Source organism: Burkholderia sp. LMU1-1-1.1, assembly GCF_040675865.1.
In the GTDB taxonomy this organism is placed as follows: domain Bacteria; phylum Pseudomonadota; class Gammaproteobacteria; order Burkholderiales; family Burkholderiaceae_D; genus Rugamonas.
On the sequence record NZ_JBEGHG010000002.1, the window covers coordinates 1 to 225020 of the forward strand.

Annotated in this window: 203 protein-coding genes, 2 tRNA genes, 1 pseudogene and 2 riboswitches (1 of these 208 running past the window's edge); of the genes and pseudogenes, 120 read left to right on the forward strand and 86 right to left on the reverse strand. The window is 64.4% G+C overall.

From position 1 onward, the window contains the following. The 10 genes and pseudogenes from MRBLMU1_RS02355 to MRBLMU1_RS02400 all read right to left on the reverse strand — a co-directional run. Positions 1 to 726, reverse strand: a pseudogene (locus MRBLMU1_RS02355) (hypothetical protein); the annotation flags it as partial. Continuing rightward, positions 723 to 1013 carry a hypothetical protein gene (locus tag MRBLMU1_RS02360; RefSeq protein WP_363496476.1) on the reverse strand — a complete coding sequence of 97 codons (291 nt, stop codon included), beginning with the start codon at positions 1011 to 1013 and terminating at the stop codon, positions 723 to 725. The gene MRBLMU1_RS02360 and the pseudogene MRBLMU1_RS02355, both read right to left, overlap by 4 nt. Before the next feature lie 19 nt (positions 1014 to 1032). Continuing rightward, the gene (gene fliS, locus MRBLMU1_RS02365; RefSeq protein ID WP_363496479.1) at positions 1033 to 1422 is read right to left on the reverse strand and encodes a flagellar export chaperone FliS; all 390 of its coding nucleotides are present in this window, start codon (positions 1420 to 1422) and stop codon (positions 1033 to 1035) included. 58 nt (positions 1423 to 1480) lie between these two features. Further along, positions 1481 to 2875 (reverse strand): flagellar filament capping protein FliD, encoded by a 1395-nt coding sequence (gene fliD / locus MRBLMU1_RS02370; RefSeq protein ID WP_363496482.1) that lies wholly within the window; start codon positions 2873 to 2875, stop codon positions 1481 to 1483. 179 nt (positions 2876 to 3054) lie between these two features. Continuing rightward, positions 3055 to 3495 carry a flagellar export protein FliJ gene (fliJ, locus tag MRBLMU1_RS02375; protein ID WP_363496485.1) on the reverse strand — a complete coding sequence of 147 codons (441 nt, stop codon included), beginning with the start codon at positions 3493 to 3495 and terminating at the stop codon, positions 3055 to 3057. Beyond that, entirely contained in the window at positions 3492 to 4802 is a 1311-nt protein-coding gene (fliI, locus tag MRBLMU1_RS02380) for a flagellar protein export ATPase FliI (protein WP_363496488.1), read from the reverse strand. Before fliI ends, fliJ begins: the two co-directional genes overlap by 4 nt. Further along, positions 4799 to 5509, reverse strand: a complete 711-nt coding sequence (gene fliH / locus MRBLMU1_RS02385; protein WP_090313977.1) for a flagellar assembly protein FliH — start codon at positions 5507 to 5509, stop codon at positions 4799 to 4801. The genes fliI and fliH overlap by 4 nt, the downstream gene beginning before the upstream one ends. Further along, a complete protein-coding gene (locus tag MRBLMU1_RS02390) occupies positions 5506 to 6552 on the reverse strand; it encodes a flagellar motor switch protein FliG (RefSeq protein ID WP_363496492.1) in 1047 nt (348 codons plus the stop codon). Before MRBLMU1_RS02390 ends, fliH begins: the two co-directional genes overlap by 4 nt. Then, the gene (gene fliF, locus MRBLMU1_RS02395) at positions 6536 to 8287 is read right to left on the reverse strand and encodes a flagellar basal-body MS-ring/collar protein FliF (protein WP_363496495.1); all 1752 of its coding nucleotides are present in this window, start codon (positions 8285 to 8287) and stop codon (positions 6536 to 6538) included. Before fliF ends, MRBLMU1_RS02390 begins: the two co-directional genes overlap by 17 nt. Before the next feature lie 63 nt (positions 8288 to 8350). Continuing rightward, positions 8351 to 8716 carry a flagellar hook-basal body complex protein FliE gene (locus tag MRBLMU1_RS02400; protein ID WP_363496498.1) on the reverse strand — a complete coding sequence of 122 codons (366 nt, stop codon included), beginning with the start codon at positions 8714 to 8716 and terminating at the stop codon, positions 8351 to 8353. A gap of 682 nt (positions 8717 to 9398) precedes the next feature. Between MRBLMU1_RS02400 and MRBLMU1_RS02405 the strand changes: the two genes are divergently transcribed. Genes MRBLMU1_RS02405 through MRBLMU1_RS02435 form a run of 7 tightly spaced genes read left to right on the forward strand, consistent with a single transcriptional unit; the run spans position 9399 to position 15758 of the window. Beyond that, positions 9399 to 10286: a FliM/FliN family flagellar motor C-terminal domain-containing protein gene (locus MRBLMU1_RS02405; protein ID WP_363496501.1), complete on the forward strand. Its 888-nt coding sequence runs from the start codon at positions 9399 to 9401 to the stop codon at positions 10284 to 10286. A 5-nt stretch (positions 10287 to 10291) separates the two neighbouring features. Then, positions 10292 to 10663, forward strand: a complete 372-nt coding sequence (locus MRBLMU1_RS02410; RefSeq protein ID WP_363497176.1) for a FliM/FliN family flagellar motor switch protein — start codon at positions 10292 to 10294, stop codon at positions 10661 to 10663. Beyond that, a complete protein-coding gene (gene fliP, locus MRBLMU1_RS02415; protein WP_363496503.1) occupies positions 10660 to 11439 on the forward strand; it encodes a flagellar type III secretion system pore protein FliP in 780 nt (259 codons plus the stop codon). The genes MRBLMU1_RS02410 and fliP overlap by 4 nt, the downstream gene beginning before the upstream one ends. Positions 11440 to 11462: 23 nt before the next feature. Next, positions 11463 to 11735, forward strand: a complete 273-nt coding sequence (locus MRBLMU1_RS02420; protein WP_090313971.1) for a flagellar biosynthetic protein FliQ — start codon at positions 11463 to 11465, stop codon at positions 11733 to 11735. An 18-nt stretch (positions 11736 to 11753) separates the two neighbouring features. Further along, positions 11754 to 12542: a flagellar biosynthetic protein FliR gene (locus MRBLMU1_RS02425; protein ID WP_363496507.1), complete on the forward strand. Its 789-nt coding sequence runs from the start codon at positions 11754 to 11756 to the stop codon at positions 12540 to 12542. Further along, positions 12535 to 13674 carry an EscU/YscU/HrcU family type III secretion system export apparatus switch protein gene (locus MRBLMU1_RS02430; protein ID WP_363496509.1) on the forward strand — a complete coding sequence of 380 codons (1140 nt, stop codon included), beginning with the start codon at positions 12535 to 12537 and terminating at the stop codon, positions 13672 to 13674. The genes MRBLMU1_RS02425 and MRBLMU1_RS02430 overlap by 8 nt, the downstream gene beginning before the upstream one ends. Beyond that, positions 13671 to 15758, forward strand: a complete 2088-nt coding sequence (locus MRBLMU1_RS02435; protein ID WP_363496512.1) for a flagellar biosynthesis protein FlhA — start codon at positions 13671 to 13673, stop codon at positions 15756 to 15758. Before MRBLMU1_RS02430 ends, MRBLMU1_RS02435 begins: the two co-directional genes overlap by 4 nt. 377 nt (positions 15759 to 16135) lie before the next feature. Here MRBLMU1_RS02435 and MRBLMU1_RS02440 read toward each other — a convergent pair whose 3' ends face one another. From MRBLMU1_RS02440 to MRBLMU1_RS02480, 9 genes are all read right to left on the reverse strand, one after another. Continuing rightward, positions 16136 to 16396 carry a hypothetical protein gene (locus MRBLMU1_RS02440; protein WP_363496515.1) on the reverse strand — a complete coding sequence of 87 codons (261 nt, stop codon included), beginning with the start codon at positions 16394 to 16396 and terminating at the stop codon, positions 16136 to 16138. A 403-nt stretch (positions 16397 to 16799) separates the two neighbouring features. Further along, positions 16800 to 17201 carry a hypothetical protein gene (locus tag MRBLMU1_RS02445; RefSeq protein ID WP_363496519.1) on the reverse strand — a complete coding sequence of 134 codons (402 nt, stop codon included), beginning with the start codon at positions 17199 to 17201 and terminating at the stop codon, positions 16800 to 16802. Then, the gene (locus MRBLMU1_RS02450) at positions 17188 to 17601 is read right to left on the reverse strand and encodes a hypothetical protein (RefSeq protein WP_363496522.1); all 414 of its coding nucleotides are present in this window, start codon (positions 17599 to 17601) and stop codon (positions 17188 to 17190) included. The genes MRBLMU1_RS02445 and MRBLMU1_RS02450 overlap by 14 nt, the downstream gene beginning before the upstream one ends. A gap of 79 nt (positions 17602 to 17680) precedes the next feature. Next, a complete protein-coding gene (locus tag MRBLMU1_RS02455) occupies positions 17681 to 19990 on the reverse strand; it encodes a TonB-dependent siderophore receptor (RefSeq protein WP_363496525.1) in 2310 nt (769 codons plus the stop codon). A gap of 262 nt (positions 19991 to 20252) precedes the next feature. Next, entirely contained in the window at positions 20253 to 21104 is an 852-nt protein-coding gene (locus tag MRBLMU1_RS02460; protein ID WP_363497179.1) for an AraC family transcriptional regulator, read from the reverse strand. A gap of 205 nt (positions 21105 to 21309) precedes the next feature. Further along, positions 21310 to 21720: a hypothetical protein gene (locus tag MRBLMU1_RS02465; protein WP_363496528.1), complete on the reverse strand. Its 411-nt coding sequence runs from the start codon at positions 21718 to 21720 to the stop codon at positions 21310 to 21312. Between the two features lie 5 nt (positions 21721 to 21725). Further along, positions 21726 to 23087 carry a chromate efflux transporter gene (gene chrA / locus MRBLMU1_RS02470; protein WP_363496531.1) on the reverse strand — a complete coding sequence of 454 codons (1362 nt, stop codon included), beginning with the start codon at positions 23085 to 23087 and terminating at the stop codon, positions 21726 to 21728. 24 nt (positions 23088 to 23111) lie between these two features. Then, positions 23112 to 24062 carry a hypothetical protein gene (locus tag MRBLMU1_RS02475; protein WP_363496534.1) on the reverse strand — a complete coding sequence of 317 codons (951 nt, stop codon included), beginning with the start codon at positions 24060 to 24062 and terminating at the stop codon, positions 23112 to 23114. Positions 24063 to 24172: 110 nt separating this feature from the next. Then, a complete protein-coding gene (locus MRBLMU1_RS02480) occupies positions 24173 to 25072 on the reverse strand; it encodes a flagellin (RefSeq protein ID WP_363496537.1) in 900 nt (299 codons plus the stop codon). Between the two features lie 253 nt (positions 25073 to 25325). On the opposite strand from MRBLMU1_RS02480, the gene MRBLMU1_RS02485 reads away from it, so the two are divergent. Next, complete coding sequence (locus MRBLMU1_RS02485) at positions 25326 to 27551, forward strand: tetratricopeptide repeat protein (RefSeq protein WP_363496540.1); 2226 nt, start codon at positions 25326 to 25328, stop codon at positions 27549 to 27551. A 55-nt stretch (positions 27552 to 27606) separates the two neighbouring features. Here the strand turns inward: MRBLMU1_RS02485 and MRBLMU1_RS02490 are convergent, their stop codons facing one another. Then, the gene (locus tag MRBLMU1_RS02490) at positions 27607 to 29283 is read right to left on the reverse strand and encodes an electron transfer flavoprotein-ubiquinone oxidoreductase (RefSeq protein WP_363496543.1); all 1677 of its coding nucleotides are present in this window, start codon (positions 29281 to 29283) and stop codon (positions 27607 to 27609) included. Between the two features lie 244 nt (positions 29284 to 29527). Here MRBLMU1_RS02490 and MRBLMU1_RS02495 point away from each other — a divergent pair, with 244 nt between their 5' ends. Further along, a complete protein-coding gene (locus MRBLMU1_RS02495; RefSeq protein ID WP_363496546.1) occupies positions 29528 to 30304 on the forward strand; it encodes an SDR family oxidoreductase in 777 nt (258 codons plus the stop codon). Between the two features lie 3 nt (positions 30305 to 30307). Here the strand turns inward: MRBLMU1_RS02495 and MRBLMU1_RS02500 are convergent, their stop codons facing one another. Beyond that, positions 30308 to 30868, reverse strand: a complete 561-nt coding sequence (locus tag MRBLMU1_RS02500; RefSeq protein ID WP_363496549.1) for a LuxR C-terminal-related transcriptional regulator — start codon at positions 30866 to 30868, stop codon at positions 30308 to 30310. A gap of 165 nt (positions 30869 to 31033) precedes the next feature. On the opposite strand from MRBLMU1_RS02500, the gene MRBLMU1_RS02505 reads away from it, so the two are divergent. The 4 genes from MRBLMU1_RS02505 to MRBLMU1_RS02520 all read left to right on the forward strand — a co-directional run bounded on the left by MRBLMU1_RS02505 (position 31034) and on the right by MRBLMU1_RS02520 (position 33643). Then, positions 31034 to 31732, forward strand: coding sequence for a CoA transferase subunit A (locus MRBLMU1_RS02505; RefSeq protein ID WP_363496553.1), 699 nt, complete (start codon positions 31034 to 31036; stop codon positions 31730 to 31732). A gap of 20 nt (positions 31733 to 31752) precedes the next feature. Continuing rightward, positions 31753 to 32403 carry a CoA transferase subunit B gene (locus tag MRBLMU1_RS02510; RefSeq protein WP_363496556.1) on the forward strand — a complete coding sequence of 217 codons (651 nt, stop codon included), beginning with the start codon at positions 31753 to 31755 and terminating at the stop codon, positions 32401 to 32403. Between the two features lie 206 nt (positions 32404 to 32609). Next, complete coding sequence (locus MRBLMU1_RS02515; protein WP_363496559.1) at positions 32610 to 32969, forward strand: helix-turn-helix domain-containing protein; 360 nt, start codon at positions 32610 to 32612, stop codon at positions 32967 to 32969. 2 nt (positions 32970 to 32971) lie between these two features. Then, on the forward strand, positions 32972 to 33643 hold the full coding sequence (locus MRBLMU1_RS02520; RefSeq protein ID WP_363496562.1) for a hypothetical protein: 672 nt from the start codon (positions 32972 to 32974) through the stop codon (positions 33641 to 33643). Positions 33644 to 33651: 8 nt separating this feature from the next. On the opposite strand, the gene MRBLMU1_RS02525 is transcribed toward MRBLMU1_RS02520, so the two are convergent. The 3 genes from MRBLMU1_RS02525 to MRBLMU1_RS02535 all read right to left on the reverse strand — a co-directional run bounded on the left by MRBLMU1_RS02525 (position 33652) and on the right by MRBLMU1_RS02535 (position 36676). Further along, positions 33652 to 34197, reverse strand: coding sequence for a PEPxxWA-CTERM sorting domain-containing protein (locus MRBLMU1_RS02525; protein WP_363496565.1), 546 nt, complete (start codon positions 34195 to 34197; stop codon positions 33652 to 33654). Positions 34198 to 34345: 148 nt separating this feature from the next. Continuing rightward, the gene (locus tag MRBLMU1_RS02530) at positions 34346 to 35653 is read right to left on the reverse strand and encodes a dicarboxylate/amino acid:cation symporter (protein WP_363496568.1); all 1308 of its coding nucleotides are present in this window, start codon (positions 35651 to 35653) and stop codon (positions 34346 to 34348) included. Between the two features lie 228 nt (positions 35654 to 35881). After that, entirely contained in the window at positions 35882 to 36676 is a 795-nt protein-coding gene (locus tag MRBLMU1_RS02535; RefSeq protein WP_363496571.1) for a 3-hydroxybutyrate dehydrogenase, read from the reverse strand. A gap of 124 nt (positions 36677 to 36800) precedes the next feature. Here MRBLMU1_RS02535 and MRBLMU1_RS02540 point away from each other — a divergent pair, with 124 nt between their 5' ends. The 3 genes from MRBLMU1_RS02540 to MRBLMU1_RS02550 all read left to right on the forward strand — a co-directional run bounded on the left by MRBLMU1_RS02540 (position 36801) and on the right by MRBLMU1_RS02550 (position 40368). Then, positions 36801 to 37679, forward strand: coding sequence for an alpha/beta fold hydrolase (locus MRBLMU1_RS02540; RefSeq protein ID WP_363496574.1), 879 nt, complete (start codon positions 36801 to 36803; stop codon positions 37677 to 37679). Between the two features lie 63 nt (positions 37680 to 37742). Further along, complete coding sequence (locus MRBLMU1_RS02545) at positions 37743 to 38093, forward strand: RidA family protein (RefSeq protein ID WP_363496577.1); 351 nt, start codon at positions 37743 to 37745, stop codon at positions 38091 to 38093. A gap of 7 nt (positions 38094 to 38100) precedes the next feature. Then, entirely contained in the window at positions 38101 to 40368 is a 2268-nt protein-coding gene (locus MRBLMU1_RS02550; protein ID WP_363496580.1) for a RelA/SpoT family protein, read from the forward strand. Positions 40369 to 40379: 11 nt separating this feature from the next. On the opposite strand, the gene gstA is transcribed toward MRBLMU1_RS02550, so the two are convergent. After that, entirely contained in the window at positions 40380 to 40982 is a 603-nt protein-coding gene (gene gstA / locus MRBLMU1_RS02555) for a glutathione transferase GstA (protein WP_363497182.1), read from the reverse strand. 98 nt (positions 40983 to 41080) lie between these two features. On the opposite strand from gstA, the gene MRBLMU1_RS02560 reads away from it, so the two are divergent. Next, the gene (locus MRBLMU1_RS02560; RefSeq protein ID WP_363496583.1) at positions 41081 to 41962 is read left to right on the forward strand and encodes a LysR family transcriptional regulator; all 882 of its coding nucleotides are present in this window, start codon (positions 41081 to 41083) and stop codon (positions 41960 to 41962) included. Between the two features lie 24 nt (positions 41963 to 41986). Here the strand turns inward: MRBLMU1_RS02560 and MRBLMU1_RS02565 are convergent, their stop codons facing one another. The 5 genes from MRBLMU1_RS02565 to MRBLMU1_RS02585 are packed head-to-tail and all read right to left on the reverse strand — an operon-like array spanning position 41987 to position 45987. Continuing rightward, on the reverse strand, positions 41987 to 42397 hold the full coding sequence (locus tag MRBLMU1_RS02565; RefSeq protein WP_363496586.1) for a nuclear transport factor 2 family protein: 411 nt from the start codon (positions 42395 to 42397) through the stop codon (positions 41987 to 41989). A 59-nt stretch (positions 42398 to 42456) separates the two neighbouring features. Further along, positions 42457 to 43098, reverse strand: a complete 642-nt coding sequence (locus tag MRBLMU1_RS02570) for a CatA-like O-acetyltransferase (RefSeq protein WP_363496588.1) — start codon at positions 43096 to 43098, stop codon at positions 42457 to 42459. A 34-nt stretch (positions 43099 to 43132) separates the two neighbouring features. After that, complete coding sequence (locus MRBLMU1_RS02575; protein ID WP_363496591.1) at positions 43133 to 44158, reverse strand: serine hydrolase domain-containing protein; 1026 nt, start codon at positions 44156 to 44158, stop codon at positions 43133 to 43135. Between the two features lie 48 nt (positions 44159 to 44206). After that, complete coding sequence (locus MRBLMU1_RS02580; RefSeq protein ID WP_363496594.1) at positions 44207 to 45025, reverse strand: helix-turn-helix transcriptional regulator; 819 nt, start codon at positions 45023 to 45025, stop codon at positions 44207 to 44209. An 11-nt stretch (positions 45026 to 45036) separates the two neighbouring features. Beyond that, positions 45037 to 45987, reverse strand: a complete 951-nt coding sequence (locus MRBLMU1_RS02585; protein WP_363496598.1) for a cation diffusion facilitator family transporter — start codon at positions 45985 to 45987, stop codon at positions 45037 to 45039. Between the two features lie 151 nt (positions 45988 to 46138). Between MRBLMU1_RS02585 and MRBLMU1_RS02590 the strand changes: the two genes are divergently transcribed. From MRBLMU1_RS02590 to MRBLMU1_RS02645, 12 genes are all read left to right on the forward strand, one after another. Then, positions 46139 to 46215: transfer RNA gene (locus MRBLMU1_RS02590), tRNA-Val, on the forward strand. 64 nt (positions 46216 to 46279) lie between these two features. Then, a tRNA-Val gene (locus tag MRBLMU1_RS02595) sits at positions 46280 to 46356 on the forward strand. A gap of 203 nt (positions 46357 to 46559) precedes the next feature. Next, positions 46560 to 48467 (forward strand): threonine--tRNA ligase, encoded by a 1908-nt coding sequence (gene thrS, locus MRBLMU1_RS02600; protein ID WP_363496601.1) that lies wholly within the window; start codon positions 46560 to 46562, stop codon positions 48465 to 48467. A gap of 21 nt (positions 48468 to 48488) precedes the next feature. After that, complete coding sequence (infC, locus tag MRBLMU1_RS02605; RefSeq protein WP_255372374.1) at positions 48489 to 49028, forward strand: translation initiation factor IF-3; 540 nt, start codon at positions 48489 to 48491, stop codon at positions 49026 to 49028. 266 nt (positions 49029 to 49294) lie between these two features. Further along, entirely contained in the window at positions 49295 to 49492 is a 198-nt protein-coding gene (gene rpmI, locus MRBLMU1_RS02610) for a 50S ribosomal protein L35 (protein WP_363496604.1), read from the forward strand. 26 nt (positions 49493 to 49518) lie between these two features. Then, positions 49519 to 49878, forward strand: coding sequence for a 50S ribosomal protein L20 (gene rplT / locus MRBLMU1_RS02615; RefSeq protein WP_090313948.1), 360 nt, complete (start codon positions 49519 to 49521; stop codon positions 49876 to 49878). Between the two features lie 100 nt (positions 49879 to 49978). Then, a complete protein-coding gene (gene pheS / locus MRBLMU1_RS02620; protein WP_090313947.1) occupies positions 49979 to 50998 on the forward strand; it encodes a phenylalanine--tRNA ligase subunit alpha in 1020 nt (339 codons plus the stop codon). A 95-nt stretch (positions 50999 to 51093) separates the two neighbouring features. Continuing rightward, positions 51094 to 53520, forward strand: a complete 2427-nt coding sequence (gene pheT / locus MRBLMU1_RS02625) for a phenylalanine--tRNA ligase subunit beta (RefSeq protein ID WP_363496609.1) — start codon at positions 51094 to 51096, stop codon at positions 53518 to 53520. A 174-nt stretch (positions 53521 to 53694) separates the two neighbouring features. Then, the gene (locus MRBLMU1_RS02630) at positions 53695 to 54042 is read left to right on the forward strand and encodes an integration host factor subunit alpha (RefSeq protein WP_008449399.1); all 348 of its coding nucleotides are present in this window, start codon (positions 53695 to 53697) and stop codon (positions 54040 to 54042) included. Positions 54043 to 54059: 17 nt separating this feature from the next. After that, positions 54060 to 54467 (forward strand): MerR family transcriptional regulator, encoded by a 408-nt coding sequence (locus MRBLMU1_RS02635; protein WP_209714172.1) that lies wholly within the window; start codon positions 54060 to 54062, stop codon positions 54465 to 54467. A 145-nt stretch (positions 54468 to 54612) separates the two neighbouring features. Continuing rightward, a complete protein-coding gene (locus tag MRBLMU1_RS02640) occupies positions 54613 to 55245 on the forward strand; it encodes a response regulator (protein WP_090313944.1) in 633 nt (210 codons plus the stop codon). A 152-nt stretch (positions 55246 to 55397) separates the two neighbouring features. Then, positions 55398 to 57029, forward strand: coding sequence for a CHASE3 domain-containing protein (locus tag MRBLMU1_RS02645; RefSeq protein WP_363496614.1), 1632 nt, complete (start codon positions 55398 to 55400; stop codon positions 57027 to 57029). Here the strand turns inward: MRBLMU1_RS02645 and MRBLMU1_RS02650 are convergent. Beyond that, positions 56926 to 57735, reverse strand: coding sequence for a Crp/Fnr family transcriptional regulator (locus MRBLMU1_RS02650; RefSeq protein WP_363496617.1), 810 nt, complete (start codon positions 57733 to 57735; stop codon positions 56926 to 56928). The genes MRBLMU1_RS02645 and MRBLMU1_RS02650 overlap by 104 nt on opposite strands. 219 nt (positions 57736 to 57954) lie before the next feature. Here MRBLMU1_RS02650 and MRBLMU1_RS02655 point away from each other — a divergent pair, with 219 nt between their 5' ends. The 9 genes from MRBLMU1_RS02655 to MRBLMU1_RS02695 all read left to right on the forward strand — a co-directional run bounded on the left by MRBLMU1_RS02655 (position 57955) and on the right by MRBLMU1_RS02695 (position 69656). Then, a complete protein-coding gene (locus tag MRBLMU1_RS02655) occupies positions 57955 to 58644 on the forward strand; it encodes a response regulator transcription factor (RefSeq protein WP_363496620.1) in 690 nt (229 codons plus the stop codon). Beyond that, entirely contained in the window at positions 58637 to 59755 is a 1119-nt protein-coding gene (locus MRBLMU1_RS02660; RefSeq protein ID WP_363496623.1) for a sensor histidine kinase, read from the forward strand. The genes MRBLMU1_RS02655 and MRBLMU1_RS02660 overlap by 8 nt, the downstream gene beginning before the upstream one ends. A gap of 95 nt (positions 59756 to 59850) precedes the next feature. Beyond that, a complete protein-coding gene (locus MRBLMU1_RS02665; RefSeq protein ID WP_363496626.1) occupies positions 59851 to 60279 on the forward strand; it encodes a type IV pilin protein in 429 nt (142 codons plus the stop codon). Continuing rightward, on the forward strand, positions 60267 to 60917 hold the full coding sequence (locus MRBLMU1_RS02670) for a pilus assembly FimT family protein (RefSeq protein WP_363496629.1): 651 nt from the start codon (positions 60267 to 60269) through the stop codon (positions 60915 to 60917). Before MRBLMU1_RS02665 ends, MRBLMU1_RS02670 begins: the two co-directional genes overlap by 13 nt. Continuing rightward, positions 60914 to 61330 (forward strand): type IV pilus modification PilV family protein, encoded by a 417-nt coding sequence (locus tag MRBLMU1_RS02675; RefSeq protein WP_363496631.1) that lies wholly within the window; start codon positions 60914 to 60916, stop codon positions 61328 to 61330. The genes MRBLMU1_RS02670 and MRBLMU1_RS02675 overlap by 4 nt, the downstream gene beginning before the upstream one ends. Before the next feature lies 1 nt (position 61331). Beyond that, on the forward strand, positions 61332 to 62564 hold the full coding sequence (locus MRBLMU1_RS02680) for a PilW family protein (protein ID WP_363496634.1): 1233 nt from the start codon (positions 61332 to 61334) through the stop codon (positions 62562 to 62564). Beyond that, positions 62561 to 63190: a pilus assembly PilX family protein gene (locus tag MRBLMU1_RS02685; protein WP_363496637.1), complete on the forward strand. Its 630-nt coding sequence runs from the start codon at positions 62561 to 62563 to the stop codon at positions 63188 to 63190. The genes MRBLMU1_RS02680 and MRBLMU1_RS02685 overlap by 4 nt, the downstream gene beginning before the upstream one ends. Before the next feature lie 2 nt (positions 63191 to 63192). Next, positions 63193 to 67896, forward strand: coding sequence for a pilus assembly protein (locus tag MRBLMU1_RS02690; protein WP_363496639.1), 4704 nt, complete (start codon positions 63193 to 63195; stop codon positions 67894 to 67896). Positions 67897 to 67988: 92 nt separating this feature from the next. Then, complete coding sequence (locus MRBLMU1_RS02695; RefSeq protein ID WP_363496642.1) at positions 67989 to 69656, forward strand: peptide chain release factor 3; 1668 nt, start codon at positions 67989 to 67991, stop codon at positions 69654 to 69656. A 5-nt stretch (positions 69657 to 69661) separates the two neighbouring features. On the opposite strand, the gene MRBLMU1_RS02700 is transcribed toward MRBLMU1_RS02695, so the two are convergent. The 4 genes from MRBLMU1_RS02700 to MRBLMU1_RS02715 are packed head-to-tail and all read right to left on the reverse strand — an operon-like array spanning position 69662 to position 72577. Next, positions 69662 to 70540 (reverse strand): NAD(P)H-hydrate dehydratase, encoded by an 879-nt coding sequence (locus MRBLMU1_RS02700; protein WP_363496645.1) that lies wholly within the window; start codon positions 70538 to 70540, stop codon positions 69662 to 69664. After that, positions 70537 to 71310: a histidine phosphatase family protein gene (locus tag MRBLMU1_RS02705; protein ID WP_363496648.1), complete on the reverse strand. Its 774-nt coding sequence runs from the start codon at positions 71308 to 71310 to the stop codon at positions 70537 to 70539. Before MRBLMU1_RS02705 ends, MRBLMU1_RS02700 begins: the two co-directional genes overlap by 4 nt. Next, positions 71307 to 72092 (reverse strand): exodeoxyribonuclease III, encoded by a 786-nt coding sequence (gene xth, locus MRBLMU1_RS02710; protein WP_363496651.1) that lies wholly within the window; start codon positions 72090 to 72092, stop codon positions 71307 to 71309. Before xth ends, MRBLMU1_RS02705 begins: the two co-directional genes overlap by 4 nt. Positions 72093 to 72115: 23 nt before the next feature. Next, positions 72116 to 72577, reverse strand: a complete 462-nt coding sequence (locus MRBLMU1_RS02715) for a DUF421 domain-containing protein (protein ID WP_363496654.1) — start codon at positions 72575 to 72577, stop codon at positions 72116 to 72118. Positions 72578 to 72721: 144 nt separating this feature from the next. Between MRBLMU1_RS02715 and MRBLMU1_RS02720 the strand changes: the two genes are divergently transcribed. After that, positions 72722 to 72973, forward strand: coding sequence for a hypothetical protein (locus tag MRBLMU1_RS02720; protein WP_363496657.1), 252 nt, complete (start codon positions 72722 to 72724; stop codon positions 72971 to 72973). A 21-nt stretch (positions 72974 to 72994) separates the two neighbouring features. Here the strand turns inward: MRBLMU1_RS02720 and MRBLMU1_RS02725 are convergent, their stop codons facing one another. Both MRBLMU1_RS02725 and MRBLMU1_RS02730 read right to left on the reverse strand, forming a co-directional pair. Beyond that, on the reverse strand, positions 72995 to 73420 hold the full coding sequence (locus MRBLMU1_RS02725; protein WP_363496660.1) for a cupin domain-containing protein: 426 nt from the start codon (positions 73418 to 73420) through the stop codon (positions 72995 to 72997). A 55-nt stretch (positions 73421 to 73475) separates the two neighbouring features. Then, the gene (locus MRBLMU1_RS02730; RefSeq protein ID WP_363496663.1) at positions 73476 to 73814 is read right to left on the reverse strand and encodes a DUF6677 family protein; all 339 of its coding nucleotides are present in this window, start codon (positions 73812 to 73814) and stop codon (positions 73476 to 73478) included. Positions 73815 to 73938: 124 nt separating this feature from the next. Between MRBLMU1_RS02730 and MRBLMU1_RS02735 the strand changes: the two genes are divergently transcribed. After that, the gene (locus tag MRBLMU1_RS02735; protein ID WP_363496666.1) at positions 73939 to 74388 is read left to right on the forward strand and encodes a cache domain-containing protein; all 450 of its coding nucleotides are present in this window, start codon (positions 73939 to 73941) and stop codon (positions 74386 to 74388) included. A 12-nt stretch (positions 74389 to 74400) separates the two neighbouring features. Then, complete coding sequence (locus MRBLMU1_RS02740) at positions 74401 to 76029, forward strand: methyl-accepting chemotaxis protein (protein ID WP_363496669.1); 1629 nt, start codon at positions 74401 to 74403, stop codon at positions 76027 to 76029. A gap of 85 nt (positions 76030 to 76114) precedes the next feature. On the opposite strand, the gene MRBLMU1_RS02745 is transcribed toward MRBLMU1_RS02740, so the two are convergent. The 4 genes from MRBLMU1_RS02745 to gcvT all read right to left on the reverse strand — a co-directional run bounded on the left by MRBLMU1_RS02745 (position 76115) and on the right by gcvT (position 81226). Further along, positions 76115 to 76531: a hypothetical protein gene (locus tag MRBLMU1_RS02745; protein ID WP_363496672.1), complete on the reverse strand. Its 417-nt coding sequence runs from the start codon at positions 76529 to 76531 to the stop codon at positions 76115 to 76117. Between the two features lie 119 nt (positions 76532 to 76650). Beyond that, on the reverse strand, positions 76651 to 79545 hold the full coding sequence (gcvP, locus tag MRBLMU1_RS02750; RefSeq protein WP_363496675.1) for an aminomethyl-transferring glycine dehydrogenase: 2895 nt from the start codon (positions 79543 to 79545) through the stop codon (positions 76651 to 76653). A gap of 125 nt (positions 79546 to 79670) precedes the next feature. After that, positions 79671 to 80051, reverse strand: a complete 381-nt coding sequence (gene gcvH / locus MRBLMU1_RS02755; RefSeq protein ID WP_363496678.1) for a glycine cleavage system protein GcvH — start codon at positions 80049 to 80051, stop codon at positions 79671 to 79673. 53 nt (positions 80052 to 80104) lie between these two features. Beyond that, positions 80105 to 81226, reverse strand: coding sequence for a glycine cleavage system aminomethyltransferase GcvT (gene gcvT / locus MRBLMU1_RS02760; protein WP_363496680.1), 1122 nt, complete (start codon positions 81224 to 81226; stop codon positions 80105 to 80107). A 75-nt stretch (positions 81227 to 81301) separates the two neighbouring features. After that, positions 81302 to 81417: riboswitch (glycine riboswitch) on the reverse strand. A gap of 46 nt (positions 81418 to 81463) precedes the next feature. Further along, a riboswitch (glycine riboswitch) is annotated at positions 81464 to 81561 on the reverse strand. A gap of 150 nt (positions 81562 to 81711) precedes the next feature. Here gcvT and MRBLMU1_RS02765 point away from each other — a divergent pair. Further along, positions 81712 to 82272, forward strand: coding sequence for an ATP-dependent Clp protease proteolytic subunit (locus MRBLMU1_RS02765; protein WP_363496683.1), 561 nt, complete (start codon positions 81712 to 81714; stop codon positions 82270 to 82272). A gap of 58 nt (positions 82273 to 82330) precedes the next feature. Here the strand turns inward: MRBLMU1_RS02765 and MRBLMU1_RS02770 are convergent, their stop codons facing one another. Both MRBLMU1_RS02770 and MRBLMU1_RS02775 read right to left on the reverse strand, forming a co-directional pair. Further along, a complete protein-coding gene (locus MRBLMU1_RS02770) occupies positions 82331 to 82552 on the reverse strand; it encodes a hypothetical protein (RefSeq protein WP_363496685.1) in 222 nt (73 codons plus the stop codon). A 171-nt stretch (positions 82553 to 82723) separates the two neighbouring features. Next, positions 82724 to 84613: a methyl-accepting chemotaxis protein gene (locus MRBLMU1_RS02775; RefSeq protein ID WP_363496687.1), complete on the reverse strand. Its 1890-nt coding sequence runs from the start codon at positions 84611 to 84613 to the stop codon at positions 82724 to 82726. A gap of 234 nt (positions 84614 to 84847) precedes the next feature. On the opposite strand from MRBLMU1_RS02775, the gene MRBLMU1_RS02780 reads away from it, so the two are divergent. Further along, the gene (locus MRBLMU1_RS02780) at positions 84848 to 87337 is read left to right on the forward strand and encodes a DUF1631 family protein (RefSeq protein WP_363496690.1); all 2490 of its coding nucleotides are present in this window, start codon (positions 84848 to 84850) and stop codon (positions 87335 to 87337) included. A 21-nt stretch (positions 87338 to 87358) separates the two neighbouring features. Here the strand turns inward: MRBLMU1_RS02780 and MRBLMU1_RS02785 are convergent, their stop codons facing one another. Next, a complete protein-coding gene (locus tag MRBLMU1_RS02785; protein WP_363496693.1) occupies positions 87359 to 87997 on the reverse strand; it encodes a LysE family translocator in 639 nt (212 codons plus the stop codon). A gap of 260 nt (positions 87998 to 88257) precedes the next feature. Here MRBLMU1_RS02785 and MRBLMU1_RS02790 point away from each other — a divergent pair, with 260 nt between their 5' ends. The 8 genes from MRBLMU1_RS02790 (at position 88258) to MRBLMU1_RS02825 (ending at position 98687) form a co-directional block, all read left to right on the forward strand. Beyond that, complete coding sequence (locus tag MRBLMU1_RS02790; protein ID WP_363496696.1) at positions 88258 to 88851, forward strand: phosphatase PAP2 family protein; 594 nt, start codon at positions 88258 to 88260, stop codon at positions 88849 to 88851. Between the two features lie 99 nt (positions 88852 to 88950). Beyond that, positions 88951 to 92478, forward strand: coding sequence for a chromosome segregation protein SMC (gene smc / locus MRBLMU1_RS02795; RefSeq protein ID WP_363496698.1), 3528 nt, complete (start codon positions 88951 to 88953; stop codon positions 92476 to 92478). Then, positions 92475 to 93686, forward strand: a complete 1212-nt coding sequence (locus MRBLMU1_RS02800) for a cell division protein ZipA C-terminal FtsZ-binding domain-containing protein (protein ID WP_363496701.1) — start codon at positions 92475 to 92477, stop codon at positions 93684 to 93686. The genes smc and MRBLMU1_RS02800 overlap by 4 nt, the downstream gene beginning before the upstream one ends. 14 nt (positions 93687 to 93700) lie before the next feature. Continuing rightward, complete coding sequence (gene ligA / locus MRBLMU1_RS02805) at positions 93701 to 96034, forward strand: NAD-dependent DNA ligase LigA (RefSeq protein ID WP_363496704.1); 2334 nt, start codon at positions 93701 to 93703, stop codon at positions 96032 to 96034. A gap of 18 nt (positions 96035 to 96052) precedes the next feature. After that, a complete protein-coding gene (gene def / locus MRBLMU1_RS02810) occupies positions 96053 to 96589 on the forward strand; it encodes a peptide deformylase (RefSeq protein WP_363496707.1) in 537 nt (178 codons plus the stop codon). Positions 96590 to 96702: 113 nt separating this feature from the next. Next, entirely contained in the window at positions 96703 to 97761 is a 1059-nt protein-coding gene (locus MRBLMU1_RS02815; protein WP_363496710.1) for an AI-2E family transporter, read from the forward strand. A gap of 25 nt (positions 97762 to 97786) precedes the next feature. Then, on the forward strand, positions 97787 to 98311 hold the full coding sequence (locus tag MRBLMU1_RS02820; RefSeq protein WP_363496713.1) for a GNAT family N-acetyltransferase: 525 nt from the start codon (positions 97787 to 97789) through the stop codon (positions 98309 to 98311). Positions 98312 to 98354: 43 nt separating this feature from the next. Then, entirely contained in the window at positions 98355 to 98687 is a 333-nt protein-coding gene (locus MRBLMU1_RS02825; RefSeq protein WP_363496716.1) for a hypothetical protein, read from the forward strand. Here the strand turns inward: MRBLMU1_RS02825 and MRBLMU1_RS02830 are convergent. From MRBLMU1_RS02830 to MRBLMU1_RS02845, 4 genes are all read right to left on the reverse strand, one after another. Beyond that, positions 98623 to 100242 carry a methyl-accepting chemotaxis protein gene (locus MRBLMU1_RS02830; RefSeq protein WP_363496719.1) on the reverse strand — a complete coding sequence of 540 codons (1620 nt, stop codon included), beginning with the start codon at positions 100240 to 100242 and terminating at the stop codon, positions 98623 to 98625. The genes MRBLMU1_RS02825 and MRBLMU1_RS02830 overlap by 65 nt on opposite strands. 187 nt (positions 100243 to 100429) lie before the next feature. Beyond that, the gene (locus MRBLMU1_RS02835; protein WP_363496722.1) at positions 100430 to 100855 is read right to left on the reverse strand and encodes a hypothetical protein; all 426 of its coding nucleotides are present in this window, start codon (positions 100853 to 100855) and stop codon (positions 100430 to 100432) included. 83 nt (positions 100856 to 100938) lie between these two features. Beyond that, positions 100939 to 102048 carry a DNA topoisomerase IB gene (locus MRBLMU1_RS02840; RefSeq protein WP_363496725.1) on the reverse strand — a complete coding sequence of 370 codons (1110 nt, stop codon included), beginning with the start codon at positions 102046 to 102048 and terminating at the stop codon, positions 100939 to 100941. Positions 102049 to 102123: 75 nt separating this feature from the next. Next, a complete protein-coding gene (locus MRBLMU1_RS02845) occupies positions 102124 to 102351 on the reverse strand; it encodes a hypothetical protein (RefSeq protein WP_363496728.1) in 228 nt (75 codons plus the stop codon). Between the two features lie 186 nt (positions 102352 to 102537). On the opposite strand from MRBLMU1_RS02845, the gene MRBLMU1_RS02850 reads away from it, so the two are divergent. Genes MRBLMU1_RS02850 through urtE form a run of 6 tightly spaced genes read left to right on the forward strand, consistent with a single transcriptional unit; the run spans position 102538 to position 109200 of the window. Continuing rightward, complete coding sequence (locus tag MRBLMU1_RS02850) at positions 102538 to 103671, forward strand: porin (RefSeq protein WP_363496731.1); 1134 nt, start codon at positions 102538 to 102540, stop codon at positions 103669 to 103671. Positions 103672 to 103695: 24 nt separating this feature from the next. After that, positions 103696 to 104952 carry an urea ABC transporter substrate-binding protein gene (gene urtA, locus MRBLMU1_RS02855; RefSeq protein ID WP_363496734.1) on the forward strand — a complete coding sequence of 419 codons (1257 nt, stop codon included), beginning with the start codon at positions 103696 to 103698 and terminating at the stop codon, positions 104950 to 104952. 57 nt (positions 104953 to 105009) lie between these two features. Then, positions 105010 to 106602 (forward strand): urea ABC transporter permease subunit UrtB, encoded by a 1593-nt coding sequence (urtB, locus tag MRBLMU1_RS02860; protein ID WP_363496737.1) that lies wholly within the window; start codon positions 105010 to 105012, stop codon positions 106600 to 106602. Further along, positions 106599 to 107702, forward strand: coding sequence for an urea ABC transporter permease subunit UrtC (gene urtC, locus MRBLMU1_RS02865; protein ID WP_363496740.1), 1104 nt, complete (start codon positions 106599 to 106601; stop codon positions 107700 to 107702). The genes urtB and urtC overlap by 4 nt, the downstream gene beginning before the upstream one ends. Continuing rightward, entirely contained in the window at positions 107699 to 108496 is a 798-nt protein-coding gene (gene urtD, locus MRBLMU1_RS02870; protein WP_363496743.1) for an urea ABC transporter ATP-binding protein UrtD, read from the forward strand. Before urtC ends, urtD begins: the two co-directional genes overlap by 4 nt. Positions 108497 to 108501: 5 nt before the next feature. Further along, positions 108502 to 109200 carry an urea ABC transporter ATP-binding subunit UrtE gene (gene urtE, locus MRBLMU1_RS02875; RefSeq protein WP_363496746.1) on the forward strand — a complete coding sequence of 233 codons (699 nt, stop codon included), beginning with the start codon at positions 108502 to 108504 and terminating at the stop codon, positions 109198 to 109200. Positions 109201 to 109278: 78 nt separating this feature from the next. Here the strand turns inward: urtE and MRBLMU1_RS02880 are convergent, their stop codons facing one another. After that, the gene (locus MRBLMU1_RS02880) at positions 109279 to 110163 is read right to left on the reverse strand and encodes a c-type cytochrome (RefSeq protein WP_363496749.1); all 885 of its coding nucleotides are present in this window, start codon (positions 110161 to 110163) and stop codon (positions 109279 to 109281) included. Positions 110164 to 110284: 121 nt separating this feature from the next. Here MRBLMU1_RS02880 and MRBLMU1_RS02885 point away from each other — a divergent pair, with 121 nt between their 5' ends. From MRBLMU1_RS02885 to MRBLMU1_RS02910, 6 genes are all read left to right on the forward strand, one after another. Then, positions 110285 to 110653: a c-type cytochrome gene (locus tag MRBLMU1_RS02885; RefSeq protein WP_363496752.1), complete on the forward strand. Its 369-nt coding sequence runs from the start codon at positions 110285 to 110287 to the stop codon at positions 110651 to 110653. A gap of 8 nt (positions 110654 to 110661) precedes the next feature. Further along, a complete protein-coding gene (locus MRBLMU1_RS02890; RefSeq protein ID WP_363496755.1) occupies positions 110662 to 111609 on the forward strand; it encodes a cytochrome c oxidase subunit II in 948 nt (315 codons plus the stop codon). Beyond that, on the forward strand, positions 111606 to 114140 hold the full coding sequence (ctaD, locus tag MRBLMU1_RS02895; protein WP_363496758.1) for a cytochrome c oxidase subunit I: 2535 nt from the start codon (positions 111606 to 111608) through the stop codon (positions 114138 to 114140). The genes MRBLMU1_RS02890 and ctaD overlap by 4 nt, the downstream gene beginning before the upstream one ends. A gap of 2 nt (positions 114141 to 114142) precedes the next feature. Further along, positions 114143 to 114472, forward strand: a complete 330-nt coding sequence (locus tag MRBLMU1_RS02900) for a hypothetical protein (RefSeq protein WP_363496760.1) — start codon at positions 114143 to 114145, stop codon at positions 114470 to 114472. Between the two features lie 128 nt (positions 114473 to 114600). Beyond that, positions 114601 to 115494: a hypothetical protein gene (locus MRBLMU1_RS02905; RefSeq protein ID WP_363496763.1), complete on the forward strand. Its 894-nt coding sequence runs from the start codon at positions 114601 to 114603 to the stop codon at positions 115492 to 115494. Between the two features lie 34 nt (positions 115495 to 115528). Then, a complete protein-coding gene (locus MRBLMU1_RS02910) occupies positions 115529 to 116173 on the forward strand; it encodes a GNAT family N-acetyltransferase (protein WP_363496766.1) in 645 nt (214 codons plus the stop codon). Between the two features lie 73 nt (positions 116174 to 116246). On the opposite strand, the gene MRBLMU1_RS02915 is transcribed toward MRBLMU1_RS02910, so the two are convergent. The 7 genes from MRBLMU1_RS02915 to MRBLMU1_RS02945 all read right to left on the reverse strand — a co-directional run bounded on the left by MRBLMU1_RS02915 (position 116247) and on the right by MRBLMU1_RS02945 (position 126867). Continuing rightward, positions 116247 to 117185 carry a response regulator transcription factor gene (locus MRBLMU1_RS02915; protein WP_363496769.1) on the reverse strand — a complete coding sequence of 313 codons (939 nt, stop codon included), beginning with the start codon at positions 117183 to 117185 and terminating at the stop codon, positions 116247 to 116249. Beyond that, positions 117169 to 120588, reverse strand: coding sequence for a hybrid sensor histidine kinase/response regulator (locus tag MRBLMU1_RS02920; RefSeq protein WP_363496772.1), 3420 nt, complete (start codon positions 120586 to 120588; stop codon positions 117169 to 117171). The genes MRBLMU1_RS02915 and MRBLMU1_RS02920 overlap by 17 nt, the downstream gene beginning before the upstream one ends. A 159-nt stretch (positions 120589 to 120747) precedes the next feature. Next, positions 120748 to 121419, reverse strand: coding sequence for a flagellar brake protein (locus MRBLMU1_RS02925; protein WP_363496775.1), 672 nt, complete (start codon positions 121417 to 121419; stop codon positions 120748 to 120750). Between the two features lie 268 nt (positions 121420 to 121687). Beyond that, complete coding sequence (locus MRBLMU1_RS02930; RefSeq protein ID WP_090313888.1) at positions 121688 to 122437, reverse strand: pseudouridine synthase; 750 nt, start codon at positions 122435 to 122437, stop codon at positions 121688 to 121690. Between the two features lie 36 nt (positions 122438 to 122473). Beyond that, the gene (locus MRBLMU1_RS02935) at positions 122474 to 125041 is read right to left on the reverse strand and encodes a [protein-PII] uridylyltransferase (RefSeq protein ID WP_363496779.1); all 2568 of its coding nucleotides are present in this window, start codon (positions 125039 to 125041) and stop codon (positions 122474 to 122476) included. A 21-nt stretch (positions 125042 to 125062) separates the two neighbouring features. Continuing rightward, on the reverse strand, positions 125063 to 125896 hold the full coding sequence (gene map / locus MRBLMU1_RS02940; RefSeq protein ID WP_363496782.1) for a type I methionyl aminopeptidase: 834 nt from the start codon (positions 125894 to 125896) through the stop codon (positions 125063 to 125065). A gap of 158 nt (positions 125897 to 126054) precedes the next feature. Beyond that, complete coding sequence (locus MRBLMU1_RS02945; RefSeq protein ID WP_363496785.1) at positions 126055 to 126867, reverse strand: MHFG family PEP-CTERM protein; 813 nt, start codon at positions 126865 to 126867, stop codon at positions 126055 to 126057. A 305-nt stretch (positions 126868 to 127172) separates the two neighbouring features. On the opposite strand from MRBLMU1_RS02945, the gene MRBLMU1_RS02950 reads away from it, so the two are divergent. The 18 genes from MRBLMU1_RS02950 (at position 127173) to MRBLMU1_RS03035 (ending at position 145054) form a co-directional block, all read left to right on the forward strand. After that, positions 127173 to 127946 carry a 3-keto-disaccharide hydrolase gene (locus MRBLMU1_RS02950; protein ID WP_363496788.1) on the forward strand — a complete coding sequence of 258 codons (774 nt, stop codon included), beginning with the start codon at positions 127173 to 127175 and terminating at the stop codon, positions 127944 to 127946. A gap of 241 nt (positions 127947 to 128187) precedes the next feature. Beyond that, positions 128188 to 128940: a 30S ribosomal protein S2 gene (rpsB, locus tag MRBLMU1_RS02955; RefSeq protein WP_090313880.1), complete on the forward strand. Its 753-nt coding sequence runs from the start codon at positions 128188 to 128190 to the stop codon at positions 128938 to 128940. A gap of 126 nt (positions 128941 to 129066) precedes the next feature. Continuing rightward, positions 129067 to 129978, forward strand: a complete 912-nt coding sequence (gene tsf / locus MRBLMU1_RS02960) for a translation elongation factor Ts (protein ID WP_363496792.1) — start codon at positions 129067 to 129069, stop codon at positions 129976 to 129978. Positions 129979 to 130136: 158 nt separating this feature from the next. Then, a complete protein-coding gene (gene pyrH / locus MRBLMU1_RS02965; RefSeq protein ID WP_090313876.1) occupies positions 130137 to 130853 on the forward strand; it encodes a UMP kinase in 717 nt (238 codons plus the stop codon). Positions 130854 to 130895: 42 nt separating this feature from the next. Next, on the forward strand, positions 130896 to 131456 hold the full coding sequence (gene frr, locus MRBLMU1_RS02970) for a ribosome recycling factor (protein ID WP_363496795.1): 561 nt from the start codon (positions 130896 to 130898) through the stop codon (positions 131454 to 131456). Between the two features lie 157 nt (positions 131457 to 131613). Beyond that, positions 131614 to 132366 carry a polyprenyl diphosphate synthase gene (uppS, locus tag MRBLMU1_RS02975; protein WP_363496798.1) on the forward strand — a complete coding sequence of 251 codons (753 nt, stop codon included), beginning with the start codon at positions 131614 to 131616 and terminating at the stop codon, positions 132364 to 132366. Then, on the forward strand, positions 132366 to 133208 hold the full coding sequence (locus MRBLMU1_RS02980) for a phosphatidate cytidylyltransferase (RefSeq protein ID WP_363496801.1): 843 nt from the start codon (positions 132366 to 132368) through the stop codon (positions 133206 to 133208). Before uppS ends, MRBLMU1_RS02980 begins: the two co-directional genes overlap by 1 nt. 11 nt (positions 133209 to 133219) lie before the next feature. After that, on the forward strand, positions 133220 to 134401 hold the full coding sequence (ispC, locus tag MRBLMU1_RS02985) for a 1-deoxy-D-xylulose-5-phosphate reductoisomerase (RefSeq protein WP_363496803.1): 1182 nt from the start codon (positions 133220 to 133222) through the stop codon (positions 134399 to 134401). Further along, complete coding sequence (rseP, locus tag MRBLMU1_RS02990) at positions 134398 to 135831, forward strand: RIP metalloprotease RseP (protein WP_363496806.1); 1434 nt, start codon at positions 134398 to 134400, stop codon at positions 135829 to 135831. The genes ispC and rseP overlap by 4 nt, the downstream gene beginning before the upstream one ends. A gap of 34 nt (positions 135832 to 135865) precedes the next feature. Next, positions 135866 to 138202 (forward strand): outer membrane protein assembly factor BamA, encoded by a 2337-nt coding sequence (bamA, locus tag MRBLMU1_RS02995; RefSeq protein ID WP_363496809.1) that lies wholly within the window; start codon positions 135866 to 135868, stop codon positions 138200 to 138202. Between the two features lie 49 nt (positions 138203 to 138251). After that, positions 138252 to 138776 carry an OmpH family outer membrane protein gene (locus MRBLMU1_RS03000; RefSeq protein WP_315212902.1) on the forward strand — a complete coding sequence of 175 codons (525 nt, stop codon included), beginning with the start codon at positions 138252 to 138254 and terminating at the stop codon, positions 138774 to 138776. A 23-nt stretch (positions 138777 to 138799) separates the two neighbouring features. Continuing rightward, positions 138800 to 139855: a UDP-3-O-(3-hydroxymyristoyl)glucosamine N-acyltransferase gene (lpxD, locus tag MRBLMU1_RS03005; protein WP_363496812.1), complete on the forward strand. Its 1056-nt coding sequence runs from the start codon at positions 138800 to 138802 to the stop codon at positions 139853 to 139855. A 2-nt stretch (positions 139856 to 139857) separates the two neighbouring features. Next, positions 139858 to 140367, forward strand: a complete 510-nt coding sequence (gene fabZ, locus MRBLMU1_RS03010; protein ID WP_315212907.1) for a 3-hydroxyacyl-ACP dehydratase FabZ — start codon at positions 139858 to 139860, stop codon at positions 140365 to 140367. 2 nt (positions 140368 to 140369) lie between these two features. After that, positions 140370 to 141158 carry an acyl-ACP--UDP-N-acetylglucosamine O-acyltransferase gene (gene lpxA / locus MRBLMU1_RS03015; protein ID WP_363496815.1) on the forward strand — a complete coding sequence of 263 codons (789 nt, stop codon included), beginning with the start codon at positions 140370 to 140372 and terminating at the stop codon, positions 141156 to 141158. Continuing rightward, complete coding sequence (gene lpxB, locus MRBLMU1_RS03020) at positions 141142 to 142320, forward strand: lipid-A-disaccharide synthase (RefSeq protein ID WP_414646020.1); 1179 nt, start codon at positions 141142 to 141144, stop codon at positions 142318 to 142320. The genes lpxA and lpxB overlap by 17 nt, the downstream gene beginning before the upstream one ends. Positions 142321 to 142329: 9 nt before the next feature. Then, on the forward strand, positions 142330 to 143052 hold the full coding sequence (gene rnhB, locus MRBLMU1_RS03025; protein WP_363496818.1) for a ribonuclease HII: 723 nt from the start codon (positions 142330 to 142332) through the stop codon (positions 143050 to 143052). Then, the gene (locus MRBLMU1_RS03030; RefSeq protein WP_363496821.1) at positions 143049 to 143834 is read left to right on the forward strand and encodes a TrmH family RNA methyltransferase; all 786 of its coding nucleotides are present in this window, start codon (positions 143049 to 143051) and stop codon (positions 143832 to 143834) included. The genes rnhB and MRBLMU1_RS03030 overlap by 4 nt, the downstream gene beginning before the upstream one ends. Positions 143835 to 143854: 20 nt before the next feature. Beyond that, positions 143855 to 145054, forward strand: coding sequence for an EAL domain-containing response regulator (locus MRBLMU1_RS03035; RefSeq protein ID WP_363496824.1), 1200 nt, complete (start codon positions 143855 to 143857; stop codon positions 145052 to 145054). Between the two features lie 42 nt (positions 145055 to 145096). Here MRBLMU1_RS03035 and MRBLMU1_RS03040 read toward each other — a convergent pair whose 3' ends face one another. After that, positions 145097 to 146158, reverse strand: coding sequence for an endo-1,4-beta-xylanase (locus tag MRBLMU1_RS03040; protein ID WP_363496827.1), 1062 nt, complete (start codon positions 146156 to 146158; stop codon positions 145097 to 145099). Position 146159: 1 nt separating this feature from the next. Further along, on the reverse strand, positions 146160 to 147008 hold the full coding sequence (gene ppsR, locus MRBLMU1_RS03045; RefSeq protein WP_315212929.1) for a posphoenolpyruvate synthetase regulatory kinase/phosphorylase PpsR: 849 nt from the start codon (positions 147006 to 147008) through the stop codon (positions 146160 to 146162). 164 nt (positions 147009 to 147172) lie between these two features. On the opposite strand from ppsR, the gene ppsA reads away from it, so the two are divergent. From ppsA to MRBLMU1_RS03065, 4 genes are all read left to right on the forward strand, one after another. Then, positions 147173 to 149602, forward strand: a complete 2430-nt coding sequence (gene ppsA / locus MRBLMU1_RS03050; protein ID WP_363496830.1) for a phosphoenolpyruvate synthase — start codon at positions 147173 to 147175, stop codon at positions 149600 to 149602. Positions 149603 to 149764: 162 nt separating this feature from the next. Then, positions 149765 to 150196, forward strand: a complete 432-nt coding sequence (locus tag MRBLMU1_RS03055) for an NfeD family protein (protein WP_363496833.1) — start codon at positions 149765 to 149767, stop codon at positions 150194 to 150196. A gap of 23 nt (positions 150197 to 150219) precedes the next feature. Further along, a complete protein-coding gene (locus MRBLMU1_RS03060; RefSeq protein WP_209714004.1) occupies positions 150220 to 151170 on the forward strand; it encodes an SPFH domain-containing protein in 951 nt (316 codons plus the stop codon). Positions 151171 to 151180: 10 nt separating this feature from the next. Continuing rightward, positions 151181 to 151597 carry a DUF4259 domain-containing protein gene (locus MRBLMU1_RS03065; RefSeq protein ID WP_363496837.1) on the forward strand — a complete coding sequence of 139 codons (417 nt, stop codon included), beginning with the start codon at positions 151181 to 151183 and terminating at the stop codon, positions 151595 to 151597. A gap of 3 nt (positions 151598 to 151600) precedes the next feature. Here the strand turns inward: MRBLMU1_RS03065 and MRBLMU1_RS03070 are convergent, their stop codons facing one another. From MRBLMU1_RS03070 to MRBLMU1_RS03085, 4 genes are read right to left on the reverse strand one after another with little or no spacing between them, the layout of a single operon-like run. Then, positions 151601 to 152305 (reverse strand): TorF family putative porin, encoded by a 705-nt coding sequence (locus tag MRBLMU1_RS03070; RefSeq protein ID WP_363496840.1) that lies wholly within the window; start codon positions 152303 to 152305, stop codon positions 151601 to 151603. Next, positions 152302 to 153783, reverse strand: a complete 1482-nt coding sequence (locus MRBLMU1_RS03075; protein ID WP_363496843.1) for a S8 family peptidase — start codon at positions 153781 to 153783, stop codon at positions 152302 to 152304. Before MRBLMU1_RS03075 ends, MRBLMU1_RS03070 begins: the two co-directional genes overlap by 4 nt. After that, entirely contained in the window at positions 153780 to 154523 is a 744-nt protein-coding gene (locus MRBLMU1_RS03080) for a zf-HC2 domain-containing protein (RefSeq protein ID WP_363496846.1), read from the reverse strand. Before MRBLMU1_RS03080 ends, MRBLMU1_RS03075 begins: the two co-directional genes overlap by 4 nt. Next, the gene (locus MRBLMU1_RS03085; protein ID WP_363496849.1) at positions 154520 to 155104 is read right to left on the reverse strand and encodes an RNA polymerase sigma factor; all 585 of its coding nucleotides are present in this window, start codon (positions 155102 to 155104) and stop codon (positions 154520 to 154522) included. The genes MRBLMU1_RS03080 and MRBLMU1_RS03085 overlap by 4 nt, the downstream gene beginning before the upstream one ends. A gap of 169 nt (positions 155105 to 155273) precedes the next feature. Here MRBLMU1_RS03085 and MRBLMU1_RS03090 point away from each other — a divergent pair, with 169 nt between their 5' ends. Beyond that, positions 155274 to 156101, forward strand: a complete 828-nt coding sequence (locus MRBLMU1_RS03090; RefSeq protein ID WP_363496852.1) for an NAD-dependent protein deacetylase — start codon at positions 155274 to 155276, stop codon at positions 156099 to 156101. A gap of 7 nt (positions 156102 to 156108) precedes the next feature. Here the strand turns inward: MRBLMU1_RS03090 and MRBLMU1_RS03095 are convergent, their stop codons facing one another. The 3 genes from MRBLMU1_RS03095 to smpB all read right to left on the reverse strand — a co-directional run bounded on the left by MRBLMU1_RS03095 (position 156109) and on the right by smpB (position 157986). Further along, on the reverse strand, positions 156109 to 156663 hold the full coding sequence (locus MRBLMU1_RS03095) for a FlgO family outer membrane protein (protein WP_363496855.1): 555 nt from the start codon (positions 156661 to 156663) through the stop codon (positions 156109 to 156111). Continuing rightward, the gene (locus MRBLMU1_RS03100) at positions 156664 to 157335 is read right to left on the reverse strand and encodes a hypothetical protein (RefSeq protein ID WP_363496858.1); all 672 of its coding nucleotides are present in this window, start codon (positions 157333 to 157335) and stop codon (positions 156664 to 156666) included. Between the two features lie 201 nt (positions 157336 to 157536). Further along, on the reverse strand, positions 157537 to 157986 hold the full coding sequence (gene smpB, locus MRBLMU1_RS03105) for an SsrA-binding protein SmpB (RefSeq protein ID WP_090313823.1): 450 nt from the start codon (positions 157984 to 157986) through the stop codon (positions 157537 to 157539). 98 nt (positions 157987 to 158084) lie between these two features. Between smpB and MRBLMU1_RS03110 the strand changes: the two genes are divergently transcribed. The 6 genes from MRBLMU1_RS03110 to MRBLMU1_RS03135 all read left to right on the forward strand — a co-directional run bounded on the left by MRBLMU1_RS03110 (position 158085) and on the right by MRBLMU1_RS03135 (position 161327). Continuing rightward, a complete protein-coding gene (locus MRBLMU1_RS03110) occupies positions 158085 to 158519 on the forward strand; it encodes a type II toxin-antitoxin system RatA family toxin (RefSeq protein WP_363496861.1) in 435 nt (144 codons plus the stop codon). Next, positions 158509 to 158793, forward strand: coding sequence for an RnfH family protein (locus MRBLMU1_RS03115; protein WP_363496864.1), 285 nt, complete (start codon positions 158509 to 158511; stop codon positions 158791 to 158793). Before MRBLMU1_RS03110 ends, MRBLMU1_RS03115 begins: the two co-directional genes overlap by 11 nt. A gap of 153 nt (positions 158794 to 158946) precedes the next feature. Then, positions 158947 to 159633, forward strand: a complete 687-nt coding sequence (locus MRBLMU1_RS03120) for an L-2-amino-thiazoline-4-carboxylic acid hydrolase (RefSeq protein ID WP_363496867.1) — start codon at positions 158947 to 158949, stop codon at positions 159631 to 159633. A 146-nt stretch (positions 159634 to 159779) separates the two neighbouring features. Next, positions 159780 to 160169, forward strand: a complete 390-nt coding sequence (locus MRBLMU1_RS03125; protein WP_363496870.1) for a hypothetical protein — start codon at positions 159780 to 159782, stop codon at positions 160167 to 160169. Positions 160170 to 160207: 38 nt separating this feature from the next. Then, positions 160208 to 160537, forward strand: a complete 330-nt coding sequence (locus MRBLMU1_RS03130; RefSeq protein WP_315212977.1) for a helix-turn-helix domain-containing protein — start codon at positions 160208 to 160210, stop codon at positions 160535 to 160537. Between the two features lie 115 nt (positions 160538 to 160652). Next, positions 160653 to 161327 carry a hypothetical protein gene (locus MRBLMU1_RS03135; protein WP_363496874.1) on the forward strand — a complete coding sequence of 225 codons (675 nt, stop codon included), beginning with the start codon at positions 160653 to 160655 and terminating at the stop codon, positions 161325 to 161327. A 51-nt stretch (positions 161328 to 161378) separates the two neighbouring features. Here the strand turns inward: MRBLMU1_RS03135 and MRBLMU1_RS03140 are convergent, their stop codons facing one another. The 9 genes from MRBLMU1_RS03140 to MRBLMU1_RS03180 all read right to left on the reverse strand — a co-directional run bounded on the left by MRBLMU1_RS03140 (position 161379) and on the right by MRBLMU1_RS03180 (position 172006). Then, a complete protein-coding gene (locus tag MRBLMU1_RS03140; protein WP_363496877.1) occupies positions 161379 to 163643 on the reverse strand; it encodes a glycoside hydrolase family 3 C-terminal domain-containing protein in 2265 nt (754 codons plus the stop codon). Between the two features lie 27 nt (positions 163644 to 163670). Continuing rightward, positions 163671 to 166052 (reverse strand): GH36-type glycosyl hydrolase domain-containing protein, encoded by a 2382-nt coding sequence (locus MRBLMU1_RS03145; protein ID WP_363496880.1) that lies wholly within the window; start codon positions 166050 to 166052, stop codon positions 163671 to 163673. Positions 166053 to 166114: 62 nt separating this feature from the next. Next, the gene (locus tag MRBLMU1_RS03150) at positions 166115 to 167461 is read right to left on the reverse strand and encodes an MFS transporter (RefSeq protein WP_363496883.1); all 1347 of its coding nucleotides are present in this window, start codon (positions 167459 to 167461) and stop codon (positions 166115 to 166117) included. Positions 167462 to 167650: 189 nt separating this feature from the next. Next, positions 167651 to 168250 carry a gluconokinase gene (locus tag MRBLMU1_RS03155; RefSeq protein ID WP_363496886.1) on the reverse strand — a complete coding sequence of 200 codons (600 nt, stop codon included), beginning with the start codon at positions 168248 to 168250 and terminating at the stop codon, positions 167651 to 167653. A gap of 113 nt (positions 168251 to 168363) precedes the next feature. Further along, positions 168364 to 169392, reverse strand: coding sequence for a LacI family DNA-binding transcriptional regulator (locus tag MRBLMU1_RS03160; RefSeq protein WP_363496889.1), 1029 nt, complete (start codon positions 169390 to 169392; stop codon positions 168364 to 168366). Positions 169393 to 169465: 73 nt separating this feature from the next. Continuing rightward, positions 169466 to 170005 carry a DUF4124 domain-containing protein gene (locus MRBLMU1_RS03165; RefSeq protein ID WP_363496892.1) on the reverse strand — a complete coding sequence of 180 codons (540 nt, stop codon included), beginning with the start codon at positions 170003 to 170005 and terminating at the stop codon, positions 169466 to 169468. Positions 170006 to 170140: 135 nt separating this feature from the next. Beyond that, positions 170141 to 170713 (reverse strand): hypothetical protein, encoded by a 573-nt coding sequence (locus tag MRBLMU1_RS03170; protein ID WP_363496895.1) that lies wholly within the window; start codon positions 170711 to 170713, stop codon positions 170141 to 170143. Positions 170714 to 170931: 218 nt separating this feature from the next. Further along, on the reverse strand, positions 170932 to 171540 hold the full coding sequence (locus MRBLMU1_RS03175) for a hypothetical protein (protein WP_363496897.1): 609 nt from the start codon (positions 171538 to 171540) through the stop codon (positions 170932 to 170934). Positions 171541 to 171682: 142 nt separating this feature from the next. After that, positions 171683 to 172006 (reverse strand): hypothetical protein, encoded by a 324-nt coding sequence (locus MRBLMU1_RS03180; protein WP_363496900.1) that lies wholly within the window; start codon positions 172004 to 172006, stop codon positions 171683 to 171685. Here MRBLMU1_RS03180 and guaB point away from each other — a divergent pair. Next, positions 171981 to 173453: an IMP dehydrogenase gene (gene guaB / locus MRBLMU1_RS03185; RefSeq protein ID WP_363496903.1), complete on the forward strand. Its 1473-nt coding sequence runs from the start codon at positions 171981 to 171983 to the stop codon at positions 173451 to 173453. The two genes, MRBLMU1_RS03180 and guaB, sit on opposite strands and share 26 nt — an antisense overlap. Before the next feature lie 68 nt (positions 173454 to 173521). Then, positions 173522 to 175132 carry a glutamine-hydrolyzing GMP synthase gene (guaA, locus tag MRBLMU1_RS03190; protein ID WP_363496906.1) on the forward strand — a complete coding sequence of 537 codons (1611 nt, stop codon included), beginning with the start codon at positions 173522 to 173524 and terminating at the stop codon, positions 175130 to 175132. 116 nt (positions 175133 to 175248) lie between these two features. Here guaA and MRBLMU1_RS03195 read toward each other — a convergent pair whose 3' ends face one another. The 3 genes from MRBLMU1_RS03195 to MRBLMU1_RS03205 form a co-directional block, all read right to left on the reverse strand. Next, positions 175249 to 175992 carry an alpha/beta fold hydrolase gene (locus tag MRBLMU1_RS03195; RefSeq protein WP_363496909.1) on the reverse strand — a complete coding sequence of 248 codons (744 nt, stop codon included), beginning with the start codon at positions 175990 to 175992 and terminating at the stop codon, positions 175249 to 175251. 298 nt (positions 175993 to 176290) lie between these two features. After that, positions 176291 to 176422 (reverse strand): hypothetical protein, encoded by a 132-nt coding sequence (locus MRBLMU1_RS03200; RefSeq protein WP_363496912.1) that lies wholly within the window; start codon positions 176420 to 176422, stop codon positions 176291 to 176293. Between the two features lie 172 nt (positions 176423 to 176594). After that, the gene (locus MRBLMU1_RS03205; RefSeq protein WP_363496914.1) at positions 176595 to 177518 is read right to left on the reverse strand and encodes a LysR family transcriptional regulator; all 924 of its coding nucleotides are present in this window, start codon (positions 177516 to 177518) and stop codon (positions 176595 to 176597) included. A 138-nt stretch (positions 177519 to 177656) separates the two neighbouring features. On the opposite strand from MRBLMU1_RS03205, the gene MRBLMU1_RS03210 reads away from it, so the two are divergent. Next, on the forward strand, positions 177657 to 179207 hold the full coding sequence (locus tag MRBLMU1_RS03210; RefSeq protein WP_363496917.1) for an MFS transporter: 1551 nt from the start codon (positions 177657 to 177659) through the stop codon (positions 179205 to 179207). 80 nt (positions 179208 to 179287) lie between these two features. Here MRBLMU1_RS03210 and MRBLMU1_RS03215 read toward each other — a convergent pair whose 3' ends face one another. Next, a complete protein-coding gene (locus MRBLMU1_RS03215; protein ID WP_363496920.1) occupies positions 179288 to 180124 on the reverse strand; it encodes a hypothetical protein in 837 nt (278 codons plus the stop codon). After that, positions 180121 to 181098, reverse strand: a complete 978-nt coding sequence (locus tag MRBLMU1_RS03220) for an alpha/beta hydrolase family esterase (RefSeq protein WP_363496923.1) — start codon at positions 181096 to 181098, stop codon at positions 180121 to 180123. Before MRBLMU1_RS03220 ends, MRBLMU1_RS03215 begins: the two co-directional genes overlap by 4 nt. A gap of 232 nt (positions 181099 to 181330) precedes the next feature. On the opposite strand from MRBLMU1_RS03220, the gene MRBLMU1_RS03225 reads away from it, so the two are divergent. Continuing rightward, positions 181331 to 183553 (forward strand): alpha-galactosidase, encoded by a 2223-nt coding sequence (locus tag MRBLMU1_RS03225; protein WP_363496926.1) that lies wholly within the window; start codon positions 181331 to 181333, stop codon positions 183551 to 183553. 148 nt (positions 183554 to 183701) lie between these two features. On the opposite strand, the gene MRBLMU1_RS03230 is transcribed toward MRBLMU1_RS03225, so the two are convergent. After that, the gene (locus MRBLMU1_RS03230) at positions 183702 to 184790 is read right to left on the reverse strand and encodes an NADH:flavin oxidoreductase/NADH oxidase (RefSeq protein WP_363496929.1); all 1089 of its coding nucleotides are present in this window, start codon (positions 184788 to 184790) and stop codon (positions 183702 to 183704) included. 99 nt (positions 184791 to 184889) lie between these two features. Between MRBLMU1_RS03230 and MRBLMU1_RS03235 the strand changes: the two genes are divergently transcribed. The 11 genes from MRBLMU1_RS03235 to MRBLMU1_RS03285 all read left to right on the forward strand — a co-directional run bounded on the left by MRBLMU1_RS03235 (position 184890) and on the right by MRBLMU1_RS03285 (position 202542). Further along, complete coding sequence (locus MRBLMU1_RS03235; RefSeq protein WP_363496932.1) at positions 184890 to 185198, forward strand: ArsR/SmtB family transcription factor; 309 nt, start codon at positions 184890 to 184892, stop codon at positions 185196 to 185198. Between the two features lie 413 nt (positions 185199 to 185611). Next, a complete protein-coding gene (locus tag MRBLMU1_RS03240; RefSeq protein WP_363496935.1) occupies positions 185612 to 188455 on the forward strand; it encodes a TonB-dependent receptor in 2844 nt (947 codons plus the stop codon). A 28-nt stretch (positions 188456 to 188483) separates the two neighbouring features. Continuing rightward, on the forward strand, positions 188484 to 190454 hold the full coding sequence (locus tag MRBLMU1_RS03245) for an NPCBM/NEW2 domain-containing protein (RefSeq protein WP_363496938.1): 1971 nt from the start codon (positions 188484 to 188486) through the stop codon (positions 190452 to 190454). Further along, positions 190435 to 192036, forward strand: a complete 1602-nt coding sequence (locus MRBLMU1_RS03250) for a DUF4832 domain-containing protein (protein ID WP_363496941.1) — start codon at positions 190435 to 190437, stop codon at positions 192034 to 192036. The genes MRBLMU1_RS03245 and MRBLMU1_RS03250 overlap by 20 nt, the downstream gene beginning before the upstream one ends. A 371-nt stretch (positions 192037 to 192407) precedes the next feature. Continuing rightward, complete coding sequence (locus tag MRBLMU1_RS03255) at positions 192408 to 193496, forward strand: catalase family peroxidase (RefSeq protein ID WP_363496944.1); 1089 nt, start codon at positions 192408 to 192410, stop codon at positions 193494 to 193496. Further along, positions 193493 to 194029, forward strand: a complete 537-nt coding sequence (locus MRBLMU1_RS03260; RefSeq protein WP_363496946.1) for a cytochrome b — start codon at positions 193493 to 193495, stop codon at positions 194027 to 194029. Before MRBLMU1_RS03255 ends, MRBLMU1_RS03260 begins: the two co-directional genes overlap by 4 nt. Before the next feature lie 339 nt (positions 194030 to 194368). Beyond that, positions 194369 to 195535: an SGNH/GDSL hydrolase family protein gene (locus tag MRBLMU1_RS03265; protein ID WP_363496948.1), complete on the forward strand. Its 1167-nt coding sequence runs from the start codon at positions 194369 to 194371 to the stop codon at positions 195533 to 195535. A gap of 265 nt (positions 195536 to 195800) precedes the next feature. After that, positions 195801 to 199046: an efflux RND transporter permease subunit gene (locus MRBLMU1_RS03270; RefSeq protein ID WP_363496951.1), complete on the forward strand. Its 3246-nt coding sequence runs from the start codon at positions 195801 to 195803 to the stop codon at positions 199044 to 199046. Next, on the forward strand, positions 199036 to 200199 hold the full coding sequence (locus MRBLMU1_RS03275; protein WP_363496954.1) for an efflux RND transporter periplasmic adaptor subunit: 1164 nt from the start codon (positions 199036 to 199038) through the stop codon (positions 200197 to 200199). Before MRBLMU1_RS03270 ends, MRBLMU1_RS03275 begins: the two co-directional genes overlap by 11 nt. Next, positions 200196 to 201599: an efflux transporter outer membrane subunit gene (locus MRBLMU1_RS03280; protein WP_363496957.1), complete on the forward strand. Its 1404-nt coding sequence runs from the start codon at positions 200196 to 200198 to the stop codon at positions 201597 to 201599. The genes MRBLMU1_RS03275 and MRBLMU1_RS03280 overlap by 4 nt, the downstream gene beginning before the upstream one ends. A gap of 262 nt (positions 201600 to 201861) precedes the next feature. Next, positions 201862 to 202542 (forward strand): type 1 glutamine amidotransferase domain-containing protein, encoded by a 681-nt coding sequence (locus MRBLMU1_RS03285; protein WP_363496960.1) that lies wholly within the window; start codon positions 201862 to 201864, stop codon positions 202540 to 202542. Between the two features lie 18 nt (positions 202543 to 202560). On the opposite strand, the gene MRBLMU1_RS03290 is transcribed toward MRBLMU1_RS03285, so the two are convergent. The 3 genes from MRBLMU1_RS03290 to MRBLMU1_RS03300 all read right to left on the reverse strand — a co-directional run bounded on the left by MRBLMU1_RS03290 (position 202561) and on the right by MRBLMU1_RS03300 (position 206788). Then, a complete protein-coding gene (locus MRBLMU1_RS03290; RefSeq protein ID WP_363496963.1) occupies positions 202561 to 203190 on the reverse strand; it encodes a pyridoxamine 5'-phosphate oxidase family protein in 630 nt (209 codons plus the stop codon). 83 nt (positions 203191 to 203273) lie between these two features. After that, positions 203274 to 204431 carry an FAD-dependent oxidoreductase gene (locus MRBLMU1_RS03295; RefSeq protein WP_363496966.1) on the reverse strand — a complete coding sequence of 386 codons (1158 nt, stop codon included), beginning with the start codon at positions 204429 to 204431 and terminating at the stop codon, positions 203274 to 203276. A gap of 233 nt (positions 204432 to 204664) precedes the next feature. After that, positions 204665 to 206788, reverse strand: coding sequence for a TonB-dependent receptor plug domain-containing protein (locus MRBLMU1_RS03300; protein WP_363496968.1), 2124 nt, complete (start codon positions 206786 to 206788; stop codon positions 204665 to 204667). A gap of 161 nt (positions 206789 to 206949) precedes the next feature. On the opposite strand from MRBLMU1_RS03300, the gene MRBLMU1_RS03305 reads away from it, so the two are divergent. Both MRBLMU1_RS03305 and MRBLMU1_RS03310 read left to right on the forward strand, forming a co-directional pair. Then, positions 206950 to 208026: a sensor histidine kinase gene (locus MRBLMU1_RS03305; protein WP_363496971.1), complete on the forward strand. Its 1077-nt coding sequence runs from the start codon at positions 206950 to 206952 to the stop codon at positions 208024 to 208026. A gap of 2 nt (positions 208027 to 208028) precedes the next feature. Next, the gene (locus MRBLMU1_RS03310) at positions 208029 to 208796 is read left to right on the forward strand and encodes a LytR/AlgR family response regulator transcription factor (protein ID WP_363496974.1); all 768 of its coding nucleotides are present in this window, start codon (positions 208029 to 208031) and stop codon (positions 208794 to 208796) included. A 32-nt stretch (positions 208797 to 208828) separates the two neighbouring features. Here MRBLMU1_RS03310 and MRBLMU1_RS03315 read toward each other — a convergent pair whose 3' ends face one another. From MRBLMU1_RS03315 to MRBLMU1_RS03325, 3 genes are all read right to left on the reverse strand, one after another. Continuing rightward, complete coding sequence (locus MRBLMU1_RS03315) at positions 208829 to 209659, reverse strand: PP2C family protein-serine/threonine phosphatase (protein ID WP_363496977.1); 831 nt, start codon at positions 209657 to 209659, stop codon at positions 208829 to 208831. A gap of 158 nt (positions 209660 to 209817) precedes the next feature. Continuing rightward, positions 209818 to 210567, reverse strand: coding sequence for an anti-sigma factor (locus MRBLMU1_RS03320; RefSeq protein ID WP_363496979.1), 750 nt, complete (start codon positions 210565 to 210567; stop codon positions 209818 to 209820). After that, positions 210564 to 211169 carry a sigma-70 family RNA polymerase sigma factor gene (locus tag MRBLMU1_RS03325; RefSeq protein WP_363496982.1) on the reverse strand — a complete coding sequence of 202 codons (606 nt, stop codon included), beginning with the start codon at positions 211167 to 211169 and terminating at the stop codon, positions 210564 to 210566. Before MRBLMU1_RS03325 ends, MRBLMU1_RS03320 begins: the two co-directional genes overlap by 4 nt. A 242-nt stretch (positions 211170 to 211411) precedes the next feature. Between MRBLMU1_RS03325 and tssA the strand changes: the two genes are divergently transcribed. The 11 genes from tssA to MRBLMU1_RS03380 form a co-directional block, all read left to right on the forward strand. Beyond that, the gene (gene tssA / locus MRBLMU1_RS03330; RefSeq protein ID WP_363496985.1) at positions 211412 to 212476 is read left to right on the forward strand and encodes a type VI secretion system protein TssA; all 1065 of its coding nucleotides are present in this window, start codon (positions 211412 to 211414) and stop codon (positions 212474 to 212476) included. Positions 212477 to 212561: 85 nt separating this feature from the next. Beyond that, positions 212562 to 213080 carry a type VI secretion system contractile sheath small subunit gene (gene tssB, locus MRBLMU1_RS03335; protein WP_363496988.1) on the forward strand — a complete coding sequence of 173 codons (519 nt, stop codon included), beginning with the start codon at positions 212562 to 212564 and terminating at the stop codon, positions 213078 to 213080. A gap of 58 nt (positions 213081 to 213138) precedes the next feature. Continuing rightward, complete coding sequence (gene tssC / locus MRBLMU1_RS03340; RefSeq protein WP_363496991.1) at positions 213139 to 214635, forward strand: type VI secretion system contractile sheath large subunit; 1497 nt, start codon at positions 213139 to 213141, stop codon at positions 214633 to 214635. 64 nt (positions 214636 to 214699) lie between these two features. Continuing rightward, entirely contained in the window at positions 214700 to 215179 is a 480-nt protein-coding gene (locus MRBLMU1_RS03345) for a type VI secretion system tube protein Hcp (protein ID WP_363496993.1), read from the forward strand. Between the two features lie 50 nt (positions 215180 to 215229). After that, positions 215230 to 215748 (forward strand): type VI secretion system baseplate subunit TssE, encoded by a 519-nt coding sequence (gene tssE, locus MRBLMU1_RS03350; protein ID WP_363496996.1) that lies wholly within the window; start codon positions 215230 to 215232, stop codon positions 215746 to 215748. Beyond that, a complete protein-coding gene (gene tssF, locus MRBLMU1_RS03355; RefSeq protein WP_363496999.1) occupies positions 215745 to 217625 on the forward strand; it encodes a type VI secretion system baseplate subunit TssF in 1881 nt (626 codons plus the stop codon). The genes tssE and tssF overlap by 4 nt, the downstream gene beginning before the upstream one ends. Further along, positions 217610 to 218665, forward strand: coding sequence for a type VI secretion system baseplate subunit TssG (tssG, locus tag MRBLMU1_RS03360; RefSeq protein ID WP_363497002.1), 1056 nt, complete (start codon positions 217610 to 217612; stop codon positions 218663 to 218665). Before tssF ends, tssG begins: the two co-directional genes overlap by 16 nt. Then, on the forward strand, positions 218658 to 221303 hold the full coding sequence (gene tssH, locus MRBLMU1_RS03365) for a type VI secretion system ATPase TssH (RefSeq protein ID WP_363497005.1): 2646 nt from the start codon (positions 218658 to 218660) through the stop codon (positions 221301 to 221303). The genes tssG and tssH overlap by 8 nt, the downstream gene beginning before the upstream one ends. Positions 221304 to 221340: 37 nt before the next feature. Further along, positions 221341 to 222084 (forward strand): hypothetical protein, encoded by a 744-nt coding sequence (locus tag MRBLMU1_RS03370; protein ID WP_363497007.1) that lies wholly within the window; start codon positions 221341 to 221343, stop codon positions 222082 to 222084. A 105-nt stretch (positions 222085 to 222189) separates the two neighbouring features. Beyond that, positions 222190 to 223287, forward strand: a complete 1098-nt coding sequence (locus MRBLMU1_RS03375) for a hypothetical protein (protein ID WP_363497010.1) — start codon at positions 222190 to 222192, stop codon at positions 223285 to 223287. A 173-nt stretch (positions 223288 to 223460) separates the two neighbouring features. Next, a protein-coding gene (locus MRBLMU1_RS03380) for a type VI secretion system Vgr family protein (protein ID WP_363497012.1) crosses the window boundary here: on the forward strand, positions 223461 to 225020 show its 5' portion. 405 nt of this gene lie beyond the right edge of the window; 1560 of the gene's 1965 nt are visible here — the first part of the coding sequence; its start codon is at positions 223461 to 223463; its stop codon lies beyond the right edge, outside the window.

Consider the following 225020-nt stretch of genomic DNA (forward strand, 5'->3'; position numbering starts at 1 on the left):
GCTCTGGACGCCCTGGACGCTGGCGCCGGCGGCGGCTTGCGACTGGGCGGCGGCCTGCGCGGCGGCATCGGCCGGCTGCGGCGCGACGGCGTTGACGGCCACGCCGGCGGCGGCCAGGTTCAGGCGCGTGGCCGAGTTGCTCAGCGTGGAGACGGCGCTGACCGTCTCGCCGCGGGCGTCGGCGGCCAGGGCCAGCGTGCCGCCGGGGGCGGCGCCGGCGTTGAGCAGCGAGGTGATCATCGCCGGCAGCGTATCGGCGCCGGCGCCGGCGCTAACGCTGGCCTCGTCGGCGGCGGCGTGGGTGTCGGTGGCATCGGCGGCCGGCGCGGCGGCGCCGTCGTCCTTGGCGGCCAGGTCCACCAGGTTGAGCATGTAGGCGAACGGCGCGACCACCGGCGCGTCGGCGCCCGGTTCGTCGGCGCCTTCGGCGGCCTGGGCGGTCTTGCCTGGCTGCGTGGTCTTGGCCGCTTGCGTGCCCGCGCCGGACTGGGCGCTTTTGGCCGGCGCCGGGCCGGCCGGCGACTTGGCCGGCGCGCTCTGGCTGGTGGCCGGGTTCGAGTTCGCCGCGGCGCGCTGGGCCGGCTGCCGGACCTGGGCGGCGCCGTTGCCGGCGCGCTCCTGCTGGCCGCGATTGGCCGCGACCGGCGCGGTGAAGTCGGCTTTGGCGGCCTGGGCCGCCTTGGCCGTGGCGCTGGCGCCGTTGACGCTGTTCATAGTGATGCTCATGCTTGAATTCCGTTTTCCGCTTGTTCGCTGTCGAGGGCGTAGGCCAGCCACCCCTCCTTGTTTGCCTGCATTTCGTTCAGACGACGCCCCAGGTCTTCGGTGGCGAGGTCGCAACGGCGTACCGCTTCCTGATGCATTTCATGCAAGGCCGACAGGGCGGCCCGTTCGGCGCCGCTCCATTTGCCCTGCGCCGCCATTTGCGGCAAGGTCGCCTCCACCAGCGTGTTCATCGCCGCCAGCAGCTTCCAATCCTCGGCGGCGATGGCGGCGTTCATTTTCTTTGCCATCTGCACCAATGTCGCTTGCCTATCCATTTTTGGCCTGTACGCCCAGCCAGCCTTTTTTGATCGTGGTGAGCAGCGTCGTCACCTCGTCGATGACGGCCGGGTCGAGGCTGACGCCGGCGGTGTAGAGGCGCCCGGCGCAGTAGTCGTACAGGCGGCCGAGGTTTTCGACCACCTCGCCGCCGTGGTCGAAGTCCAGCGAGCTCGACAGACCGTTGATGATGTCGGTGCACTTGTTCAGGCTGACGGCCTTGAGCTCGTAACGCTTGCCGACGATATGGCCGCGCGCGCGCGCCAGCTCCTCGAGCAAGCCGTCGGTCAGCACCAGCACCAGTTCGATCGGCGACGCCCGTGCCACCTGGGCGTCCAGATTGGTGGAGTGGTAACTGCTATAAGCTTCGTGGTTCAACATGGGGTTCACCGTACGGGTAAGTATCCGCGGCACGATTGCCGCGGCGATAAGTAGTTTGCTAGCTGTTGCTGTCGGAGGAGAACATCGCCGTGAACATGTTCGACGTCGACGTCATCGACGCCTGCAGGGTCTGCAGCGCGGTGAATTGCGCCAGATACCGCTGGTAGGCGTTGTTGAACTGGTTTTCCAGGGTCGCCAGGCGGTCGGTGACGTCGCTTTGCTGCCGTGTCGCCACCTGCTGGCGGGCGCCGATGAAACCGGTGGCGGTGTTGGTCCAGCTCGACACCAGCTTGTTCATCGTGCCCAGCACGCCGGTGCCGGCGGCGCCGCCGATGCCGGTTTTGCCGAACAGCGTGTCGAGCGCGGCAGGATTGTTGCCGATGGTCTTGTTCAGGCGGGCGGTGTCGAGCGTGAGCATGCCGTCGCGGCCGGCCGCGATGCCGAAATTGATCAGCGACTGGCCGCCGGTGGCCGCGCGCAGCGCCGAGCCCAGGCGGTCGCGCAGCGAGGCCAGGCCGGCGTCGCCATGCAGCGCGCCGTCGGCGCCATTGCTGCTTTCGGTGCCCGACACGGTCAGCGTGTTCATCACGCCGAGCAGCGTGTTGTAGGCGGTCACGAAGGCCTGGACGTTGGCGGCCGTGCCGCTGCTGTCGGCGGCCACGGTCAAGGTCACCGGCGTGGCGTTGGCCGCCTGCGCCTGGGTGACAGTGAAGCTGACGTCGTCGATGGCGGTGATGGTGTTGGACGCTTGCTCGATCTTGGTGCCGTTCTGGCCGCCGATCCAGACGATGGCGTTGCTTGCCGCGCTGAGCACGGTTTTGGCCGACAGGTCCGCCTGCAGCGCCGGGTCGCCCAGGCCGGTGACGTCGATCGACGCCACGGCGTTGTCGGCGCCGGTCTTGGTCGACGTCAGCACCAGCTTGGAGACGCCGTTGATCGTCATCGTCGAGGCCGAGACGCGCGAATTGTTGGTGGCGGCGACGTTGACGGCGGCGGCGATCTCCTTGGCCGTCAGCTTGCCGTCCATGTCGCTGTCGGCGTTGGTCAGCGCGACCAGGAAGGTCGAGCCGTCGGCCAGCGCGATGCTGAGCGAGCCGGCGTTGGTGGCGGTGCTGTCGGCGACGTTGTAGGACACCTGGCCGGCGGTGGCCAGTTGCTCGACGTAGAAGGAATAGGTGCCGGCCACGGCCTTCGAGTTGGCGCTGGCGGTGGCGACGGCCGGGTTGCTGAGGGTGGCCGCGTTGGCCGTCACCGTCTTGGTGCCCGTGGTCAGGCCCGCCAGCGCGCTCTGGAACGCGCTCAGCGCCGAACCGAGCGTCGTCAGCGCGCCCGACGTGGCCTTGGCCTCGGCCGCCTGCGCGTCCAGGATCGCCTTGGTCGGCGCGACATAGTTGTTGGCCAGGTTGGTTGCGGTGGTTTTCGGGTCGTAGGTCGGACTGCTGATGACTGCCATGATCGTGCTCCTGGAAAGGATGAATGAAGTGTACCTTGATACAAGGCGACCCTAATCGTTTCCGTATGAAAATATTTCTAACTTTTTTTTTGGTGTTGCAAATGTGTCGCGCGGCTCCCGGAATGTGTCGTTAACCGCATCAATGACGCCGCGACAACAGATTTGGCAAGGCGCCAAGATTATCCGGGTGTTTTTTGTCCGCGCAGCCAGGCCTGGGTCGCCAGGTCGTCATGCTGCTTGCGCTCCTTGGCGTCCTTTTCCTTGAGCACCACCTTCTGCTGCGTGACCAGCACCTTGCCCAGCACCTCGCGCTTGGCCCAGGCGGCGTTGAGCGCCTTTTGCGACACCGCCATGTCGGCCTCGTGCATGTGCAGGTCGAGGCGGTGGCTGTCGGCCATCTGCATCACGGCCTGCTTGTAGTTGCCGCAGTTGCCGGCCAGGGCGGGGTGCAGGTTGCCGCTGGCGCCGCTGTTGGTGTACAGGCCGGTCAGGCGGTCCAGGTTTTTCTGGTAGCGGTCGCGCAAGTTTTGCTTTTCCGCCATCTCGGTCTGCAGGCGCTCGACCTCGGTGTTGCGCAGGGCGACCAGGGTGGTCAGGTTGCGGATATTTTGGTGGCTCATGTCATCAGCTTCTCAAGTTCACTTACACACGGCGCGAACGGCGCTTCTTCCTTGGTGCCCTGGCACAGAAAATCTTCCACCTTCGGGTGCAGCATGACCGCCTTGTCGGTGATCGGATCGGCGCCGGGCACGTAGGCGCCCAGCGGGATCAGGTCGCGCACGCGGTTGTGGCGGGCCATGCTCGACTTGAGCGCGCGCGCGGCCAGCATGTGTTCCTGCGTGATGACCTGGCTCATGCAGCGGCTGATCGAGGCGCCGATGTCGATCGCCGGATAGTGGCCGCGCTCGGCCAGCTCGCGGGTGAGCACGATGTGGCCGTCGAGCACGGCGCGGGCGGTGTCGACCACCGGGTCCTGCTGGTCGTCGCCCTCGGCCAGCACGGTGTAGATCGCGCTCATCGAGCCGGTCTGGTTCTCGCCGTTGCCGGCCGATTCGACCAGCTGCGGCAGCGCCGAGAACACCGACGGCGGATAGCCCTTGGTGGCCGGCGGCTCGCCCAGCGCCAGCGCCACCTCGCGCATCGCCATCGCGTAGCGGGTCAGCGAATCGACCAGCAGCAGCACGTTCTTGCCCTGGTCGCGGTAGTGGGCGGCGATCGAATGGCACAGCTCGGTCGCCATGATGCGCATCAGCGGGCTCTCGTCGGCCGGGGCGATCACCAGCACCGCCTTGGCCAGGCCGTCCTTGCCGAGCGACATGTCGACGAACTCGCGCACCTCGCGCGAGCGCTCGCCGATCAGGCCCACCACCACCACGTCGGCCACGGTCTGGCGGGTCATTAGGCCCAGCAGTACGGACTTGCCGACGCCGGAGCCGGCCATCAGGCCGACCCGCTGGCCCTTGCCCAGGGTGAGCATGGAATTGATGGCGCGCACGCCGACGTCGAGCGGCTCGGTGACTGGTTTCTTCTTTAAAGGATGGACGCGCGGCGGCTGCGGGTCGAGCGGAAAGTCGCCGTTCAGCTTGCCCAGGCCGTCGATCGGCTCGCCTAGGCCGTTGACCATGCGGCCGAGCCAGCCGGAGCCGATTTGCAGGCTGATTTTTTCGGGGGAGGGCAGCACGCGCGCGCCGGTGGTCAGGCCGACCGCTTTTTTGAACGGCATCAAAAAGGAAAGCTTGTCGCGGAAGCCAACGACTTGCGCGTCGAGCCATTCGCCGCCGACTGTCTCGATTTGGCAACGCTGGCCGGTGTGCATCGGGCAACCGACGGCCTCGAGCAGCAAGCCGGACGCGCCGACCAGGCGGCCCGTCGGGGTCGCCATGGGCACGGAGCCCAGCTCCAGATTGCGTAACGCGTCAGCGATCACTCTTCCGTCTCCGTTTCGTCGCCGCCGTCGGCCGCCTGCAATTGATTATCGACCTGTTCCATGACAGCAGCAAGACGTTGATGACATCCGGCATCGACTTCGTTGTCGCCGGCCTTGATGCGGCACTCGCCCACTTCCAGGCGGGCGTCGGGGATCAGGTTCCAGCGCTTGGAGCGTTTCGGATCGAGCTCGGCGATGCGCTTCAATTCCTCGGGGTTGAGGAAGACGTCGATCTCCTCGCGCGTCGGTGGCATCGATGCCAAGGTTTCCTCGACCAGGGCCATCAACTGCACCGGCTGCAAGGCCAGTTCGGCGCGGATCACCTGGCGCGCCACCTTGGCCACCAGGTCGACGACTTCCTTGCGCTGCGCGGCGCGGTAGTCCGAGCGCAGCTTCTTCAGACTTTTGAGCATGGCGTCGACCGGGCGCGCCATCTGGTCGTAGGCGACCAGGGTTTCATGGCGGCCTTCCTCGCGGCCCTGCTCCTGGCCGGCGGCGCGGCCGGCCTCGAAGCCGTCCTCCTGGCCGCGCGCCAGGCCGATCTCGTAACCGTCGCGCTGGCCCTGTTCGAAGCCCTCGCTGACCGACGCCGCCCACTGGGCGCCGCCGTCGCCGCCCTGGCCGTGGCTTTGCGCCACGGCGCGCTGGTGGGCGAGGTTGGTGAACTGGGCCAGCGGCGGAAAGCGGTAGGCGCGGAACTGCTTCATTCGACCACCTGTTCGGCGAACAGCTGGATCTCGATCTCGCCGCCGTCGGCCAGGGCCTTGACGGTGGCCATGATCTCCTGGCGGGTCTGCTCGATGCGCGACATCGGCATCGGACCGGCGCGGCGCATCATGTCCTCGAAGGCCTGGGCCTGGCGTTTCGGCATGGTCTTGAGGATGGCGTCGCGGATCGACACTTCTGCGCCCTTGAGCGCGATCGCCCATTGCTCCAGCGGCACTTCCTCGATGATGCGGGTGATGGCCACCTCGGACTGGTTGCCGAGGATGAAGAAGTCGTACATCGACAGCTCGATCTGGGCGACGACCTCGGGGTCGTGCGCGCGCAGCAGCTCGACCATCTGGGCGCGGTTGCCCGGCAGGCGGTTGAGGATCTCGGCGGCCTGGCGGATGCCCTCGACGCTGGTGCTTTGCGAGTCGAACGAGCTCAGGCAGCGCACCACCAGCTCGTCGAGTTCCTGCAGCAGGTCGCGGTCGATCTCGTCGAGGCGCGCCAGGTTCAGCAGCACCAGGTCGCGGCCCTCCTGCGGCAGCGCGTCGATGATCTGGCCGGCCAGCGCCGGCGGCAGGAAGGCCAGGAACACCGACTGCATCTGCACGTGTTCGTTGGAGATGTATTCGGCCAGCCATTTCGGCGAGGCCCACTGCAGGCGCGCCATTTTCGGGCGCAGCTCGTCGCCGTAGATGTTGTTCAACACGGTGTTGGCGAGGTCGCCGCCCAGCGCCAGGTCCAGCGAGCGCTTGAGGTAGCTGCGCGAGGCGCCGTGCACGCCGGACTGTTCGCGGTAGTCGTCGAAGAAGGTTTGCATCGCCGCCTTGACGGATTCGACCTTGATGCCGCTCATGCGCGACATCACCTGCGTCACCTCCAGCAATTCCTCGCGGCTCAGGCAGCGCAGCACGGCCGCGGCCGGCTCCTCGCCGATGCTCAGCAACACGATCGCGGCCTGCTCGACCGGGGACAGCTTGGCGGGGGCGTGGGCGTATTCGGACTCGTCGGAGTCCTGCGGTTTATTGAGTTCGGCCATTTTTCTGCATCCATTGTTTAACGACTTCGGCTACGCGTTCCGGTTCCTTGGCGGCCAGCACTTTGAGGTGGTCGACCATGACGTCGACCGCCGAGCCCGGTGGCGGCAGATCGTAGTTCTCCAGCAGCGGCACCACCGGCATGCCCGGCTGGGCAGCGCCCGGCAGGGCCGGGGCGGCGCCCGCGGCGGCGGTGCCCGGCAGCGCCGGCAGCACGCCGTCCTTGGCGTCCTTGGCGTCCTTGGCGGCGGCCACTGCGGCGGCCTCGGCGGCGCGGCGCTCGGCGGCCACGCGCTGCAATTCCTGCGGGTCGGGCGTGAAGCGCACCGTCACCAGGCGCAGCAGCGGACGCAGGATCAGCAGGTAGCCCAGCAGCAGGCCGACGCCGTAGATCACGTAGGAGCTGATGTCGACGATGTTGTCGCGCTCTTCCCACCACTGGGTCACGGCCGCCTTCGGCGGGAAGTTCATGGCCGACACCACCAGCTGGTCGCCGCGCTCGGCGTTGATGCCCAGGCCGTTGCGCAGGATCTTGTCGATGTTGGCGATCTCGGCGGCGCTCCAGCCGGTCTTCGGCGTCGGCGCGGCGGCCTGCGCCAGCACCACGGCCACGCTGAGTTTTTGCAGGCGGCCACGGCTGCGCTTGGTCTGGGTGATGCTGCGGTCGTAGGCGTACTGGCGGGTGGTGGCGTTCTTGCGCGCCGTGCCGTCGCCCATGCCGGCCGGGTCGGTGGCCGGCTTGGCGGCGTCGGCCGGATTCGGGTTGGCCGGCGGCGGCCGGTTCGACAGGGTGCCCGGCACGCCCATGGCCATGCGGTTGCGGTCCTGCTCCTCGCGCATGGCCTCGCTCGTGACCTTCGGATCGGCGCCGAATTTCTCCACCGTTTCCTCGATCTTGTCGTTGTCGACGGCGGCCATCACGCTCAGGCGGAAGTTGTCGTCGCCGATCACCGGACCGAGCAGGTTCTTGACGTTGGCCTTGACCTCGTCCTGGATGCGCTTGCCGTTCTCGTTGCTGGCGCTGCTGGCGTCGAAGCCCTCGGTCAGGTCGATGTGCGACGACAGCAGGTTGCCGGTCTGGTCGACCAGGCTCACCCTCTGCGGGCTGAGGCTGGCGACGCTGCCGGCGACCATGTTGACGACGGCGGCGATGGCCTCCGGCTGCAGGGTGCGGCCCGGCTTGAGCGCCACCACCACCGAGGCCGACGACTTGTCGCCGTCGGACGACACGAACGAGGTCGACTTGGCGATCGACAGGTGCACGCGGGCGTGCGAGATGGCGTCCATGGTCATGATCGACTGCGCCAGCTCGCCCTCCAGGCCGCGGCGGAAGCGCACGTCCTGGACGAACTGCGACACGCCCAGCGGGTCGTTCTTGTCCATCAATTCGAGGCCGGCCGGCAGCTGGGCGGTGACGCCCTTGGCCGCCAGCAGCATGCGCACCTTGCCCAGCATCGCCGCCGGCACCAGCACCTGGCCGCTCTCCGGATGCAGGCGGTAGGGGATGTGGTCGGTGTCGAGCACGGTCATCATGTCGGACGCCGACACTTTTTCGCGCGCGCCGAAGACCGGCTTGTAGCCGGACTGGTCGTTCCAAAGATACATCAGCACCAGGGCCGTCACGCCGATCGCCAGCAACAGCAGCGGATACAGGTTCTTGAGCAGGTTGGGGGGCAGCGACATGGCGGCCGGGCTGGTGCGCCAGCGACCAAAGGCGGTCTTGATGGTGTTGATCACGTTGATTGCTTTCGCGTTGTGGGTGCGCGGTGGTGTCGGAAGGCGATAGGTGGTTTACGGCGCTTACAGCGGCAACTTGATGAGCTCGTCGACGGCGCCCATCACTTTATTGCGCACCTGCATCAGCATCGAGAACGACAGGCTCGCTTCCTGGCTGGCCAGCATGGCGCCGACCAGGTCGTCGCTCTTGCCGGCATCGACATCGGCCATCTTCTGGCCGGCGGCGGCGTCGCCCTCGTTGACCTTGCCGACCGCGTCCTTCATCGACTGGGCGAACGAAAAGCCGGCGTTGGCCTCGGCGGCGCCGAACTGGCCGGCCTGGCCGCCGAACTGGGCGGCCGGCGCGATGGCGCTGTTGCCCAGCGTTTGCGCGGCGTTGGTCAACGACGCCAGGTCGGCCTGAATCAGGCTGGAGAATCCGTTACTCATGCTTGTTACCTCCTGTTGCGCGCGACGTAGGCGGCTTGCGCGCCGCGTCGGTCCCACGTGTCTACCATATCCAGATTGCCGGGATGCGGCAAGCTCGGCGTCGCTGAAGCGTTCATTGCCGGGCTCTGCCGCGCCGTCTCTATCTCATTCGTGCTACACATCCATTTTGCATGTCACAGTCTTGTAGGAAAGAGTGCGATCGCGCTGTCGGACTAACCCTGGTGCATTGCCAAAAGGCAATTGTGTCGGGTGGTATTGTGCGGCGGGAAAATGTCACGTTTTGAGCGTACCCTGGTTAAATGTTTGCGCTGCCAATTCCGGATCTCTTCGGAAGTGTTTTCCTGGAGTAAATACCGTTATAAATCATTCACTAAGGGTCGTTTGTTAATGTTTGTTGCGGTGCAGCGATTCCTCTATGAGGCTGTGTTTAGCTTACCGGCTAGCAATATTCTTGTAAAGGTTTATTTGCCCTACGTAAACATCCTGCGACAAAACTTGTTCCATAGCAATAATGTGAATTTTCCTGTAGACTGCGACTAGCGATGCAGAGCCACTTTCCGTTATGCTGTTGCATGTAGCCAAATTTTGCGCTGTAAGTAACCAGTTTTTGGCTGGATAGTGCGATGATGGTGGCGTATGAAGAATTATCCGACCCGGCCCTAACACCCGACCTGGCCCTAACATGACAACCACAAAACAGCCTGCGCACCATCAGGTCCTCGATCCTTGCTTGCTGGGCCGTCCCGTGCACCTGCTGCACCTCTTCGCGGCCCAGTTGCGCGACGACCTGACGCAGGCCATGCGCCTGAATATGAGCCGCCGTTACTGGGGCGGGTTCCGGGTCGAGGACGTGCAGTTCACCCGTTTCGACGGCGAACAGCGCGGCCGCTGGTTGAGTTTTGCCGCCCCGGCCGGCCACATCGCCTTCTCGCTCGAGCGCAAGGTGTTGCTGAGCGTACTCAACTTCCGCTACGGCAGCAGTGGCAAGTCCGACAACAGCGCCGCCCCGGTCGATGAAAACACGGTGCGCGTGACCGCCACCGAGGAGCGCCTGGCTGTGGTTTTGGGGCAACAGTTGGCCGGCACGCTGGCCGGCCGCATCGAGCTGAACCTGCCGGTGATCGACAAGGCGCCGGCCGCCGCCGAAGGCGCGGAGGACGGCGCCGACACGGAATTCAAACCGGCGCCCGGCGCGCCGCCGCCCAAGGGCAACTGGACCATCACCGTCACCTTGGCCGACAACGCCAGCGGCGCCACCGGCCAGTTCTGGTTCGCGCTGGACAAGGCGCTGATGGCCAGCGTGCTGCGCGGCCTGTTGCGCGACCGCGACGGCGCCAAGAAACCCCAGGCCGCCAGTCCGCTGGCGCAGCGCCTGCAGGTGGGGCTGACGGGCCGCCTGGCCAGCAAGGAAGTGATGCTGGGAACCTTGTACGATTTGCAGGTTGGCGATGTCATCCCCATCAGCCTGAGCAGAGCCGACGTCCTGCTCGAGGATTCCCGGCTGTTCACCGCGGCCGTGACCGAGCACAAGGGCAAACTCTGTCTAACCTCCTTTGAAGATGTTGAATAAACATGATGAACATGAACGTAGCCAACCCCACTGACGCCCTGTTGGAAGACCTGTCCGAGGAAATGATCATCGACCAGGTCGGCACCGAGCTGGCCGACGTGCCGGCCGTCGCGCCGCGCCGCGACCTGCCGGCGATGATGCGCAAGATCCCGGTGACGTTGACCTTGGAGGTCGGCTCGGCGCGCATCTCGCTGCAGGAGTTGATGGCGATCGGCCCCGATAGCGTGGTCGAGCTCGACGTGCTGGCCGGCGAGCCGCTGGTCATCAAGGTCAACGGCACCGCCATCGGCCGCGCCGAAGTGGTGGTGGCCGGCGAGAACTACGGCCTCAAAGTCATCGACCTGGACGGCCTCAATCTCGACATGATGACTCCATGACCTGGAGTGTGACGACGCGGTGGCGCCGGCCAGTGCCCGCCGCCGCCGTGCTGGCGGCCGCGGTCGGCCTGGCGCTGGCCTGGGCGCCGGGCGCCGCCCAGGCGGTCGACCTGCTGGCCAACGTGGTGCCGGGCGCCAAGACCGAGCTGACGGTCAAGATGCAAATCCTGATCATCATGACGTTGCTGGGCTTGCTCCCGGTGATGGTCATGATGATGACCAGCTTTACCCGTTTCGTGATCGTGCTGTCGCTGCTGCGCCAGGCCCTGGGCCTGCAGCAGGGCCTGCCCAACCGGGTGATCACCGGGGTCGCCCTGATTTTGACCCTGCTGGTGATGCGCCCGATCGGCGACCAGATCTGGACCGACGCCTTCGTGCCCTACGACCAGGACAAGATCAGTCTGGAGACGGCGCTGCAGATCGCCGAAAAACCCATTTCCCGCTTCATGCTGGCGCAAACCAGCAAGGCCGCGCTGCAGCAGATCGCCCACCTGGCCGGCGAGGACAAGGTCGCCACGCCGGCCGAGCACGCGTTCACCGTCAAGCTGGCCGCGTTCGTGCTGTCGGAGCTGAAGACCGCGTTCCAGATCGGCTGCATGCTGTTCATTCCGTTTTTGGTGATCGACCTGGTGGTGTCGTCGGTGCTGATGGCGATGGGCATGATGATGTTGTCGCCGCTGGTCATCTCGCTGCCGTTCAAGCTGCTGCTGTTTGTGCTGGTCGACGGCTGGACCCTGACCGTCAACACGCTCGTCACGAGCGTGCAGGCGTATTAGAACCGAAACGATAGGCGAGCCCGATGCTGACTCCTGAAGTTGCCGTCGACCTGGTGGTCGAATCGCTGCATATTGTCATGCTGTTGGTGATCCTGCTGGTGGTGCCCGGCCTGATCATGGGCCTGCTGGTGGCGCTGGTGCAGGCGGCCACGCAGATCAACGAACAGACGCTCAGTTTCCTGCCCAGGTTGCTGGTCACCTTGTTGGCCATCATCCTGATGGGCCGCTGGATGGCCGGCTACCTGATGGACTTCTGCGTCTCCATTTTCACCCGCGCCGCCACCCTGGTCGGCTAGCGCCCCTCGTCACCCGACATGGAACCGGTCCTGGCCCAACTGCTGCCGATGCTCACCGCCATCTGGTGGCCGTTCTGCCGCATCCTGGCGATGTTCATCGGCGCCCCGGTGCTGGGCGAGGCGGTCACGCCGGTGACGGTGCGCATCCTGATCGCGCTGGTGCTGGCGGTGCTGATGCTGCCGGCCACCGGCGGCGTCGGTGGCTACGCCATCGACCCGTTCTCGATGCATGGCGTGGTCGCCACCATCGAGCAGGCGCTGATCGGCTTCGTGCTCGGGCTGGCGTTCCACTTCGCCATGTCGGTCATCGGCGTGCTCGGCTTCATGGTGTCGTCGCAGATGGGCTTTTCGATGGCGGTCATGAACGACCCGATGAACGGCCAGTCGTCGGACGTGGTCTCGGCGTTGCTGTCGGTGCTGTCGATCATCGTGTTCTTCGCCATCGACGGCCACCTGGTGATCTCCAACATCATCGGCCAGAGCTTCCGCGCCTGGCCGCTGGGGCAGGGGTATACGCCGATGCTGCTCAACGCCGTGGCCTACAACGTCGCCTGGATCTTCTCGGCGGCGATGCTGCTGGCGATCCCGATCGTGTTCTCGACCTTGGTGGTGCAGCTCGGCTTCGGCTTTTTGAACCGGGTCGCGCCCAGTTTGAATTTGTTCGCGCTCGGGTTTTCGGTGATCACCATCTTCGGCCTGGTGATGCTGGCCGAGGTGGTGCGCTTCATCCCCGACCACTACGTGCGCATGACCAACCAGGTGCTGGAGCTGATCCGCCAGCAGATGCAGGTGGCCGCCCATGGCTGAGAGCAGCACCGGCGATAAGACAGAAAAGGCTTCACAACAGAAGCTCAAGAAGTCGCGCGACGAAGGGCAGGTGGTCCGTTCGCGCGACCTGTCGACGGCCATCGGCATTTTGGTGAGCCTGAAACTGTTCGTCTACCTGCTGCCGAACTACATGGCGGACTTCAACGAGATCTTCCACCAGAGCTTCGCGCCGTTCGACAGCACCGGCTCGATCGACAACTCGATGTCGACCGTGTTCGGCAGCGCCATGGCGCTGTTCATCAAGATGGTGCTGCCGCTGTTCGTGGTGCCGTTGTTCATCGTGCTGGGGGCGATGGTGCCGGGCGGCTGGGTCATGACCACCAAGCACTGGGCGCCCAAGCTGAGCCGCCTGAGCCCGGCCGCCAACCTGGGCCGGCTGTTCAGCGCCAAGCACGGCTTCGAGCTGCTGGTGTCGATCGCCAAGGCCGGCGTGCTGATCTCGGTGCTGATCCACGTGGCGCGTTCCACCGTGCGCGACTACACGCAGCTGCAGCACATGCCGATGGGGCAGGCGATGGTGAACGGCTCGAACCTGATGCTCGACGGCCTGATGGCGCTGATCGCCGTGTTCGTCATCTTCGCGCTGATCGACGTGCCGGCGCAGGCCTTCTTCTTCGCCAAGCAGCAGCGCATGAGCAAGCAGGACATGAAGGAGGAGCACAAGTCGACCGAGGGCCGGCCGGAAGTGAAGGGGCGCATCCGCCAGCTGCAGCGCGCGCTGGCGCGCAACAGCGCCCGCAAGACCGTGCCCAGCGCCGACGTCGTCATCGTCAACCCGGAGCATTACGCGGTCGCGCTCAAGTACGACCACGACCGCGCCGAGGCGCCGTACGTGGTGGCCAAGGGCGTCGACGAGATGGCGCTCTACATCCGCCAGATCGCCACCGAACACAAGATCGAAGTGATGGCGCTGGCGCCGCTGGCGCGCGCCATCTACAACACCAGCCAGGTCAACCAGCAGATCCCGGTGCAGCTGTACCAGGCGGTCTCGCAGGTGCTGAACTATGTGCTGCAGCTGAAAGCATTCCGTACCGGGCGGCGCGCCGCCGAGCCGGCGTATCCGAATGAAGTCGTCGTACCAACATCCATGAGCGAGGTTAAGCAGTCATGAATTTATTCCAGCGGTTGATCGCCGAAGCGCGTCGCCACAAGTTCGCCACACCGGTATTCCTGCTGGTGATCCTGGCGATGATCATCCTGCCGTTGCCGCCGATACTGCTGGACGTGATGTTCACGTTCAACATCGTGCTGGCCCTGATCGTCATCATGGTCGCCGTCTCGGCCAAGCGGCCGCTGGACTTCTCGGTGTTCCCGACGGTGATCCTGGCCACCACCATGCTCAGGTTGACGTTGAACGTGGCCTCGACCCGCGTGGTGCTGCTGCACGGCCATGAAGGCACGGCGGCGGCCGGCGAGGTGATCGAAGCGTTCGGCGAGGTCGTCATCGGCGGCAATTACGTGGTCGGTATCGTCGTCTTCGTGATCCTGATGATCATCAACTTCATGGTGGTGACCAAGGGCGCCGAGCGCATCTCGGAAGTGTCCGCGCGGTTCACGCTGGACGCCTTGCCGGGCAAGCAGATGGCGATCGACGCCGACCTCAACGCCGGCCTGATCAACCAGGAGAAGGCCCAGGCGCGGCGCAAGGACGTCGCCGCCGAGGCCGACTTCTACGGCGCCATGGACGGCGCCTCCAAGTTCGTGCGCGGCGACGCCGTCGCCAGTATCCTGATTCTGATCATCAACATGGTCGGCGGCGTGGCGATCGGCGCCATCATGCAGGACATGTCGTTCGGCGACGCCTTCAAGCAATACGCGCTGCTGACCATCGGTGACGGCCTGGTGGCGCAGATCCCGGCGCTGCTGCTGTCGGCCGCCTCGGCCATCCTGGTGACCCGGATCTCCGACTCGGGCGACTTCGAGAAGCAGGTCGGGGACCAGGTGCTGACGTCGCCGCAGGTGATGTTCAGCGCCGCCGGCATGATGATCATCCTGGCCGTGGTGCCGGGCATGCCGTGGCAAATGTTCACGCCGTTCGCCATCGTGCTGGCCTATGTCGGCTGGAAGCTGGGGCAGGTGGTCAAGGCGCCCGACACGTCCGGCATCGACGCCATCGAGGCGGCGCTGCGCGACGACCGCGCGCCCGAGCTCGACTGGCACAGCCTGCCCGCGGTGCAGCAGTTGCAGCTCGCGCTGGGCTACAAGCTGGTCGGCCTGATCGACAAGACCCACGGCGAGCCGCTGACCAAGCGGGTGCGCGGCGTGCGCCAGAGCCTGTCCGAATCGATGGGCCTGCTGCTGCCGCCGATCATCGTGCGCGACGACCTCGGCCTCAAGCCGTCGCAGTACACGGTGATGCTCTCGGGCAGCGTGGTGGCGCAGGCCGAGGTGTTCGCCGACCGCCTGATGGCGATCCCGTCGCCCAACATCTACGGCCAGATCGACGGCATCCCCGGCATCGAGCCGGCCTACGGCATGCCGGTGACGTGGATTGAAACGAGCGAGAAGGCCAACGCGCTGGGGCTGGGCTACCAGGTGGTCGAGGCGCCGAGCGCGATCGCCACCCACCTGTCCAAGCTGATCCGCGAATACCTGCCTGAGCTGTTCCGGCACGAGGACGTGCCGGCGCTGATGGACCGGCTGACGGCCTTGTCGCCCAAGCTGGCCGCCTCGCTGGACAAGGCGTTGACGCACACGCAGATGCTGCGCGTGTTCCGCGTGCTGCTGGCCGAGAACGTTTCGTTGAAGGACATCGTGCCGATCGCCACCACCCTGGTCGACAGCTCGGAGACCACCAAGGACCCGATCCTGCTGGCGGCCGAAGTGCGCTGCGCGCTGCGGCGCCAGATCGTCACCGGGCTGTTCGGGCAGAAGACCGAGATGCTGGCCTTCAACCTTGGCGGCGACCTGGAGAACATGTTGCTGGGGTCGTTGAACCAGGCGCGCCAGAGCGGCAAAGTGGTGCTGGACAATTACCCGATCGACCCGCACCTGCTGGCGCAGCTGCAGGTGAACATGCCGGTGGCGCGTGAGCAGATGAAGCAGCAGGCCACGCCGCCGCTGTTGCTGGTGCTGCCGCAGATCCGGCCGCTGCTGGCGCGCTACGCGCGCTTGTTCGCGCCCGGCCTGCACGTGCTGTCGTACAACGAGATACCCGAGAACCGCGAAGTGAGCATCATCGGTACCGTCGGCTGAGCGGCAGCCTGAATCTTGCGGCTTGATTTCCCCAGCGGGCGCCTTGAGCGCCCGCTGTCTTTTTACAGTGCGACACATGGCGTTATAAACCCGCCTACTTGATTGATGCGCTTGTCGCTGCCATGATTCCAGCGCCGCAAGCTCGCCGACGTGCTGTCGCGTTTCGACTCGATCGCGCCGGTGCGCGAGCTGACCTCGGGCCCCCAGCTTTTCGATGCGGCAGTGGCCTTTACGTGGAACTGCCTTTCGGCGTCGACGCACCATTTCTGCCGTACCGGAACCGGAAAAACCTGCACGATGCTGCTGGCTGGCTTGGGCCTGATCGGCCTGGCACGTCGCCGCACACGTTGCGGACAGGCCCCAGGGAGCCTTTGAGGCTATTCACGGTAATTCATGATCGCCTGCTTTGCCAAATCTACGGACAGATGCACGGCGTCGTCATTGGTGTTGGTAGCTACCACTTCCAACGCATAAACAACAGGATTTGGTACGTTCCATACAGGTTTGCTTAAGGCCCGCCCCCAGTCATACCATAGCTCCCGAAATTCGTTGGCGATACTCCAAACCAACGCTCCGTCATTGCTGATTGATGCCCAATTTTCAGCGGCATTTTGCACGTCTACTAACAACTTGGTCATCGCATTGTCGCGATTCGACTCCTGGGGACTTATAGTCATCATGTTGCTTATTTTCGATAGCTGGTGATCGGATGGGACTAGCTGCATCAAGGTAATTCGGCCTTCCAAACGGATGGCTCTCCTGGTAATAAGCGCTGGTGTATAGAAGAGACCAGTCGCGAAACTATTGCAGGTAATGATCAGCCTGTTACTCGGCTATCTCATCCACATTGATCTGGAGCGCCGAGGTGGGCAGGTAGAGTGCGGACCTCATCATCGTGGTGGAAGAGTCCGCGTGCATGTAAGATCGGGACCATTTCTTCGCTGGCGCCGTGGAAGCCGGAGATCAGACCACGGTCGAGGCAGCAGGTCGCCGCGACAGTGCGCGGCCGCAGGATTTCACGAGAGATCAGAGGCCGCGCTATCAGTGGGATGCCTTGCCATCCTTTGACAGCAGCTCTCTTGCCATCGCCAATGCTTGCTCACGAGAAGCGGCAAGAAATAGAGGGTAGCCCCAGAACTTGGCAAAAACCACCGCAAACGCCTTGAAAGCAAGACGTTTGGCCGCGTTGGGTTCGATCAGGATCATTCCCAGCACCAGCTTTCGCAATTGAACCTTGTGCTTTTTCGCCCAAAGCGCGGTGCGTTTGTTTTCTTCCGGCGAGTGCTCATGGTCTTCGTCTTTGACGTTATCGGTCAACAGCACGAAGGGCTCCCCGCGCTGCAAATTGGCCTCGAATTCGTCGAAGTCCTTTTGGGGATCATGTCCTGGTTCTTGCGTAAAATTCATCCAGACCAAAGGGAAGTTGGAACTATTGATAGACATGATTGTTGCCTTTGCTTTTGATGCGACGCCAGGTGGCCGCAATGGAGAACACGCCGGGTAACGTGATGAAGAATACTGCCGAGAAGGCGATGTGCCAGCCGTCGCGCAAGCCGTCGAAGATGCCCCCGAGGGTATTGAGCACAACCAGCAAACTGCCGAGTACCAGGGCAACCCATACGGCGGTTCGGGTTCCGATCAATGCGAGAAGCACCGTGACGATCCAGCAACCGTAGAACGCGGACGATATCCACAGTAAGCCGGGCTCAAACGTAATTGTCGGTGTCGCGCCCTTCGCCCTTACAAAGTCGTTGACGTAAGAGAACACCTGCAAGGCTACAAACAGCACGGCGCCGGCGGCTGTCGTCAACCAGAACAAGGCCACCTTGTTTGCGTTGTGCATGGTCAGGTTTTGGGTGGGGCTTATGGGGGACTGAGTGGGCATAGGAACTTTCTCGATAATCGATGGATGTATGGGCAAATCAATGCCTGTAGTTCAGCGTCACCATCACGTTGCGTGGTGCGCCATAATTGACGGTGTCGAAATCGCCCTTCTGTAACGCGTACTTCTTGTCGAACACGTTGTTAAGGTTGATTGACAGACTGGTCTTTTGCGTGATGGCGTATTGCCCCATCAGTGATCCCAGCGCATAAGAACCTTGTTCCCCGCCCAGCGAACTGATGCCAGTGTTGGGCGCCTGGTAAAAGCGGCTTTGCCATTTGACGCCGCCACTGAGCGACAACTTGCTCCAGCCGCCGGGCAACCGCCAGGTGGTGAAAAGCTGGGCCGTGGTACGCGGTATCTGCGAATTGAGGCGGGCGCCGTCGCCATCTTGCGCGGTGAAGTGGGCGATGCCGGCGTAGATGTTCCAGTCACGCGCCAGCTGGCCCTGCAAGTCCAGTTCGATGCCGCGCGACTTCGTCCCATCCGCGCCTTCATAGGCTTGGGCGCCGGCTGGCGTATAGGCTCCGGCGACCGTCTGTGCCGCGTTGTCCAACGCGGTCTCGAACAGGGCTACCGACGCATTCAGGCGCCCGTCCAGGTAAGCGGCTTTAAGGCCGATTTCTCCGGTTTTTCCGGTTGACGGCGTGAGCACGTTGCCCTTGCTGTCCCGATAGTCGGTTTGCGGATTGAATATGCCCGTGTAGCTGGTGTAGGCCGAATAGGTCTTGTCGATGTCGTAGACCACACCGGCATACGGTGTGAATTTTCCGTTCTTTTTGTAGTTCAACGACGTGCCACCGGCGGCGTCGTCGATTTCGTAATTGCTGAAGCGGCCGCCGACGATGAGTTTCAGAGGTTCGGCCAGCGAAAGCCGGGCAGCGCTATAAATACCGCTCTGCTTGATTCGGGTACGGGTCGGTATCGACCCCATGGCATCGAAGTCAGGGCGGGGATAGGTCGGGCTCAGCTCATAGACATTGACCGGGGTAAAGCCCAGAGAGAACGGAGCGGCATCCTGGTTGGCCATGCGGCGCGAACTCGTCGCCCCCACCACCAGGTCATGCTGGCGGCCCAGCATTTCGAAAGGGCCGCTCGCCATCACGTCGACGGTGTTCTGACGGCTGCGACCTTCGAACGCCAGTGCCACCGGATAAGCCCCGTTGGGAAAAGTGCCCAATCCCGTGGCGCGATCGGGGCGGCCGATCAGGCCTAGCAGTTCGGCATCGTATTCCGTGCGGTACTGGTTCGCGACTCCCCGCAGGTTCCAGCCATTGCCGAAGCGGTGCTCGATCCCGGCAAACGCCGTCTTGAGGGTGTTGTTCCAATGGCTCCAGTCCTGCGCGTAGTTCTTGGAGCGTGCATACTCCGCCTGCGTGCCATCACTGAACCATAGAGGCAAACCTCCCCAGGTGGAGCCCTTCGGCGTGATGTCCTGGTAGTCATCGCCCAGGCTAAACGTCGTGTCCGGGGTCAGATCGACCTCGATGATGCCGTAGAAGCCCTTCCTCTGCGGTCTGTAGCCATCGATATAGGAGTGGCCGTCCTGGTACGTCGCCACCATGCGCGCGCGGATGCGGCCGTCCTCGGTCAGCGGCGTCGAGATGTCGCCCATGCCACGGTAGGTGTCCCAACTCCCGGCGCCAAGCGCGGCCGCTGCCGAGAACTCACGGCTCGGCCGTTTGCGCACCAGGTTGATGGCGGCCGACGGATTGCCGGTGCCGGTCAGTAAACCTGAGCCGCCGCGCACGACCTCGACACGATCATAGAACGCGGTATCGAGAGAACCGATGCCGCTACCGTTGACGATGTCGCCGACCACGGTGGGGATGCCGTCGTACTGAACGTTGTTGATCATGAAACCACGCGAATAGAAACTCGTCCGGTCGCTGTCGGATTGGTACGACGAGACGCCCGTGGTGTTGTCCAGCACGCCCTGCACCGAATTCAATTGCTGGTCGTCCATGCGCTGGCGGGTGATCACCGTCACCGACTGCGGTGTCTCCCGCAGCGAAAGCGGCAGGTGCGTCGCCGCCGCCGTCTGGCCCGTGGTGTAGGAATTGGTACCTTCGGTGGTCGCCGGCTCCATACGGCCCGTTACCGTGATGGCCGGCAAGGCTATCTCCTCTTGGGACGTTCCCTCTGCCTTGGTTTGTATCTGGCCCGACCCGGCGGCCGATGCGCCTTGAGCGCTCATGAGAACCGCCGCGCCAACTGCAGCGCCCAGCACGGCGCGGGGCGCGCTCCAGATGGCGCCCTTGGACGACCCGTCCAGATGAGGATAGACGGCGGCATTTGCGCGCAAATAGATTGACCAACGGAACTTTTCAGTATGTGTGAGGATAGGCATGAACAAGACTCATTTGCATTTAGATGCTGTATTAGACAATGGAGTCAGGGGCAGGTAATAGTGAAACCAGGCCAGAATGTTATTCGATTAGGCCAATCGCGGTAATTCCCGGCACATTGGCCGTATTGCGTAATATTTTGACCTGATGCCACAATGCGGCAGGTTGCCAACGTGGCCAGGCTGCGCTCAGCCCAACGTGCCTAGCCGGACAGCGGGCGGTTGACGGCTGTGGGCGGCCCCGGGTCAAGACCGCTTGGCCCAGTCAGATTGAGATGCCCTCGGGGAGCATGATGCCAGACACGGGAGCGAGCTCCGCGCCACTGATGCGATCCGAAAGGTATCGTGCCGGAGGCTTGCCCACCGCCTTGCGGAACATGGTGACGAATCCGCTGGCGTTTTCATATCCCAGCTCCAACGCCACCGTTTGCACGCTGTCACCCCTGGTCAAGCGTTGCAGCGCAAGAATCACGTGCAGCTGTCGACGCCAGCGCCCGAAGCTCATTCCAATTTCGTGCAACAGAAGACGGCTCATACTTCGCTCGCTCATGCCAATGCGAGTAGCCCAGTCGGCCTTCGAAGTTTTGTCGCTGGGGTCGGCCAGCATCATTTCTGCGAGGTGGCGCAATCGGGGATCGCGCGGCATGGGCAAATGCAAGTCTTCCACCGGTGCCGCCGCCAATTCATCAAGCAATGCGGCAACCAGGCGTTCTTCCCGCCCTCCCAGCGCGTATAACTCAGGGATGCCGGCCACCTTCAGCAGCAACTCGCGCAGCAATGGCGATACCGAAATAGTGCAACAGGTTTGCGGAAGGTCGGAAGCGGCGTCAGGCTCGACGAACAGACAATAGAATTTCGTTTCACCAGCCCCCCGTGCCGAGTGCGGCAAGTCTCCCGGTATCCAGATCGCGCACTGCGGTGGCACGATCCAGACGCCGTCTTCGATTTCGCAGTTGAGGATGCCGCGCGCGGAGTAGATCAGCTGCGCCTTGCGGTGCTGATGCCTTGCATTTTCCCAATTTTTTGTTACCGATGTGCCACTCAAAGCCACAACAGGGCGCGAGACGGTGTCGATGTCCCTGGGCTCAGTTAGACCGGTGATGGCAATGCTCGACATGATGTGTGGGGGCTCGGATGAGGACAAGGCATTGGCCTGATTGAAAAATATTATGACCAGCTTGCTCAATGATGTCCAGCATTGCATGCCCGGCACACGCTTGGTGGATGTGGCCGACCGCGAAATCGATGCGCCGCAGGGGCTGTTTGCGGCAAGCGTCGATGGCCGAGGACATTCTGGTGTGTGATCTCCGCAGTGTGCCGGATCACTTTGCGCTGCAGCTGTCGGTGCGGTAGAAATAGAAATTGCCCAAGGCGATCAGCGGCGTGGTCGGCGCGACCTTGTAGGTCAGCTCGCGGCGCTGCGTGTTGTAGGCGGTCAGCGCGCCGATCTTGCTGCGCAGTTGCACCTTCGTCAGATCGGCCGGGAACGGTTCGGTGCCGCCCAGCGTCAGCGTCATCACTCCGGTCTGCGCTTCCTGCCGCCACTTGCCCGGCTGGTAAAACTGCAGGCCGCCCTTGAACGCGAGCGTGCCATCTTCGTGCATCAGCATGCAGATCGCCGGATACTCGGCCGCCGGGCTTTCCCAGGTCTGCACCACCTTCGGCGTCGGCGTGAGCAGGGTGCAGCCGCCCAGCGAGGCCAGGATCAATGCGATATATAGAGATGCTTTCATGTGCCTCATTTTAGTAGGAGCGTCCAAGCCAGGCCGGCCAGTCCGCAGGCTACCACGACCTGGATCACGCCGCGTTTGTAACGGAACAGCGCCACGCCGGCCGCCAGCCCGATCAGCGCGGACGGCCACTCGAAGGCGCCGCTCCAGCCGTTGGGCCACAAGGTGTGCCAGGCGAAGAACAGCGCCAGATTGACGATGACGCCGACCACGGCGGCGGTGATGCCCGTCAGCGGCGCGGTGAATTTGAGGTTGCCGTGCGTCGATTCGATGAACGGCCCGCCCAGCAGGATGAACAGGAACGACGGCAGGAAGGTGAACCAGGTGACGACCGCCGCCGCCACCGCGCCCGACAGCAACAGCGCGTCGCCGCCGAAGATGGCCGTGTTCCAGCCGCCGGCGAAGCCCACATACGACACCACCATGATCAGCGGCCCCGGCGTGGTCTCGCCCAGCGCCAGGCCGTCGATCATCTGCGCCGCGCTGAGCCATTGGTAGTGCTCGACCGCGCCCTGGAACACGTAGGGCAGCACCGCGTAAGCGCCGCCAAAGGTCAGCAGCGCGGCCTTGGTGAAGAACCAGGCCATGCGCGTGAGCACGGCGTCGGTGCCGAACAGGGCGATCAAGGCGCCCATGCCGCCCAGCCACAGGCCCAGGTGGACCAGCAGTACCATGCGGAAGCGCCGCCAGTTGAATTGCGCGTGCGCCGGCGTCGGCGTGTGGTCGTCGATCAGCGCCGGGCGGAGGGACGCGGCGGCCTTGCCGTGGCCGCCCGCGGCGTGGAAGCGCTGCGGCGCGTAGCGCCCGCCCAGGTAGCCGGCCAGGCCGGCGGCCAGCACGATCAGCGGGAACGGGATCTCCAGCAGGAAGATCGCCAGGAAGGCGGCCGTGGCGATCGCCCACAGCCAGCCGTTTTTCAGGGTGCGCGAGCCGACCCGCCACGCGGCGTGCAACACCAGCGCGGTGACGGCCGGCTTGATGCCGTAGAACAGTCCGGACACGGCCGGCGTGTGGCCGTACGCCATGTACATCCACGACAGGCCGATCAGGATGAACAGCGACGGCAGCACGAACAGCACGCCGGCGGCGATGCCGCCCCGGGTGCGGTGCATCAGCCAGCCGATGTAGATCGCCAGCTGCTGCGCCTCGGGGCCCGGCAGCACCATGCAATAGTTGAGCGCGTGCAGGAAGCGCCCCTCCGAGATCCAGCGGCGCCGCTCGACCAGCTCCTGGTGCATGATGGCGATCTGCCCGGCCGGTCCGCCGAAGCTGATGAAGCCGAGCTTGAGCCAATACAGAAAAGCGGCGCCGAAGCCGACCGCTGCGGGCGCCGCCGTGGCGGGTTGGTTGTCGGGGTCTTTTGCGCTCATGCGCGCGAGTTTATCATGCCGCTATCACGCCGTTTCCGCGAAAACGTCGTCGGGCGGCAGCGGCTGCGACAGCATGACCGCCATCTCGGCCATGGCCTTGAACACGGCCGCCGTCAGCGCCGCCGTGTGCGCCCGGGTCGGGTAGGGGTGCTCGGTGCTGGTCGGCGGCAGCTCGCGCCGCAGGCGGCAGCGCAGGATCGTTAGCCCGCAGCGGCCGACCATCGCCGCCAGGTGCGGCAGGATTTCGCGCATGTGCTGCATGGCCGAGGTGTGGGCCGCGCCCACCTCCATGATGACGCCGTTGCCGGCCGCCGGTTCCATCTGGATGACGACCCGGCCCAGGCCGGGCAGCATCAGTTCGAGCCGCAGCGCCACGCGCGCGCGCTTGCGGCGCTGGCGTTCGGGTTCCTCGTCGTCGTTGACGACCACGCGCAGCACCAGCCGTTCCGCCCCCCAGGCGAACACGGCGAAGCGCCACGGTTCCATTTCGGTCACCAGCGGCAGGCCGGGACGGCCCTCGCGCAGCGCCGACGGCGTGTGGTCGGCCATGAACAGGCTCGACGGCACATGCTGGCCGGCGGCCTGTTCCAGCCAGGCGGCGCGCTGCTCGCCGTAGGTGCGCACCATGGTTTGCCACGAGCCGGCCATCATGGCCGTGTCGGGCGGCTGCCACACCATCTGGCGCGACAGGAAAACCTGGTTGGGCCGCATCGCCGACGGTTCGGCCGCGTTGGGCAGATCGGCCAGCGCGGCGGCCAGCGCGTCCAGGCCGGACTGCGGCAGCGGCTGGGCGTCGGGGCCGTCGAACGGCATGCCGACATGGGCCGGGCCGGCCGGCGCCATCGGCGTGACCGGGTAGGGGGCGTTGCTGTCGCGCGCGTCGATCGGTCCGCGCACGGACGGGCCCGGCTGTCCGGACTGCCGGTCTGGGATGCTCAAGGGGCGCGGGGTGGCGCCGACGCGGTCTACGGCCATCAGGCTCGCTCTTTAATGTAACTGGTTCGATTCGATGAAAAAAAAGCCAACCGAAAACTCCGGTTGGCTCCTTGTTTTCCCGTCCCGCGAGCGGAACGGAAAGGCTACGATTATTGCAGCAAGGACATAACCAGGGACGACGTGCTGTTCGACTGCTTCAGCATCGCGGTACCGGCTTGCAGCAGCATCTGGCTGGAAGTCATGTTCGACGATTCGGTCGCGAAGTCGGTATCCATGATACGGCCAGTTGCGGCTTTGGTGTTAGTGGAAACGTTGGCCAGGTTGTTATAAACGTGGTCCAGGCGGTTCGAAGCGGCACCCAGGGCCGAGCGCACGGTGGCGACGTCGTCGATTGCCGTTTTCAGCAGGTCGATGGTGGCGCCAGCGGTTGCGGTCAGTTCGGTGCCGGTAACAGCGGCTGCGTCGCCGGTGCTCTTGTAGCCGCTTGCTGCGGCCAGCATCGAAGCGTGCATCGTGGTCAGTTGAGCGTTGATGTCAACGTTCATTTTTTCGCTGGTCGACGAACCGATCTGGAAGTCGACGCCGGTGCCGGCGGCAGCCATGAAGGTACCGGTTTTGGAGGCGGCATCGGTGGTGTTCAGCAGTTTCTGGCCGCCGAAGGCGGTGTTGCCGACGATGTTGGTCAGTTCTTTGGTCAGCGCGTCGAATTCAGCTTGCATCGCGGTTTTGTCGGTGTCGTTCGACGAACCGTCGGCTGCTTGCGTGGCCAGATCTTTCATGCGGATCAGGATGTTGGTGGTCTCGTCCAGCGCGCCTTCGGCGGTTTGCATCATCGAGATCGAGTTCTGCGTGTTGCGCATCGCAACAGACATACCGCTCGTTTGGGCTTTCAGGCGAGTTGCGATCTGCAGGCCGGCAGCGTCATCCATTGCCGAGTTGATGCGGAAGCCGGTGCTCAGGCGGGTCTGCGAGGTCGACAGCGACGTCTGGGTGCGGGAGATCGAGTTCTGCGCGGAAAGGGCAGCGGAATTGGTGTGAAGGCTCAGCATGAAATACTCCTGGTAGGTGGATTCAGTTCGGAGCGTCGGTATTTTGCGCTCTCCCAAGTACAAGACGACCGTATCCGGGAGGACATTAAATGCTTTGTGGAAATTTATGAAAATTATTTCTGACGGGCTACGTTTGCCCACGGAAAGCGGCTTTCGCCAGGGAAATTCTACTCCGTCCCCGGTCCGGGGTCTAACATTTCTCCGGGCTGGGTTATGCTGGCGGCCTGGATTCCTCTATTAAATGGCACGACAGATGGTGATATCGATTCGACAATCTTCCCCTACCGCCGGCGCGGACGCGCTCCGCGCCCAGGCCGACGCCCTGTTCGCCCAAGGCGTGGCATTGCACGCCCAGGGCGATCTGGCCGCCGCGATGGGGATCTATGAGCAGGCGCTCAAGCTCGTCCCCAAACATTTCGGCGCGCTGCACCATGTCGGCGTCATCGCTTTCTCGATTGGCAACTTTGACATGGCGGCCGGCATGATGCGTTCGGCGCTGGCGGTCGATCCCGGCAGCGCGGCCGTCCACGGCGACCTGGGGAACGCGTTGAGGGAGCTGGGGCATCTGGACGATGCGCTGTTGAGTTACGACCGGGCGCTCGAGCTCAATGGCGCCGATGCCAACACCCATTTCAATCGCGGCGTCGCCCTGCAGGCGATGCTACGGCCCGCGGACGCGGTGTCCAGCTACGACCGGGCGCTGGCCGTCGACGCCGGCGACGATCAAGCCTGGGCCAACCGCGCGGTCGCGTTGCAGCAAACCGGCCAGTCGCCGGCGGCGCTGGACAGCGTGGAGCGGGCGCTGGCCGTCAACCCGCACAACGTCGAGGCGCACAAGCACCGCGGCGATATTCTGCGGGAAATGGGGCGGCTGGATGAGGCCGCGGACAGTTACCGGCACGCGCTGGAGTTGTTCCCGGACTATGCGGACGCGCACCACAAACTGGGTTGTCTGCTGCGGTCGCGCGGACTGGTTGATGACGCGTTGCCGTGTTTCGACGCGGCGATAAGCTTCGATCCACGCCTGACCGAGGCTTATCTTCAGCGCGCGGCCATCTTGCGCCAGTTGGACCGGCCCGGCGAGGCCTTGCGCGACGAGCAAACCGCCAGCGGGCTGCGGCGGCAGCGGTTCGACGCCTGCCGCCAGCTGGGCACGCAACTGCAGGAACTGGATCGTCCGCGTTCGGCGGCCCGCCAGTTCGCCGCCGCGCTGGCGCTGGACGACACCGACGCCGACCTCTGGCAACTGCATGCGCGCATGCTCAACGCCGACCGGCGGCGCGACGAGGCGCTCGAGAGCATAGCGCGCGCGCTCGCGCTCAAGCCCGACAGCGGGGACTATCATCTGACCCGTGGCGCCATCCTGCGCGCGGCGTTGCGCTACGATGAGGCGCTACAGTCTTACGAAACGGCGGTACGGCTGGCTCCGGGCCATCCGGGCGTCTACACCAATCTGGGCAGCCTGCTGGATCAATTGGGCGACGCCGAGCGGGCCATGGCGAACTACGCGCAGGCCATCAAGCTCGATCCCGACTGCGCGCTGGCGCACTGGAACCGGTCCTTGGTGTACTTGCGCCGGGGCGATTACCAGCGCGGTTGGCGCGAATACGAATGGCGCTGGAAGGCGGAGACGCTGGCGGTGTACAAGGGCAAACGCGGCTTTGCGCAGCCGGTGTGGACCGGCCGCGAAGCGCTCGAAGGCAAGACCATCCTGCTGCACGCCGAGCAGGGGCTGGGCGACGCGTTGCAGTTTTGCCGCTATGCGCCGCTGGTGGCCGAGCGCGGCGCCACCGTGATACTGGAAGTGAAGCGGCCGCTGGCCGGCTTGCTGGCCACGCTGGCGGGCGTCTCCCGGATCGTCGTCAAGGACGAACCGCTGCCGCCGTTCGACTACCACATCTCCCTGATGAGCCTGCCGCTGGCCTTCGACACGCGGCTGGACACGGTGCCGGGCGCGCTGCCGTATCTGGCCAGCGACGACATCAAGGTCGCGCAATGGGACGCGCTGCTGGGCGCGCGGACCAGGCCGCGCGTGGGCGTGGTCTGGCGCGGCGGCCCGGGGCACCCGAACGACCACCATCGCAGCGTGCCGTTGGCGCTGTTCTCCCGCTTGTTCTCCGATCAGTACGAGTTCATCAGCCTGCAAAAGGAAGTGCCGCCGGACGAGCAAGCGTTGCTGGACGCCTCGCCGGTGCGCCAGTTCGCCGACCGCCTGCACGATTTGACCGATACCGCCGCCTTGTGCGCGTTGATGGACGTGGTGGTCACGGTCGATACCAGCGTGGCCCATTTGGCCGGCGCGCTGGGCAAGCCGGTTTGGGTGTTGTTGCAGGCGCCGTTCGAGTGGCGCTGGCTGGAGCAGGGCGCCGATAGTCCGTGGTATCCGAGCGCCACCCTGTACCGCCAGGGCCAGCGCGGCGACTGGGCGCCGGTGATCGCGGCGGTGGCCGCCGACCTGGACGAGTTACGCCGCAGCTAAGCACGACCAAGCGCAACTAAGCGCAACCAACGCGTGGCCCGGGCCACGCCGCCGATCACATATTTGGATAGTTCGGCCCGCCGCCGCCTTCCGGCGTGACCCAGACGATGTTCTGGGTCGGGTCCTTGATATCGCAGGTTTTACAGTGCACGCAGTTCTGCGCGTTGATTTGCAGGCGGTCGGCGCCGGCGTCGGTCTTGACGAACTCGTACACTCCGGCAGGACAGTAGCGCGCCTCCGGCCCGGCGTACTGGGCCAGGTTGACGTCGACCGGCACGCTCGGATTCTTCAAGGTCAGGTGGATCGGCTGGTCCTCGGCGTGGTTGGTGTTGGAGATGAACACCGACGACAGGCGGTCGAACGTCAGCTTGCCGTCCGGCTTCGGATAGACGATGGGCGTGAACTGCGAGGCCGGCTTCAGGCACTCGTGGTCGGCGTGCGTGTGGTGCAGGGTCCACGGCGCCTTGCCACGGAAGACGATCTGGTCGATGCCGGTCATCAAGGAGCCGAGGTACAGGCCCTTGTTGAGCCACGGCTTGACGTTGCGCGCCACGTGCAGTTCCTCGTGCAGCCAGGATTTCTCGAACGCGGCGGGGAAGGCTGCCAGCTCGTCGTGCTGGCGGCCGGCGCCCAGCGCCTCGAACGCCGCCTCGGCCGCCAACATGCCGGTCTTGATGGCCGCGTGGCTGCCCTTGATGCGGCTCATGTTGAGGAAGCCGGCGTCGCAGCCGATCAGCGCGCCGCCCGGGAACACCAGTTTCGGCAGCGACTGCAGGCCGCCGGCGGTGATCGCGCGCGCGCCGTAGGAGATGCGCTTGGCGCCCTCGAAGAACGGCTTGATGGCCGGGTGGGTCTTGTAGCGCTGGAATTCCTCGTACGGCGACAGATAAGGGTTTTCGTAGTTCAGGCCGACCACATAGCCGACCACGACCTGGTTGTTCTCCAGGTGGTACAGGAACGAGCCGCCATAGGTCTTGGTGTCGAGCGGCCAGCCGGTGGTGTGGATCACCAGGCCGGGCTGGTGTTTGGCCGGGTCGATCTCCCACAGCTCCTTGATGCCGATGCCGTACGATTGCGGGTCCTTGCCCTTGTTCAGGTCGTACTTGGCCATCAGCTGCTTGCCCAGGTGGCCACGCGAGCCTTCGGCGAACAAGGTGTATTTGCCGTGCAGCTCCATGCCCAGCTGGAAGTCCGAGCCGGCCTCGCCGTCCCGCTTGACGCCCATGTTGCCGGTCGCGACGCCCTTGACGGAACCGTCGTCGTTGTACAGGATCTCGGCGGCGGGGAAGCCGGGGAAGACCTCGACGCCCAGCGCCTCGGCCTGCTGGCCCAGCCAGCGCACCACGTTGCCCAGCGAGATGACGTAGTTGCCGTGGTTTTCAAAGCAGGCCGGCAGCGCGAAATTCGGCGTCTTGAAGGATTTGGTTTCGGTCAGGAACAGCACGCGGTCCTCGGTGACGGCGGTGTTGAGCGGCGCGCCTTTTTCCTTCCAGTCCGGGATCAGCTCGGTGAGCGCCTTCGGGTCCATGACGGCGCCAGACAGGATGTGGGCGCCCAGTTCGCCGCCTTTTTCCAGCACGACGACCGAGACTTCCCGGCCTTGGTCGGCCGCCAGCTGTTTGATGCGGATGGCCGCCGACAAGCCGGCGGGGCCGCCGCCGACGATGACGACGTCGTACTCCATCGCGTCGCGCGGGCCGTACTGTTCTACGAGATTTTGAGGCTGTGTCATGGTCTTTTTATAGTGGTTATGGTGGTTTTAATGGGGCAGGGCTTCGTGATCGGGAAAATTTTAGCACGAGTGTGCTTCTTTTTCCGTCCGAATGCAACTTTGGCGCCATTTTGAGGGACATTATTAGACACCGCAATCTAATACTGGCGATTTGTGTAATGATTACGTTTCGACAGCCGGGGCCCCCACCAGGGGTTAGAGCCGGCTATCAGGAATTCGTCACCAATAAATCTAGGAGTAGCTCGTGGGCATAGAAGTCAACTTTGAGGGAAAAATCGCGCTGATCACCGGCGCCTCCAGCGGTCTGGGAGCCCGGTTCGCCAAAGTGCTGGCCCAGGCCGGCGCCCAGGTGGTGCTGGCCTCGCGCCGCACCGAGAGGCTCAAGGAGTTGCGCGCCGAGATCGAGGCCGACGGCGGCGCCGCGCACGTGGTCAGCCTGGACGTGACCGATTTTGCCAGCATCAAGTCGGCCATCGCCCACGCCGAGACGGAGGCGGGACCGATCGACATCCTGGTCAACAATTCCGGCGTATCGACGACGCAGCGGCTGGTCGACGTCACCCCCGAGGACTATGCCTTCGTGATGGACACCAATCTGCGCGGCGCCTTTTTTGTCGCGCAGCAGACCGCCAAGCGCATGATCGCGCGCGCCAAGGGCGACCCGAGCAAGAAGCACCGCATCATCAACATCGCCTCGGTGGCGGGCTTGCGCGTGCTGCCGCAGATCGGCGTCTATTGCATGAGCAAGGCCGGCGTGGTGCAGATGACCAAGGCGATGGCGGTCGAGTGGGGCAAGTACGGCATCAACACCAACGCCATTTGTCCCGGCTACATCTCGACCGAGATCAACGAGGAGTATTTCGCCAGCGAGCAGGGGCAAAAGCTGATCAGCATGCTGCCGCGCAAGCGTCCCGGCACGCCGGAGGATCTGGATGGTTTGCTGTTGCTGCTGGCCGGGGAAGATTCGAATTTCATCAACGGCGCCATTATTTCCGCGGACGATGGCATGACCGCGATGTAAGGCTTAAAGCTGGATGCCCACCAGCTTGTGCACTAGCTCGGATGAAGTGGAGGCCGAGAATTTACGCATCAACTTGGCGCGGTGCATTTCCACCGTGCGGGGGCTGAGGTCGATCTGGCGGGCGATGCTTTTGCTGGTCTTGCCCTCGACCAGCAGGGCGGCGATTTCCCGTTCGCGCGGGGTCAGCTCGGCGGTGACGGGGCGTTTTTCGCTGACGTCCTCGAACGTCCAGATGCCGGGACCGAGCGGCTCCTGGGCCTTCATCGAATGGCCGGTGACGTGGCACCAGAACAGTTCGCCATTGGCGCGGCGCATGATGCGCTCGTCCGAATAGCGGCCCTTGGCGTTCATGATCGGAATGATGCGGTCGCCGGTGCGCAGGAACTCGTCCATCGTCGGATACAGCGCCAGGAAGGACAGGCCTTCGAGCTGGAGGCGGGTATAGCCGAACATCGACGCCAGCGCGTCGTTGCAGCGCTGGATGACGCGATTTTCCGAGATGCACATGCCCACCGGCGCATGCAGGAAAATGGATTCGTAATCGATGACGGGGGCGGCGTTCATGGTGAAAGTGGCAGGTAGTTCTACGGTATTGTGCTTTTAGAGAGCGTATTCTATGCTGAGACGCCGCCTCGGTAGCGCAGTTAACAATGTTATCAACTGATTTAGCAACAGACGACTTCGATAAATAAGACCAGCACCACTTAAATACAAGAGTTAAGGGACAACATGAACAAAATCTATCCGGATGCCGCCTCAGCGTTGGCGGGCGTCGTTCAAAACGGTCAAACGATCGCCGTGGGTGGCTTCGGCTTGTGCGGCATACCCGAAGCGCTGATCGGCGCGTTGCGCGATTCCGGCGTGACCGGCCTGACCGCCATCTCCAACAACGCCGGCGTCGACGGCTTCGGGCTGGGCCAACTGCTCGAAACGCGCCAGATCAAGAAGATGATCGCATCCTACGTCGGTGAAAACAAGGAGTTCGCGCGCCAGTACCTGGCCGGCGAGCTGGAACTGGAATTCACGCCGCAGGGCACCCTGGCCGAGAAGCTGCGCGCCGGCGGCGCCGGCATTCCCGCCTTCTTCACCAAGACCGGCGTCGGCACCATCGTCGCCGACGGCAAGGAGATCCGCGAATTCGACGGCGAACAATACGTGATGGAACGCAGCCTGGTGGCCGACGTGGCGCTGGTCAAGGCCTGGAAGGCCGACAAGGCCGGCAACCTGGTGTTCCGCAAGACCGCGCGCAACTTCAATCCGAACGCGGCGATGGCCGGCAAAATCACCATCGTCGAGGTGGAGCACCTGGTCGAGATCGGCGAAATCGATCCGGACGCCGTGCACCTGCCGAGCATTTTCGTGCACCGCATCGTCGTCAACGCGAAGCCGGAAAAACGCATCGAGCAGCGCACCGTGCGCGCCAACTAAGAACAACGGAGATAATTATCATGGCATGGACTCGTGACGAAATGGCCGCGCGCGCGGCGAAGGAATTGCAGGACGGTTTTTACGTCAACCTGGGCATCGGCTTGCCCACCCTGGTGGCCAACTATGTGCCGCCCGGTATCGAAGTGTATTTGCAATCGGAGAACGGCCTGCTGGGCATCGGCCCGTTCCCGACCGAGGATGAGATCGACGCGGATTTGATCAACGCCGGCAAGCAGACCGTGACGGCGCTGCCGGGCGCGGCCTACTTCAGCTCGGCCGATTCGTTCGGCATGATCCGGGGCGGCAAGATCAACCTGGCCATCCTGGGCGCGATGCAGGTGTCGGAGCGCGGCGACCTGGCCAACTGGATGATTCCCGGCAAAATGGTCAAGGGCATGGGCGGCGCGATGGATCTGGTGGCCGGCGTCAAGCGGGTGGTGGTGCTGATGGAGCACGTCGCCACCGCCAAGGACGGCACGACGTCGCACAAGCTGCTGAAAAAATGCGATTTGCCGCTTACCGGCGTGGGCGTGGTCGATCTGATCGTGACCGACCTGGGCGTGATGGAAGTGACCGAGGGCGGCCTGAAGGTGACCGAGCTGGCGCCGGGTGTGAGCCGGGAACAGATCCAGGCCGCCACCGGTGTCGAGCTGGACATGTCGGCGCTTTAATAAACGGAGCTGATCGAGCGGGACATTCGACGCCACAAGCTAGGCCGGTATAAATCTGTTTTGAAAACGGCAAACGCTGCGGGCGCTTGCCGTTTTTTTTATGTTTGGTGTCAGTATGATGAATTGGATCGTCGTCCCGGACGAGGCAATCATTGCGTTATTTTCGATCTTCACTAGAATGAAACGAAACCGAAGGAGCGATCTCCATGAGCGGCGGAGTCAGAAAGCCACGCAATACGCCAAGCATTGTGGCGGAGGCCGCCGGGCAGCAAGGCCGTCCGGCACGCAAACCGAGCGAGGTGATGTTGACTGTCGAGGCTGCGGCTGAGCTGATGCGGTGCAGCCGTCCCTATGTCGCCATGCTGATCGACAACAAGAAGTTCGCTGGCGCGTTGATTACCGCAGGAGGGCACTGTTTAGTGCCTGAGTCATCGGTGCGCGCGTGGATCAAGGAACGCGAGGCGGGGGGGCAGGAACCCGACTATCACGCGGTCGCCGAGGCGAATGGAATGTATGACATTCCGGAGACGGCATTTATCCAAGCAAATAAACGCCACCGCTCCTAAAAATGGCGGTCTGCCATCCGCTGTCGCCTGGTGGCGAGACGCATGTGCTGCTTGACGCAAACGTCTTACTACCGCCGCGCCTTTCCGACGTTTTGTTCGACTTGTGTCTGGAGGGATTGTTCTGGGCGCGGTGGAGCGCCGAAATCGAAGCCGAATTCTTGCGGAATTGGCCAAGGGTCGCTTTTGGTGCGCGCGCTGCCAAGTCGGGCCAACAGGCTGACGCCGAGGCAATCAAGGCTGGCAAACGCTTGCTTAGTTATAAGAGAGCTGTCCGAGGCCATGAAATTATCGGCTATCAAGCGTCATCGGTTCTAGCCAGGGTTCCAGCTGCGGTGAATGTCGCAGACCGGCATGTCGCTGCGGCCGCTTTGGTGTTGCGGGATTTAGTTCTGCAAGACAATGCTCATAATAGAGTCATCATTGTCTCCAACAATCTTAAGCATCTCGCAGTTGCCGACATGAGACGGTTAGATGTCCTTGTGGTCGCACCCGGAAAATTCATCGACAGCCTTACGCAAGCGAGTAGTGTCCGCGTTGGCTCGGCTCTGGAAAGATGCGTGAACAGTTTGAAAAATCCACGCTACACCCGAGCACGCCTGCTGGACGCGCTTCAGGTTCATGGCGCTTTGGCTACCGCACGACATTTCTCTTCCGTGTGGCGCCTAGAGCTTTGAAGCGGTTGTTACGCCAACGGGTTGCGGCGGCGGGCGAGGGCGCCCACCAGTGCCAGGCCGCCCAGCAGCATCGCGTAGGTCGCCGGCTCCGGCACCGCCGACACGGCCGTCAGGCTCCAGCGGCCTGCCGAGTAGTCGCCGTCGCCTTCGCCGTTGAACGGCAGGCCGGCGATATTGTAGTTGATGGCATCGGTGGCGCCGCCGTTGAACGCGCCGATGATAAAGCTCGAGGTCCAGTTGCCGGTGATGGGCGCGTCGAACGCCAGCAGCGAGGTGGCCAGGCCGTCGAACGAGATCCTGGCACCGCCCTGGACGAAGCCGCCGTCGGCGGCGTAGGCGTACAGGTTGCCGCTGTTCGGCATGGCGAAGCCGTTGACCGCGATCGCCAGCTTGCTGATGCCCTCGACCAGGTTGCCGTTGGCCGTGCCGTCGAAGCTGCCTGTGATGTGGGTGTTGTCGAGCATGGTGTACTCGAAGACGTAGCTGGCCGCTTGGGCGGCGGCGCTACTAGCGAGCAGCGCGGCGCAGGCAAGGACACGGATGGTTTTGTTCATTTTAGATTCCTGTTGGATAACTTTAATTGTCTCATAGACTATTAAGTTATACAAAAGAAAATTTCCCCACGCCGTTGTTTGCCGCATACGATCAAAGAAAAAGCCCCGGGCATCGCTGCGCGGGGCTTGTTGCGAACGGGGTGTCGGCTTAGTGCGCTGGCACGATGATCGCCGGTTTCACTTCGGTTTCAGCCACCACGGTCGAACCCGGGTTGTTCAGTTCCGCGTTCATCTTGTCGCGGTCCAGTTCTTTTTCCCAAGCCGAAACCACCACCGTCGCCACGCCGTTGCCGACGAAGTTGGTCAGCGCGCGGCATTCGCTCATGAAGCGGTCGATACCCAGGATCAGCGCCATGCCGGCCACCGGGATCGTCGGCACCACGGCCAGGGTCGCGGCCAGCGTGATGAAGCCGGCGCCGGTGATGCCGGAAGCGCCCTTGGAGGTCAGCATCGCCACGCCCAGGATGGTCAGTTCCTGCATCAGGGTCAGCTCGGTGTTGGTCGCCTGGGCAACGAACAGCGCGGCCATCGTCATGTAGATGTTGGTGCCGTCCAGGTTGAACGAGTAGCCGGTCGGGACCACCAGGCCGACCACCGGTTTGGCGCAACCGAGGCGCTCCAGTTTGGTCATCAGCGAAGGCAGGGCGCTTTCCGACGAGCTGGTGCCCAGCACGATCAGCAGTTCTTCCTTGATGTACTTGATGAACTTGAAGATCGAGAAGCCGGTGTAGCGGGCGATCACGCCCAGCACGACGAACACGAACAGGCCGCAGGTCAGGTAGAACGAACCCATCAGTTTTGCCAGCGGGATCAGCGAGGCCAGGCCGTATTTACCGATGGTGAAGGCCATCGCGCCGAACGCGCCGATCGGGGCGACCTTCATGATGATGTTGACGACGCCGAAGATGGCGTGCGAGAGCTCGTCGATCAGCTTGGTGATCGGACGGCCGCGCTCACCGAGCAGCGACAGCGAGAAGCCGAACAGGATGGCGATCAGCAGCACTTGCAGGATGTCGCCCTTGGCGAACGCGTCCACGAAGGTCTTCGGGATGATGTTCATCAGGAAGTCGGTGGTGGTCAGGCCTTCGGCGTGCGTGTATTGCGCGATCGACTTGGCGTCCAGGTGGGCCGGGTCAGCGTTGAAGCCGGCGCCCGGTTTGAGCACGTTGGCAACGACCAGGCCGATGGCCAGGGCGAAGGTGGAGACCACTTCGAAGTAGATCAGGGCCTTGCCGCCGACGCGGCCGATTTTCTTGACGTCTTGCATGCCGGCGATGCCGGAGACCACCGTACAGAAGATCACCGGGGCGATGATCATCTTGATCAGCTTGATGAAGCCGTCGCCCAGGGGTTTCATGGCGACCGCGTCGGCAGGCAGGAAGATGCCGAGCAGGATACCGCAGGCGATGGCGAACAACACCTGGATATATAGGATTTTATAGAATGGCTTTTTCACGGGGTCTCCTCGCGTTCGTTTGAGGAGTTCATGATGTCCCAACTGGAGAGTTATCACTATTGTGGAAACCCGCAAATCACTGGCTGTGATATCTGTTCCATATGAGGGATAACACGTAGGGCGGATTGGCGCGCAGCGCGTAATCGGCCATGCATGCGCAGCCGGCGGCTCATGCATGGCCGATTACGGCGTGCCGCCTAATCCGCCCTACGTGTCTCCCGTGTTCGCTTATTGTGCGACCCAGCCGCCGTCCATGTTCCAGGCCACGCCGCGCACCTGCTTGGCGGCGTCGCCGCACAGGAATACCGCCAGCGCGCCCAGCTCCTCCGGCGTGACGAACTCGCCCGACGGCTGCTTGTCGGCCAGCAGCGCCTTTTTCGCCTCGTCGTTGCTGATGCCGTCCTTGGCGGCGCGGGCGTCGACCTGCTTTTGCACCAGCGGCGTGAGCACGAAGCCGGGGCAGATGGCGTTGACCGTGACGCCGGTGCTGGCCGTCTCGAGCGCGCCGGCCTTGGTCAGGCCGATCAGGCCGTGCTTGGCCGCGACATAGGCCGACTTGCCGGCCGATGCCACCAGGCCGTGGGTCGAGGCCAGATTGATGATGCGGCCCCAGTTGTTGGCGCGCATGCGCGGCAGCACCAGGCGCGACGTGTGGAACGCCGACGTCAGGTTGATGGCGATGATGGCGTCCCATTTCTCGACCGGGAAATCCTCGATATTGGCGACATGCTGGATGCCGGCGTTGTTGACCAGCACGTCGACGCCGCCGAACTTGTCCCCGGCGAAGGCGATCATGCTTTCGATCTGGGCGGGCTTGGACATGTCGGCGTTGTGATAGGCGACCTGGACGCCGAATTCCTTGGCCAGGTCTTGCTGCAATTTGTCGATCTCGGCGGCGTCGCCGAAACCGTTCAGCAGCACGTTGGCGCCCTCGGCCGCCAGGGAGCGCGCGATGCCCAATCCGATGCCGGACGTGGAGCCGGTGACCAATGCTGTTTTGCCGCTCAAAGTCTTGTTTGTCATGGTGTCCTCTGCGGGGTTGGAGATAAAAGGCCTGCTGCGCTACACTTCGGTAGGATTTTAAGCGCAACGCCCGGTAAAATGGTATTTCAGAACATCATTACATAAAAACCATCAAGGAAGCCGCATGCTCGAAGCGAAAATAAAGTCCGTTCAGTGTCTGTCGTTGGCTGGCTTGCACCGGATGGCATATAAGGAATGGGGCGACGCCGGCAACCCGAACGTGCTGGTCTGCGTGCACGGCGTGACCCGCGTCTCCGACGATTTCGACAGCATGGCGCGCGCGCTGGCGTCCGACTACCGCGTGATCTGCCCGGACGTGGTCGGCCGGGGGCGCTCCGACTGGCTCGGGAACCCGCAGCTGTACCGCATTCCCCAATATGTCAGCGACATGGTGACGTTGCTGGCAAGTGTGTTGGACCAGGGGCCGGCGCAAAAGATCGATTGGTTCGGCACCTCGATGGGCGGCCTGATCGGCCTGGGCCTGGCCTCGCTGCCGGACAATCCGATCCGCAAGCTGGTGCTCAACGACATCGGCCCGGTGCTGGCGCCCGTGGCGCTGCAGCGCATCGGCGACTACATCGGCCAGGACCTGCGCTTCGACACCTTTGAGGATGGCGCCAAATTCGTCCGCGACGTTTCGGCGTCGTTCGGCGAGCACACCGAGCAGGAATGGCATAAACTGGCCACCGATGTCCTGCGCCAGGATAAGGACGGCAAGTGGGTGCGGCATTACGATATGGGGTTGTCCTTGCCGTTCCGCTCGGCCACGCCGGAGTCGGCAGGCGCCGACGAGGCGATGCTGTGGGCCGCCTACGACGCCATCACTTGTCCGACCCTGCTGGTGCGCGGCGCCGATTCCGATCTGCTCACGCGCGAGACGGCGGCCATGATGACCCAACGCGGTCCGAAAGCCACCCTGGTGGAAATCCCGAACGTCGGCCACGCGCCGACCTTCATCCACGACGATCAGATCGCGATCGCCCGGAAATTCCTGCTCGGCTGACAAGGCGGGGCGAGTTTGAACTAAACAAGTGAATCACTAGAACAAAGTTAGAGAAGAAAAAGTATGGAAATCAAACGACTGCATGTAGGCAAACGACTGTCCGAAGTGGCGATTCACAACGGCACCGTCTATCTGGCGGGCCAGATCGCCGAAGAAACCAGTCTCGACATCAAGGGTCAAACCCGCGAAGTGCTCGGTCACATCGACCGCCTGCTGGCCGAATCGGGCAGCGACAAGACCTGCATCCTGAGCTGCCAGATCTATATCGCCGACATGGCCGATTTCGACGGCATGAACGAAGAGTACGACGCCTGGGTGCCAAGCGGCCACACGCCGCCGCGCGCCACGGTCCAAGCCAAGCTGGCCAATCCGGAAGTGCTGGTCGAGATCGTCGTCGTCGCCGCGCAGCGTTAGGAACATCATGGTTTCAATCACCGCCCTTACCAGCGCCACGTCGGAACAACTGGTGCAGGGGCTCACGCCAGACGACAGCGCGCGCATGCTGTCGGCGCTCGACTTCGCCAGCGCCGCGTACGGCGACCTGGTCAGCACCAGCGGCCAGTCGGCGCTGGACTTCTCGATCGGCGTGGCCGGCACCTTGTCGTTCATGCGCACCGACGTCGAGACCCGCATCGCCGGGCTGATGTTCGAGCTGACCTTGCTCGACACCACGCAGGCGGCGGTGATCGAACCGCGTTTCGGCCAGGAGGTCGGCGACCTGGTGGCCGGCGTGCGCCAGCTGATACGCCTGCGCGAATTGACGCAGGCGCCGGGTGGCCATGGCGGCGTGGCGCCGGTGGCGGTGGGGCGGGGCCGCAACGCCGCGCAGATGGCGGTGGCGCAGGTCGAAACCCTGCGCAAGATGCTGCTGGCGATGGCCTCCGACATGCGCGTGGTGCTGGTGCGGCTGGCCTCGTGCGTGACGACCTTGCGCTACTTCGCCGACATCAAGCTGTTCAACGACATGACGTGCGCCTACGGCCGCGAAACGCTCGATTTGTACGCGCCGCTGGCCAACCGGTTGGGGATCTGGCAACTGAAATGGGAGCTGGAGGATTTGTCGTTCCGCTTCATCGAGCCGGAGGCGTACAAGCGCATCGCCAAGATGCTCGAAGAAAAGCGCATGATGCGCGAAGGGTTCGTCACCAACGCCATCGCGCGGCTGCAATCGGAGATGGCGGCGGCCGGCATCCAGGCCGAGGTGTTCGGCCGGCCCAAGCACATCTACTCCATCTGGAGCAAGATGAAGGGCAAGGAGCTCGACTTCACCGACCTGTACGACGTGCGCGCCTTCCGCGTGATCGTCGCCGACGTCAAGACCTGCTACACGGTGCTGGGCGTGGTGCACAACATCTGGACGCCGATCCCGAAGGAGTTCGACGACTACATCTCCCGTCCGAAGCCGAACGGCTACCAGTCGCTGCACACGGTGGTGACGGCCGAGGACGGCCGGCCGCTGGAAGTGCAGATCCGCACGCAAGAGATGCACAGCTTCGCCGAATACGGCGTGGCCGCGCACTGGCGCTACAAGGAGGAGGGCGGCTCCAACTTCGCCGGGCAAAAGTACGACGAAAAGATCGCCTGGCTGCGCCAGCTGCTGGCGTGGAAAACCGACGTCGCCGACGCGGTCGTCGGGCAGGAGGAGCAGCAGCGCGAATGGGTGGAGAAGCTCAAGTCGGCCGCGCTGGACGACCGCATCTTCGTGCTCACGCCGCAGGCGCGGGTGCTGGAGTTGCCGGTCGGCGCCACGCCGGTCGACTTCGCCTATCACCTGCACAGCGATGTCGGCCACCGCTGCCGTGGCGCGCGCGTCGACGGCGTCATGGTGCCGCTGAACACGCCGCTGAAGAACGGCCAGACCTGCGAAATCATCACCGCCAAGGGCGCGCCGGGCACGGCCGGTCCATCGCGCGACTGGCTCAGCGACGAATACACGGTCGCCACCCGCACGCGGTCGAAGATCCGCGCCTGGTTCCACGCCATCGACATGCAGGAAACCTTGTCGCACGGGCGCGCGATGGTGGAAAAATCGCTGCAGCGCGAAGGCAAGACGGCGGTCAACCTGGAAGCGCTGGCCAACAAGCTGGGCTTCGCCAAGGTCGATGACCTGTTCCTGTCGGTGGGCAAGGATGAATTCAGCCTGCGCCACGTCGAGCACGCGCTGCACGACACCGGCGAGCCGGTCGAGCCGGAGGATGCGGTCGTCCTGGGCAAGAGCAAGGCGTCGAGCGTGGACCAGGGCGCCAAGTCAGGCGTGCTGGTGGTCGGCACCGACGGCTTGATGACGCAGCTGGCCAAGTGTTGCAAGCCGGCGCCGCCGGACGGCATCGTCGGCTTCGTCACGCGCGGCAAGGGCGTCTCGATCCACCGCACAACGTGCAAGAACTTCGCCGAAATGCGCGCCAAGGCGCCGGAGCGGGTGATCGTCACCGAATGGGGGCGCGCGGTCTCGGACACGGTCTACCCGGTCGACATCTTCATCCTGGCGGGCGACCGCCAGGGCCTGCTGCGCGACATCTCCGAAATCTTCTCGCGTGAAAAGATCAACGTCATCGGCGTCAACACGCAAAGCGCCAAAGGCTACGCGCGCATGACGTTCACGGCCGAAATTGGCGCCACGGCGCAGCTGCAAAAAGCGCTCAACGCCATCGCCGAGGTCAGCGGCGTGCAGGAAGCCCGCCGCGCCTAAAGGCAACGAGGTTAGGCGGCCTCGGCTTTGATGGCGGATTGGACCGCCGGGCGCTCTCCAACGCGGGCGTGGTAGGCGCTTATTGCCGGCCATTGCCGCAGGTCGATGTCGAAGAAGCCGAACCAGCCCAGCACCGTGTACAAGTACGCGTCCGCTACGCTGAAGGCCGCTCCCAGTAGATAGTCGTTCCGCCGCAGCGCGGTCTCCAGCAGCGCGACGCGGCGGTGAAGCTTATCGATGAAGATGCTTCGCACTTCGCCCGGCAACGCCGCGTTGAATAACGGCGCGACGCCGGCGTGGATCTCGCTGGTGATGAAGTTGAGCCATTCCTGCATGCGCAAGCGCTCCCAACTGCCCTGCGGCGGCGCCAACCCCGCCGAGGGTTTCAAATCCGCCAGATATTGCACAATCACGGCGCCTTCCGTCAGCACCTCTCCATTGTCCAGTTCCAGCGCGGCGACATAGCCCTTCGGGTTGATGTCGCGGAAATCGCGGCCGTCGGATGTCTGTTTGGTCTTGTTGTCCACCCGGATCAGTTCACACGGCAAACCCAGTTCTTCGAGCACGATGTGTGGTGACAGCGAGCATGTGTTGGAGGCGAAATACAGCTTCATGGTGGTCCCGTTCAAGTTGAATGTGCTTGCCAGCATAGATAGCCCTCCATTTCCTGTAAAATTAATACTTCAGTAACCAGGTATTAGGTTTTCTACTGATGATGAATTTGACGCACTGGCGCCTGCTGGCCGCTGTCGCGGACATGCGCAATATCTCCCATGCGGCTGAGGCGGTTGGCATTACCCAATCCGGCGCCAGCCAGGCGATCGCGCAGATGGAAGCCGCGCTCGGCGCCAAGTTGTTTGCGCGTGAGCGGCGCGACGTCGCGCCCACCGCTTTCGGCGAGCAGGTGATGCGGCACGCGCGCGCCATGCTGGCCGAGCTGGACGCCATCCGCGCGCTCTCCGCCACCGCGCAGGGACTGCATGCCGGCCGCATCCGGCTGGCGAGCTTTCCGTCGGTGCTGGCGACGGTGCTGCCGAAGATGGTCGGCGCGTTTCGACGGCGCCACCCAGGGATAGAACTGGTGGCGCTGGAAGGCACCGACGAGGAAGTGGAGCAATGGCTGGCCGACGACACCATCGAACTTGGCGTGGTGCTCAATCCGGCGCCCGGACGGCAGGCCGTTATCATCGGCCGCGATGCCTGGGTCGCCATCGTGCCCGCCAACCACCGGCTGGGACGCCGCGCCAGCGCGCAGGGCGTTGCCTTGAGCGAGCTGGTCGCGGAACCTTTTATTCTGGCGACCGGCGGCTGCTCGGTCAACGGCCTCAGTCTCGCGGCCCAGGCCGGGTTGGTTTTGACCGATATCCGCGTCACCGTGCGCGACCTGGGTAGCGCTGCGGTACTGGTGAGGGAGGGAATGGGGGTGGCGATAGTGCCGGAGTCGGCGCTGCCGGCGGACCGTCAAGGCTTGCGCGTGATGCAGTTGCAGCCGCCAGCGTATCGCGAATTCGGCCTGGTCAGTTCGCAGACTGGCCGGGCGTCCGGCGTGGTGCGGGCGTTTTTGGCGGAGTTGGACATGGGTGAATTACGTTGACATGTCGATCTGCTCGCATTCTCCTCACATCGGCGGGATGCGCGAGGCGTGCGACGACACCAGCAGCCAACTGTCGCCGTCCCATTGCCATACGCGGGTAATGCGCTCGCGCTCGGTCCACGGCGCGCCGTCGCGGGTTCCTGTTTGCACGCTGACGCTGTTGATGATCGCCATGTCGCCGTAGAACCTGGTGCTCGACCCCTCGTTGAGGATGGCGTTGCTCAGCCGCGGGCGCGCCGCGAGATACATCAGATAATCGAGCTTGCGCTGTATCCTGCCATCCGTGTTGATGAGTACGAAGTCCTCCGCCATCAGCTGGGCAAGTTGCTCGGTCCGCGCTTGCTGGCGCAAGGTGTTCCACGCATCGTCGACGACCGCCAGCGTCTCCCGCTGCGCCTCGGCCGCCGTAACTGGCAACGATAAGCCCAACGTCATGGCGAGCCACACCGCAAACAGGCCGCAGCGCATCACTTGTTTTCCAAACCCTCCGGCCATCATGCCTGGATGATCCCGGTCACGCGCGCGGCGATGGTTTCGGCCAGCAAATGGATGTGGTAGCCGTCGACAAAGCCGTGGTGCGCCTGCACCGAGAACGGCACCGTCATCTTGCCGTTGTCGGCGTCGCTGAATCTTCCCCACGCCAGCGAGGGGATGTCGTAGCCGCCGTGCCGGTAGATCGGGTGTTCGATCGACGTCAGCTTAAACCACGGCATGCAGGTGATGTGGACGTTGTTCTTTTGCTCGCGCTCGGACTGTTCCTTGGCGGAGTTGATCATCTCGGTACTGGCCTCGGCGATGGCCTTCGCTTCCAGGCTGCGGGCGACGAACTCCGGCAAGTCGGACGACATCGCGAAACAGGCAAAGTTGAGATTCTTGTCCTTGTTGAGCACGGTGTACGACGCCCAGAACTCCTCGATCTTGATCACTTCGCCGTCATGGATGCGGTACATGAAGTTGTCGATCTCCTTGATTGAATTGAGTATGCAATACAGGAAGAAGTGGAATGGCGGCAGCTTGTGCTCCTTGCAGTAAGGCCGGAAGTCGGGCAAGGGCATTTCGAAGCTGACGTTGACGAGCGGCTTTTCAAACGCGGCGAACAGGTTGTAGCGGTCGCGGCGTTTTTCAAAATTGTGCATGGCTGATTCTAAATGTTGGCGGGGAGTTTTCGGGTCATTGTATCGCGTTGATTGTGCTAATCAAAATGGCCTTGAGGATGTTTTCCGAGCGCAATTGTCCATAAGCCTTGCCATACGCGCTGGACGTGACGACCACCACCATGTCTAACGACGGCACGAGATAGAGTTTGTTGCCGCCGTTGCCAGAGGCGAACTGAACGGGAATCCGCTGCGCGCCGATCGGCTGCGTTTTGGTGTACCAGAAATAGCCGTAGTGGTCGGCGTAGCGGTCTGTCGCGCCGATATCGACACGCGGCGCCAGCATGGCGTCGATCCAGCCTGCGCCAATGACCCTGCGTCCCTGATGGATGCCTTTGTCCAGCACCATCTGACCGATGCGCGCCACGTCGCGCGTGCGCAACGACAGGTTGCCTTGGCCTTTTGTGTGGCCCGCCGCGTCGCGCTCCCACTGCCAGCGGGTGATGCCCAACGGCGCGAACAACGCCCCGCGCGCGAAATTTTCCATTGTCATGCCGGTGGCGTGCTCGACTGTTACGCCCGCGATGTAGGCCGTCACCGAGTTGTAGCGGTACCGGGTGCCGGGCGTGGCCTGCCTCGGCACGGCCAGCGCGAAGGCGGCTGGATCGGCGGCTTCGTCCATCTTGTCCTCGTTGCCCGGCGAGGCCGCGTCGGCATCGTAGGCATCCAGGCCCGATCGCATCGTCAGAACGTTGTCCAGCGTGACGTCGCCGATGGCGGTGCCCTCGCTCGCGGGCCAGTATCGCTGGATCTGCGTATCGGCGCCGGCGATGCTGGCGCGGTCGATAGCGGCCCCGACCAGCAGCGCGGTGATGCTTTTGCCGGCCGAACGAATATCGTGCAGCGTGTCGGCGGTTTCGCCGTTGTAGTAGCGCTCGGCGATGATGGCGCCGTGGCGCATCACCAGCACACTGCGCAGGTCCGGGTGTTCGTCCCGGTCCCATTGCGACAACACGCTGGCCAACGGTTCCGCGGCGGACGCGGCTTGCATCATGGTCGCGCCGGCCAACAGCGCGACGCACAGGCGAGTGCTCATTGTCATTCGATTTCCTTGAGTGGATGGCGACGCCCGAGTATGGCGCCGTTCGCGCTATTCGGATTGTATCGGCGAAACATTTTGCCTGGACCGCCATTCGCCCGGCGTCATGCCAAAAGCGTTGCGGAAGCTGTGCGTCAAATGCGCCTGGTCGACGAAGCCGGCCGCGCAGGCCGCATCGGCCAGCGAAGCGGTGGTGGCGCCGATGGCCGCCGCCGCACGTTCGAGGCGCCGGCCACGCAGATAGTCGCCAGGTGTGCAATGCAGATAGCGACGGAACACGCGCGCCAGATGGACCGGGTGCACGCCGGTGTAGGCCGCCACCTCGGCCACGGTGAGGTTGGGGGCGTCACTGGTGAAGATCATTTCAAAGGCGACCTTGAGCCACCCCGGTGCCTGCCGCGCGGACAAGCTTTCGTCGGAGGTCGGCGGGCTGCAGGCTGCAACCAGCTGCTGGGCGCTGCCCTCCAACTGAAGCTGCGTCAGGCCGCGCTGGTGGAAGTCGGCGGCGATGCGTTTCGCCGTCAGCAGGGCATCGGGATCGATCACTGTTGTCGCATAGCCGTAGCCACAGGTATCGATGCCGCCTGACACCGCCAGGAACGTGCCGCGTCCGCCGAGGAATCGATCGCGATGGGTGGTGCCGGCGGGATTGAAAACGAGTAGCGGGTTGCTTGAGACGGTGGGTGCGTGCTTTGCTGATGACATATACCCGCCGGACAGCACGAGCACGAAGTGGGCCTCCTCGTGCATATGCGTTTGGACTTCCTCTTCGGGCGGATTGGCAGCCAGCAGATGGAAGCTGAAGCCGGCGGTTTCGCGCTCCGGTGCGCCGTGTCCCCAAAACTCGCGGCGCTGCCGACGGATGATCATCGCGCGGGCTGCTAGCGCAACTGCGGCGCGACTTCGGCCTGCAAGGTGATGTGGTCGATGCCGTGGCGGTCGAGCAGCATGGCCTTGATCGCGTGCAGGATGTCGGGCCAGCGCTCCAGGTCGACGATCTCGACGTGGCCGATTAGCGCCGGCTCGCCCGGCGACATGTCCCACACGTGCAAGTCGTGCACCGAGCAGACGCCGTCGATCTTTTCGAGGTCGGCGCCGACTTTCAGGTAGTCGATCGGTTCGGGCACGCCGCCCATCAGGAAGTGGTAGGACTCGCGCAGCACGCCGACGGTCGATTTTAAAATCAGCAGCGCGACGAAGATCGATAGCAGCGGATCGATCATCATCCAGCCGGTGTAATAGATGACGGCGCCGGCGACCAGCGCGGCCACCGATCCCAGCAAGTCGCCCATGACGTTGACCAGCGCGGCGCGCGTATTCATGTTGCTGTCGCCGCGCGACAACATATATGCCAGCACGATATTGATGACGAGGCCGATGGTGGCGACGATGAACACGGTCGCGCCGTGCACCTGCTCGGGATGCGCAAACCGCTGCGCCGCCTCGAACACGATCCAGCCGACCAGTACCAGCAGCACCAGGCTGTTGACGAACGCTGCCAGCGCCTCGGCGCGGCCGAAGCCGAACGAGTGGCGCGCCGACGGTGGCCGTTTGGCGACCAGTTGCGCCAGCAACGCCAGGCCCAGCGCGGCGGCGTCGGTGACCATGTGGCCGGCGTCGGAAATCAGCGCGAGCGAGTTGGACATAAAGCCTGTAATCACCTCGACCACAGCGAAGCCCAGGGTCAACGCCAGCGACCACGCCAGCACCGATTGGCTGCGCTGCAAAGTGAAGTGCGCGTGCTTGGCGTCGCCGTCACGGTGTTCGTGCAGATGGGCGGAGGGCGAGGCGGTCGCCTCCGGACTAGCATTGATGCGGGTTTCAGCTTGCATAAGGTTTGTCGATGACGACGACTTAGTGACGAATAACCACAGTTTAAAGGATGCCGTCCGGCGCGTCTTGCGCCGTCATAGTGCGTTTTGTAAATGTTTCCTATGAATACCCTTGTTTTTCTCCGAATCGCTCTCTATAATGCTGGTCTTCGGGCGGTTAGTTCAGCTGGTTAGAATACTTGGTCGACATCCAAGGGGTCGCAGATTCGAATTCTGCACCGCCCACCAGATTACGTAGTGCCGTAGTAAAAGCGCAGTAAAAAGCGGTAAAATAGAAGTAGAGAAGTACAACGGGCGGTTAGTTCAGCTGGTTAGAATACTTGGTCGACATCCAAGGGGTCGCAGATTCGAATTCTGCACCGCCCACCAGAACATATGTAAGAGCGAGAAAGGCAATCCGGTTATGACACCGCGAACTACTACCAAGCTTTGGGAGTGACGCTAGTCGATCGGGATTCTTTTGCTCAAAAAAAGAGAAAACGCGGCTAGCCCGCGTTTTTTTTCGTCCGCGTTTTTATTATTCACGCTTTAACGTTGTTACTACACCGGCCTCGCGCCGACAGGAGATCACTATGCTTTCAGTCCGCCTTCCAGATGGTTCTGCCCGTGAATTCGACGGCCCAGTCACCGTGGCTCAAGTGGCGACCAGCATTGCCACCAGCCTGGGCAAGGCCGCGCTGGCCGGCAAGGTCGATGGCAAGGTGGTGGATACCTCTTTCCTGATCGAGAAAGATGCCGATCTGGCCATCATCACCGACAAAGATCCGGAAGGCCTCGATGTGATCCGTCACTCGACCGCCCACTTGCTGGCCTACGCCGTCAAGGAATTGTTCCCGGACGCGCAAGTGACCATCGGCCCGGTCATCGAGAACGGCTTCTACTATGACTTCTCGTACAAGCGTCCGTTCACGCCTGACGATCTGGTCGCGATCGAGAAGAAAATGACCGAGCTGGCCAAGAAGGATGAGCCGGTCACCCGCAAGGTGCTGCCGCGTGACGAGGCCGTGGCGTACTTCAAGTCGATCGGCGAAGAATATAAAGCCGAGATCATCTCGTCGATTCCGGCCGACCAGGACGTGTCGCTGTACTCGGAAGGCAAGTTCACCGACTTGTGCCGTGGCCCGCACGTGCCGTCGACCGGCAAGCTCAAAGTGTTCAAGCTGATGAAGCTGGCCGGCGCCTACTGGCGCGGCGACAGCAAGAACGAAATGCTGCAGCGTGTCTACGGCACCGCCTGGGCCAAGAAGGAAGATCAAGAACAATACCTGTTCCAGCTGGAAGAGGCGGAAAAGCGCGACCACAGGAAGCTCGGAAAGCAATTGGACTTCTTCCACTTCCAGGACGAGGCGCCGGGCCTGGTGTTCTGGCATCCGAAGGGCTGGACCATCTGGCAGCAGGTTGAGCAGTACATGCGCAACAAGTACCAGGTCAACGGCTACCAGGAGGTGAAGGCGCCGCAGATCCTCGATTCCAGCCTGTGGGGCAAGACCGGCCACTGGGACAACTACCGCGAAAACATGTTCGTGACGGAGTCGGAAAACCGTTCCTACGCGCTCAAGCCGATGAACTGCCCGGGCCACGTGCAGATCTTCAACAGCAATATGCGCAGCTACCGCGACCTGCCGCTGCGCTACGGCGAGTTCGGCCAGTGCCACCGCAACGAGCCGTCCGGCGCGCTGCACGGCATCATGCGCGTGCGCGGCTTCACCCAGGACGACGGCCATATCTTCTGTACCGAAGAACAGATCGAGCCGGAAGTGGTGTCCTTCCACACGCAGGCGATGGAAGTCTACAAGGACTTCGATTTCCACAACATCGACGTCAAGCTGGCGCTGCGTCCGGACAACCGCATCGGCACCGACGAAGTCTGGGACGAGGCCGAGGACGCGCTGCGTTCCGGCCTGCGCGCCTGCGGCGTGACCTGGACCGAGTTGCCGGGCGAGGGCGCGTTCTACGGTCCGAAGATCGAGTACCACTTGAAGGATTCGCTGGGCCGCCCATGGCAGGTCGGTACGATGCAGGTCGACTTCTTCATGCCGGAGCGTCTGGGCGCCGAATATGTCGCGGCCGACAACACCCGCCAGGTGCCGGTCATGCTGCACCGGGCCATCGTCGGCTCGATGGAGCGCTTCATCGGCATCCTGATCGAGAACTACGCCGGCGCCTTGCCGACGTGGCTTGCGCCTGTGCAAGTATCGGTGCTGAACATCTCCGACGCGCAGGCCGATTATGTGGCCCAGGTGACGGAAAAGCTGCGCCGCAGCGGGTTCCGCGTGCAGAGCGATTTGCGCAACGAGAAAATAACCTATAAAATACGTGAACATTCCGTCCAAAAACTGCCTTACATCCTTGTAATCGGCGATAAAGAGCGGGATGCCAACACCGTGGCCGTGCGGGCGCGGGGCAATGTCGATTTGGGCGTCATGTCCGTCGATGCCCTGATCGAGCGACTCCAGCAAGACGTCGCCAATAAAGCCTGATCGCACTGGCCTTACCATTAGATTTTAAAAGGAATCACCATAGCTACTGACAAGTCGCATCGCATCAACGGCGAAATCACTGCCCCTGAAATGCGTTTAAGTGGGGTCGAGAACGAGCCGCTCGGTATCGTCACTTTGGCCGAAGCCTTCCGCCTGGCGGAAGAGGCCAACGTCGACCTGGTCGAGATCGCGCCAACGGCGGTACCGCCGGTTTGCCGTTTGATGGACTACGGCAAATTCAAGTATTCGGAGCAGAAAAAGGCTCACGAAGCTAAATTGAAACAGAAAATCATCGCCGTGAAGGAAGTCAAATTCCGTCCGGGTACCGATGACGGTGACTACAATATCAAGCTGCGTAACCTCATCAAGTTCCTCGATGAAGGCGACAAAACCAAGATCACGCTGCGTTTCCGCGGCCGTGAGATGGCGCACCAGGATATCGGTTTCCGCATGCTGGAACGCTTGAAGGCCGATCTGGAGCCGTACGGCCAGGTCGAGCAGTTCCCGAAGATGGAAGGCCGCCAGATGATCATGGTGTTGTCTCCTAAGAAGAAAAAGTAACACCCAGACCCGCACGGCGATCCGTCGCCGGGGTCGTACCCCGCTGGGTACGACCCCTCCGGTCTGAGGGTTAAAGAAGGGCGCCGTCGAGGCGCCCTTTTTATTTGGTGCAGATTTGCCGCAACTGGTCTATAATTGCCGGCTGTTGTAAATGTAGTGGACTCGCATCTGCTGCAAAAACAAGTGAAAGCAGGCATCTAAGTGTGACGTCGTGTCACCACCTGCAATCCTGTTTGATATGGAGCTACCCAAGAGGGTAGATTGCTATGCCAAAAATGAAAACCAAAAGCTCCGCGAAGAAACGTTTTCGCGTGCGTCCAGGTGGTACTGTTAAGAGTGGTCACGCGTTCAAACGCCACATTCTGACCAAGAAAACCACCAAGTCGAAGCGCCAATTGCGCGGTATCACGAACGTCGATGCGTCGGACGTGAAATCCGTTCTGCGCATGATGCCAACCGCTTAATCTCACACTCAATTTAAGGAGTTACTATGCCTAGAGTAAAACGTGGGGTTACAGCTCGTGCCCGTCATAAAAAAGTCTTAAACTTGGCCAAAGGTTACCGTGGTCGTCGCAGCAAGGTTTACCGTGTTGCCAAGCAAGCAGTTATGCGCGCTGGCCAATACGCCTACCGCGACCGTCGTAACAAGAAGCGCGTCTTCCGCCGCCTGTGGATCGCTCGTATCAACGCCGCTTCCCGTGAGCATGGCGTGACGTACAGCGTCTTCATGAACGGTCTGAAAAAAGCTTCGATCGAACTGGACCGTAAGGTTCTGGCCGATATGGCAGTGATGGACAAGCCGGCCTTCGCCGCGATTGTCAACGCTGTGAAAGCAAAAATCGCTGCGTAAGCATTGATTGTTGATCGCTGGCCCTTCACCGGGCCGGTGGTGGGAACGGGGCAAAGGTCTAGACCTGTGCCCCGTTTTTGATTGAGGATAAGAAAAACGCATGGACTCCCTGGAACAACTCGTCGCCTCAGCAGTGCAGGATTTCACGGCCGCGCAAGATGACGCCGCCGCGCTGGAAAATGCCAAAGCCAAATATCTGGGCAAGACCGGCCAGATCACCGAATTGATGAAGGGTTTGGGCAAGCTCGACCCCGAGGCACGCAAGGCGCAGGGCGCCCTGATCAACGCCGCCAAGGGGCAAATTGAAGCGGCCTTGACGGCCCGGCGCGACGCGCTGGCCGACGCCCAGATGCAAACCCGTTTGAACGCCGAGGCCATCGATGTCTCGCTGCCTGGCCGCGGACGCGCCGGCGGCGGCCTGCATCCGGTCATGCGCACCTGGGAGCGCGTGGAGGAAATCTTCCGCTCGATCGGTTTCGATGTGGCCGACGGCCCCGAGATCGAAAACGACTGGACCAACTTTACCGCGTTGAACAGCCCGGAGAACCATCCGGCCCGTTCGATGCAGGACACCTTCTACATCGAAGGCAACGACAGCGAAGGCAAGCCGCTGCTGCTGCGCACGCACACTAGCCCGATGCAGGTGCGCTACGCCCGCAGCCATACGCCGCCGATCAAGGTGATCGCGCCGGGCCGCACCTACCGCGTCGACAGCGACGCCACGCACTCGCCGATGTTCCACCAGGTCGAGGGCCTGTGGATCGCCGAGAACATCAGCTTCGCCGACCTCAAGGGCGTGTACCTGAACTTCGTCAAGGCCTTCTTCGAGACCGACGACCTGCAGGTGCGTTTCCGTCCGTCGTATTTCCCGTTCACCGAACCGTCGGCCGAGATCGATATCGCCTTCGGCTCCGGACCGCTGAAGGGCCGCTGGCTGGAGATTTCCGGCTCGGGCCAGGTGCATCCGTCGGTGGTGCGCAACTTCGGCCTGGACCCGGAAAAGTACATCGGCTTCGCGTTCGGCTCCGGCCTCGAGCGCCTGACGATGCTGCGCTACGGCGTCAGCGACCTGCGCCTGTTCTACGAAGGCGACCTGCGTTTCCTGAAGCAGTTCAACTAACGCTTCGGCTCACGCGGTTCAGTACATACACGCGGTCGAGCGCGGCTTTGCAGTAAGGCTTGCGCTCCCGCTGGACACTCTTTGAAGGCTTGATTATGCAATTCTCCGAAAACTGGCTCCGTACCATGGTCGATCCGAAGATGACTTCGGACGAACTGGCCCACCTGCTGACGATGTCCGGCCTGGAAGTGGAAGAAGTCGAACCCGTCGCGCCGCCGTTCTCCAACGTGGTCGTCGGTCTGGTGCGCGAAATGGCCAAGCATCCGAACGCGGACCGCCTGAACGTGTGCCAGGTCGACGTCGGCACCGGCACCTTGCTCAACATCGTCTGCGGCGCGCCGAACGTGCGCCCGGGCCTGAAGGTCGTCTGCGCCATGGCCGGCGCCGTGCTGCCGCCGGGCGCCGACGGCAAACCGTTTGAAATCAAGGTCGGCCAGCTGCGCGGCGTCGAGTCGCAGGGCATGCTGTGCTCCGCCAAGGAACTGAAATTGTCGGAAGAGGGCAGCGGCCTGCTGGAACTGCCGGACGACGCGCCGGTCGGCAAGAACTTCCGCGACTACTACGCGCTCAACGACCTCAAGTTCACCATCAAGCTGACCCCGAACAAGGCGGACTGCCTGTCGGTGCTGGGCGTGGCGCGCGAAGTGTCGGCGCTGACCGGCGTCGCGCTGCACGCGCCGCAGTTCCGTAACGCCGCCGTCAACAGCGACGAAGTGCTGCCGGTGAAAATCTCGGCCCCGGACCTGTGCGGCCGTTTCTCCGGCCGCGTGATCCGCAACCTGAACGCCAAGGCCGCCACGCCGGACTGGATGAAGCAGCGCCTCGAGCGCAGCGGCCAGCGCTCGGTGTCGGCGCTGGTAGACATTTCCAACTACGTCATGCTGGAACTGGGCCGTCCGACCCACGTGTTCGACCTGGCCAAGATCCACGGCGGCCTCGACGTCCGCTGGGGCAAGGCCGGCGAAACCTTGAAGCTGTTGAACGGTAACACCGTCAACATCGACGAGTGGGTCGGCGTGATCGCCGACGACAAGGAAATCGAATCGCTGGCCGGCATCATGGGCGGCGACGCCACTGCCGTCTCGCTGGAGACCGAGTCGATCTACCTGGAGGCGGCGTTCTGGTGGCCGAACGCCATCCAGGGCCGCGCCCGCAAATACAACTTCTCGACCGACGCGGCGCACCGCTTCGAGCGCGGCGTCGACTACGCCACCACGGTCGAGCACATCGAGCGCATCACCTCGTTGCTGATCGAAATCTGCGGCACGGCGGCGACCCAGGTCGGTCCGGTCGACGACCAGATCGTCAACATCCCGCAACGCGAACCGGTCAAGATGCGCACCGCGCGCGCGCAGAAAGTCATCGGCGTGGCGCTGGACGACAAGACCGTGGCCGACATCTTCACCCGCCTGGCGCTGCCGTTTACGCTGGAAGACGGCGTCTTTTCGGTCACGTCGCCGAGCTACCGCTTCGACATCGAAATCGAGGAAGACCTGATCGAGGAAGTCGCGCGCGTCTACGGCTTCGAGAACATTCCGACCGTGGCCCCGGTGGCCGCCAACACGATGATCATCGCGCCGGAAAACACCCGCTCGCTGTTCGCCGTGCGCCACCAGCTGGCCGACCTGGGCTTCCAGGAAGTGGTCAACATGAGCTTTGTGGAAGCGGCCTGGGAGCAGGACTTCGGCGGCAACACGAATCCGATTAAGTTGCAAAACCCGATCGCCAGCCAGATGAGCGTGATGCGCTCGACCCTGGTCGGCAGCCTGGTCGCCAACGTGCGCTACAACCTGAACCGCAAGACCAACCGCGTGCGCGTGTTCGAAGTCGGCGCCATCTACCAGCGCGACGACAGCGTGCCGGACGGTCCGCTGACGGTGGCCGGCTATAACCAGCCGAAACGGGTCGCCGCGATCGCCTACGGCACCGTGGCGGACGAGCAGTGGGGCCAGGAAAGCCGTGCGGTCGACTTCTTCGACCTGAAGGCGGACTTGGAGCACTTGTTCGCGCCGCTGCAGTTGCGCTTCGTCAAGGCCGAACATCCGGCGCTGCACCCCGGCCGCTCGGCGCAGGTGCTGCTCGACGGCAAGGTCATCGGCTTTATCGGTGAGCTGCATCCGCGCTGGATGCAGAAGTACGAGCTGCCGCAAGCGCCGGTCGTGTTCGAGGTGGATGCTGTTGCTTTGCAGCAACGATCCGTGCCAGAATATGCCGAGATCTCCAAGTTCCCCCGCGCCACGCGCGATCTGGCTGTCGTCGTCAAGCAAGACGTGCCGGCGCAGGATTTGTTGGACGCATTTAATTCTGCCGTGCAAGCAAGTCCGCAAGGAAAGATCGTGCAAGCCATTGTTTTGTTTGATGAATATCGTGGAAAAGGTTTGGAGCAGGACGAAAAATCGCTTGCTTTCCGCTTTAGCTTGCAAGATACTCAAAACACGCTGCAGGACGATGTTGTAGAGGCTGTCATGGCCGCGGCAGGCGATGCGGCCAAGCAAAAACAAGGCGCCCGTCTGCGCACTTGATGCGCCGCCAAGTCCGCTCGGCGAACACGCGCGCTTTCTTTTTTTGATCATTCGGGAGTCCGGCATCAGGCCGGACTCATTCGTTCTTTGATAAGGCAGGGCAGGAAAATTAATAACAACGACGTTGATTCCGCCGTACTCCAATCCGCATTGGCTGCCGATTTGCATCGCGCCATGCAGGTCGCCAAGGTACGCCAGGATGCGGAAAAAGATTTGCCCACGCTGACCAAGGCGGAGCTGGCCGAACTGCTGTTCGAACAGGTCGGTCTGAACAAGCGCGAGGCCAAGGACATGGTGGAGACCTTCTTCGACGAGATCCGCAACGCGCTCGAGCGTGGCGAGGCCGTCAAGCTGTCCGGGTTCGGCAACTTCCAGCTGCGCGACAAGCCGCAGCGGCCCGGCCGCAACCCCAAGACCGGCGAGGAAATCCCGATCACGGCGCGCCGCGTCGTGACCTTCCATGCGAGCCAAAAACTCAAGGGCATGGTCGAAGAGACCAATCCGATGGCGCGTGCCGCCTGAGTGGGAGCTGAGAAGTGATGAACGATCGTCTCGCCAAGTCCGAACTGGTCGTCCTGCCGCCGATACCGGCCAAGCGCTATTTCACCATCGGTGAGGTCAGCGAGCTGTGCGGCGTTAAGCCGCATGTGCTGCGTTACTGGGAACAGGAATTCACCCAGCTCAAGCCCGTCAAACGGCGGGGCAACCGCCGCTATTACCAGCACCACGAGGTGCTGTTGATACGCCGCATCCGCGAATTGTTGTACGAGCAAGGCTTCACCATCAGCGGGGCGCGCAATAAACTCGACAGCCGTGCTTACGATGGCGCGGCGGCGGAGTATGATGGCGGTTCCGGCGAGGAGGCGCAGGCCGTTCCCGCTCCGTTGGACCGCGAAATGATACGCAGCGAACTGCTTTCCATCCTGAGTCTGCTCCAGCAAGACTAGTGCGCGCACCGCTGCACAAGGGGTGGCAAGAAGCTAATTCCTGATATACTTTCAATATTATTCATTTATCAGCGACGCTGATATACACGGTGGCGTGAAGTCCGGCGTGCCTGCGGGTGCGAGCCGGACAAGACGAGGGGAAACAATGATACGCGTTGCCATTTGTGACGACCATCAGATAGTAAGAGCAGGATTTAAACAGATTTTTTCGGCGTCGGACGATTTCGACGTGGTCGCGGAAGCCGGTACGGGGCGTGAAGCGCTCGATATCGCTCGCCGTGAGATTTGCGATGTGTTGCTGCTCGACATCGCCATGCCGGATCAAAGCGGCATTGATACCTTGCGCACGATACGCCAGGGGCAGCCCGATCTGCCGGTGCTGATCCTGTCCGGGTATCCGGCCCAGCAATACGCGCTGAACCTGTTCAAAATGGGCGCCAACGGCTATCTGAACAAGGAGTGCGAGGCCGATGAGCTGATCACCGCCGTGCGCACCGTGTACCAGGGCCGCCGCTATGTCAGCTCGACCGTCGGCGAACTGCTGGCGCAAAGCTTCGACCGCGATCCCAATACGGCGCTGCACACCGAGCTGTCCGACCGCGAGTTCCAGGTGTTCCTGCGGCTGGCGCGCGGCGCCACGGTGTCCGATATCGGCGTGGCGTTGTCTTTAAGCATCAAAACCGTCAGCACCTACCGCACCCGCATCATGGAAAAAATGGGGATGCAGTCGAACAGCGATTTAACATATTACGCAATGAAAAATAACTTGCTGGACTGAAATTTTGCAAGCCGGTCTCGTCCTGAGACCACTTGCTTAATGGATACAGTTGCGCACTCTTGGGGTGCGCAGCTGCTGCATCTATTTCCCTAACGGACTATAATTAGCCAGCCTGGCGTGTTGCCGGCCGTCATAACCCGCGAAGGAAGTGGATGTATTTCACCGTCGAAACAGCGCCGCACCATCGCTTGCCGCTGTACAAGACCGTCTTGTGCGTGACCTGCGCCTTGTTGCTGATCGTGAACGGCTTCAGCCTGTTTTACAATTTGCAGGCCCTGCGCGGCGCGCAAGTGCTGCTGGGACAGAGCGCGCGTGTGGCCGACCGCCTGCAATACCTCAACGTCCTGGTGCTCGATGCCGAAAGCAGCATGCGCGGCTATTTCCTGTCCGGCAGCGACGCCTATCTGGGGCCCACCCGCACCGCGCTGGTCGACAGCGAACACGAATTCAAGGAACTGCAAAAGCTGCTGGCCGATAATCCGACCCAGCTCAAGAATCTGACCCAGTTGCAAACCCTGGTGCGCCGCCGACTGACCACCGTCAGCCAGGCGATCGACGTCTACCGCGAAGGCGGGCTGGAGGAGATCGTCAAGATCGCCAAACTAAGCGACGGGCGCGGCAGCATGGACGAGATCCGCCTGCAGGTCGTCATCATGGAGCAGGAACAGAACGAGACCATGGCCACGCGCAGCGCCATGTTCTATCAGGAATATCAAAAAGCGGTGTTGCTCGGCATGAGTATCAACGCCGTCGCCATCGTCGTGCTGATCATGTTCTACCAGCTGGTGCGGCGCAGCTTCGCCAACCGGGCCCAGGTCGAGCACGCGCTGCAGGCAGCCAATGAAACATTGGAAACGCAGGTAGAGCAGCGGACGGAGCAGCTATCCGTGCTGTCGCGCCACCTGATCAGCATCAGCGAGGAGGAGAAGGTCAGGCTATCGCGCGAGCTGCACGACGAGATGGGCGCCTTCCTGACGTCGATCAGCATGGACATCGCGGCCGTCACGCAGCAGTTGCAGAAGAACCAGCCCGAGATGGCCGCCCAGCTCAAGCGCGCGCGCGGCACCCTGATGGAGGCGGTGGAAATGAAGCGCCGCATCGTCGAGAATCTGCGCCCCAGCCTGCTGGACAACCTGGGCTTGTGCGCCGCCATCGAAAGCTATTGCGACGAATTCAGCCGCATGGCGCAGGTGCGCTGCGATTGCGACGTCGCCGCCGACATCGAGGCGCTGGGCCGCGACTCCGGCGACCTGTCGATCGCCTTGTTCCGCATCGTGCAGGAATCGCTGACCAATATCCGCAAGTACGCCAAGGCCAGCCGCGTATCGGTGACCTTGAACCGCAATCAGGAAGCGCTGATGCTGCGCATTATCGATGATGGTATCGGCATCGACTCGAACAATATCGTCAAGCCGATGTCGCACGGGCTGCTGGGCATGCGCGAACGCGCCTTGCTGCTGGGCGGGACGATGACGATACGCCGGGGACGCAACGATACGGGGACCTGCATCGAAGTGGCCATTCCGCTGCGTAAGAGCGATGGCGGGAAGGGTGCAGGAGATCAGCCGGCGCCGGCGCCGGGACAAGAGCGCCGCATGCAGCCGCAAACGGTGGGGGCGATGATGGCGGCGCCAGCGCCGGCACCTTTGCCGCCGCTGCCGGCCTCCATCACCGATGTGCTTAACAGCGCGCTACATCAACCAGCAGACGATCATACTCGGTCTTCGCAACCTTATAGCACTCACCCGCATAATCCTCCAAGCCTGAGCGATCAAGCACGGTGATGTTGCCGCGGCGGTAGGTGATCAAGCCTTCGTCCTGCAGCTTGCCGGCGGCGGCGGTGATGCTCTCGCGGCGCACGCCCAGCATGATCGAAATCATTTCCTGCGTTACTTTCAGTTCGTTCGATGGCGAGCGGTCCAGACGGTCCAGCAGCCAGCGGCACAGCTTTTGTTCGATCGAGCTGTGGCGCCCGCCGACGGCGTTTTGCGCCATCTGCGCGAACAGCGCGGTGTTGTAGCGCATCAGCAGCGCGGGCAGGGCGCCGCCCTGGTTGAAGGCGTCGCGCAGGTGCTGGGCCTTCATGCGGTAACCGTAACCGGCGGCCTGCACCACGGCGCTGCACATGGCGCGCTCGCCGTCGAACAAGGACACGCCGACCACGCCTTCATGGCCGACCACGGCGATCTCGGTGGTGGCGCCGTCTTCCATCACATACAGCAGCGAGACGATGGCGGTGGTGGGGAAATGGACGTAATCCATCGCGCCGCCGAATTCAAATAGTTCTTTGCCAAAGGGCAGGGTGACGAGTTCGAGGTGTTCGAACAAGGATTCGAGCACGTCACGTGGAAGCGCGGCCAGCAGTTCGTTTTGCTGGGTGCCGCTGTAGCTGACAACAGGCCGCGACGCAACCTTAAACTCTTTTGAATCGACCGCCATGGTGCCGGATGCGGTGGATTTTTTGGTTGCGTTGACTTGGGTGTTGTTCATATTTTTCCTCACTAATCTCTGGCTATACAAATCACGTCGGGGGTTATCTGACGTGCTGGTAGCACTTTATGGGGAATGTTAGTTTGCGAACATAAGAGGAGTGGACGCACAAATGTAGGCTTGCAACATGGTTGGCTGTAGGTCTACTCCTACACAGCGGCTATGTTTCTCTTTATCGCCGGTGCATAATGCACAAATCCCAGTCGAAGGGCGCACAACATGCATGTACTCGTAGTGGAAGACGATGCCGTCCTGGCGGACGGTCTGAGCCGCGTATTGGGCGGGCACGGCATGGTGGTCGAGGTGGTCGGCGACGGCGCCCAGGCCGACGTGCTGCTGCAGCGCGCCGGTCCCGGCGCCGAGGTGGTCGTGCTCGATATCGGCCTGCCGGGCATCGACGGCCTCGAGGTGGTGCGCCGCCTGCGCGCGCGCGGCAGCCAGGTGCCGGTGCTGTTGCTGACGGCGCGCGACGCCATCGAGGACCGGGTGCGCGGGCTTGAGCTGGGCGCCGACGACTACCTGGTCAAGCCCTTCGCCACGGCCGAACTGGTCGCGCGGCTGAAGGCGCTGGCGCGGCGCAACGCGCCCAAGCCCACGGTGCTGGCGCTGGGCGACCTGGCGCTGGACCTGTCGGCCAAGCGGGCGCGGGTGCGCGACAAAACCGTCGAGCTGTCGGTGCGCGAATGGGCGGTGCTCGAATACCTGCTGCAGCACGGGGCGCGGGTGGTATCCAAGCAGCAGATCATCGAAGCGATCCTGCCGTGGGGCGACGACCTGACCCTGAACGCGGTCGAGGTGTATATCTCGCGGCTGCGGCTGAAGATCGCCGACGCCGGCGTCTCGATCCGCACCATCCGTGGTTTCGGCTACATGCTCGAGCTGGCTCCGGCGCGGGGTACGGATGACTAGCATCAGGCTGCGGCTGCTCAAGACGCTGATCGTGCCCATCCTGCTGATCAACCTGGCGGGCGGCGCGTTGGCCTACATGCTGGCCTGGCTGCCGGCGCAAATCGCCTTCGACCAAAGCCAGCCCGAGGCGCCGATGCGGGGGCCGGCCGGCGCGGTTCAGGCGGCGCCGGCGGGACAGGCCGCGGTCGACCCGGCGCGGCACAAGCGCGCACAGATGCGGCAAGCCGTGGTGCGCGGGCTGGTGCTGCTGGAGGTATTGATCGCGCTCGCCTGCATCGGCCTGATCTGGTTCTCGGTCAGCAACGGGCTGCGGCCGCTGAACCGCCTGCGCGCCTGCCTCAACGCGCGCGACGGCGACGACCTCGCGCCGATCGCCGTCGCCGATGTGCCGTATGAACTGGAGCCGGTGGTGTCGGCCCTCAACGGCCTGCTGGACAAGGTGGACGACGGCGCCAGGGCGCGGCAGGACTTCCTGGCCAACGTCGCGCACCAGTTGCGCACGCCGTTGGCGGGGCTCAAGACGCAGCTCGAATGGCTGGGCGCGCGCCACGCCGAGCCGGACACGGCGCACTCGGTCAAGCTGATGCTGTCGGCCACGGAGCGCATGATACGGCAAACCAACCAGCTGCTGGCGCTGGCGCGCGCCGAGCCGAAGCACTTCGAAAAGACCCGGCTTGAAGCGGTCGCGCTGAACGCGCTGGTCGAGGACGCGATTCAATCCTTCGTCGACCAGGCCACGGGCAAGGGGATAGACATCGGTTTCGATTTACGGCCGGTCGCGATCAGCGGCGACCGTTTCCTGCTGCGCGACCTGATCGACAACCTGATCGACAACGCCATCCGCTACACGCCGGCGGGCGGCGCGGTGACGGTGGCATGCGGGGCGGACGAGGGCGGCGGCGTGCTGACGGTCGAGGACAGCGGCCCCGGCATCCCGGTGGCCAAGCGCGAGCAAGTCTTCAGCCGCTACGTCAGGCTCGACGACAAGACCCACGGCAGCGGCCTCGGCCTCGCGATCGTGCGCGACATCGCCGTCGTCCACGGCGCCTCGTTGAGCATAGCCGACGCCGCCGGCGGCCAGGGCGCCCTGTTCACAGTCCGCTTCCCCTAAGTGTTGTTTGTCAGGTGTTTGTCAGCATTTCCTCAGGGAAATGCAAGCTTGCGGGCGTAGACTGGTTCCAGCAGATAACATTCCTGGAGCCGGCCATGAAACAACGCATACAGAACGGTTTTACGCTGATCGAGGTCATGGTCACCGTAGCCATCGTCGGCATCCTGCTGGCCGTGGCCGTTCCCGCCTACAGCGATTACGTGGTGCGCGGCCGCTTGAGCGAGGCGTTCACCGCGCTCGGCGGCGCCCAGCCGGCGGCCGAGCAATATTGGTCCAACAACCGCACCTACGTCGGCTTCGGCGCCGCCAACACTTTTCCGGCCAATACCCCTTACTTCACCTACGCCCTCAGCGGCGAGTCGGCCTCGACCTACACCTTGACCGCGACCGGCACCGGCAAGATGGCAGGCTTCGTCTATACCATCGACCAGAACGGCACCCACGCCACCACCGGCAGCCCCGACGGCTGGGGTGTCAACACCGCCTGCTGGGTCGACCACAAGGGTGGCGCATGCACCAATTGACGCTACGGTCACGGCGCGGCCGGCGTGGCCAAAGCGGTGTCACGCTGATCGAGCTGCTGGTGACGATCACCATTTTCGGCATCATGCTGGCCGTTGGCATCCCCAACGCCAGCCGCTGGCTGCTGGCCAACCGCGCGCGTGGCGCCAGCGAGTTCTATGCCGACGGCTTCAGCCTGGCGCGCCGCCAGGCCGTGGCGCACAACGCTTTCAGCCGCATTTCGCTCACGCCCAACGTCAACACCGGCCAGATGGATTGGCAGGTCGATATCTGCTTCGCCACCCCGGCCGCCCAGTGCAACGCCGCCCAGGGCGCCTGGTCGACCACCGACGCGCCCTCGGCCAGCGACCCGGAAGGCGACGCCGGCTGGAAGTCGGTGTTCCGCGCCGCCGATTCGCTGCCGCCGGCCGAGATTCTGCAGCCGACCACGCAGCCGGCCGGCAGCAACCAGGTGTACTACACGCCGCTCGGCTGGGTCGATCCGTTGTTCGCCGGACGTCTCAACAGCCTGCGCCTCGATCCGTCGACGGCGTTCGCCGACGAGGTGCCGCCGGTGGCGCTGGTGGTGACCCTGGCCGGCATGGCCACCAAGTGCAATCCCACCTTGCCGGACACCGACAACCGGGGCTGTCCGCCATGAAAAACCTCCCTGTCCGCCGCCAGGACGGCATCGCGCTGCTGGAGGCGATGCTGGCCATCGTGATCCTGGGTATCGGGCTGCTGGGCACGATCGGCCTGCAGGCGCGCGCCTATTCGGCGCTGTCGGACGCCGGCATGCGCGCCGAGGCCACCATGGCCGGCGAGAAGCTGCTGGGCGTGATGCTGTCCGACACGGCCAACCTTGCCAGCTATAACCTGGCCGAGAACGGCACGCCCGGCGCGGCCATCGCGCCGTGGGTCGCGGAGACGCGCGCGGCCATTCCCGGCGCGATCGTCTCCGTCAATGTGAACCGGCAGGTGTTTCAAACCCAGGTCGATATCGCGATCCGCTGGCAGCGCAAGGCCAACACGGAGCAGAACCGGCATGTGCTTACTTCCTATATCGCGAACTGACATGGATGCCCATCCTTCCCCCGCCTTGTCCGGCGCGCGCCGGCGCGGCGGCTTTTCGCTGGTCGAGCTGATGGTCAGCGTGGTGATCGGCTTGCTGGCGCTGGTGTTCGCCACGCGGTTGGTGGTCAGCGGCGAACAGAACAAGGATGCCGCCGTCGGCGGTTCGGACGCCATGCAGAACGGCATGCTGGCGCTGTTTTCGCTCGGCGGCGACGCCGCCGACGCCGGCTGGGGCTTGAACGATACGATGCTGTCCGGCTGCGACACGGTGTTCTCCGACGCCAACGGCTACCAGCTGGCGGCCGAGCAGCGCGGCGGCGCCCCCGTCACGCCGCTGGCGCCGGTCGTGATCCAGTCCAACGGCGCCGACAGCGACGTCGTGTCCTTCTACAGCGGCACCTCGCAGACCGGGGTCGGCTCGACCAAGCTGGTGGCCAACTACGTCCCCGGCGAGAGCACCCTGACTGTCGACAGCCGCAATCCCTACGATTTCAATGTCGGCGACGTGCTGGTGGTGGCGCCGATGACATCCGGGGCGCGGCGCTGCACCGTGTTCCAGCTGTCGGGCTTCGGCATCGGCCTCAACGGTAACCAGTTGCAGGTCGCCAGCGGCGTGGACTTCCCGTTCAATCCGCAGGCCGGCCTGACCACGGCGTATCCGCTCAACGTCAGCTATGTCTACAACCTGGGCAGCGCCGCCCGCCTGCATTTCCATACCTGGTCGGTCAACAACGGCATCCTGCTGCTGCGCTCGACCGACATGCCCGGCTCGGCGCGGCAGGGCGCGTCCGTGATCGACAACGTGGTGTCGCTCAAGGCGCAGTACGGCTTCGACAACCGCGTCGTGGCGGAGTACGACCCGAACACGCCGGGCAACGGCGCGGCGCAGGTGTCGACCGCCAGCGGCATGCGGATCGGGGTGTGGAGTTCGACCATGATCGACGCCGACAACGATGGCGTCGTCGGCGGCGCCGGCGACTACCAGCGCATCGGCTCGGTTCGGCTGGCGGTGGTGGCGCGCAGCAAAAGCGCCGAGAAGCCCAATAGCGCCGGCCAGTGCGGGGCGACCACCGCGTTGCCGACCGTGTTCGCCGGCAACGCGCCGGCCACGGTGGCGGCCGCGCCGGTGCAGGTGAACGTGGCGGTGGCCGGCGACGCGATCGATTGGAAGTGCTATCGCTACCGCGTGTTCGAGACGATCGTGCCGATCCGTAACGCCCAATGGAGGCCATGATGACCACGTCGCCATCGCCGGCCCGCCGGCGCCGCCAGCCGCCGGGGCGCGGCCGCCGGCTTCAGCGCGGCATCGCCTTGCCGGTCATGCTGATCATGCTGACGGTGATGCTGGTGAGCAGCATCTACCTGCTCAAGTCGAGCACGTCGACGACGATGACGGCCGCCAACCTGGCCTATGACTCGGCGCTGGGCAAGTCGGCCGACGCCGGCCTGCACGCCGGCTTCGCCTATCTGCGTTCGGTGGCGAACCGTTCCGATCTGCTGGTGAACCAGCCGGCGCAAGGCTATGTGGCGACCTTGACGCCGACCTGGACCTCGAGCAACCCCTCCTTCTGGCTGGGCGCGGTCACGATGCCGGCCAATCCGGTCACCGGCGACCAGGTCCAGTACGTGATCCACCGCATGTGCACCTTCCCGGGGGAGTACAACGCCGCCAACAACAGTTGCCGGACGACGTCGGCGCGCCCCAATAGCCGGGCGCCGCAACCGTTCGGCACGTCGCTGGCGCTGGGCGGGCCGAAATTTTCGCAGCAGCCGCAGATCCACTATGTGGTGACGGCGCGCATCAATGGCGCGCGCGGCGGCAACGTGGTGACGCAAGCGGTGGTCTTGAAGGGTCCTTAATCATGAGCAAACATATCTTCCCGCCGGCGCTGGCCTGGGTGTCGAACCTGGTGCTGGCCTGGACGCTGGCCCTGGCGTCGTCGTCCGCCGGCGCGGCCGCGACCCAGATCGCCCAGGTGCCGCTGCTCAACATCACCGGCACCGGCACCGTCAAGCCGAATTTGATGCTGCTGTTCGATAACTCCGGCTCGATGGAGCAGACCTACACGCCCGATTACGTCAACGACAGCCTGTGCCGCAGCGGCGCCACTTTGCAGGCCGGGACCACGGTGTGCGCGGTCGGCCATCCGCCGTTCATGAGCTCCGACTTCAACAAGCAATACTACAACCCGGCGATCCGCTATCTGGTGCCGATCAGGGCCGACGGCAGTTTCTACCCCGAGCAGAACCGCGCCAATACCACCGACTGGACCTCGGTCAGCGGCGACGGTTTCGGCGCCAGCAGGCGCGACCTGGCCGGCGCCGCCGTCACCGCCAACCTCAATCTGGTGACCGGCTTCCCGGACCTGCGCTGGTGCTCCGGCGGCACCTGCCGCGCCAACACCTCCAGCTACACCTATCCGGACGCGACCTACCAGACCGCCAGCGCGGTCACCACCGGCCCGTATTACTACACCATCGGCGTCGGCCAGTTCTGCACCGACGAGACGATGAAGGTGTGCCAGTCGACCGCCGTCGGGGCGACCGCGCCGGCCGGCTATCCGGTTCCCGTCAAGGTGCGCTGGTGCAGCGACCGGCTGTTGACGCAGTGCCAGGGCAAGCGGGTCGGCACCTTCATCTATCCGAGTTATTCGGCGCCGGCCGGCGCGGTGGCCGCCTACGGCACCATCGCCATCGGCGCCTCGGCCACGGCGACCGCGATGACCATCACCGGCGTGACGCTGACCGACGCGGCCAACGTCCAGACCAGCCTGACCAACGCCACCATCACCGCCGCCGCCGGCACCAACACGGCCACCAAGCAGCAGGCGGTGGCCAGCGCGCTGGCGGCCAACATCATCGCCACCGCCAACCCCACGCAGAAGCAGATGTACGCCTGCGTGCGCACGCCCACCAGCCAGTCGAACGTGCCCGCCTGTAGCGTGTTCGGCATCACCCTGGCGTCCGATAATATCGTCGCCGTGGTGCCGGTGACGTGCTCGAGCACGCCCAAAACCGTCAGCGGCTGCGTCACCATCACCGACGCCAGCCGCGCCGGCTGGGGCTTGTCCGTCACCGCGCCGCAGGTGCAGGTGAGCGCGCTGGTGCCGGCCAAGTCGGTGATCACCTTCAGCAGCTCCAGCAATACCTCCAGCGGCCAGGACGCCATCATCCGCAACCTGTCGCTGGGCGCGACGACCCTGATCGGCGGCAGCAGCGGCAGCAATCCGAGCTACTTCAACCTGGGCCGCAACCGCAGCGCGGCCTACGTGGCCAACGCGCTCACCGGGCGTATCGGCGTGGCCGGCAGCGTCCGCGCCTACCTGGGCGGCAGCACGCTGTGTCCCGGCCTGGGCGTCACCAGCGTCTGCCTGCTGGACTACGGCGCCACGTCCAACGCCGCCGCGATCAGCAATTTCACGATGGACAACCAGGGCGGCGTGAGCTGGACGCGCGGCGCGACCAGCGGCTACCAGGCCGCCGTCAACGACGGTATTCCGAGCTCGACCGCCGCCATCTCGGCCGGCTCGAGCGCGCCCAATCCCTTTGTGCGCGTCAACATCGTCAGCGGCCAGACCTATCCGAAGGGCGCCGACCGCGTCGATTGCGCCGGCGCCACCAGCTGCACCTACGACGAGGAGATGACCAACTTCGCCAACTGGTACGTGTATTACAAGAGCCGCCTGCAAATGATGAAGACCTCGGTCGGCCTGGCGTTCGCGGCGATCACCGGCAACTACAAGGTCGGCTACGTGAAATTGTCGAACGCCGGCGCCGGCCAGGCGATCGACCAGAAGCCGGCCGACTTCACCGGCACCGCCCGCACCAACTGGTACAACAACCTGTACAACACCACCACCTCGGGCTCGACGCCGATCCGCACCGCGATGGACAACGTCGGCCGCATGTTCGGCAACCTGGCGCCCTACAACTACGGCGCGGGGCAGGAGGTGGTGCAGTATCCCTGCCAGCAGAACTTCCTGATCCTGACCACCGACGGCTACTGGAACGGCAGCACCACCAACAACGTGGTCAACAACGACAACGTGGAAAACCCGGCGCGTTTCTGCACCCAGGCGCGCGGCTGCGTCGACGGCCGGGCCCAGGCGCAGCCGTCGATCGCCGACGTCGCGCTGCACTGGTACAACGGCGGCTCCAGCACCACCACGGTGTCGCTGCGCCCGGCGCTGGAGCCGGACATGACGCGCCCCGGCTCGGTGCCGGCCGGCCAGGGCGAGAACACCCACTTGCACATGAACACCTACACGCTGGGTCTGGGCGTGGACGGCGTGATGACCTACGAGCGCAACTACGACACCGCCGCCAAGCCCGGCGGCGACTTCTACAACCTGATCACCGGCGCCACCAGCGGCTGCCCGTGGAACAACAACGGCGCCTACGTGTGGCCCGACCCGGCCACCGCCAGCACCGCCAACACGGTGCAGGAGCGGGTCGACGATCTGTGGCACGCGGCGATCAACGGCCACGGCAAGTATTTCAGCGCGCAGGAGCCGAAGGAGGTCATCAGCGGCCTGAGCGAGGCGCTGTCGAACATGCAGGTGCGCAGCGGCGCGGCGGCCGCCGCCGCGACCTCGACGCCGAACATCACCCGCACCGACAACGATATCTTCTCCGACACCTTCACCACCGTGAAATGGTATGGCGAGCTGTCCAACCAGAAAATCGACATCACCGACGGCAGCGTCCTCCCGACGCCGGTCTGGACCACCAGCAACACCCTGGGGAAGCGGGTGGCCGGCGGCACCGACACCCGCCGCATCTACATGATGAATCCGGCGGGATCGCCCGGCGGCGACCTGCTTGATTTCCGCTTCGCCAATATGAGCGGCATCACCGCCGGCTGGTTCAGCAATAAATGCGCGGCGCTGGCCCAATGCACCTTGCTGTCGGCCGCCGACCGCGCCATCGTCAACGACGGCGACAACCTGGTCAACTGGCTGCGCGGGCAGCAGCAGTACGCCGACGACAACCTGTTCCGCGCCTACACGATGACGTCGGATGACCCGGGCGCGCCCGCGACGCCGATTCCGATCGTGCTCGGCGACATCGCCTCGTCCAAGCCGGCCTTCGTGCGCGCGCCGCTGGCCGAGTATCCGGACATCGACTACGACGCCTACAAGGACAAGTACGGCAATCCCGCCAGCCCGGACTACCGTGCCGGCACGGTCTACACCGCCGCCAACGACGGCATGCTGCATGCGTTCGACGCCCAAAACGGCGAGGAGGTGTGGGCCTACGTGCCGCGCATCACGATGAAAAAGCTGCATGCGCAGGCCAGCATCACCTACGGCACCAACCACCAATACACCACCGACGGCTCGCCCGAGGTGGCCGACGTCAAGGTCGACACGCCGTCGGGCAAGCAATGGCGGACCATCCTGGTGGCCGGCCTGAACGGCGGCGGCCGCGGCTATTACGCGCTCGACGTCACCGACACCGGCGGCGCGCCCAAGCAGTTGTGGGAGTTCTGCGCCGATCCGGCCGTCTGCGCGCTCAACGACCCCGATCTCGGGTTGACGTTCGGCAATCCACAGTTCGGCACCCTGGCCGACGGCCGGTGGGTGGTGTTCGTCACCTCCGGCTACAACAACATCACCGGCACGGACGGCGTCAGCGGCGGCGACGGCAAGGGCTACCTGTACGTGCTGGACGCCTACACCGGCCAGTTGCTGAAGAAGGTCAGCACCAACTCGGGCGACGCGGTCACGCCGTCGGGGCTGGCCAAGATCACCGCCATTTCCGACGATCCGAGTTCCGATCCGAAGGCGACCTTTATCTACGGCGGCGACAACCAAGGCCAGATGTGGCGCTTCGACCTGACGGCCGCCAGCGGCGCCGTGTCGGTGATCAAGATGGGCGACGCCGGCGCCAGCAAGCCGATCACCACCCGTCCCGACGTGACCATGTGCGGCGTGCCGACGACCACCACCACCGGCGGCGTGACCAGCACCAGCATGCAGGGCGTGCGGGTGGTGCTGTACGGCACCGGGCGCCTGCTCGATATCCCGGACACGTCCAGCACCGCGATCCAGAGCCTATACCTGCTCAAGGACAGCGGCGTGCCGATCAGCAATGTCCGCGGCGGGACGATGGTGCAGCAGACCCTCAGCCTGGTCGGTCCGAGCAGCAACACCAACACCTATGCGATCACCAGCAACCCGGTCGACTTGTCGCAAAAGGACGGCTGGTTCTTCGACTGGTCGCTGGTGCCCGGCGAGCGCATGAACCTGGACCCGCAGATCGTCAGCGGCGTGGCCAACGTGGTGACCAACCTGCCGACGTCCTCGTCGTCGTGCTCGGTGGGCGGATCGAGCAACCTGTACCAGGTCAACGTCTGCAACGGCCACGCGATCGGCACCCGTCCGGCCGGCATCACCTTGTCGAGCACGTCTGCGGCGGTGGGCTTCATCATCGTGCGCCTGCCCAGCGGACAGCTCAAACTGATCACCACGCTGGCCGACGGCCGCAAGGTCGTCAACGACGGCGCCGAGGAGGCCGGCGCCGAGGCGCACCGGGTGGGCTGGCGCCGCGTGCGGGGGGAGTGACAGGTCCCGCCGGCCCGTGAAACAATTCACACGGCAGAGCCAAGTGCCGGTAAAATCGAGGGTTTTGCAGAACCGCCTTAGATCGCGAACAAATGGTCAACGATATCGAAACCGCAATACCCGAAAATAACGACGACGCCGCCCCGGCGGCCAGCGCCAAAACGCCGGCGCTGATCGCGCGCGAAGTGCTGCGCCGCCGCACCTTCGGCATCATTTCCCACCCCGACGCGGGTAAAACCACGCTGACCGAAAAGCTGCTGCTGTTCTCGGGCGCGATCCAGATGGCCGGCACCGTCAAGGCCCGCAAATCGGGCCGCCACGCGACCTCGGACTGGATGGAGATCGAGAAGCAGCGCGGCATTTCGGTGGCCTCGTCGGTGATGCAGTTCGAATTCCGCGACCACGTGGTCAACCTGCTCGACACCCCGGGCCACCAGGACTTCTCGGAAGACACCTATCGCGTGCTGACGGCGGTCGACTCGGCGCTGATGGTGATCGACGCCGCCAAGGGTGTCGAAGCGCAGACCATCAAGCTGCTGGCCGTCTGCCGCATGCGCAACACGCCCATCGTCACCTTCATGAACAAGATGGACCGCGAGACGCGCGATCCGTTGGAACTGCTCGACGAGCTGGAATCGGTGCTGAAGATCCAGTGCGCGCCGGTGACCTGGCCTATCGGCATGGGCAAGAACTTCCGCGGCGTGTACCACCTGCTGAACGACGAGATCATGCTGTTCAAGGCCGGCGAGGAGAAGGCCGACGGCGCCTTCGAGATCATCAAGGGCATCGACAATCCACGCCTGCAGGAGATGTTCCCGCTGGAGATGGACCAGCTGCGCATGGAAGTGGAGCTGGTCAACGGCGCCTCGCATCCGTTCGACCTGGAGCAGTTCCTGTCGGGCGTGCAGACGCCGGTGTTCTTCGGCTCCGCGATCAACAACTTCGGCGTGCGCGAGATCCTGTCGGCGCTGGTCGATTGGGCCCCGGCGCCGCGCGAGCGCGACGCCACGGTGCGTTCGGTCGATCCGAAGGAGCAGCCGTTCACCGGCTTCGTGTTCAAGATCCAGGCCAATATGGACCCGGCGCACCGCGACCGCATCGCCTTCCTGCGCGTGTGCTCGGGACGTTTCGAGCGCGGCATGAAGGTCAAGCATTTGCGCCTGGGGCGCGAAATCAAGGTCTCGTCGGTGGTGACGTTCATGGCCTCGTCGCGCGAGCAGGTGGAGGAGGCGTACGCCGGCGACATCATCGGCCTGCCGAACCACGGCAACATGCAGATCGGCGACTCGTTCTCAGAAGGCGAGCTGTTGACCTTCACCGGCATTCCGTACTTCGCTCCGGACTTCTTCCGTTCGGTGCGGATCCGCAATCCGCTCAAGATCAAGCAGCTGCACAAGGGTTTGCAGCAGCTGGGCGAGGAGGGCGCGGTGCAGGTCTTCAAGCCGGTGCAGGGCGGCGAGCTGGTACTGGGCGCGGTCGGCGTGCTGCAGTTCGAGGTGGTGGCGAGCCGCTTGATGAACGAGTACGGCGTCGACGCCGTGTTCGAGGGCACCAGCATCAGCAGCGCGCGCTGGATCTCGAGCGACGACAAGAAGGCGCTGGCCGACTTCGAGAACGCGCTGGGTCACAACGTCGCCTACGACGCCGCCGGCAACATGGCCTACCTGGCCACGTCCAGCGTCAATTTGCGGTTGACCGAGGAGCGCTGGCCGAAGCTGAAGTTCCACGCCACGCGCGAGCACTCGGCCAAGCTGGTTTAATAGTCTTAATGCGCCGCGAGGGCCCGCAACAGCGCGGGCACCTCGCCGCTGATCTCGCGCGCCAGATACCCCAACGGCCCGTGACGCAGCGACAGCTGCTCCCCGGCCATCGCGTGCAACGCCACGCCCCAGGCCGCCGCCTGCTCCAACGCCGCCCCGCGCGCCGCCAGCCCCGCGATCAAGCCCGCCAGCACATCGCCCGATCCCGAAATCGCCAACCCCGTATTGCCGCCCTCATGACGCCACCGTTTGCCCGACGGCTCCGCGATGGTGGTCACCGCCCCCTTGAGCGCCACCACCGCCCGCCAATCGCCCGCCGCGCGTTGCGCCGCCAGCTCCGGCGCCGCCGCGATGTCCTCCTTTTCATCCCCCGTCAGACCGGCCAGTTCGCCCGCGTGGGGCGTCAGCAGTACCGGACTATCGAAGCGGAACCCATCGCGCACCAGGCACATGGCGCCGGCATCGAGTATCAGCGGCGCGTGCGCGCAATACGGCAGCAGCAGCCGCACCAGCGCCGCGCTGGCCGCCTCGTCCTGCATGCCTGGACCGATCAACACCGCGCTGGCCCGCTCGCACGCCTGATACAAACTCGCGGCGCCATCGGCCACCAAGCCGCCATCGGGCGTCTCGCCCAAGCCGATGACACGCGCCTCCGGCAGCGCCACGCCAAGCTGCGGCGCCACGCTGGCGGCCGTCGCGATGGTCAATTTACCGGCTCCGGCGCGCAGCGCGGCGGTCGCCGCCAGCAGCAACGCACCCGGCATCTCGCGCGACCCGGCGACGATCAGCACATGGCCGCGCACCTCCTTGTCGGCATCGGCGCCCGGCATTGGCAGCTTCCAGTCGCGCAACGACCCGGCGGTGATGTCCGTATCGGCGCTCATGATTTCGGGGCGGCCGGCATGTCCGGCTGGTCGGTGACCGGCGTGCCGCTGTCTTCCAGCGGCGCGACGAAGTTGGCCTGCACCAGCACCAGCTTGCCGTGCTTGCCGGCCTTGGGGTCGTAGCGGTATTCGGTGATGCCGCAGTTGGGGACGTCGCCCATGCGGTCGATCGCCAGGATGCCTTCCTCGTCGAGCCGCTCGAGCAGGTAGCGGAAGCAGTTGACGATCACCTGGTGGGCGACGATCAGCACGCGCTCGCCCCGGTATTCGCGGCTGATGGTGTCGAGCGTGCTGCGCAGGCGCAGGATGACGTCGCACCAGCTTTCGCCGCCCGGCGGGCGGAAATAGAATTTTCCCACGTGCTGGCGCTGCTCGGCCAGGTCGGGGTATTTGTCGCGGATGCCCAGCGGCGTGAGGCGGTCGAGGATGCCGAACTCCTTTTCGCGCAGGCGCTCGTCGGCCACCACGGCGCTCAATTGGTCGCGGCCCAGTTGATCGAGCACCGCGCTGGCCGTGGCGCGCGCGCGGATATACGGCGAGAACAGCACCACCGTCGGCTGGCCGTCCGGCCCGAGCGCGCGGAACCAGCCGCCCAGCGCCTGCGACTGGCGCTCGCCCAATGGCGATAGCGGCACGTCGACGTCACGCTCGGCGATGTCGATCAGGAACTGGGACGCGGCTTCGGCGGCGTCGCGCGCGACGTTGCCGGCGCTTTGGCCGTGCCGCACCAGCCAGATTTGGTCGGGCCATTTTTGTTCGCGTTCCATCATTTGCCCCCGTCGATATCGAGCTCGATCCACACCGGCGCATGGTCGCTGGGTTTTTCGCGCCCGCGCACGTCGCGGTCGACTTCCGCAGCCTTCAACGACGGCGCCAGATCGGGGCTGAGCAGCAGGTGGTCGATGCGCAGGCCGGCGTTGCGTCCATAGGCGTTGCGGAAGTAATCCCAAAACGTGTAGATCGTCTCGCCCGGATGCATGGTGCGCAGCGCGTCGGTCCAGCCTTGCGCGAGCAGCCGGTGGAAGGCCTCGCGCACCTCGGGCCGGAACAGCGCGTCGTCGACCCAGCGCTCCGGCTTGTAGACATCGAGCTCGGTCGGCATGACGTTGAAGTCGCCCGCCAGCACGGTCGGCGTGCCGCTGTCGAGCAGGCGCGCCGAGTGCGTGATCAGACGCTCGAACCATTGCAGCTTGTAGTCGAATTTGGGGCCGGGCGCCGGATTGCCGTTGGGGAGATACAGGCCGGCGATCAATACGCCATTGACCACCGCTTCGATGTAGCGGCTTTGTTCGTCGTCCGGATCGCCCGGCAGGCCGCGCCCGACTTCGATCGGCGCCACGCCGCGCGCCAGGATGGCGACGCCGTTCCAGCTTTTCTGGCCGTGCCAGACGGCCTGGTAGCCGGCTTCGTTGATCGCCGCCTCGGGGAATTTTTCCTGCGGCGCTTTGAGCTCCTGCAGGCAGACGGCGTCCGGCTGCGTTTCGTGCAGCCATTGGAGCAGGGCGGGCAGGCGGCTGCCGATGCCGTTGACGTTGAAGGTGGCGATGCGCATGGATCTCCTTGTGTTTTGTTTGGCTACTCGTCGTGGAGGACGGTGATCTGGCCGTTCGCCTCCAGGAATACGCACTTCATTTTATCTTGCGGGCAGTTGGCCTCGCGCAGCGCCTGGTCGATGTCGCCCTTGGCGACGTGATTGCGGCGCATCGCGTCGTGGAACACCATGCCGTCGCGTCCCAGCAGCACCGCTTCGCCGTCGATGATGGCGGCGATTTTCTCGCTGCGCGAGGTGGCGATGGCGATCGCCACATTCAGCACGATCAGCGTCAGCGCCAGGATCAGGGCGCCGGGGATAGAGTCGTCGCCGCCGGACAGCGACGACGATACCGCTTCGCTCAGCAGCATCACCACCAGCAGGTCGAACGGCGTGAACTGGCCCACCGTGCGCTTGCCGGAAAAGCGCATCATGACCAGCAAGGCGATATACACGATACTCGCGCGCAAGACGAATTCCCACCATGGCAATTCCATGTCGAACATGCTTTTCTCCAGTACGATTCTTCCAGCGATTGCATTGCATTATATGCAGCACGCCTCGGGCGTGGCGCGCTGGTGCGGAGCCAAATCGCCGCGGCCGTGAGCCAGCGCACATAGCGTGGACGGCCGCGCCACTAAGCTGTGCATATGCCCGATTGGATCGATTTCTTGCAGTGGCCAGCGATGGCGGTGACAGTGCTCGCCGCGTGGCTGGTCGCGTCCACCCAACACACCCGGCGCAAGGTCGGGTTCTGGTGTTTTTTAGCCAGCAATGCGTTGTGGGTGGCGTGGGGCCTGCACGACGAGGCTTACGCGCTGATCGCGCTGCAGCTCTGTCTCGTCGCCACCAATATTCGCGGCGCTTTCAAGAACGAGGATAAGCCTTCGGAGGAAAAATAGGCGCGGGCGCGCGCGCCGGCCCTACTTGGCGGGCGCCGCCAGCGGCTTGCCTTTTTCAACCACGAACACGCCGACCAGCTTGAGCGTGCCGGCGCCGGCGTTGACGGCGTCGTGGACGGTGCCGGCCGGGATGATGTACGACTCGCCGGCCTTGATGCGGCGCGGGTCTTCGCCGTCGACGATCAAATCCGCTTCGCCCTCCATCACATAGCCGATTTCATCGCCGGGGTGCGAATGGCGTCCGGCCGTCGCGCCCTTGTCCAGCTCCACCCGCGCGACGACGGCCTCCCGGCCCGGCACCGAGACGTCGCCTTTCTGAATCACGGTGCGGCGGATGGCCGACGATTGCGCCAGCGCGGTCGCCGTCACGGCGCTGGCGGCCAGCAGCAGTATCGGCAGGACCAAGCGGATCTTCGGGTAGGGGCGGGGGAGCGGCGGCTGTCTCATGGCGTATCCTTTCTGTGATGGATTGGACCTCGGAGCGCGGGAGCGCCGCTCGATTTTACGCCTGTCCGCGCCTTCCCAGCCAATAGGCGTCGGCCACCGAGCCCACCCAGCACAGCAGGATCACCAGCGAGGCGGCGTTGGTGGCCGGATTGTCGACGCCGGAGGCGTGGATGCGCGCGATGATCTGGAACGGATCGATGGCCAGCTTGCCGCTGTTGATCTCGTCGACCAGGGCGTAGGCCAGTTCCAGCGTGGTGCGCAGCAGGAAGCCAATGGCCAGCAGCGCCGGCACGATGAACAGGCAGCCGCGCAGCGGCCGTTTCAACAGCAAATGGCCGAGGCCCGGGAAAATCAGCGCCGACACCAGGGCCGCCTTGGTAGTGGGTTTCATCATGCGTGCGTGGTTCCGTTCGTTGTGGCTGTTGTTTATTGGCAGGGCTGGCGTCAAGTTGAGACAACGCAAGATTGCGTGGGGGTACGAGGCGTAGATTACAGCATGTTACCTGCGGGGGAAAATCATGCGCGCCATATTCGGAATCGTCACATTGCTAAGCTGTTTGTCTGTCAACGTCGCTGCCAACGCCGAGCCCAGCGAGAAGGATGCCGTCGCGCTGGCCGAGAAGGGCGCATTGTTCATCAAAACCCACGGCAAAGCGGAAATGATCGACCGCATCAACCGCAAGGACCCGATGTTCAACCAGGGCGCGTTGTATCTGGCGATGCGCGACATGCACGGCATCACCATCGCCCACCCCACCCACGCGCTGATCGGCAAGGATTTCCTCGACGTGCCGGACGCCGACGGCAAGGCCTTCCGCCACGAGATGGTGGCCGTGGCCAAGGGCAGCGGCAAAGGGTGGGTCGACTACAAATTCCGCAATCCCGCAACCGGCAAGGTCGCACCCAAGAGCACCTACGTGCTGCGGGTGGACGACGTGGCGCTGGAAGCCGGCATCTACAAACACTGACCGGTCAATGTCATGCTTAGCAAACTTCGTATAGGTCCCAAACTGTTGTTGGCGCCCGGTGTGGTGCTGATCCTGCTCATTTGCCTGTCGGCCGGGGCCTACCTCGGCATGGTGCGGCAAAACGAGTCGCTCGAAAACATGGTGCAGCAGCGCGCGGTGCGCCTCAAGGCGACCGCCGACCTGGTGGCCGGCGCCAACCGCGCGCATACCGAAATCTACCAGCTGCTCACCTGGATCAACGCCAGCTTCGCGCCACCGCGCATCGACGCGCTGGTGCGCGACATCCACACCCGCCACGCGGCGCTGGACCGCCAGTTCGCGCAGCTGGAGATGGTCACCCAGTCGAGTCCCGCCGAGCGCCGCTTCGTGGTGCAGTCGCAGGCCGCGCACGCCCAGTACGTGAAGGCCATCGCCGACGTGATCGAGCTGGGAATCGCCGATCATTCGATGGCTGCCAACGCCATGTTCAAGGCCGAGCGTGCGTTCGACGTGGTGTCGCAGCGGCTCGACGAGCTGTCCAAGCTCGAACAGTCGCTCAGCGAGCGCGCTTTCACGGAGGCGGAATCGGAGTTCACAAGCGTGTCGGTCTGGATGCCGATCATGGTAGCGATATCAATTATCTTGTCGCTATTGGTCACGATGGTGGTGCGTAACGCGTTGTTGAAGGAGGTGCGCGAGATTGGCGCGGCGGCGATCGATCTCGCCGAGGGCAACCTGACGGTCAAGAACCGCGTCTACGGCAGGGACGAGATCTCCGAGACCTCGCGCGCGCTCGACACCAGCATCCGCAACCTGAACACCACGCTCAAGACGATACTGGCGTCGGCCGAATCGATGGACTCCGCTTCGCGTTCGGTGGTTCAAGGCAGCGTGGATTTGACGCAGCGCGCCGAAAAGCAGGCCAGTTCGCTGGGCGAGACCAGCGGCGCGATGCGGGAGCTCAGCTCCACGGTGGCGCAGACGGCGAACAACGCGCAGCTGGCCAATCAGCTGGTGCGCTGCGCCACCAACTTCGCCGTGCGCGGCGGCAGCGTGGTGCAGCGGCTGGTGGTGACGATGGCGTCGATACGCGGCAGTTCGCGCAAGGTGGTGGACATCGTCGGCGTCATCGACGGCCTGGCGTTCCAGACCAACCTGGTGGCTTTGAACGCGGCGGTGGAGGCGGCGCGCGCCGGCGCCCAGGGCGAGGCGTTCGCGCAGGTGGCCAGCGAGGTGCTGACGTTGGCGCAGCGCTCGGCGACGGCCGCGCACGAGATCAAGGCCTTGATCGCCCAGTCGGTGGCCGAGATCGAGGGCGGCGCGCGCTCGGTGGAGGAGGCCGGCGACAGCATGGCGGAGATCGTGGCCTCGGTGCAGCAGGTGGGCGACATCATCAGCCAGATCAGCGAGGCCAGCGCGGAACAGGCCCAGGGCCTGCAGGGCGCGCACATGGCGATACTCGAGATGGACCAGGTGACGCAGCAGAACCTGGCCCTGGTGCGGCAGGCGGCGGCGGCGTCCACGGGGTTGCAGCGGCAGGCGCTCAACCTGTCGGAGGCGGTGGCGATGTTCAAGCTGGAAGAAGGACAGGAGCCGAACGCCCCCCAGCAACCGGGCTCGCCGCGGGTAGTGCGCCTGCGGCTGGCGTCGATTAGGAATTGAGCGCACTCGCAGGCCGTTGGCGGCTCCCGGCGGATTACGCGCTGCGCGCTAATCCGCCATGCGTGCGTCGCCAGCGGCTCGATTTTCAACCATCGACGGCGTCGCGCCAGCGGTCTCCGGGCCGTTTCAGGTAATTGTCGAAGACGTACCGCCACGGCATGGCGATGGGTATCATCACCACCAGCAGGCAGGCGAACACGTTTTCCGTCATGGCCTGGTCCATTTGGCCGGCGCGCCACGCCGGCAGCGCGACGATCGCCAGCCACAGCGTTTTCCACACCAGTTCCCACAGCAGCACCGGCAGCATTTGCAGCGGGTAGCGCACGCCGACGGCGCACAGCAATCCGAACGCGGCGAGCATGCAGTTGACGACCCCCTGCATCATTTCCCACTGCTTGTCATGACGAATAATCCCCGGCCAAACGACCATGGCCAGTCCCACGGCGATGATCAGATAGACGGCCCTCAGCATGTACAGGCGTGGCAGAGACACTGGATGCATCGTTCAGCTCCCGGATATATGGAATATCCATCTTACAACGGAAAAAGCAGGCAAAACCGTGAGGTTCACCTGCTTTTTTGGGGAGCCGCGCTAAACGCCGCGCGCGCCTTCGTCAGTCGTTACTCGTAATCGCTCATCGGCGCGCAGCCGCAGAACAGGTTGCGGTCGCCGTAGACGTTGTCGGCGCGGCCGACCGGCGGCCAGTACTTCTGCTTGCGCAGCGACGGCACCGGGTAGGCCGCCACCTCGCGGCTGTACTTGCGTTCCCACTTGTCGGCGGTCAGCACCTCGGCCGTGTGCGGCGCGAACTTGAGCGGGTTGTCCAGCTTATCGAACTCGCCGCTCTCCACTTTGGCGATCTCGCCGCGGATGGCGATCATGGCGTCGATGAAGCGGTCCATCTCGGCCTTCGATTCGCTTTCGGTCGGCTCGATCATCAAGGTGCCAGGCACCGGGAAGCTCATGGTCGGCGCATGGAAGCCGAAGTCCATCAGGCGCTTGGCGACGTCCTCGTTGCTGATGCCGGTGGCGTCCTGCAGCTGGCGCAGGTCGATGATGCACTCGTGCGCCACGAGGCCGTCGTGGCCCGAATACAGCACCGGGTAGTGCGGCGACAGGCGGCGCGCGATGTAGTTGGCGCTCAGGATCGCCGTCTCGGTCGCGGCGGTCAGGCCTTCGGCGCCCATCATCGCGATGTACATCCACGAAATCGGCAGGATGCTGGCCGAGCCATACGGCGCCGCGCTGACCGAACCGATACCGGCGTTGTCGCGGATGTAGCCGTTCGAACGCTGGTTGGGCAGGAACTTGGCCAGGTGCGCGCCGACGCCGATCGGGCCGACGCCAGGGCCGCCGCCGCCGTGCGGGATGCAGAAGGTCTTGTGCAGGTTCAGGTGCGAGACGTCGCCGCCGAAGGCGCCCGGCGCCGCCACGCCGACCAGCGCGTTCATGTTGGCGCCGTCGATGTAGACCTGGCCGCCGTGCGAGTGGATGATCTCGCACAGTTCCTGGATGCCTTCCTCGAACACGCCGTGGGTCGACGGGTAGGTCACCATCACGCACGCCAGGTTCTTCGAATGCAGTTCCGCCTTGGCCTTCAGGTCGGCCAGGTCGACGTTGCCGTTGGCGTCGCAGGCCGTGACCACCACCTGCATGCCGACCATGTTGGCCGATGCCGGGTTGGTGCCGTGCGCCGACGATGGAATCAGGCAGATGTTGCGATGGCCTTCGCCGCGCGACTGGTGGTAGGCCTGGATCACCAGCAGACCTGCGTACTCGCCCTGCGAGCCGGCGTTCGGCTGCAGCGAGATGGCGGCGTAGCCGGTCACCGCGCACAGCATCTCTTCCAGTTGCGCGATCATTTCGCGGTAGCCGATGGTCTGGCTGGCCGGCGCGAATGGGTGGATGTTGGAGAACTCGGGCCAGGTGACCGGGATCATCTCGGACGTCGCGTTCAGCTTCATGGTGCACGAACCCAGGGGGATCATGGTGCGGTCCAGCGCCAGGTCCTTGTCCGCCAGGCTGCGCAGGTAGCGCAGCATTTCGGTTTCGGAGTGGTAGCGGTTGAAGACCGGGTGCGTCAGGTACTCGCTCGAACGCGCCAGCGATGCCGGGAACGACTCGGCGACGGCCGCTTCGACGGTGTCGAAGTCCGGGCCGTGGGCCGGGCCGCCGACCGGATGGGCGAACACGGTCCACAGCAGCGCGATGTCTTCGCGCGTGGTGGTCTCGTCGAGCGAGACGCCGACGTGCGAGGCGTCGATGACGCGCAGGTTGACGCCGTGCGAGTGGGCCGAGGCGTGCAGCTGCTCGGCGTTGGCGACGGCGACGGTCAGCGTGTCGAAGAAGGTGTCGTTGGTGACGGTGTAGCCGAGCGTCTTCAGGTTCGACGCCAGCACGCCGGTGTAGCGGTGCACGCGCTGGGCGATCTGCAGCAGGCCTTTAGGGCCGTGGTAGACGGCGTACATCGACGCCATCACCGCCAGCAGCACCTGCGCGGTGCAGATGTTGGAGGTGGCTTTTTCGCGGCGGATGTGCTGCTCGCGGGTCTGCAGCGCCAGGCGGTAGGCCTTGTTGCCCTGGGCGTCGATGGTGACGCCGACCAGGCGGCCGGACATGCTGCGTTTGAATTCGTCGCGGGTCGACAGGTAGCCGGCGTGCGGGCCGCCGAAGCCCAGCGGAACGCCGAAGCGCTGGCTGTTGCCGACGACGACGTCCGCGCCCCATTCGCCCGGCGGCGTGAGCATGGTCAGCGCCAGCAGGTCGGCGGCGACGACCACCATCGCGCCCCTGGCCTTGACCGCCTCGACGCCGGCTTTGTAGTCGCGCACCACGCCGTTGACACCCGGGTACTGCAGCAGCACGCCAAAGGCCTCGCCGATGCCGGCCAATTCGGCCGGATGGAAGCCCTTGACTTCGATGCCCAGCGGCTTGGCGCGGGTCTCGACCACTTCGCGGGTTTGCGGCAGCACGTCGTCGGCGACGTAGAACACGTTCGACTTCGACTTGCCCACGCGCTGGATCAGGGTCATCGCCTCGGCGGCGGCGGTGCCTTCGTCGAGCATCGAGGCGTTGGCGATGCCCATGCCGGTCAGGTCGGTGACGGTTTGCTGGAAGTTCAGGATCGCTTCCAGGCGGCCTTGCGAGATCTCCGGCTGGTACGGCGTGTACGCGGTGTACCAGGCCGGGTTTTCGAAGATGTTACGCAGCACCACGCCCGGGGTCAGCGTGTTGTAGTAGCCCTGGCCGATCATCGACTTCAGCACCTTGTTCTTGCCGGCGATTTTTTTCAGCTTGTTCAGCGCTTCCTGTTCCGGCATCGGCTGCGTGTACGCGCCCAGCGGCAGCGTGGCCTTGTTGCGGATGTTGGCAGGGACGATGGTGTCGATCAGGGCGGCGCGCGAGGCGTAGCCGAGGACCGCCAGCATGGCTTCCTGTTCTGCGGCGTCAGGGCCGATATGGCGTGCGATGAAAGCGTCGCGGGCTTCGAGTTGGGTGAGGCTGGAGCGGGTCATGATTTGTCAGGGCCAAAAGAGAGAGGTAACCCCAAGCCAAACCTGGGGTCGGACCCGGTGGGGTCCGACCCCGCCTGGCTGTGCGGGTTAAAGCAAAGGCCGGCGCGATGCCGGTCTTTAATGAATTACGCTTCGGTGGTCTTGCCGTAGGCGGCGGCGTCGAGCAGGCCGTCGATCGCGCTGGCGTCGGTCGGCTTGATCTTGAACAGCCAGGCCGCGTAGGCGTCGGTGTTGATCGATTCCGGGGCGCTGGCCACGTCTTCGTTGACGGCGATGACTTCGCCCGACACCGGCGCGTAGATGTCGCTGGCCGCCTTGACCGATTCCACCACGGCGGCGTCGTCGCCGGCGGTGTAGCTCTTGCCGACCTTCGGCAGTTCGACGAAGACGATGTCGCCCAGCGCGTCCTGCGCGTACTCGGTGATGCCGACGGTGACGGTGCCGTCAGACTCAGCGCGTACCCATTCGTGGGATTCGGTGTACTTCAGGTCTGCAGGAATATTCATGTAAGGCTCCAGAGGGGTAGGGGTCGGGGTACTAGTCGGGATACTAAATCAATTTAAACAGCGAGGATTTTACCGTTGCGGACGAAAGGCAGCTTGACCACCGAGGCGGCCAGCTTCTTGTCGCGGATTTCGACGTGCACGGTGTCGCCGACGGCCACGCCGTTGGGCACGCGCGCCAGCGCGATCGCTTGCTGCATGGTCGGGCTGAAGGTGCCGCTGGTGATCTCGCCGGCGGCGTCGGTGCCGGCCACGATGACTTTCTGGTGGGCGCGCAGCACGCCGCCTTTTTCGCGCAGGATCAGGCCGACGAATTGGGCGTTCTGGCCCATCGCCTGCAAAGCCGCCTTGCCGATGAAATCGCGCTCGGACACCAGGTCGATGGTCCAGGCCAGGCCGGCGTCGAGCGGGTTCACGGTTTCGTCCATGTCCTGGCCGTACAGGTTCATGCCGGCTTCCAGGCGCAGCGTGTCGCGCGCGCCCAGGCCGGCGGGCTTGACGCCGGCGGCGGCGAGCGCGTTCCACAGCTTCTCGGCCTGGTCGGCGGCGACGCCGATCTCGAAGCCGTCTTCGCCGGTGTAGCCGGTGCGGGCGATCATCGCCTCGCCGAAGGCCGCGCTGTGCGCGAAGGCGACGTTGAACGGTTTCATGTCGGCGGTGCCGGCCTTCGATTCGGGGATGACTTCCCACACCTTGGCGCGGGCGTTCGGGCCTTGCACGGCGATCAGCGCCATCGCGTTATCGCCGTCGCGGCGCTGGGTGATCGTCACGCCGCTGTTGGTGGCGGTGTTTTGCGCCTGCATCCACGCCACGTCTTTTTCGGCGGTGCCGGCGTTGACGACCAGGCGGAACCAGCTCTCGTCGATGAAGTAGACGATCAAGTCGTCGATGACGAAGCCCTGCGGGTTGAGCATGCACGAGTACAGCGCCTTGCCCGACACCTGCAGCTTGTCGACGTTGTTGGCCAGCAGGCCGCGCAGGAAGGCGCGCACGTTGGCGCCCTTGATGTCGACCACGCACATGTGGGCGACGTCGAACATGCCGACGTCGGTGCGCACGGCGTTGTGTTCTTCGATCTGCGAGCCGTAGTTGACGGGCATGTCCCAACCGCCGAAATCGACCATCTTGGCGCCGGCGGCACGGTGTGCGTTATTAAGTGGGGTGGCTTTGAGCGTCATAATTCCTCGGTCCATATCGAAAAGGGGTTAACAGAACATACAAGGAACGGCTAAAAAGCTGTTTCCACAATGATCGCAGACCCCTCTGTCCTTGGTACCTGAGAGATTACGGGACGAGTCGGACTCGATTCCCGTGCGCCCCTTCGGTGGACCGCCGGCGTGTGCCGCGGCCGCTCTCCAGAGTTGGACCAGTTGGCATCCCGCCGCGATGTGATGACATCGATGACGGCCGCGCCGGTCCCTTGATCGGTCCTTTTGCCTGAGAGTTTTTGGGTAGTGCCCCTTCGGCGGCCGCGTTGGCGTATCCGCCCGCAACCCTCTCCCGATCAAGACTCGGGAATATATGTCAGAAGGGCCGGAATGTCAATCTTGCGGGCAAGGCGGGAGGGTGCGATGAGCGGGGGCGCGCACGAATGGCGAACAATAAAAACGCCGTATAAACAACTATTTGCTAGAATAAATCATACTTATTCGAGAGCCCACCCATGAGCCAAGATCCAAATTCCTACGAGGGCCACGCGTGGTTCACCCTGTCCGGCGACGTCAACAGTGACATGGTGCGCCGTGTCTTCGACGCCGTCGCCGACATGACCGAGGACCGCGTCACCACCGCGCACATCCTGATCCAGTCGAACGGCGGCTATGTCAGCGACGGCATCTGCCTGTACAACTACCTGAGCAAGCTGCCGATCAAGATCGTCACCTACAACGCCGGCGCGGTGGCGTCGATCGCCGTCATACTTTTCCTGTCCGGCCAGGAGCGCTATGCCAGCGACACGGCACGTTTCATGGTGCACAAATCGCACGCCAGCGCGCCGCACGGCGCCCGGCCGGACGCGCTGCGCATCATCGTCGAAGGCTTGCAGGCGGACGACGCCCGCACCGAGCAGATCCTGCGCGACCATGTGCAGCTGACCGAGGAGCACTGGCGCACGCACGCCTATTCCGACCTGCACCTGACGGCGGCCGAGGGCGTGGCGGTGGGGATGGTCAACGCGGTGAAGGATTTCGTGCCGCCGCGCGGACAGCGCGTGGCCAATATTTGATCTGAAGGTTGAGCGGCGCCAGGGAGGCGCCGCCGATGCCGCTAGCTATCCATCCTGATTAGCGGTTTTTGTTGCCCGACTGTTTGTTGCCGTCATTTTTGTGGCTTTGCCGGCCGGCTTCCACATGTTGCTCGTGGGTGCCGCCCTGGGTGCCGGAGCGCGAGCCGCTGGAAGAACCCTGGTCGCCCGATTGCTTGCTGCTACCCTGGTCTCCCGATTGCTTGCCGCTGCCTTGATTGGAGCCTTGCTTGCTGCCGCCGCCTTTTTGATTCGAGTTCATTTTAATTCCTTTGTGAAAGTGAAAGAACGTACTCGCCAAAAGCGCGCCGTGCTTCCCGGAAACCGGTGGGCAACGTGTGCGTTTCTGGTAGAGCAATGATGCGTTTTCGCTCAGGCACTTGCTATCGGAGTGCGTCTTGGAGGGCTGTAGGAACATGCCTCGCACTCTTCATCAAAACTCTTCCCATTCGACTTCATTGCTGAGCTTGCCGGACGCTTTCCCGAGGCCGCTTGTGGAGGCGGCGCGCCCGGTCGCGCGGGGCTTGGCATGCGCCTCGGCGCCTGCTTTGGCGCTGGTGGCCGGGGCGGTGTTGGCGGCCGGGCGGCGCGGCGCGGCCTTGCGCTTGTCCGCCGACGGCAATGCCGGCTTGAGCCGCTCGCGGCGGGTGATGGCGGTGGCCGGCGCGGCGGGCGTCTCCCGGTGGTCCGGCATCTCCGCCGCGCCCGTCAGGGCGGCGGTGCCACGGGTGTCCAGCGCGTCGGCGCCGCCGACCGACTGCGGCGTGTCCCGGTACGCGCCCTCGTGCACGGCAAACGCGCCGATCGCCTCGTTCAGTTTGCCGGTTTCATCGCGCATCGACGACGCGGCCGCCGCCGCCTGCTCCACCAGCGCGGCGTTCTGCTGGGTCGCCTGATCCATCGCCGCGATCGCCTGATTGACCTGCTCCAGGCCGGCCGTCTGCTCGGCGCTGGCGTCGGCGATCTCCCCGATCAGCCCGGTCACGCGCTGGACGCTGCCCACCACCTCGTCCATCGTCAGCCGCGCCTGGTCGGCCAGCTGCGCGCCGCGCACGACCTTGTCGACCGAGTCGTCGATCAGGCTCTTGATCTCCTTGGCCGCCGCCGCGCTGCGCTGGGCCAGGTTGCGCACCTCGGAGGCGACCACGGCGAAGCCACGGCCTTGCTCGCCGGCACGCGCCGCCTCGACCGCCGCGTTCAGGGCCAGGATGTTGGTCTGGAATGCGATGCCGTCGATCACCCCGATGATTTCCGCGATTTTCTTCGAGCTGTCGTTGATCGACGCCATCGTGCCGACCACCTGGTCGACATCGTTGCCGCCGCGCACCGCGACCGCCGACGCCGACACGGCCAGCTTGTTGGCCTGCACCGCGTGCTCGGCGTTTTGCTTGACGGTGGCCGTCAACTGTTCCATCGACGAGGCGGTTTCCTCCAGCGAGGCGGCCTGTTGCTCGGTGCGGGTCGACAGGTCCTGATTGCCTTCGGCGATCTCGGCCGACGCCTGGCCGATCGCGCGGGCGCCGCTTTGCACCTGGGCGATCATCGTCATCAGGCTGTCGTTCATGTGCTGCATCGCTTGCAGCAGCTTGCCGGTTTCATTGCTCGTGCGCACCTCGATGCGGGTGCTCAGGTCGCCATCGGCGATGCGCCGCGCCACCAGCATCACCTGCAGCAGCGGCGCCGAGATCGTGCGCGCCAGCCACAGCGCCAGCAGCACGCCGAAGCCGATCGCGGCGGCGAGCAGGGCCAGGGTGGTGATGCGCGCGACCGTGTACACCTGGTCGGCGCCGCGCGCCGCCTTCTGGCTGCCCGACATATTGCTGGACAGTATTTTGTCCAGCTGGGCGTTGGCCGCATCGAGCGCCGGCTGCGACGAGCCCTTGAGGACGGCAACCGCGTCGTCCTTTTTGCCTTCGTTAGCCAGCTTCATCATTTTGTCGTGTTCGGCCAGATAGGCGACGGCCATTCGTTGTAATTCGATCGCCTCGGCCTTGACGTTGGCATCGTTGACTGTCCTGCCGAGCCTGTCGGCATTGTCACGGAACGCGGATAGTGCGAGACTTAGTTTTTGCTCGGAACCGTCGATGCTGGCCTTGTCGCTGATGACCACGTGTTCGAGCTTGCGCAATTCCTGTAGATCGTTTTTGAGTGACAGCACGGCGATGGTCTGGGGCAGCCAACTGCCCGACAACAGCGTCGATGCCTGATTGATGTCGCCCATGCGTCCCAGCGCGGTCGCGCCGAGCAGCACGGTCAGGACCAGCACGGTGGCGAAGGCGACCAGTAATCTGCTGGAGGTTTCCAGGTTATGCAGGAATTTCATGGATATCCTTGGTGAGGGAAGCGACGGCGGGAGGGCGGAGGGCGGACCAGATAATGATGTTAAGCAAAGTCCAAGCTTGTTCTTTGCGCCTCGTCAAAACCGCTGTTGGAACGAAGAAAGTGGTACACAGCCCGCAAACTGCCAAAAAAATCGCGGATTCTTTCATTGTTGGTATTGCCATGTGGAAATACTGTGCAAGAATGAGGTCTACGGATCGATCACCAGCAGGCCGACATGATGGCTAACACCTCAACCACTCCGAGCACCAGCGGCGGGCCGAAAAAGACGGTCTCGCCGCGGCATGGCTTGTTGGAGGACTTGATCGGCATCGCCGTCAAGCATGCGGGCGACCAATATCTGGAACTGGCCACCAAACTGGCCGGCGCGCTGATCGACGCCACCGATGGCGACACGCGCGCCATCCAGCAACGGCTGCGTGCCGGCAATCTGCTGCGCAACCGCCACTTCGCGTTCCTGCATCTGGCGACGGAGGCCCTGGAGAAGGCGCTGCGCCGCGAGATCGCCGAGTTGGCGCCGTCCGTCAAGGACAAGCGCGGCGGCGCCGACCAGCCGATGGCGCTGGTGCCGTTCGAGGAAATGGATACCCGGGTGGCGCTTGGCGGCGTCAGCAAGCCGTTCGAATCGCTGCATTCGGACGCGTTGCAGACGTTGAATGTGCGGCTGGCGTTCCTGCTGGACCGCGACATCCTGCGCGTGAGCCAGAACCCGTTCCGCCCCGAGGTGTTCCTGGTGGCCTTGCAGCGGGCGTGGCTGGAATTCGATCCCGAGCCGGAATCGGCCCCGCTGTTGCAACCGCTCATCAAACCGGGCATGTTCATCGAGCTGGGGCCGATGCTCGAGGCGCTGAACCTCGCGTTGCAAAGCAAGGGTGTGTTGCCGGGCTCGGTGGATGGCTACAAGGGGCGCAAGGCCGATGCGGCCAGGGCGGCGGCCAACGAGCGCGCGCGCGGCAGCCAGGCGGCGCTGGCTCAGCAGCTACGGCAATTTTTCGCGTCCAGCGATGTCGCCGGTTCGGCCGCCGGCCAGATTGTCGACAACATCGCCGGCGGCTTGCTGCAGGGCGCCGGCGGTATCGATCTGAGCATTCCTGATTTGCCGATGTCGGCGCTGAACTCCGGCGCCGTCTGGGTGCCGAACGCGGCCGGGCAGGGCGCGGCCGCGCGGGCGGTTGGCGGCACCGTCGCGGGTCCGGCGCCGGGCTTCGCCACCGCCGGCGCGCCCGGGGGCGTCTGGGTGCAGGGCCCGGCCCAGGGTTTCCAGCCGCGCGGCGTCAGCAACGAGCAAGCCCAGCGGCAGTCGCAGATCGGCGCCAAGCAGCCGCTGTTCGCCTATCTGGCACAGTTACAGGCCACCACGGCGGCGGGCGCGGTTGGCAAGGAGGAATCCGACGGCGCACCGGCGCCCGGCGGCGCGCCCATCCCCGCCAACGTGTTCTACTTGCCCAACATAAAGCAAAGCGTGCCGCAGGGCAGCCTGACGCGCGCCGACGAAAGCACCATCGATTTGCTGACGGCGATCTTCGACACCGTCTTCCGCGATCAGAACATCTCGCAGGAAATACGCGATCTGATCCGCTTCCTGCAGATCCCCGTGCTCAAGGCCGCGCTGGTCGACAAGAACTTCTTCTTCCAGGAGGAGCACCCGGCGCGCCGCATGATCGATCTGCTGTCGCGCATGGGTTGGGAGCAGCGCAAGGGGCCGGAAGATCCGTTGTTCAAGGCGATGCAACGCAGCGTCGACCGCGTCGGCCGCGACTACGACCAGGAACTGTCGGTGTTCGCGCAGGCGGTCAACGACCTGGAGGCGTCGATCCAGGCCGAGGAGCGCGCCGCCGCGGCCGCCATCGCCGAACCGATCGCCGCCGCGCTCAAGCAGGAAAAGATGGCGGAATCGGCCAAGCTGGCGAAAAACGCCGTGGCCTTGCGCATCGGCACCGGCGAGGTCATCGCCGTGGTGGAAGCCTTCCTCGAGCAGCGCTGGGTCTCCGTTCTGACCGTCGCCTACAGCATCGAAGACGGCAAGCCGGGCGCCGTCAACAATGCCACCAAGGCCATGGACGAACTGATCTGGAGCGTGCGTCCCAAGTTGAACGCCGACGACCGCAAGCTGTTGATCGCCAAGTTGCCCGGCATGCTGGCGACCTTGAACAAGTGGCTCGACGTGATCAAGTGGCAGGACGCCGACCGCCTGCAATTCTTCGCCGAGCTGGCCGAGTGCCACGCGTCCATCGTGCGCGCGCCGCTGGACCTGTCGCCGGAGCGCCAACTGGAAATATCGGTGCAGGTGGCGCGGCAGGCCGCCGAGCGGCGCCTGGAGCTGCAGGCGAAGGCCGACGCGGCCGACGAGGCCGAGGCCGACGCGCGCGCCAGCCAGCCGGAGCTCGAAGCGGCCGAGGAGGAGGCGGCCATCGAAGTCGAGGGGCTACGGCGCGGCATGTGGCTGGAGTTCGCGCAGCCGGACGGCGGCCGGCGCAAGGTCAAGCTGGCGTGGATCAGTCCGCTGCGCACCTTGTACATCTTCTCGACCGCCACGCGGCAGGAGGCGTTCTCGATATCGGGCGAGCAATTGGCGCGGCAATTCCAGGAAAACACCGCGCAGGTGGTGCGCAACGACGGCGTGGTGGCCCTCGCGCTGTCCGAAGCGCTGGCGCGCTCCGCCGTCAACGACGCGTCGGCCGATCCGCCGGCGTCGGCGTTCGGCTGACGCGCATCAAACCCGGTCTGATTACTTCACGGTCAGCAGCGCGCCGCCCATGCCGATGAACAAGGCGCCGGTGGTGCGCTTGGTAAAGCGCGAGCGGGCCGCGCTTTGGCGCACCTTGCGTTTCATCCATGATGCACACGCCACATAGAAGAAGTGCGACAGTAGCGTGCAGGCGGTGAAGGCCGACGTCAACAGCAGGAAGCGCGTCGGATCGATGTGGTCTGGCGGCATGAATTGCGGAAATACGGCGGTGAAGAACAGGATCGCCTTGGGATTGCTCACCGCCACCAGCAGGCCGGAGCGGAAGGTGTTGAAGCGGCTGGCCTGCGCGACTGGGGCCTGCGGCGCGGATTCATCGGCCTGTACCGGCGCCGCCGACGCCTGGCGCCAGGTTTTCACGCCGAGATAGATCAGGTAGGCGGCCCCGGCCACCTTAAGCGCGCCAAAGGCCAGCGCCGAGGTCTTGAGCACCAGGCCCAGGCCGGCGACGGCGGTGGTGGCGACGATGAACACACCCAGCGCATTTCCCAGCGAGCTATACAATGCGCGCCGCGCGCCCTGCGTGGCGGCCGTCGAGATGGCCATGAGAACGCCCGGTCCCGGGCTGAACGCGGCCGCAAGGGAAACGGAGAGGAATAACAGCCAGGTCGAGAGGGTCATGAAGCGATTCCGATCAAACAACAATGAGGATGAGCAACAGTATGCCATGCCGTCCCCGAAGCTGCTGGCGGACTCCTTTTTTGCCTCGGGCACGCTTCGTGCGTGCTGGTATGTGCCTTATTATTTGCCTAAACAAGGTTGTTTTGCGGCAATTGTTCGGCCAAATACGGCCGGGTATGGTCTAATGATGGTGCAGTGCAAAATAATTGAAAGGCGGTGATTGGATGATATGGTGGCATGCTCTAAGCGTAGCGGGTAGTTTGGCGGTAACGGGACCGATCGGCGTGGCGATCGCCGTCTGGCTGATCGCGGGCAAGTCCTGGCGGCTCACCTGGATGTGGGGCGTGCTGTTCGGCGTCGGCATGGCGCTGGTCGTCATCACCAAGATGGCGTTCGTGGGCTGGGGCGTTGGCGTCGAGTCGGTCGAGTTCGCCGGCTTCAGCGGCCACGCGATGCGCTCTGCGGCCGTCTATCCGGTCGCCGCCTTCCTCGCCTTCCGCAGCTCCAGCAGCAACGCCAGGTATCTGGCCACGGCCGCCGGGGTGGTCTTCGCCATCCTCATCTCCATCTCGCGCGTGCCGACGATGGCGCACTCGGTGTCCGAGTCGGTCACCGGGACGATACTGGGGCTGGCCATCGCCGCCGCCTTCATCCGCTACGCCAGCAACGAGCACCATTGGGCGCTGAGCCGGATGCTGGTCGTGCTGTGCCTGCCGATCCTGCTGATCGCGCCGCGCGTCGAGCCGGTGCCGGCCGAGCAGTGGATCACCCAGGCCGCGCTGTACCTGTCTGGCCGCGATGAACCCTACACCCGCGCCATGTGGCAGGACTCCCGGCACCGGGGGCACGAATAGGCGCGCGGCGGGGCGCCGGTGTAGACCGTGTTTTGATCTTATTTAATGCGCTAAATGGTATTATTGTGATCTTTTACAGCCCAGAGCCCAGATAATCACGTGCGTCTATCTTCCATAAAATTGTCGGGATTCAAGTCTTTCGTTGATCCCACCAATTTCCAGGTGCCTGGTCAGCTGGTTGGCGTGGTGGGACCCAACGGTTGCGGCAAGTCGAATATCATCGACGCCGTGCGCTGGGTGCTGGGCGAATCCAAGGCCTCCGAGCTGCGCGGCGAGTCGATGCAGGACGTCATTTTCAACGGCTCGACCCACCGCAAGCCGGCCGGGCGGGCGTCGGTCGAACTGGTCTTCGACAACAACGACGGCAAGGCCGCCGGCCAGTGGGGCCAGTACGCGGAGATCGCCGTCAAGCGCACCTTGACGCGCGACGGCACCTCGACCTATTACATCAACGGCCAGCCGGTGCGCCGGCGCGATATCCAGGATATCTTCCTCGGCACCGGCCTCGGTCCCCGCGCCTACGCCATCATCGGCCAGGGCATGATCAGCCGTATCATCGAATCGCGTCCCGAGGAACTGCGGGTGTTCCTCGAGGAGGCGGCCGGCGTCTCCAAGTACAAGGAGCGCCGCCGGGAAACCGAAAACCGTCTGCACGACACCCGCGAGAACCTGCTGCGCGTCGAGGACATCCTGCGCGAACTGAATTCGAACCTGGAGAAGCTGGAAGCCCAGGCCGCCGTCGCGACCAAGTTCCACCAGCTGCAATCGGACCAGGAAGAGAAGCAAAAGCTGCTTTGGCTGCTGCGCAAAATCGAAGCCGAGAACGAGCAGAAAAAGTACTTCCGCGAGGTGGAGCTGGCGCAGAACGATCTGGAGGAGCAGACCGCGAAGCTGCGCAACGTCGAGGCGACCCTGGAGCACATGCGCCAGGCGCACTTCGCCGCCGGCGACCGCCTGCACACGGCGCAGGGCAGCCTGTATCAGACCAACGCCGAAATCGGCAGCCTGGAAGCGCAGATCAAGTTCGTCATCGAATCGCGCGGCCGCCTGCAATCGCAGCTGGCGGCGCTGACCGCGCAGCGCGACCAGTGGCAGAACCAGGCCAGCGAATACGGCGGCCAAATCGAGGAAGCCGAATTCACGCTTGAAGAGCTGTCGGCCAAGGTCGAGCAATCGCAGATGATGGCCGAGCAAAAAGGCGAGTCGCTGCCGATGCTGGAACAGGCATGGCGCGAGGCGCAAACCAAGAGCACCGAATCGCGCGCCCGCATCATGCAGGCGCAGCAGCAGCTGGAGCTGGAGTCCGCGCACCAGCGCAACGCCAGCAACATCCTCAACGGCCTGGCCGTGCGGCGCGAGCGCCTGCAGCAGGAAAAGAGCGGCCTTAGTCTGCCCGACAGCGCGCACCTGGCCAATATGCGCATGCAGCTGGAGGAAAAGCAGCAGGCGCTGGAAGAACAGAGCTTCCTGCTGGAGGAGGCGCTGGAGCAGCAGCCGCGCCTTGAGGAAGAACGCCAGGCCGCGCAGCAGCAGGTCAATAGCGAAACCGCCGCCAACGCCCAATTGGAAGCGCGCCTGAACGCGCTGCGGCAGTTGCAGGAACGCGTGCAGACCCAAGGCAAGGTGACGCCATGGCTGCAAAAGCACGAGCTCGATTCCTTGCCGCGCCTGTGGCAAAAACTGAATATCGAATCGGGCTGGGAGACGGCGCTGGAGTCGGTGCTGCGCGAGCGCACCTCGGCGCTGCAGATGTCGAACATCGAATGGGCCAAGGCCTTCTTCGGCGACGCGCCGCCGGCCAAGCTGGCGCTGTTCGCGCCGTCGACGGCGGTGCCGCCGGCGCCGGTGGAAGTGGCGGGCCTGAAGCCGTTCCTGAATCTGCTCAAGCTCAACGACCCGTCGCTGCGCGGCCTGCTGCAGGACTGGCTGCACAACGCCTACCACGCCGAGGACGCGGCCGAAGCCTTCGCCGAACGCGCCAGGCTGCCGGCCGGCGGCTACTTCGTCACCCGCCAGGGCCACGTCGTCACGCAGAACAGCGTGCGCTTCTATGCGGCCGACTCGGAGCAGGACGGCATGCTGGGGCGGCAGCAGGAAATCGAAAACATCACCAAGCAGCTGCGCGCGCAGCAGATGCTGGCCGACGAGGCGCGTGCGCGTTCGGTGCGCGCGGAGGCGGCGCTGTCGGAGCACACGCGCCGCCTGACCGAGTACCGCGCCAAGCTGCAAAGCCTGCAGCAGTCGGTGCACACCCTGCAGCTCGACGTCGTCAAGCTGTCGGAGATCGAGGCGCGCTTCAACCAGCGCAGCAACCAGATCGAAACCGACCTGGCCGAAATCGCGGCGCAGGAGGAAGAACAGACCCAGATCAAGATGGAGTCCGAGGAAAAGTTCGAGCAGCTCGATATGGAGCTCGGCAACCTGCAGGGCGACCACGAGGACGGCCAGACCGTGTTCCTGGAAAAGGAACAGCGCCTGGCCGACGCCCGCGAAGCCCTGCGCGATCTGGAGCGCGCCGCGCAGGAGGCGCAGTTCGCCGAAAAATCCCAGCGCAGCAAGATCGAGGAATTGCGCCGTTCGATCGCCACCGCGACCGCGCAGGTGGCGCAGGTGACGCAGAGCCTGGAAGCGGGCCAGCTTGAACTGGCGACGATGGAATCCGGCTCCGCCAACGACGGCCTGCAGGACTTGCTGGACCGCCGCACGGACCAGGAGAAGGCGCTGTCGGACGCGCGCCATGAGCTCGACCAGATCACGCAGCAGCTGCGCCAATTCGAGGAAGGGCGCATGTCGACCGAGCGCGCGCTGCAACCGCAGCGCGACAAGATCATGGAAATGCAGCTCAAGGAGCAGGCCGCGCGCCTGAACCAGGAACAGTTCGCCGCGCAGCTGGCCGAGGTGCAGGCCGACGAGGCGGCGCTGGCCGAGAAGCTGCATCCGGATATGAAGGCGTCGTATCTGCAGGGCGAGGTCACGCGCCTGACCAACGCCATTTCGATGCTGGGCGCGGTCAACCTGGCGGCGCTGGACGAGCTGGCGACGGCGTCCGAGCGCAAGAACTTCCTCGATTCGCAGAACGCCGACTTGAACGAGGCGATCAACACGCTGGAAGACGCCATCGCGCGGATCGACAAGGAAACGCGCGATCTGCTGCAGGACACCTTCGACCGCGTCAACGGTCACTTCTCCGAGCTGTTCCCGATCCTGTTCGGCGGCGGCCAGGCCAAGTTGATCATGACCGGCGATGAAATTCTCGACTCCGGCGTGCAGGTCATGGCGCAGCCGCCGGGTAAAAAGAACGCCACCATCCACCTGCTGTCCGGCGGCGAAAAAGCGCTGACGGCGACGGCGCTGGTGTTCTCGATGTTCCGACTTAACCCGGCGCCGTTCTGCCTGCTCGACGAGGTCGACGCACCGCTGGACGACGCCAATACCGAACGATTCTGCCGGATGGTCAAACGGATGTCCGACCATACCCAATTCCTCTTCATCTCGCACAATAAGATTGCGATGGAGATGGCCAATCAACTAATCGGTGTGACGATGCAGGAGCAGGGCGTATCGCGCATCGTGGCGGTGGATATGGAATCCGCCGCCAACTTCGCTTCAGAGGCACAAGCAGCATGACAGACCTTCAAATGAGTTTGATCGGGATCGCCGGCGTATTCGTCGCCGGTGTATTCACCTACAACAAAATCCAGGAATACAAGGCCAAGAAGAGCGTCGAACGCGCCTTCGCGACCGATCACGACGATGTGCTGATGCGCACCGGCGAAACCCCGGCCGCGCGTCCGGAGCCGCGCATCGAACCCCATGTCGACGCGGTCCCCGGCGTGCGCCAGGAGCCGAGCTTCTCGCTCGACGGCGACACCGGCGCGCCTGGCGTAGCGGGCGCCGAAGCGGCTGCGGCGGCATCCGCGCTGGCGGCGGTCGCGGGGGAATTCAGCACCGACGCCATCGATCCGTCCGCGTCGACGGAGGCCGCCGAAGCGGCGCTGATCGCGCGCGCCAACGCGGCATCGGCGGCCGCCGCCGAACAGGCCACCGCGCTGGTCGACCCGTTGATCGACTGCCTGCTGCCGCTGGCGCTGGAAGGCGCGGCGCGCGGCGACAAGCTGCTGCCGGTGCTGCAAACCCTGCGCATGGTCGGCAACAAGCCGGTGCACTACATCGGCCTGGCCGTCAGCGGCGACTGGGAACCGATCGTCCACGGCGGCGTCTACACCAAGCTGCAGGGTGGCGTGCAACTGGCCAGCCGCAGCACCGCCTTGAACGAACTGGAATACTCGGAACTGGTCACGCGCCTGCGCGCCATGGCCGACGAAATCGGCGCCGAGCCGGAGATCCCGGACATGATCGAAGTGATGGCCGAGGCGCGCAATCTGCACCGCTTCGTTGCCGGCCACGACGCGCAGCTGGGCGTCAACCTGCAATCGAACGGCGCGCCGTGGGCCATTTCGACCCTGATCGGCGCGCTGGAGAAGCAGGGCTTCGACGTGCGTCCGGACGGCCGTTTCGTCATGCCGGACGGCGACGGCGGCTTCCTGTTCTCGCTGTCGACCAACGTCACGCTGGCCGAGGAAACCACCTCGCGTCTGACCCTGCTGCTGGACGTGCCATGCGTGGCGCCGGCGCGCGACGGTTTCGGCGCCATGGTGGCCTGTGCCAAGTCGCTGGTGGGGCGTCTGGACGCGACCATCGTCGACGACTACAACCAGCCGCTGACCGATGCCGCGCTGGGCGAGATCGCCACGCAGGTACAGGACTTTTACACCGAGATGAACGAGGCCGATATCCCGGCCGGTTCCACCCGCGCCCTGCGTTTGTTTAGCTGATTCTGGAAGTAGCAATGACTGAAGTGGATTACAAGGCGCGTATCGAATCGCTGAGCGCTGAGCTGAACCGGCACCTGCACGCCTATCATGTGGAGGACGCGCCCACCATCCCGGATGCGGAGTACGACAAGCTGTTCATGGAGTTGCAGGCGCTGGAGCTCGAGCATCCGGAGCTGGTGCTGGCCGATTCGCCGACCAAGCGCGTGGGCGCGGCGCCGCTGCCGCAGTTCGACCAGGTCACCCATTCGGTGCCGATGCTGTCGCTGAACAACGGCTTCGCCGACGAGGATGTCGAAAACTTCGACCGCCGCGTGCGCGAGGGCCTGGACTCGGCCGGAGCCGTCGAATACGCGGCCGAAGTCAAATACGACGGCCTGGCCATCAACCTGCGCTACGAAAACGGCGTGCTGGTGCAAGCTGCCACGCGCGGCGACGGTTACACCGGCGAGGACGTGACGGCCAATATCCGCACCATCCGCACGATTCCGCTGCGCCTCGACACGAAGAATCCGCCCGCCGTCCTCGACGTGCGCGGCGAGGTGCTGATGTTCAAAAGCGACTTCGACGCGCTGAACGCGCGCCAGCGCGAGGCCGGCCAGAAGGAGTTCGTCAATCCGCGCAACGCGGCGGCGGGCAGCCTGCGCCAGCTCGATTCGCGCATCACGCGCCAGCGCAAGCTCAGTTTCTTCTGCTACGGCATAGGCATGCTGGAAGGCGCCGACATGCCGCCGTCCCATTCCGCGCTGCTGGACTGGTATCGCACGCTCGGCTTGCCGGTGGCGAAAGAGGGCGCGGTGGTGCGGGGCTACGAAGGTCTGATGGCGTACTACAAACAGATCGGCGAAGCGCGTCCGACGATGCCATACGAGATTGACGGCGTGGTCTACAAAACCAATCTGCTGCAAGATCAGCGCACGCTGGGCTTCGTGTCGCGCGCGCCGCGTTTCGCGCTGGCGCACAAATTCCCCGCCGAGGAAGCGCTGACGACCGTGCAGGCGATCGAGGTGCAGGTCGGCCGCACCGGCGCCATCACGCCGGTGGCGCGGCTGGCGTCGGTGTTCGTCGGCGGCGTCAACGTCACCAACGCGACGCTGCATAACGAAGATGAAGTGCGCCGCAAGGACGTGCGCGTCGGCGACACGGTGATCGTGCGCCGCGCCGGCGACGTGATCCCGGAAGTGCTGGCCGTGGTGCTGGAGCGCCGCCCGACGCCGGAACCGGCGATGTACGTATTGCCGAAAACCTGCCCGGTGTGCGGCTCGCACGTGGTGCGCGAAGAGGGCGAGGCGATCGCCCGCTGCTCCGGCGGTTTGTTCTGCTCCGCGCAGCGCAAGGAGGCGATCCGCCACTTCGCCGGCCGCAAGATGATGGACATCGAAGGCCTGGGCGACCGCTACATCGACAGCCTGGTCGAATGGGGCAAGGTGCAGCGCGTGGCCGACCTCTACTCGCTTAAGCTGGAAGACCTGCTGGAGATGAAGCGGCTGGCCGACGAGCGCGATGGCACGACGCCGGAGACCGTCGCCAAGGGCAAGATCGCCACCAAGTGGGCCGACAATCTGCTGGAGGCCATCGCCGCCAGCAAGAACCCGCCGCTGGAACGCTTGCTGTTCGCGCTCGGCATCCGCCACGTCGGAGAATCGACCGCCAAGACCTTGGCCGAGTGGCTGGGGCGCTTCGACCTGATACGCCGCGTGCCGGCCGCGCTGCTGCGCGTGCTGCCCGATATCGGCGGCACGGTGGCGCTGTCGATCGCCGAATTCTTTGCCGAGCCGAAAAACCAGGAAGCCATCGACGCCTTGCTGGCGGCCGGCGTGACGCCGAAAGGCGAGCATCCGCCAAGCGCCAAGCTGCGCGAGAAGCTCGACACCGTCAAGCTGATGGCCGCGCTAGCGATCCCGAAACTGACCGAACCGCGCAGCAAGCAGCTGGTGGACCAGGGCATGAACTTGAAGGCGATGTCGAATCTGCCGATCTTCACTGTCTTCGGCCTGCCGGCCGCCGTCGGCGAATCGCTGACGGCGTGGATGGCCGAACCGGGCAACCGCGAGCTGGTCGCCTCGCTGCACCAGTTACGCGAGGACCTGCTGGCGCAACTGCCTGAGGAAGCGGCCGAAGGTCCGCTGACCGGCAAGACCTTCGTGCTGACAGGGACGCTGCCGAACCTGAGCCGCGACGAGGCGGCCGCGATGATCGAAGCGCAGGGCGGCAAGGTCTCCGGTTCAGTGTCGAAGAAGACCCACTATCTGGTGGCGGGCGCCGACGCCGGCAGCAAGCTGGCCAAGGCGCAGGAACTGGAAGTGACCATCCTCGACGAGGCGGGCCTGCAGGAACTGCTGGCGAAATAACGGAAAAAGGGTGGCGAGATGACCGTACGTGAAATCCTGAAAATGGGCGATCCGCGCCTGCTGCGCGTGGCCGAACCGGTGACCGAATTCGGCACGCCGGAGATGAACCAGCTGATCGCCGACATGTTCGACACCATGCACGCGGCCAATGGCGCCGGCCTGGCGGCACCGCAGATCGGCGTCAACCTGCAGCTTGTGATCTACGGTTTCAAGCAAAATCCGCGTTATCCGGACGCGCCGCAGGTGCCGGAAACGGTGTTGATCAATCCCGTCCTGACGCCGCTGTCGGACGAAAAGGAAGAGGGCTTCGAAGGCTGCCTCTCGGTGCCGGGGCTGCGCGGCAGCGTGCCGCGTTGGACCAAGCTGCGCTACGAAGGCGTGGACCAGTTCAACCAGCCGATCTCGCGCGACGTGGACGGCTTCCACGCGCGCGTGGTGCAGCATGAAGTCGACCACCTGCTCGGCGTGCTGTACCCGATGCGCATCACCGACTTCTCCAAGTTCGGTTTCACCGAAGTGATGTTCCCCGACCTCGATCCCAACGACGACGATTGACTACCTTTGTTGTCCGGCGCCGTCGCCGCGATGACTGTTAGTTGGCGTACGCGAGCATGGTGCGGCTTCGTCTATGATATGAAACCAGATCATTATTCAAATAACTATAAACCATGCCACAATTCTCGTTCCAACAAAAAGTATTCCTGGCCCTGCTGGGCATGGTCACCATCGCCTTCGTATGGATACTGGCGCCTTATGGCGGGGCCATCTTCTGGGGCGTCGTGCTGGCGATCCTGTTCGCGCCGATCTATCGCTGGCTGCTGCAAAGAACCCGGAACAAGGCCAACCTCGCCTCGCTGTTGACGCTGCTATTGATCACCGTGATCGTCATCCTGCCGCTGACCTTGGTGTCCATATCGATCGTCAACCAGGCCGCCTCGGTGGTCGAGATGGTGCGCTCCGGTGAAATCACGGTGGCCATGTTCTTCAACAAGATCATGGCCGCGCTGCCGAACTGGCTGATCTCGCTGCTCGACCGCTTCCACTTGACCAGCCTGGCGTATCTGCAGGACAAGCTCACCGAGGTGGCGTCGCAAGTGAGCCAGGAGGTGGCCAAGCGCGCCATCAATGCCGGGCTGTACACGTTCGATTTCCTGACCAGCCTGTGTATTTTGCTGTACCTGCTGTTCTTCCTGCTGCGCGACGGCGACAAGCTGTCCAAGCGCATCAAGGAAGCCGTCCCGCTGAGCCCCAAGTACAAGCAGCGCCTGTTCCTCAATTTCACGACCGTGATCCGCGCCACCGTCAAGGGCAACATCCTGGTCGCCATCGCCCAGGGCGCGCTGGGTGGACTGATCTTCTGGTTCCTCGACGTGCGCGCGCCGGTGCTGTGGGGCGTGCTGATGGCCTTCCTGTCGTTGCTGCCGGCCATCGGCGCGGCCATCGTTTGGGCGCCGGTTGCGATCTATTTCCTGGCGACGGGCGAGGTGTGGCAGGGCGTCACCCTGGCCGCGTTCGGCGTGTTCGTCATCGGCCTGGTCGACAACTTCCTGCGCCCTGTGCTGGTCGGCCAGGACACCAAGATGCCCGATTACGTGGTGCTGCTGTCGACCGTCGGCGGCATGGCCTTGTTCGGGCTGAACGGCTTCGTCATCGGCCCGGTGATCGCGGCGCTGTTCATCGCGGCGTGGGATTTGTTCGCGACGGCCACCGAGTTTCATACCGAGTGAGTCCCACGCAAGAGAGCGTGTCCGAATGTCAGACTTGACCCCGCGGTTGGTTCAGCTTCTCCCTGCGGAGCTACCCACGTTGCGGAGTGAAAGGTTGGTCCTGCGGGCCATGGAGGATGACGACGCGGGGGCGCTGCTCGATCTGTATGGCGACCCGCTCGTCATGCGATATACGGATGAGCCACCTTTTCCGGACCTGGAGACGGTCGCGCTCATGCTCGCGAGCGTGCGGCGGCTGCTTGCCCATGGGGAGTCGCTGGAGTGGGCCGTCGTCTTGCGCGACGGCCCACTGATCGGAACTTGCGGCCTTCACAGCTTCGATCCGGCACAGCGGACTGCCGAGGTCGGGTTCATGCTAACGCCGGCCGCCTGGGGGCGCGGCCACATGGCGGAAGCGATCGGCCTGTTGACGTGTTTCGCTAAAGACGATTTGCGGTTGCGACGTTTGACGGCGGATGTGGCCAGCGAGAACCACCGGGCGCAGCGGTTCTTAAAAAAGCTGGGCTACACGCTCGGCCCCGTCGGAATGTTGTCCATCGATCTGGGTTAGCGCCCGTACGAAAGCCTGAATCTGTGCAGGGTATAGTCATCCCATGCCTCCTCCGAACAAGTATCCCAGCACGCCCGACGGCCGCTACTTCATCGTCAACGGCCGGCTTTGGCGCATGAGTAATCCCAACCTCGCGCCCGAGGAGCGCCAGCGGCTGGTCGATCTCCTGATGCAGGCGCGCAGGCAGGTCGGCGCGGCCGTGAAGGCTGGCGACGCCGAAGCGGAACGCCTCGCCCGCGCCGCCGTCGATGAGGCCAAGCGCGCCTTGGGCGAGCGCGGCCCGGTATGGTGGACCGACGGCGCGCCTGATTTCAACCGGCGAGCTGTCGCGAATACGCCTTACGCGCAACAGGTGCTTCCCCGTCGTCCAGCCTGAACACGCCGACCACGCGCGCGAGGTTGGCGGCCTGCGTTTCGAGCGCGTCGGCGGCCGCTGCCGCCTGCTCGACCAGCGCGGCGTTTTGTTGCGTCACCGCGTCCATGGTGCCGATGGCCGCGTTGACCTGCTCGATCCCGGATGTCTGCGCCGCGCTGGCGCTCGAGATCTCGCTCATGATATCGGTCACCCGCTTGACGCTGTCGACGATGTCCAGCATCGTCGCGCCGGCTTCGTTGACCAGTTTGGTGCCGGTGTCGATCTTGTCGACCGAGTCGCCGATCAAGGTTTTGATTTCCTTGGCGGCGGCCGCCGAGCGTTGCGCCAGGTTGCGCACCTCGCTGGCGACGACCGCGAAGCCGCGACCCTGTTCACCGGCGCGCGCCGCCTCCACGGCGGCGTTGAGCGCGAGGATGTTGGTCTGGAACGCGATGCCGTCGATGACGCCGATGATGTCGACGATCCGCTTCGACGACGCGTTGATCGAGCTCATCGTTGTAACCACTTCCGCCACCACGTCGCCGCCCTTGACGGCCACCTGCGACGCCGACAACGCCAACTGGTTGGCCTGGTGCGCATGTTCGGCGTTTTTCTTCACGGTGCCGGTCAACTCCTCCATCGACGAAGTGGTTTCTTCGAGCGTGCCGGCCTGCTGCTCGGTGCGGCCGGACAGGTCCAGATTACCCGCCGCGATCTCGGCCGACGCCTGCGCGATGGTCTTGCTGCCGGCGCGCACCTGACCGATGATGTCGACCAGGCTGTCGCGCATGACGCGCATCGCGTGCAGCAGGCTGCCTCGGTCGCCCGCCTTGGTGTCGATGACGACGGCCAGGTTGCCGGCGGCGATGCTGCCGACGATGTCGGCCGCGTACGACGGTTCGCCGCCCAGTTCCCGCAGCAGGCCGCGGCTGATGCGCCAGGCCGCGAACATGCCGACCGCGATGGCGATGGCGCAGAGCATCAGCATGAAGAAAAAGAAGCTGGCCGCCACGTGGCGCGCCTGTGCCGCTTCCTCCCGGCTCATCTTTTCCTCCAGGTCGATCATGGTGTTGATCGAGGCCAGCCAGTCGACGAACGCCGGCGCGGCCTTCGTTTGCAATACGGTGGTGGCCTCGGCGATGTTGTCGGCCTTGCGCAGCGCGATCACCTGATTCAGCAGCGCCACGGTCCGGGTCTCGCTGGCCTTGACGCCGGCCAGCGCGGCGCGTTCTTCCGGCGTCAAATCGGTGGCGGTGGCGAAGAGCTGGTCGAGCGGCGTGGCCGATTGCGCGTAGGCGTCGGCCAACTTGGCGATCTTATCGAGCTCGATCTGCAAGGCGGCCGCGTCGGCGGCCAGCACGACGTCGCGCGCGGCGATCGAGCGGTCGTGCACGCTGCCACGGAAATTGATGGCGTAGCGCTGCTTGACGTTGTTGACGTCGCTGATATGGGTGAGCATGCGGTCGATGCTCGACACCCGGCCGATGCCCAGGCCGGTAAGGGCTATCATCAGCACGAACACGGCGCCGAAACCCATCGCCAGACGCGTGCCGATCTTCATTCCCTTGAACTTCATGATGTCCTCTGTTGCAGTTGTTGTATGGATAACGACTGTTATTATTGTCGCACGGCAATTTACGACTGTAACACAGCCGGTTTATTATTGCTTGAGGGTAAAATATTTGGAGGTGGGGCGGCGGGCGGGTACAGCCAGACCTGCGGTCAAGCGCGCTGGCATTCGGGCACTTGCGGCGGGGATGCCGTCAGTCCTGCTCCGCGCCCAGCAGGTCGCGGGCGTTCAGCAGCGCGTAGATGATCTCGGGATGCTGGCCGAAGCAACGGCGTATCGCGGCGGGAATGTTTTCGCGGGTGCGCCGGCACAGGCCGGGCTGCTCGGCCAGTTTGATCTGTAAGCCCATCACGGTGCGCACGCCGTTGGCGCTGGGCGTGATCGTCAGGCGGATGCCCAGCAGTTCCTGCATGCGCTGCTCGATGCGGCCCAGCGCTTCGTAGCTGTCGATCGCCTCGATGCGGGCGATCAGCGCTTTTTCCTCTTCGCGCGTCAGCCGCAGCACGCGGATGTCGGTCTGGCCGTCGCGCTCCCACGCGTCCAGCAGCTCGCCATGCCGGCATTCGCAGGCGCCGGGCGGGCACTCTTTGCGGATGGGAAATGGCAGGGCAGGGGACATGGGCGGACTCGCGGTATCGGGAAGTAGATTCTACCCCGAAGGCCGGGCCCGCGCGAGCGAAGCGGAACCCGGCAACCGCTTCTTCACCCGGCCTGCAGACGTTGTTGTAACAGCGCCAGCACCGCCGCTTCCTCCGGACGCAGCTCGTGCAGGTCTTCCTTCAACTCCTCCTTGGCGCGCTGGCGCAGCGCCGTCAGCATCGTGCCGTCGAGGTAGGACTCGATCACCGCCGGATGCACATAGCACTTGCGGCAAATGGTCGGCGTGTTGCCGAGTTTTTTGGCCACCGATTCGATGGCCTGCACGATGTTCTTCTTGGCCTGCGCCTCCGAGTCGTACTTTTCATATTCCAGCAGCGCGACCGCCGCCAGCACGGTGCCCGACCAGGTGCGGAAGTCCTTGGCGGTGTAGTCCTCGCCGGCGATCGATTGCAGATACTCGTTGACGTCGGCCGAGCCCACCGTGTGCGGATTGCCGTCGTCGTCGACGTACTGGAACAATTCCTGGCCCGGCAGGTCCAGCGTGCGGCGGATGGTGTTGGCCAGCCGGCGGTCCTGGACCTGGACGGTGTGGTTGACGCCGCTCTTGCCGCGGAAGCGGAACTCGACCTTGGTGCCGTCGAGCCGCACGTGGCGGTCGCGCAAGGTGGTCAGGCCGAACGACTTGTTCTCGCGCGCGTATTCCTCGTTCCCGATGCGCATCATGGTTGCCTCCAGCAGGTAGACGATGGTGGCGAGCACCTTTTCGCGCGGCAGGCCCGGCAGTTTGAGCGCGGTGTCGACGGCCTTGCGGATGGCCGGCAGCGCCTTGCCGAATTTGAGCATGCGCTCGTACTTCGATTCGTCGCGCAGCGAACGCCAGCGCGGATGGTAGCGGTACTGCTTGCGGCCGCGCGCGTCACGGCCCGTCGCCTGCAGGTGGCCCAGCGGCTGTTTGCAGATCCAGACGTCGGTCCAGGCGGGCGGTATCACCAGCGATTTGATGCGCGCGAGCGTGTCGGCGTCCTTGACCGGGTGGCCGTCGGCGTCGACGTAGTAAAAGGTCTTGCCGCGCTTGCGGCGCGCGATGCCGGGCTGGTAGTCGTGCACGTAGCGCAGGCCGGCCGATTTGGCCGCCGCCGAGGCTTGCGCCGTCGCTTCGGCCGTCGCAGGTGCGGCGGCCGGCGTGTTTGCCGCTGGGTGATCGCGCTTCATCGCTGTCCTCGTCTATGCAGGTTAGGAAGAATCCTACCTCTTGAAACAGGGCAACGATGTGCGATAACGCACGCTTTAATCCATGCGCTTGAGGCGCTGGCCGACGATGCTCCATTTGCACGGCTCGCCGTCGACGGTGCCGCACAACACCCAGCCGGTGCCGATCTTTTCGACACCGATTTCGCACTCGAGTTCCTTGGCGAGTTTCTCGGCCCAGCCGCGCGCGGCGCCTTGGCCTTTGAACAGTTCGTTGCCCTCGTAGATCACGGTGGCGTCGAAGACGGGGGCGGCAAAGATGGTCATGGTGGTCTTTCGTTCGGATCTGAAAGCGCGATTGTGCCACGATTGCGTCATTAATTCGCCGGCCTTGCGATTGGCGCGCGCATGTCCCACCTTTACCACTACGTCATTCGACGTATTCCCCGCGTTACCCCCGCTGGCTAAAGTTGCAACATTAGTTCAACAACAGTCCAACCAAGGGGAAACACGATGCGTCTGAAACGGGGAAGCCAGCAATTGCTGGTGGCGGCGGTGGCGGCGGTGGCGGCGGGTATATCCAACCCGGCCTGCGCCGGCGCGACGATCAACATGGGCGACGACAAGTCGGTCAGCGTCGGCTTCGGCCTGCGCGAGAGCTTCACCAGCGCCGAAGACGCGGCGCCCAACGGCAGCGGGCGCTCGCAGGACTTCAATCTGGACAGCGGCCGCCTGTACTTCGGCGCCTCGCTGAACAAGAACATCAAGGGCATGTTCAACACCGAGTGGGACGGCGACAAGATCCGCGTGCTCGACGCCGCCGGCCAGTTCGCCATCTCCCCCGAATTCAATATCTGGGCCGGCCGCCTGCTGTCGCCGAGCGACCGCGCCAACATGGCCGGGCCGTACTACTCGATGGGCGGCGGCTACTGGGCCGGCGTGGCCTCGCGCTACGGCTACAACGGCGGCATCTTCCGCGGCCGCGACGACGGCGTCGTCGTCTGGGGCAATGTCGCCGACGGCAAGCTCGGTTACTCCTTCGGCGCTTTCGAGGGCCACACCTTCGGCATCGGTTCGCTGACGCAGTCGCAGGCCAAGGCGGCCGGCGTCAACGCCGACGATTCGCTGATGTACGCGGGGCGCCTGCAGTACGACTTCTGGGACGCGGAACCGGGTTACTACGGCACCGGCAATTTCCTTGGCAACGCCGACATCCTGTCGATCGGCGTGGCGGGACGCTACCAGAAGGACGGCATCCTGACCGTCGCCAAGAGCGGCAAATACAGCTCCTACAACGTCGACTTCCTGATGGAGAAGCGTATCAAGGGCTCCGGCGCGGTGGCGGTGGAAGCGGCCTACTACGACTATGACACCGACAACATCATCCTGGCGGAGCAGGGCAACGCCTATTCGGCTGGCGTGTCCTACATCTTCGACCAGAAGCTCGGCTGGGGCAAGGTCCAGCCGTTCGCCCGCTGGCAGAAGTTCTCCGCCGATACCAACATCGATACCAGACAAATCGACGCCGGCGTGAACTACATCATCGACGGCTACAACGCGCAAATCAGCGCCGTGTACTCGAAGACCAAGGTCACCAGCGTGGCCAGCCAGGACAAGTTCTCGGTCACTTTGCAGCTGCAATATTAATCTCGTTATCCACGGAGCTATCACATGCAAAATCGTCGCAATTTCATCGGCACCATCAGCCGCATCGCCGCCGCCACGTCCCTGCTGGCCGCCGGTGTGAATGTTTATGCAGCCGACACCATCAAGGTCGGCATCCTGCACTCGCTGTCCGGCACCATGGCCATCTCCGAGACGTCGCTCAAGGACGTCGCCTTGATGACCATCGACGAGATCAACGCCAAGGGCGGCGTGATGGGCAAGAAGCTCGAGGCGGTGGTGGTCGATCCGGCCTCCAACTGGCCGCTGTTCGCCGAAAAGGCGCGCGGCCTGATCGCCCAGGACAAGGTGGCCGTCGTCTTCGGCTGCTGGACCTCGGTGTCGCGCAAATCGGTGCTGCCGGTGTTTAAAGAGTTGAATAGCCTGTTGTTCTACCCGGTGCAGTACGAGGGCGAGGAACTGGAAAAGAACGTCTTCTACACCGGCGCGGCGCCGAACCAGCAGGCGATTCCCGCCGTTGAATACCTGATGAGCAAGGACGGCGGCGGCGCCAAGCGCTTCGTGCTGCTGGGGACCGACTACGTCTATCCACGCACCACCAACAAGATCCTGCGCGCTTTCCTGAAAAGCAAAGGCGTGAAGGATAGCGATATCGACGAGGTGTACACCCCGTTCGGCCATTCCGATTACCAGACCATTGTCGCCAACATCAAGAAGTTCTCGGCGGGCGGCAAGACGGCCGTGATCTCGACCATCAACGGCGACTCCAACGTGCCGTTCTACAAAGAGCTGGGCAACGCCGGCCTGAAGGCGACCGACGTACCGGTGGTGGCGTTCTCGGTGGGCGAAGAGGAACTGCGCGGCGTCGATACCAAGCCGTTGCTGGGCCACTTGGCGGCATGGAACTACTTCGAGTCGGTGAAGAACCCGGTCAACACGGACTTCATCAAGAAGTGGAAGGCCTACGCCGTCGCCAAGAAGCTGCCGAACGCGAAAACCGTGGTCACCAACGATCCGATGGAAGCGACCTACGTTGGCATCCATATGTGGGCGCAGGCGGTGGAGAAGGCCAAGTCGACCGACACCGACAAGGTGATCGCGGCGATGGGCGGCCAGACCTTCAAGGCGCCTTCGGGCTTCACCTTGACGATGGACGCCACCAACCACCACCTGCACAAGCCGGTGTTCATTGGCGAGATCCGCGCCGACGGCCAGTTCAATGTCGTGTGGAAAACGCCAGGTCCGGTGCGCGCGCAGCCTTGGAGCCCGTACATCCCTGGTAACGAGGGTAAGCAGAAGCTGTAATCGGTCGAAGGCCGGCCACCGTCCGGTGGCCGGCCGGCTTCATATGAGGAATGTATCTTGAAAAAACTCCTGCTTATCGCCGCGCTGCTGCTCTCCGGCGCGGCACAGGCGGCCATCGACAGCGCCTTGCTGGCGCCATTGACGGGCGACGACGCCGACGCCCGCATCGCGGCGGTCGGCCAGATCGGCGCCCTGGCCAATGACGACGCCACCCGCCTGCTGATGGCGATGAAAAACGGCGACGCCTACGCGACGCCCGAAGGCCAGGTATTGATCGTCACCGACGACAAGGCCTACAACCCCGCCACCGGCGCCACCGGGCCGCTGCCCGAGGGGATCGATGGTCTGATGATCAACAACCGTCTGCGCGGCGCCATCGACGACGCGCTGTCGGCGCTCAAACTCCTTTCCCCCGACCGCACCGAACGCCTCGCGGCGGTCACCGAGCTGCAAAAAAGCGTGACCCTGGCGCAGGCGCCGCTGATCGAAAAAGCGCTGGCCAAGGAAACCGACGCCGACATCCGCCCCTTGCTGCAACTGGTCGCGGCGACCGCCAACCTGCAATCGCCGGACGCCGCCAAGCGCAAAAGCGCGGTGGAGGCGCTGGCCGATAGCAGCAACGCCAACCTGCGCCCGGCGCTGCAAACCATGCTGACCAAGAATGCGGACGGCACGCCGGCCGAGCCGGATGAAGGCGTCCGTGTCGCCGCGGCGCGCACGCTCGCCGCCATCGACAGCCGCTTGGCGCGCACAGAATTTATCGGCAATGTCTTCTACGGCATCTCGCTCGGCAGCGTGCTGCTGCTGACGGCGCTGGGCCTGGCCATCACCTTCGGCCTGATGGGCATCATCAACATGGCGCACGGCGAGCTGCTCATGATAGGCGCCTACACCACCTATCTGTGCCAGACGGCTTTCCGCCAGTACTTCCCGTCGGCGGTGGACGCCTACCTGATCGCCGCGCTGCCGGCCGCCTTCCTGGTGACGGCGGCGGTGGGTGTGGCGATGGAGCGCACCGTGATCCGCTGGCTCTACGGCCGTCCGCTCGAGACGCTGCTGGCCACCTGGGGCATCAGCCTGATACTGATGCAGGGCGTGCGCACCATCTTCGGCGCGCAGAACGTCGAAGTGGCCAATCCATCCTGGATGTCGGGCGGCGTGACGGTGCTGGGCAACCTGGTGCTGGCCTACAACCGCATCGCCATCATCGTCTTCGCCATGATCGTGGTGGCGGGCGTGTGGCTGATCCTGAACAAGACGCGACTGGGATTGTTCGTGCGCGCCGTGATGCAGAACCGCCGCATGGCCGGCTGCGTGGGCGTCTCCACCGCCAAGATCGACATGATGACCTTCGGCCTGGGCTCCGGCATCGCCGGCCTGGGCGGGGTGGCGCTGTCGCAGCTTGGTAATGTGGGACCGGACCTGGGCCAGGGCTACATCGTCGATTCGTTCATGGTGGTGGTGCTGGGCGGCGTCGGCCAACTGGCCGGCACCATCATCGCCGCGATCGGCCTGGGCGAGGCCAATAAATTCCTTGAGCCGGTGGCCGGCGCGGTGCTGGCCAAGATCGCCATCCTGATCTTCATCATCATCTTTATCCAGAAGCGGCCGCAGGGTCTGTTCGCCATGAAAGGCAGGAGTGCCGAATGATTCATAACTCTTTATTTTCGCGCCGGGCGTGGAGCGGCATCGTCGCGACCTGCGTGGTGTTGGCGGCGCTGCCGTTGCTTAACCTGGTTTTCCCGGACGGCCACGCGCTGCACGTGCCAAGCTACATGGTTAGCCTGATCGGAAAATTCATGTGCTACGCGCTGGCCGCCCTGGCGCTGGACATGGTGTGGGGTTATGCCGGCATCCTGTCGCTGGGCCACGGCGTGTTCTTCGCGCTGGGCGCCTACGCGCACGGCATGTACCTGATGCGTGCCATCGGCAGGGACGGCGTGTACCAGAGCGAGCTGCCGGACTTCATGGTCTTCCTCGACTGGAAAACCTATCCGTGGTACTGGACCGCGACCGACAGCTTCTGGTACTGCCTGGCGCTGGTGGTGCTGGTGCCGGGCGTGCTGGCCTTCGTGTTCGGCTTCTTCGCTTTCCGCTCGCGCATCAAGGGCGTGTACTTCTCGATCATCACGCAGGCGATGACGTATGCCTTTATGCTGCTGTTCTTCCGTAACGACACCGGCTTTGGCGGTAACAACGGCTTCACCGACTTCAAGCGCATTCTCGGATATTCGATCAGCGCGCCCGGCACCAAGGCGACCTTGTATCTGGTGACCTTGGCGGTGCTGGTCGGCTCGCTGCTGCTGTGCCGCGCGATCGTGCGGTCCAAGCTGGGAAGGGTGTTGCAGGCGGTGCGCGATTCGGAGTCGCGTCTGATGTTCATCGGGTATAACCCGCTGTGGTTCAAGTTGTTCGTCTGGACGCTGTCGGCGGTGCTGTGCGGGATCGCCGGCGCCTTGTATGTGCCGCAGGTGGGCATCATCAACCCGTCCGAGATGTCGCCGGCGAATTCGATAGAGATGGTGATCTGGGCCGCCGTCGGCGGGCGCGGCACGTTGATCGGTCCCATCATCGGCGCGTTCTCGGTCAATGGGTTGAAAAGCTGGTTCACCGGCGCCTTCCCGGACCTGTGGCTGTTCGCGCTGGGGTTGATATTCATTTTAGTGACGCGCTATCTGCCGCAGGGCATCGCCGGCCTGGCGGCGCGTTGGGGCAACGGTTCGGGCAAGGTCGAGGAGGAGGCGGCATGAGCGGAAACGAGAGCTATGACCGCGTTGCAGTGGAGGGACTGGATACGACGCACGGCGCGATCCTGTACCTGGAGGAGATCACGGTGTCGTTCGACGGCTTCCGGGCGCTGAATAAACTGAGCCTGGATATCTCGGTCGGGGAGCTGCGGTGCATCATCGGGCCTAACGGCGCCGGCAAGACGACGATGATGGACGTTATCACCGGCAAGACGCGGCCGACGTCCGGCACCGCCTACTTCGGCCAGACCATGGATTTGAGCCGCATGACCGAGTACCAGATCGCCCACGCCGGCATCGGCCGCAAGTTCCAGCGTCCGACCATCTTCGAGCAGCACACGGTGTTCGAGAACCTGGAATTGGCGATGAAGACCGACAAGCGGGTGCGGCCCACGTTGTTCGCGCGCTTGAACTCCGAGCAGCATGGCAAGATCGACGAGATACTCAAACTGATACGCCTGAATGGCAGCGAGGCGCGGCTGGCCGGCCTGCTGTCGCATGGCCAGAAGCAGTGGCTGGAGATCGGCATGCTGCTGATGCAGGAGCCGCAGCTGATTTTGCTCGACGAGCCGGTGGCCGGCATGTCCGACGCCGAGACGGCGCGCACGGCGGAACTGCTGAACGAATTGCGCGGCAAGCATTCGATCATGGTGGTCGAGCATGACATGGCGTTCGTCACGGAGATCGCGCAGCAGGGCGTGGTGACGGTGCTGCACGAGGGCTCGGTGCTGGCGCAGGGGACGATGGCGCAGGTGCAGTCCGACGAGCGGGTGATCGAAGTCTATCTGGGACGCTGAAGAATATGCTGCAAGTTGAAAAAATCAATCAGTACTACGGTTCCTCGCATACCTTGCGGGGCGTGTCGCTGGAGCTGGAGCGCGGCAAGTGCATGGCGCTGTTGGGCCGCAATGGCGTGGGCAAGACCACGCTGTTGAAGTGCCTGATGGGCGTGTTGCCGGTGTCGGCGGGCAGCGTGAAGCTGGAGGGGCGCGACATCACGCGCATGGCGCCGCACCAGCGGGCGCGCGCCGGCATCGCCTACGTGCCGCAGGGCCGGGAGATCTTCGCGCGCTTGACGGTGGAGGAGAACCTGTTGATGGGGCTCGCCACGCACAGTGGCAAGAAGGCGAGTGTGATCAAGGGCGAGGTGTATGAGCTGTTCCCGGTGCTGAAGGATATGCTGCACCGGCGCGGCGGCGATCTGTCCGGCGGCCAGCAGCAGCAATTGGCGATCGCGCGGGCTTTGCTGGCGGAGCCGAAGTTGATCATTCTCGACGAGCCGACCGAGGGTATTCAGCCGTCGATCATCAAGGACATCGGCAACGTGATCCGGCTGCTGCGCCAGCGCGGCGACATGGCGATTCTGCTGTGCGAGCAGTATTTCGATTTCGCGTACGAGTTGGCGGACCAGTTCATGGTGCTGTCGCGCGGCGAGGTCGTGGCCTCCGGCGCGCAGGCGACGATGAACGATCCGGACGTCAAGCGCCATCTGGCGGTGTAATTTTTAACCCGGTACGGCGGGGTCGGACCCAACGGGTCCGACCCCAGGGATCAGCGCCGTGCGGGTTCGAAATGGGTATCACCTCGACAGCAAATACGCCGCCATATCGCGTGCGTCCGATTCGGTCACGTCCATCGCCGGCATCGCCGTTTGCGGATTGATTTGTCGCGGATCGCGTATCCACCGCGCCAGGTTGGCGGCGCTGTTGGGAAGGTGCCCGGCGATGTACTTGCGTGCCGCCAGATCCTTGAGCGGCGGGCCGACGAAGGTGTCCGGACCGGTCACGCCCGGAATCACATGGCACGCGTTGCAGCCATATTGGCTCAGCGCGAGCCGTCCGCGCGCGGCGTCGGCGTGGCCGCGCTCCGGCCGTGGCGCGCGCGGCTGCGCGCCGGCCTGTTTGGTCACCTCCGCATAGGCCTGCGGCGATAGCTCCGGCAGCGCGACCAGAAATCCGACCACCGCCCACAAATCCTCGTCGGCCAGATGGAATTCCCACGCCGGCATGCCGCTCATCTTGATGCCGTGGCGGGTAATCCAATACAGCTCATTCGGACGCCAGCGGCGCGAGGCGTCGGCCAGAGGCCCCGGCACCGGCTGCATGCTTTTGCCGATGTCGTCCTGGGCGACACCTGGCGCGCCATGGCAGACGACGCAGTTGTCACGATATAGTCCGGCCCCGCGCAGCAAGGCCGGCGACGACACCACGCCGGTCGATGCCGCCCGCGTCTTGGCCTGTACCACGTACGCCGGCGTTTGAACGTCCCGCGCGTGGTGTTGTACCGATTCGCGCATGCCCTGTTCGAGCACGGTGTGCACCGGCTGGAAGTGCAGCTTGGTCGAGGAGATGTCGTAATAGCCGCCGAAAAAAACCACCGCCCCGACGGCGGCGCCCAGCGCCCCCAGCGTAGCCAACGTGGCGGCGACGGAGATCAAAACGAGTCGTCGGCGGTGCATCGTCATCGTTCGATCCCTTCGCCGAACGGGCCGACAGCGCCCGTACTGGCTGGTGTTCTGTTGAAAATAGCGAAATGATATGTTTCTTGTATTATAGCCATTCGACAGGCTTGAGCAGGTTCCAATCGTGCGCGTCCTTCACCTCTCCCTACTGGCCTTGTTGGCCACGTTGGCCGCTTGCGACACCGGCGAGCAGGCGCGTTCGCCCGTGCCGGGCACCGACGCGGGGCGCGGCAAACTGCTGCTGGCGCAGTACCAATGCGGGTCCTGCCACCAGATACCCGGCGTGGCGGCCGCGCGCGGCACGCTCGGCCCGGCGCTGGAAAGTTATGGCCGGCGCAGTTATATCGCCGGCCAGATTCCCAATCATCCCGACGCGCTGGCGCGCTGGATCGTCGATCCGGCGTCCATGAAGCCCGGCACCGCGATGCCGGCCATGGGCGTGTCGGCCGCCGACGCCCGCGACATGGCGGCTTACTTGTACGCGTTGCCATGAGCGCGGACATGAGCGCCACCGCGTGGCTGCAATCGGCCCTGCACCCCGCCGGGCCGGATGCCGCCGTCATCGCGCAGCTGACGTGGGTGCTGTTCATCGGCGGCACGCTGCTGTTTATCGGTGTGATGGTCTTGTGCGCGTTGAGCCTTCGCGGTGGCCGTACGGTGCGGCCGATGGCCTGGATCGTTGGCGGCGGTGTGCTGCTGCCACTGGTGCTGCTGTCGGCGTTGCTGGTGTTCGGCACCTGGCGCAGCGCCCAATTGAGCCGGCCGACATCCCAGCACGCGATCAAGATTTCGGTGATAGCGCACATGTGGTGGTGGGAGGTGCGCTACACCGATCCTGCCGGCAGCCAGGACATTGTGCTGGCCAACGAGATCCGCGTGCCGCTCGGACAGCCGGTATATCTGGGGTTGAGCAGCGCCGACGTGATACACAGCTTCTGGGTGCCGGCGCTGGCGGGCAAGGTGGACATGGTGCCGGGCCGCGTGCACGGCATGACGCTGCAGGCGGATCGCGCCGGCGTGTATCGCGCGCAGTGCGCCGAATACTGCGGCGAGCAGCACGCGCGCATGGCCTTGCACGTCGTCGCGCAGTCGCCGTCCGAATTTACCGCCTGGCTGGCGGCGCAGGCGCGGCCGGCCGGAATCGTGGTGCACGGGGGCGAGGTCGAACAAGGGCGGCGCGCCTTCGACGAACAGCGTTGCGCCGCTTGCCATACGATACGTGCGGGGACAACGACGGACAACGGTGGCGCCGCTTTGGGCCCGGACCTGACGCACGTCGGCAGCCGCCTGTATCTGGGCGCAGGCACCTTGCGCAACGGGCAGGGCGCTCTGGCGGCGTGGATCGCCGACCCGCACGTCGCCAAGCCGGGTGTGCGCATGCCCGCCAGCGCCGACATGGACGGCGCCACCCTGCGCGCGCTGGCCGCATATCTGGAGCAGCTCAAATGACGGTGGTACGCGACGATCTCCCCAGCTCCCTGCCACGGCCGGCGGGGGAGCTCGAGCAACTTGAACGGGTTTGGCGCACGCCGCGCGGGCTGGCTTTCCTCACCACGGTCAACAACACCAATATCGGGCTGCTGTACATCGGCACCGCGCTGCTGTTCTTCATCCTCGCCGGCATCCTGGGACTGATGATCAGGGCGCAGCTGGCGGTGCCCGAGAACGCGCTGCTCAGCGCCGGCACCTACAACCAGGTGTTCACCATGCACGGCACGGTGATGATGTTCCTGTTCGCGATACCGGTGGTCGAGGCGATCGCCGTGTTCCTGTTGCCCGGCATGCTGGGCGCGCGCGACCTGCCGTTCCCGCGCCTGTCGGCCTACGCGTTCTGGGCCTACGCGGTGGGCGGCATCGGCTTTTTCCTCAGCCTGTTCTGGGGACTGGCGCCGGACGGCGGCTGGTTCATGTATCCGCCGTTGACGGGCAAGGAGTATTCGCCCGGCCTGAACGCCGATTTCTGGCTGCTGGGCATAGGCTTCATCGAGATTTCGGCGATCGCCGGCGCCATCGAGCTGATAGTCGGCATACTGTTTACGCGCGCGCCGGGCATGACCTTGGGCCGCATGCCGGTGTACGCGTGGGCCATGCTGGTGGTGGCCGTGATGATCGTGTTCGCGTTCCCGGCGGTGATCGCCGGCACCACGTTGCTTGAGCTGGAGCGCGCCTACGACTGGCCGTTCTTCATTCCGGCGCGCGGCGGCGACCCGCTGCTGTGGCAGCACCTGTTCTGGTTCTTCGGCCACCCCGAGGTGTATATCATCTTCCTGCCGGCGGCGGGCATGGTCTCGACGATGATCCCGGCGCTGGCCGGCACGCCGCTGGTGGGGCACCGCTCGATCGTCGCCGCGCTGGTGGCGGTTGGCTTCTTCAGTTTCGCGCTATGGGCGCATCATATGTTCACCGCCGGTCTGGGACTGCTGGAAACAAGTCTGGTGTCGGCGGCCAGCATGGCGGTGGCGATACCGACCGGCGTGCAGGTGTTCGCGTGGATCGCCACGCTGTGGCGCGGCCGGGTGCGCATCAACGCGCCGACCCTGTTCCTGCTCGGCTTCATGTTCATCTTCGTGCTGGGCGGCCTGACCGGCGTGATGGTGGCGGTGCTGCCGTTCGACTGGCAGGTGCACGACACTTATTTCATCGTCGCGCACCTGCACTATGTGCTGATCGGCGGCCTGGTGTTTCCGATGTTCGCGGCGCTGTATTACTGGATGCCGCTGGTGAACGGCAACCGCATGTCGGAGCCGGTCGCGCGCTGGGTGTTCGGGCTGATGTTCGGCGGGATGAACCTGGCGTTCTTCCCGATGCATATCACCGGTTTGCTGGGCATGCCGCGCCGGGTGTACACCTACTCGCCGGAGATGGGGTGGGATCTTCTGAATCTGTTGTCGAGCGTGGGCGCCTTCGCGCTGGCGCTGGGCGTGCTGGTGTTTATCGTCGACGCGGTGCGCACGCTGCGCCGGCCGGAGCGCGAGCATGGCAATCCGTGGCGCGCGTCCACGCTCGAATGGCTGCCGGCCGACGATTACGCCACGCGCAGCATTCCGCAGGTGGAGTCGCGCGAGCCGCTGTGGGATCGTCCGCAACTGGCGCAAGAGGTGGAAGAGGGCGCGCACTGGCTGCCGGGCACCGCGACCGGGCGGCGCGAGTCCATCGTCACCAGCCCGGTGGACGCGCGCCCGCTGTATTTGCTGGTGCTGCCGGGCGACAGCTGGTGGCCGTTCGCCGCCGCCGTCGGCACGGCCGGCTTCTTCCTGCTGTTGACGATCAAAATGACCTTGGTCGCTTGGGCCTGCGGGATCGTGGCGGTGGCCTCGGTGCTGGCGTGGATGTGGCAGTCCGACAGGCCGCCGGCGCAGCGCACCGCCAAGGTGTCGGACCACGTCGCGCTGCCGGTCGGCGTCACCGGCACGGCCTCGCATTCGTGGTGGGGGACCGTCATCATGCTGGTGGTGGACGGCACCATCTTCGCCTCCTTCCTGTTCGCCCATATCCACATATCGATGCGGCTGGAGGTCTGTCCGCCGCCGGGCAGCCGCCTGCCCGAACCGTTTTGGCCGCTGTTGTCGTGCGGCCTGCTGCTGGCAGGGTCGCTGCTGATCGAATGGACCCGGCGCAGCGCGGCGTCGCCGGCCAGGCAGGGCCGGGGGCAGGGTTGGCAGCGGCTGGCGATCGCGCTGGCGTTGACGTGCATGTTGGCCTCCTTCGGACTCGATCTGCGCGGCCAGATGTTGGCGGGGCTTGATCCCACATCCCATGCCTGGGGCGCGACCGTGGCGGCGATGCTGGCCTATCAGGGCTTGCACGCGGTGTTGTTGTTCATCCTCGCGTGCTATCTGTTGGCCCGCTCATGGACCGGCAGGTTGACGCCGTCCGGCCGCGCGACGCTGGACAACTGCGCGCTGGTGTGGCACTACGCCACCCTGCAAGGGTTCGTTATCGCGGCGGCGGTGCAGTGGTTGCCCAAGTTGATGGAGTGATCATGCGCACCCAGGACCGGCTTTTCAGCAAAATGACACTAGCGGTGGCCCCGCTGCTAGTTTGGGCGGCACACTTCTTTTTTTGCTATGCGTGGACGGCGGCTGCCTGCCAGCGCGGTGGCGATCCCGCCATGGTGCTGGGCGTGGCGTCGGTGCTGGCGTTGGGCGCGTCGGCGCTGCTGCTGGCGCGCGCGTTGCGGCGGGTATGTCGCGCACCGCAGCCTGTGCGTCTGATCGTCTGGATCCATTTCGCGTCGGCGGCGCTGGCGCTGGCGGCCATTCTGTGGACCTGCGTGCCGATGCTGATGCTGGAGATGTGCACCGGGCCGTGAGCCGGTAGGTGTTTACTCAGGCCGCCGGCGGGGCAAAGCTTTGTGACAAAGCGCGTATCTTTTCTGTTAAATATTGTGCTACATTGCCTTGTTTTCTTTTCCGAGCGGCGCCAGCGCCGCGTCGTCACATGCAAGCAAAGCATTCGCTGTACGCGTTCCTGTTGTTGATGTTCGCGCTGTTCGCACTGTATTTTTATTCCAGCTTTCCTCGGTACACGGGAGCGGCGGCGGCTCATCGGCCGGCGGACGCCTGGTTGGCCAATCCCCGCGCGATTCGTCATGCGCCATCCAGCGATCCGGCGGAAGCGGATCTTCCCGCCGCAGGAGCGGGTGTGCCGCTGGCGGCTCAAATCGATCTTCTGATATCCACCGGGTCGCCGGCCGATGCGCTGCGTGCTTACTGGCTGGTGCAGGCCTGCGTCGATATCGCGGAAAAGGGCACGCTGCTGAAGGAGGACGCGCAAAGCCAAACGCATTTGCGTGGTTTGACCGACGAGGAGTACCGGGCGCAGACAGCGCTTTGCGCCGGGATGACGGAGCGCATCAAGATGTCGCGTCTTGACCATATTGCGATCGCTGCCAGGGCGGGGGTGGGCGGCGCGGACGACGCGTTCCTGCGTGCCGGTCCTTTCGGCGACCGCGGCGCGCTGAAGACGCGGCCTGGCGATCCGTTGGTGAAGGCGTGGCGTGTCGAGGCCGAGCAGCTGCTGACGGCGCACGCCGAGGCGGGCGACATGTTAAGCATGCTGACACTGATGCAGGAATACAGCGGCCATGGGGAGACGCTGGACGCCGATCCGGCGCTTGCGCTGCGCTACACTTATGCGGTGAGCGAAATCTTCGATCGCATGTTGAGTCGGAGCGACCCGAAGTTCCCCAATCCGTACAAGGCGGAGGTGGAGCGGGCTTTGAGGGGGGAGCTGTCGACGGAGCAGGTGACCACGGCGATCGCCGCCGGCAAGGACATGGCGGAGAAGGCTGCGGAGCTGCAGGCGAAGAATCGCGCGGACGCGGGCCGGTGACAGCCGCGCAACTGCTCGGATAAGGCCCCGGACGATGAGCAAGAAAAATACTTCAAGTGATGTCGGTGCCGAATTGCTGGCGGGTTGGCTGGCAGCGCGTTCGATCGCGCGCGGCCTGCCATTGCCCGTTCCCGAAAGGGGCGGACTGCGCGTCGACACGGGATCGGCCATCGAAGTGAGACGCTATGTGTTCGCGGGGCCATCGCCGGAAATACGCGAGCTGGCCATGTCGATCACGACTCCGCGCATCTTCATTAAAATGCTCGGGTCTGCGGAACGCCTGTTGGAACTCGTGGCGCCCATGTGGCAATTGCAGCCAGGCGCCTATGTGATGATCCACGACGGCAGAGCGGATGCGCGGCCAGCCTTGTCCCTCGGATATCGGCTGGAACTGGCCACCGAAGGCTTTGTTACCTTGGCGCGCATTGTTACCGCTGATGGCGACTTGGCCGCCAGCGGCTACGCGGCCGAATATGGCGGGATGTTCATCTTTGACCGCATCATCGTCGAGGAGGCGCATCAGCGGCGGGGGCTGGGGAGGGCGATGATGGCGGCGCTGGGTTCCGCGCAACGCTCGGGCGCCGCGCGGCGCGTGCTTGTGGCAACCGACGCCGGTCGCGCGCTGTATTCGACGCTGGGCTGGACTGCTATTTCTCCTTATTCCACGGTGGTGATTTAGTGCCGGTGTCCTGCATTGGATAAATAGTTACGTCCATAGCGCATTCTAGATTGTATGGCGGATTATGGCGCCCTCACGAGCGCTCCAGCTCCTCTTTGCGGCCGCCGGCGCGCAGTTTGCTCAGGGCGACGGCGGCCGCCGAGGTGCGCGTCTCGACGCCAAGCTTCACGAACACGTGCTCCAGGTGCTTGTTGATGGTGCGCGGACTGGTGCCAAGGATCTCGCCGATATCGCGGTTGGTCTTGCCCTTGATGAGCCAATTGAGCACCTCCGATTCGCGCTGCGTCAGTTTGAACGCAGCCATCAGCTTTTCGATTTGCGCCACGTCTGATTCCTCGCGCAGCACGATCATCCATTGTTCGTCCTCGCTATATTCCGCCGCCGAGAAAATCAGCCGGCGGCTGCCGCGCGCCAGCGTCAACGGCGGATGCGACTGGCCCTGGCTGTGCGCGTTCTGCGTCGCCGTCAGCCACGTGGTCAGCTCCGAGTCGACCAGATACCCCTGCATCAAGGTGCGCGCCAGCGGCGTTTGCCAGACGATTTTGCCGTCGCGCGGCGACATCGCGATGACCGCGTTGCCGAAGGCGTCGAGCGCGCTACGGGCCTGGTCCATCAGGCGCGCCGTCTGCATGTGGGCGGCGATCCTGGCCAGCACCTCGCCGGTGCGCAGCGGCTTGGTCACGTAGTCGTTGCCGCCGGCCTCGAAGGCCGCCACCACATGCTCGGCCTCCGTCAGTCCGGTCATGAACACCACCGGAATGTGACGCGTGGCCAGATTGGCTTTCAGCCGGCGGCACGCTTCAAAACCGTCCATGCCAGGCATGATGGCGTCCAGCAGGATGATGTCCGGCTGCGCTTCGGCGGCACGCTGCAGCGCCGCTTCGCCGTTGTTCGCCACCAGCACGGTGAAGCCCGATTCGTCCAGCGCGTCGTGTAGCACGGCGAGGTTTTCCGGTACGTCGTCGACCACCAGCACCAGATTGCCGCGTGCGGGTTCAATGTTGAAGTTCATCGGTCTTATTCTTTCGCACAAAGTCGGCCATCGCATCCAGCTGGAAGCGCTTGGCAAAATCACGCATGGTGTGGGTGAAGCGGGAGTGCCGCGCATCGATGGCGTCGATCTCGTCGAGTTTGGCCTGGATGCCGCGCACGTAGCCGATGCGTATCAGTTCCTCCAGCGCCGTCATTTGCGCGGCCGGCGGCAGCGTCATGGCCTCGCTGCCGGCGGCGGCGGGCATCTCGCTGCTGATCGTCTCCGCGCGCGCCTGCGTGATCCATTCCAGCGCGAGCCGGCGGCCGATCCAGTCCAGCAGTTCGCCCACGTTGACCGGTTTGATGATGAAGTCCGCCGCCGTGATGCCGGCCGGGTTTTCCATGCCCTTGTCGAAGGCGTTGGCCGAGACGATGGCGATCGGCACCTGCGACAACTGCCGGCGGCGCAGGATGTAGCTGGCTTCCCAGCCATCCATGCCCGGCATGGCCAGGTCCATCAAAATCAGGTCCGGCCGGAACGAGGCATGCAGGTCGAGGCATTCGAGGCCCGACGCGGCCTGCGCGATCTCGAACCCCAGCGGCGACAGGATGTTGAGCAGCAGTTCGCGGTCGACCCGTTCGTTGTCGACCACGAGAATGCGCCGGCGCGGGCCGCGATAGCCGCTGCGTTGCTGCGCCGGCGCCTCCAGTTCCCTCAGCTCCTTGCCGGTGACGTGCACGCTGGGCAGGAACAGCCGGATGTGGAACAAGCTGCCCTGCGACGGCGCGCTGCGGATCTTCATTTCGCCGCCCATCAGCTGCGTCAGCATTTTGCTGATCGGCAGGCCGAGGCCCGTGCCGCTGGCGTTGGCGTGCGCGCTGGCGCTGCCGCGCGTGAACGGCTCGAAGATGTGGTCCAGTTCCTCCTTCAGGATGCCGGGGCCGGAGTCCTCGATCTCGAACGAGGCGATCTCGCGCGCGTACTTCAGCCGCAGCACGACGCCGCCCTCGCTGGTGAACTTGACGGCGTTGCCGAGGATGTTGATGAGGATCTGGCCCAGGCGTTTGCGGTCGGCGCGCACGATGCGCGGCAGCGCGCCGGTCAGCTCGTAGCGGAACGTCAGGCCCTTGTTGGCCGCCTGCAGTTCGAACATGCGCACCAGCTGCCCGATGAAGTCCGGGAAGTTGACCTCCTTGGTGTCGAAGGTCAGCTTGCCGCCCTCGATGCGGGCGATATCGAGCGTGCCTTCGATCAGCGACAGCAAGTGCTCGCCGCTGCTGCGGATCACGCGGATGGCCTGCTGGCGGTGCTCGGGGATCGACGGATCGTTGTCGAGCAGCTGCGCGTAGCCGAGTATCGAATTCAAGGGCGTCCGGATCTCGTGGCTGATGCCGGCGATGTAGCGGCTCTTGGCCTGGTTGGCCAGGTCGGCGGTCTTCTTGGCTTGCTGCAGCTGGGCGTCTGTCTGGCTGTGCAGCTCGATCTCGCGCGTCAGCAGGCCGGTTTGGCGGTTCGATTCCTCCTGTGCCACGCGGCGGCTTTCGCTGGTCAGCACCAGCCACCAGGCGACGATGCCGCTGGTAATCAGCAGCGCGGCGAAGATCTTGAAGAACATCAGCCGCAGTTGCGGCAGCAGCGCGGCGTCGCCGGCCGGCAGCACCGATTGCTCGTGGTAGTAGATCAAGCCGAGCAGGGCGCCGAGGAACAGCACCGTGACGATCATCAGCAGCAGGTAGTGTCCCAGGCCGCTGCTTAGATAGCGCCACAGCGATTTGGGCAGCAGCGCCTGCATCGCCTGCTGCCACTGCGCCGACACTTTCGCGTGCGGCTTGCAGACGTCGTTGCAGCGCGCGTCCAGGCAGCAGCACAGCGAGCAGATCGAACCCTGGTAGGCCGGGCAGTGCGCCATGTCCTCGGCCTCGTATTCCTTCTCGCAGATCACGCAGGTCTTTTGCACCACGCCGGGCTGGCGGGCGATATAGTATTTGCCGTTGGTGGCGATCGCGATCAGCGGCGCCGCCACCAGCGCCGTGAGCAGCGCGATGAAGGCGGAGAAGGCCTGCGCCTGGTGGCCGAACACGCCCATGAAGGCGGCCACCGACAGCGCCGACGCCAGCACCATGGCGCCGACGCCGACCGGGTTGATGTCGTACAGGTAGGCGCGCCGGAACTCGATGCCCTTGGGGCTCAGGCCCAGCGGCTTGTTGATCACCAGGTCGGCCACCACCGCCGTGATCCACGAGATGGCGATGCACGAGTACAGCCCGAGCACCTGGTCGAGCGCCTGGAACACGTCGAGCTCCATCAGCAGCACGGCGATCAGCGCGTTGAACACCGCCCACACCACGCGCCCCGGGTGGCTGTGCGTCAGCCGCGCGAAGAAGTTCGACCACGCCAGCGAGCCGGCGTAGGCGTTGGTCATGTTGATCTTGACCTGCGAGATGACCACCAGCAGCGCGGTCGCCAGCAGCGCCCAGCGCGGGTCGGCGAACACCTGGCCATAGCCGGCCAGGTACATATGCGTCGGGTTGACGGCCAGGTCGAGGGGCACGGCGCTGCTGATGGCCAGGAAGGCCAGCAGCGCGCCGCCCAGCATCTTGACGATGCCCAGCAGGATCCAGCCCGGCCCCGCGACCAGCACGCCCAGGTGCCAGCGCACGCGGTTTTCGGCGGTCTTGGGCGGCATGAAACGCAGGAAGTCGACCTGCTCGCCGATCTGCGTGATCAGCGCCACGCCGACGGCGGTGGCGGCGCCGAACATCAGCACATTGAACTGCCCGTTCTGGCCGGAGCGGCCGGCGTAGTCCATCAGCTGCGGCAGCAATTCCGGCTGCTTGTGCAGGATGGCGACGAAGGGCAGGGCCATCAGCACCAGCCATACGGGTTGCGTGAGCATCTGGATGCGGCTGATCAGGGTCACGCCGTGCGTCACCAGCGGGATGACCGCCAGCGCGCTGACCATGTAGCCGAGGTAGAGCGGCAGGCCGAAATACAGTTCGAGCGCGTAGGCCATGATGGCCGCCTCCAGCGCGAACAGGATGAACGTGAACGAGGCGTAGACGAAGGAGGAGATGGTCGAGCCGATGTAGCCGAAGCCGGCGCCGCGCGTGAGCAGGTCCATGTCGACGCCGTATTTGGCGGCGTAGTAGCTGATCGGCAGGCCGGTGAGGAAGATGATCAGGCCGACGGCCATGATGGCCCACAGCGCGTTGATGAACCCGTAGTTGACGGTGATGGTGCCGCCGATCGCCTCGAGCACCAGGAAGGAGATGGCGCCGAAGGCCGTGTTGGAGACGCGGAACACCGACCATTTGCGGAACGAGCGCGGCGTGTAGCGCAGCGCGTAATCCTCGATCGTCTCGTTGGCCACCCAGGTGTTGTAGTCGCGCCGGATCTTGACGATGCGCTGGGGCGGTTCGGTCTCTGCCGCGGTGGTGCTCATGTGCTCCCTGTCTGGCTTATCGTTATGTTCTGCTGATTTTCAAGCAAGAAATATGCCGATAAACAAACTTGGAAACACAAACCTGGAAACGCGCGGCGGCGGGGGCGGTGCGCCATCGCGGTGCGTCCGCCGCCGGTCGCACCATTGTGGTGCCTGGCGCTAGCGGTGCCGAGCGTTGTTGAGCTTGTCGAGCAGGCGGGCCAGCTCATCCTGCATGGCTGGGGATAGATTGGTGAACTGGCAGCCGATCTGCACCTGTTCGCCCAGCAGGAAGGAGCGGAAGGTGCGCGACAGGCGCACCTCGAGGTCGGCGATCATGACCGAATCGGGGCCGAGCTCGAGCCGCACGCGCTGCAGTTTGCGCCCCACGTGCAGGCCGACGCAGTCGCGCGGCGGCGCGCGCATGCCGACGCCGCCCGACGAGAAGTCGTACAGCTGCAACTCGTACGGCTTGCCGTTCAACACGAACGAGGCCATGTAGTAGATGCCCAGCGGCGTCTCCAGCCGGGTCGAGGCGCGCCGGTTCAGCACCAGGCACTTGAGCGGGAAGCCCAGCGGGATCAGGGTCGGCACGCCGGGCTGGCAGGCCCAGTCCTCGGACGTCAGCTTGAACTGGATCTTCGCCGAGCGCAGCCAGGCGACAAAGGTCGCCTCGCCGGGCGGCAGGAACTCGCCCTCGTTCAGTTCGAGCACGAAGTGCGGGTTTTCCGGGTCCACCGAGCGGATGCGCGCCATCACCACGTTGGTGGTGCTGGCCGGGTAGATCGAGACCGGGTCGCCGTTGTCGGCGAGCAGGGTCAGCGAGTCGCCGATGTCATGTTCATCGGTCATGTCATGCGGCTTCGAACCCGCCGGTATGGGCTCCACAGCGTCTTTTAGGCTGGGCGGGCCGCGGCGAATTTCATTGGGTATTGGATCGTTCACGACGGCATATCTCTTTGATTGTGACTTCAGCAATGCGAGGTCGGTTCGAACAGTTTACAAGTTATTCGCGCGCTTGGCTTGCTAAATAGCAATAACCGGCGAGAATATTTCGCGGAATGTGCGGTTTGATCCACGCGCGGGCCGGGGACGCGCCGTCGGCGACCCCGGCCGCCGCTTAAAACTGCTCTTCGGGACGCAGGTAGCGCCATTGGCCGACCGGCAGGTCGCCCAGTTTGACCTTGCCGATGCGTACCCTTTTCAAACCGATAACTTTCAGGCCGACCATGTCGCACATGCGGCGGATCTGGCGCTTCTTGCCCTCGCGCAGGGTGAAGCTGAGCTGGTCGTCGTTTTGCCAGCGCACCTTGGCCGGCAGCAGCGGCTTGCCGTCCATCCACAGGCCGTGGTTGAGTTTTTTCAGGTCGCTGTCGGGCAGCTTGCCCGGCTTGGTGTACTCGACGCGCACCAGGTATTCCTTGTCGACGCTGGTGGTCTCGCCGATCAGGTGCTTGGCCACGCGGCCGTCCTGGGTCAGCACCAGCAGGCCGACCGAATCGATGTCGAGCCGGCCGGCCGGCACCAGCGAGCGCAGCTGGGTGGGGTGGAACAGTTCCGGCGACGGATCGTCCGGCCAGCGGTTCTCCGGCTTGACCAGCACCACGGCCGGCTGGTAGCCGTCCTCGGCCTGGCCGCTGACGTAGCCCATCGGCTTGTTGATCAGCACCGTCACCCGCTTCGACTGCTCGGCGGCGGCCTGGCGCTCGACGGTGACCTTCTGGCTCGGGTACACCTTGCTGCCGAGCTCGGAGACGACCTGGCCGTCGACCCGGACCCAGCCGCGCGCTATCCACTCGTCGGCCTCGCGGCGCGAGCACAGGCCCAGTTCGGACATGCGTTTGGACAGCCGTAATAATTCTTCTGACATGATGCTTTTCTATAGTAAGGGGAGGTTAAGGCCGATCTATACCTTGATCGCCTCGAGCAGGTCGGTTTCCAGCTGCAGCTGGCTGCGCGCGTTGCCCAGCGCCGGCCCGTCGATCAGGAACACGTCCTCGACCCGCTCGCCCAGGGTCATGACCTTGGCCGTGTGCAGGTTGAGGCGGTACTTGGCCAGCACGTTGGCGATCGAATACAGCAGGCCGGTGCGGTCGTTGGCCGCGATCGACAGCAGGTAGTACTGGCCCCGTTCGTCCGGGCGCAGGTCCACCGTCGGCTGCATCGGGAAGGTGCGCGACAGGCGCGACAGCCGGCCCTTGCCGGGCGCCGACAGCGGCTCCGGATGGGTCAGCACGCCGCACAGCTCGTGCTCGATCAGGTTGATGATGTCGCGGTAGCTCTTGGCGAAGTTCTGCTCGGTCACCAGGAAGGTGTCGAGCGCGTAGCCGTGGCGCGTGGTGTGGATCTTGGCGTCGAGGATGCTGAAGTTCTTGCGGTCGAAATAGCTGCAGATGCGCGCGAACAGGTCGGGCTGGTCGCGGATGTAGACGGCCACCTGCAAGCCCTCGCCAATCGGCGCCAGGCGGCACTTGACGATCGGCTTGTCGCTGGTGAAGCGGTCGTACAGCGCGCGCGTCTGCCAAGCGATGTCGGAGGCGTCGTGGCGCAGGAAGTAGGCGACGTCGAGCTGGCGCCAGAAGGCCTCGTGCGCGTCCGGCCCCAGGCCGTACAGGCGCAGCGTGGCCAGCGCCTCCTGCTGGCGGTTCTTCAGTTCGTGGTCGGCGCTGTGCGGCTCGCCGCCCAGCACGCGCAAGGTGATGCGGTACAGGTCCTCGAGCAGCTTGGCCTTCCAGGCGTTCCACACCTTCGGGCTGGTGCCGCGGATGTCGGCCACCGTCAGCAGGTACAGCGCCGTCAGGTGGCGCTCGTCGCCGACCGTCTTGGCGAAGGCGGCGATGACGTCCGGGTCCGACAGGTCCTGCTTCTGCGCCACCTGCGACATGGCCAGGTGCTGCTCGACCAGGAACACCACCAGGTCGGTGTCCTCGGCGCTCATGCCGTGCTCGACGCAGAACTGCTCGGCGTCGACCGTGCCCAGCTTGGAGTGGTCGCCGCCGCGTCCCTTGGCGATGTCGTGGAACAGCGCGCCCAGGTACAGCAGCCACGGCTGCGCGAAGTTGGCCATCAGCTGGCTGCAGAATGGGTACTCGTGCGCGTGTTCGGCCATCGTGAAGCGGCGCATGTTGCGCACCACCATCAGGATGTGCTGGTCGACCGTGTAGACGTGGAACAGGTCGTGCTGCATCTGGCCGACGATCTTGCGGAAGTTCGGCAGATAGCGGCCCAGGATCGACAAATCGTTCATGCGGCGCAGCGCGTGGATGATGCCCTGCGGCGCCTGCAGGATGCGCAGGAACAGCGCGCGGTTGGTCGGATCGGCGCGGAACGCGGTGTCGATCAGGAAGCGATCGTGCCACAGCGCGCGCATGGTGCGCGAGGTCATGCCCTTGAGCGAGGGCCGCTCGGTCATCAGCACGAAGATTTCGAGGATGGCCGACGGCTGCCGGGCGAAGGTGTCGTCCTCGCGCATGTCGATCAGGCCGTTCAAATCGTTGAAGCGCTCGTTGATCGGCACGGCCAGCTCTTCCTGCGGGAACAGCCGTTCCTCGATGTTTTGCAGCAGGATGGTGTTGAGCTGGGTGACGGTCTTGGCGGCCCAGTAGTAGCGCTGCATCAGGTATTCGCTGGCGCGGCGCATGCCGGGGCCGCTGCCGGTGGCCTGCAAGCCCAGCGACTCGGCGATGGCGGTCTGGATGTCGAACACCAGCCGGTCCTCGCGCCGGCCGGCGTGCAGGTGCAGGCGCACACGGATGTCCTTGAAGGCGCGCTCCTTCTCCATCAGCTGCTTGGCCTCGGTCTGCGTGATCAGGCCGCTGGTGGCCAAGGTGCGCCACGAGTTGGCCAGGCCGGCGGCCTTGACCAGCCACAGGATCACCTGCAGGTCGCGCAGGCCGCCCGGGCTTTCTTTGCAGTTCGGCTCGAGGCTGAAGGCGGTGTCCTCGTACTTGGCGTGGCGCTGGCGCATCTCCAGCAGCTTGGCGTGGTAGAAGGCGCGTGGGTCCATCGCGGCGTCGTAGCGGCGTTGCAGCTGTTCGAACAATTGCTCGTCGCCGCAAATCACGCGCGCCTCGAGCAGGCTGGTTTGCACGGTGATGTCGGCGGCCGACTCGGTCAGGCATTCGTCGACGGTTCGGATGCTGTGGCCGATCTCCAGGCCCAGGTCCCACAACAGCTGCACCAGTTCTTCCAGCTTGGCGGTGGTGGGGGCGTCGGGCGCCTCCTCGAGCAGGATCAGCAGGTCGACGTCGGAGTAGGGGAACAGCTCGCCCCGGCCGTAGCCGCCGACGCCGATCAGCGCCGTGTTGGCCGGCAGGCGCGCCTCGTGCCAGGCCGTCGTCAATACCGCGTCGACGCTCTGGCGCAGGCTGCGCAGCAGCTTTTCCGGCATGCCGTCGGCCTGGAAGCTGGCGATGACGCTCTGGCGTTCGGCCTTGAGCTGGCGCTTGAGCTGCTCGCGCAGCTCGTTCTTCATGACGGCCGCCGACATGCGCGCTTACGCCGCTTCGGCAGGTGCGGCCGAAGCGGCGCCAGTGATAAACGCCGGCGGCGGCGGGCTGCCGGCCGACAGCGTCAACACTTCATAGCCGGTCTCGGTGACCAGGATCGTGTGTTCCCATTGCGCCGACAGGCTGCGGTCCTTGGTTTTGATGGTCCAGCCGTCGCCCATTTCGCGGATTTCGCGCTTGCCGGCGTTGATCATAGGCTCGATGGTGAAGATCATGCCCGGTTTGAGCTCGTCGAGCGTGCCCGGACGGCCGTAGTGCAGCACTTGCGGCTCCTCGTGGAAGATCTTGCCGATGCCGTGGCCGCAGAACTCGCGCACCACGCTGTAGCCGGCCTTTTCGGCGTGCTGCTGGATGGCGTGGCCGATGTCGCCCAGGTGCGCGCCCGGCTTGACCTTGGCGATGCCCAGCCACATGCACTCGTAGGTGATGTCGGACAGGCGCTTGGTCATGATCGACGGCTCGCCGATCAGGAACATGCGGCTGTTGTCGCCGTGGTAACCATCCTTGATGACGGTGATGTCGAGGTTGACCGAGTCGCCGTTCTTGAGCACCTTGTCGCCCGGGATGCCGTGGCAGATGACATCGTTGACCGAGGTGCAGATCGCCTTGGGGTAGGGCGTGTAGCCGGGCGGGCAGTAGTTCAGCGGCGCCGGGATGGTGCCCTGGACGTTGACCATGTATTCGTGGCAGAGGCGATCCAGCTCGCCGGTGGTGACGCCGGCCTTGACGAAGGGGGTGATGTAGTCCAGCACTTCGGAGCCCAGGCGGCCGGCCACGCGCATGCCGGCGATATCTTCGGCGGATTTGATGGAGATAGACATAGAGGATCGCAATCAGCAAAGTAAACGGTAAAAACGCAGGCGGCGAGCGGACCTTGGTCCCTCGCGGCGTGCAGATATGCTGAAATTATAAACGACGCCGGGGGCGTCGCGTGCGGCAACGACCGGTCTGTGGTGGAATCGGTCCCGGCGCAGGTGGCTCAGGCCTGGGCGGCCTTGTCGGCGGCGGCGGCCGCAGCGCGGCGCTTGCGGCGCGCCGCGAAGCCTAGCAGGCCCAGCCCGCTCAGCAGCATGGCGTAGGTTTCCGGCTCCGGCACCGGGGTGACGGGCGGCACGCCCGGCGGCAGTGGCGGCGTCGTGATCGGACGCACGCTGCCGCCCGGGAAGATAGGCTGGTTGCCCGGCACCGGCGGGCCCGCGAAGGGCTGCTCGACCGTGCGTTCCTCGACCGGCGCCATCGCCATCGGCGCAGGCAGGAAGCCGGCGGTGCGCAGGTTGGGCACGTCTTCGACGATAGGGGCGTCAACCAGGCCAAGGTCGCTGTCGCCGACATGGTCGTTCCAGTTCGGCGGCGCCGCGGGCGCCGGTGGCGGCACCTGCGCCACGGCCGGGCGCGGACGCACGATGCGGCTGACGTTGCCGCAGATCTTAGGCACCAAAATGCAATGTTGGTCGACGCAGTAGACGGCGCCCGGTTCGCTGCGGCTGGCGGCCCACTTGCTGCGGGTGACGGTGTGGCAGACGGAGGCGGCGCCGAAGTGCATGTCGCGGATCTCGGCGTCGTAGTTGTATTTGCCGGTGATCGCGTCGCGCGTGATGCTCACGGTTTCGTCCGGATTACCGTAGGTGATGCGGTGTTTGAGCTTGACGCGGGTGCGTTCCGGGATGTCCGTGTAGCGGTCGATCGCGGCGTCGGTATTGCCCGTATACGGATTGGCGCCCGGCCGGTCCCAGGAGCAGCTGGGTTGTACGGTGGCCGCGGCCGCGAGGGTTATGGCAAACAGGGTAGACATTGAGACAATCTCCGAAACGCAACATTGCAATTTTAACAGATATTACAGGAAGGCAAGTGTCTTAATACTGCGGCACTAAACTTTTGCAAATGATATTACAAATTGCTTACTTTTCGCGTGATCCAGAACAATAAATTTCCGAATGTTACAATTTAACGTTTCGGGCGTTGTATTGCTGTCGGTATCTGACATTCTTTGTCCAGGGCAACAAGGACGGTTGGATGATTTTGCATGAGAACGATTTCAAATGTTGCTAGTAAATTCGCCGAGAAAAGCGTTTACTCGCGCTATTTGGGAGGAAAACCATGCACATCACATCCGTGTCGGTGGGCGCCTTGCTCGCCCATCTCCTTATCGCGGCCGCCTCGGCCGCAGCGCCGGCCCCGGCCGCGACTGAGTTGTGGGCGCCCGAGCCGGTCAAGGTGACGCCGGGTGACGGCGCCAAGCCGCCGTCGGACGCGATCGTGCTGTTTGACGGCACCGACCTGAGGGAATGGATTTCCACCGACGTCACACCTGTCGCGGCCAAATGGCCGGTGGTCGACGGGATCGTGAAAGTGCGCAGCGGTTCCGGCCACATCCAGACACGGCGCGATTTTCTCGACTACCAGCTGCACATCGAATGGCGCACGCCAGCCGATGTGGTCGGCGCCGGCCAGCATCGCGGCAACAGCGGTGTGTTCCTGGCCGCCACTGGTCCGGGATTGCGCGGGTACGAGCTGCAGGTGCTGGATTGCGCCGCGAACAAGACCTATGTCAACGGGCAGGCCGCCAGCATCTATAAACAGTTTGTTCCGCTGGTGAATGCCTGCCGCTCGAATGGTGAATGGCAAAGCTATGACATCCTGTGGACCGCGCCGCGCTTCCTGGCCGATGGCGCGTTGCAGAGGCCGGCGCGCGTGACGGTACTGCATAATGGGGTGCTGGCGCAATGGAACGTCGAGCTTAAAGGCGAAACGCTGTATGCGGGAACGCCCCGGTATTTCGCGCATGGACGTTCACCGATCCTGCTGCAGGACCATGGGGACAAGGGGCCGGGCGTGGAATTCAGAAATATCTGGATCAGGGAAGTCGATTGAACCGCCGGCCTCCCTCCATGCGCTGCATCGGTCCTTGCCGGCCGCTTGAACACCTGCTGGCGCGGCATCTCCGGACTTGCCTAAGTGGCTGTTTTCAGGGTAGAATCTCGGGTTGCTTGGATTTGACTTTCGGTTCAGGCAATAAAGTAGTCAATATTGTTTATTCATAAACGCGAATCCGATCGACAAGGGTGCCTCTATGGTGACTGATCGGATTCCAGACCCAACCCTGGAGTTAAATATGTCCGTAACGATGCGCGAAATGCTGGAAGCCGGTGTCCACTTTGGTCACCAAACCCGTTTCTGGAACCCAAAGATGGCACCGTTCATCTTCGGTCACCGCAACAAGATCCATATCATCAACTTGGAAAAGACGATGGGTATGTATCAAGAAGCGATGAAACACGTGAAGCAGGTTGCTTCGAACCGCGGCACCATCCTGATGGTCGGCACCAAGCGTCAAGCCCGCGAAATCATCGCTGCCGAAGCGGCACGCGCAGGCGTTCCTTTCGTCGATCAGCGTTGGCTCGGCGGCATGCTGACCAACTTCAAAACCATCAAGACCTCGATCAAGCGCCTGAAAGACATGGAAGCCCAGATCGAAGACGGTTCGGTTGAGAAGCTGTCGAAAAAAGAAGCGCTGATGTTCCAACGCGAAATGATCAAGCTGCAAAAATCGATCGGCGGTATCAAGGACATGGGCGGCGTTCCTGACGCCATCTTCGTCGTTGACGTTGGCTACCATAAAGGCGCCATCACCGAAGCCGCTAAACTGGGCATCCCGGTCATCGGCGTGGTCGACACCAACCACTCCCCAGAAGGCGTTCAGTACGTCATTCCAGGCAACGACGACTCGTCGAAAGCCATCACGCTGTACGCCCGTGGCGTTGCGGACGCGATCCTGGAAGGCCGTGCAGCCGCCGGTAACGAAGTGGTTGAAATGGTCAAAGCCGCAGCAGGCGACGAATTCGTCGAAGTGAACGAACAGGCTTAATTGTTCTGAGCGAGATGTAGGAAAAAGGGGTGGCCAACAGCTCCCCCTTTTTTTTAACGTAAATGGGTAGAGCAGGGCTCACCGGCCGCTCCCCTTCCACCGAATACCGAATACAGGAGAAACACTATGGCAGCGATTACTGCAGCAATGGTAGGCGAACTGCGCGCCAAGACTGACGCGCCTATGATGGAATGCAAAAAAGCACTGACCGAAGCCGAAGGCGACATGGGTCGTGCGGAAGAGATCCTGCGCGTCAAGCTGGGCGGCAAGGCCTCGAAGGCATCGGCCCGCATCACCGCCGAAGGCGTGGTCGCCACCTACATCGCCAACGGCGTGGGCGCGCTGATCGAAGTGAACTCGGAAACCGACTTCGTCGCCAAGAACGACGACTTCCTGAACCTGGCCAACACCGCCGCCAAGCTGGTCGCAGAAAACAACCCGGCCGACGTCGCCGCGCTGCTGGCGCTGCCAGCTGGCAACGGCCAGACCCTGGACGAGGTGCGTGCCGCCTTGATCGGTAAAATCGGCGAAAACATGTCGATCCGCCGCTTCCAGCGTTTCGAAACGACCGCCAAGCTGGCCTCGTACCTGCACGGCACCCGCATCGGCGTGGTCGTCGAGTTCGACGGCGCCGACGAGCAGGTCGGTAAAGACGTCGCGATGCACATCGCCGCGATGAAGCCGGTGTCGCTGTCGGCCGAGCAGGTTCCTGCCGAGCTGATCGAAAAAGAGCGCTCGGTCGCCAAGCTGAAGGCCGAGGAAGACGCGGCCGCCGCCGTGGCCGCCGGCAAGCCTGCGCAATCGCCGGAAATCCTGGCCAAGCGCCTGGAAGGCTCGGTCCAGAAGTATCTGAAGGAAGTGTCGCTGCTGAACCAGGCGTTCGTCAAGAACGACAAGCAGTCGATCGAGCAGATGCTGAAGGAAAAAGCCACCACCATCAAGGCGTTCACCATGTACGTGGTGGGCGAGGGCATCGAGAAGAAAGTCGACGACTTCGCCGCCGAAGTGGCCGCCCAAATGGCCGCTTCCCAGGGTTAATAGTGAAAACGGGCCGAGAGGCCCGTTTTTTTAGCCCGGCAACATAATATTGCCTGTAACACCAGCTGTCCCCGGCGGCCGTCGCGCCTATCTCAAGGTATGATAGGCGCCGGCAGCCTTCCCTGAATCAACCCCATACACTTTAGGAGCCCCGTCTCATGTCCAAACCAGCCTATAAGCGCGTCCTCCTCAAATTGTCCGGCGAAGCCCTGATGGGCGATGATCCTTACGGCATCAACCGCGGCACGATCGAACGGATGGTCGCCGATGTGGCCGAGGTCGCGAAAATGGGCGTGGAACTGGCGATCGTCATTGGCGGCGGCAACATCTTCCGCGGCGTCGCCCCCGGCGCCCAAGGCATGGACCGCGCCACCGCCGACTACATGGGCATGCTGGCGACCGTCATGAACGCGCTGGCGCTGGCCGACGCCATGCGCCATGTCGGCATCACCGCGCGCGTGATGTCGGCCATCGGCATCGAGCAGGTGGTCGAGCCGTATGTGCGCCCGAAGGCGCTGCAGTACCTGGAAGAGGGCAAGGTCGTGGTGTTCGCGGCCGGCACCGGCAACCCGTTCTTCACCACCGACACGGCCGCCGCGCTGCGCGGTTCCGAGATCAGCGCCGAGATCGTCCTGAAGGCCACCAAGGTCGACGGCGTCTACACGGCCGACCCGAAGAAGGACCCGAACGCCACGCTGTACCACTCGATCACCTTCGACGAGGCGATCGCCAAGCACCTGCAAGTCATGGACGCGACCGCCTTCGCGCTGTGCCGCGACCAGAAATTGCCGATCAAAGTGTTCTCCATCACCAAGCCGGGCGCGCTCGCACGCGTCATCATGGGCGAGGATGAGGGTACACTGGTCCACGTTTAATGTTTTGTTATCATATTTATATCCGATCACAGGAGAGCAGCAATGTCCGTAGCTGACGTTAAAAAGAATGCGCAAGAACGCATGACCAAATCGCTGGAAACCTTGCGCGCCGATCTGGCCAAGGTGCGTACCGGCCGCGCCCACACCGGCATCCTCGACCACGTGATGGTCGAGTACTACGGTTCGCCGACCGCGTTGACCCAGGTGGCCAACGTCACCCTGATGGACGCGCGCACCATCGGCGTGCAGCCGTTCGAGAAGAAAATGGCCTCGACCATCGAAAAAGCCATCCGCGACGCCGACCTGGGCCTGAATCCGTCGTCGCAGGGCGACATGATCCGCGTGCCGACCCCGCCGCTGACCGAGGAACGCCGCAAGGAGATGGTCAAGCTGGTCAAGAGCGAAGCCGAGGACGCCAAGATCGCCGTGCGCAACATCCGCCGCGACGGCAATGAAAGCCTGAAAAAGCTGGTCAAGGACAAGGCCATCTCGGAGGACGACGAGCGCCGCGCCTCCGACGAGGTGCAAAAGCTGACCGACAAGTTCATCGCCGACATCGACAAGATGGTTGTCGAAAAAGAAAAGGAAGTGCTGACGGTTTAACCCTCGAGGTGCCAGCGGCCGACCCGCAGTCCCCGGCTTAGGGGTCGGACCCCGTACGGGGTCCGACCCCGTCACGCTTTTGGGGTGCGGCTTACCGTGCCACCTTGTCTTTTCGCGTCACACCTGCAATACTTTATACTTTGGCACCAAAGTTTTCATGAAATATACGAGTTCGACTACTGAGGTTCCGGAAGCCCCGAATGTGCCGCGTCACGTGGCGATCATTATGGACGGCAATGGCCGCTGGGCGACCAAGCGCTATCTGCCGCGCGTGGCCGGCCACGTCAAGGGCGTCGAGGCGGTACGCACCGTGGTCGAGGCCTGCGCCCGCCGCGGCGTCGAATACCTGACCCTGTTCGCCTTCAGCTCCGAAAACTGGCGCCGCCCCGAGGAGGAAGTGTCGCTGCTGATGCGCCTGTTCGTCACGGCGCTCGACCGCGAGGTCTCCAAGCTGCACGCCAACAATATCCGCTTGAAAGTCGTCGGCGACCTGAGCCGCTTTGACGCCAAGCTGCAGGGCATGATCGCCAGCGCCGAGCGCAAGACCGCCAACAACACCCGCATGACCGTCACCGTCTGCGCCAACTATGGCGGGCGCTGGGACATCATGCAGGCGGTGGCCAAGATGGTGGCCGCCCACCCGGGCGCGGCCAACTTCACCGAAGAGCAGCTGGCGCCGCACCTGGCGATGGCCTACGCGCCCGAGCCGGACCTGTTCATCCGCACCGGCGGCGAGCAGCGCATCTCCAACTTCCTGCTGTGGCAGCTCGCCTACACCGAATTGTTCTTCACCGAGACGTACTGGCCCGATTTCTCCATCGAATGCCTTGACGAGGCGGTCGCCTCCTACCAGCACCGCGAGCGCCGTTTCGGCCGCACCGGCGCGCAACTGGCAGAAAAGAAAAACTAATGCTGAAAACACGGATTATTACCGCGGTGCTCTTGCTGGCGGTGTTGCTGCCGGTCCTGTTCTTCAATTATTTCCCCGCGTTCGCCGTGGTCGTCACCTTGTTCGTCGGCGCCGCGATGTGGGAGGGCGCGCGCCTGTTCGGGCTGTCGCCCACCGCCGCCAAGGTCACGGGCGTGGTCGGCTGCGGCCTGTTCGTGTTGCTGATGTACAGCGCCAAGCCGGGCGCGGTGACCGCGCTGTACGGCGTGGCCGCGCTGCTGTGGCTGATCCGCTACGCGCCGACCCTGGGCCTGGGGCTGCCGCCGCTCAAGGGCGCGGCCAACTGGTCGATGGCCATCACGTTCAGCTTCGCCATCTTCGCCTGCTTCTTCGCCATCGTCGGCCTGTACCTGAAGTCGCCGCTGTACCTGCTGTCGGTGCTGGCCCTGGTGTGGATCGCCGACATCGGCGCCTATTTCTCCGGCAAGGCCTTCGGCAAGCGCAAGCTGGCGCCGACCATCTCCCCGGGTAAATCGTGGGAGGGCGCCATCGGCGGCGGCATCGCCGTGCTGGCGATCGCCTCGCTGACGATTATCCTGGCCGTGTCGGGCTCGGTGCCGTGGCTGCGGGACACCTTCGCCGTGCGCCTGCAGGCGCGCTTCGGCTGGGCGCTGACCCTGCTCGCGCTGCTGCTCATCGTCGCCGCCTCCGTCATCGGCGACCTGTTCGAATCCCAACTCAAGCGCCGCGCCGCCATCAAGGACAGCAGCAACCTGCTGCCGGGCCACGGCGGCGTGCTCGACCGTGTCGACGCGCTGATCCCCGTGCTGCCGCTGGCCGCGCTGTTGACCGCCTGGCTCTGAAAGACATTCCTATGCAACGCATCACCATCCTTGGCGCCACCGGTTCGATCGGCGTGTCCACGCTGGACGTGCTCGCCCGCCATCCCGAGCGCTACTCGGTCTACGCGCTGTCCGCGCACAGCCGCGTCGACGAACTGGCCGCGCAGTGCGTGCAATTCCGCCCGGCGCGCGCCGTGGTCGGCAGCGCCGCCGCCGCCGACCGCCTGGGCGCGCTGCTGCGCGCGGCCGGCGTGGCCACCGAAATCGAATATGGCGAGGCGGCCCTGTGCGCCATCGCCAGCGCGCCCGAGGTCGAGAGCGTCATGGCCGCCATCGTCGGCGCCGCCGGCCTGGCGCCGACCCTGGCCGCCGCCCGCGCCGGCAAGAAGGTCTTACTAGCCAACAAGGAGGCGCTGGTCATGTCCGGCCAGCTGTTCATCGACGCCGCCGCCGAGGCCGGCGCCGTGCTGTTGCCGATCGACAGCGAGCACAACGCGATCTTCCAGTGCCTGCCGTCGTCGTACGGCCGCGCGCCCGATGCCAGCGGCGTCGCCAAGATCCTGCTGACGGCCTCCGGCGGCCCGTTCCTGACGCGCGCCGTCGACACGCTCGACGCCGTCACGCCGGAGCAGGCCTGCAAACACCCCAACTGGTCGATGGGCCGCAAGATCTCGGTCGACTCGGCCACGATGATGAACAAGGGCCTGGAGGTGATCGAGGCGCACTGGCTGTTCGGCGCCCCGGCCGACCGCATCGACGTCGTCATCCACCCGCAGTCGGTGATCCATTCGATGGTGTCGTACGTCGACGGCTCGGTGCTGGCGCAGCTGGGCAACCCGGACATGCGCACGCCGATCGCCCACGCGCTGGCCTACCCGGAGCGCATCGACTCCGGCGTCGCCCAGCTCGACCTGACGCAGATCGCCACCCTGCAGTTCGAGCGTCCCGACTTCGCCCGCTTCCCGTGCCTGGCGCTGGCCTTCGACGCCCTGCGCGCCGGCGGCACCGCGCCGGCGCTGCTGAACGCGGCCAACGAGGTCGCGGTGCAAGCCTTCCTCGACCTGAAGATCGGCTTCCGCCAGATCGACCGCGTGATCGCGCAAGTGATGGACGCGCTGCCGCACGGCGCCGCGGGCAGCATTGAGGCCGTCATGGCGCAGGACGCGCTGGCGCGCGGCGCCGCCGAGAGTATCATCGCCGGGTTGGCAAAATGAACTTCCTGCAAACCGTGTTGGCGTTCGTCGTCTGCCTCGGCTCCCTGATCATCTTCCATGAACTGGGCCACTACCTGGTGGCGCGCTGGTGCGGCGTCAAGGTGCTGCGTTTCTCGGTCGGCATGGGCAAGGTCGTGTGGTCGCGCCGCTTCGGCCCCGACCAGACCGAGTGGGCCGTGTCGGCGCTGCCGCTGGGTGGCTACGTCAAGATGCTCGACGCGCGCGAGGGCGACCTGGCGCACCTGCCGGCCGCGGACCTGAAGCGCGAGTTCACGCGCCAGAACGTGTGGAAGCGCATCGCCATCGTCGCCGCCGGCCCGCTGGCCAATTTCCTGATCGCGATCGTGCTGTTCGCCGGGTTGTACATGTACGGCGTCGAGGAGCCGGTCAGCAAGATCAGCGTGCGCGCCAGCGAGGTGGCCGAGCTGTCCGGCGCCTCCTCGTCCGCGTCCGCGCCGGCGGCCGGCGGCGCGCTGCCGACGCCGGCGGCCACGCCCGCGTGGCAGGCCGGCTTGCGCAGCGGCGACCTGGTCACCGCCGTCAACGAGCAGCCGGTGACCGTCTGGTCCGAGCTGCGCTGGAACCTGATGCAGTCGGCCATCGACAAGAAAGAAGCGCGCCTGACGGTCGAACGTCCGGGCGAGGGGCGCATGCACTTCGTGCTGCCGGCCGGCGTGTTGGCCGCGCTCGACCTCGACGGCGACGTGCTGGGCAAACTGGGCCTGGGCGTGGCGCGCCCGGCGCCGGTGGTGCAGCAGGTGATCGCCGGCGGCCCGGCCGAGCGCGCCGGCCTGCGGGTCGACGACCTGCTGCTGTCGGTGGCGGGCACGCCGGTGGCCGACGGCATCGCCTTTATCGACATCATCCGCGCCTCGGCCGGCAAGACGGTCGAGGTGGTGGTGCGGCGCGCCGGCCAGCCGGTCACCTTGGCCATGACGCCCCAGGCCGAGCAGGCAAAAAGCGGCAAAGGAACTGTAACAGTCGGTAAGATCAGCGCTTACGTCGCTTTGCAGCCGGATATGATCGTCGTGCCATCGTCCCCGCTCGAGGCGGTGGGCAAGGCGATGTCCCGCGTCTGGGACACTTGTACGATGACGCTGAAGATGATCGGCAAGATGATCGTCGGCGAGGTCTCGCTCAAGAACGTCACCGGTCCGATCACGATCGCCGATTACGCCGGCCAGACCGCGCGCATGGGCGTGGTCAGTTATTTGAGCTTTATCGCCTTCATCAGCATCAGTTTAGGGGTAATGAATTTGCTACCGATTCCGGTTCTAGATGGGGGGCATTTGCTGTATTATTCGCTGGAAGTTTTAACTGGGCGTCCTGTGCCGGAACGTTTTAACGAGATTGCGCAGCGCGTCGGCATTGGTTTGCTGATGACGTTAATGCTGTTGGCGGTATTTAACGACGTCGCCCGGCTTTTATAAAGTAGTTCGTTGATTTAGCCATTGAATAACCCCAATGAAATTATATTCTGACCGTATTACTTCACCTTCTTTGCGCCGCAGCCTGATCGGCGCCGCCGTCCTGGCGCTGTGCGCCGGCCGTGCCATGGCGATCGATCCCTTCGTCATCAAGGACATCCGCATCGAAGGCATTCAGCGTACGGAAGCCGGTACGGTGTTCAGCTACCTGCCGGTGCGGGTGGGCGAGACCTTCAACGACGACAAGAGCGTCACCGCCATCAAGGCGCTGTACGCCACCGGTTTCTTCAAGGACGTCAAGCTCGAAGCCGACGGCCAGGTGCTGGTGGTGCTGGTCGAGGAACGTCCGGCCATCGCCAAGGTGGAATTCACCGGCACCAAGGAATTTGAAAAAGACACGCTGGTCAAGGCGTTGAAGGACATCGGCGTCGGCGAGGCCAAGACCTTCGAGAAGGCCTCGGTCGACCGCGCCGAGCAGGAGTTGAAGCGCCAGTACCTGTCGCACGGCCTGTACGGCGTCAAGATCGTCACCACCGTCACGCCGATCGAGCGTAACCGCGTCAACGTCACGTTCGCCGTCGACGAGGGCGACGTCGCCAAGATCAAGCAGATCAACATCGTCGGCAACAAGGTGTTCGACGATAAGGAATTGAAGCAGCAGCTCGCGCTCAACACCGGCGGCTGGTTCAGCTGGTACACCAAGGCCGACCAGTACTCCAAGACCAAGCTGACCGGCGACATCGAGTCGCTCAAGTCCTTCTACCTCGACCGCGGCTACATCGAGATGAACATCGATTCGACCCAGGTGTCGATCACGCCGGACAAGAAGGACATCTACATCACGATCAACATCACCGAAGGCGAGAAGTACACCGTCTCCGGCATCAAGTTCGAGGGCGAGACCTTCGGCCGCGAGGAGGAGCTGCGCTCGCTGGTGCTGCTCAAGAACGGCGAGACCTATTCCGGCGCGCGCCTGACCGCCACCAACAAGCTCATTTCCGACCGCCTCGGCACCTTCGGCTACGCGTTCGCCAACGTCAACGCCAATCCGGACATCAACCGCGACAAGCGCGAAGTGGCGTTCACCTTCTTCATCGATCCGGGCAAGCGCGCCTACGTGCGCCACATGAACATCGCCGGCAACACCACCTCGCGCGACGAGGTGATCCGCCGCGAGTTCCGCCAGTTCGAGTCGTCCTGGTACGACGCCAACAAGATCAAGCTGTCGCGCGACCGCGTCGACCGCCTGGGCTACTTCAAGGACGTCACCGTCGACACGCCGGAGGCGCAGGGCACCTCCGACCAGGTCGACGTCAACCTGACCGTGGTCGAAAAGCCAACCGGTAACTTCCAGATCGGCGGCGCGTTCTCGCAGTCGGAGAAGTTCACCTTCCAGGCGGCGATCCAGCAGGCCAACTTCGCCGGTTCGGGCACCACCGTCGGCATGGAACTGAACACGTCCAAGTACAGCCGCACGATCTCGTTCTCGCAGACCGACCCGTATTACACCGACGACGGCGTCTCGCGCTCGTACGAGATCTATCTGCGCACGCAGAAACCGCCGGCGCTCAACACCGGTTACTACACCATCAAACAACAGGGCGGGCGCGTGAGCTACGGCGTGCCGTTCTCCGAAGTCGACACCGTGTTCTTCGGCATCGGCCTGGAACGCTCGAACATCGAGACCGACGCCACCTCGCCGACCCGCTTCCAGCAGTATGTGCGCGACATCACCGGCATCCAGAGCGGCATCGGCAGCGCCAAGACCAACGCCGTGCCGCTGACGGCGGCGTGGGCGCGCGACAGCCGCGACTCGGCGCTGACGCCGACGGTGGGCCGCTACCAGCGCGCCAACCTGGAAATCGACATCATCGGCCAGCAGAAGTACTACCGCGCGGTCTACGAGCAGCAGTGGTACAAGCCGCTGTTCTCGAAGGTGACCCTGGCGCTCAAGGGCGAGATCGACTACGGCCGCGGGCTGCGCGACAGCTCCTACCCGGTGTTCAAGAACTTCTACGGCGGCGGTATCGGTTCGGTGCGCGGCTACCTGAGCTCCTCGCTGGGCGCGGTCGATCCGCGTTACGGCGACGCGCTGGGCGGCGCCTCGCGCCTGATCGGCAACGCCGAGCTGCAGATGCCGTTCCCCGGCTCCGGCCAGGACCGCAGCCTGCGCTGGTTCGGCTTCGTCGACGGCGGCCAGGTCTACCAGGAAGGCGAGAAGATGCGCCTGCAGCAGCTGCGCTATTCCGCCGGTCTGGGCATCAGCTGGATTTCGCCGGTCGGCCCGCTCAAGTTGAGTTATGCTAAGCCTTTGAACGCCAAGGAAGGCGACCGCCTGGAACGCTTCCAGTTCCAGATGGGTAGCGGCTTCTGATGGCGGCGGGTTTCAAGTACCGTACCAATATTTACCTCGGAGAAACAAGTTGAAGACTGCATCCGCTAATCTGACCAAATATCTCGCCGTGCTTGCGCTGGGCTGGAGTGCATTGGCGCCGGTGCAGGCCCAGACCTCGGCCTCGCGCATCGCCTGGCTCAGCCCCGAGCGCATCTACAACGAGTCCAAGCTGGCCAAGCTGGCCAGCGAGAAGCTGCAGGAAGAGTTCAAGAGCCGCGAGAAGGCCATGCAGGACATGGCCGGGCGCCTGAAGACGGCGTCCGACAAGCTGGAGAAGGAAGCGCCGGCGCTGTCCGAGGCCGACCGCGTCAAGCGCCAGCGCGACGTGTTCGAACTCGATAAGGAATACCAGCGCCGCCAGCGCGAGTTCCGCGAGGACCTGAGCCAGCGCACCAACGAGGAGCGCCAGGCCATTTCGGACCGCGCCACCAAGATCATCCGCCAAATGGCCAATGTCGAAGGCTTCGACATCGTGCTGCAGGACGCGGTATGGGCGAGCCCGCGCATCGACATCACCGACAAGGTGCTGGCGGCGCTCGATAAAGACAAATAAATCACACAAGATTGGATACCCCGATGGGCACTCGACTGGGAGAATTGGTCGAACGCTTCGGCGGGCAGTTGATGGGTGACGCGAACCTGGAAGTGACCGGGATCGCGCCATTGACCGACGCCGGCGTTTCGCACATCAGCTTTCTGAGCAACAGCAAACTGCGCGCCCAGGCGCTGCAGACGGCGGCGGCGGCGTTGATCGTCTCGCCCGCCGATGACGAATTCATCGCCGCCGGCTACGCCGGCGCGCGCATCGTCACCCCCAACCCGTACGTGTACTTCGCCAAGGCGGCGCAGTATTTCTACTCGCTGACGGCCATCGTGCCGCCGGCGGGCATCCACCCGACCGCCTTCATCGGCGAGGGCGCGCAGATCGCCGCCTCGGCCCATATCGGACCGAAGGTGGTGGTGGAGCCGGGCGCGGTCATCGGCGAGCACGCCGTCATCGACGCCGGCTGCTACATCGGGCGCGAGGCGGTCATCGGCGAGGGCACGCACTTCTTCGCCAACGTCACCTTCCACGCCTACTGCCAGATCGGCGCGCGCGGCATCATCCACTCGGGCGCCGTCATCGGCACCGACGGATTCGGCTTCGCCAACGAGAAGGGCGTCTACGTCAAGATCCCGCAGACCGGCCGCGTGATGATCGGCGACGACGTCGACATCGGCGCCAACACCACGGTCGACCGCGGCGCCTTGGCCGACACGGTGATCGAGGACGGCGTCAAGCTCGACAACCTGATCCAGATCGCCCACAACTGCCACATCGGCGCGCACACGGCGATGGCCGGCTGCGTGGGCATGGCCGGCAGCACCACGGTGGGCAAGTACTGCACCTTCGGCGGCGCCGCCATGATCAACGGCCATATCACCATCGCCGACCATGTCAACGTCGGTCCGTCGACGATGATACCGCGCTCGCTCACGGAGCCCGGCACCTATATCGGCTACTACCCGATGTCCCGTCCGGCCGAATGGGAAAAGTCGGCCGTCATCGTGCGCAACCTGTCGGCCATGCGCGACAAGGTGCGGGCGCTGGAAAAAACAATTAAAACACTGACGAATCAAGAAGAGAAATAATTATGACCACCACTCCGGAAACCACCGAATCGTCCTGCACCAAGAAGTGCCTGGATATTCACGCGATCAAACAGTACCTGCCGCATCGTTATCCGATGCTGCTGGTCGACCGCGTGCTGGATTGGGAGGCCAACAAGCGCATCACGGCGATCAAGAACGTCACCGCCAACGAGGAATTCTTCAACGGCCATTTCCCGCACAAACCGGTCATGCCGGGCGTGCTGATGATCGAGGCGATGGCGCAAACGGCGGCCATCCTGTCGTTCCTGTCGATCGGCGTCAAGCCGGACGAGAACTCGGTGGTGTACTTCGTCGGTATCGACAACGCCCGCTTCAAGCGTCCGGTCGAACCGGGCGACCAGCTGGTGATGAATGTCGAGATCCTGCGCCACGCGCGCGGCATCTGGAAGTACAAGGCGGTCGGCACGGTCGACGGCCAGCTCGCGCTCGAGGCGGAGCTGATGTGCACCATCCGCAGCGCCACCGACGCCAGCCAGCCGATGGGGAAGTAAGCATGTCGAAGATTCACGCCACCGCCATCGTCGATCCCAAAGCGGAACTCGACAGCAGCGTCGAGGTCGGGCCGTACTCGGTCATCGGGCCGAACGTGCGCATCGGTTCCGGCACGATCGTCGGGCCGCACGTGGTCATCGAAGGCCACACGAGCATCGGCAGCGACAACAAGTTCTTCCAGTTCTCGTCGATCGGCGCCGCGCCGCAGGACAAGAAGTGGTCGGGCGAGCCGACCCGCCTGAGCATCGGCGACCGCAACACGATCCGCGAATTCTGCACCTTCAACACCGGCACGGTGCAGGACAAGGGCGTCACCACGCTCGGCAACGACAACTGGATCTCGGCCTACGTCCACCTGGCGCACGACTGCCAGGTCGGCAGCAACACGATCTTCTCGAACAACGCGCAGATCGCCGGCCATGTCGAAATCGGCGACTGGGTGATCATGAGCGGCTTCGCCAACGTTCACCAGTTCTGCAAGATCGGCGCCCACGCCTTCGTTGGCATGAGCACCTCGCTGACCCAGGACGTGCCGCCGTTCGTGCTGTTGAACGGTAACCCGGCGCAGGCGCACGGCGTCAATATCGAAGGCCTGAAGCGGCGCGGTTTCACGCGCGAGCAGATCAACGGCATCCGTACCGCCTACAAGCTGATTTACCGCTCCGGCCTGACGCTGGAAGAGGCCAAGGCCGCGCTGCTGGCCGAGGAGCAGGCCACGCCTGCCGCCGCCGAGCAGATTCGTTCGATGCGCGAATTCCTCGGCATCGCCAGCCGTGGCATCGTCCGCTGACATGACGCAGCCGGAACGATCGCCACTATCGCTGGCGGTCGTCGCCGGCGAGCCTTCGGGCGACGTGCTGGCCGCGCGCCTGTTATCGGGACTGCGTCCGCATCTGCCGGAGGCGCGCTTCCACGGCATCGGCGGCGAGCATATGATCGCGCAGGGCTTCGAATCGCACTATCCGATGGACAAGCTGACCGTGCGCGGCCTGCTGGCCGTGATCCCGCGTTATCCCGAAATCAAACGCATCCAGAACGAACTGCGCGACCGCCTGCTGGCCGAGCGGCCGGCCGCCTTTATCGGCGCCGACTATCCGGGCTTTAACCTCGGCCTGGAGATGCAGCTCAAGGACGCGGGCATACCGACCATCCACTACATCGGACCGCAGATCTGGGCCTGGCGCGGTGGCCGCATCAAGAAAATCATCAAGGCGGTGTCGCACATGCTGGTGGTCTTCCCGTTCGAGGAGGAGATCTACCGCCAGGCCGGGGTGCCGGTCAGCTATGTCGGCCATCCGCTGGCCGAGCTGATACCGATGGCGCCCGACGAAGCGGCGGCGCGCCGCGTCCTGGGCCTGCCGGAGGACGCCAACGTGGTGGCCATCATGCCCGGCAGCCGCATGTCGGAACTGAAGTACAACACGGCCGCCTTCATCGGCGCCGCCAGGCTGCTCAAGGAGCGCGACCGCTCGCTGCGCTTCGTCGCGCCGATGGCGGGCGAGCGCCAGCGCCAGTACTTCCTCGAACTGGTGGCGCAGGCCGGCCTGCAGGACGTGGAAATCCAGCTGCTCGACGGCCAGTCGCACACCGCCATCGCGGCGGCCGACGCCGTGCTGGTGGCCTCGGGCACGGCGTCGCTGGAGGTGGCGCTGTTCAAGAAGCCGATGGTGATCGCGTATAAAATGATGGCGGCCGAATACCAGATTCTGCGCCATTTCGGCTACCAGCCGTGGATCGGCTTGCCGAACATCCTGGCGCGCGAATTCCTGGTGCCGGAGATGCTGCAAAACGACGCCAGTCCGCAGGGACTGGCCGACGCCATGTGGAAGCAGCTGAGCGACGTGCCGCACCGTCTGAAACTGGTGCAGCGCTTCAGCGACATGCATCACAGCCTGCTGCGCAACAGCGCGGTGGAGAGCGCGGCGGCCGTGCTCAAGGTAATTTCAAGGTAGAGAATCAACGTGAAAAATCAACATCCCGGTCTGTTCGACGACCTGCCCGATTCGCTCGACGAGATCATTTGCGGCGTCGATGAAGCCGGCCGTGGCCCGCTGGCCGGGCCGGTGTTCGCCGCCGCCGTCATCCTCGACGTCTCGCGGCCCATCGCCGGCCTGCGCGACTCGAAAAAGCTGACCGAAGCCAAACGGGATCTGCTGGCGCCAATGATCAAGGCGCAGGCGCTGGCCTGGGCCATCGCCGAAGCGTCGGAAGAGGAAATCGACAAGCTCAATATCCTGCAGGCGTCGATGCTGGCGATGCGGCGCGCGGTGGAGGCGCTGAAGACGGTGCCGACGCTGGCCCTGATCGACGGCAACCGCTGCCCGGTCATGAAAATCCAGAGCATCGCCGTCATCGGCGGCGACGACAAGGTCGACGCCATTTCGGCAGCCTCGATCCTGGCCAAGACGGCGCGCGACGCCGCGCTGGTGGCGCTGCACGCGCAGTATCCGCATTACTGCTTCGACCAGCACAAGGGCTATGGCACCGCGCTGCACCTGGAGCGCCTGCGCGAGCATGGCGCCTCGCCGGTGCACCGCCGCTCGTTCGCGCCGGTGCGCGAGGTGCTGGAGCTGCACGCGCTGCGCAACGGTGTGGTCGTCGAGACGGTCAAGGTGGCGAAGGTGGAGCAGAAGGTGCAAACCGCGCAAACCATGGACTTGCTGCCCGCCGGAGGGTTCGCATGAAGACCATCACCTCGCGCGACAACGCGCAATACAAGGAACTGGTCAAGCTGGCCGGCAGTTCGCAGGCGCGCCGCAAGTCCGGACGCACCTTGCTGGACGGCGTGCATCTGTGCCAGGCCTACCTGCAATTGCGCGGCCTGCCGGAGCAATGCATCGTCAGCGAAACCGCGCTGCACAACCCGGAAGTGATGGACATCGTCGGCCAGTTGGAGGCGAAGCACGCGCACGTGCTGGCGCTGCCGGATGCGCTGTACAACGCCGTCAGCCAGGTCGAACATGGCGTCGGCGTGATGTTCTCGGTGCAGACGCCGGAGCGCGCCGTCACAGAGCCGCTGGCCGTATCGGCGGTGCTGCTCGATAACGTGCAGGACCCCGGCAACGTCGGTTCCATCCTGCGCAGCGCGGCGGCTGCTGGCATCAAGCAAGTCTATTGCAGTGCCGGCACCGCGTTCTGCTGGTCGCCCAAGGTGCTGCGGGCGGCGATGGGCGCGCACTTCGTGCTCGATATTTTCGAGAACGTCGACCTGGCCGCGCTGGTGTCTTCGTCCAAGGTGACCTCGCTGGCCACCAGCGGCTACGCCACGCAGCGCCTGTACGACGTGGATCTGCGGCAGCCGGTCGCCTGGCTGTTCGGCCACGAAGGGCAGGGCGTCGCGGACGATCTGCTATCGATGGCGACCCACCAGGTGGTGATACCGCATCTCGGGCAAGTGGAGTCACTGAACGTCGCCGCATGCGCGGCAGTATGCTTTTTCGAACAAGTCAGGCAGAATCAACTGTAGAACGTTTGATCGGAGCCGTCATGGATATCGCGCAGTTGCACTTTCTGGTAGCGGAAGGGGATCAGGTACAACGACACGCGCTGGCCGATATCCTGGTCCATCTGGGCGTGGGCCGGATCACGCAGGCGCCGGACGGCTACACGGCGCTGCGCCACTTCAGCGCCGGCATCACGCCCCCGGTGGATATCGCCATCCTCGACCTGGCCTTGCCCGGCATGGACGCGCTGGAACTGATACGCCGGCTGGGCGAAGCGAAGAGCACAGCCGGCATCATCATCGTCGGCGCCCAAACCAACGCGGTGCTGTTCTCGTGCGAGACGATGGCCGACGCCTACGGCGTCAACGTGCTGGGCGCGATCGGCAAGCCGGTCATCGGCAGCCGTCTCGAAGCGCTGGTCGCCAATCATTTGCATCGTCCTGAACCCCACGCCGCCACCAGCGGGGTGCAGCCGATGTCGTTCGCCGAAGTGGGCGCGGGTTTGCAGGCGCGCGAATTCGATCCCCACTTCCAGCCCAAGATAGAACTGGAGACGGGGCAGGTCAAGGGACTGGAAATGTTCGCGCGCTGGAGCCATCCGCTGCATGGCGTATTGGGGCCGGCATCGTTCATGCCGGCGCTGGAGCAGAACCGGCGCATCGACTTCCTCGACTGGAGCATGATCGAAAAGTCGGTCGCCGCCTGCCGCACCTTGCACGACCAGGGCATACCGATCTCGTTCTCGATCAACGTCGACCAAAGCACCCTGGCGCACCCGCAGTTCATGGAGCAGATCGCGGCCTGCCTGGCGCGGCACAGCATCCTGCCCGACTACATCACCTTCGAGATGACCGAATCGTCGGTGCTCACGACCGATCCGCACTTTCTCGAGCGGCTGCTGCGGTTGCGGATGAAAGGCTTCGGCCTTGCCATCGACGACTACGGCACGGGGCGCAGCAATTTGCAGCTGCTGGCGCGCATACCGTTCTCGGAATTGAAGATCGACCGCAGCTTCGTCGACGGCGCCTCCAAGAAGCAAGCGATCGGCACGGTGCTGCGGTCCTGCCTCGGGCTCGCGCGCAGCCTGGATCGGCGCTCGGTCGCGGTCGGCGTTGAAACCAAGCAGGACTGGGACTTCCTGCAAGGGCTGGGCTGCACGTACGCGCAAGGCTACTACATCGCCAAGCCGATGCCGGTCGAAGAATTCCCCGCCTGGCTCGCCGACTGGCAACATTTCTTTTAATTGCCTGCGCGTCTCCGTGGTTTTTGCCTTCGTGGCCGTGATTTAATTGGCGATGGTTTTTGCGGTGTCGATCATCTTGAAGTACGCAGGTTTGGGCTTTTGCTGGCGGTCGAACAGCAGCGGCGAGTCGTGGCGTCCTTCGTATTCGCCGTGATTGAGCCAGGTGTGGCTGTCGGAGATGCCCCACAGCGTCACCGCCCGCAGTTCGGGATGGGCCAGGAAGACCTTCATCAGCGCCGCATAGCGCTCGCCCTGCAGTTGCAGCAGCTTTTCCTCGGTGTCCGATAGCGACTTGGCCTGGTACCGGTACAGGCTTACATCGAGCTCCGTGACTTGGTTCTCCAGGCCTAAGCGCGCAAAGGTGGTCAGCGATTCATCGATCGATTCCACCGATGGGCTAAACACCGAGACGTGCATCTGGTGCCCGACCCCGTGCACCGGCACCCCGCGCGCGATCAAGCCCTTGACGATCCGTTCCAGGCACTGGCGCTTGGCCGGTTCGTCGGTCGAATAGTCGTTGATATACAGCCGCGCCTTCGGATCGGCGGCATGGGCGTAGCGGAAGGCTTGCTCGATATACGCGTCGCCGGTCGTGGCGAACCATTTGTCCTTGCGCAGGCAGTTTGGCTGCTTCTCGTCGATGACTTCATTGACCACGTCCCAGGCGTACACCGCCCCCTTGTAGCGGCCGACGACCGTTTCGATATGCGACTTCAAACGCGCCAGCACCAGATCGCGCGATGCCGGTTTGCCCTCCTTGTCGGTCCACATCCACTCGGGCGTGCGCAGATGCCATAGCAAGGTGTGGCCGCGCATGGCCATGCCGCTTCCCTGCGCGTAGGCCACCAGCTTGTCGGCGGGCGCGAAATTGTACGCGCCTTCCTTCGGCTGGATGTCGGTCGGCTTCATGACGTTTTCGGCGACGATGCTGTTGAAGTGCGTCGCCAGCAGCGGCGCTTCGGCGGATGTCAATTGCGACGGCTCGATGGCCGCGCCGATCTTCAGCCGTCCTTCGTAGGCTTTCGCCAGAGAGGGCGTCTCCTGCGCTGCCGCGTTCAAAACAAAAGTCCCCAACAGCATGGTCAACGCGGCGCGCCGGATCATGTCAGTACTCCCGACGGTTAGGTTTGATCTCTTGAAGGATCGTGGTCGAAATCTCCTCGATCGATTTGGTCGTTGACGACAGCCAGCGGATGCCTTCGCGCTTCATCATCATTTCCGCCTCGTTGACCTCATAGCGGCAGTTCTCGATCGACGCGTACTTGCTGCCGGCGCGGCGCTCGTTGCGGATCTCGGCCAGCCGCTCCGGCGTGATCGTCAGCCCGAAAATCTTCGGCTTGAAGTCGTACAGCGACGACGGCAGCTTGCCGCGCTCGAAATCGTCCGGGATCAGCGGATAGTTGGCCGCCTTGATCCCGTACTGCATGGCCAGATACAGGCTGGTTGGCGTCTTGCCCGAGCGCGAAACGCCCACCAGGATCACGTCGGCCGAGGCCAGGTTCTTGTGCGATTGGCCGTCGTCGTGCGCCAGCGAGAAGTTGATCGCCTCGATGCGGTTTTTGTATTCTTCGCTGTCGACTATGTTATGTGAGCGACCAATGGTGTGTGTCGATTTGACATTTAGTTCTTGTTCCAGTGGGGCAACAAATGTCTGGAACAAGTCCATATACATGCCTTTGCAGGCGCGGATCACGTCCGACAATTGGGTCTGCACCAGGGTCGAAAAGATGATCGGACGTTGACCGTCGGTTGCAAAAGCCTCGTTGATCTTGCGCGCCGCGTCGTGCGCCTTGTCCAGGGTATCGATGAAAGGCAGGCGGACCTGGCGGAAGCGCAACTCGAACTGGGTTAGCACGGAGTGACCAAAAGTTTCGGCCGTGATGCCGGTGCCGTCGGAGACGAAGAACACGGTGCGGGCGGACGACGGCAGGGGAGGACGTTGTTCTTGTGTCATGTGATGTAAGCCTGTCAGGATTGTGAATCGTCAATTTGAGCCGCAGGCTGTAGAATGGACGCCATAGGTAAGATTGTGCTGCACGACGACCAATATAACAAGAATCAATCAAGGTACAGCGTCTGCGCACCGCCGGAAGATTTCTATCATCAAAAGGTGTCAATATGTCTAACGCAGCATTGAAGGAGCAAAATAACGAAGCGGTTTACGTCGCGTCGTTCGAAAATTTGCGCATGACGGATGTCGAATCCGTCGGCGGCAAGAACGCCTCGCTGGGCGAAATGATCAGCCAACTGGCGGAAGCCGGTGTGCGTGTTCCGGGCGGCTTCGCCACCACGGCGCAGGCATTCCGCGACTTCCTGTCGCATAGCGTCGGTGGCGGCAAGCCGCTGGCCGAGCGCATCGCCGACCGCCTCGCCGACTTGAACATCGACGACGTGCGCTCGCTGGCGCAAGCGGGCGCCGAGATCCGTCAATGGATCGTCGAGACCCCGTTCCAGCCACGCCTGCAACAAGAGATCGAGACCTTCTACGACAAACTGGTGGCCGATTCGAGCACCGAAATGTCGTTCGCCGTGCGTTCGTCGGCCACCGCCGAGGATTTGCCGGACGCGTCGTTCGCCGGCCAGCAGGAGACCTTCCTCAACGTCGTCGGCATCGACAATGTGCTCGACGCGATGAAGCACGTCTTCGCCTCGCTGTACAACGACCGCGCGATCTCGTACCGCGTCCACAAAGGTTTCACCCACGCCGAAGTCGCCCTGTCGGCCGGCGTGCAGCGCATGGTCCGTTCGGATCTGGGCGCGGCCGGCGTGATGTTCACCATCGACACCGAATCCGGCTTCAAGGACGTGGTCTTCGTCACCTCCAGCTATGGCCTGGGCGAGACGGTGGTGCAGGGCGCGGTCAATCCGGACGAATTCTATGTCCACAAACCGATGCTGGAAAAAGGCAAGTCGCCCGTCATCCGCCGCAATATCGGCTCAAAGCTGCTGAAGATGGAGTTCACCAACGAAGCCAAGGCAGGCCGCTCGGTTAAGACCGTCGACGTGCCGGTGGAAATGCGCAACCGCTACTCGCTGAACGACGCCGAAGTGGTGGAACTGGCCAAGTACGCCGTCATCATCGAAAACCACTACGGCCGTCCGATGGACATCGAGTGGGGCAAGGACGGCCGCGACGGCAAACTGTACATCCTGCAGGCGCGTCCTGAAACCGTCAAATCGCAGCAGAAGGCGACCGACGTGCAGCAGCGCTTCAAACTGAAATCGAGCGGCACCGTGCTGGCCTCGGGCCGCGCGATCGGCCAGAAGATCGGTGCCGGTCCCGTGCGCGTGATCCACGACCCGGCCGACATGGAACGGGTGCAGCCCGGCGACGTGCTGGTGGCCGACATGACCGACCCTAACTGGGAACCGGTCATGAAGCGCGCCTCGGCGATTGTCACCAATCGCGGCGGCCGCACCTGCCACGCGGCGATCATCGCCCGCGAACTGGGCGTGCCGGCGGTCGTCGGTTGCGGCGACGCCACCGAGATCCTGAAGGACGGCACCTTCGTCACCGTGTCCTGCGCCGAAGGCGACGAGGGCAAGATCTACGACGGCCTGCTGGAGACGGAAGTGTCGGAAGTGGCGCGCGGCGAGCTGCCGAAACTGTCGACCAAGATCATGCTCAACGTCGGCAATCCGCAGCTGGCGTTCGACTTCCAGTCCGTGCCGAACGCCGGCGTCGGTCTGGCGCGTCTGGAATTCATCATCAACAACAACATCGGCGTTCACCCGAAAGCGATTCTGGAATACCCGAACATCGATGCGGACCTGAAGAAAGCGGTGGAGTCGGTCGCGCGCGGCCACGCCTCGCCGAAGGCCTTCTACGTCGACAAGCTGGCCGAGGGTATCGCCACCATCGCCGCCGCCTTCTGGCCAAAACCGGTGATCGTTCGCCTGTCCGACTTCAAGTCGAACGAGTACAAGAAGCTGATCGGCGGTTCGCGCTACGAGCCGGACGAGGAAAACCCGATGCTGGGCTTCCGCGGCGCGGCGCGCTACCTGGCCGAGGACTTCGCCGGCGCGTTCGAAATGGAATGCCAGGCGATGAAGCGCGTGCGTAACGACATGGGCCTGACCAACGTCGAGATCATGGTGCCGTTCGTGCGCACCCTGGGCCAGGCCGAGAAGGTCGTCAACCTGCTGGCCAAGAACGGCCTGGTGCGCGGCGAAAACGAACTGCGCCTGATCATGATGTGCGAAGTGCCGTCGAACGCGATCCTCGCCGACCAGTTCCTGGAGCACTTCGACGGCTTCTCGATCGGTTCCAACGATCTGACCCAGCTGACCCTGGGCCTCGACCGCGACTCCGGCATGGCGCTGTTGGCCGCCGACTTCGACGAGCGCGATCCGGCCGTCAAGGCGCTGCTGTCGCTGGCGATCAAGGCTTGCCGCGCGCAAGGCAAGTACATCGGCATTTGCGGCCAGGGTCCTTCCGACCATCCGGACTTCGCGGTCTGGCTGATGGAGCAGGGCATCGAGTCGATGTCGCTGAACCCGGACTCGGTGATCGACACGTGGCAGAAGCTGGCCGCGCTGCAGAAATAAGAATAAAGTTTGACGCGGGCTGAAAATGGTATAGACTGGAGTTGTCGAATTTAGTTGCAAAAAACTCTATCAATACCATCTGTCTTGCTGCAAAAACCCTCGTGTCCCGATTCGGGAAGCGGGGGTTTTTGCATTTTTCAACCGCCATAAGGGGAGAACATCATGGCTGACTGGAGTTACTGGCTTGTCGCCGCCGGGGCGATCGTCATCGTGGAGCTGTTCATCGGCACGTTCTACCTGCTGATGATCGCGATCGGGCTGGCCGCCGGCGCGCTGGCCGCGCTGCTGGGGCTCGGTCTGGCGTTGCAGACGCTGGTGGCCGCGCTGGTGGGCGTCGCCGCCACGGTCGCGCTGCGCCGCAGCCGCTTTGGCAAGCAGGGGGGCCGCGTGCAGGCCGAGCGCGATCCCAACGTCAACATGGATATCGGCCAGACGGTCAATGTGCCGGCCTGGCAGGATGGCTCGGCGCGCGTGATGTATCGCGGCGCGCTGTGGGACGTGGAGCTCGAGCGCAGCGCGTCGGAGGCCAATCCCGCGCCGGGGCAGTACAAGATCCGCGAAGTGCGCGGCAGCCGCCTGATCGTGGCCGGCTAAGATTAATTCACTGGAGAGTTTAGATGGATATCAGTTTTGGTAACGTAAGCCTGGTCCTGTTCGTCCTGGCGTTGGTGTTTGTGTTCAAGACCATCAACGTGGTGCCGCAGCAGCATGCTTGGGTCGTCGAGCGGCTTGGTAAATACCATGCGACCCTGGGCCCCGGCCTCAATATCGTGATCCCCTTCGTCGACCGCATCGCCTACAAGCACGTGCTCAAGGAGATCCCGCTGGACGTGCCGCCGCAGGTCTGCATCACCAAGGACAACACGCAGTTGCAGGTGGACGGCATCCTGTACTTCCAGATCACCGACGCCATGCGCGCCTCGTACGGCTCGTCGAACTACATCGCCGCCATCACGCAGCTGGCGCAGACCACCTTGCGCTCGGTGATCGGCCGCATGGAGCTGGACAAGACCTTCGAGGAGCGTGACCACATCAACACCACCGTGGTCAACGCCATCGACGAATCGGCCGCCAACTGGGGCGTGAAGGTGCTGCGCTACGAGATCAAGGATCTGACGCCGCCGAAGGAGATCCTGCACGCGATGCAGGCGCAGATCACCGCCGAGCGCGAAAAGCGCGCGCTGATCGCCGCCTCCGAAGGCCGCAAGCAGGAACAGATCAACATCGCCAACGGCGAACGCGAAGCGCAGATCGCCCGCTCGGAAGGCGACAAGCAGGCGGCAATCAACCGCGCCGAAGGCCAGGCCGCCGCCATCGTCGCGCTGGCGGAAGCGAATGCGTCGGCGCTGCGCCAGGTCGGCGCCGCGATCCGCGAGCCCGGTGGCGAGGATGCGGTCAACCTGAAAGTGGCGGAGCAGTACGTCGGCGCCTTCGGCCAGCTTGCCAAAACCAATAATTCGATTATCATCCCGGCCAACCTGGGTGAGATGAGCGGCTTGATCGCGACCGCGATGCAAGTGGTGAAGACGCAGAAGGACGCGTCGCTGATCAAACCCGCCAAAGCATAAGGAACAGACGATGGGTACATGGGCGGTGGAAGCCTTCGGCAACGACTACGCGCAGGACTGGGCGCAGGACTTGCAGGAGATTAGCAATCTGGACGCGGTCGAGGACACGCTCAACACGGCGCTCGACACCGGCGCCGGCGAGCTGGAGGCGCCGTTCGCGGCGGAGGCGCTGGTGGCGATCGAGGTCCTCGCGCGCCTTCAGGGCAAGGGCGGCGCGGCCAGCGAGGATAGCGCGGCGGTCGACGAGTGGGTCGAGGCGCGCAAGCCGAAAGCGCGCCGGCGCGCCGATCTGGAGGAGAAGGCGTTGCAGGCCATCGCCCGCATCCTGTCCGACCAATCGGAGTTACGCGAGTTGTGGGCCGAGAGCGAGCATTACGAGGCGTGGCGCGCGTCGGTCGAGGAATTGCGCGCGCGCGTGCAGACCTGATACTTAGAACGCGTAGGTCAAGCCCAAACTCCACGATTTGGGTGGATGCACCGGATACCACGCGTAACGCCGGCCGTCGTCCTGCACGTATTCGCGGGCGATTTGCAGCGTCCAGTTACCGAAAGGGATGCCGACGCCGAGGCGCGCGTCGATGCGCGACGAGGTCGGGATGCCGGCCCAGTAGCCGCCGCTGATGTTATGCAGCACGCCCGCGTGGGCGATCAGATTGAAGCGCGGATGCACCGGGTAGAACGCGCTGACCTCGGCGTACACCGTCTTCACCGGGAAGCCCAGGTACTTGGGCGAGTAATAGATGCGCGTGCTGCCACGTTCGAAGCTCAAACCGGCGTAGCACTCGGAAAAATCGTTCGGATGCGCCTGCGTATAGGTGATGCGGCTGCAGCCGACCTCCCAGCTGCCGCCCGACTGAAGGCGCCGCGCATAGCCGGCGTAGCCTTGCAGCTTGTAGCCTTCGACGTCGCCGATGGTCATGGCGCTGGCGAACCCGCCCAGATACCATCCCGCCACGCCATCGACATTGATCGTGACCTGCGGCACGGCCTTGCCCTTGCCCGGGTTTTGTCCCCGATAGCGGTACTCGGACTGCAGCGCCACGCTGCCGCTGATATCCATATCCGCCTGCGCGCGGGCCGGCGGCGCCAGGGTGCAGAGGCAGGCGAGGGCGATGGCGGCGCCGTGCGACCTCACTGCGTGGCGCCGCGCTGGCTCAGTTTGGTTGGGCAGCCGCAGCTGCAATGGTCGATGAGAAGGGAAATGGTGGCGCATGCGTCAATATTAACAGCGTTCAACACTTCTGGCGGTTGCAGCATGCGCCGCAACTGGGCGGGCGTCGCGCCCGGCTGCAACTCCCCCAGCAACGCCAGCATACCGGAAACGTGGGCCGCCGCGTACGAGCTGCCGCTGACGAAGGACCAGCGCGCGCCCGGCGCGGTGGTGGGCACATCGTTCCCCGGTGCGAACAGCGGCCGCTCCAGGCCGGCCGCCGCCGACGCCTTCACCATCAGCGCCGCCGCGCTCACCGGCGCGAAATTGCCGGACACCTTGACGCTCGGCTGCGAGGCCACCGCCAGCACGCCGCGATGGCTGGCGGGGAAGGTCGGCGCGCTCGCCTGCGCGTCCACCGCGCCGACCACGCCGATGCCGCGCGCAACCGCGACGTCCAGTAAACGGTCCAAAAGCCTGTCGGGCGGACCGGACAGGCTCAGGTTGATGACTTTGGCGCCGTTGAGTATCGCGTAGTTGATCGCTTTGCTCAGTGTGAAGCTGTTACATCGGGTGCTCTGGTTGGGCAGTTGCCAACAGGCCCGCAAGCCCATCAGCCTGGCCTTGGGCGCGACCCCGACGATGCCGCCGTTGCCGCTGCGCGCCGCGATGATGCCGGCGACGGCGGTGCCGTGGATCTCCGGCGGCGGCTCGCCGTTGTCGACGAAGTTGGCGTTGACCGCCAGCTGGCCTTGCAGATCGGGGTGGTTGCCATCGATGCCGCTGTCGATCACCGCGACCTGGACCTCGCGGCCGGTGGTGTAGCGGTGCAGGTCGGCCACATGCCAGTAGCGGGCCGCCGGCTGCACCGGATACAGCGCGTCGGCGGCGCCGGCCGCCGAATTCGCGACAGGAGCGACCGGGGCTGCAGGGACGACCGGCGCGGGCGCGGCGTTGCCGCCGGGGGCGGCGCCGCGCGGCGCCTGCCCGGCCATGCCTTCGAACCTGGCCACCGGCTGCGCCCATTCCACTTGCGGATCGTGCGACAGCTGTTCGATGATGCGGGCGGCGTCGGCGTTGTCCTTGTAGCGCATCACATAGCAATCGATGCCGAGCAGCGACATGGGCCAGCCTTCGACCACCGTCATGCCGTGCTGTTGTGCCAGCGCTTCGGCGCGGCGCCGGCGTCCGCCGCTGCCGCTGTCGTCCATATAGCGGCCGCCGTACGTGGCGTCGGGCCGGTAGTGGGTGGCGGGCAGGCGCAGCATCACCAGCAGCTGGTTGGCGCCCGGATCGTGGGCGCCGTCGTCGGCGGGCGGCAGGATGCGCTCGTCCCCCGGCGGCGGCGCGGCGCCCGCCACGGGCGCTGGCGCGGCCGTTTGCGGCTCACGGGCGCCCGCCGGGACCGCGCCCGCCGCCGCCAGTGCGAGCACGGCGGCCAGCACGAGGGCACGCGCGTTCAAGGCGCGCCGCCGTCGTCGAGCGCCTCGGCCAATTTGACGGCCGGGTCGGCGCGCAGCGCTTGCAGCGCGCGTTCGCGGTTTTCATCCGGCACGCTGATCAGGTAGGCGTCGGTCACGGTCGGGCCGTCGACCACGCGCGCGCCCTGCGCTTGCAGGATGCGCCGCAGTTCGCGTTCGGTAGTGGTGGGCTGGAACATCACGACCAGGTTACCGGCCGGGGCGCCGCCGACGCTGTTGCCCAGCACCCGATAGGCCGCCGGCGGTTCGTCCGGACGCGCCAGCAGCGCCACCAGACCGACGATCAACACCCATTGCGCCGCCACCGCCCACCGCAGCCAGGTCGGCTGGTTGGCCGCGCCCATGGCCCACCAGCGCCGTGGAACGACGGGCACGCCCGGCGCCGGCGCATCGGCCAGCGGCTTGGCGGGAGCGGCGTTGGTGCCGGCCGCGTTGGCGCGCGCCGGCGCATCTTCGACGTCGTCCACCGGACCCAGCGCGGGCAATATCCGCGCCCAGGCACGTTCCATGTCCACACCCGGCGGCAGGGCGGTGTCGGCGCTCCCTTGGTCCAGCATCTCGCGCTCCCATTGCAAATCCTGACGGCATTGCTCGCAGGTGTGCAGATGCACTTCCACGCGGTGCGCGTCGTCCGGTTCCAGTTGCGATGACGCGTACCAGGGCAGCAGTTCCTGCACCGCCTGGTGGGCCGGGACATCCAGTCTGAAGACTCGCCCGTTCATCGACCGTTCTCTCTCTCGTTCCACAACAAATCCTTCAATCTGTGCCGCGCGTGAAACATCCGGGTTTTGACCGTGTTCACCGGGCAGTCGACCACTTCAGCGATGTCGCTGTAGGCCATCTCATGATAATAGGTTAGCACCATCACCGCGCGCTGTGCGGCGGGCAACTGATCCAACGCCTCGGCGACCGTGTTCTGCAATTGCAGCCGGGTGATCGCCTGCTCCGGCTGGTTGCCGCTCTCGTCCTCGTACAGCGACGCGTCGGACTCCACCGGATCGTCGCTGCCGCGCAGCCCCTTGAGGGTCTTGCGGTAGGCAATGGCGAAAATCCACGTGGAAGGTTTGCAACTGCCATCGAAGGTCTCGGCTTTTTGCCAGACCACCAACATGGTGTCATTGACAATTTCCTCGATCAACGTGGCATTGCGGGTCATCCGTCCGATAAAGCGCGACAGGCGCGAAAAATAGCTGCGGTACAACTGCTCGAAGGCGGCCCTGTCCCCGCCCGCTATCCTTCCTAGCAGGCACGCCTCGTTCGCATCCGGTAATGAGCCCGTCGACAGGCCCTGTGATTGACGCATCCGCCATCCTCCATTGTTTGCCGTAGATGCCGTTCGGTGGATAAATGGTTCTACTAAACAGCAAATATATATACGCAACAAGCACGCAACAAGCACGCCACAGGCGGCGGCACGCGACGCCGGGTCAAAACCTGTCCATCCCGCATGCTACCACCCGGATTCGGCTACCATGGCATGCATGAACCTGAACGCTCAAATCGACCAACTGCACACCTTTCTACACCAGCACCGGCGCGTGCTGGTCCTGACCGGGGCCGGTCTCAGCACCGACTCCGGCATTCCCGACTACCGCGACAAGGATGGCGTCCGGCGCGGCCGCACGCCGATCCAGGGACCGGATTTCCGCCGCGACGAGGGCGTGCGCCGCCGTTACTGGGCGCGCAGCATGGTCGGCTGGCCGACGTTGGCGCAGGCCGCGCCGAACGTCGGCCACCGCGCGCTGGCGGCGCTGGAGGCGGCCGGCCGCATCGACGGCTTGATCACGCAAAACGTCGACGGCCTGCACCAGCGCGCCGGCAGCCGCAATTTGATCGAGTTGCACGGCAACATCCACGGCGTCGTCTGCCTGGACTGCCGCCGGGTCGGCGAGCGCGCCGCGATCCAGACGGAATTGCTGGACGCGAATCCCGGCCTGTTCGCGGTCGACGCCGAGGTGCGTCCCGACGGCGACGCCGAGGTCGAGCTGGAGGCGCTGCAGCGCTTCCACGTGCCGGTCTGCGGGCATTGCGGCGGCACCTTGCAACCTGACGTGATCTTCTTCGGGGACAACATCCCGGCCCAGCGCACGGCCGACGCTCTGGCCATGATGGCGCGCGCCGACGCCTTGCTGGTGGTCGGATCGTCGCTGATGGTGTTTTCGGGCTACCGTTTCTGCAAGCTGGCGGCCGAGGCGGGCAAGCCGATCGCGGCGATCAACCTCGGCAAGACCCGCGCGGACGACCTGATCGGACTGAAGGTGGAGGCGGCCGCCGCCGAGGTGCTGCCGCGCCTGCTATGAGTTCGGATTAGTTCCGCTGCAACATCGAGCGGACGATGGCTTCCTTGGCCAGCACATAGTCCTGTCCGGCCAGCACCAGATTGGAGTTCGGCTGGATGACCTTGACGTTGATGAACACCATGTCGCTGGTCTCCGCGTAGGAGCCGACCACGATCGCCTGGGCGTTGTGGGCGGTGGCCACTTCGCCGATTTCGCGGGTGAGCATCAGCTCGCCCTGGTTACGCTTCAGGTAGACGTTGTTGCGCAGCTTCATCTCGATCATGCGCATGCCGCCCTGCGCCAGGCGGGTCGACACCTGCTCCGACACCAGCCGGCCCAGGGTCGTGGTCTGCTCCAGCGCGTCGATGTTGACGATGGTGGCCATGATCAGCGGCTTGTCGGCGGTCAGCTTGCCGTTGAGTTGATGCATCAGCGAATCGGCGGCCTTGTAGTTGGCGTCGATGAACTGGTTGGACGAGATCGTCGAATAATTGCCTTCCTCCTTGGTGGCGGTGGAGGAGCAGGCCGCCAGCAGCAACGGCAGCGCCAGCGCGGCGGCGCGGGCCAGGGGTGTCATCAGCATTTACATGTCTCCGCGTACTTTGAAGGTACGGGTCAATTTGGTCAGTTCGGCGTCCTGCTCGAGGACGCCGTACAGTTCGCGGTCGGAATCGGCCACGTAATAGGCCGACGTGGTGCGCGCCAGGTACCGGTACTGGTCCGACACCGACAGGGTCACGATGATCTCGGTCTTCGGCGTTTGGCCGGGGGCGAACTGGGCGTTGTTGAGGTCGTATGGGTCCCAGCCGGCGTTCATCGCCTCCTCGTTCGACAGCGGCGCCGGCGTCAGCTCGGCCATCGACACGCCGCCGGGCAGGGCGGTGCGCTCGCCGATGGGACGGTATTGCGGGCGGTCGGCGGCGAAGGTGACGGCCTGGATGTCCAGGTCGATCTTGAGCGAACCGGCGGGCGTGCGCGTGACGACATAGCCGTCGTTCACCAGCGAGGTCGTCAACTGGGTGACCAGCGCGCGCTGGAAGGCGTTCGAATCGGCCGGCTCGTTGATGAAGACCGGACGGGGCGGACTCTTCTTGAGCTGGGCCACCAGCCGTTTTTCGATGCTGTTGGACACCACGCCCCAATGGTAGGCCGCTTGCAGCTTGGCCTGCTTGGTGGTGGGGAAGTTCGCGGCCAGCGGCGCCGGCGTGTAGCGCGCCGCACATCCTGACAGGACCAATCCGGCTGCCAGAGCCATTGCAGTTTTCAGCGCCATTGTTGCCTCATCGTCAAAAGTCTACCGTATCCGGGGCCGCGAAGGGAGAGCGCAGCGGCCGCGAATGTAAAATCATCCAGCGTCCAGTTTAGCATGGATGTTTCCGATTAGAAATTCTCAAGGCGATAAAAAACCCGGTTCGGGACCGGGTTGTGTACGGAGCGCGCAACAGTTTTGGCGGTTTTAGCGGCTGTGGGTCTTCATCGCGGCGGCCACCTCGCGTTTGCCGTCGCGATCCTTCTCGGTGGCGCGCTTGTCGTGCATTTTTTTACCCTTGGCCAGGCCGATTTCACATTTGACCCTGCCGCCCTTGTAATGCAGGTTGAGCGGCACCAGGGTATAGCCGGAGCGCTCGACCTTGCTGATCAGCTTGTCCATCTCCTGGCGGTGCAGCAGCAGCTTGCGGGTGCGCACCGCCTCCGGGCTGATGTGGGTGGACGCGGTGGGCAGGGCGCTGATATGGGCGCCGAACAGGAACAGCTCGTCGCCACGGATGGTGACGTAGGCCTCCTTGATCTGCACGCGGGCGTCGCGGATCGCCTTCACTTCCCAGCCTTCGAGCACGATGCCCGCCTCGTAGCGGTCCTCGATGAAGTAGTCAAAAAAGGCTTTTTTGTTATCGGCTATGGTCATGGGATCGTAAATCAGCTGTAAACCCGTGCGGGTCGGTTAAACTACTGCTTCGCGTCAAAAAACGCGACTAATTCAACATCATAGCAAATGGTTAGCCAATGGCAGTAGTGCACAAATCAGTTTTCCTCGGTTACAGCGCCCAGCAGATGTTCGATCTGGTTGCCAACATCGATGACTATCCCAAGTTTCTGCCGTGGTGCAGCGGCGTCGAGATTCGTGAGCGCCGCGACAACGTGGTGGTCGCCAGCATCGGCATCAACTACCATGGCGTCAAGCAAAGCTTCACGACCTCCAACGAGAACACGGCGCCGACGACCATCGAGATGAAGCTGGTCGACGGTCCTTTCAAGTGCCTGGACGGCGTATGGACGTTCAAGGCATTGCGCGAGGATGCCTGCAAGATCGAGCTGGACATGCGCTATGAATTCTCCGGCACCTTGCTGGACAAGCTGGTCGGGCCGGTGTTCGGCATGATCGCCAACAGCATGGTCGACTCCTTCTGCAAACGGGCGGAAACCGTCTATGGCGGCTGAACTGATCAACGTCCAAGTGTGCTACGCCAGCGACGCGGCGCAGTTCCTGCGCGCGTTGCGGGTTCCGGTGGGCACAACGTTGGAGCAGGCCATCGCCGCCAGCGGCGTGCTGGCCGAAGTGCCCGGCATCGACCTGGCCACGATGCAGGTCGGCATCTACGCCAAAAAGAAGCCGCTGGACACGGTGCTGCGCGAGCACGACCGCGTCGAAATCTACCGCCCGCTAATCGCCGATCCCAAGAACGCGCGCCGCCGCCGCAAGCCCTCCGCCTGACAGGGCGGCGGTCACAAGCGATGGGGTCAAGTCTGTCATTCGGACACGAGCCGGACCGCAGAGTGGCTGGGCTCGTGTCCGAATGACAGACTTGACCCTCGTTTGGGGAATTGTGAGGTATGCTTTCAGCTGACTTTGTCAGCGAGGTGTCCCATGGCCGAGATCATCCATCCCTTTTACGAGTCGCATCGCGCTGCGATGGAAGCCGCCATGCTCCATCGCCTCGACCTCGCCGAGCCGATGCTGTACGAGCGTGCGCATCTATCCGATATGGATAGGATTCGGCGCGAGGTGATGGACGAATTCCACATCGTGCTTGCTCAAATACCCTATGTCGGCGGCGCGGCGAGCCGCATGAGCGATTTCTTTATGCGCCTCATGGGCTTTATCGCCATCAGCCGGGTCCTGCGGCGCCACGGCGTGCCGGTGTCCGTGATCGGCGAAATCGAGCGGGAAACCTACAAGGCGCAACTGCTCACCGTGCCCGAGGCGGAACGTCTCGACGCCGGACGTCATTTCATGTCGCTCGAGAACCAGGCTTTGTTGCGCGAGCAGGCCGCGAGAAGCGCGACATATAGCCATCAGAAAGAGTTTCCGGAAGATTTCGTCTACGACTTCGTCGAGCCGGGCCCCGACGACAACTTTGAATTCGGCGTCAACTACCGCGCTTGCGGCTTTTGCAAATTCGCGGGCCGCCATGAAGACAAGGAAATCCTGCCGAATATTTGCGGGCTTGATTTCGTCGCCTATGCCGCGCGGGGCATTCGGTTGGAAAGGACCCAAACGTTGGCAGGCGGAGCGGACCACTGCAACTTTCGATTCTCCCGGCTACGCGGGTAGCGGTCGCAAAGCCGCGGCCTGACAGGCCGCGGGCAAGTCCACGCTTCGTTTGATCCGATGCCGGTCAATGTGGCTTCAATTGAGATAGCTCATACGCCTCGTCGTTGGCAGGAAGACAATGACCGTTCCTACCGTGCGGCGGCCTTATGAACCATCCATATCCCTCGTCAAACCCGCCAGTGCGGATCTCCTCGACAAACAGGTTCAAGCGCGGGCTGGATGTGTCGTTGAATCGGGAAGAGTACCGCGCGCTGTTGCTGATGCTGGCGCATGATACTGGATGCGGTAAGCCGGTCGGCGGTGCCGGTGGCTTGCGAGGCCTTGACTTCGCCGGCAGCATTATTTACTACAATCTTTCATCAGACGGCATGCGGATTCACTTGCTAAGCATCGAGAAAGTGGAGTGGGATGAGCGGGCATCGGTGTTGAACGGAAAGAGCTTGCTACGTGTCGCGTTGTCGGCGGCGACCGGGAGCGCGGTGACGTTGACGGTGCGCAGCGGGTTGAAATGGATATGGAACCTTATAGATTTCTAAGCAGTCCAACAACAAGATACTGATGACAGGAGCTAGCGATGGACGTACAAGCACTCATTGAGGCCATCGAGGAAATGGGCCGGCACCTCCGTGGCGAGATCGAACTGGAAACCGTTGAGTTCATTCCCGAACCGATCAATATGGCCGGCTTGCGCGCATCGACTGGCCTGTCGCAGTCCGACTTCGCCAGTCGTTTCGGCCTTAGCCTGCGCAATATTCGCCGCTGGGAATCGGGCGAGGCCCGCCCCAGCTTTAACGAGGAAACACTGCTGTGGCATATTGCTCAGAATCCCGCGTACGTCGAACGGGAGTTTGCCGAGTATTGCCGCTCACGATCGCAAGTCTCGCGCGCATCCCATAGCATCTAAGCGCCCAGCCTTCGCATGTCGGACGCCGTAGCCATCGACGCCGCGGGCGGCATGCCGCGCGGCGCGGCTGGCTTCAGCTACAATATTGGCTCATTGTAATGACTGCGGAGCCAAATTGATCGAAACACAAACCGCACCACAAATCCTGCACCGGGCCGGCGTCGTATTGCTGGTCGTCGGGGCGGCCGATATCGCCTACCTGATCTGGTGCCTGTCCACCGGCGCCAGCTATTCCTACAGCATGACCATCCCCGCCGTGATCGCCGGCGTGCTGCTGATGCGCGGCAGCCTCAAGGCCGCCAGCGCGCTGATCTGGATCTCCGCCATCCTGCTGCCGATGGCCGTGGCCAGCGGCGCGATGTCGCTGATGCAGCCGCTCGACCTGACCATGACCGAACTGCGGCTGGCGCCGGCGGCCCGTTTCGGCGCCGCGCTGCCGCTGGTGATCTTCTGCGCGCTGTTGTACTGGCTGTTGCAGCAGTTGGGCCGCCAGCCGGTGCAGTCGGCGATCCAGACCACGGGCCGCAAGAAGCCAGCCATCAACGTGGCGCTGACCATCGGCGTGGCGCTGTCGATGCTGGCGCTGACCGGCAAACAGCTTGGGCAGAACAGCGATTTGAAGAACAAGGCGGAGCAGCTGGCGCGGGAAAAGCACGGCGCGCAGTTCCGCTATCACGCGACCAGCATCACGCCGCGCGACGATATGGAAGGCACCTTCGTCGAGGCCAAGGTCCAGGCGTGGAATCAGAACAGCGTCGAGACGGTCGACGTGTTCTGGAAAGAGAAGTGATACAAGAGGCCTGCGGCATCGCGTGAGGCGCGATGCCGCATGCGATACGGCTTAGCGTCCGCTGATGTTGAGCGTGCGTGCGTCCAGCTTCACCTTGACGGTGGCCGCAGGTTTGGCGCCCGCCGATTCGGCCAGCGTGACGATGTACTCGCCGGCGGCGATCTTCCAGGTCTTGCTGGCGCTGTCGTACACGCCCAGCAGGCGCGGATCGATTTTCACTTTGGCCTTGCCGCTGGCGCCGGCCTTCACCGCCACCTTGTCCCAGCCGCCCAAGCGCTTCGGCGCTTCCCAGCCGCCGGCCGCCGGCGACACATATACCTGGCCAACCGCCTTGCCATCGCGCTTGCCGGTGTTCTGCACACTGAAGCTCACGTCGATGCCGGCGCCGTCGGCCGACTTGTTCGCGCTCAGGTCCGCAAAGGAGAAGCTGGTGTACGACAGGCCGTAGCCGAACGGGAACAGCGGCTTGTGGCCCTTCAGGTCGAACCACTTATAGCCGACGGCAGCGCCTTCGATGTTGTAGTCGGTGGTGATCTTCTCGATGATGTTTTCATCCTTGGTCACCGCGTCGCCGTCGAGCACCGGCCGTGGCAATTGCGCCACCGAGGCCGGGAAGGTGGCCGGCAGGCGTCCCGACGGATTGACTTCGCCGGTCAGCACGCGCGCGATCGCCGCGCCGCCGCTGGTGCCCGGATACCAGGCCTCGACCACGGCGCCGACGTTGTTCAGCCAAGGCATGACGACCGGGCCGCCGGTTTGCAGCACCACGATGGTCTTGGCGTTGGCCTTGGCCACCGCCGAAATCAGCGCGTCCTGTTTGTTCGGCAGATTCAGGTCCGGCGCGTCGATGGCTTCGGCCATCCACTGGTTGCCGAACACGATGGCGACATCGCTGGACGCGGCCAGCTTGGCGGCGGCGGCGGCATCCTTGCCGTCGTTGTACACCACTTTGGCGCCGGTGCGCACGCTCAGCTCCTGCATCGGCGACGAGCGGTGGTAGACCATCGGTCCGGGGAAGAAGGCCGGGCCTTCGTTGGCGACCGGCGACAGGCCGACCGGATAGACCTGGGCCGAACCGCCGCCCGACAGCACGCCCACATTCGCGTGGCCGCCGATGATGGCGATGGTGCGCACGTTGGCGCCCAGCGGCAGCAGGTCGTTGCTGTTCTTGAGCAGGACGATGGCTTCTTCCGCGTCCGATTGCGAGATCTTGCCGTTGGCGGCGAAGTCGATGCCGGCGTCGTCGGTGGTCGGCGTGACCACCGGATGCTCGATCAAGCCGTTGGCGAACATGGCGCGCGTGATGCGCTTGACCATGTCGTCCAGGCGCGCCTGCGGCACGTGGCCGTTGACCACCGCCTCCTTCAGCGCCTCGTTGAAGTAGGCAGATTTGTCGAACGGGTGGCCCGATTGCTGATCCAGCCCGTGCATGGCAGCGGGAACGGTGGAATGGGTCGCGCCCCAGTCGGACATCACGTAACCCTTGAAGCCCCAGTCCTGCTTCAGTACCTGGTTGAGCAGGTAGTCGCTTTCGCAGGCATAGGAACCGTTGACGCGGTTGTACGCGCACATCACCGAACCCGGATCGCCGCGTTCCATGGCGATTTGCAGCGCCAGCAGGTCCGACATGCGGCCGGCGGTATCGTCGATCTTGACGTTGATGTTATTGCGGTTGGTCTCCTGGTCGTTGAAGGCGAAGTGCTTCAAGGTCGAGACCATGTGGTTCGACTGGATGCCGCGAATCTGCTCGCCGACCATGACGCCGGCCAGCAGCGGATCTTCGCCGCCGTATTCGAAGTTGCGGCCGTTGCGCGGCTCGCGCAGCAGGTTGACGCCACCGGCCAGCATGATGTTGAAGCCCGTCTTGCGTGCCTCGCTGCCGATCATCGCGCCGCCGGCGAACGCCAGTTCCGGGTTCCAGGTGGCCGTCGTGGCCAGGCCGGAGGGCAGGGAAGTGCGCTGGTACGGTTTTTTCGACGCCGCCTGGGTGGCGACGCCGACGCCGGCGTCGGCCTGCCATTGCGGCGGCAGGCCCAGACGCTCGATGCCTGGAATGAAGCCGGCCGAATCCTTGCGGCCTTCCTTCGGCGCGACGTGTTTTTTGGACTCGAAATCGGTGGAGAAGTAGCCGAACACGGTCTGGATTTTCTCATCCAGCGTCATCGCCTTGACCAGTTGCTCGGCACGGGCGTCCGGCGTCAGCTTTTTATCGAGCCATGGGCGCTTGGCGTCGGCGGCATGGGCCGCTCCGCTTAACGTGGAAGACAGCATGAGGGGATAGACCAGTGCCAGTGACAGCCAGAGACGCTTCTTCATACGATTGCTATGTCCTTATATTTCGATTTATAGGTCGGCGCGCGGGATTAAAACCTCGAGCGCGTATACTCCACCCGCAACGATACCGGTCACGCGCGGTTCAGGCAATCGTTTTCCGTCCAGCGTGACCTGAATTTCGCCGACGTCGGCGCGGCGGATCGACACCTCGAAGCTCGCGTAGCGGAACTGGCGGGTGACCTTGATGCCGTCCCAGTGCTTGGGTAGCTGCGGATTGACCAGCAAACCGTCGGTATCGCCTTTCAAGCCGCAAAGCCCCTCGATGAAGCAGCGGTAGGCCCATGACACGGTGCCGGTGTTGAACAACTGGCTGGAGCGGCCGGCCGTGCGCGGATACTGGTGATACGCGCCACGGTAGTAGTTGGGGATGAACACCGGCAGCTGGCCGCGCTGCAGGTAATCGGCCTCGCTCGGGCCGGGGATCATCTGGCGCAGCAGCTTGTAGGCGCGGTCGCCTTCGCCGATGGTGTACAGACTGTAGATATAGAAGATCGAGGCGTGGTTGTAGACCGCGCCGTTTTCCGCCGAACCGGGGTGCTTTTGGGTCACGCGGCCGACGTCGTCGCGCATGGCGCTGTATGGCGGGGCGAACATCGCCACGCCGTAGGGCGTGTCCAGCTGTTCCTCGACCTGCGCCATCATCGCGGCGCGCTGGCCTGCGTCGGCCGCGCCGCCGAGTATCGCCCAGGCCTGCGGGTTCAGGTAGATGCGGCCTTCCTTGTCCTTGCTGATGCCGAAGGTGACGTTGTCGTCGGTGATGCCGCGCGCGTACCAGTCGCCGTCCCACAGGTGCTCGTTGGCCGCCTGGTTGACCGCCACGGCGCCGGCGCGGAAGTGCTTCGCGCTTTCCGCCAGCGAGGCGTTGGCGGCGCCGCTTTTTTCGCAAATTCCGGCCCACAGGTTCAGCGCGTAGGCGGTGGCCACGGTTAGCCAGCCCGATACGCCGCGTCCCTTGTAGCCGACCATGTTCATTGGATCGCACCAGTCGCCTTGGGCGATGTAGCTCAAGCCGCGTTTGTCGCGCGCCTGCAGCAGCCAGTCCATCGCGCTGCTCATGCGTTCGGAGACGGTGATGGCGACGCCGCTGTCGTGGCCGACCACGTCCTCGTTGAGGATGTCGTAGTCGCCGGTTTCGTCCAGGTACACCTTGAGCGCCACCGGCAGCCACACGCAATGGTCGGTGTGCGGCACCTGGTTGATGTATTTGAGCTCCGCGCCTTCGGCCAGCAGGATCCCGTCCGGCATCGCGCCGCTGGCCTCCTGCTGCGACAGCGCGTGCAGGAAGGCCGCGCGCATCACGCCGGGCTTGATGAAGCTCATGCCCATATTGTCTTGCAGGTAGTTGCGCGTCTGCGGATCGGTGCTGAGGCGATTGACGTCGCCGTGGTAGAACACCTGGCGCGGCAGCCAGTTGTTGACGAAGTTGTCGAGCTCCTTGTCGGGCGTCTCGATGCGCAGGCATCCGCGTCCGCCGGCGATGTAGTCGGCGTAGTCCCTGCGGGCGTTGTCGAAGGCGGCGGCACTCAGGTATTTTTCGCGCATGGCGATGATTTCGGCGTCGTCGAAGGCCGGGCCGAAGATGAAGCGGTAATCCTGCGACTGGCCTTCCGCCAGCGCCAGGCGGTATTGCACCACGGCGGCCGGCGTCTCATAGCGCGCGTCGCCGTTGGCCAGCGATGGCTCCTGGATCGCGCTCGGATAATGCAGGCCGCCTTCGCCCTCGAATGCCTGCTGCTGGACTTCCCACGCCACCGGCGCCTGCTCGCACAGGAAGTAGGTCTTGTCCTTGAAATCCTTCTGCTTGAAGTAGTCGGTGACCTTCTGATACGGCGTCACGCTGCTTGCCACCACGCCGCCCAGGTCGGCGCGATATTCGCCGGACTGGTTCATCCACGACATGTAACCGATCGGGAAGTAGGGGTAGACACTCAGCTTGCGCGCGCGGCCGGACAGATTGGTCACGCGCAGCGACCACAGTTCCACCACGTCGGCGGTCGGAATGCTCAAGGTCAGCTCGATTCTGAGGCCCAGGTGCTCGATGGTCCATTCGATGTCGCTTTTGCCGACCGAGAAATTGAAGCTGTCGACCGGCGTGCGCACCGGCTCATACGGCGCCGAGAACAGCTCGCCCGTTTCCTCGTCCTTGATGTAGAAGAAGCGGCCCGGATGATGGGCGTAGTAGTTCTGCTCCGGTTGCATGAAGGTCTTGGCCTCCAGGTTCGGCGCGTAGGCGTACTTGGCGGGTTCCGGCTGCATGTACTGCGCGACGGCGTAACCACGGCAGGTCACCTGTATCATCATTTTCTGGTTCCACAGGAAGCCGGCGGCGCGCGGCATGGCCGTGGCGCTGGTCAGTTCGAAGCGGTCGCCATTGTGGGTTGGGCGTAGCATGAGACGGTCTCCGTATTAAAGCTGAATATTAAGCTGGGTATTGAGCTGAATTGAATGTGTGGTTATGCGAGTTTTGCTTTGCGCTCTTCGAGCTCCGCCTGGATCTGAACCAGTTTGGTGTTGTCGAGGTTATAGAAGAACATGATCGCGACAGCCAGCGCCGCGAAGGCGGCCGGAATGAAGGACATCAGCCAGACGATGCCGGCCTGCGAGCCGACCGACTGCGCCGCGTTGGCGACATAGCCGAGCTGGGTGAACAGCGATCCGATGACGGCAACCGCGATCGCGGTGCCGAGCTTTTGCGAGAACGTGGCGGCGGCGAAGGTCATCGCGGTGGCGCGGCGGCCGGTGCGCCATTCGTTGTAGTCGGCCGTGTCGGCGTACATCGAGAAGGCCAGCGGCGACTTCGGCCCCAGCGCCAGGCCCATGCCGATCTGCAGCGCGAACATCAACGTGACCTGGTCCTTGGGCACGAAGAAGAAGGCCGATGACAGCACGGCGGTCACGCTCATCAAAATCATCATCAGCTTCTTCTTGTCGATGAAGCGCGTGAGGAAGGGCGTGATCGAGGCGCCGATGGCGGCAGAGATCATATACGCCGGCACGAAGCCCTGCATCAGCTCCGGGCGTCCCACCACATACTTGAAGTAGTAGGCGGCGCTGGTGGTGCGCAGCGTGATGGTGATCATGATGATCAGCGCCAGGAAGAACAGCACGACCCACGGCCGGTTCTGCGACAGGTCGCGGATGTCCTGCGCGACGTTGGATTTTTGCGAGGGCGCCGGCGCGATGCGCTCGCGCGTGTTCAGGAAGGTCAGCACGAACAGGCCGGAGGCGAACACGCTCCATGCCAGCATCGTCAGCTGCCAGCCCAGTTTATCGTCGCCGGCGCCCAGCCACGACACCATCGCCGGCGTGGCGGCGGTGACCAGCGTGCCGCCGGCGAAGGCGAAGATGAAGCGCAGGCCGTTGACGGTGGAGCGTTCCTGCGGATCGGCCGACAGCACGCCGGACAGGGCGTTGTAGGGGATGTTGATGCAGGTGTAGCAGACCATCATCAGCAGGTAGGTCGCGTAGGCCCAGACGATCTTGCCGTCGTGGCCCAGGTCCGGCGTGGTGTAGGTGAGGATGGCCGCGCAGGCCAGCGGCACCGGCACCCAGATCAGGTAGGGACGGAACTTGCCGAAGCGGGTGCTGGTGCGGTCGGCGGCGGCGCCGATCATCGGGTCGGTGAAGGCGTTGATGATTTTGATCGTAAACATCATCGACGCCGCCGCGCCGGCCGAGATGCCGAAGACGTCGGTGTAGTAGATCAGCAGGAAGGTCGCGATATTGGTCCAATAAAAATTGAAGCCCATATCGGCGATGCCGTAGCTGATCTTTTCACGCCAGGTCAGTTGTTTATTCACAGTCGCCTTGTTTTAACGGGACATGACAGTGTAATACCGTCGATTCTTGCACATGTAAAAATAGGCAGTGGAGCCGGAACTCCACTGCCCGAACGGGGCGGAACGCTGGGGCCGTACCTATGCGCGCATGCATAGGCACGGTCCGGCGCGGCGGGAGACGCCACCCCGAGAGAGCTCGGTTTGCGGCCGTCAGCCGGGGGCTGGCGGTGCGAATTTGGCGGTAACCGTGGTAGCGGTAACTGTGGTGGATGTCATCGTGTCTCCTGCTTGTTGGTTTTTAAATGTGTTTGCCAAAATCTCCTGCACCAGTTCGGACGGGTCCTTGTTGATGTCGAGCACGATGCCGGCTTCGTCGGCCTGCAACGGTTCCAGCGACGCCAACTGGCTGTCGAGCAGCGAGGTTGGCATGTAGTGGCCGGGGCGCGCCGCCATGCGCGCGGCGATCAGCTCGCGCGGCCCGTGCAGATGGGCGAAGCGCAGTTGCGGGTCGGCGCCGCGCAGCAGATCGCGGTAGCGGCGCTTCAACGCCGAGCAGGACAGGACCAGGCCGGCGTGGCGGTCGCGCGCGGCGAGGATCTCGGCGTGCAGCGCCTTCAGCCAGTCGGCGCGGTCGCCGTCGGTCAGCGCCATGCCTGCCGACATCTTGGCGACGTTGGCGTACGAGTGATAGGCGTCGCCTTCCAGATAGGGCGCGCCCAGCGCGGTCGCCAATTGCAGCCCGACCGAGCTTTTGCCGCAGCCGCTCACGCCCATGACGACCCAGCGGACCTGCGTTGTTTGATTACTCATAGTGGTAGGTATATGTTAGCGCTAACAGATTATTTGTAGTGTAAGCTTTTGCAGCGATTTGTAAACAAGAATCTATGGTGCGCCGCATCAAGGCGGCGCCCGGCGGGCCTTCCTCAGGCGCTTTCCCGGGCCATCAGCGTGAAGCCCAGGTCGATCTGGCGGTTGGGCGGCGCCTCGCCCTTGATGACCGCGCGCAGCAGGGTGGCCGCCTCGAAGCCGATGCGGTAGCGCGGCGTGCCGATGGTGGTCAGCGACGGATTCATCCACGCCGACGCCGGCAGGTCGTTGAAGCCGCAGATCGCCAGTTGGGTCGGCACGGAGATGCCGCGCCGCTGGCATTGATAGATGGCGCCGTGCGCCAAGTCGTCGTTGCAGCAGAAGATGGCGTCGCAGTCCGGCGCCTGGGCCAGCATGCGCCCCAGCAGCTCCGCCCCCAGCGCGATGGTCGACGGCTCCGCCACCATGACCTCGAGCCGGACGTCGGCCAGGCCGGCTTCGTTCATGGCCTGGCGGTAGCCCTCGGCCCGGCGCAGCGTCCGCTCGTCGAGCTGGGCGCCGATGAAGCCGATGCGTTTGTGGCCCTTGTCGAGCAGATAGCGCGTCATCGCCTGGCCCGCCTGGAACTGGGAGAAGCCCACGGTCAGCTGGGCCGGGTCGGTGGACATGTCCATCATCGACACCACCGGCACGCGCGAATTGGTCAGGATCTGCTGCACGCGGTCGCTGTGCGTCAGGCCCGACAGCAGCATGCCGTCCGGATTCGACTGCAGGTAGGTGCCGATCAGCTTTTCCTCCTCCTGGTCCGAATAGCGGGTGTTGCCGATCAGGATCTGGTAGTCGTCGGCGTCGAGCGCGTCCTGGATGCCGGCCAGCACCTCGGTGAACACGGCGTTCGACAGCGACGGCACCAGCACGGCGATCACCTTTGATTGCGACGAGGCCAGCGCGCGGGCGGCGCGGTTGGGCACGTAGCCCAGTTCGATGACCGCCTTGTCGACCCGGTCGCGCAGCGCCTGCGACACCATGTCCGGCTGGGTGATCGCGCGCGACGCGGTCATCGTCGCCACGCCGGCGTGTTTCGCCACCATCGCCAGGGTGATGCGGCCGCTGGCGCGGCTCCTGCCCGCTTGTGATTTCGTCATCAGTAATACTTATAGTGGTATTGATAGCGATATCATACGGCAGCTTACGACTAAAGGGAGAGGGGGAAAGTGCTTATTGGCAGCCAGCCAACACTTTTTGATTCTTTTTGCCCAATTCGGCGCGCTCCTGGTCGCTCATGATGGTTCGTTCGCCGTTCTTGTCGATATTTGCCAGGCGCATGCCCTGGTCCAGCGCCCGCTGGTTTTGCCGGGCCGCCTCGCAGTTGGCGGCGGCGTCCGCCTTTTGTTGCGCGTCGTCGGCGGTTTTGCGCTCGGCGGCGGCCGCGTCCGCGCGGCGCTTGTTGAAGGCCTGGTTGCGTTCGGCCAGGGTGGGCGCTGCCTTGAGGCCTGCGTTGGCTGGCTGGCTTGTTTCCACCGGGTAGGCGGGCATTGCCGGCGTGTCGGCGGCTTCTGTCGGGAAAGTGTTCGGATTGAAGGCTGGTCGGCCGGGCGCCTTGAGGATGCGTTTAGCGGGAACGCTTGGCGGCGGAGGGCGGTCGGACAGCTGTTTCACGCCATTGTTATCCAGCCACATGTATTGAGCCGGAGCGGTAGGGGCGATACCCGCGAGCAGGAGGCTCAGCAGGACGGCGGACTTGGTGCGTGCGTTCATGGCGGGCTCCACATGGTGACACCATCGATTTCGCCACGAAACAAGCTCAGTGTCAACCTTGATGCCGGCACACCTCATTCACATCACAGCGGACGGAATAAACGCCCGAATCAAGCGGGGCTGAGGGGGCTGGCGTTACCGCGTGCGTGCCGCAGCGGCGTCGGTGGTCGCTTGCGTCATCTGATCGAGTTTTTGCTCCGCGCTGACAAGGGCAGCGCTGATGTCGCGGTCGCTCAAGCGGGTGCGTAGCTGGGATGCCATCTCGGTGGCGCCACTGATCTGAAGCTTTTCGGCAAACAGTGCCCATGCGTAGGATTCGGCGGGATCTGAGGCGGCAAGCCTTGTCGCCAGCGTTAAAGCCGGTTGCGTCGCGCCTGCCATCACGGCGCGCGACAGATATTCCACCGCGAGTTTATTCGACGGGACGCTGCGGTCGAAGCCCGCCTCGGACGCCAGCGCGTCCGGCTCATCCCAATATTGCTGGCCTAATTGAAGTAGCGCATAGATGTCGCCGCGCGAAGCCAGTTCCTTGAGCTTTGTCAGCGGAAGATAATAGTATTCGGCCGGCGTGCCATAGCCGCCCTGCGCCATTCGTTTTTCGCGCGCCTCATACCGCTGTTGAGCCAGTGTGGTGTCAGTGGCGCCAGAACCCGAAAAAGGCGAGCCGCCCGTTTGCATATTGTTCGCGCCGCCGTTGAATTGCGCCATAGTGCTCGTGACCGCAGACTGTGCGGGCGCGATGCGAACCGGTTGCGGGGGGGGCGCCGGTGTGGGGCCTGCGCCAGCGAATACAACATATCCCATAACGGCGAGCGTGGCGCATGCGCCGGTTATGGTGAGAAGTTTGCTGGGCATTGGAGAATGATTGTTCGTCAAGATAACCGGGCCATGAGGCCCGGTTGGTTGCTCAGTCAGATGGAGGCACTTTAGAACGTGCAGGCACCGAAGGTCCAGCCGTTGCGGCTAGCCTGTGTTGCGGCCTCGCTTTGCGAGCAAGCCTGAATGGTGCCGAACATGCCGCGTCCGCCGCCGGTAGGAATGCACACCTGGTAAGTCTGATAAGTGCGCCCGCCAGGACAAGGGCCGGTCGGCGTGGTTGGTGCCTGATTGTCCGGACCGACAATTACTTTGCTCCAAGGATTAATGAGGACGCCTGATTGTTCGCCCACGACGAGGGAGCCGTCGTCTTTAAGGACCACCGCGTAATTGGCGGAGGCAGGATGGCCTCCAGTCTCCGAATTCCATACCGCTACGTTGGCGGCGTTGTACTGCACGAAATTACCGTCCTGCTGCATATAAGTGCGAACACCGGTTTTGTACGAAGCCCACCGTGCGTTTGCAGCAACTGGGGTACCACGGTACAACACCAGATTCCCGTCAGATTGTTGCACCAACATGTATTTCCCGTTTGCAGACGTGATGTTTTCGTTGTAACCGAGTGACTGATTAGCATACAGCGCATTGGCCGCTGCGGCATTCTGGCTGACGAGCGCGGCTGCAGCCATCAAGACAGCGGACGTTAATTTTCGTAACATGAAATATCCTAAATAGTTTACGGATGAATATGTTAGCATTTTAAGAATCTTAAAAACTATCTAATTGTCACAGCGCAATGGTTAAATGCGAGTCAAATGGCGGCCCATTTCGAGACAACTGCGCAAGCTTCGTTAAATATATTTACATAGCCTGCTTGGCTTTGCGATGACGCGCACACAGGCCCAGGGCGGCCAGGCCGGCGCCCTTCATGGCGAACTGTGGCAGTTCCGGCACCGGACTGGAGATCGGGCCGCCAACGGTGTCGGAGGTGATCCTGAGGGTGTTAAGGTGGATCGTGCCGTAGCCGGAGTCTATGGTGTAATCGTTGATGACGTACAGCGCCAGCCGATCATAGGTGCCGCCGCCGCCGCAAAGGAGAAGTTCCAGACAGAATGTCGCAAACTCTGTATAATCTGCTTTTGCGCCTATAGGAATTGCTATGCGTCTTCTCCAAAAAGCACTCACGTTCGATGACGTGCTTCTCGTCCCAGCGTACTCGAATGTTCTGCCTGCCGATACGTCCCTCAAAACTCGTCTGACCCGCAATATCACATTGAACATTCCGCTGCTGTCGGCGGCGATGGACACCGTGACCGAAGGCCGTCTGGCGATCGCCATGGCGCAAGAGGGCGGCATCGGCATCATCCACAAGAACCTCAATCCGAAGGACCAGGCGCGGGAAGTGGCCAAGGTCAAGCGTTTCGAGGCCGGCGTGCTGCGCGATCCGATCACGATCCCGCCGACGATGAAAATCCGCGACGTCATCAAACTGACCGAGCAGTACGGCATCTCCGGCTTCCCGGTCGTGGAAGGCAAGGAAGTGGTCGGCATCATCACCAACCGCGACCTGCGCTTTGAACAGGAACTGGACGCCGAAGCGCGCGCCAAGATGACGCCGCGCGAAAAGCTGGTGTTCATCAAGGAAAGCGGCGACGGCGCCGACCGCGACGAAGCCAAGCGCCTGATGAACAAGCACCGCCTCGAGCGCGTGCTGGTCGTCAACGACGCCTTCGAACTGCGCGGCCTGATCACCGTCAAGGACATCCAGAAATCGACCGAGCACCCGCTGGCGTCGAAGGATACGCAGGGCAAACTGCTGGTCGGCGCCGCCGTCGGCGTCGGCGCCAAGGATGAGGAACGCATCGAGCTGCTGGTCGCCGCCGGCGTCGACGTGCTGGTGGTCGACACCGCCCACGGCCACTCGCAGGGCATCCTCGACCGCGTGAAATGGATCAAGACCAAGTTCCCGCACGTGGACGTCATCGGCGGCAATATCGCCACGGCCGCCGCCGCCAAGGCGCTGGTCGAATACGGCGCCGACGCGGTCAAGGTCGGCATCGGCCCCGGCTCGATCTGCACCACCCGCATCGTCGCCGGCGTCGGCGTGCCGCAGATCACCGCGATCAGCAACGTGGCCGAGGCGCTCGAAGGCACCGGCGTGCCGTGCATCGCCGACGGCGGCATCCGCTTCTCGGGCGACATCTCCAAGGCGCTGGCCGCCGGCGCGTCGACCGTGATGATGGGTTCGATGTTCGCGGGCACCGAAGAGGCGCCGGGCGAAGTGATCCTGTACCAGGGCCGCTCGTACAAATCGTATCGCGGCATGGGTTCGCTGGGCGCGATGTCGGACGGTTCTGCCGACCGCTACTTCCAGGACGCCACGATGAAGGCCGACAAGTTCGTGCCCGAAGGTATCGAAGGCCGTGTCGCCTACAAGGGCAGCGTGCTGGCGATCATCTTCCAGCTGGTCGGCGGCGTGCGTCAATCGATGGGTTACTGCGGCTGCGCCACCATCGACGAGCTGCGCAACAAAGCCGAGTTCGTCGAGATCACCTCGGCCGGCATGCGTGAATCGCACGTGCATGACGTGCAAATCACCAAGGAAGCGCCGAACTACCGTTCCGGCGACTAACTAGTCCTTGCAACGCCGGCTTCCAGAAGCCGGCGTTTTTCCATTCCAGACCACTTCTGTAGACATCCATGCATTCTAAAATCCTCATTCTCGATTTCGGCTCCCAAGTCACCCAGCTGATCGCTCGCCGCGTGCGCGACTCAGGCGTGTTCTCCGAGGTGTTCCCGTACGACGTCAGCGACGAGTTCGTGCGCAACTACGGCGCCGCCGGCGTGATCCTGTCGGGCAGCCACAACTCCACCTTGGACGGCGACTCGCCACGCGCGCCGCAGGCCGTGTTCGAGCTGGGCGTGCCGGTGCTGGGTATCTGCTACGGCATGCAGACGATGGCCGCGCAGCTGGGCGGTAAAGTGGAAAACGGCCTGGTGCGCGAATTCGGCTACGCCGAGGTGCGCGCCCGCAGCCACACCAAGCTGCTCGACGGCATCAACGACTTCGTCACCGACGAAGGCCACGGCATGCTGAAGGTGTGGATGAGCCACGGCGACAAGGTGCTGGAAATGCCGCCGGGCTTCGTCCTGATGGGCAATACGCCGAGCTGCCCGATCGCCGCCATGGCCAATGAAGAGAAACACTTCTACGGCGTGCAATGGCACCCGGAAGTGACCCACACGGTGCAGGGCAAGGCCATGCTGGGCCGCTTCGTGCACGAGATCTGCGGCTGCAAATCGGACTGGAACATGCCGGACTACATCTCCGAAGCGGTCGAGAAGATCCGCGCGCAGGTCGGCACGGACGAGGTCATCCTCGGCCTGTCCGGCGGCGTCGACTCGTCCGTGGCCGCCGCGCTGATCCACCGCGCCATCGGCGACCAGCTGACCTGCGTGTTCGTCGACCACGGCCTGCTGCGCCTGGACGAGGGCAAGATGGTCATGGACATGTTCGCCAAGAACCTGGGCGTGAAGGTCATCCGTATCGATGCCGAGGACCAGTTCATGGGCCACCTGGCCGGCGTCGCCGACCCCGAGCAAAAGCGCAAGATCATTGGCCGCGAGTTCGTTGAAGTGTTCCAGGTCGAGTCGGGCAAGCTGGTCAACGCCAAATGGCTGGCGCAGGGCACCATCTACCCAGACGTGATCGAATCGGCAGGCAAGGGCAAGAAGGGCCAGACCATCAAGAGCCACCACAACGTCGGCGGCTTGCCGGAGACGATGAAGCTCAAGCTGCTCGAACCGCTGCGCGAACTGTTCAAGGACGAAGTGCGCAAGCTGGGCGTCGCACTGGGCCTGCCGCATGACATGGTCTACCGCCACCCGTTCCCGGGTCCGGGCTTGGGTGTGCGCATCCTCGGCGAAGTGAAGAAGGAGTTCGCCGACCTGCTGCGCCGCGCCGACGCCATCTTCATCGAAGAGCTGCGCAACACGCCGTACGAGCCGGTGGTAGTTCCCGGCTTCGATCAGGACAGTGTGCCGACAAACTGGTACGAGGCGACCAGCCAGGCGTTCGCGGTGTTCCTGCCGGTCAAATCGGTGGGCGTGATGGGCGACGGCCGCACGTATGAATATGTCGTCGCGCTGCGCGCGGTGCAGACGCAGGACTTCATGACGGCGCACTGGGCGCACCTGCCGCACGCGCTGCTGGGCAAGGTGTCGAACCGCATCATCAACGAGGTTCGCGGGATCAACCGGGTGGTGTACGACATCTCGGGCAAGCCGCCGGCGACGATCGAGTGGGAATGACCTTTAGCTCGGCAGCCGCTGGCAGCGCCGGGTAAATGGACGAGACTAAGCCCCTGAATTTCAGGGGCTTTTTTTTCGCATTGTCTGAAGCGACTGGATCGAGATCCCGGTCAGGCTTATTTCTGCGCTGCCACCGCGTCGAGGATCAGCTGCGCAATTTCCGCCGGATGCGAAATCATCGACACGTGGCCGCTGGCCACTTCGATCGTGTGGGCGCCCATGCGCTTTGCCAGGAAGCGCTGCAGGTCCGAATTGGTGGTGCGATCCTGCGTCGAGACGGCATACCACGTCGGCTTGGTATGCCATGCGGCCACGGTGGTGCGGGCGGTACCCAGCGACTCCGCCGCACGGCCTTGCACGGCGTACAACGCGCGCGCTTTGATGACCGGAACATCGTTGGCGAAATCGCGTAGGAACGCTTCTTCACTCACTTGCACGAAGCCGCCGGATTTCTCGAGACCCTTACCGATCGGCGTGGCGGGGAATTTTGCTGCGAGCGCGCCATAATCTTCCCCCGCGTCGGGGGCCCGGGCAGCCACGTAGACGAGTGCAGCCACTTTCGGATCGGTACCGACCTGGCTGATCACCGTGCCTGCATAGGAATGGCCGACCAGGACGGTGGGCCCATCCTGCAGGGCCAGGACGCGCTGTACGGCGGCGACGTCGTCATCGAGCGACGTCAATGGATTCTGTACCGAAGTGACATGCAGGCCGGCGGCCTGAAGGTGCGGAATGACTTCGCTCCAGCTCGAACCGTCGGCATACAGGCCGTGGACCAGCACGACGTTGCGAACCGGTGCAGCCTGGGCGGCGCCGGCTAAAAGCAGGGTGGCCGCGAAGGCGATGGTGGACATTTTCATGGAAACTCTTTCAGTGGATGGGGTGATTGCCATGATGCGCTACCGTGGATGACATCAGCATGACGCGAAAATGACGAAAATGTAATGCTGGGAAAATCGCGGGGTACTGCCCCGTCTCATGGCGGCACATGGATGAAGCAGCGGTTGGCGCGGTGCTGGCTGATGCCGCAAGTGCAGTCGCTGGAAGCACGATGCAGCTTGGCGTCTCCGCGCAAACCTCGCGCGCCGTGCCGACGAGATGGATGTGCGACGGGCGATGGGCGCGACGTCGCCAACCTGTTGTTGATCGAGGGCCTCGTCACGGCTTGGCGAGCTGCGGCATCGTGCTGGCGACCGGCGTCACTGTTCTGGCGCGCATGCAGTCCATCATCTCAAATGACACGATGGTAATCATCGCGTCAGCTTGCCGAGGGAAGCCAAAGCGCATCATGGCACTACACCCAGCTCGCCGGACGCAAACGAAGAGTACGCCATCGTGTTGGCACGCTACGCCGCGCCGCCGCCAGTACGGGCGTGGAGAAGTCCGGTGACAGCGCCGTAGTTTGAAGCAGATCCACGCGCGGGCAGCGGGTGCTCCTCGCCCGGAACCAGATAGAGGGCAGTCAGTCGGCCGACCCCTGGCTCAGCCATGGCCTTGCGCCAAGCGCTCCCACGATCCAGTCGGCGAACGCCCGTGTCTTGGCTGGAACCAATCGTGCGGATGGATGCACCAGCCAGACCGTCTCATTGTTCTCCACGGGATGATCGGGCAGCACCGGCACCAGCCGGCCACTGCGTAGCTCCGGGCCCGCCAGCCAGTCGGACACCATTGCGATGCCCGTCCCGAAAACGGCCGCTTGTACGAGGCTTTGCGCATCGTCCGTGACCAGTGGGCCTGCGATCCGAATCGCCGTCGGCTTGTCACCGTCGCGCAGGTGCCAAAGAGGGTGCGACGCCAGACGGGAGAACCCCAGGCAGGCGTGCCGGCCAAGATCGGCTGGCCGGGAAGGCGTACCGTGCGCTTGCAGATACGAGGGAGAAGCGCAGAGCATGCGCCGCGATGGCGTCAGCCTGCGTGCGACTAACCTGCTGTCGCTCAATGGTCCGATGCGGACAGCCACATCGAAGGACTCCGCCACCAGATCGACATAGCGATCCTCGAAAGCCGTTTCCACGACCAGATCGGGATAGGTCGCCAGAAAGGCAGGAAGGATAGGCGCAACCCACATGCGGCCGAAGGTTGCGGGCAGGGCGATACGCAGCGTGCCGCGCACGCCGACCGCTGCCGCCGCAGTGTCCTGCTCTATGTCCTGCAAGGCGTGTACGGCGCCGCGCATGCGCTGGTGAAAGGCTTCGCCCGCTTCCGTCAATGCCAGCCTTCGCGTGGTGCGCTCCATAAGGCGTACACCCAGGCGCTTTTCCAGTGCCGTGACACGTCGCGAGAGGATGGAGCCATCGCGCCCCAGCGCTTGGCCGGCGGCGGTAAATCCGCCATGCTCGACGGCGGCCAGAAAAGCCGTGATTTGCTCAAACTCGGTACCGTTCATATCTGCATTATTTGCATAAGTTAATTGTATTAAATCTATATTATCACTTTCAGGTGAAGCAATTAAGCTGTAGGGCAATCGTCAAGCCCTCGGTTCGATGCGCATCCGGCGCAGCCGGAAGGGTGCGTTGGAGCTGAAATGAGCAAGACACATGCGCCGGTCGCGACCGGTGACCGGCATAAGGTACTGGCGGCGATCTGCGTCTCCGCGATCATCATCCCGCTGGTGTTCACTGGCCCTGCGATATCGACGCCGGCGGTCGGGCGCGACTTGGGTGGGGATCAGTCCACCTTGAGCTGGATCGTGAACGCGTATGCCATCGCATTCGGCGGTTGCGTCATGGCGGCGGGCGCCATCGGCGACCAGATCGGCCGCAAGCGCTGCTTCGTGGCGGGGCTTTGGATCTTCGTCGCCACCTCACTGCTGATCGGCTTGACCCCGGACCTGTTGCTGCTCAATTTGTTGCGCGCCGCCGAAGGCCTCGGCGGCGCCCTGGTCCTGACTTCGGCCACCTCGTTGCTTGCCCAGGAGTTCGAGGGCGAAGAACGCACTCGGGCCTTCAGCTTCCTGGGCACCGCGTTCGGCGTTGGTCTTGCGTTCGGTCCGATGGCCTCTGGGTTTTTGATCGAGCACCTGGGCTGGCGGTCGCTTTACTTCGCCATCGCACTGATCGCCGTCTTGATCCTGCTGCTGGGTACGCGGCGTATCAAGGAGTCCCATGATCCGCAGGCGCAAGGCATCGACTGGCCGGGCACCGTGCTGTTCACGGCCGCACTGGTGTCGCTGACGTTCTGCATCGTGCGCGGGCCGCAAGACGGCTGGGCGAGCCTGCGCGTGCTGTCTTTGCTGGGCGGCACGGTTTTGCTGCTAGGTGCCTTCGTCGCCGTTGAGTTACGGCGACCGCGTCCCATGCTGGAACTCTCCCTGTTCCGCTATCCACGCTTCATTGGGGTGCAGTTGCTGCCCGTAGCGACCGGGTTCAGCTTTATCGCCCTGATTGTCTATGTGCCGATCTGGTTCATGGTCATTCAGGGACGCGATGCGTTCACGGCCGGCCTTGCGATCCTCCCGCTGACCGCACCGATGTTGGTAGTGCCGCTGCTGGCCGGGCGGATGGCCCGACATGTCTCACCCGGCCTGCTGTCGGGCGTCGGGTTCCTCATCTCCGCACTCGGCGCCTGGCTGTTGATGCGCTTGTCTCCTGACGGGAGCTTGTGGGCGATGGCGATCCCAATGTCGCTGATCGGCATCGGCAATGGCTTGCCGTGGGGCTTGATGGATGCCTTGTCGGTCAGCGTGGTTCCCAAGGAGCGCGCGGGCATGGCCGCCGGTATTTTCACCACCATGCGCGTGGCAGGAGAAGCTATCGCCATTGCGGCCATCGGCGCCGTGCTGATCGGCTTGACGTCGGCAAATCTGCGGGTAGCGGCGTCGGCCGATTCGTTGTCCCTACCGCAAAGCGCTACGACGATTGCCAACCAAATCGGAGCCAACGCCGAACACGGTTCTTCTGCTGGCGCCGCCAGCGCGATGGACGGGGCGGTCATCGAACTTGCACATCGTGCCTACACCTCGGCTTTCCACAGCATCTTTGCCGTGTTGGCCGTGCTCTCGGCTCTGACCGCCGTGATCTGTGTCGTAACGTTGCGGCAGTCATCCGATCCGCAAGGCGCAGCCTCGGAGTCTTGAGGCTGGACAATGGGCGAATCAGCAAGAAGAACCGTAGAAATAAAAAAAAGCCCATGAAATTCATGGGTTTTTTTGACCGCTCAGTTTCGGCCTGCCGGAAGTTGCAGGCGCAGGCGGCGGTTCAGGTTGAGCGCCTTGATGTCGGCACCGAACGTTTCCTCGATCAGGCGTGCTTTGAGTCCGGTAACCTCCGCTTCTCTCAAGGCCCGTTCGAGGACGGGGCGATAGCGGGCGGCCGATGCGTTCAGATAGAAAATGAAGTCGGCTTGATACGCCAATAGCAAATGCTGTTCCACCACTAATTCGGGATGTGAGCGTGCCTCTTCCAACACCTCTATGACGCCGCGCGGAAGATAGTCGACGTGGCGGTTTCCCGCAGCGACCATCGCGTAGATCGTACGCCACGGAGCGGCGTGCTCGTACAGCGGCAAACCCGACGCCTTCCACACCTTGGCGTCGTGCCAGCCGGCACCCAGTCCCGCGATGAGTCCGGTGCGCTTCAAATCGCCGACGGATCGCACCTGCGCAAAGGCTTCGGTATCGGCCCGCCGTACTAAAAACACGCGCTGGCCGATCAACCCATTGGTCAAGGCGTTACGCACTGGAACGAGCTGCTCGCTGCTATCCTTTTCCTTCGATTGCATGCCGTAAAACAGATTGATATCACCTCTATCCAGCATCCACCACATGCGGCGGGCGGGAATATCCTTTACGTATTGAATATGATAGGGTTGCCGAATCAACTTCAGTGATTCCTCCAGCAGGCGGATGAAGTAGGCGGCACGTCCATCCGACACCACCGCGATGCGTAATTCGAGCGGCTCAACGCCCGGCGCCGTTACGGGCGCCGACGTCGATGAGGCCGATATACAGAGGGTGCACGCGGCAAGAAAAATAGATCGTAGCGTCAGGATCATTTTCGCGGCGCCGGCGAAAAGTCGGGAGGATCGCCTTTCAGCAATTTGCCATCCGCTGCGCGAGCATAACGGGCAAAGAACTGCCACATGATCTCATCATCGGCGAGCCAGGTATGGCCGCCTCCTTCGGTGATATAGGCGGTCACCACGGCGCCGTCCCGGCACCCATCGTAGAGCTCCTGGTACACGTTTGCCGAGACCCGTCGAGTGACAGGGGGAGCTTGGCAGCGATTGAGCGCCGCCCACCGCATTTCAGCGGCATGCATGGAATACTGCCAGTATTTTGAACCACCGCCGCCAATCGGGTTGGTCGTATCGCTGTCCCCGGCAAACCCCAGGATGGGAACCGCCGATTCAGGCTGGCAGCTATCCGGGTCGGGTTGCAGCGGGTCCGACTTGAGCGGCGCGCCCGCGCGCAGTCCGACCACCGGCGCGATGGCGGCGAAACGGTTGGGCGCAACGCATCCCAGCCAGCTCGCCATGCGTCCCCCACCGGAGAAGCCTGTAACGTAGACGCGGCCACGGTCGACCAGCCCTTGTTCGGCGAGCAAATCCAGGATGGACAGCAGATATTTGACGTCATCCCTGGCGTCCGGGCCGGGAGCCATGCCGCCGGTTGTCACCACGCCCGGTATATTCCACGCGTATCCTTGGGCGAGCCGAATCGCGCCGGTAGGTGCCGCGATGATGAAACCGTACTTGTCGGCCAGGGCTTTCAAGCTGGAGCCGCCGAGTATGGATGTTCCGTCGCCCGAGCTCCCGTGCAGCAAGAACACCAGCGGGGCTGGCGCTCCGGGTTTGACCGCCTCGGGACGATACATGGCGAATGGGGGCGCGCCGGGCACATCGAATTGGCGTACGACCTGTTGGACCTCGCGCGCTTCCGCTTTCGACAAACCGCCCGCGAGCATGAGCGCGGCAATCCCTGCGGCGATAAACGCGTGGGTCGTGGACGGGCGGTTGGCAGCGGTCATTCGGTATCTCCAGGTTCGGTCGAGAAAGTTCGCACATGCGCGCAATTGTAGTCGGAATACACACCAGCCCACACCGCTTCACACGGTATGGCATTGCGAAGATCTGCCCTAACCAGGCGAGGGCCAGGTCCAGCCGCTGATGTGAGCCGCTTGCTCGTTCGTTCATCGCCGCAATACAATAGGCCGGCCGGGATGACCACTCGCGCCCGCCAAACACCTCTACAAGGACGTCATGACGAATATCGATCAACGCCGCCGCACTGTATGCATGGGACTGCTGGGTGGTCTCGCCGGTTTGTCCATCGCGGGAGGCGCTAGGGCGCTACCGACTGTCGATGCGGCGACCAAGGTCTTCCGGTTGGATGGGGGCGCGGTCACGTACGCCTTCGGCGTCAATCCGGACGGCCGCCTGCAAACCCTGTATTGGGGGATTGCCTTGGCGCTCGATGACAAGCTGCCGGCGCCTGTCCCTGTCCCGGATAACTCCAGCAACGAGATGTCGATCACCGTCACGCCGTTCGAGTTTCCGGGCTACGGCGGCGGGCTGACGGTGGAGCCGGCGCTCAAGGTGACCTTTCCGGATGGCGTGCGCGACCTCGATCTGCGCTATGTCGATCATCAACTGAACGGCGACCAACTGGTGGTCCGGCTCAAGGACGTGGGCCGCGCCGTCCATGTCACGCTCACCTATGCGATGGACGCCGCCACCGGCATCCTCTCGCGCACCGCCACGGTGGAGAACCGGACCAGCGGCCCGATCCAGATCGACCAGCTGGCTGCCGCCAGCGTGAACCTGCCCTATAGCGACGACTACCAGCTGTCCTACCTGACCGGGCGCTGGGCGGGCGAGTTCGCATTGCAAACCCGTCCGGTGACGCCCGGTGCCACGGTGATCGAAAGCCGCAAGGGCATGACGTCGCATCAGGCCAATCCCTGGATTGCGATCAGCCGGGGTGCGACCGAGGAGGAGTCCGGTCCGGTATGGTTCGGGGCGCTGGGTTGGAGCGGCTCGTGGCGCATTAGCGTGGACATTGATTCCCTTGGAGGACTGCGCGCGACGGCGGGGTACAACCCTTTCGATTTCGCCTATCGCTTGAAACCGGGCGAACGCCTGGTCTCGCCGGCGTTTCATGCCGGGTATTCCGGCGTCGGCTTCGGCGGGGCGTCGCGCTTGTTCCACCGCTACCAGCGCACACGGATACTGCCGGGCGCCCCCACGCCGCGCCAGCGTCCGGTTCTCTACAATTCGTGGGAGGCGACCGAATTCGCCGTCGACGAGGCAGGGCAGATGACCCTGGCCGAGAAGGCCGCCAGCATCGGCGTCGAGCGCTTTGTCGTCGACGACGGCTGGTTCGGCGCGCGCAACGATTCACGCGCCGGCCTGGGCGATTGGGTGGTCAACCGCAAGAAGTTTCCGAACGGACTAGCGCCGCTGATCCAGCGCGTCAACGACCTCGGCATGGAGTTCGGGCTGTGGGTCGAGCCGGAGATGGTCAATCCGGACAGCGACCTGTATCGCGCGCACCCGGACTGGGTCATCCACTTCCCCGAGCGGGCGCGCTCGCCAGCGCGCGATCAACTGGTCCTCAATCTGGCGCGCAAGGATGTCTATGACTACCTGCTGCGGGTATTGGACCAGCTGCTCGTCTCCAACAACATCGCGTTTCTCAAGTGGGACCACAACCGCGCGTGGTCCGAGCCCGGCTGGCCGGACGTCGCGCCGGCCGATCAGCAGCGGCTGTATGTCGCGTACGTGGATAACCTGTACAAGCTGCTGGCCGAGCTGCGCCGGCGCCACCCGCGCCTTGAAATCGAATCCTGCGCCAGCGGCGGCGGCCGCGTCGATCTGGGCATCATGCGGCTGACCGATCAGGTCTGGGTGTCCGACAACACCGATCCCTATGACCGGCTGCTGATCCAGGATGGCTTCAGCCAGGCGTACGCGCCGGCCATCATGATGGCGTGGGTGACCGACGCGCCGAACTTCGTCAACAAGCGCGTCACCTCGCTGGAGTATCGTTTCCTGTCTTCCATGCAGGGGGCGCTCGGGATCGGCGCCAATCTCAACCATTGGAATGCGGACGACTTCGCCAAGGCGAAACAACTCGTCGCGGCGTACAAGACGATCCGGATGACCGTCCAGCAGGGCGAGTTGTACCGGCTGGTGTCGCCGCGTGGCGGGTCGGCCCGCTCGGCCACCTTGTCGGTGTCGCAGGATGGCAGGCAAGCCGTGCTCTTCGCCTTCCTCCACTCGGGGTCGCGGCGCGACGCGCCAACGCGCATCCAGCTGCGCGGACTCGATCCGGCGAAGGTGTACACCATGCGCATCATTTCGGGCGGTGTCATGCCGGACACGCCGAAACAGGCCAGTGGCGCGTTCTGGATGGGACATGGCGTGAGAGTCGACCTGCGCGGCGATTTCCAGGCCGCCGCCGTTGTTTTCGAGGCCGGCTGATCGGGGCCGACCATACAAAAATTCCATGTTCCACTGACGCTTTTCAATTCTCATGGCACAAGGTAGGTGGCACCGACAGCCATGAGGATTTCCATGTTTCAGGCGTTACACAAAACCACGCTGGCGTTGGCCGACATCATTCTGACAATCAGTACCGTTCCAGCCAGTGCGCGTAAGGCGCCGGCAGGGTCCACGAGGCGCGGTCGACGCCGAGTTCCTTGGCTGCGAAATAGGCCCAGTGTGGATTTGCCAAGTGCGCTCTGCCGACCATGACCAGGTCTAGCTGTTGGTCGCGTACGACTTGCTCGGCGATGGACGGCGTGCCGAAGCCCCATGCCGACGACACCGGCACATCGGCTTCACGGCGCACCCGTTCGGCGATCGGCCCGAGGAAGGCCGGCCCCCACGGAATCGAGGTCTGCGGAATCGTGAAACCGACGCTGACGCTGATCATGTCCATGCCGGCCGCCTTGAACTGGCGCACCAGCTCTATCGAATCGAGCAAGGTCTGTTCGTCGCGGCCGTCGTATTCGATCACGCCGAAACGCACCGTCAGCGGCAAGTGCTCCGGCCACACCTCACGCACGGCCTTGAGCGTCTCGAGCAGGAAGCGGGCGCGGTTTTCGACGCTGCCGCCGTAGATGTCGTCGCGCTGGTTGGAATGCTCCGAAAAGAAACTCTGGGCCAGATAGCCGTGGGCGAAATGCAGCTCCAGCCATTCGAAACCGGCCTCCACGGCGCGGCGCGCCGTGTCGACAAAGTTCTGGCGCACGCGGGCGATATCGTCGAGCGTCATCGCCCGGGGCGTGCGCGGCAGGTTGGCGCCGAACGCGATGGCCGATGGCGCGATCGTTTGCCAGCCGCGCGCGTCGCCTTCGGCGATGTGGTCGTCGCCTTCCCACGGCCGGTTGGCGCTGGCCTTGCGGCCGGCGTGGGCGATCTGGATGCCCGGCACCGCGCCGGCGGCCTTGATGGCGCGCACGATGGGCACGAACGCCTGCGTCTGTTCATTGTTCCACAAGCCGGTGCAGCCGGGCGTAATGCGTCCCTCCGGCGCGACGGCGGTCGCCTCGACGATCACCAGGCCGGCGCCGCCGCGCGCGACGCTGGCGTAATGCGACAGGTGCCAGTCGTTGGGCAGGCCGTCGATGGCCGAATACTGGCACATCGGTGGTACCGCGATGCGGTTGCGCAGGGTGACGTCCTTAACGGTGAGCGGCTGGAAGAGGGCGGACATGGATTTCCTTTGTATAAGAGCTAGCGAGAGATGGTGTACGGTAGTTCGAAAATATTCGAACAATGGAACTATTATACCTCAAGGTGTATGATGTCGCCGATGCGTCCCTATAAACATCCCCTCGCCAGCGATTTGGTTCTTGAGCGCGTGCTCTACGCGCTCAGCGATTCGATACGCCTGGAAATTGTGCGCCACCTGGCGCGCGTGGACAGCGCCACTTGCGGCGAACTCGACGGTGGACGGCCGAAGTCGACCGTATCACACCACTTCAAGGTGTTGCGCGAATCGGGGCTGGTGCGCACGGAGAGCACCGGCACCACCCACCTGAACACGCTGCGCCGCGCCGATATCGACAGCCGCTTTCCAGGCTTGTTGAGCGCGATCCTGTCGCAACCGACGTCCGCGTAGTAAAACCCAAACGTTGCGCGCCACATGCGTGCCATAGCGCCGGCCCCTGATTTTTCAGGGGCTTTTTTTTACTTCGCCTCGAGCTTTCGAACGAAAGAGTGATGGCTAAATCGCAAAAATGCGACATCCGAATCGAAAATGCCCAAGATGTTTTGGAGTTGGCGGTCGTTTCGCTATAAACTGAATTAAATCGAAACTTTCCTTTTCTTTTCATTGCCTTTCGAAACATTGGAAAAAGAGATTTTCTGTTGGGTCCTTCCATTATGTGAAATAAATCGAAAGCAAAAGTAAGGTGGGCGCATGCCAGCGGCTCCCGGTTCTACCCCTTGGGGAGTGGTGATCGCATTTCGGACAGCCTTCGGTTTACCAGCATCGCCTTCGCCGCTCCGACAACTTATAAAAGGAACTGTTTAATGAGTTACCTGCAACGCCGCTCGCACGCCGACAGTCATTCCCACCTGGTGCCGAAACCGCTAACTTCCGCTTGCTTGCTCGCCCTTGCCGCCTTCGCCGCGCCGGCTCGCGCCCAGGAGGACGCCGCCACGCCCGATGCCGAAAAGGTCGCCCAGGTCGTAGTGACGGGCGCCCGCGCCAGTCTGCAGCAGTCCCTGGCGCTCAAGCGCAACTCCGCTGTCGTGCAGGACAGCATCAGCGCGACCGAGCTGGGCCGCTTCCCCGACAACAACGTGGCCGACTCGCTCAGCCACATCACCGGCGTCTCGATCTCGCGCACGGCCGGCGGCGAAGGCCAAAAGGTCAGCATCCGCGGCCTCGGCCCCGAGTACACGATCACCACCTTCAACGGCCGCCTGCTGGGCACCGACAGCGCGGGCCGCTACTTCGCCTTCGACGTGCTGCCGGCCGACGTCATCAGTGGCGCCGACGTCGTCAAGTCGACCCAGGCGCAGTTGATCGAGGGCGCCATCGGCGGCCTCGTGAACCTGCGCTCCGCCAGCCCGTTCGACCAGAAGGGCCAGCGCGGCCTGCTGCGCGTGGAGGCCGACCGCAATCAGATGAGCAGCCTGAACGGCAAGAAGCTGTCGGGCACGTACAGCAACACCTTCGGTGACCAGGTCGGCGTGCTGCTTGGCGTCGTCTACGCCAAGCGCGACGTGCGCACCGACACGGCAGGCAACGACGGCGGCTGGTCGCGCAACCCGATCCCGAGCGACCCGAGCCAGTTCTGGGAGTTTGGCAATACCTGGGGCGGCGCCATCGATCCCAACGGCAACGGCATCCTCGACGCCAACGAAGAAGGCCTGATCGGGCCGGGGCAGTTCCGTTTCGGCTCCATCATGGAAAAGAAGGAGCGCGTGGCGGTCTCGGGCAAGGTGGAGTGGCGGCCCAGCAGCGACGTGAAAGTCGTCGTCGATGGTTTCAAGACCCGGCTGGACTCGCCCCAGGTCGGCTACCAGCTATCGTTCTACCCCTTGTACGCGCCGGGCCGCTGGTCCGACATGAAGGTCACCAACGGCGTCGTCTCCGACCTGACCTTGTCCGGCACCGACCCGGAGATGCGGCTCAATCCCGAGATCCTGAACAAGACCGAGTACCGTGTGGTGGATACGGCGATGTACGGCGCCAAGGCCGATTGGAGGATTTCGCCGACGCTGAAAGTCACAGGCGACATTTACGAGTCCACGTCGAAGCGCCACTCCGGCGGCAAGGACAGCTACGTCGTGCTGCGTATGAACCAGCCCAACGTGACGCGCATCCAGCTCACCGGCGCCGCCGTGCCCGACGTGAAGACCACGTTCGCCGACGGCCGCGACCTGCGGAGCGGCCTGGCGCAGGGCCTGTTCAAGGCCAGCGACTTCAACACCCACTTCTATAGCCGGGCGGGCGACAATATCGACGACCGCATCCGTGGGGCGACGGCGAGCGCCGAATGGAAGCTGGACCGCTTTAACATCAACCAGCTGAATTTCGGCCTGAGCCAGACCAACCGCGACAAGTCGCGTGACATGGTCAACAACGCCTTCAATGGCGGCCAGGATCACTACTCCGGACAGAACGCGATCGACGTGGGAACCCTGGGCGGCAACGTCATCAACCAGACCTTGAGCCCGAAGGGTTTTCTATCGGGCGTGGGCGGCAACTTTCCGCGCAGCTTCCTGGGCTTTGACATCGCGAACTACGCGCAGGCATTGAAGGCCTACGACGGCAAGCCGCGGCCGGGCGGCGGCGTCTACAGCTCGACCTTGTCGGCGCCGTCCTGGAATGCGCTGGAGAGCTACCGCGTGGCCGAGAAGACCACGGCCGCCTATGTGCAAGCGGATCTGGCCGGTGACAGCTGGAGCGCGGACGTCGGCGTGCGCCTTGTCCACACCAAGACCACCGCCCGGGCCTGGGACGCGAAAATCACCGACATCGTGGAGAACGGCGCGTTCAACTACACGGCCGTTTACGCCGCGCCGTCGCCTGTGGAGCAGGATGCCAGCTACACCTTCGCGCTGCCGGCGGCCAACTTCACCTACATGATCACCGACGCCCTTCAGCTGCGGCTCGGCGCCGCCAAGACGATGGCGCGCCCGTCCGTCGACAAGCTCGCGCCGTCCAGCACCACCGCCAGCATTTCCTGGGGCGACTTCACGCAGATCTACGGCGGCAATGCCGAGCTCAAGCCGTACACCGCGCGCCAGGCCGACGTGTCGCTGGAGTGGTATTTCGCCAAGGACTCCGCGCTGACTTTCGCCGTCTACCAGAAGAACATCAAGAACCAGATCACCACCCTGTGGTTGGCGGGCCAGGACATCGGGGCGCCCGGCGGCCGGCTGTTCAACGTGCAGCGACCCGTCAACGGCGACAAGGCCACGGCGCGCGGCTTCGAGATCGGCCTGCAGTACCTGTTCGACAACGGCTTCGGCGTGCGCGCGCAGTACACGCGCAATCAGTCGCGCAGCTGGGTAAACGGCTCTGAACGCCCGCTCGAGGGCATCGCGCCGGCGACCGCGTCGCTGGGCTTGCTGTATGAGCGGGGCCCATGGAGCATGAGCACCACGGCCGACTATACCGACTCGTTCGTCACCGCCACCAATGTGATCGGTGCCGGCTTCAACGAGACCGCCAACGCCGTGACGTGGCTGACCGCCCAGTTGGCCTACGATGTCAACAAGTCGCTGCGCATCAGCATCGAAGGCAACAACCTGACCGATGCGGTGCAGAAGCCCAAGCTGGGCAACGGCACCATCAGCCTTCCCAACGGCTATTACCGCTACGGCCGATCCATCACGCTGGGCGCGAGCCTGAAGTTCTGACTTAATGAAAACAAATAAAGGAGCACGCATGCCACACCGCCGGTCCGATAACGGAAAACCTCGCCGGCCCGCTGTGGTTCGCGGCCTGTTGGCGGCGGCGTTGGCCATGCTGGTCATGCCGGGTGTCGCCGTGTCCGGCGGCGATCCGCTGGCGCCGGCGGGGCGGTGGGAGGGACGTGAAACGGGGGCGGCCGGCACGCCGCCCATGGGCTGGAACAGCTGGAATGCGTTTCGCACGGAAGTCGACGAGGCCAAGGTGATGGGCGCCGCGCGCGTGCTGGTCGACAGCGGATTGGCGAAACTTGGCTACCAGTATGTCAACATCGACGACGGATGGTGGCTCAAGCGGCGGCAAAGCGATGGCCGCGTGCAAATCCGCACCGGCATCTTCCCGTCGGCGGCGACCGGAGGGAAGGGCGGCACCAGCTTCAGGCCGTTTACCGACAAGCTCCACGCCATGGGGCTGAAAGCGGGCATCTACACCGACATTGGCCGCAATGCCTGTTCGCAGGCCTATGACCTGCATTCGCCCAATCTGCCGCAAGGCACGACCGCCGAGCGCGAAATAGGACTCGATGGGCATGTCGAGCAAGATATCAATCTGTATTTCAAGGAATGGGGATTCGATTACATCAAGATCGACGCTTGCGGGCTCGCCGACTTCGTGCCTGGCTCGACATTGGTGGCACAGCAGCAATACCGCGCTGTCGCCCCGCTGATCGACCGTGGCTCGATCAATCGCACCGACAGCGACGCCGTGCGGACCCGCTACGAGGCGGTCGCCACCGCCCTCAAGGCCGCCAACCCGGACAACGGCTACATCCTGTCGATCTGTGCCTGGGGCATGGCGAATGTCCGTTCGTGGGGCAAGGACGTCGGCAACCTGTGGCGTACCAGCAGCGACATCACGCCGAGCTGGACCAGCATGCTGCACAACTTCGACAGCGCGGCGAAGCGCGCGCTATACGCCGGTCCGGGCCATTGGAACGATCCCGACATACTGCACATCGGGCACGAGGCTTTCGATGCCGACCACCTGGTCGAGGCGCGCTCGCACTTCACCTTGTGGGCGATGATCAATGCTCCGCTGCTGATCAGCTACGACCTCCGCAACGGTCCGGCTTCGCTGCTGGGCGTACTGGGCAACGCAGACCTGATTCGCGCCAACCAGGACAAGGCGGGGCACCAGGGGGTGGTGGCCTACGACTCCGACGATGCGCAGATCATCGTCAAGACACTCGGCGACGGGGACCGCAAGGCCGTAGCGCTGTTCAACCGCGGCGCGACACCCGTCACCGTCGTTTTGCTCGCCAGGCATCTGAAATTGTCGGACGATACACCGGTCGTCCTCAGGGACCTTTGGGCGCAGGAGCGTCTGACGTTCAGCGGCGAAAAGGCGTTCACGTTGGCGCCGCACGAGACGCGGGTGTTTGAAGCGACGGGCAAGCGGCAGCTGTTGAACGGCGTCTACCTGTCGGAAATTCCCGGTGCGATCAATGTCGCTGTCGATGGAACCCGGCGGCCGGAGCTCGATCCGACCATTCATCGCATGATCGACCCCTGGACGGGCACCCGCTCCGGGGGATCGCGGCCCCAGTACGCGGGCTGGGGCGGCGCACAGGCGGACGTTACGCCGTTCGGCCAGACGCTGCAGGTTGCCGGACAGTCCTTCGATTCCGGCATCGGCGTCCTGTCCGATTCACGAATTCAAGTCCGCAACGAGGCTGGCCACGCGCTGCTGATGGCGTCGGTGGGCGTCGATGATTCCTCCGCGGACGTGAGCCGGGGCGTGCGGTTTTTTGTCTATGGCGATGGCAAACTTCTTTCCGAAAGCCCGGTGGCGACATTGGGCGGCAAGGCGGTCCCGATCACGGCCAATATCAAGGACGTGAAGCTCGTCGAGCTGGTAGTGCGGGGCACGGAGCCGGAATCGACGCGGCCGATGGTGGCGACCTGGGGTGAGGTGCGCCTGGTCGCCGATGCGGCCGGATCCCGTTGACGTTGCCCTTGTTGGCGCCTTCTTAAACCATTTTTCTTGGAAAGGATTGCCGTTAGCTGGTATTCAGGATTGCGTGGCGCGGTCTCGCGCAGGCAAGCTTTCAAATATTAACCACTGGTATGTTCAAGAAAAAATGATTCCTATACTTAGCTCTTTCAGAAAAAATCTTTCTACAGCGGCGATACGCTGCCTTGCGATGGCTTTTTTCTTCCAGTCGCCTCAGGCGTCCGCCCAGCAAACCACGATCACTCTCGCGGAATCGCCCGAAGCCTTTAAAAATCCGATGAAGGGGTTCCGGCCCACGCGTTACATCCAGGATGGCGCGTTTCCGAACCACGAGTACGCGACGGTGTACAAACAGTACATCAAGTACACCGATCTGGAAAACAACGCGACCGATTCGGCGCAAAAGATCAAGGACTGGAGCAACGCCGCCTGGTCGGGAATCGAGAACAAAAATATTAAGGTGATTCCCCGCGTTCTTATTGTTTATCCAAACGGACCGGACGGTGGCCAATACTGGCCGGCCGGCGTTCCCCATGACGGCACGCCCAGCCAATGGACCAGTGAGCAACTCAAGACCCGCCTGGTTGCGTTCATTCGCAAGCTAGGACAGGCGTGGGATGGCGATCCACGGGTAGCGGCGGTCGAGCTCGGGTTGTGGGGGAACTGGGGCGAGCATCATATCTACCCCGCGACGTTGCCGAACGGCGAGGACCGGATTCCCGTCGATTTCCAAAACGCCCTTGGAACCGCCTATGCCCAAGCATTCCCGTCCAAAAAAGTGATGGTGCGATATCCCGACACATTTTCCGGTTTCCAGGTTGGGTATATTTGGGACTCGTTCGCTTTACCTGATGAAGCCGCCAATGGCGAGGCGCTGATCGCTCGACAGACCTGGAAGACGCAAATGAACAGCGGCGAGGTCGCATACGATTGGGGAGACCAGTCGCGCCTTGGCGGGAGTCCGGACGGTACGCTCGGCAGCGGCTCCAACACGGATTATGTGATCGATTGGATTCGGCGCACCAATACGTCAAGCCTGGGATGGATCGCCGAGTACTCCGCGGGGAACGCCACCATCGCCGCGAACGCCACACGGATGCAGAAGGAACTCGGCTACCGCTACGTGCTCGGCAGCGCGACATTCGCCGTACAGGCTCAGTCCGGCAGCAACGTTACCGTCTCCTTTACCGTAACCAACAAGGGCAACGCGCCGTTTTATTATCGGTGGCCGGTCAAGGCCACGCTGCTGAGGGCGGACAAGTCGGTCGCATGGTCGGGTTCTTTCAACGCGGACATACGCACCTGGATGCCGGGAAAATCCTATACCGTTACGCAAGCGTTTGCGTTACCTACGAGCCTGAACAACGGTGTCTACACGTTGGCATTGTCGATCAACGATCCCGCCGGCGATGTCCCGAGTGTGCGTTTCGCTAACAAGAATTACTATACTGGAGGCTGGACCGTCGTCGGCAAGATCGGTGTGGGGCAAGCGCCGAGCAATCAGAATCTTGGCAGCTTCGATGGCCTGAAATTCGACAGTTCCCTCGGGTACAAGTTGGTGGGCGCGACGCGCTAACGGCGGCTTGCCGTTGATTAGCCGAATCCTAAAGCCGCTAGTCGAAAGATTTTAGTGGCGTTGTTGTCGCCGACTCCTTGCCGTCCGTGATCCGCCACGGCGCGGACTATTCCCTTGCCGCAAGGATTTGGCGTGGCCGCCAACCATGGCCACGCCGAAGGGCGCACCGCACTTGATACATACCCGAAACAATTAGTAATCGGACAGTAATGAGAGGGCGGCTAAAATCGATTCACTGATGTGGCAATTGGCCAGCGTTCCGTCGCAGCCGGCGTCCGCATCGGATGTCCTACAGGACCAGTACGTCGCGCCGGGAAGCGCTATGATCGCTCCCACACGTCACCGCCATCGAACCAACGAAAGCCACCGACATGCCCACCCCCACGCCCACGCCTCGCCGTGGCTCCATGCTGCTGCTGTTACCCATCGCCCTGATCCTGGCCGTCCTCGTCGCGCTGTTCGCGTGGGTGGGCGGCTGGTTCGGCAACGACAACCTGACACCGCAAAAAATGATGGACTTCGCCGAGACGTCGGGGAAACAGGCGCCCGGTTTCCGGCGCGCGCACAGCAAGGGCGTGTGCTTCGCGGGGACCTTCGCGCCGACGTCCGAAGCGGCGAAGCTGTCGACGGCGCGCGCGTTCTCGCAGCCGTCGATCGCCGTCATCGGCCGCTTTTCCGCGTCGTCCAACAACCCGTATGCGCCGGACGGCGCCTCCCCGGTGCGCGGCATGGCCGTCCAGCTGAAAACCGACGACGGCCAGGAATGGCGCATCGCGATGAACAGCTTTCCTTTCTTCGCCGCCGCCACGCCGCAGGCATTCCAGGCCATGAACGAGGCCGGCGCGCCTGATCCGGCCACCGGCAAGCCCGACCCGGCCAAGATGAAGGCCGTGCTGGCCGCGCATCCGGAGATCGCCGCGTTCCAGGCGTGGGCGAAATCGGCCCCCAGGTCGGATAGCCTGGGCAGCACCCGTTTCAATGGCGTCAACGCGTTCCGCCTGACGGACGCGGGGGGCACCGACCGCATGGTGCGCTGGTCGATGCGTCCGCGCGCGCCGTTCGTGGCGATGACCCCCGACCAACTAAAGGCGGCCGGTCCCGATTTTCTCATCGAAGATCTGAACCGGCGTCTCGCCGCCGGCCCGCTGCTCTGGGACATGGTGGTGCAAGTCGCCGCGCCCGGCGATCCGATCACGGACCCCTCGCAGGCCTGGCCCGATACGCGGCAGGAGGCCACCATCGGCACGCTGACCCTGGCCCATGCCGAGCCGCAGGCGAACGGTCCTTGCCGCGACATCAATTTCGATCCTTTGATACTGCCGGACGGCATCGCCGGCAGCGACGATCCGATCTTGCATGCCCGCTCGGCGGCGTACTCCGTGTCGTTCAACCGGCGCGAGCGCGAAATTAGCGCAGGCAAGACCGCCCAACCTATCGGCCAGAACGGGAGCGCACGATGAACCGCCCACGCCACTTCAATCTTCTCGCCCGGGTGCTGCATTGGTCCATGGCCGTCGCCATCCTGGCCATGCTGTTCGCCGGCGCCGGCATGGTCGTTTCGCTGCAGTACCGGGCCCAATTGCTGGACCTGCATCGCCCGCTCGGCATCGCCATTCTGTTGCTGGCCATCGTGCGCGTGGTCAACCGCCTGAGCCGTCCGATCCCGGCGTTGCCGGCCGACCTGCCGGCGATCCAGAAATTCGCCGCGCACGCGTCGCACTGGCTGTTGTATGGCCTGATGCTGGCGATGCCGGTGATCGGCTGGGCCATGCTGTCGGCCGGCGGCTATCCGATACCGATGTTCGGTGGCGTGCACCTGCCGGCCATCCTGCCGCATAGCCCCGAGACGTACGGTTTCCTGCGTCCCCTGCACGGTGCCTTGGCGTACCTGCTGTTCCTGACCATCCTCGCCCACCTCGGCGCGGCGCTGTATCACGCCTGGGTGCGGCGCGACGAGGTGTTCGGCCAGATGGCCAAGGGCGATTCGCCTTAGGCGGGAAAAGGATGAGATCGAGCCCCTGATTTTCAGGGGCTTTTTTTTTGGAGAACAACGTCGCGCGGTAAAACGCAAGTATGTGCGGAGCCGCCTTGCGTCTTGCTGGCAGCTCATCGATCGCCAGCGTGCGTGCGGGCTCGATGATCCGTGCGTCCAAACATCACCTGCCTGCGTATGTCGAATGAGACCGGCGAGCAAGTGCGAACTGCGGCAACTAAGCCGACGAACGCGCCTTGCCACCACCCGGCCTCGCCATTTTTCTCGGAAGACACTGCCGGATCGCGGCGCGATCGCGGGCCGTCGGTTTTGCCGATTTTCACCCTTTAGGAGTTATTGATGCGTCATACACGATTTGCGCTGGCGGCCGCCGCCTGCGCCATACTGGCCGCCTGTGGCGGTAACGACTCGGGCCCCGGCGGCGAACCGCCCGCGGACCGTTTTACCCGGCAGGTCACCTTCGGCGACAGCCTTTCCGATGTCGGCACGTACGCCGTCGGCGCCGTCAAGCAGCAGGGCGGCGGCAAGTTCACCATCAATGGCGACAGCCGCGCCACCGACACGGCGCTGACCGGGCAGATCTGGGTCGATGTGCTGGCGTCGCAGTTCGGCCTGCCGGTCCCTTGCGCGGCGCAAACCGGCCTGCAGGGCAGCGCCGCCCTCGGTTTCTCGGTCTCGGTGCAAAACCATGCCAACTGCTACAACTACGCGCAAGGCGGCGCGCGCATCACCAATCCGATCGGCCCGCAGAATGCGGCCACCGGTTCCGCGCTCGGCGCGTTGACCGTGCCGGTGGCCACGCAGGTCGCCAATCACCTGGTCAAAAGCGGCGGCAAGTTCAGCGGCACCGAGATCGTGCTGGTGCTGGCAGGCGCCAACGACGCGTTCGTGCTGCTCGACGAGCTGCGGGCCGGCGCCGCTGCGGCGGCAGCCACCGCAGCGGCGACGGGCGGACCGGCCGCCGGCGCGCAGGCGGCGGCCGGGCACGTCGCGGCCAACGGCCCGGCGGTGATCTCGCGAATGGGCGTGGCGGGAAGCGAATTGGCCGCCATCGTCAATACACAGATCGTAGACAAGGGAGCGGCGCATGTCGTGGTGGGCAATTTGCCGGATTTGGGCACGATTCCCGCGCTGCGGCCGCTCGACGCCGCGACCGCCCAGGTGGTCGAGAAGATGGTCGATGCGTTCAACGGCGCGCTGAAATCCGGCCTGGGGGGCGGCACACGGATTTTGCAGGTGGATCTCCGGTCCTTCACGCGCGACCAGGTCGCCAATCCCGCGCGGCACGGCCTGACCAATACCACCGCGCCCGCATGCGGCGCCAACGCGCTCGGGGCCAGCTCGCTGGTCTGCACCGCCAACAATCTGGCGGCGCCCAATGTCGCCCGCTACATGTTCTCCGACTACGCCCACCCGACGCCGTTCGAGCACGCGCTGATCGCCCGCTACGTGTCCGACCAGATCGCCGCGCAGGGGTGGCGCCGGGCGGCACGCCAGGGCGCCTGATAGGGCCGTTCAACCGCACGCCGGCCGGAGAATTCCGGCCGCCACCGCAGTTGATACATAACAGAAACAATTCTTAGGCCGGGAACAACGATAAAACGGCTAAAATTGATTCACTAATGTAGCAATTGTCCGACGTTTCGTCGCGCCGCAGCATCCGCGTCTCCCGGCATCGATGAGCGCGCCCACGGCCGCGCGAGCTTGCCGCGTCATGCGAAATGCTGCGCCGCGCCGTCACGTCGGGCCGGTTCGTCCCTGGGGGTCCTTTGTGTTAATCGATATCGTTCGCGTGGCGCTCCGGCGTCCCTATACCTTTGTGGTCATGGCCTTGCTGCTGCTGATCGCCGGTCCGTTGGCGGCGCTGCGCACGCCGACCGACATTTTCCCCGACATCAAGATCCCGGTGATCGCGGTGGCGTGGCAGTACACCGGCCAGCCGCCCGACCAGATGGCCGGCCGGGTGTCGACCTTGTTCCAGCGCGCGCTGACCACCACGGTCAACGACATCGAACACATCGAGGCCAACACCTACACCGGCGTGAGCATCGTCAAGATCTTCTTCCAGCCCGGCGTCAACGTCGCGGTGGCCAACGCCCAGGTGACGGCGATCTCGCAGGCGCTGCTCAAGCAGATGCCGGCCGGGATCACGCCGCCGCTGATCATCAACTACAACGCCGCCACCGTGCCGATCCTGCAGGTGGCGCTGTCGGGCAAGGGCCTGTCGGAACAGCAGCTGTCCGACCTCGGCACCAACACCGTGCGCACGCCGCTCGTCAGCGTGCCGGGCGCGGCCATTCCGCTGCCGTACGGCGGCAAGCAGCGCCAGGTGCAGATCGACGTCGACCCGGCGTTGCTGCAGGCGCGCGGCCTGTCGGCGCAGGACATCGCCAACGCGCTGGCGGCGCAAAACGTGCTGACCCCGGTCGGCACGCAGAAAATCGACACGCTCGAATACACCATCCAGCTCAACAGTGCGCCGTCGGCCATCGCCGACCTGGCGCGCCTGCCGGTCAAGGTGGTCAACGGCGCCACCATTTACCTGGGCGACATCGCCAACGTCCACGACGGCAACGCGCCGCAGACCAACGTGGTCCACGTCGACGGCAGCCGCTCGGTGCTGATGTCGGTGCTGAAAAACGGCTCGGCCTCGACCCTGGCCATCGTCGACGGCATCCGCTCGAAAATCGACACGCTCAAGGCCGGCTGGCCGGACGCGCTGAAGGTCACGCCGATCAACGACCAGTCGGTGTTTGTGCGCGCCGCCATCAAGGGCGTGGCGTCGGAAGGCGTGATCGCCGCCGCGCTGACGTCGCTGATGATCCTGCTGTTCCTCGGCAGCTGGCGCTCGACCATCATCATCGCGGTGTCGATCCCGCTGTCGATCCTCGGTTCCATCATCGCCCTGTCGGCCATCGGCGAGTCGCTCAACCTGATGACGCTCGGCGGCCTGGCGCTGGCCGTCGGCATCCTGGTCGACGACGCCACCGTCACCATCGAAAACATCAACTGGCACCTGGAGCAGGGCAAGCCGGTCGAAAACGCCATCCTCGACGGCGCAGCGCAGATCGTCACGCCGGCCTTCGTCTCGCTGCTGTGCATCTGTATCGTGTTCGTGCCGATGTTCTTCCTCGACGGCGTGTCGCGCTTCCTGTTCGTGCCGATGGCCGAGGCGGTGATCTTCGCGATGATCTGCTCGTTCATCCTGTCGCGGACCCTGGTGCCGACCATGGCCAACTACCTGCTCAAACCGCACGACACCGGCGAGGGCCATGCCCACGCCCACGGCGGCCACGGCGCGCCGCCGCCATCGGGCAACCCGCTGGTGCGCTTCCAGCGCGGCTTCGAGGCGCGCTTCGAGAAGGTGCGCGCCGGCTACATGGGCATCCTGCACTCGGCCATCGGCAACCGCCCGGTCTTCGTCGCCGGCTTCCTGCTGGTGGTGGCGGCGTCCTTCGTGCTGGTGCCTTTCCTGGGCAGTAATTTCTTCCCGTCGGTCGATTCCGGCCAGGTGCTGATCCACGTGCGCGTGCCGGTCGGCACCCGCATCGAGGAAACCGCCGCCCGTTTCGCCCGCATCGACCAGGCGATCCGCCGCGTGATTCCGGCCGGGGAGATCGTCACCATGACCGACAACATCGGCATGCCGGCCAGCTCGATCAACATGGTCTACAACAACACCGGCATGATGGGCGCGCAGGACGGCGACTTCCAGATCGCGCTGGGCGAGGAGCACGCGCCGACCGCCGAGTACGTGCGCAAGCTGCGCAAGGTGTTACCGGAGGAGTTCCCGGACACCACCTTCTCGTTCCCGCCGGCCGACATCGTCGGCCAGATCCTGAACTTCGGGTCGCCGGCGCCGATCGACGTGCAGATACGCGGCGGCAAGATCGACGACAACTACGTCTACGCCGAGAAGCTGCTCAAGCGCATCCGCGCCATTCCCGGCGTGGCCGACGCCCGCATCCAGCAATCGAACAAGTCGCCGGTGTTCAACGTCGACGTCGACCGTAGCCAGGCGCAGCAACTGGGCCTGACCACGCGCGACATCACCAACAGCATGGTGGTCAACCTGGCCGGCTCGTCGCAGGTGGCGCCGACCTTCTGGCTCAACCCGGCCAACGGCGTCAGCTACCCGATCGTCATGCAGACCCCGCAACCGCAGCTGGACTCGCTGTCGGCGCTGGCCAACCTGCCGGTCGGCAACGGTGCCACCACCGGCGGCGCCACCTTGGGCGGCGTGGCCCGCTTCCAGCGCGGCACCGCGTCGGCGCTGGTGAGCCAGTACGACATCGCGCCGATGGTGCAGATCTACGCCACCACCCAGGACCGCGACCTCGGCGCCGTCGCCAAGGACATCAATAAGGTGCTGGAGGAAACCAGGGCCGAGCTGCCCAAGGGGGCGTCGGCGCAGATGCTGGGCCAGGTCAAGACCATGGACCGCGCGTTCTCCGGCCTGCTGTTCGGCCTGCTGGGCGCGGTGGTGCTGATTTACTTCCTGATCGTCGTCAACTTCCAGTCGTGGCTCGATCCGGCGGTGATCGTCTCGGCGCTGCCGGCGGCGCTGGCCGGCATCGTCTGGATGCTGTTCGCCACCAACACCACGCTGTCGGTGCCGGCGCTGACCGGCGCCATCATGTGCATGGGCGTGGCCACCGCCAACTCGGTGCTGGTGATCTCGTTCGCCCGCGAACGCCTCGACGAACTGGGCGACGCCACCGCCGCCGCGCTGGAAGCGGGCTCGGTGCGCTTCCGTCCGGTGCTGATGACCGCGCTGTCGATGATCATCGGCATGCTGCCGATGGCGCTGGGCCTGGGCGACGGCGGCGAGCAGAACGCGCCGCTGGGCCGCGCCGTCATCGGCGGCCTGATCTTCGCCACGACCGCCACCTTGCTGTTCGTGCCGGTCGTGTTCAGCATCGTGCACAAAAAACACGCGCCGGGGACCAAGGCCTCGCCGTCCCCGCAGCCGCATAACGACCAACCTGTTTCCGGAGCACCTGTCCATGCCAACTAACACCTCCCGTATGGGGCACAAGCCGCTGGCCCTCGGTCTGATCGTGCTCGCCGTCGCGCTGGTCGCGGCCGGCGTCATCAGCCGCCGTTCGCAGGCGCAGCAAGTCAAGGAAGCCAGCGCGCCCCTCGTGCCGGCCGTTAGCATCCTGCCGGCCGGACAAGCGGCCGGCGCCTCGATCGACCTGTCGGCCCGCATCGAACCGTGGGCGCGCGCGCCGATCTACGCGCGCGTCAGCGGCTACCTGAAGAACTGGAACGTCGACATCGGCGCGCCGGTCAAGGCCGGCCAGACGCTGGCCGACATCGAAACCCCGGACCTCGACCAGCAACTGCTGCAGGCCCGGGCCGAACTGGCCAGCGCGCGCAGCAATCTGGCGCTGGCGACCAGCACCGCCAAGCGCTGGCAGGGCCTGCTGGCGGCGGACGCCGTCTCGCGCCAGGAGGCCGATGAAAAGGCCGGCGACCTGGCGGCCAAGCAGTCGGCCGTCAACGCCATGCAGGCCAACGTCGACCGCGTGCAGGCGCTGCAGCGCTACACCCGCCTGGTGGCGCCGTTCGACGGCGTGGTCACCGCGCGCAACACCGACGTCGGCGCCCTGATCAACGTCGGCGGCACGCCCGGCAGCGAGCTGTTCGTGGTGTCCGACATCAGCCGCCTGCGCGTCTACGTCAACGTGCCGCAGCGGCAAGTGGCCGCCATCAAGGTCGGCGACCAGGCCGAGCTGACGGTGCCGGAGCGTGCCGGCAAGGTGTACACCGCCACCGTGCAGTCGCTGTCGCAGGCCATCAACGCCAACTCCGGCGCCATGCTGGTGCAACTGACCGTGCGCAACGACAGCCGCGAGCTGCTGCCGGGCGGCTACGCGTCGATCCACTTCGACGCGCCACTGTCGGGCGGCGCGCTGAGTATTCCGCCGAGCGCGCTGATCTTCAACAAGGCCGGCACCCAGGTGGCCGTGCTGGGCAAGGACAACCGCGTGGTGGTCAAGCGGATCACCGTTGGCCGCGACCTCGGCAACGCGGTCGAAGTCGCCGCCGGCCTCGACAAGGGCGACCAGGTGATCGCCAATCCGCCGGACGGCGTCGCCACCGGCGACCTGGTCCGCGTGGCGGCCACCGCCGGCGCCACCACGAATGCCAAGGCCAAGCCGTGAAGCTCCTCTACGTCACTACCTTGACCCTGGCACTGGCTGCATGCGCCGAGGCGCCGGTGCAGGCGCCGCCGGCGGTGCCGATGGCCGGCAGCTTCCGCGATGTGCCGCCCGGCTGGTCCGCTGCCAACGAGCAGGCGCCGATGCTGCCGGCCGACTGGTGGACCATGTACGCCGACCCGCAACTGGACCAGCTGGAACGCCAGCTCATCGCCAACAGCCCGGACCTGGCCAGCGCGCTGGCGCGCTACCGCCAGGCGCAGGCCGCCACCGGCGTGCTGCGCGCGGCGCAATCGCCGACTTTGGGCGCCTCGCTCAACGGCCAGCGCCTGCGCCAATCCGATTTGAAACCGCTGCGCGGCGCCACCTCGCCCAGCGAGTACGACAGCGGCACGCTGGAATTCGACCTCGGCTACGAAGTCGACTTGTGGGGCCGCATCGGCAAGCAGGTCAGCGCCGGGGTGGCGCAGGAACGCGCCGCCGACGCCGACCTGGCGGCCGCGCGCCTGTCGCTGCAAGTGCAGCTGGCCGACACGTTGCTGGCCCTGCGCGGCGCCGACGCCGACCTCAAGCTGCTGCGCGAGACCGAAGCCGCCTACCGGCGCCAGGTGGACCTGGTCACGCAGCGCCACAACGGCGGCAGCGCCTCCGGCCTCGACCTGGCGCGCGCCGAAACCCAGCTTGAATCGACCCGCTCGCTGCTGCGCCAGCGCCAGGCGCAGCGCAACGTGCAGGAGCATGCGATCGCCGCGCTGGTCGGCGCCAATGCGGCCGACTTCGCGGTGGCGCCGGCGGACAACGGCTTCATCGCGCCGGTGCTGCCGCCGGGCTTGCCGTCGCAGCTGCTGCGTCGCCGCCCGGACATCGCCGCCGCCGCGTTGCGCGTGGCCGCCGCCAGCGACCAGGTCGGCGTGGCGCGCACGGCGCTGTTCCCATCGCTGACCTTGAACGCGGCGGGTGGCTTCCAGTCCAGCGACTTTGGCCGCTTTGCGCAGGTATCCAACTTGTTCTGGGCAGTCGGTCCGACCTTGGCGGTCAGCCTGCTCGACGGCGGCAAACGCAAAGCGCAGATCGCCAACGCCGAAGCGGTGCTGGACGAAGCAGGGCAGCGCTACCGCTCGGTGGTCTTGACCGCCTTCCAGCAGGTGGAAGACCAGTTGTCGTTGCTGACCAACTACGACGAGGCGGCCAAGTCCGACCGTTTGGCGGCGGCCGCCGCAAAGCGCGCGTTGGACCTGGCCAAGAAACGCTACGACGAGGGCGCGGCCAGCTACCTGGAGGTTGTGACGGCGCAAACGGCGTATCTGCAGTCGGCCCGCAGCGAACTGGAGCTGACCACCCGCTACCGCCAGGCCGGCGTGCAGCTGGTAAAGGCGATCGGCGGCGGCTGGTCGGCGGGCTAGGCGCTAGCGCGGCTCAACCGGGAAATGCCGCTTTCCCGGTTTTTTTCAAAATAGTTGTAGACGACTGGTCTAATGGATGCTAAAGTACTTCCCATGGACACACGAGAAGGTGCAGCAACCCGGTGCCAGGTGAGATTTTTCCGCCGTTGAGGGCGGGAAGGACCGTATCTCGTAGGTTGCTTTTTTTTGATCACTATCTAGACGACCGGTCTATTATTAGTGAAATACATTGTGATTTTTAGCTTAACTTTGGAGAACTAACATGAAAAAAGTACTGATGGTTTTGACTTCGCATGACACCCTGGGCAACACCGGCCGCAAGACCGGCTTCTGGCTCGAGGAACTGGCCGCGCCGTATTACGCCTTCAAGGACGCCGGCGCGGAAGTGGTGCTGGCCTCGCCACTGGGCGGCCAGCCGCCGCTGGACCCGAAGAGCAACGAGCCATCGTTCCAGACCGAGCAGACGCACCGCTTCGAGGCCGACGCCGCCGCGACCGCGCAACTGGCGGCCACGGTGCGCCTGGACAGCGTCGACCAGGCCGACTTCGACACCGTCTTCTATCCAGGGGGGCACGGCCCGCTGTGGGACCTGGCGGAGGACCGCCACTCGATCGCGCTGATCGAATCCTTCCTGGCCGCCAACAAGCCCGTCGCGCTGGTCTGCCACGCGCCAGGCGTGCTGCGCCATGTCAAGACGCCGGCCGGCCGCCCGCTGGTCGAAGGCAAGCAAGTCACCGGCTTCACCAACACCGAGGAAGAGGGCGTCGGCCTGACCGACGTGGTGCCGTTCCTGGTCGAGGATGAGCTGGTCGCCAAGGGCGGCGTGTATTCGAAAGGTCCGGACTGGGGATCGTACGTGGTCCGCGACGGTCTGCTGATCACCGGCCAGAACCCGGCCTCGTCGGCGGAAGCGGCGGCCCTGTTGCTCACGCAGATCGCTTAAACGGCATTGCCGGCGCGCTCAATACAGCGTGGTGCGCTGGCGGGCCGGCAGCTCCGCGTCGTATTTGTCCCCATCGATGCCGTTGTCGCTGAGGGCGGCGAGGATGGCGCCGGGGCTCGGCAGCGCGGTGCCGCGCACCGCCGCCGCGGCATCCCACAGGCGTGACCGCAACACCGCGCGGGCGCACTGGAAGAACACCGACTCCACCTTGATGACGAGCACGCACTTGGGCGCGTTGCCGTTGACGGCGAACCGCTCCAGCAATGCCGGCGCGACGACGATGCTCGCCCGGCCCTGGACACGCAACGTCTCGCCGTGCCCGGGAATGAGAAACAGCAGCGCGACGCGCGGATCGACGACCAGGTTGCGCAGGCTGTCGATGCGATTGTTGCCACGCCGCTCAGGCAGCAGCAGCGTCGTGTCGTCTTCCACGACAACGAAGCCGGGCGCGTCGCCACGCGGCGAGACATCGAGGCCGTCCGGGCCGTTCGTCGCCAGCACCGCGAAGGGCGAGGCCGCGATCAGCGTCCCGTAGTGGGGATGGATGGACGCGGTTTCCTTCGCGATCGACGCGGTCGCTGGCGGGGCGAACAACGCCTCGAGGCCGGCGATGGACGTAATGGCGTGATGTTGCGGATAGGCTGGCATGGGTTCTCCGGTCCGAGGGGAGTCTCCATGGTCTCACAACACCGCTGGCGGCTGCAAATTCCGTCCATGCGGAGACAGGGCCACTAGCGTCCGGTGAACAATTCGAGGACGCTGCGGGGCGCGTCGGGTCCGAAGAACCGTTGATGGTTGCGCGCCGTTTGCGCGGCCACCGATGCGCTGCGCGGGAACAGGTCCCGTTCGTATTCGGCGAGCGCGGCCTCCATATCGTCGGGATGGGCGCGGATCGCCTTGCCCAACGCGGCGCCGTCGTAGATCGCCAGGTTGGCGCCTTCGCCGGCAAACGGCGACATCAAGTGGGCGGCATCCCCCACCAGCGTGACGCCGGCAACACGTTCCCATCGATGGGCGACGGGAAGCGCGTATATCGGCCTGACCACCGGCGCGGTCTCGCCGCCTGTGACCAGGGCGCGCAGCGGCGCGGCCCAGTCCTTGAACTCGTCGGCGACGCGACTGAGTCCCGCCGAGGGATCGCCAAAATCGATCGCGTCTATCCATGCCTCGGGCCGGTTCAACGCGATATAGGCGTGCAAGGTCCCGTTCGCGTATCGGTGCGCCAGGATGCCTTGCCCGGGCGCCACCGCCATCAGCGTGCCCCGGCCGATCGCCTCCGCGCTGGCCTTGTGCCGCGTATTGCCGTCGAAAAGGCTGGTCTCAATGAACGTGGTGCCGACGTACGCCGGCCGGGCTGCGGAGAGCAGGGCGCGCACCCGCGACCATGCACCATCGGCACCGACCACGAGGTCGCATGTCGCCGACGAGCCATCGGCGAACACCAACTCCGTTTGCGACCCGCCCGGACGCGCGGTCGCGGCAAGCTTGCGGCCCCACCGAATCGTTTCGGGCGGCAGGGATTCGATAAGGAGCCGGCGCAACTCGCCCCTGTCCACCTCGGGTCTGGCGAGGCTGCCCAGTCCGGGCCTGTCGAGCAGGACGTTGCCGTGTTTGTCGACCACCCGCTTGGCATCCTCGCCCGGCAGCACGATCCCGAGGAATTTTTCGTGGAGGCCGGCCGCCCTGAGTCCTTGCTGGCCGTTGTACTCGTGGATGTCCAGCAGTCCGCCCTGCGCGCGGGCGGCGGCCGACGGCTCCGCTTCGTAGATCGTCGATCCGATGCCGTTGATGTGTAACACCCGGGCGAGCGTCAATCCGCCCAGGCCGGCGCCGACGATGGCGATGCGGGAGTTCGAGGCGGACTTTGATTTGGTGGGAGATTGGTTCATGGCGCGTTCCAATAAATACGAGCAGATCCGCAAGCGGGCCTGTTCGCAATAAGTTCCGACGGATGTCGGGGGAAACGCTGGCTGATCCGGCGGGATTGCCGGTCGGCGTGTGCGCGGCCATCTTATCGGGCGGCGTGATAGCCACAGGATTCGGACGGCCGTTTTTCGCGGTCTTCGATCCATAGTATCGCACAGCTTTGCGCCACGGCCAAGCCGTGCCCGGCGCTGCGGACTTATTGCTGCAACTCGTACTGGAGTCGAACAAGCGGGCGTTGCGCGGCTGAGGACAGGCGGGTGCTCGCGTACAGACCGTCGTCATAACGTTGACCGGTGTGGCGCGTCGACTGCAACAGGTTGGCCACGGCCAGGCGCAACCGGCCACCGGCGGCCGGCCAGGTCGCATAGGCTTCCAGTTCCCGTACGACGCCGGTTTCCTGGACCAGGGACTGTGCTGTCCGCGCCCGCCAACCGCCGACAAAGCGGAAATTCGCGCCCGCGCCGCGCCCTTGCGGCATGCGCAGATCCAGCCCCAGGTTGGCGGTCAATGGCGCCTGATTGCCAAGGCGGTTGTCGGGGCCGGCCACACCGTCGATACGCGACCAGTTGCGGCTTAGATTGGTGCGCAACTCGATCGTCGTGCCGCCGGCCGATGCCGCCTTGAGCGGGACGCGCGCATCGATTTCCACGCCGCGCACATTGGCGACACCGCCATTGGCCGGGCCGCCGATCCAAACGCCATTCTCCTGCCAAAGCCTGAGCTGGACCACGTCTTGTACGCGCCGCACATATGCCGACACACTGACCATCGCATCCCGCGAAAAATAGGACTCCAGGGCGGCGTCCAAGCCCCAGGCCAGCTCGGGGCGAAGCGACGGATTGCCCTGGTAGTCGGGCTGCGTCGGTCCGTTGTCGTTGTTGACCGTATAGCGGCGCGGCACGAGATCGCGCGGCTGCGGCGCCTTGTAGGTGCGCGCGAGCGCAACGCGCAGCTGGTCGCGGGCGCTGTCGGGGAGCTTCCAGAGGACCTGGGCCACCGGACTCCACACGCGGGACGCGGTCGCGGCGTTGCCCGGCCCCCATGTGCGCGTTTCCAGGCCTTCCCAGCGCAAGCCCAGATACGCTTGCAGGCGCGGCGTGACGCTCCATTCGTCCTGGGCGAACAGCGCCGCTTGCCCGACGCTCGCGTTGTAGTCTTGATCGAGACTGTACATGGGTGTGCCGTCCGGCTCCCCGGGCGTGGTGTCACGCTGATGGCGGCTTTCCTCGCGCCGCACCCGGGACGCGTCCCAGCCGATCGCGATGTCGTGGCCGGCGGCCAGCGGCGTCAGGTATTTTCCACTGGTGGTGGCGCGGCGCTCGTAGGCGCGCGAGACGACCGCGCGGTTCAGCCATGGAATGCCGCCGGCGTCGATGCCGTGGAAAAGGTAGTCGCCGTCCCGGTTGCTGATCTCCAGGCCCGCCTTGAGCGTCAGACTGCCGGCGTCGAAGCGCCGCAGCCAGGCGACGTCCGACTTCACCAACCGGTTTTTAAAAAGCCCGCGCCAGTTGGAATCGGGAGACGCGGTGGGGACGCCTTGCAGCGTGTGCTCGGATTGCGTCCCGCGCGCATCGATATGCGACAGGTCGACCAGTCCCTGCCATGTGAACGTGTTGCCGCCGTCCAGCTTGACGTCGGCGCGCGGCGCGGCGCTGAGACGACGGGTACGGTTGCGATCCCCATCCTCCAGGCGGCGCACCGCGTTGACACCGGCGTCGCTGGCCTGTTCGCCGATGGCGGTCCGCTCGCGCCGCCGCGTCCCGCTGGCGGTCGCGGTCAGGCCGTAGCCGACCGCGCCGTCGCGTCCTATCCATTGGGCCGTCGCGGCGGGGCTGGTGGCGCCGGCCTGCCGTTCGGCGCCGATTTTCGCGGTGCGCCGCGCCGCGCCCGCCGCCTTGCGCAATATGATGTTGAGCGACCCCGCCACCGACTGCGTGCTGGAATCCACTTGCGCGCTGCGCTGGATCTCGACGCGCTCGATCAGCTCGGGCGACAGCGTGGCGATGTCGAAGTTGGCGGGCGCGGGCTGGCCGTCGATGAGGATTTGGGTGTACCCGGCGCCGAGGCCGCGCATGCGTATCTCGCCGCCGACGACGCTGAGGCCGGGCTGCCGCTTCAGCGCGTCCGCCAACGTCGTTTCACCGTAACGCTGCAGGTCGCCGCGGCCGATCACGATGCGCCCGACGGCATCGTCACGACGCGGTTGGCTGCTGCCCGGCCCCCGCACCTCGATTTGCTGCATCGGGGGCGTGTCGTCGCTGGCGACGGCGGCGAGACTGAAGGCAAGAAGCGGGATGGGGCGCAATATGGAAAAACGCATGGTGGTGGCAGACCGAAAGTTAAGGAGCGGCCAGCGTAGCGCAGGGCCGGTCGCCGCCGCATCGGCGTGTGACGAGTACCTGTTTCCGCGGGACGAATGGGCCCGGAGCGGGTGGGGGCGGCTGTTATACTTTGCCAATTAGATAAACAATATCGCTGCCTATGTCCGCTAAATTGCGCGCCTTTTTGATTAACTTCGGACTCTGGACGCTGCTGTGCGCGGTGGCGGGAATCAGCACCTACGGCGATGCGGCGCATCATCTCGACGCCCGCAGTTACTGGATGATGACGCTGGGTTGGTGGTGCGGCTACGCTGTGATGATGGTGCAAAGCTATCTGCTCTACCTGATTTATCAGCGCCATCCCGACTGGCTGGCCACGCGCCGGCGCATCGTTCGCGGTTACCTGTTGTACCTGGCCTTGTGTTGGCCGGTCGCGATGCTCGGCCTGGCCTATCGGCGGTGCTTCAAGGTTGACCTGACGCCGAATCTGACGAACGCCTGGCAATACTGGATTTCGATGGGTAAATTCGAATGGTTCGTGGTGTTCGTGTTGTTGACCCTGGCGTTTGGCGTCGTGGTGGCGGGCCTGCTGTGGCAGCAGCGGCAGCAGCAGACACGCGAATTGGCCGAAGTGCGATTGGCGCTCGAGCGGCAGCGTTTGGCCGCGCTGCGCGGACAGCTGGAGCCGCACTTCGTCTTCAACACACTCAGTGCGATCGGCGCCATGGTGCGGACCGACGACAAGCCCCTGGCGCTGGAAGGGCTGTCCCGTTTCGGGGACTTGCTGCAATATGCCTTGTCGAGCAGCGAACGCGACTGGGTCGGCCTGAAACAGGAGGTGCAGTTTGTGCGCGATTACCTGGAACTGCAACATCTGCGTTTCGGTCCGCGCTTGCGCGTCAGCATCGAGGGCGCCCATCTGTTGGACGAGGAGTTGGAGTGCCCGCCGATGCTGCTGCAGCCCTTGGTCGAAAACGCCCTGCGGCATGACCTGGAGTGTCACGCGGACAGCAGCGATATCCGCGTGACTTTCGCGCGCGAGGGCGGGTTCCTGCTGGTCCGGGTGAGCAACCCGATCTACCCGCAATCGGCGCCGACGGCGGGGCTGGGGATAGGCCTGCGCGGGATCCGGGCCCGCCTGGGGCTCGCCTACGGCAGCCTGGCGTCGTTGGATATCGCCCGGGTCGATGGCCGCTTCGTGGCCGGACTGCGGCTTCCCTGGCAAGTGATGGATTGAGCATGACTTTTAAAGTACTGATCGTCGACGACGAGGCGCACGCGCGCACCAATTTGAGGCTGGCGCTGGCGCCGCTCGGCGATTGGGCGGTGGCGGCCGAATGTCCCGACGCGGCCACCGCCCGCGGCTTTCTGCAGGCGAATGAAGTGGACCTGGTGCTGCTCGATGTCCGGATGCCGCAGGAGTCCGGGCTGGAGATGGCCCGTGCCCTGAGCCGGATGGAACAGCCGCCGCTCATCGTGTTCGCCACCGCGCACCGCGGACACGCGCTCGAGGCGTTCGACGCCCATGCGCTGGACTACATCGTCAAGCCCGTCGACGAGCGGCGCCTGCACCAGGCCATGTCGCGCGCCCAGGCGCTGCTGGAACAACGCGCCATCTACACAAGGGCCTTACGCCAGTTCACCGATCCGGCGCCCGGGTTCTGGCGTGAACTGATCGTCAGGTCGGTGGGGCGGATGGACAAGGTCGCCCTGGAGGACGTGCGATGGATCGAGACCGCCGGCAATTACGTCGAGCTGCACCTGGCGGACCGCACCCTGTTGCATCGGGCCACACTGACGGAACTGGTGCGATACCTGGACCCGGACGAATTCCTGCGCATCCATCGCCGCACACTGGTCAGGCGCGCCGAGGTGCTGGGACTGCGCCAGGGGCAGCAGGGCGGCTATGTCGTCGCGCTGCGTTGCGGCCAGTCGCTGCCGGTCAGCGAGCGCTATTGGGGGGCCGTCAAGTCCGGACTTGAAAACGGGACCTCGGCTCCGCCATGATGGTCATTCCCGCTGGCGCCGCCCTTCGTTCATCAGAACTGGATGCGCGCCAGCAGCGCGGTGATGTTGTCGCGGCTGCCGTGCTGCTTGGCCAGCGCTATCAATGACGCGCACGCCTCTTCGAGCCGCACATCCGGCTGGGCGAGAGACTGCGCCAGTTCGGCATGCGGCACCCAGCCGTGCAGGCCGTCGCTGCACAGCAGCAGCAAGTCGCCGGCGCGGCAGTCGAACAGCTGCACGTCCGGCGTGACCGCCGGGGCCGGCCCCACCGCCTGCAACAGCAGGTTCTGCGGTGGCAACGGACCCGGCGCACCGGATTCCAGCGCAAGCTGGTACGCGGTCTGGTCGCGCGTCAGCAGCTCCAGCGCGTGGTCGCGATAGCGATAGAGCCGGCTGTCGCCGACGTGGAAGGCGATCAGCGACCGCGTTTCCGGCAGCAGCAGGACGCCGGTCAGCGTGCTGCCCATGCCGGCGCCGTCGGCGTGGCCCCGGGCCTGGTTCGCCGCATACAGCGTCGCGTTGGCTCGGTCGACCGCCTGCGTCACCACGGCCGTGTGGCGCCAGCGCTGGTTGATCGCGGTGGCGTCGGGATCGCGTCCCGGACCTTCCTCGGTGGCGCCGCGCAGCGCGGGCGCGCCGGCCAGGCAGGCGTGCAGCGAGGCCAGCGCGCCGGCGCTGGCGATCCCGCCGGACAGGTGGCCGCCCATGCCGTCGGCCACCGCCGCCAGTCCCAATGCCGTGTCGATCAGGAAGCTGTCCTCGTTGTGGCGGCGGACATCGCCGATGTCGCTCAGTCCGTGGAACTCCGTCCGTGCGGGCATGGACCGGGCGGTGGCCGGCGGTGCGTCCTCATGGGTAGTCAATCTTGCTCCTTGTTTCGGTTATCGCCGTCGAAACGACGGCATAACGCTATCTACGCGGCAAGTGGGCGTCTGGATGCAAGGGCGGGAAAAAAAACGGGGCAACGATGGCTGGCGCGCGGCATCATCGCCGCGGCCAGCCGGTGGGAACGGCGCGAGGCTTACCAGAACTTGACGCAATGCCCCAGCAGCACGAACGGCGCGCCGGGCCGCTTGGCGGCGGGGTCGGTCTCGAAGGTCACGCCCAGCTTGGACACCTTGGCGAATATGTCTTCGGCGGGCGCGTCGAGGTCCAGCAGGACGGCGCCCGTGGCCGGCACATTGGCGATGGGGACCGGCGCGCCGTCCTTGGGCAGGGCCCACAAGCGGGCGACGCTGCCGGCCGGGATGACGAGCGGCTTCAGCAGCTTTATCTTGATCGTTTCGCCGCGCCGGTGCGAGCCCGCGGTCAGCACCGCCTCACCCTGGTCGTCGCTGAGGATGCCGAAATAGCTGGCCGGCAGCGCGGCGTCCATATGGTGCATGCCGAGCACGTGGGCGTTCTGCGACACCAGGCCGGTGGTCAGCACGACGCCCAGGCCGAAGGCTACCGCGGCGCGGCCCCAGCCGTCGAGTGCGGCGCGCAATCCGGTCCACCAGCCGCGCGGGGCCGACGATGCCACGGCGGCGGTCTTGGCCGCGCCCGGCTCGGTCTTGGCGGCGATCGCCTGCCAGATATGGGACGGCGGCTGAATCGGCGGCACCGTGGCATACAGCGGGGCCAGCTGATTGTTCCACTCGGCGACCGCGCGCTGGGCTTGGGTCGATTCCATCAGTAGCCGCGCGAAGCGCGGACGCGCGCGCGCCGCCATGGTGCCCAGCACATAGGCGCCGGCCAGTTTCTTGAGCAGTTCCGGTTGTTCGTAATTCATGACTTGCCTCTTGGTGCCAACGACGCCTGTTCCAAACATTTCTTGAGCCGATCGAGCCCGCGCCGTATCCACGCCTTCGCCGTGCCCAGGGGAACTTGCAACTGCGCCGCCAGTTCCGAATGCGACAGGCCATTGTAATAGGCCAGCGCCAGGGATTGTCGTTGCGGCGGGTCCAGCAAGGACAAACAGCGGTGCACTTCCAACTTCTCCGTGGCGGCGGCAAACAGCTCGTGCGGGTCGGCATGCTCGACCTCTTCTTCATGATACTGGTCCGGGCTGTTATCTTCAAGGGAAGAGGTGTTGTCAGATTCTAACTTGCCCTTCCGCAAGCGGTCCAGCGCCTTGTTGCGCACGATCGTGATCAACCACGTCATCGGCGTGGACAGGGTGGCCGCATAACTTCCCGCCTGCTGCCATACATTGATAAACGCGTCCTGCAGGATTTCATCCGCCAACTCACGCTGGCGCACGAAGCGCATGGCGACGCCGTACAGATGGGCACTGGTCAGATCGTACAACTGCTTGAAGGCGGCGTGGTCCTGCAGCGAAACGCGCTGGAGCAGGTCGACCAGCCGTTGATTTTCCGGTGTATGGGTAAGCATAGTTTGTAGGTTCAGGCAGGGTGGGTGGTGGCATGAAGTGCTGGCCGCAGCACCGGATCGCGGTTGCCGGGCGAGCGCGATTATATGCGCGCCACTAAAAATAAACTGTTACTTATGGTAACCGCAGTTATCCACGCCACTGCCATTTGGGAGGCGAAAATTTTTTTAAATTTTTTTTCATTTAGCCGCGTCCAGTTCGCGCCTCCGCGCGTAAGTCCTCATGCAAAGGAACTGGAACCACCATGATTGATGACACTGATATGACAGCGATCGACATCGCGGCGCTGTGCGCGCCATTGAGCGATGCCGTGCCATGCGGCGAAAACCTTGAATACGATCCGCTGTTCCTGGCGCTGGACGAGGCCGCACGCGGCAAACCGGAAGTCCAGTACGGCAGCACGATTACCCCGGCCACGCCGCCCGATTGGCCGGCGGTGCGCGCGCTGGCGTTGCAGTTGATGGAACGCAGCCGCGACCTGCGGCTGGCGGTGGCGCTGATCCGCGCGCAGCTCGGGTTGGGCGGCGTGCCGGGGCTGGCCGCCGGCCTGACGCTGTTGACGGCGTTGCTGGAGCAGTACTGGGAACAGGTGCACCCGCAACTCGACCCGGACGACGATTACGATCCGATGTTGCGCGTCAACGTGCTGGCGGCCTTGTGCCAGCAGGATGAATTGCTGCGGGAACTGCGCGAGACGCCGCTGGTGCAAGTGCGCGGCCTGGGCAGCTTCAGTCTGCGCCATATCGAACTGGCCGGCAGCGATGCGGCGCCCTTGCCGGGGCAGCAGAAGATCTCGATGGCCGTCATCGACGCCGCCTTCGCCGAAGCGGAGCCGGCCGCGCTTGCGGTGACGTTTGCCTCGCTAAACGCGGCGGCGGAAAGCGCGCGCACCATCGAACAGCGCCTGCTGGACAAGGTGGGCGCCGCCAGCGCGTTGGACCTGGCACCGCTGACAACGCTGCTGCGCCGCGCAGGCGCGGCGCTAGAACCGCATCTGCGCGATGCCGGCGCGGATCAGCGGCAGCCGGCGGACGACGCGCAAGGTGCGGCCGGGCTGCCGGCGGCCGGTCAGGGGAACGCCGCACCGCGCGGCGACCACATCGGCAGCCGCGCCGATGTCACCCGCGCGCTGGAAAAACTGTGTGCCTATTACGCCGCGCACGAGCCTTCCAGTCCGGTGCCTTTGCTGTTGCGGCGCGCGTGCAAGCTGGTGGACATGGGCTTCGCCGACCTGATGCGGGAGTTGGCGCCGGAAGGGCTGGCGCAGCTGGCGCAAGTGAGCGGCATTAGCCATGGCAACGAGGAATAGACCATTTGTTTCAAACCACTCCAGCGGACCCGGCGACAGTCGCCGTGCCGCCGGAACTATCGACACACATCAACGGAGGTTAGTCGTGGCAAAAGAAAGCAGTCAAAAATTTATCGCTCGCAATCGTGCACCGCGCGTGCAAATCGAGTATGACGTCGAAGTCTACGGCGCCGAAAAAACCGTGCAATTGCCGTTCGTCATGGGCGTGTTTTCCGACCTGTCCGGTAAGCCGGCCGAGCCGTTGCCGCCGGTCGCCGAACGCAAGTTCCTGGAGATCGACGTCGACAATTTCGATGAACGCCTGAAGTCGATGAAGCCGCGCGTGGCGCTGGACGTGCCGAACACGCTGACCGACCAGGGCAAGCTGGCCGTCGACATCACCTTCGAGAGCATGGATGATTTCACGCCCGGCGCCATCGCGCGCAAGGTCGAGCCGCTGCGCAAGCTGCTGGAAGCGCGCAGCCAGCTGTCGAACCTGCTGACCTATATGGACGGCAAAACCGGCGCCGAAGAGCTGATCGCCCGCTTGCTGAAAGACCCGGCGCTGATGCAGGCGCTCGGCTCGGCGCCGAAGCCGGCCGACGCCACCCCCGCCGCCGAATAAGCCGGCCGGGGCACAACGACAAGTACGCCAACCACGATCACCCACCAAGGATACAAACATGTCCACAGCCACCATCGAATCGGCCGCGCTATCGGCCGAGACCGCAACAGTCGACCACAGCGATTTCGCCGCGCTGCTGCGCCAGGAATTCAAACCCAAGACCGACAAGGCGCGCACCGCCGTGGAAGACGCCGTCCGCACCCTGGCCGAGCAGGCGCTGCAAGGCGCGACCATGATCTCCGGCGATGTGCTGGGCACGGTCGAAGGCCTCATCGCCGAGCTCGACAGAAAGCTGTCGGCGCAGATCAACCACATCCTGCACCACGAACAGTTCCAGGCGGTCGAAAGTGCCTGGCGCGGCCTGCACTACCTGGTCACCAACACCGAGTCGGACGAGTCGCTGAAGATCCGCGTGATGAACATCTCGAAGAGCGAAGTGCACCGCACGCTGCGCAAGTTCAAGGGCGTGGCCTGGGACCAGAGTCCGATCTTCAAGAAACTGTACGAGGAGGAATACGGCCAGTTCGGCGGCGAGCCCTACGGCGCCTTCGTGGCCGACTATTACTTCAACAACAGCGCGCCGGATGTCGAGCTGTTGACCCAGATGGCCCAAGTCAGTGCCGCCGCCCACGCGCCGCTGATCACGGCCGCCGATCCCAGCGTGATGCTGATGGAATCGTGGCAGGAGCTCGCCAATCCGCGCGACCTGACCAAGATATTCCAGACGCCCGAGCATGCGGCCTGGCGCTCGTTCCGCAACTCCGAGGATTCGCGCTATGTCGGCCTGGCGATGCCGCGCTTCCTGGGCCGCGCGCCCTACGGCGCCAAGAGCAATCCGGTCGAGGAGTTCGATTTCGAAGAAACCACCGATACCCCCGGCAGCAAGGATTTCACTTGGTCCAACGCGGCCTACGCGATGGCGGTCAACATCAACCGCTCGTTCAAACACTACGGCTGGTGCTCGCAGATACGCGGCATCGAGTCCGGCGGCGCGGTCGAGGGCTTGCCGGTGCATACCTTCCCGACCGACGACGGCGGCGTCGACATGACGTGCCCGACCGAGATCGCCATCAGCGACCGCCGCGAGGCCGAGCTGGCCAAGAACGGTTTCATGCCGCTGGTGCACAAGAAAAACAGCGACTTCGCCGCCTTCATCGGCGCGCAGTCGATGCACAAGCCGGCGGAATACGATGATCCGGACGCCACCGCCAACGCCAACCTGGGCGCGCGCCTGCCATACCTGTTCGCCACTTGCCGCTTCGCGCACTACCTGAAGTGCATCGTGCGCGACAAGATCGGCTCGTTCAAGGAACGCAGCGACATGCAGGTGTGGTTGAACAACTGGATCGGCCGCTACGTCGAGCACAACCCGGCCACCGCCACCGAGGCGGACAAGGCGCGCAAGCCGCTCGCCGGCGCCGAGGTCATCGTCGAAGAGGTCGAGGGCAATCCGGGCTACTACAGCTCCAAGTTCTTCCTGCGTCCGCACTACCAGCTGGAAGGCCTGACGGTGTCGCTGCGGCTGGTGTCGAAACTGCCGTCGGCCAAGGCGTAAAAAAGGCGCGTCGCGGCAGACCGCGGCGCCGCCAAATTCTCTTTTCACTTTTTAAAGGTACATCATGATCCTGCTGAAATTCACCACCCAAATCAAAGGCACTTCCACCGTCACCGGCCACAAGGACTGGATCACCATCGACTCGCTGCAAATGGGCGTGGGCCGCGCGATCTCGGTCAGCGGCGGCGGCAGCGACCGCGACACCAGCAACCCTTCCTTCTCGGAGCTGTCGCTGTCGAAGGCCACCGACATCGCCTCGGCCGACCTGTTCATGCAGGCGGTGTGCGGCAAGAGCCTGGGCAAGGCCGAGATCCATTTCATCCAGACCGGCGGCGCCGACAAGAAGGAGCAGGTCTTCCTGACCATCGAGCTCGAAGAGCCGATCATCAGCTCCTACTCGGCCAGCAGCGGCGGCGAGCGTCCGAGCGAAACGTTCTCGATCAACTTCACCAAGATCAGCTACAAGTACGACTCGTTCACCGGCGATAAAGTGGTGAGCGGCACGCCTAAGAAGTGGGACCTGGAAACCAACGCCACCTACTAAGCGACACCGCATGAACCACCGCCACCACGCCCGCCGGCAGGAGCGCCGTCATGGCTGAACTGCTCAGCAAGGAGCGCTTGCAGCCGTCGTTGCTGGACCGTCTCAGCGACGACGACAGCGCCTCGACGCTGGAGTCGCGCGACCAGCGCGTGCTGTCGATGCGCGGGCTGCGCAAGGCGGTGCTGCGCGACCTCGGCTGGCTGCTCAACACCACCGGCCTGGGCGCGGTGCGCCCGCTCGACGGGCATCCGCTGGCGGCGGGCTCGGTGCTCAACTTCGGCCTGCCCGACCTGGCCGGCAAGACCGCGTCCGGCCTCGACCGGCTGGAGCTGGCGCGCCGCATCCGCCAGGCGATCTGGGATTTCGAGCCGCGCATCCTGCGCGACAGCGTGCAGGTGGTGGCGCTGGCGCCGGGCCGGCATGGCATGGCGCCGAACCAGGTGGCGTTCGAGATCCGGGGCGAATTGTGGGGCCAGCCGCTGCCGGAGCGGCTGTATCTGAAAACCGAACTGGATCTGGAGATCGGCGAGATCCGGCTGGTCGACCTGGATGCCGGAGCATCGCAATGAACCCGAAACTGTTGCACTATTACGAGAGCGAACTGCAGCACCTGCGTGAAATGGGTGGCGAGTTCGCGCGCGATTTCCCCAAGATCGCCGGCCGCCTGGGCCTGGAAACCCAGGCCTGCGCCGATCCGTATGTCGAACGGCTGCTGGAAGGTTTCAGCTTCCTGGCGGCGCGGGTGCGGCTCAAGGTCGACGCCGAGTTCCCGCGTTTCACCAACCACTTGCTGGAGCTGGTCTATCCGCAATATCTGGCGCCGACGCCGGCCATGGCGGTGGTGCAGTTGCAGCCGGACATGGACGAGGGCAGCCTGGCGCAGGGCTTCAAGGTGGCGCGCGGCAGCGCCTTGCATAGCATGCTGGGCAAAGGCGACCAGACGGCCTGCGAATTCCGCACGGCCCATGACGTGACCTTGTGGCCGGTTGAACTGGCCGAGGCGCGCTATTTCGCTTGCGGCGGCCAGCTCAACGGCATCGAGCTGGGACGGCTGGGCGGTGTCAAGGCGGCGCTGCGGCTGCGGCTGCGCGCCGGCGCCGGGCTGGCGTTCAGCGAGCTGGCGCTGGACAATCTGCCGATCCATCTGCGCGGCAGCGACGTCGTGCCGGCCCGTCTGCTGGAGCAGTTGCTGGCGCAGGCGGCCGGCGTGCTGGTGATGCCGGCGACCGCCGGGCAGTCGGCGCCCCCGTGGCACGAGTTCATCTCCACCAGGCAGCTGCGCGCGCTCGGCGCCAGCGATGACGAGGCGCTGCTGCCGGCGGGGCCGCGCTCGTTCCAGGGCTACCGCCTGTTGCAGGAATACTTCGCGTTGCCGCAACGCTTTATGTTTGTCGACATCGGCGGCATCGGACCGGCGGTGCGCCGTTGCGCCGGCGCCGAACTGGACATCGTGGTGCTGTTCAAGCACCTGGAATCGTCGCTGGAGGCGCAGGTGTCGGCCGCCAACATCGGCCTGTACTGCACGCCGGCGATCAATCTGTTTCCCAAGCGCGGCGACCGGGTACATCTGTCGGACCAGCAGTCCGATTACCACGTGGTGCCGGACCGCACCCGGCCGATGGACTACGAGATTTACCAGGTCCTGGGGGTGACTGGCTACGGCAGCGGGGCGGAGGCGGTGCAAACGTTCGAATCGTTCTATCGCGCCAACGACCTGCGCGCCGGCGAGCCGGGCGCTTACTACCAGGTGCGGCGCGACACCCGGCTGCTGTCGGACCGGCAGCGGCGCCAGGGCCCGCGCTCCAGTTACATCGGCAGCGAGATCTTCCTGTCGCTGGTGGACGCGGCCGAGGCGCCGCACCGCAGCGGCTTGCGCCAGTTGGGTGTCGACACGCTGTGCACCAATCGCGACCTCGTGCTGAGCATGCCGCTGGGCGGCGGCAAAACCGATTTCACGATCGGCGCCGGCGCGCCGGTCGGCGCGGTGCGCTGCGTGGCCGGTCCGACCATGCCCGCGCCGTCGCACGCCGAGGGCGAGACCGCGTGGCGCCTGGTCAGCCACCTGTCGCTGAACTACCTGTCCTTGACGGACCAGGATCCCAAGTCGGGCGCGGCCGCGCTGCGCGACCTGCTGCGGCTGTACTGCGGCAGCGCCGATATGGCCGCCCACAAGCAGGTCGAGGGCGTGCGCTCGGTGCGGGCGGAAACCATCGTACGGCGGCTGCCGCTGCCGGGGCCGATCACCTATGGACGCGGCCTGCAGGTCGTCGTCACGCTCGACGAAGAGGCGTATGCGGGCAGCGGCGTGTTCGTGCTGGGCATGGTGCTGGAACAGTTTTTCGCCAAGTACGTCAGCTTGAACAGCTTCACGGAGACGGTGATCAGGACCGGTCGCGGCGCCGTCATGGCGTGGCCGGCGAGGGTGGGGCGATGCGAGATCCTGTAGAACTGCTGGATCGGCTGGAGGGCGCGCCGGCGGCCTTCGATTTCTACGCCGCGCTGCGCCAGCTGGAGTGCGCCTATCCGCAACTGCCGCGCATCGGCGAGGCCGGGCGGCCGCGCGACGAGGCGGTGCGCTTCGGCCAGCAGCCGTCGCTCGGCTTCGAGCCGGCGATGCTGGCCGGCTTGCGGCGCGGGGAAGGCGCCACCGGCGGCGATGCGCCGCCCGCGCCGCGTCTGCTGGTCAATTTCTTCGGCCTGCTGGGCGCCAACGGCCCGATGCCGGTGCACCTGACGGAGTACATCCGCGACCGCTTGCGCAACGTCAACGATCCGACCTTGGCGCGCTTTCTGGACATGTTCCATCACCGCATGACCAGCCTGTTTTACCGCGCCTGGTCCAGCGCCCAGCCTGCGGTCAGCCTGGACCGCCCCGGCGAGGACCGCTTCGCCGGCTATGTCGGCGCGCTGGTCGGCATCGGCATGGCGTCGATGCGGGAGCGCGACACGGTGCCCGATTTCGCCAAGCTGCACTACGCCGGCCGGCTGGCGCCGCATGCCGGCAGCGCCGCCGGGCTGGAAGCCATCCTGAGCGATTTCTTCCAGGTCCCGGTGCGGGTCCAGCAATTCGTCGGGCACTGGATGCGGCTGCCGGACGACGGCTTGTTCCGTCTGCGCAGCGGCGCGTTGGCCGGCGCGCTGGGCGACACCACGGTGCTGGGCAAACAGGTGTGGAACGCGCAGCACAAATTCAGGCTGGTGATCGGCCCGCTGGACATGGCGCAGGCGCGCCAGTTGCTGCCCGGCGGCGCCGGCATGCGCCGGCTGGCCGACTGGGTGCGCCAGTACGCCGGCCTGACCCAGGAGTGGGACGTGCGCCTGATCATCGAAAAACAATCGCTGCCCGGCCTCCGGCTGGGCAGGACGGCGCAACTGGGATGGACCAGTTGGCTCAGCAGCAAACCACCGGAGCACGACGACCGCCAGCTACGCCTGACGCCGCCGCGCCACCGCCACAACTTATCAGAAGGAGCAGTCCATGGCTGAAATCAGTCGCGTCGCCTTGTTTGGCAAATTGAACAGCCTGTGCTACCGGGCCATCGAAAGCAGCACCGTGTTTTGCAAACTGCGCGGCAACCCGTATGTCGAGCTGGTTCACTGGCTGCACCAGATCCTGCAGGGGCAGGATAGCGATCTGCAGCGCATCCTGCGCCACTACGACATCGACGCCGCCGTGCTGGCGCGCGATCTGACGGCGGCGCTGGACCGGCTGCCGCGCGGCGCCACGGCGGTCACCGACCTGTCGGCTCAGCTGGAGGAGAGCGTCGAACGCGCCTGGGTCTACGCCACCTTGATGTTCGGCGAATCGCAGGTGCGCTCCGGCCACCTGGTGGTCGGCCTGCTGAAGACCAGCGGCTTGCGCAACGCGCTGTACGGCCTGTCGAAGGAATTTTCCAGGATCAAGCTGGACGAGCTTGGCGAGCGCTTCGCGCAGCTGCTGCAGGCCTCGCCCGAAGCGGCCATGCGCGCCACCGACGGCTTCGAGGCCGCCGAACCCGGCGCCGAGTCGGGCGCCATCGCCCCCGCCGCGCTGGGCAAGCAGGAAGCGCTCCAGCGCTTCACCAGCGACCTGACGGCGCAGGCGCGTGAAGGCAAGATGGACCCCATCGTCGGCCGCGACGACGAGATCCGCCAGGTGATCGACATCTTGATGCGGCGCCGCCAGAACAATCCGCTGCTGGTGGGCGAGGCCGGCGTCGGCAAGACCGCCGTGGTCGAGGGCCTGGCGCAGCGCATCGCGCGCGGCGATGTGCCGCCGTCGTTGCAAGCGGTGCGGCTGCTGGTGCTCGACGTCGGCCTGCTGCAGGCCGGCGCCAGCATGAAGGGTGAGTTCGAACAGCGCCTGCGTTCGGTCATCGACGAGGTCCAGGCCAGCGAATCGCCCATCATCCTGTTCGTCGACGAGACGCACACCCTGGTCGGTGCCGGCGGCGCGGCCGGCACCGGCGACGCCGCCAACCTGCTCAAGCCGGCCCTGGCGCGCGGCACCTTGCGCACGGTGGGCGCGACCACGTTTGCCGAGTATAAGAAGCATATCGAGAAAGACCCGGCACTGACGCGGCGCTTCCAGACGGTGCAGGTCGACCAGCCGGACGAGGCGCGCGCGTTGCTGATGATGCGCGGCATCGCCTCGACCATGGAGCAGCACCACCAGGTGCAGATCCTCGACGAGGCGCTGGAGGCGGCCGTGCGGCTGTCGCACCGGTATATCCCGGCGCGCCAGCTGCCGGACAAGTCGGTCAGCCTGCTCGATACCGCCTGCGCGCGCGTGGCGATCAGCCTGCACGCCACGCCGGCCGAGGTGGACGACAGCCGGCGCCGCATCGAAGCATTGCAGACCGAGCTGGCCATCATCGGCCGCGAGAGCGCGCTCGGCGTCGACACGGCCGAGCGCAGGGGCGCGACCGAACGGCGTCTGGTCGACGAACGCCTGCGCCTGGGCGAAAAGGAACAACGCTGGGCGGCCGAGAAGGAGCTGGTCGACCGCATACTGGCGCTGCGCGCCCGCTTGCGCGAGGACGATGGCACCAACGCCGATGACGCCGCGCTGGCTCAATTGCGGGCGCTGCAGGCGGAACTGGCCGAACGGCAGGGCGAAACACCGCTGATCCTGCCGACGGTCGACCGGCAGGCGGTGGCCGCCGTGGTACAGGACTGGACCGGCATCCCGGTCGGCCGCATGGTCAAGAATGAGATCGAGAATGTGCTGAAGCTGGCCGACACGCTGTCGAAGCGCATCATCGGGCAGCGCCACGCGTTGGAGATGATCGCGCGCCGCATCCAGACCGCGCGCGCCGGGCTCGACAATCCCGGCAAGCCGGTGGGCGTGTTCCTGCTGGCCGGCACGTCCGGCGTCGGCAAGACCGAGACCGCGCTGGCGCTGGCCGAATCCTTGTACGGCGGCGAACAGAACATCATCACCATCAACATGAGCGAATACCAGGAGGCGCACACCGTCTCCACGCTCAAGGGCGCGCCGCCCGGCTACGTCGGCTACGGCGAGGGCGGCGTGCTGACCGAGGCGGTGCGCCGCAAGCCGTATTCGGTGGTGCTGCTCGACGAGGTCGAGAAGGCCCACCCCGACGTGCACGAGCTGTTCTTCCAGGTGTTCGACAAGGGCTGGATGGAGGACGGCGAGGGCCGCGTGATCGACTTCAAGAACACGCTGATCCTGCTGACCACCAACGCCGGCACCGACCTCATCACACGCCTGTGCGCCGACCGCGACGCCATGCCGGCGCCGGACGACATCGCCGCCGCGTTGCGCGCGCCGCTGCTGCAGGTGTTCCCGCCGGCGCTGCTGGGCCGGGTGGTGACGATTCCTTACTACCCGCTGAGCGACGAGATGCTGGGCGCCATCATCCGCCTGCAGCTGGGCCGGATCGAACGGCGCATCGCCGGCGGCCACAAGATCCCGTTCACCTATAGCGAAGAGGTGGTCGCGCTGATCGCCAGCCGCTGCACCGAGCTTGAAAGCGGCGGCCGCATGATCGACGCCATCCTGACCAACACGCTGCTGCCGGCGATCAGCGCCGAATTCCTCACGCGCCTGCTGGAAGGGCGGCCGGCGCGGGCGGTGCGGGTGGCCGTCCACGAAGGCGAGTTCAGCTACAAGTTTGACTAAGCGTATCAACATCACATTTTAGAATTGGAGAATTGCTATGGGCGTAGAGATGACCGGCGTCGGCGGCAAGCCGTCATGGGTGTATGACCCGAACCAGGGCTCGGTGGGCGAATCGCAGATGGGGGGCGGCGCGGCGGTCGGCACGTGGCTTGCCACCGCCGGCGGCCTGTCCGGCACCAGCGGTTTGCTGACGGTCCAGAAGGACGCCAAGGGCAACGTGGTGCGCAGCGTCGACGGCCGCGTTGCGACCACCACCTTGCTGACCGCCGGCGCCGGCGTCGCCGCCGGCATGGCCAATTTTTCCCAACTGGCGGGGCCGGCCGGCGCGGTCGCCGGCACGGTGCTGGGGGTGGTCGCCACGGCGGTCACCGGCGGGTTGAAAGCCTATGACGCGAGCAAGACGATCGCCAAGCTGGAAAGCATCCAGACCAAGCTGAAGGGACAGCCGCAGCCGTTAAGCCCGGATCTGTTGTTGGTGCAAGACGCCATCACTTACTGCCTCGCCAAACAGAACGTGAAGTTCAAGAAAGGCGTCGCCAACGCGGCCCTCGTGGGCCAGCCGGTGGTGCCGCTGGTGCGCGCCGGCAAGGCGGTGTCGAAGTTCGTGCAAGGCACCAAGGGCGTACATCGCCGCAACTGCGCGGGCAGCCTGGTCGAACTGTCGGAAAAGGGCAGCGGCGTGGCCTCCGCGCTGGCGAAGGAGATCATCGTCGCCATCATCAGCATGAACTACGAGAGCATCATGACCAACGCCCTCGCCGACGCGATGAAAACGGACTGATTCCGTGGTCAAGGCAGCGTTCCGAATGGCAACCGTCCGGTATCAACGCGAGATGTCGGTCGGATGCGTGGCCGATTCGTGCAACTCAATCTCGAAAGACGCTTAATGCCCATCTTTTCCTATCAGTCATTCAATGCCGGCAATCAAACGAAACATGATTTGCTATCGGTGACCGCGCAAAACCTGACGGTGGACACGCATGACTTTCTGGCTTCGCCGACCGTTGCGGCAAGGCTGCTTTACCCGACCCTGCATGACGACAATTTCGACCCCAGGAACTATCCCAACGGCCTGCCTGCTGATCGTCATGCGCGTCCGGTGCAGGGACCCGCCAGGCTGGTTGCGACCGCGCCGGCCGGCGCGATTTCGCAAGCCAATGTCAAGCCCGCCGAATTCTTCGAGATGATGAAGTATAAAGTGCTGCAGAATCGGCAGGGCGTGTTCCGCGAGATGAATCAGATGCCGCACGTGACAGCATTCGGCGAGCTCAATGGCGCCAACGCCGATTTCCAAACGATGAACGAGTACGTCGTAAGCAACATGGCCGGTGCGACGAACAATAAAAAGGCGTGCAACAACTTTACTGTCTATTGCTCAAATGGTATCAAGGCTAATTGCGTCGGGCAGGGCGACGGGTGGTATGCGATCAACTATCTGGGCTATACGGTCGTGTTCGTCCATGTGCCGAACAGGTTGATGAAAGCGGCAAAGACCTCGGCCGCCGCGCCCGCGAAACCGGGTCCCGTGCGGGGCGCCGCCGCCCAGCACCAGTCCAAAGCCGCCGCGTCCAAGCCCTATGCGAGACCCGCTGGCGGACAGACCACCGAGGATCGGCTGGTTGCGTATTACAAGGGCATCGCGGACACCATTCTCAACAATGGTGGAGGCATTATCGATCTCGTGATGGGCGACACCAACCAGAGCAGTGGCGGCGTCACACCCAACGTCGTCAGCAAGGCGACCAACCTGGATTTCAAGAGAGCTCACACGGGTGACATCAGTCCCATCGACGGCTACAACATCAGCGTGGGCGGCACCAATGCGAAGGGCGACAAAATGTACGATGTTGCCGTGTACAACGCGGCAACGGTCAAGATGAAGAAGGTTTGCTACTGGTCGCAGTTGGCCCCTTTCGGCAACGGCAGCTCGGTTGCCGCGGTCACCGATCACATGGGGTTGGCCGTCGAAATCGAACCGGTATAGCCAACGACTGTCGCTCTTCGGGCCGCTGCATGGTCGCCGGGCGAAGAATAAACAGTTCCCGCCTGCGTCCAAATCGCGCCGTCCCGCGTAAGTCCTTGAAAGCGTCCCGACCCAGTTCGGAGCGGGACGCCGGACAGCGCACGCCCGGCTTTTAATTTGGATAGTAAATAGACATGGCAACCACCCAGAATCAGCGTGAAATCTCGATCGATTGCGTGCTCGGCGCGAACGTTCTGCTGCTGCGCCGCATGCGCGCCGGCGAGGGCCTGTCGCAGCTGAGCGAATACGAGCTGGAACTGTACAGCGAACGGGCCGACCTTCAGCTGGATCAGTTGCTGGCGACCCTGGTCACGGTGAAGGTCGACCTGCCCAAGGGCGGCCAGCGTTACTTCAATGGCTTCATCACGCGTTTCGCGCTGACCGGGCGCCAGGGACGCTTCCTGACCTACCAGGCGACGGTGCGTCCGTGGCTGTGGTTCCTGACGCGCGCGTCCGATTGCCGGATCTTCCAGGAAAAGAGCGTGCTCGATATCATCAAGGCGGTGTTCGCGCCCTATGCGATCGCCGACTTCGATACGGCCGGCTTGAGCGCGGCCTACAAACCGCTGCCGTATTGCGTGCAGTACCGCGAGACCGACTTCAATTTCGTCAGCCGGCTGATGGAGCGCGAAGGCATCTATTACTACTTCAAGAGCGTGGCGGGGCGCCACACGATGGTGCTGGCCGACTCGTACGCGGCGCACCGGCCGGCGCCGGGCTACGCCTCGCTGCTGTTCATGCCGGCCGCCGACCACGCGATGCGCGAAAGCGAAGTGGTGTACGAATGGCACATGGGTGGCGAGATCGAGAGCGGCGTTCAGAGCCTGCAGGACTTCGATTTTGAGAAGCCGTCGGCCAACCTGCTGGTCAAGTCGTCGGTGGCGCGGGGGTATGCGCAATCGCGCCACGAGTCGTTCGACTATCCCGGGAACTATACCGAGCGCGCCGCCGGCGAGGCCTATGCCCGCCACCGGCTCGACGCCCGCCACACCAGTTATCAGCGGGTGCGGGCGGCGACACGGGCGCGCGGGCTGTTCCCCGGCAGCCTGTTCAAACTGGTCGAGCATCCGCGTGGCGACCAGAACCGCGAGTACCTCGTCATCGAAGCGCAGTACACGTTGTCGTCCGACACCTATGAACCGACCGGGCCGGCCGAGCCGGAGCCGGTGCTCAGCTGCGCCTTCACCGCCATCGCCAGGCAGACCGAGTTCCGGCCGCCGTCCGTGGCGCGCAAGCCGGTTGTGCAGGGGCCGCAGACGGCCATCGTGGTCGGCAAGGCCGGCGAGGAAATCTGGACCGACAAATATGGCCGGATCAAGGTGCAATTCCATTGGGACCGGGTCGGCAAGGAAGACGAGATGAGCTCTTGCTGGGTGCGCGTGGCGCAGGGCTGGGCCGGCAAGCGCTGGGGCGCGATGTTCCTGCCGCGCATAGGGCAGGAAGTGGTCGTCAGTTTCCTGGAGGGCGACCCGGACCGGCCGCTGGTCACCGGCGCGGTCTACAACGCCGACCACATGCCGCCTTATCCGCTGCCGGCGCAGGCGACGCGTTCGGCCATCAAGAGCAATTCCTCGGTCGGTGGCGGCGCCTACAACGAGCTGCGCTTCGAGGACAAGAAGGGCGCGGAGCAGTTTTATCTGCATGCCGGCCGCGATCTGGAACAGCGCGTGCGGCGCGACGCGTTGGCGTGGATC

What these genes read in the sequence shown, in the direction of transcription:
- MRBLMU1_RS02735 (WP_363496666.1), top strand. Translation starts at nt 73,939, where the DNA reads ATGCGCGCCATATTCGGAATCGTCACATTGCTAAGCTGTTTGTCTGTC.
- MRBLMU1_RS02445 (WP_363496519.1), bottom strand. Translation starts at nt 17,201, where the DNA reads ATGTCTATCAATAGTTCCAACTTCCCTTTGGTCTGGATGAATTTTACG.
- rpsB (WP_090313880.1), top strand. Translation starts at nt 128,188, where the DNA reads ATGTCCGTAACGATGCGCGAAATGCTGGAAGCCGGTGTCCACTTTGGT.
- MRBLMU1_RS03035 (WP_363496824.1), top strand. Translation starts at nt 143,855, where the DNA reads ATGGATATCGCGCAGTTGCACTTTCTGGTAGCGGAAGGGGATCAGGTA.
- MRBLMU1_RS02480 (WP_363496537.1), bottom strand. Translation starts at nt 25,072, where the DNA reads ATGCTGAGCCTTCACACCAATTCCGCTGCCCTTTCCGCGCAGAACTCG.
- MRBLMU1_RS02815 (WP_363496710.1), top strand. Translation starts at nt 96,703, where the DNA reads ATGCCACAATTCTCGTTCCAACAAAAAGTATTCCTGGCCCTGCTGGGC.
- MRBLMU1_RS02420 (WP_090313971.1), top strand. Translation starts at nt 11,463, where the DNA reads ATGCTGACTCCTGAAGTTGCCGTCGACCTGGTGGTCGAATCGCTGCAT.
- MRBLMU1_RS03145 (WP_363496880.1), bottom strand. Translation starts at nt 166,052, where the DNA reads ATGCTACGCCCAACCCACAATGGCGACCGCTTCGAACTGACCAGCGCC.
- MRBLMU1_RS02920 (WP_363496772.1), bottom strand. Translation starts at nt 120,588, where the DNA reads ATGAGCACCACCGCGGCAGAGACCGAACCGCCCCAGCGCATCGTCAAG.
- MRBLMU1_RS02500 (WP_363496549.1), bottom strand. Translation starts at nt 30,868, where the DNA reads ATGAACGCCGCCCCCGTCATCGATTACGAATCCATTTTCCTGCATGCG.
- MRBLMU1_RS02935 (WP_363496779.1), bottom strand. Translation starts at nt 125,041, where the DNA reads ATGAAGAACGAGCTGCGCGAGCAGCTCAAGCGCCAGCTCAAGGCCGAA.
- MRBLMU1_RS02505 (WP_363496553.1), top strand. Translation starts at nt 31,034, where the DNA reads ATGAACAAAATCTATCCGGATGCCGCCTCAGCGTTGGCGGGCGTCGTT.
- MRBLMU1_RS03205 (WP_363496914.1), bottom strand. Translation starts at nt 177,518, where the DNA reads ATGAACGGTACCGAGTTTGAGCAAATCACGGCTTTTCTGGCCGCCGTC.
- guaB (WP_363496903.1), top strand. Translation starts at nt 171,981, where the DNA reads ATGCGTCTTCTCCAAAAAGCACTCACGTTCGATGACGTGCTTCTCGTC.
- MRBLMU1_RS02775 (WP_363496687.1), bottom strand. Translation starts at nt 84,613, where the DNA reads ATGAAATTCCTGCATAACCTGGAAACCTCCAGCAGATTACTGGTCGCC.
- fliP (WP_363496503.1), top strand. Translation starts at nt 10,660, where the DNA reads ATGACCTGGAGTGTGACGACGCGGTGGCGCCGGCCAGTGCCCGCCGCC.
- MRBLMU1_RS02770 (WP_363496685.1), bottom strand. Translation starts at nt 82,552, where the DNA reads ATGAACTCGAATCAAAAAGGCGGCGGCAGCAAGCAAGGCTCCAATCAA.
- MRBLMU1_RS02670 (WP_363496629.1), top strand. Translation starts at nt 60,267, where the DNA reads ATGCACCAATTGACGCTACGGTCACGGCGCGGCCGGCGTGGCCAAAGC.
- rplT (WP_090313948.1), top strand. Translation starts at nt 49,519, where the DNA reads ATGCCTAGAGTAAAACGTGGGGTTACAGCTCGTGCCCGTCATAAAAAA.
- thrS (WP_363496601.1), top strand. Translation starts at nt 46,560, where the DNA reads ATGCTTTCAGTCCGCCTTCCAGATGGTTCTGCCCGTGAATTCGACGGC.
- MRBLMU1_RS02580 (WP_363496594.1), bottom strand. Translation starts at nt 45,025, where the DNA reads ATGATCATCCGTCGGCAGCGCCGCGAGTTTTGGGGACACGGCGCACCG.
- MRBLMU1_RS02825 (WP_363496716.1), top strand. Translation starts at nt 98,355, where the DNA reads ATGCCTCCTCCGAACAAGTATCCCAGCACGCCCGACGGCCGCTACTTC.
- MRBLMU1_RS03220 (WP_363496923.1), bottom strand. Translation starts at nt 181,098, where the DNA reads ATGACCGCTGCCAACCGCCCGTCCACGACCCACGCGTTTATCGCCGCA.
- MRBLMU1_RS02915 (WP_363496769.1), bottom strand. Translation starts at nt 117,185, where the DNA reads ATGAACTTCAACATTGAACCCGCACGCGGCAATCTGGTGCTGGTGGTC.
- MRBLMU1_RS03290 (WP_363496963.1), bottom strand. Translation starts at nt 203,190, where the DNA reads ATGCCAGCCTATCCGCAACATCACGCCATTACGTCCATCGCCGGCCTC.
- ligA (WP_363496704.1), top strand. Translation starts at nt 93,701, where the DNA reads ATGACTGAAGTGGATTACAAGGCGCGTATCGAATCGCTGAGCGCTGAG.
- MRBLMU1_RS03320 (WP_363496979.1), bottom strand. Translation starts at nt 210,567, where the DNA reads ATGAATTACGAACAACCGGAACTGCTCAAGAAACTGGCCGGCGCCTAT.
- MRBLMU1_RS03095 (WP_363496855.1), bottom strand. Translation starts at nt 156,663, where the DNA reads ATGCTGATGACACCCCTGGCCCGCGCCGCCGCGCTGGCGCTGCCGTTG.
- MRBLMU1_RS03375 (WP_363497010.1), top strand. Translation starts at nt 222,190, where the DNA reads ATGCCCATCTTTTCCTATCAGTCATTCAATGCCGGCAATCAAACGAAA.
- pheS (WP_090313947.1), top strand. Translation starts at nt 49,979, where the DNA reads ATGGACTCCCTGGAACAACTCGTCGCCTCAGCAGTGCAGGATTTCACG.
- MRBLMU1_RS03370 (WP_363497007.1), top strand. Translation starts at nt 221,341, where the DNA reads ATGGGCGTAGAGATGACCGGCGTCGGCGGCAAGCCGTCATGGGTGTAT.
- MRBLMU1_RS02650 (WP_363496617.1), bottom strand. Translation starts at nt 57,735, where the DNA reads ATGAACAACACCCAAGTCAACGCAACCAAAAAATCCACCGCATCCGGC.
- MRBLMU1_RS03120 (WP_363496867.1), top strand. Translation starts at nt 158,947, where the DNA reads ATGGCCGAGATCATCCATCCCTTTTACGAGTCGCATCGCGCTGCGATG.
- MRBLMU1_RS02845 (WP_363496728.1), bottom strand. Translation starts at nt 102,351, where the DNA reads ATGACCATCTTTGCCGCCCCCGTCTTCGACGCCACCGTGATCTACGAG.
- MRBLMU1_RS02510 (WP_363496556.1), top strand. Translation starts at nt 31,753, where the DNA reads ATGGCATGGACTCGTGACGAAATGGCCGCGCGCGCGGCGAAGGAATTG.
- tssE (WP_363496996.1), top strand. Translation starts at nt 215,230, where the DNA reads ATGGCTGAACTGCTCAGCAAGGAGCGCTTGCAGCCGTCGTTGCTGGAC.
- MRBLMU1_RS02490 (WP_363496543.1), bottom strand. Translation starts at nt 29,283, where the DNA reads ATGACACAGCCTCAAAATCTCGTAGAACAGTACGGCCCGCGCGACGCG.
- MRBLMU1_RS02435 (WP_363496512.1), top strand. Translation starts at nt 13,671, where the DNA reads ATGAATTTATTCCAGCGGTTGATCGCCGAAGCGCGTCGCCACAAGTTC.
- MRBLMU1_RS03110 (WP_363496861.1), top strand. Translation starts at nt 158,085, where the DNA reads ATGGCAGTAGTGCACAAATCAGTTTTCCTCGGTTACAGCGCCCAGCAG.
- MRBLMU1_RS02390 (WP_363496492.1), bottom strand. Translation starts at nt 6,552, where the DNA reads ATGGCCGAACTCAATAAACCGCAGGACTCCGACGAGTCCGAATACGCC.
- MRBLMU1_RS02705 (WP_363496648.1), bottom strand. Translation starts at nt 71,310, where the DNA reads ATGATGGAACGCGAACAAAAATGGCCCGACCAAATCTGGCTGGTGCGG.
- MRBLMU1_RS02910 (WP_363496766.1), top strand. Translation starts at nt 115,529, where the DNA reads ATGAGCAAGAAAAATACTTCAAGTGATGTCGGTGCCGAATTGCTGGCG.
- MRBLMU1_RS02725 (WP_363496660.1), bottom strand. Translation starts at nt 73,420, where the DNA reads ATGAGACAGCCGCCGCTCCCCCGCCCCTACCCGAAGATCCGCTTGGTC.
- gcvH (WP_363496678.1), bottom strand. Translation starts at nt 80,051, where the DNA reads ATGAATATTCCTGCAGACCTGAAGTACACCGAATCCCACGAATGGGTA.
- xth (WP_363496651.1), bottom strand. Translation starts at nt 72,092, where the DNA reads ATGCGCATCGCCACCTTCAACGTCAACGGCATCGGCAGCCGCCTGCCC.
- MRBLMU1_RS02695 (WP_363496642.1), top strand. Translation starts at nt 67,989, where the DNA reads ATGGTCAACGATATCGAAACCGCAATACCCGAAAATAACGACGACGCC.
- MRBLMU1_RS03245 (WP_363496938.1), top strand. Translation starts at nt 188,484, where the DNA reads ATGCCACACCGCCGGTCCGATAACGGAAAACCTCGCCGGCCCGCTGTG.
- MRBLMU1_RS02900 (WP_363496760.1), top strand. Translation starts at nt 114,143, where the DNA reads ATGCGCACCCAGGACCGGCTTTTCAGCAAAATGACACTAGCGGTGGCC.
- MRBLMU1_RS02700 (WP_363496645.1), bottom strand. Translation starts at nt 70,540, where the DNA reads ATGAGCGCCGATACGGACATCACCGCCGGGTCGTTGCGCGACTGGAAG.
- fabZ (WP_315212907.1), top strand. Translation starts at nt 139,858, where the DNA reads ATGACCACCACTCCGGAAACCACCGAATCGTCCTGCACCAAGAAGTGC.
- frr (WP_363496795.1), top strand. Translation starts at nt 130,896, where the DNA reads ATGTCCGTAGCTGACGTTAAAAAGAATGCGCAAGAACGCATGACCAAA.
- urtC (WP_363496740.1), top strand. Translation starts at nt 106,599, where the DNA reads ATGATTCATAACTCTTTATTTTCGCGCCGGGCGTGGAGCGGCATCGTC.
- MRBLMU1_RS02450 (WP_363496522.1), bottom strand. Translation starts at nt 17,601, where the DNA reads ATGCACAACGCAAACAAGGTGGCCTTGTTCTGGTTGACGACAGCCGCC.
- MRBLMU1_RS02460 (WP_363497179.1), bottom strand. Translation starts at nt 21,104, where the DNA reads ATGTCGAGCATTGCCATCACCGGTCTAACTGAGCCCAGGGACATCGAC.
- gcvT (WP_363496680.1), bottom strand. Translation starts at nt 81,226, where the DNA reads ATGACGCTCAAAGCCACCCCACTTAATAACGCACACCGTGCCGCCGGC.
- MRBLMU1_RS02720 (WP_363496657.1), top strand. Translation starts at nt 72,722, where the DNA reads ATGCCCGATTGGATCGATTTCTTGCAGTGGCCAGCGATGGCGGTGACA.
- MRBLMU1_RS03210 (WP_363496917.1), top strand. Translation starts at nt 177,657, where the DNA reads ATGAGCAAGACACATGCGCCGGTCGCGACCGGTGACCGGCATAAGGTA.
- gstA (WP_363497182.1), bottom strand. Translation starts at nt 40,982, where the DNA reads ATGAAGCTGTATTTCGCCTCCAACACATGCTCGCTGTCACCACACATC.
- MRBLMU1_RS03240 (WP_363496935.1), top strand. Translation starts at nt 185,612, where the DNA reads ATGAGTTACCTGCAACGCCGCTCGCACGCCGACAGTCATTCCCACCTG.
- rpmI (WP_363496604.1), top strand. Translation starts at nt 49,295, where the DNA reads ATGCCAAAAATGAAAACCAAAAGCTCCGCGAAGAAACGTTTTCGCGTG.
- MRBLMU1_RS02570 (WP_363496588.1), bottom strand. Translation starts at nt 43,098, where the DNA reads ATGCACAATTTTGAAAAACGCCGCGACCGCTACAACCTGTTCGCCGCG.
- smpB (WP_090313823.1), bottom strand. Translation starts at nt 157,986, where the DNA reads ATGACCATAGCCGATAACAAAAAAGCCTTTTTTGACTACTTCATCGAG.
- MRBLMU1_RS02465 (WP_363496528.1), bottom strand. Translation starts at nt 21,720, where the DNA reads ATGAAAGCATCTCTATATATCGCATTGATCCTGGCCTCGCTGGGCGGC.
- MRBLMU1_RS03310 (WP_363496974.1), top strand. Translation starts at nt 208,029, where the DNA reads ATGACTTTTAAAGTACTGATCGTCGACGACGAGGCGCACGCGCGCACC.
- MRBLMU1_RS03030 (WP_363496821.1), top strand. Translation starts at nt 143,049, where the DNA reads ATGAAGACCATCACCTCGCGCGACAACGCGCAATACAAGGAACTGGTC.
- MRBLMU1_RS03265 (WP_363496948.1), top strand. Translation starts at nt 194,369, where the DNA reads ATGCGTCATACACGATTTGCGCTGGCGGCCGCCGCCTGCGCCATACTG.
- MRBLMU1_RS02980 (WP_363496801.1), top strand. Translation starts at nt 132,366, where the DNA reads ATGCTGAAAACACGGATTATTACCGCGGTGCTCTTGCTGGCGGTGTTG.
- MRBLMU1_RS02945 (WP_363496785.1), bottom strand. Translation starts at nt 126,867, where the DNA reads ATGTCTACCCTGTTTGCCATAACCCTCGCGGCCGCGGCCACCGTACAA.
- guaA (WP_363496906.1), top strand. Translation starts at nt 173,522, where the DNA reads ATGCATTCTAAAATCCTCATTCTCGATTTCGGCTCCCAAGTCACCCAG.
- MRBLMU1_RS02655 (WP_363496620.1), top strand. Translation starts at nt 57,955, where the DNA reads ATGCATGTACTCGTAGTGGAAGACGATGCCGTCCTGGCGGACGGTCTG.
- MRBLMU1_RS03225 (WP_363496926.1), top strand. Translation starts at nt 181,331, where the DNA reads ATGACGAATATCGATCAACGCCGCCGCACTGTATGCATGGGACTGCTG.
- tssH (WP_363497005.1), top strand. Translation starts at nt 218,658, where the DNA reads ATGGCTGAAATCAGTCGCGTCGCCTTGTTTGGCAAATTGAACAGCCTG.
- uppS (WP_363496798.1), top strand. Translation starts at nt 131,614, where the DNA reads ATGAAATATACGAGTTCGACTACTGAGGTTCCGGAAGCCCCGAATGTG.
- MRBLMU1_RS02535 (WP_363496571.1), bottom strand. Translation starts at nt 36,676, where the DNA reads ATGACAAACAAGACTTTGAGCGGCAAAACAGCATTGGTCACCGGCTCC.
- urtA (WP_363496734.1), top strand. Translation starts at nt 103,696, where the DNA reads ATGCAAAATCGTCGCAATTTCATCGGCACCATCAGCCGCATCGCCGCC.
- MRBLMU1_RS02525 (WP_363496565.1), bottom strand. Translation starts at nt 34,197, where the DNA reads ATGAACAAAACCATCCGTGTCCTTGCCTGCGCCGCGCTGCTCGCTAGT.
- MRBLMU1_RS03195 (WP_363496909.1), bottom strand. Translation starts at nt 175,992, where the DNA reads ATGAAAATGTCCACCATCGCCTTCGCGGCCACCCTGCTTTTAGCCGGC.
- MRBLMU1_RS03275 (WP_363496954.1), top strand. Translation starts at nt 199,036, where the DNA reads ATGCCAACTAACACCTCCCGTATGGGGCACAAGCCGCTGGCCCTCGGT.
- urtE (WP_363496746.1), top strand. Translation starts at nt 108,502, where the DNA reads ATGCTGCAAGTTGAAAAAATCAATCAGTACTACGGTTCCTCGCATACC.
- MRBLMU1_RS03260 (WP_363496946.1), top strand. Translation starts at nt 193,493, where the DNA reads ATGAACCGCCCACGCCACTTCAATCTTCTCGCCCGGGTGCTGCATTGG.
- MRBLMU1_RS02680 (WP_363496634.1), top strand. Translation starts at nt 61,332, where the DNA reads ATGGATGCCCATCCTTCCCCCGCCTTGTCCGGCGCGCGCCGGCGCGGC.
- MRBLMU1_RS02425 (WP_363496507.1), top strand. Translation starts at nt 11,754, where the DNA reads ATGGAACCGGTCCTGGCCCAACTGCTGCCGATGCTCACCGCCATCTGG.
- MRBLMU1_RS03200 (WP_363496912.1), bottom strand. Translation starts at nt 176,422, where the DNA reads ATGATGCGCTTTGGCTTCCCTCGGCAAGCTGACGCGATGATTACCATC.
- MRBLMU1_RS02405 (WP_363496501.1), top strand. Translation starts at nt 9,399, where the DNA reads ATGACAACCACAAAACAGCCTGCGCACCATCAGGTCCTCGATCCTTGC.
- MRBLMU1_RS02685 (WP_363496637.1), top strand. Translation starts at nt 62,561, where the DNA reads ATGATGACCACGTCGCCATCGCCGGCCCGCCGGCGCCGCCAGCCGCCG.
- MRBLMU1_RS03295 (WP_363496966.1), bottom strand. Translation starts at nt 204,431, where the DNA reads ATGAACCAATCTCCCACCAAATCAAAGTCCGCCTCGAACTCCCGCATC.
- bamA (WP_363496809.1), top strand. Translation starts at nt 135,866, where the DNA reads ATGAAATTATATTCTGACCGTATTACTTCACCTTCTTTGCGCCGCAGC.
- MRBLMU1_RS02925 (WP_363496775.1), bottom strand. Translation starts at nt 121,419, where the DNA reads ATGACCGATGAACATGACATCGGCGACTCGCTGACCCTGCTCGCCGAC.
- MRBLMU1_RS02765 (WP_363496683.1), top strand. Translation starts at nt 81,712, where the DNA reads ATGAGCCAAGATCCAAATTCCTACGAGGGCCACGCGTGGTTCACCCTG.
- MRBLMU1_RS02780 (WP_363496690.1), top strand. Translation starts at nt 84,848, where the DNA reads ATGATGGCTAACACCTCAACCACTCCGAGCACCAGCGGCGGGCCGAAA.
- MRBLMU1_RS02665 (WP_363496626.1), top strand. Translation starts at nt 59,851, where the DNA reads ATGAAACAACGCATACAGAACGGTTTTACGCTGATCGAGGTCATGGTC.
- MRBLMU1_RS03140 (WP_363496877.1), bottom strand. Translation starts at nt 163,643, where the DNA reads ATGAAGAAGCGTCTCTGGCTGTCACTGGCACTGGTCTATCCCCTCATG.
- MRBLMU1_RS02785 (WP_363496693.1), bottom strand. Translation starts at nt 87,997, where the DNA reads ATGACCCTCTCGACCTGGCTGTTATTCCTCTCCGTTTCCCTTGCGGCC.
- rseP (WP_363496806.1), top strand. Translation starts at nt 134,398, where the DNA reads ATGAACTTCCTGCAAACCGTGTTGGCGTTCGTCGTCTGCCTCGGCTCC.
- MRBLMU1_RS02630 (WP_008449399.1), top strand. Translation starts at nt 53,695, where the DNA reads ATGCAGGTCGCCAAGGTACGCCAGGATGCGGAAAAAGATTTGCCCACG.
- MRBLMU1_RS03090 (WP_363496852.1), top strand. Translation starts at nt 155,274, where the DNA reads ATGGCATGCATGAACCTGAACGCTCAAATCGACCAACTGCACACCTTT.
- MRBLMU1_RS02835 (WP_363496722.1), bottom strand. Translation starts at nt 100,855, where the DNA reads ATGTCCCCTGCCCTGCCATTTCCCATCCGCAAAGAGTGCCCGCCCGGC.
- MRBLMU1_RS03215 (WP_363496920.1), bottom strand. Translation starts at nt 180,124, where the DNA reads ATGATCCTGACGCTACGATCTATTTTTCTTGCCGCGTGCACCCTCTGT.
- MRBLMU1_RS02485 (WP_363496540.1), top strand. Translation starts at nt 25,326, where the DNA reads ATGGTGATATCGATTCGACAATCTTCCCCTACCGCCGGCGCGGACGCG.
- fliS (WP_363496479.1), bottom strand. Translation starts at nt 1,422, where the DNA reads ATGTTGAACCACGAAGCTTATAGCAGTTACCACTCCACCAATCTGGAC.
- map (WP_363496782.1), bottom strand. Translation starts at nt 125,896, where the DNA reads ATGTCTATCTCCATCAAATCCGCCGAAGATATCGCCGGCATGCGCGTG.
- MRBLMU1_RS03040 (WP_363496827.1), bottom strand. Translation starts at nt 146,158, where the DNA reads ATGATCCGGCGCGCCGCGTTGACCATGCTGTTGGGGACTTTTGTTTTG.
- MRBLMU1_RS02890 (WP_363496755.1), top strand. Translation starts at nt 110,662, where the DNA reads ATGAGCGCCACCGCGTGGCTGCAATCGGCCCTGCACCCCGCCGGGCCG.
- MRBLMU1_RS02520 (WP_363496562.1), top strand. Translation starts at nt 32,972, where the DNA reads ATGGCGGTCTGCCATCCGCTGTCGCCTGGTGGCGAGACGCATGTGCTG.
- tssG (WP_363497002.1), top strand. Translation starts at nt 217,610, where the DNA reads ATGCGAGATCCTGTAGAACTGCTGGATCGGCTGGAGGGCGCGCCGGCG.
- MRBLMU1_RS02880 (WP_363496749.1), bottom strand. Translation starts at nt 110,163, where the DNA reads ATGACGATGCACCGCCGACGACTCGTTTTGATCTCCGTCGCCGCCACG.
- MRBLMU1_RS02645 (WP_363496614.1), top strand. Translation starts at nt 55,398, where the DNA reads ATGTATTTCACCGTCGAAACAGCGCCGCACCATCGCTTGCCGCTGTAC.
- fliH (WP_090313977.1), bottom strand. Translation starts at nt 5,509, where the DNA reads ATGAAGCAGTTCCGCGCCTACCGCTTTCCGCCGCTGGCCCAGTTCACC.
- MRBLMU1_RS02560 (WP_363496583.1), top strand. Translation starts at nt 41,081, where the DNA reads ATGATGAATTTGACGCACTGGCGCCTGCTGGCCGCTGTCGCGGACATG.
- MRBLMU1_RS02635 (WP_209714172.1), top strand. Translation starts at nt 54,060, where the DNA reads ATGAACGATCGTCTCGCCAAGTCCGAACTGGTCGTCCTGCCGCCGATA.
- MRBLMU1_RS03305 (WP_363496971.1), top strand. Translation starts at nt 206,950, where the DNA reads ATGTCCGCTAAATTGCGCGCCTTTTTGATTAACTTCGGACTCTGGACG.
- MRBLMU1_RS03115 (WP_363496864.1), top strand. Translation starts at nt 158,509, where the DNA reads ATGGCGGCTGAACTGATCAACGTCCAAGTGTGCTACGCCAGCGACGCG.
- MRBLMU1_RS03325 (WP_363496982.1), bottom strand. Translation starts at nt 211,169, where the DNA reads ATGCTTACCCATACACCGGAAAATCAACGGCTGGTCGACCTGCTCCAG.
- MRBLMU1_RS02690 (WP_363496639.1), top strand. Translation starts at nt 63,193, where the DNA reads ATGAGCAAACATATCTTCCCGCCGGCGCTGGCCTGGGTGTCGAACCTG.
- ppsA (WP_363496830.1), top strand. Translation starts at nt 147,173, where the DNA reads ATGTCTAACGCAGCATTGAAGGAGCAAAATAACGAAGCGGTTTACGTC.
- MRBLMU1_RS03165 (WP_363496892.1), bottom strand. Translation starts at nt 170,005, where the DNA reads ATGAACGCACGCACCAAGTCCGCCGTCCTGCTGAGCCTCCTGCTCGCG.
- MRBLMU1_RS02545 (WP_363496577.1), top strand. Translation starts at nt 37,743, where the DNA reads ATGGAAATCAAACGACTGCATGTAGGCAAACGACTGTCCGAAGTGGCG.
- MRBLMU1_RS02745 (WP_363496672.1), bottom strand. Translation starts at nt 76,531, where the DNA reads ATGCATCCAGTGTCTCTGCCACGCCTGTACATGCTGAGGGCCGTCTAT.
- urtD (WP_363496743.1), top strand. Translation starts at nt 107,699, where the DNA reads ATGAGCGGAAACGAGAGCTATGACCGCGTTGCAGTGGAGGGACTGGAT.
- MRBLMU1_RS02820 (WP_363496713.1), top strand. Translation starts at nt 97,787, where the DNA reads ATGTCAGACTTGACCCCGCGGTTGGTTCAGCTTCTCCCTGCGGAGCTA.
- def (WP_363496707.1), top strand. Translation starts at nt 96,053, where the DNA reads ATGACCGTACGTGAAATCCTGAAAATGGGCGATCCGCGCCTGCTGCGC.
- MRBLMU1_RS02660 (WP_363496623.1), top strand. Translation starts at nt 58,637, where the DNA reads ATGACTAGCATCAGGCTGCGGCTGCTCAAGACGCTGATCGTGCCCATC.
- MRBLMU1_RS03055 (WP_363496833.1), top strand. Translation starts at nt 149,765, where the DNA reads ATGGCTGACTGGAGTTACTGGCTTGTCGCCGCCGGGGCGATCGTCATC.
- ctaD (WP_363496758.1), top strand. Translation starts at nt 111,606, where the DNA reads ATGACGGTGGTACGCGACGATCTCCCCAGCTCCCTGCCACGGCCGGCG.
- MRBLMU1_RS03130 (WP_315212977.1), top strand. Translation starts at nt 160,208, where the DNA reads ATGGACGTACAAGCACTCATTGAGGCCATCGAGGAAATGGGCCGGCAC.
- fliD (WP_363496482.1), bottom strand. Translation starts at nt 2,875, where the DNA reads ATGGCAGTCATCAGCAGTCCGACCTACGACCCGAAAACCACCGCAACC.
- MRBLMU1_RS02850 (WP_363496731.1), top strand. Translation starts at nt 102,538, where the DNA reads ATGCGTCTGAAACGGGGAAGCCAGCAATTGCTGGTGGCGGCGGTGGCG.
- MRBLMU1_RS03160 (WP_363496889.1), bottom strand. Translation starts at nt 169,392, where the DNA reads ATGACGAAATCACAAGCGGGCAGGAGCCGCGCCAGCGGCCGCATCACC.
- MRBLMU1_RS03085 (WP_363496849.1), bottom strand. Translation starts at nt 155,104, where the DNA reads ATGCGTCAATCACAGGGCCTGTCGACGGGCTCATTACCGGATGCGAAC.
- tsf (WP_363496792.1), top strand. Translation starts at nt 129,067, where the DNA reads ATGGCAGCGATTACTGCAGCAATGGTAGGCGAACTGCGCGCCAAGACT.
- MRBLMU1_RS03060 (WP_209714004.1), top strand. Translation starts at nt 150,220, where the DNA reads ATGGATATCAGTTTTGGTAACGTAAGCCTGGTCCTGTTCGTCCTGGCG.
- MRBLMU1_RS02715 (WP_363496654.1), bottom strand. Translation starts at nt 72,577, where the DNA reads ATGTTCGACATGGAATTGCCATGGTGGGAATTCGTCTTGCGCGCGAGT.
- MRBLMU1_RS02575 (WP_363496591.1), bottom strand. Translation starts at nt 44,158, where the DNA reads ATGACAATGAGCACTCGCCTGTGCGTCGCGCTGTTGGCCGGCGCGACC.
- MRBLMU1_RS02550 (WP_363496580.1), top strand. Translation starts at nt 38,101, where the DNA reads ATGGTTTCAATCACCGCCCTTACCAGCGCCACGTCGGAACAACTGGTG.
- MRBLMU1_RS03345 (WP_363496993.1), top strand. Translation starts at nt 214,700, where the DNA reads ATGATCCTGCTGAAATTCACCACCCAAATCAAAGGCACTTCCACCGTC.
- MRBLMU1_RS02400 (WP_363496498.1), bottom strand. Translation starts at nt 8,716, where the DNA reads ATGAGTAACGGATTCTCCAGCCTGATTCAGGCCGACCTGGCGTCGTTG.
- MRBLMU1_RS03235 (WP_363496932.1), top strand. Translation starts at nt 184,890, where the DNA reads ATGCGTCCCTATAAACATCCCCTCGCCAGCGATTTGGTTCTTGAGCGC.
- MRBLMU1_RS02360 (WP_363496476.1), bottom strand. Translation starts at nt 1,013, where the DNA reads ATGGCAAAGAAAATGAACGCCGCCATCGCCGCCGAGGATTGGAAGCTG.
- MRBLMU1_RS03170 (WP_363496895.1), bottom strand. Translation starts at nt 170,713, where the DNA reads ATGGCGCAATTCAACGGCGGCGCGAACAATATGCAAACGGGCGGCTCG.
- ppsR (WP_315212929.1), bottom strand. Translation starts at nt 147,008, where the DNA reads ATGACACAAGAACAACGTCCTCCCCTGCCGTCGTCCGCCCGCACCGTG.
- chrA (WP_363496531.1), bottom strand. Translation starts at nt 23,087, where the DNA reads ATGAGCGCAAAAGACCCCGACAACCAACCCGCCACGGCGGCGCCCGCA.
- MRBLMU1_RS02410 (WP_363497176.1), top strand. Translation starts at nt 10,292, where the DNA reads ATGAACATGAACGTAGCCAACCCCACTGACGCCCTGTTGGAAGACCTG.
- MRBLMU1_RS02475 (WP_363496534.1), bottom strand. Translation starts at nt 24,062, where the DNA reads ATGGCCGTAGACCGCGTCGGCGCCACCCCGCGCCCCTTGAGCATCCCA.
- gcvP (WP_363496675.1), bottom strand. Translation starts at nt 79,545, where the DNA reads ATGACCCGCTCCAGCCTCACCCAACTCGAAGCCCGCGACGCTTTCATC.
- MRBLMU1_RS03065 (WP_363496837.1), top strand. Translation starts at nt 151,181, where the DNA reads ATGGGTACATGGGCGGTGGAAGCCTTCGGCAACGACTACGCGCAGGAC.
- MRBLMU1_RS03255 (WP_363496944.1), top strand. Translation starts at nt 192,408, where the DNA reads ATGCCCACCCCCACGCCCACGCCTCGCCGTGGCTCCATGCTGCTGCTG.
- MRBLMU1_RS02455 (WP_363496525.1), bottom strand. Translation starts at nt 19,990, where the DNA reads ATGCCTATCCTCACACATACTGAAAAGTTCCGTTGGTCAATCTATTTG.
- MRBLMU1_RS03155 (WP_363496886.1), bottom strand. Translation starts at nt 168,250, where the DNA reads ATGAGTAATCAAACAACGCAGGTCCGCTGGGTCGTCATGGGCGTGAGC.
- MRBLMU1_RS03230 (WP_363496929.1), bottom strand. Translation starts at nt 184,790, where the DNA reads ATGTCCGCCCTCTTCCAGCCGCTCACCGTTAAGGACGTCACCCTGCGC.
- MRBLMU1_RS02540 (WP_363496574.1), top strand. Translation starts at nt 36,801, where the DNA reads ATGCTCGAAGCGAAAATAAAGTCCGTTCAGTGTCTGTCGTTGGCTGGC.
- MRBLMU1_RS02730 (WP_363496663.1), bottom strand. Translation starts at nt 73,814, where the DNA reads ATGATGAAACCCACTACCAAGGCGGCCCTGGTGTCGGCGCTGATTTTC.
- fliJ (WP_363496485.1), bottom strand. Translation starts at nt 3,495, where the DNA reads ATGAGCCACCAAAATATCCGCAACCTGACCACCCTGGTCGCCCTGCGC.
- MRBLMU1_RS02740 (WP_363496669.1), top strand. Translation starts at nt 74,401, where the DNA reads ATGCTTAGCAAACTTCGTATAGGTCCCAAACTGTTGTTGGCGCCCGGT.
- ispC (WP_363496803.1), top strand. Translation starts at nt 133,220, where the DNA reads ATGCAACGCATCACCATCCTTGGCGCCACCGGTTCGATCGGCGTGTCC.
- MRBLMU1_RS02640 (WP_090313944.1), top strand. Translation starts at nt 54,613, where the DNA reads ATGATACGCGTTGCCATTTGTGACGACCATCAGATAGTAAGAGCAGGA.
- MRBLMU1_RS02430 (WP_363496509.1), top strand. Translation starts at nt 12,535, where the DNA reads ATGGCTGAGAGCAGCACCGGCGATAAGACAGAAAAGGCTTCACAACAG.
- pheT (WP_363496609.1), top strand. Translation starts at nt 51,094, where the DNA reads ATGCAATTCTCCGAAAACTGGCTCCGTACCATGGTCGATCCGAAGATG.
- MRBLMU1_RS03285 (WP_363496960.1), top strand. Translation starts at nt 201,862, where the DNA reads ATGAAAAAAGTACTGATGGTTTTGACTTCGCATGACACCCTGGGCAAC.
- MRBLMU1_RS03125 (WP_363496870.1), top strand. Translation starts at nt 159,780, where the DNA reads ATGAACCATCCATATCCCTCGTCAAACCCGCCAGTGCGGATCTCCTCG.
- MRBLMU1_RS03100 (WP_363496858.1), bottom strand. Translation starts at nt 157,335, where the DNA reads ATGGCTCTGGCAGCCGGATTGGTCCTGTCAGGATGTGCGGCGCGCTAC.
- lpxA (WP_363496815.1), top strand. Translation starts at nt 140,370, where the DNA reads ATGTCGAAGATTCACGCCACCGCCATCGTCGATCCCAAAGCGGAACTC.
- MRBLMU1_RS02515 (WP_363496559.1), top strand. Translation starts at nt 32,610, where the DNA reads ATGAGCGGCGGAGTCAGAAAGCCACGCAATACGCCAAGCATTGTGGCG.
- MRBLMU1_RS03080 (WP_363496846.1), bottom strand. Translation starts at nt 154,523, where the DNA reads ATGAACGGGCGAGTCTTCAGACTGGATGTCCCGGCCCACCAGGCGGTG.
- tssF (WP_363496999.1), top strand. Translation starts at nt 215,745, where the DNA reads ATGAACCCGAAACTGTTGCACTATTACGAGAGCGAACTGCAGCACCTG.
- MRBLMU1_RS03175 (WP_363496897.1), bottom strand. Translation starts at nt 171,540, where the DNA reads ATGTTACGAAAATTAACGTCCGCTGTCTTGATGGCTGCAGCCGCGCTC.
- pyrH (WP_090313876.1), top strand. Translation starts at nt 130,137, where the DNA reads ATGTCCAAACCAGCCTATAAGCGCGTCCTCCTCAAATTGTCCGGCGAA.
- tssC (WP_363496991.1), top strand. Translation starts at nt 213,139, where the DNA reads ATGTCCACAGCCACCATCGAATCGGCCGCGCTATCGGCCGAGACCGCA.
- MRBLMU1_RS02565 (WP_363496586.1), bottom strand. Translation starts at nt 42,397, where the DNA reads ATGACGTTGGGCTTATCGTTGCCAGTTACGGCGGCCGAGGCGCAGCGG.
- MRBLMU1_RS02440 (WP_363496515.1), bottom strand. Translation starts at nt 16,396, where the DNA reads ATGACCAAGTTGTTAGTAGACGTGCAAAATGCCGCTGAAAATTGGGCA.
- MRBLMU1_RS03300 (WP_363496968.1), bottom strand. Translation starts at nt 206,788, where the DNA reads ATGCGTTTTTCCATATTGCGCCCCATCCCGCTTCTTGCCTTCAGTCTC.
- MRBLMU1_RS02930 (WP_090313888.1), bottom strand. Translation starts at nt 122,437, where the DNA reads ATGTCAGAAGAATTATTACGGCTGTCCAAACGCATGTCCGAACTGGGC.
- MRBLMU1_RS02840 (WP_363496725.1), bottom strand. Translation starts at nt 102,048, where the DNA reads ATGAAGCGCGATCACCCAGCGGCAAACACGCCGGCCGCCGCACCTGCG.
- MRBLMU1_RS02905 (WP_363496763.1), top strand. Translation starts at nt 114,601, where the DNA reads ATGCAAGCAAAGCATTCGCTGTACGCGTTCCTGTTGTTGATGTTCGCG.
- MRBLMU1_RS03250 (WP_363496941.1), top strand. Translation starts at nt 190,435, where the DNA reads ATGCGGCCGGATCCCGTTGACGTTGCCCTTGTTGGCGCCTTCTTAAAC.
- MRBLMU1_RS02950 (WP_363496788.1), top strand. Translation starts at nt 127,173, where the DNA reads ATGCACATCACATCCGTGTCGGTGGGCGCCTTGCTCGCCCATCTCCTT.
- MRBLMU1_RS02675 (WP_363496631.1), top strand. Translation starts at nt 60,914, where the DNA reads ATGAAAAACCTCCCTGTCCGCCGCCAGGACGGCATCGCGCTGCTGGAG.
- MRBLMU1_RS02800 (WP_363496701.1), top strand. Translation starts at nt 92,475, where the DNA reads ATGACAGACCTTCAAATGAGTTTGATCGGGATCGCCGGCGTATTCGTC.
- tssA (WP_363496985.1), top strand. Translation starts at nt 211,412, where the DNA reads ATGATTGATGACACTGATATGACAGCGATCGACATCGCGGCGCTGTGC.
- lpxD (WP_363496812.1), top strand. Translation starts at nt 138,800, where the DNA reads ATGGGCACTCGACTGGGAGAATTGGTCGAACGCTTCGGCGGGCAGTTG.
- MRBLMU1_RS02585 (WP_363496598.1), bottom strand. Translation starts at nt 45,987, where the DNA reads ATGCAAGCTGAAACCCGCATCAATGCTAGTCCGGAGGCGACCGCCTCG.
- MRBLMU1_RS02830 (WP_363496719.1), bottom strand. Translation starts at nt 100,242, where the DNA reads ATGAAGTTCAAGGGAATGAAGATCGGCACGCGTCTGGCGATGGGTTTC.